The organism is Flavobacterium notoginsengisoli (assembly GCF_042686225.1).
GTDB lineage: Bacteria > Bacteroidota > Bacteroidia > Flavobacteriales > Flavobacteriaceae > Flavobacterium > Flavobacterium notoginsengisoli.
This window is the reverse complement of the sequence record NZ_JBHUOT010000004.1, coordinates 288,357-453,459: the sequence shown is the minus strand read 5'-3', so window position 1 is coordinate 453,459 and position 165,103 is coordinate 288,357. Positions and strand designations below refer to the sequence as shown.

Annotated in this window: 134 protein-coding genes, 8 tRNA genes, 1 other RNA gene and 1 riboswitch; of the genes, 43 read left to right on the top strand and 100 right to left on the bottom strand. The window is 33.7% G+C overall.

Translation table 11 applies throughout. The features are described 5' to 3' along the window. Positions 1-237: 237 nt before the first annotated feature. The 4 genes from ACFS3A_RS12380 to ACFS3A_RS12365 form a co-directional block, all read right to left on the bottom strand. Positions 238-311, bottom strand: a tRNA-His gene (locus ACFS3A_RS12380). A 79-nt stretch (positions 312-390) separates the two neighbouring features. After that, positions 391-1,107, bottom strand: a complete 717-nt coding sequence (gene bshB1 / locus ACFS3A_RS12375) for a bacillithiol biosynthesis deacetylase BshB1 (protein ID WP_379825840.1) — start codon at positions 1,105-1,107, stop codon at positions 391-393. An 84-nt stretch (positions 1,108-1,191) separates the two neighbouring features. Beyond that, the gene (locus ACFS3A_RS12370; protein ID WP_379825838.1) at positions 1,192-2,259 is read right to left on the bottom strand and encodes a chorismate-binding protein; all 1,068 of its coding nucleotides are present in this window, start codon (positions 2,257-2,259) and stop codon (positions 1,192-1,194) included. A 3-nt stretch (positions 2,260-2,262) separates the two neighbouring features. Continuing rightward, the gene (locus ACFS3A_RS12365) at positions 2,263-2,694 is read right to left on the bottom strand and encodes a PaaI family thioesterase (protein WP_012026684.1); all 432 of its coding nucleotides are present in this window, start codon (positions 2,692-2,694) and stop codon (positions 2,263-2,265) included. 297 nt (positions 2,695-2,991) lie between these two features. Here ACFS3A_RS12365 and ACFS3A_RS12360 point away from each other — a divergent pair, with 297 nt between their 5' ends. Both ACFS3A_RS12360 and purL read left to right on the top strand, forming a co-directional pair. Then, positions 2,992-4,503, top strand: coding sequence for a hypothetical protein (locus ACFS3A_RS12360; protein WP_379825837.1), 1,512 nt, complete (start codon positions 2,992-2,994; stop codon positions 4,501-4,503). A gap of 424 nt (positions 4,504-4,927) precedes the next feature. Continuing rightward, complete coding sequence (purL, locus tag ACFS3A_RS12355) at positions 4,928-8,581, top strand: phosphoribosylformylglycinamidine synthase (protein ID WP_379825836.1); 3,654 nt, start codon at positions 4,928-4,930, stop codon at positions 8,579-8,581. A 220-nt stretch (positions 8,582-8,801) separates the two neighbouring features. On the opposite strand, the gene ACFS3A_RS12350 is transcribed toward purL, so the two are convergent. Continuing rightward, a complete protein-coding gene (locus ACFS3A_RS12350; protein ID WP_179002819.1) occupies positions 8,802-9,083 on the bottom strand; it encodes a hypothetical protein in 282 nt (93 codons plus the stop codon). 244 nt (positions 9,084-9,327) lie between these two features. Between ACFS3A_RS12350 and ACFS3A_RS12345 the strand changes: the two genes are divergently transcribed. The 4 genes from ACFS3A_RS12345 to ACFS3A_RS12330 all read left to right on the top strand — a co-directional run bounded on the left by ACFS3A_RS12345 (position 9,328) and on the right by ACFS3A_RS12330 (position 15,330). After that, a complete protein-coding gene (locus tag ACFS3A_RS12345; RefSeq protein WP_379825835.1) occupies positions 9,328-11,739 on the top strand; it encodes a TonB-dependent receptor domain-containing protein in 2,412 nt (803 codons plus the stop codon). Positions 11,740-11,887: 148 nt separating this feature from the next. Then, a complete protein-coding gene (locus tag ACFS3A_RS12340) occupies positions 11,888-12,319 on the top strand; it encodes a hypothetical protein (protein WP_379825834.1) in 432 nt (143 codons plus the stop codon). Between the two features lie 179 nt (positions 12,320-12,498). Next, positions 12,499-14,277, top strand: coding sequence for an AMP-dependent synthetase/ligase (locus ACFS3A_RS12335; protein WP_379825832.1), 1,779 nt, complete (start codon positions 12,499-12,501; stop codon positions 14,275-14,277). Positions 14,278-14,415: 138 nt separating this feature from the next. Next, positions 14,416-15,330, top strand: a complete 915-nt coding sequence (locus ACFS3A_RS12330) for a phytanoyl-CoA dioxygenase family protein (RefSeq protein ID WP_379825831.1) — start codon at positions 14,416-14,418, stop codon at positions 15,328-15,330. A 54-nt stretch (positions 15,331-15,384) separates the two neighbouring features. Here the strand turns inward: ACFS3A_RS12330 and ACFS3A_RS12325 are convergent, their stop codons facing one another. The 47 genes from ACFS3A_RS12325 to ACFS3A_RS12095 all read right to left on the bottom strand — a co-directional run bounded on the left by ACFS3A_RS12325 (position 15,385) and on the right by ACFS3A_RS12095 (position 65,117). After that, a complete protein-coding gene (locus ACFS3A_RS12325; RefSeq protein WP_379825830.1) occupies positions 15,385-17,187 on the bottom strand; it encodes a hypothetical protein in 1,803 nt (600 codons plus the stop codon). Continuing rightward, complete coding sequence (locus ACFS3A_RS12320; protein WP_379825827.1) at positions 17,171-19,717, bottom strand: hypothetical protein; 2,547 nt, start codon at positions 19,715-19,717, stop codon at positions 17,171-17,173. The genes ACFS3A_RS12325 and ACFS3A_RS12320 overlap by 17 nt, the downstream gene beginning before the upstream one ends. A 7-nt stretch (positions 19,718-19,724) precedes the next feature. Further along, on the bottom strand, positions 19,725-20,423 hold the full coding sequence (locus tag ACFS3A_RS12315) for a hypothetical protein (protein ID WP_379825825.1): 699 nt from the start codon (positions 20,421-20,423) through the stop codon (positions 19,725-19,727). Between the two features lies 1 nt (position 20,424). Then, positions 20,425-21,555 carry an AAA family ATPase gene (locus ACFS3A_RS12310; protein ID WP_379825824.1) on the bottom strand — a complete coding sequence of 377 codons (1,131 nt, stop codon included), beginning with the start codon at positions 21,553-21,555 and terminating at the stop codon, positions 20,425-20,427. Between the two features lie 33 nt (positions 21,556-21,588). Next, a complete protein-coding gene (locus ACFS3A_RS12305; protein ID WP_379825823.1) occupies positions 21,589-22,215 on the bottom strand; it encodes a hypothetical protein in 627 nt (208 codons plus the stop codon). 237 nt (positions 22,216-22,452) lie between these two features. Further along, positions 22,453-22,998, bottom strand: coding sequence for an exonuclease domain-containing protein (locus tag ACFS3A_RS12300; protein WP_379825822.1), 546 nt, complete (start codon positions 22,996-22,998; stop codon positions 22,453-22,455). A gap of 21 nt (positions 22,999-23,019) precedes the next feature. Further along, positions 23,020-23,586, bottom strand: coding sequence for a metallophosphoesterase (locus tag ACFS3A_RS12295; protein WP_379825820.1), 567 nt, complete (start codon positions 23,584-23,586; stop codon positions 23,020-23,022). 65 nt (positions 23,587-23,651) lie between these two features. After that, entirely contained in the window at positions 23,652-24,155 is a 504-nt protein-coding gene (locus tag ACFS3A_RS12290) for a hypothetical protein (protein WP_379825819.1), read from the bottom strand. A 325-nt stretch (positions 24,156-24,480) separates the two neighbouring features. Continuing rightward, the gene (locus ACFS3A_RS12285) at positions 24,481-25,578 is read right to left on the bottom strand and encodes a slipin family protein (protein ID WP_379825818.1); all 1,098 of its coding nucleotides are present in this window, start codon (positions 25,576-25,578) and stop codon (positions 24,481-24,483) included. 807 nt (positions 25,579-26,385) lie between these two features. Next, positions 26,386-27,171: a hypothetical protein gene (locus tag ACFS3A_RS12280; protein WP_379825817.1), complete on the bottom strand. Its 786-nt coding sequence runs from the start codon at positions 27,169-27,171 to the stop codon at positions 26,386-26,388. Positions 27,172-27,382: 211 nt separating this feature from the next. Beyond that, positions 27,383-27,454 (bottom strand) — tRNA-Pro (locus tag ACFS3A_RS12275). Between the two features lie 213 nt (positions 27,455-27,667). Next, positions 27,668-27,740, bottom strand: a tRNA-Asp gene (locus tag ACFS3A_RS12270). A gap of 20 nt (positions 27,741-27,760) precedes the next feature. Then, positions 27,761-27,834, bottom strand: a tRNA-Arg gene (locus ACFS3A_RS12265). Positions 27,835-28,807: 973 nt separating this feature from the next. Then, the gene (locus tag ACFS3A_RS12260) at positions 28,808-29,383 is read right to left on the bottom strand and encodes a DUF3885 domain-containing protein (RefSeq protein ID WP_379825816.1); all 576 of its coding nucleotides are present in this window, start codon (positions 29,381-29,383) and stop codon (positions 28,808-28,810) included. A 104-nt stretch (positions 29,384-29,487) separates the two neighbouring features. Then, positions 29,488-30,192 (bottom strand): DUF2931 family protein, encoded by a 705-nt coding sequence (locus ACFS3A_RS12255; protein WP_379825815.1) that lies wholly within the window; start codon positions 30,190-30,192, stop codon positions 29,488-29,490. Positions 30,193-30,204: 12 nt separating this feature from the next. After that, complete coding sequence (locus tag ACFS3A_RS12250) at positions 30,205-30,501, bottom strand: hypothetical protein (RefSeq protein WP_379825814.1); 297 nt, start codon at positions 30,499-30,501, stop codon at positions 30,205-30,207. Between the two features lie 89 nt (positions 30,502-30,590). After that, the gene (locus ACFS3A_RS12245) at positions 30,591-31,490 is read right to left on the bottom strand and encodes a hypothetical protein (RefSeq protein ID WP_379825813.1); all 900 of its coding nucleotides are present in this window, start codon (positions 31,488-31,490) and stop codon (positions 30,591-30,593) included. 81 nt (positions 31,491-31,571) lie between these two features. Next, positions 31,572-32,321 carry a hypothetical protein gene (locus ACFS3A_RS12240; RefSeq protein WP_379825811.1) on the bottom strand — a complete coding sequence of 250 codons (750 nt, stop codon included), beginning with the start codon at positions 32,319-32,321 and terminating at the stop codon, positions 31,572-31,574. 2 nt (positions 32,322-32,323) lie between these two features. Further along, positions 32,324-33,229, bottom strand: a complete 906-nt coding sequence (locus tag ACFS3A_RS12235; RefSeq protein ID WP_379825810.1) for a hypothetical protein — start codon at positions 33,227-33,229, stop codon at positions 32,324-32,326. A gap of 258 nt (positions 33,230-33,487) precedes the next feature. After that, a complete protein-coding gene (locus ACFS3A_RS12230; protein ID WP_379825808.1) occupies positions 33,488-38,554 on the bottom strand; it encodes a DUF4132 domain-containing protein in 5,067 nt (1,688 codons plus the stop codon). A gap of 134 nt (positions 38,555-38,688) precedes the next feature. After that, a complete protein-coding gene (locus tag ACFS3A_RS12225; RefSeq protein WP_379825807.1) occupies positions 38,689-39,543 on the bottom strand; it encodes a carboxypeptidase-like regulatory domain-containing protein in 855 nt (284 codons plus the stop codon). Between the two features lie 60 nt (positions 39,544-39,603). After that, positions 39,604-40,038: a hypothetical protein gene (locus ACFS3A_RS12220; protein WP_379825805.1), complete on the bottom strand. Its 435-nt coding sequence runs from the start codon at positions 40,036-40,038 to the stop codon at positions 39,604-39,606. A 463-nt stretch (positions 40,039-40,501) separates the two neighbouring features. Next, entirely contained in the window at positions 40,502-41,980 is a 1,479-nt protein-coding gene (locus tag ACFS3A_RS12215; protein WP_379825804.1) for a tyrosinase family protein, read from the bottom strand. Positions 41,981-42,025: 45 nt separating this feature from the next. Continuing rightward, positions 42,026-42,454 (bottom strand): hypothetical protein, encoded by a 429-nt coding sequence (locus tag ACFS3A_RS12210; protein WP_379825803.1) that lies wholly within the window; start codon positions 42,452-42,454, stop codon positions 42,026-42,028. Between the two features lie 19 nt (positions 42,455-42,473). Beyond that, a complete protein-coding gene (locus ACFS3A_RS12205; protein WP_379825800.1) occupies positions 42,474-43,403 on the bottom strand; it encodes a multicopper oxidase domain-containing protein in 930 nt (309 codons plus the stop codon). A gap of 164 nt (positions 43,404-43,567) precedes the next feature. After that, the gene (locus ACFS3A_RS12200) at positions 43,568-43,849 is read right to left on the bottom strand and encodes a hypothetical protein (protein WP_379825799.1); all 282 of its coding nucleotides are present in this window, start codon (positions 43,847-43,849) and stop codon (positions 43,568-43,570) included. A 221-nt stretch (positions 43,850-44,070) separates the two neighbouring features. Continuing rightward, positions 44,071-45,963, bottom strand: a complete 1,893-nt coding sequence (locus ACFS3A_RS12195) for a UvrD-helicase domain-containing protein (RefSeq protein ID WP_379825797.1) — start codon at positions 45,961-45,963, stop codon at positions 44,071-44,073. Further along, positions 45,945-48,128 carry an AAA family ATPase gene (locus tag ACFS3A_RS12190; RefSeq protein ID WP_379825796.1) on the bottom strand — a complete coding sequence of 728 codons (2,184 nt, stop codon included), beginning with the start codon at positions 48,126-48,128 and terminating at the stop codon, positions 45,945-45,947. Before ACFS3A_RS12190 ends, ACFS3A_RS12195 begins: the two co-directional genes overlap by 19 nt. Positions 48,129-48,404: 276 nt before the next feature. Next, a complete protein-coding gene (locus ACFS3A_RS12185; RefSeq protein WP_379825795.1) occupies positions 48,405-49,463 on the bottom strand; it encodes a nucleotidyltransferase domain-containing protein in 1,059 nt (352 codons plus the stop codon). An 11-nt stretch (positions 49,464-49,474) separates the two neighbouring features. Then, on the bottom strand, positions 49,475-50,233 hold the full coding sequence (locus ACFS3A_RS12180; protein ID WP_379825794.1) for a nucleotidyltransferase domain-containing protein: 759 nt from the start codon (positions 50,231-50,233) through the stop codon (positions 49,475-49,477). 196 nt (positions 50,234-50,429) lie between these two features. Continuing rightward, positions 50,430-50,503: transfer RNA gene (locus ACFS3A_RS12175), tRNA-Asp, on the bottom strand. A gap of 82 nt (positions 50,504-50,585) precedes the next feature. After that, positions 50,586-50,659, bottom strand: a tRNA-Ser gene (locus ACFS3A_RS12170). A 2-nt stretch (positions 50,660-50,661) separates the two neighbouring features. Further along, positions 50,662-50,732: transfer RNA gene (locus ACFS3A_RS12165), tRNA-OTHER, on the bottom strand. A gap of 6 nt (positions 50,733-50,738) precedes the next feature. Next, positions 50,739-52,109, bottom strand: a complete 1,371-nt coding sequence (locus ACFS3A_RS12160; RefSeq protein ID WP_379825792.1) for an SDR family NAD(P)-dependent oxidoreductase — start codon at positions 52,107-52,109, stop codon at positions 50,739-50,741. Between the two features lies 1 nt (position 52,110). Continuing rightward, positions 52,111-52,797 (bottom strand): hypothetical protein, encoded by a 687-nt coding sequence (locus ACFS3A_RS12155; protein ID WP_379825790.1) that lies wholly within the window; start codon positions 52,795-52,797, stop codon positions 52,111-52,113. A gap of 1 nt (position 52,798) precedes the next feature. Continuing rightward, positions 52,799-53,515: a DUF434 domain-containing protein gene (locus ACFS3A_RS12150; RefSeq protein WP_379825789.1), complete on the bottom strand. Its 717-nt coding sequence runs from the start codon at positions 53,513-53,515 to the stop codon at positions 52,799-52,801. Between the two features lie 80 nt (positions 53,516-53,595). After that, positions 53,596-54,393 (bottom strand): TatD family hydrolase, encoded by a 798-nt coding sequence (locus tag ACFS3A_RS12145; protein ID WP_379825787.1) that lies wholly within the window; start codon positions 54,391-54,393, stop codon positions 53,596-53,598. A gap of 434 nt (positions 54,394-54,827) precedes the next feature. Beyond that, entirely contained in the window at positions 54,828-55,727 is a 900-nt protein-coding gene (locus ACFS3A_RS12140; protein ID WP_379825786.1) for a phosphatase domain-containing protein, read from the bottom strand. A 127-nt stretch (positions 55,728-55,854) separates the two neighbouring features. Continuing rightward, positions 55,855-57,039 (bottom strand): hypothetical protein, encoded by a 1,185-nt coding sequence (locus ACFS3A_RS12135; protein WP_379825784.1) that lies wholly within the window; start codon positions 57,037-57,039, stop codon positions 55,855-55,857. Between the two features lie 3 nt (positions 57,040-57,042). Next, positions 57,043-58,320: a hypothetical protein gene (locus tag ACFS3A_RS12130; RefSeq protein WP_379825783.1), complete on the bottom strand. Its 1,278-nt coding sequence runs from the start codon at positions 58,318-58,320 to the stop codon at positions 57,043-57,045. 308 nt (positions 58,321-58,628) lie between these two features. Next, complete coding sequence (locus tag ACFS3A_RS12125; protein WP_379825781.1) at positions 58,629-59,645, bottom strand: T4 RnlA family RNA ligase; 1,017 nt, start codon at positions 59,643-59,645, stop codon at positions 58,629-58,631. Positions 59,646-59,738: 93 nt separating this feature from the next. Then, positions 59,739-60,149: a hypothetical protein gene (locus ACFS3A_RS12120; protein WP_379825778.1), complete on the bottom strand. Its 411-nt coding sequence runs from the start codon at positions 60,147-60,149 to the stop codon at positions 59,739-59,741. 2 nt (positions 60,150-60,151) lie between these two features. Then, positions 60,152-60,880, bottom strand: coding sequence for a hypothetical protein (locus ACFS3A_RS12115; RefSeq protein WP_379825777.1), 729 nt, complete (start codon positions 60,878-60,880; stop codon positions 60,152-60,154). A 2-nt stretch (positions 60,881-60,882) separates the two neighbouring features. Continuing rightward, positions 60,883-61,653, bottom strand: coding sequence for a hypothetical protein (locus ACFS3A_RS12110; protein ID WP_379825775.1), 771 nt, complete (start codon positions 61,651-61,653; stop codon positions 60,883-60,885). 65 nt (positions 61,654-61,718) lie between these two features. Then, on the bottom strand, positions 61,719-62,258 hold the full coding sequence (locus ACFS3A_RS12105) for a hypothetical protein (RefSeq protein ID WP_179002783.1): 540 nt from the start codon (positions 62,256-62,258) through the stop codon (positions 61,719-61,721). Positions 62,259-62,512: 254 nt separating this feature from the next. Continuing rightward, the gene (locus ACFS3A_RS12100; RefSeq protein ID WP_379825773.1) at positions 62,513-64,753 is read right to left on the bottom strand and encodes a hypothetical protein; all 2,241 of its coding nucleotides are present in this window, start codon (positions 64,751-64,753) and stop codon (positions 62,513-62,515) included. 246 nt (positions 64,754-64,999) lie between these two features. Beyond that, positions 65,000-65,117, bottom strand: a tRNA-OTHER gene (locus ACFS3A_RS12095). Between the two features lie 553 nt (positions 65,118-65,670). On the opposite strand from ACFS3A_RS12095, the gene ACFS3A_RS12090 reads away from it, so the two are divergent. The 8 genes from ACFS3A_RS12090 to ACFS3A_RS12055 all read left to right on the top strand — a co-directional run bounded on the left by ACFS3A_RS12090 (position 65,671) and on the right by ACFS3A_RS12055 (position 75,583). Continuing rightward, positions 65,671-66,318, top strand: coding sequence for an HD domain-containing protein (locus tag ACFS3A_RS12090; RefSeq protein ID WP_379825772.1), 648 nt, complete (start codon positions 65,671-65,673; stop codon positions 66,316-66,318). A gap of 251 nt (positions 66,319-66,569) precedes the next feature. Next, a complete protein-coding gene (locus ACFS3A_RS12085; RefSeq protein WP_379825770.1) occupies positions 66,570-67,607 on the top strand; it encodes a helix-turn-helix transcriptional regulator in 1,038 nt (345 codons plus the stop codon). Positions 67,608-67,828: 221 nt separating this feature from the next. Further along, positions 67,829-68,287, top strand: coding sequence for a MarR family winged helix-turn-helix transcriptional regulator (locus ACFS3A_RS12080; protein WP_179002779.1), 459 nt, complete (start codon positions 67,829-67,831; stop codon positions 68,285-68,287). A 44-nt stretch (positions 68,288-68,331) separates the two neighbouring features. Beyond that, positions 68,332-70,722, top strand: a complete 2,391-nt coding sequence (locus tag ACFS3A_RS12075; RefSeq protein WP_379825769.1) for a 3-hydroxyacyl-CoA dehydrogenase/enoyl-CoA hydratase family protein — start codon at positions 68,332-68,334, stop codon at positions 70,720-70,722. Between the two features lie 92 nt (positions 70,723-70,814). Next, on the top strand, positions 70,815-71,996 hold the full coding sequence (locus ACFS3A_RS12070) for a thiolase family protein (RefSeq protein WP_379825767.1): 1,182 nt from the start codon (positions 70,815-70,817) through the stop codon (positions 71,994-71,996). A gap of 53 nt (positions 71,997-72,049) precedes the next feature. Continuing rightward, positions 72,050-72,400 (top strand): four helix bundle protein, encoded by a 351-nt coding sequence (locus tag ACFS3A_RS12065; RefSeq protein ID WP_379825766.1) that lies wholly within the window; start codon positions 72,050-72,052, stop codon positions 72,398-72,400. Positions 72,401-72,455: 55 nt separating this feature from the next. Beyond that, positions 72,456-74,261 carry an acyl-CoA dehydrogenase family protein gene (locus ACFS3A_RS12060; protein WP_379825764.1) on the top strand — a complete coding sequence of 602 codons (1,806 nt, stop codon included), beginning with the start codon at positions 72,456-72,458 and terminating at the stop codon, positions 74,259-74,261. A gap of 227 nt (positions 74,262-74,488) precedes the next feature. Next, a complete protein-coding gene (locus ACFS3A_RS12055; RefSeq protein WP_379825762.1) occupies positions 74,489-75,583 on the top strand; it encodes a glycoside hydrolase family 18 protein in 1,095 nt (364 codons plus the stop codon). Between the two features lie 73 nt (positions 75,584-75,656). On the opposite strand, the gene ACFS3A_RS12050 is transcribed toward ACFS3A_RS12055, so the two are convergent. From ACFS3A_RS12050 to ACFS3A_RS12040, 3 genes are all read right to left on the bottom strand, one after another. Next, entirely contained in the window at positions 75,657-76,142 is a 486-nt protein-coding gene (locus ACFS3A_RS12050; protein WP_379825760.1) for a hypothetical protein, read from the bottom strand. Positions 76,143-76,236: 94 nt separating this feature from the next. After that, entirely contained in the window at positions 76,237-76,749 is a 513-nt protein-coding gene (locus ACFS3A_RS12045) for a DUF4251 domain-containing protein (protein ID WP_379825758.1), read from the bottom strand. Positions 76,750-76,753: 4 nt separating this feature from the next. Then, positions 76,754-77,191: an META domain-containing protein gene (locus tag ACFS3A_RS12040; protein WP_379825756.1), complete on the bottom strand. Its 438-nt coding sequence runs from the start codon at positions 77,189-77,191 to the stop codon at positions 76,754-76,756. A 214-nt stretch (positions 77,192-77,405) separates the two neighbouring features. Here ACFS3A_RS12040 and ACFS3A_RS12035 point away from each other — a divergent pair, with 214 nt between their 5' ends. Beyond that, positions 77,406-77,933, top strand: a complete 528-nt coding sequence (locus ACFS3A_RS12035; RefSeq protein WP_276172798.1) for a superoxide dismutase family protein — start codon at positions 77,406-77,408, stop codon at positions 77,931-77,933. Positions 77,934-78,042: 109 nt separating this feature from the next. Further along, on the top strand, positions 78,043-79,245 hold the full coding sequence (locus tag ACFS3A_RS12030; RefSeq protein WP_379825753.1) for an LETM1-related biofilm-associated protein: 1,203 nt from the start codon (positions 78,043-78,045) through the stop codon (positions 79,243-79,245). A 41-nt stretch (positions 79,246-79,286) separates the two neighbouring features. Here ACFS3A_RS12030 and can read toward each other — a convergent pair whose 3' ends face one another. From can to ACFS3A_RS12010, 4 genes are all read right to left on the bottom strand, one after another. Further along, a complete protein-coding gene (gene can, locus ACFS3A_RS12025) occupies positions 79,287-79,922 on the bottom strand; it encodes a carbonate dehydratase (protein ID WP_109194404.1) in 636 nt (211 codons plus the stop codon). A 113-nt stretch (positions 79,923-80,035) separates the two neighbouring features. Continuing rightward, complete coding sequence (locus ACFS3A_RS12020; protein ID WP_379825752.1) at positions 80,036-81,682, bottom strand: SulP family inorganic anion transporter; 1,647 nt, start codon at positions 81,680-81,682, stop codon at positions 80,036-80,038. Between the two features lie 84 nt (positions 81,683-81,766). After that, positions 81,767-82,048: a hypothetical protein gene (locus ACFS3A_RS12015; RefSeq protein ID WP_379825750.1), complete on the bottom strand. Its 282-nt coding sequence runs from the start codon at positions 82,046-82,048 to the stop codon at positions 81,767-81,769. 122 nt (positions 82,049-82,170) lie between these two features. Further along, complete coding sequence (locus tag ACFS3A_RS12010) at positions 82,171-82,650, bottom strand: Dps family protein (RefSeq protein WP_109194407.1); 480 nt, start codon at positions 82,648-82,650, stop codon at positions 82,171-82,173. 107 nt (positions 82,651-82,757) lie between these two features. Here ACFS3A_RS12010 and ACFS3A_RS12005 point away from each other — a divergent pair, with 107 nt between their 5' ends. Beyond that, positions 82,758-83,705 (top strand): LysR substrate-binding domain-containing protein, encoded by a 948-nt coding sequence (locus ACFS3A_RS12005; RefSeq protein WP_379825749.1) that lies wholly within the window; start codon positions 82,758-82,760, stop codon positions 83,703-83,705. Positions 83,706-83,734: 29 nt separating this feature from the next. On the opposite strand, the gene ACFS3A_RS12000 is transcribed toward ACFS3A_RS12005, so the two are convergent. Both ACFS3A_RS12000 and mnmD read right to left on the bottom strand, forming a co-directional pair. After that, positions 83,735-83,932: a hypothetical protein gene (locus ACFS3A_RS12000; RefSeq protein ID WP_073416676.1), complete on the bottom strand. Its 198-nt coding sequence runs from the start codon at positions 83,930-83,932 to the stop codon at positions 83,735-83,737. Between the two features lie 166 nt (positions 83,933-84,098). Continuing rightward, on the bottom strand, positions 84,099-84,761 hold the full coding sequence (gene mnmD / locus ACFS3A_RS11995) for a tRNA (5-methylaminomethyl-2-thiouridine)(34)-methyltransferase MnmD (RefSeq protein WP_379825748.1): 663 nt from the start codon (positions 84,759-84,761) through the stop codon (positions 84,099-84,101). Between the two features lie 307 nt (positions 84,762-85,068). On the opposite strand from mnmD, the gene ACFS3A_RS11990 reads away from it, so the two are divergent. Beyond that, positions 85,069-86,139, top strand: a complete 1,071-nt coding sequence (locus tag ACFS3A_RS11990) for a branched-chain amino acid aminotransferase (protein ID WP_379825747.1) — start codon at positions 85,069-85,071, stop codon at positions 86,137-86,139. A 59-nt stretch (positions 86,140-86,198) separates the two neighbouring features. Here the strand turns inward: ACFS3A_RS11990 and ACFS3A_RS11985 are convergent, their stop codons facing one another. Beyond that, positions 86,199-86,579, bottom strand: coding sequence for a pyrophosphohydrolase domain-containing protein (locus ACFS3A_RS11985; protein ID WP_091491839.1), 381 nt, complete (start codon positions 86,577-86,579; stop codon positions 86,199-86,201). Positions 86,580-87,033: 454 nt separating this feature from the next. Here ACFS3A_RS11985 and ACFS3A_RS11980 point away from each other — a divergent pair, with 454 nt between their 5' ends. The 4 genes from ACFS3A_RS11980 to ACFS3A_RS11965 all read left to right on the top strand — a co-directional run bounded on the left by ACFS3A_RS11980 (position 87,034) and on the right by ACFS3A_RS11965 (position 89,792). Then, positions 87,034-88,233, top strand: a complete 1,200-nt coding sequence (locus tag ACFS3A_RS11980) for an SRPBCC family protein (RefSeq protein WP_379825746.1) — start codon at positions 87,034-87,036, stop codon at positions 88,231-88,233. A 75-nt stretch (positions 88,234-88,308) separates the two neighbouring features. After that, positions 88,309-88,851, top strand: coding sequence for an RNA polymerase sigma factor (locus tag ACFS3A_RS11975; protein ID WP_379825745.1), 543 nt, complete (start codon positions 88,309-88,311; stop codon positions 88,849-88,851). Between the two features lie 33 nt (positions 88,852-88,884). Beyond that, on the top strand, positions 88,885-89,304 hold the full coding sequence (locus ACFS3A_RS11970) for a hypothetical protein (RefSeq protein WP_379825744.1): 420 nt from the start codon (positions 88,885-88,887) through the stop codon (positions 89,302-89,304). Positions 89,305-89,333: 29 nt separating this feature from the next. Further along, positions 89,334-89,792, top strand: a complete 459-nt coding sequence (locus tag ACFS3A_RS11965; RefSeq protein WP_379825743.1) for a sensor of ECF-type sigma factor — start codon at positions 89,334-89,336, stop codon at positions 89,790-89,792. Between the two features lie 74 nt (positions 89,793-89,866). Here ACFS3A_RS11965 and ACFS3A_RS11960 read toward each other — a convergent pair whose 3' ends face one another. Continuing rightward, positions 89,867-90,928 carry a WD40/YVTN/BNR-like repeat-containing protein gene (locus tag ACFS3A_RS11960; protein ID WP_379825741.1) on the bottom strand — a complete coding sequence of 354 codons (1,062 nt, stop codon included), beginning with the start codon at positions 90,926-90,928 and terminating at the stop codon, positions 89,867-89,869. Between the two features lie 238 nt (positions 90,929-91,166). Here ACFS3A_RS11960 and ACFS3A_RS11955 point away from each other — a divergent pair, with 238 nt between their 5' ends. The 3 genes from ACFS3A_RS11955 to ACFS3A_RS11945 all read left to right on the top strand — a co-directional run bounded on the left by ACFS3A_RS11955 (position 91,167) and on the right by ACFS3A_RS11945 (position 95,960). Then, the gene (locus ACFS3A_RS11955) at positions 91,167-92,501 is read left to right on the top strand and encodes a hypothetical protein (protein ID WP_379825740.1); all 1,335 of its coding nucleotides are present in this window, start codon (positions 91,167-91,169) and stop codon (positions 92,499-92,501) included. A gap of 131 nt (positions 92,502-92,632) precedes the next feature. Beyond that, positions 92,633-94,612, top strand: coding sequence for a KUP/HAK/KT family potassium transporter (locus tag ACFS3A_RS11950; RefSeq protein WP_379825739.1), 1,980 nt, complete (start codon positions 92,633-92,635; stop codon positions 94,610-94,612). Between the two features lie 133 nt (positions 94,613-94,745). Next, positions 94,746-95,960, top strand: a complete 1,215-nt coding sequence (locus ACFS3A_RS11945; RefSeq protein ID WP_379825737.1) for an RsmB/NOP family class I SAM-dependent RNA methyltransferase — start codon at positions 94,746-94,748, stop codon at positions 95,958-95,960. Between the two features lie 129 nt (positions 95,961-96,089). Here ACFS3A_RS11945 and ACFS3A_RS11940 read toward each other — a convergent pair whose 3' ends face one another. Together ACFS3A_RS11940 and ACFS3A_RS11935 are read right to left on the bottom strand one after the other, a co-directional pair. Further along, positions 96,090-97,133 (bottom strand): AMP-binding protein, encoded by a 1,044-nt coding sequence (locus ACFS3A_RS11940; RefSeq protein ID WP_379825736.1) that lies wholly within the window; start codon positions 97,131-97,133, stop codon positions 96,090-96,092. Positions 97,134-97,139: 6 nt separating this feature from the next. Continuing rightward, a complete protein-coding gene (locus tag ACFS3A_RS11935) occupies positions 97,140-98,069 on the bottom strand; it encodes a CPBP family intramembrane glutamic endopeptidase (protein ID WP_379825733.1) in 930 nt (309 codons plus the stop codon). A gap of 116 nt (positions 98,070-98,185) precedes the next feature. On the opposite strand from ACFS3A_RS11935, the gene arsC reads away from it, so the two are divergent. Both arsC and ACFS3A_RS11925 read left to right on the top strand, forming a co-directional pair. Next, complete coding sequence (arsC, locus tag ACFS3A_RS11930; RefSeq protein WP_379825731.1) at positions 98,186-98,530, top strand: arsenate reductase (glutaredoxin); 345 nt, start codon at positions 98,186-98,188, stop codon at positions 98,528-98,530. Positions 98,531-98,621: 91 nt separating this feature from the next. Further along, positions 98,622-101,114: a TonB-dependent receptor domain-containing protein gene (locus ACFS3A_RS11925; RefSeq protein WP_379825730.1), complete on the top strand. Its 2,493-nt coding sequence runs from the start codon at positions 98,622-98,624 to the stop codon at positions 101,112-101,114. Positions 101,115-101,294: 180 nt separating this feature from the next. On the opposite strand, the gene ACFS3A_RS11920 is transcribed toward ACFS3A_RS11925, so the two are convergent. Beyond that, positions 101,295-101,468 (bottom strand): hypothetical protein, encoded by a 174-nt coding sequence (locus ACFS3A_RS11920; RefSeq protein WP_026984685.1) that lies wholly within the window; start codon positions 101,466-101,468, stop codon positions 101,295-101,297. Between the two features lie 146 nt (positions 101,469-101,614). After that, positions 101,615-101,767, bottom strand: coding sequence for a hypothetical protein (locus tag ACFS3A_RS11915; protein ID WP_379825728.1), 153 nt, complete (start codon positions 101,765-101,767; stop codon positions 101,615-101,617). A 53-nt stretch (positions 101,768-101,820) separates the two neighbouring features. Between ACFS3A_RS11915 and fumC the strand changes: the two genes are divergently transcribed. After that, positions 101,821-103,206 (top strand): class II fumarate hydratase, encoded by a 1,386-nt coding sequence (gene fumC, locus ACFS3A_RS11910; protein WP_379825726.1) that lies wholly within the window; start codon positions 101,821-101,823, stop codon positions 103,204-103,206. A 165-nt stretch (positions 103,207-103,371) separates the two neighbouring features. On the opposite strand, the gene ACFS3A_RS11905 is transcribed toward fumC, so the two are convergent. Continuing rightward, positions 103,372-104,574: an NAD(P)-dependent oxidoreductase gene (locus ACFS3A_RS11905; protein ID WP_379825724.1), complete on the bottom strand. Its 1,203-nt coding sequence runs from the start codon at positions 104,572-104,574 to the stop codon at positions 103,372-103,374. Positions 104,575-104,815: 241 nt separating this feature from the next. Here ACFS3A_RS11905 and ACFS3A_RS11900 point away from each other — a divergent pair, with 241 nt between their 5' ends. The 6 genes from ACFS3A_RS11900 to ACFS3A_RS11875 all read left to right on the top strand — a co-directional run bounded on the left by ACFS3A_RS11900 (position 104,816) and on the right by ACFS3A_RS11875 (position 110,107). Continuing rightward, positions 104,816-106,018 carry a serine hydrolase domain-containing protein gene (locus ACFS3A_RS11900; RefSeq protein WP_379825722.1) on the top strand — a complete coding sequence of 401 codons (1,203 nt, stop codon included), beginning with the start codon at positions 104,816-104,818 and terminating at the stop codon, positions 106,016-106,018. Positions 106,019-106,085: 67 nt separating this feature from the next. Then, positions 106,086-106,483: a transfer-messenger RNA gene (gene ssrA / locus ACFS3A_RS11895) on the top strand. Positions 106,484-106,636: 153 nt separating this feature from the next. Beyond that, positions 106,637-107,635, top strand: a complete 999-nt coding sequence (locus ACFS3A_RS11890) for an aldo/keto reductase (protein ID WP_379825720.1) — start codon at positions 106,637-106,639, stop codon at positions 107,633-107,635. 18 nt (positions 107,636-107,653) lie between these two features. Continuing rightward, positions 107,654-108,553, top strand: a complete 900-nt coding sequence (locus tag ACFS3A_RS11885; protein WP_379825718.1) for a helix-turn-helix domain-containing protein — start codon at positions 107,654-107,656, stop codon at positions 108,551-108,553. 130 nt (positions 108,554-108,683) lie between these two features. Further along, the gene (locus ACFS3A_RS11880; RefSeq protein ID WP_379825715.1) at positions 108,684-109,265 is read left to right on the top strand and encodes a TetR/AcrR family transcriptional regulator; all 582 of its coding nucleotides are present in this window, start codon (positions 108,684-108,686) and stop codon (positions 109,263-109,265) included. 50 nt (positions 109,266-109,315) lie between these two features. Continuing rightward, positions 109,316-110,107: an SDR family NAD(P)-dependent oxidoreductase gene (locus ACFS3A_RS11875; protein ID WP_379825713.1), complete on the top strand. Its 792-nt coding sequence runs from the start codon at positions 109,316-109,318 to the stop codon at positions 110,105-110,107. A gap of 64 nt (positions 110,108-110,171) precedes the next feature. Here the strand turns inward: ACFS3A_RS11875 and ACFS3A_RS11870 are convergent, their stop codons facing one another. The 3 genes from ACFS3A_RS11870 to ACFS3A_RS11860 form a co-directional block, all read right to left on the bottom strand. Next, the gene (locus tag ACFS3A_RS11870; RefSeq protein ID WP_379825711.1) at positions 110,172-111,176 is read right to left on the bottom strand and encodes a VOC family protein; all 1,005 of its coding nucleotides are present in this window, start codon (positions 111,174-111,176) and stop codon (positions 110,172-110,174) included. Between the two features lie 36 nt (positions 111,177-111,212). Next, positions 111,213-112,070 carry an SDR family oxidoreductase gene (locus ACFS3A_RS11865; protein ID WP_379825709.1) on the bottom strand — a complete coding sequence of 286 codons (858 nt, stop codon included), beginning with the start codon at positions 112,068-112,070 and terminating at the stop codon, positions 111,213-111,215. Positions 112,071-112,228: 158 nt separating this feature from the next. After that, positions 112,229-112,807 carry a Crp/Fnr family transcriptional regulator gene (locus ACFS3A_RS11860; RefSeq protein ID WP_379825706.1) on the bottom strand — a complete coding sequence of 193 codons (579 nt, stop codon included), beginning with the start codon at positions 112,805-112,807 and terminating at the stop codon, positions 112,229-112,231. Between the two features lie 180 nt (positions 112,808-112,987). Between ACFS3A_RS11860 and ACFS3A_RS11855 the strand changes: the two genes are divergently transcribed. Next, on the top strand, positions 112,988-113,275 hold the full coding sequence (locus tag ACFS3A_RS11855; RefSeq protein WP_379825705.1) for a hypothetical protein: 288 nt from the start codon (positions 112,988-112,990) through the stop codon (positions 113,273-113,275). A 9-nt stretch (positions 113,276-113,284) separates the two neighbouring features. Next, positions 113,285-113,773: a hypothetical protein gene (locus ACFS3A_RS11850; RefSeq protein ID WP_379825703.1), complete on the top strand. Its 489-nt coding sequence runs from the start codon at positions 113,285-113,287 to the stop codon at positions 113,771-113,773. A 6-nt stretch (positions 113,774-113,779) separates the two neighbouring features. Here ACFS3A_RS11850 and ACFS3A_RS11845 read toward each other — a convergent pair whose 3' ends face one another. The 3 genes from ACFS3A_RS11845 to ACFS3A_RS11835 form a co-directional block, all read right to left on the bottom strand. Beyond that, positions 113,780-114,244 carry a response regulator gene (locus ACFS3A_RS11845; RefSeq protein ID WP_379825701.1) on the bottom strand — a complete coding sequence of 155 codons (465 nt, stop codon included), beginning with the start codon at positions 114,242-114,244 and terminating at the stop codon, positions 113,780-113,782. A gap of 2 nt (positions 114,245-114,246) precedes the next feature. After that, positions 114,247-116,937 carry a PAS domain-containing sensor histidine kinase gene (locus tag ACFS3A_RS11840; protein ID WP_379825698.1) on the bottom strand — a complete coding sequence of 897 codons (2,691 nt, stop codon included), beginning with the start codon at positions 116,935-116,937 and terminating at the stop codon, positions 114,247-114,249. 224 nt (positions 116,938-117,161) lie between these two features. After that, a complete protein-coding gene (locus ACFS3A_RS11835) occupies positions 117,162-117,941 on the bottom strand; it encodes a polysaccharide deacetylase family protein (protein WP_379825696.1) in 780 nt (259 codons plus the stop codon). Positions 117,942-118,129: 188 nt separating this feature from the next. On the opposite strand from ACFS3A_RS11835, the gene ACFS3A_RS11830 reads away from it, so the two are divergent. The 4 genes from ACFS3A_RS11830 (at position 118,130) to ACFS3A_RS11815 (ending at position 124,649) form a co-directional block, all read left to right on the top strand. Next, complete coding sequence (locus ACFS3A_RS11830) at positions 118,130-119,047, top strand: bestrophin family protein (RefSeq protein ID WP_379825694.1); 918 nt, start codon at positions 118,130-118,132, stop codon at positions 119,045-119,047. Between the two features lie 35 nt (positions 119,048-119,082). Then, on the top strand, positions 119,083-119,781 hold the full coding sequence (locus ACFS3A_RS11825) for a response regulator transcription factor (protein ID WP_379825691.1): 699 nt from the start codon (positions 119,083-119,085) through the stop codon (positions 119,779-119,781). Continuing rightward, positions 119,765-121,132, top strand: coding sequence for an ATP-binding protein (locus ACFS3A_RS11820; protein WP_379825689.1), 1,368 nt, complete (start codon positions 119,765-119,767; stop codon positions 121,130-121,132). Before ACFS3A_RS11825 ends, ACFS3A_RS11820 begins: the two co-directional genes overlap by 17 nt. Before the next feature lie 301 nt (positions 121,133-121,433). Next, positions 121,434-124,649 carry a TonB-dependent receptor gene (locus ACFS3A_RS11815; protein WP_379825687.1) on the top strand — a complete coding sequence of 1,072 codons (3,216 nt, stop codon included), beginning with the start codon at positions 121,434-121,436 and terminating at the stop codon, positions 124,647-124,649. Positions 124,650-124,805: 156 nt separating this feature from the next. Here the strand turns inward: ACFS3A_RS11815 and ACFS3A_RS11810 are convergent, their stop codons facing one another. The 5 genes from ACFS3A_RS11810 to ACFS3A_RS11790 form a co-directional block, all read right to left on the bottom strand. Continuing rightward, positions 124,806-125,282, bottom strand: coding sequence for a cupin domain-containing protein (locus ACFS3A_RS11810; RefSeq protein WP_379825686.1), 477 nt, complete (start codon positions 125,280-125,282; stop codon positions 124,806-124,808). Between the two features lie 238 nt (positions 125,283-125,520). Continuing rightward, complete coding sequence (locus ACFS3A_RS11805; protein ID WP_379825684.1) at positions 125,521-126,993, bottom strand: aminotransferase class V-fold PLP-dependent enzyme; 1,473 nt, start codon at positions 126,991-126,993, stop codon at positions 125,521-125,523. 181 nt (positions 126,994-127,174) lie between these two features. After that, positions 127,175-128,164 (bottom strand): redoxin domain-containing protein, encoded by a 990-nt coding sequence (locus ACFS3A_RS11800; RefSeq protein WP_379825682.1) that lies wholly within the window; start codon positions 128,162-128,164, stop codon positions 127,175-127,177. A 251-nt stretch (positions 128,165-128,415) separates the two neighbouring features. Next, positions 128,416-128,515: riboswitch (SAM riboswitch) on the bottom strand. A 254-nt stretch (positions 128,516-128,769) separates the two neighbouring features. Beyond that, positions 128,770-129,156 (bottom strand): hypothetical protein, encoded by a 387-nt coding sequence (locus tag ACFS3A_RS11795; protein ID WP_379825680.1) that lies wholly within the window; start codon positions 129,154-129,156, stop codon positions 128,770-128,772. Positions 129,157-129,534: 378 nt separating this feature from the next. Further along, positions 129,535-131,397, bottom strand: a complete 1,863-nt coding sequence (locus tag ACFS3A_RS11790) for a TonB-dependent receptor plug domain-containing protein (protein ID WP_379825678.1) — start codon at positions 131,395-131,397, stop codon at positions 129,535-129,537. 67 nt (positions 131,398-131,464) lie between these two features. Here ACFS3A_RS11790 and ACFS3A_RS11785 point away from each other — a divergent pair, with 67 nt between their 5' ends. Together ACFS3A_RS11785 and ACFS3A_RS11780 are read left to right on the top strand one after the other, a co-directional pair. After that, entirely contained in the window at positions 131,465-132,952 is a 1,488-nt protein-coding gene (locus ACFS3A_RS11785) for an aminotransferase-like domain-containing protein (RefSeq protein ID WP_379825676.1), read from the top strand. A 102-nt stretch (positions 132,953-133,054) separates the two neighbouring features. After that, positions 133,055-133,537 carry a hypothetical protein gene (locus ACFS3A_RS11780; RefSeq protein ID WP_379825674.1) on the top strand — a complete coding sequence of 161 codons (483 nt, stop codon included), beginning with the start codon at positions 133,055-133,057 and terminating at the stop codon, positions 133,535-133,537. 291 nt (positions 133,538-133,828) lie between these two features. Here the strand turns inward: ACFS3A_RS11780 and metQ are convergent, their stop codons facing one another. The 21 genes from metQ to ACFS3A_RS11675 all read right to left on the bottom strand — a co-directional run bounded on the left by metQ (position 133,829) and on the right by ACFS3A_RS11675 (position 164,116). Then, a complete protein-coding gene (gene metQ / locus ACFS3A_RS11775; RefSeq protein WP_379825672.1) occupies positions 133,829-134,638 on the bottom strand; it encodes a methionine ABC transporter substrate-binding lipoprotein MetQ in 810 nt (269 codons plus the stop codon). 65 nt (positions 134,639-134,703) lie between these two features. Continuing rightward, positions 134,704-135,357 carry a methionine ABC transporter permease MetI gene (locus tag ACFS3A_RS11770; protein WP_379825669.1) on the bottom strand — a complete coding sequence of 218 codons (654 nt, stop codon included), beginning with the start codon at positions 135,355-135,357 and terminating at the stop codon, positions 134,704-134,706. Then, positions 135,350-136,381, bottom strand: coding sequence for a methionine ABC transporter ATP-binding protein MetN (gene metN / locus ACFS3A_RS11765; RefSeq protein ID WP_379825667.1), 1,032 nt, complete (start codon positions 136,379-136,381; stop codon positions 135,350-135,352). Before metN ends, ACFS3A_RS11770 begins: the two co-directional genes overlap by 8 nt. Before the next feature lie 364 nt (positions 136,382-136,745). Then, positions 136,746-137,750: a hypothetical protein gene (locus ACFS3A_RS11760; RefSeq protein WP_379825666.1), complete on the bottom strand. Its 1,005-nt coding sequence runs from the start codon at positions 137,748-137,750 to the stop codon at positions 136,746-136,748. A gap of 14 nt (positions 137,751-137,764) precedes the next feature. Beyond that, positions 137,765-138,979, bottom strand: coding sequence for a hypothetical protein (locus ACFS3A_RS11755; protein WP_379825664.1), 1,215 nt, complete (start codon positions 138,977-138,979; stop codon positions 137,765-137,767). 166 nt (positions 138,980-139,145) lie between these two features. Then, positions 139,146-140,069 carry a DMT family transporter gene (locus ACFS3A_RS11750; protein ID WP_379825662.1) on the bottom strand — a complete coding sequence of 308 codons (924 nt, stop codon included), beginning with the start codon at positions 140,067-140,069 and terminating at the stop codon, positions 139,146-139,148. 20 nt (positions 140,070-140,089) lie between these two features. After that, the gene (gene nagA, locus ACFS3A_RS11745; protein ID WP_379825660.1) at positions 140,090-141,208 is read right to left on the bottom strand and encodes an N-acetylglucosamine-6-phosphate deacetylase; all 1,119 of its coding nucleotides are present in this window, start codon (positions 141,206-141,208) and stop codon (positions 140,090-140,092) included. Between the two features lie 8 nt (positions 141,209-141,216). Continuing rightward, positions 141,217-144,414, bottom strand: coding sequence for a LamG-like jellyroll fold domain-containing protein (locus ACFS3A_RS11740; protein ID WP_379825657.1), 3,198 nt, complete (start codon positions 144,412-144,414; stop codon positions 141,217-141,219). Between the two features lie 91 nt (positions 144,415-144,505). Then, the gene (locus ACFS3A_RS11735; protein ID WP_379825654.1) at positions 144,506-145,693 is read right to left on the bottom strand and encodes an AGE family epimerase/isomerase; all 1,188 of its coding nucleotides are present in this window, start codon (positions 145,691-145,693) and stop codon (positions 144,506-144,508) included. A gap of 117 nt (positions 145,694-145,810) precedes the next feature. Further along, positions 145,811-147,916, bottom strand: coding sequence for a GDSL-type esterase/lipase family protein (locus tag ACFS3A_RS11730; protein ID WP_379825652.1), 2,106 nt, complete (start codon positions 147,914-147,916; stop codon positions 145,811-145,813). A 129-nt stretch (positions 147,917-148,045) separates the two neighbouring features. Beyond that, complete coding sequence (locus tag ACFS3A_RS11725) at positions 148,046-149,281, bottom strand: MFS transporter (RefSeq protein WP_379825651.1); 1,236 nt, start codon at positions 149,279-149,281, stop codon at positions 148,046-148,048. Between the two features lie 111 nt (positions 149,282-149,392). Next, positions 149,393-150,553: a Kelch repeat-containing protein gene (locus tag ACFS3A_RS11720; RefSeq protein WP_379825649.1), complete on the bottom strand. Its 1,161-nt coding sequence runs from the start codon at positions 150,551-150,553 to the stop codon at positions 149,393-149,395. 30 nt (positions 150,554-150,583) lie between these two features. Then, positions 150,584-151,504 (bottom strand): dihydrodipicolinate synthase family protein, encoded by a 921-nt coding sequence (locus ACFS3A_RS11715; RefSeq protein WP_379825648.1) that lies wholly within the window; start codon positions 151,502-151,504, stop codon positions 150,584-150,586. Between the two features lie 98 nt (positions 151,505-151,602). Then, entirely contained in the window at positions 151,603-153,066 is a 1,464-nt protein-coding gene (locus ACFS3A_RS11710) for a RagB/SusD family nutrient uptake outer membrane protein (RefSeq protein WP_379825646.1), read from the bottom strand. A gap of 18 nt (positions 153,067-153,084) precedes the next feature. Continuing rightward, complete coding sequence (locus ACFS3A_RS11705) at positions 153,085-156,519, bottom strand: SusC/RagA family TonB-linked outer membrane protein (protein ID WP_379825644.1); 3,435 nt, start codon at positions 156,517-156,519, stop codon at positions 153,085-153,087. Between the two features lie 327 nt (positions 156,520-156,846). Next, the gene (locus tag ACFS3A_RS11700) at positions 156,847-158,079 is read right to left on the bottom strand and encodes an ROK family transcriptional regulator (RefSeq protein WP_379825643.1); all 1,233 of its coding nucleotides are present in this window, start codon (positions 158,077-158,079) and stop codon (positions 156,847-156,849) included. Between the two features lie 141 nt (positions 158,080-158,220). Beyond that, positions 158,221-159,024 (bottom strand): DUF2490 domain-containing protein, encoded by an 804-nt coding sequence (locus ACFS3A_RS11695; protein ID WP_379825641.1) that lies wholly within the window; start codon positions 159,022-159,024, stop codon positions 158,221-158,223. Positions 159,025-159,244: 220 nt separating this feature from the next. Next, the gene (locus ACFS3A_RS11690) at positions 159,245-160,642 is read right to left on the bottom strand and encodes a TolC family protein (RefSeq protein WP_379825639.1); all 1,398 of its coding nucleotides are present in this window, start codon (positions 160,640-160,642) and stop codon (positions 159,245-159,247) included. A 1-nt stretch (position 160,643) separates the two neighbouring features. Then, complete coding sequence (locus ACFS3A_RS11685) at positions 160,644-161,996, bottom strand: HlyD family secretion protein (protein WP_379825637.1); 1,353 nt, start codon at positions 161,994-161,996, stop codon at positions 160,644-160,646. A 2-nt stretch (positions 161,997-161,998) separates the two neighbouring features. Further along, positions 161,999-163,654 carry a peptidase domain-containing ABC transporter gene (locus ACFS3A_RS11680; protein WP_379825635.1) on the bottom strand — a complete coding sequence of 552 codons (1,656 nt, stop codon included), beginning with the start codon at positions 163,652-163,654 and terminating at the stop codon, positions 161,999-162,001. Positions 163,655-163,756: 102 nt separating this feature from the next. After that, positions 163,757-164,116, bottom strand: a complete 360-nt coding sequence (locus ACFS3A_RS11675; protein ID WP_317197914.1) for a hypothetical protein — start codon at positions 164,114-164,116, stop codon at positions 163,757-163,759. Positions 164,117-164,520: 404 nt separating this feature from the next. Here ACFS3A_RS11675 and ACFS3A_RS11670 point away from each other — a divergent pair, with 404 nt between their 5' ends. Further along, complete coding sequence (locus ACFS3A_RS11670) at positions 164,521-164,979, top strand: DUF1810 domain-containing protein (RefSeq protein ID WP_379825849.1); 459 nt, start codon at positions 164,521-164,523, stop codon at positions 164,977-164,979. The last annotated feature ends 124 nt before the right edge of the window (positions 164,980-165,103 follow it).

The window sequence follows — 165,103 nt, the reverse complement described above, 5'->3', positions numbered from 1 at the left end:
CAAAAAAGGCCGCATTTAAGCTTGAAAATGAAAACACCTAATTTTGTATATCAAAAAACCAGCAAAGAGAACTTTACTGGTTTTAATTAATATTGTGAAACCTGTCAACCTATTTCAGGACGACTCAAAAATTTAATCTACAAGTTTCTACTTGTCCTCCTGAGGAACGAAGGATCACAAAGAAAAAAATATAAAAGCACAAAAAAAGCCTTGAATTTCTTCAAGGCTTTAAATCTGGGTGGCTGACCGGGTTCGAACCGGCGACCCGCGGCACCACAAACCGCTACTCTAACCAGCTGAGCTACAACCACCATTTTTCTGCTTAGCGAGTGCAAATATAGAACAAAGGTTGAGTTCTACAAAGAAAAAAATGAAAAATTTTTATAAAAATTAAATCAAATCTTCTAAGCTATTGACTGCCAAACATCTTTCAACTGTAAAACCTTCAGCAAAATCTTTCCCAACTAGTCTTCCTAAGTCCTGCGCACGATAATTTAGACTTTCAAAAAAGTTTTTACTAGTAATAGGTGTTGCAGGTTCACTGGAATTCGGATCGTAAAATTGGGTTTTATACGCCATAATCGCTTCTACTTTCTTTTCTTCAAACCCTGTAATGTCCACAACGAAATCCGGTTCTAAATTTTTCCATTGAATATAGTGATAAACTACTTTAGGTCTCCAGGCTTCTTGTTTCACTCCATCTATTGAAGTTTCTATTTTCATTAAACCAGATAAAAAGCAAGAATCTGAAACCAGTTTACTTCCTTTTCCGTGATCAATATGACGATCGTCAATTGCATTACACAATACAATTTCAGGTTTATATTTTCGGATCATCTTAATGACTTCTAATTGATGTTTTTCATCATTAACAAAAAATCCATCACGCATAGCCAGATTTTCTCTAACAACAACGCCTAAAATCTTAGCCGCGTCTTTTGCTTCCTGATCGCGAGTTTCTGCAGTTCCGCGTGTTCCTAATTCTCCACGCGTTAAATCCACAATTCCAACTTTTTTCCCAAGTGAAACTTCTTTTAAAATGGTTCCGGCACAACCCAATTCTACATCGTCCGGATGTGCACCAAAGGCTAATATGTCTAATTTCATAATTTTTATTTTAGTCACAGTTTAAAGTCGCAGTATTCAGTCTCAGCAAAACTGTAAACTGTGACTGCGACTGGAAACTTATTTTTAAGCTATTTTCAAAACTCTCTTCATCGTCATCGATTTATTGACGCTTTCTTCCCATTCTTTTTCGGGAATACTTTCTTTTGTAATACCACAACCCATATACAGAATGGCTTTGTTTTCCTGGATCTGCATGCTTCGTAAATTTACAAATAAATCAGAACTTGAATTATTTCCCGCAAAACTGCTGTTTAATTCTCCCAGAAAACCACTGTAAAAAGCACGATCGTAATTTTCATTTTCTATAATAAATGCTTTTGCTTTTTTCTTTGGCAAACCACAAACAGCCGGCGTTGGATGCAAAGTATCAATCACTTCTTCTAAAGTCGAATTCTCTTTTAAAACTCCCGAAATATCGGTTTTAATATGCCAGATTGATCCCGCTTTTAAACTGTAAGGTTTAGAAACTACTACAGAAGCAGCAAATTCTCGAAGTCTTTTTACAATAAAATCGGTTACAAACTGCTGTTCGTCTTTTTCTTTTTGCTGCCAGACAATTTCTGTTTGATTATTATCTTTTTGCGTTCCCGCTAAAGCCATCGTTTCAAAAACATTTTCATTCGCTTTTAAAAGCTTTTCAGGTGTCGCTCCCATCCAAAATCCAATTTTTGGATGAAAAAAACAATAACAAAAAGTGGCTGGATATAGCTGAACCAAGTGCTGAAAAGTTTCAATAAAATCAAATTCAGCCAGAAGCACTTCTTCACTTCTCGATAAAACTACTTTTTTGAATTCTTCATTTTTAATCGCCTGAATTCCCTGAGCAACTAAATATTCATATTGAAATTTAGCTTCAGGATCAAAACTTAAATCATCAATTTCGATTGGCTCAAATGAAGTCGGTTCCTTTTCAGAAGTAATAATTTCAGATTCATTTTCAGGAATTAAAATCAACTGTTTTTCGTCAAAAGAAGCAAAAACGAAACCTTTTTCACTGTAATCTGAAACGGTATGTAACGTATCATCCTGCTGTAAAATTCCAACCAGATCTGTGGAGTTGGGTTTTGAATAAAGTACAAAAGGTAAATTTTGTTCTTTATGGTTTTTAATTTTTAAGAAAAATGGATTCATAATTTATTCACTTTTCTTTCTGTCCAAAACCATATTCGTCAATTTGCAAAGCGAAACCAAATTACCTTCTTCATCTGTAATTTTAATTTCCCATAAATGAAGACTTCTTCCTTTATGAATAATTCTGGCTGTTCCAAAAACATAACCTTCACGAATACTTTTTAGATGATTTGCCGAGATTTCAATTCCTCTTACCTCCTGCTCTTTCGGATTGATGAAAAAGAATGAAGCCGCACTTCCAACGCTTTCCGCCAAAGCTACAGAAGCTCCGCCGTGCAACAATCCCATTGGCTGATGTACGCTTGGATTTACTGGCATTTTTGCTGTTAAAAAATCTTCTCCGGCATCGATATATTCAATTTTCAGCGTTTCCATTAATGTGTTTTTAGAAAACTCATTACAGCGCGCTAAAATTTGTTCTTTTGTATAATTCATTAAAATAATCTTTAAAATCGTAAAATTAAAGAAAGATAAGACATAAATCGAAAATCGGATTCTAAAATTTAAAATTCAACTTCGAACATGTAGGTTTTTTGTTATTTTTACAAAAACAATCAAAATCGATCTTTGGCGTTTTTTGCCACAGATTGTATAGATTGAAAGGATTTAAAAAAAATATGTTGCCACGAATTACACAAATTTCCACGAATTTTATTTCAATTTAATTTGTGTAATTCGTGGCGAAAAAAAATCATTTTAATCCTTTTAATCTGTGGCTAAAAAAACATTCAAATGCGTCAATACTTTGCAATCTTAGTTCTGGGTTTAATATTAGTTTTCAGTTCTTGTAGAACTGATTTTGATACTGTTGCCAGTACTGGAGACCTAAAGTTTTCAAAAGACACTGTTTATTTGGATACTGTTTTTAAAAACATTGGTTCCAGCACATATCAATTGAAAGTTTACAATCGAAGTAAAAACGATATTTCGATTCCGATTGTACAGCTCAAAAAAGGTTTAAATTCTAAATACAGAATGACCGTTGACGGAATGACGGGAAATAACGGCAAGATATTTAAAGATGTGACGCTTTTAGCAAAAGACAGTTTGTATATTTTTATAAAAACTACAGCAGATATTACAGACGCCAATCCAACTGACTTTTTATATACCGACGAAATTCAGTTTGATAGTGGCGCCAATCTTCAGGAAGTCGCTTTAGTCACTTTGATTCAGGATGCTGTTTTTTTATATCCGAATCAAAATCCGGACGGGACGAAAGAAAAAATCAAAATTGAAGGTAAGGATGTCGACGGGTTTTATTTAAGCGAAAATGATCCCGAAAACGGAAACGAATTAGTTTTTACCAAACAAAAACCTTATGTAATCTATGGTTACGCAGGAGTTCCTGAAAATAAAACGGTAACTTTTGAGGCTGGTGCAAGAGTTCATTTTCATGCCAATTCCGGTTTATATGTCGGGAATAAAGCCTCTCTTCAAATCAATGGAACAAGTTCAACAACAGATAAACTCGAAAACGAAGTTATTTTTGAAGGCGATCGCTTAGAATCGCTTTATTCTGATATTCCGGGGCAATGGAAATCGGTTCTTTTTGCAAACGGAAGTACCAATCACTCCATCAATCATTTGACCTTGAAAAATGCTGTTATAGGTTTAGACTTTAAAAATCCCGTTAACAATATTACAATCCAAAATACTCAGATTTACAATTGTGTTGAATATGGAATTTTAGCTCAAAATGCTCAAATTACTGGAGAAAACATCGTGATTAATTATGCTGGTTTGGCGAGTTTGTCATGTGTTTACGGCGGAAATTATAAATTCACGCATTGTACTTTCAATAATAATTGGTCGGCTCCCTCTCAATTTGCAGTTAGTTTGACTAATTCTTTGGCAGGAGCAACTCCGGAATCAAATGCTCTAACACAGGCTACTTTTAGCAACTGCATTATTTATGGATCGGGAACAAACGAATTTAATTTGAGTAAAAATGCTAATTCTGCTTTTGTTTATCAACTGAACAATTGCCTTTTAAAATTCAGCAGTTCATCAACAAATCCGCTTTATCAATTTAAAACAGATACAGAACATTATAACAATATTATTCTAAATGAGAATCCTAAGTTTTATAATACTTCTGAAAACAAATTTAATATCGATAAAACTTCTGCCGCTTTCGCGAAAGGGAATCAGACCTATATAATTCCACTTGATATTTTAGGAATTACAAGAACTTCCCCACCGGATTTGGGTGCTTATCAGAGTCAGGATTTCCCTAAGTAATTTTTTTTGCCACTAAGACGCTAAGACACTAAGTTTCTTATCAAGTTTTCTCGCAAAGACGTAAAGTCGCCAAGTTTTAGACGAAAAATTCAAAAAAATCTTCGCGTCTTAGCGCCTTCGTGGCAATAATTTTTACGCATCCTGCAATTTTCTCGGATTTCTTTTAGAAAAATTTGTAATTAAACTTTAAGAATTCCTCTTCTTCACAAAGTGCTTTTTTAATTCAAATTTGAAAAATAACAACCGTTTACAGGCAAAAATTGAAGATCAAAAAATGTTAATTTTTAAGTGTTTCGACTAGCAAAAAAATTGCATTTTCAGGACAAAAAAGAGTGAAAATAAATAATGAAAAAGGCACAGATTGTTGCTTTTTTTTTCGGTTTAGATTGACTAAATTTGCACCTCAATACAACAAACTACACAAATGATCCATTTCTTTGAAAACCAAAGCAAAACTGTTTTTGCCGTACAAACGCAAAACGAAATTTCAGCTCAAGACATTTCAAAATTAAACTGGCTTTTTGCCGATGCGAGTAAGATCGAAAAATCTGCATTGACAGGTTTCTTTGTTGGTCCTCGCGCAACAATGATTACACCTTGGAGTACAAATGCTGTAGAAATTACTCAAAACATGGGAATTTCTGGCATTATCAGAATCGAAGAATTTCATCCAGCAACGGAAGATTTCACTGATTTTGATCCAATGCTTTCTCAAAAATTCAATGAATTAGATCAGGAAATCTTCACTATCAACATTCAGCCAGAACCAATTTTGGAGATTGATGATATTGCGACTTACAACAAAGTAGAAGGTTTAGCTTTAAGCGAAGAAGAAGTTGATTACTTAAACAATCTTTCGACTAAACTTGGAAGAAAATTAACTGATTCTGAAATTTTTGCTTTCTCACAAGCGAATTCAGAACACTGCCGTCACAAAATCTTCAACGGAACTTTTGTTATTGACGGTGAAGAAAAAGAAACTTCTCTTTTCAAATTAATCAAAAAAACATCTCAGGAAAATCCTAATGATATTGTGTCTGCTTACAAAGACAACGTTGCTTTTGTAAAAGGACCAAAAGTGCAGCAATTTGCACCAAAATCAGCAGACAAACCTGATTTTTACGAAATAAAAGAATTTGATTCGGTTATCTCATTAAAAGCCGAAACACACAATTTCCCAACAACAGTTGAGCCTTTCAACGGAGCTGCAACAGGATCTGGAGGAGAAATTCGCGACCGTTTAGCTGGAGGTCAAGGATCATTGCCATTAGCTGGAACTGCTGTTTACATGACTTCTTACTCTCGTTTGAAAGAAGACAGAAAATGGGAAAATGCTATTGAAGAAAGAAAATGGTTGTACCAGACGCCAATGGATATTTTGATCAAAGCGTCAAACGGAGCTTCAGATTTTGGAAATAAATTTGGACAGCCGCTTATTACAGGTTCTGTTTTAACTTTCGAACACGAAGAAGAAAACAGAAAAATTGGTTACGATAAAGTAATTATGCAAGCGGGTGGAATTGGATACGGAAAACTAGATCAATCCATTAAAAAGAAACCACAAGAAGGCGATAAAATCGTAATTCTTGGAGGAGAAAATTATAGAATCGGAATGGGTGGTGCTGCAGTTTCTTCTGCAGATACAGGAGCTTTCGGTTCAGGAATTGAGTTAAATGCGATTCAGCGTTCAAATCCTGAAATGCAAAAACGTGCTGCTAATGCAATTCGTGGTTTAGTAGAAAGCGACAATAACCCAATTGTTTCTATTCACGATCACGGTGCGGGCGGACACTTAAACTGTCTTTCAGAATTGGTGGAAGAAACTGGAGGTTTGATCGATTTGGATAAATTACCAGTTGGAGACCCAACACTTTCTGCAAAAGAAATTATCGGTAACGAATCTCAGGAAAGAATGGGATTGGTTATTGGTCAAAAAGACATCGATACATTACAAAGAATTGCTGACAGAGAGCGTTCGCCAATGTATGAAGTTGGAGATGTAACGGGAGATCACCGTTTCACATTCGAATCTAAATCAAATGGTTCAAAACCGATGGATTATGCTTTAGAAGATTTCTTCGGAAGTTCTCCAAAAACGGTTATGATTGATAGTACAGTGGACAGAAAATATGCTGATGTTGCTTACAACGCAGGAGATTTCGAATCATACTTAAAAGACGTTTTACGTTTAGAGGCAGTTGCTTCAAAAGACTGGTTGACGAACAAAGTTGACCGCTGTGTTGGAGGAAAAGTAGCAAAACAACAAAATGCAGGTCCGTTACAATTACCTTTGAATAATGTTGGAGTTATGGCTCTGGATTATTTAGGAAAAGAAGGAATTGCAACTTCTATTGGCCACGCTCCTATTGCGGCTTTGATTGATCCTGTTGCTGGAAGTAGAAATGCGATTGCAGAATCATTATCAAACCTTATCTGGGCGCCAATTAAAGAGCAGTTGAAAGGAGTTTCATTATCTGCAAACTGGATGTGGGCTTGTAAAAACGAAGGTGAAGACGCTCGTTTATACGCTGCTGTTGAAGGCTGTTCAGAATTTGCTATTGAATTAGGAATCAATATTCCAACAGGAAAAGATTCACTTTCAATGAAACAAAAATATCCAAACGACGAAGTAATCGCTCCTGGAACGGTTATTATTTCTGCTGCTGGAAACTGTACAGATATTAGAAAAGTAGTTGAACCAGTTTTACAGAAAAACGGAGATTCAATTTATTATATCAATTTGTCTCAAGATGATTTCAAACTTGGAGGTTCATCTTTTGCACAAATCAGAAATACAATCGGAAACGAAACTTCTACAATTAAAGACGCTTCTTTCTTTAAAAATGCATTTAATACCGTTCAGGAATTAATCGGCGAAAGCCAAATCTTAGCAGGTCACGATATCGGAAGCGGTGGTTTGATCACTACTTTATTAGAATTGTGTTTTGCTGATGTTAACCTTGGAGCAAAAATTGATTTCAGCGCTTTCGCGGAAAAAGACTTATTGAAAATCCTTTTTGCTGAAAATATCGGAATCGTATTCCAAGCTAAATCTGATGCAGCTGTTGAAGCTAAATTAAAAGCTAATAATATCGAATTCTTCAAAATTGGTTCAGTTCAAAATACTGCAACTTTAGAAATTGGAGAATACAAATTAGATATTCCAACTTACAGAGATGTTTGGTTCGAAACTTCTTATTTATTAGATCAAAAACAATCTAAAAACGGAACAGCAAAAGCTCGTTTTGAAAACTATAAAAATCAGGTTTTAAATTATACTTTCCCTGCACATTTTACAGGAAAGAAACCAGAAATCGACAATTCTAAACCAAGACCAAAAGCAGCTATTATTCGCGAAAAAGGAAGTAATTCTGAGCGTGAAATGGCAAATGCAATGTACTTAGCAGGATTTGACGTAAAAGATGTTCACATGACGGATTTGATTTCTGGACGTGAAACGCTTGAAGACATTCAGTTTATTGGTGCTGTTGGAGGATTCTCTAACTCAGACGTTTTAGGTTCTGCTAAAGGTTGGGCCGGAGCTTTCTTATATAACGAAAAAGCAAAGACAGCTTTAGATAATTTCTTCAAAAGAGAAGATACTTTATCTGTTGGAATTTGTAACGGATGTCAGTTGTTTATGGAATTGGAAGTTATTAATCCAGAACATGAAGTTCACGGAAAAATGCACCATAACGAAAGCCAGAAACACGAAAGTATCTTTACTTCTGTAACAGTTCAGGAAAATAACTCTGTAATGTTGTCAACTTTAGCTGGAAGTACTTTAGGAGTTTGGGTTTCTCACGGAGAAGGTAAATTCAAATTACCTTATGCAGAAGATCAATACAACATCGTTTCTAAATATGCTTACGAAGGTTATCCTGCAAATCCAAATGGTTCTGATTACAACACAGCAATGATGTGTGATAAAACAGGAAGACATTTGGTTATGATGCCTCACATTGAGCGTTCTACTTTCCAATGGAACTGGGCTCATTATCCAAAAGACAGAAATGACGAGGTTACGCCTTGGCACGAAGCTTTTGTTAACGCCAGAAAATGGATTGAGAAAAACTAAGAAAAATATTTTTATGAAAAGCGCCCGAAATTATCGGGCGCTTTTTTTTATAGCCACGAATTATACGAATTTCCACTATTTTTTTAGCCACAGATTAAAGGATTACAATGATTTTTAGTTAATCTTTTAATATAAATAATTGGAAAACTAATTCGTGTAATTCGTGGCAAAAAAAATACCCCAACGCTATCCCCAAATATGTCGAAGCATTTTTACATTTTCAATCCTTAAAAGCGGTTGCAATTCCGGTTACAATATTGGCAGTTCCAAAAGCAAACAATCCGGAAGCAATTGCAGCTTGTCCTGAAAAGTATTGACTTTCGCGAATCACCATGCTAAAAACTGTTCCACCGGCAAGCCCTGCAATTAAGCCTAAACCAATTGTCGAAATAATCCACCAGGGTTCCGGTTCAGGAATTGGAGGTTTCTTCAAAAAATGTCGCCACCAGCCAGGATATTTTGTTCCGCACCAGCCCATCGCTAAGAAAAAAGCAGTTTCCATAGTATTTAATTTATGTAACGCCTACTCTTTTGCTTTTCGGCCTCCGCATTCTAACGGGATAAAAGTAAGATTTGGGTCTTTTAATCAATTCATGAAAATTCCTGTTTTTGAGAGGGGAAAAATCCCCTTTTTTTACTATCCTAATTTTATTCAAAGGAAACCATTAATAAGCCCTAAGTCTAATTTAATAATATCTTAAGGCTCTTTATTCGGCTGTAGTTCATGCGATAAATAACTTTGTCTCATGAAAAAATGGAAACAAAATTTAGTCGCAGCAATTCTACTATTTGCTATAAGCCAATCTTCTTTTAGTCAAAAAACAAATTCTATCAATGGAACCATTTCAGATGGGAAAACCCCACTTGAATTTGTCGATGTCGTTTTAAAGCCAGTTGCTGATACAACCAAAACAACCGCATACGCCGTTACAGATACTTCTGGAAAATTTGTTCTGGAAAATATCAATCCATCAGATTATATTCTAAAATTTCGATTGATTGGCTTTAAAACATTTACTCAAAAAATAAAATATACGGGAACTTCGATTTCATTAGGAAATATTACTTTAAAAGAAGATGCCAACCTTTTAAATACTGTAGTGATAAATTCCCAGAAAAAACAAATTCAGAAAACCAATGAAGGTTTTGTTTTTAATGCTGTTTCCAACATTTCGCAATCCGGCGGAACAGCAATCGATATGTTGAAAAACATTCCAACGGTTTCTGTTGATGCTGATGATGCAATTTCTCTAAGAGGAAAAACACCTTTGATTTTAATTAATGGAAAAAATTCTGCCATTACCAATATGAATCAGATTCCGGCAAGCAGTATTGAAAGTATTGAGATAATAACAAGTCCAACTGCAAAATACGATGCTAATGCAGAAAGCGGTATCATTAATATTAAATTGAAGAAAAACAATTTAAACGGATTAAATTGCGCAGCGGTTCTTGGTGGCGGATTTGGAGCAAAAGGAAGAATGAACAGTTCTGTTCTTTTAAACAATAAAACTGATAAATGGAATGTAGGACTTGCCTACGATAATCGTTTTGCCGGAAGAACGAAAAGTATTAAAGGTGAAAGAACCAATTACCTTATTGATGACGAGCATTTTATTAATCAGAACAGAAGTGATGAAAGAACGGAAGGTCTGCAAAATTTAAAATTCAATGCTGATTTTTCACCAAATGAAAAAAATACTTTTTCGTTTGAAGCACTTGGGAATTTGGAAAGTCAGGACAATGATGAAACTTTAAAAACAGATATTTTCAATAGTTCTAACCAATTTTATTCAAGCAACAAACGTCATTCTCTAGAATTAGAACGTTCAAAAGCTGCTGAATTTGCTTTTAATTATGATCGAAAATTTTCTGATGACAGAAAAAGTTTAAACGCCAGCATTACTACTTCGTACAATTTTCACAGAGAAAATACAGATATTGATACTAATAATTATGACGAAAATCAGAACCTGATGGACGATACTTTTTGGCAGCGTACTCATAATTATGAAAAGGAAAACATCTCGAATGTTATTCTAAACTACGCCTTCCCTATTTCAGAGAAATCTATGATTGAAACAGGATATAAAGGAACATTCCGTTTCTTTAATTCTGATTTTCAAAGCGCAGATTTAATTAATAATGAATATGTAGTAAATCCTTTGGTGAGTACAATTTTTGATTTTAATGAGCAGATAAATGCTGTTTACGGACTTTGGAATTCGTATTCAGGTTCTAAAGAAAATCAAAAATGGAAATACAATCTCGGAATCCGTGCTGAACAGGTTTCGAATAATGGTAAAACACAAAACGGAAATGACAAGTTCTCAAACGATTATTTAAAACTTTTTCCTTCAGCTTCTGTACAACTGAATTTAAAATCGGATGAGTTTTTGAAATTTGGCTACAGCAAAAGAATTAATCGTCCGGACTTAGATGATCTGAACCCTTTTATTGATATTACAGATGCTTTGAATCCGCATGGAGGAAATCCCTATTTAAAACCTGAAATTATTCATATTGTAGAGTTAAGCTATAATAAAGAATGGAATCATTATTCTTTTTCCGGAAATGCTTTTTACAGAAATGCCAATAACACTATTAGACAATATGGTATTCTGCAAGATAATGGAGTCATTTTGTTACAGCCACAAAACATTGGAAATACGGTTACTTACGGACTTGAAACTATTTTTAGTTTAAAACCTTTTCCTTTTTATGATGCCAATATCAGCTTAACCGCTTTTCAACAAAACATCAACGCCGGTAATCTGGATCAAGCCGAAGATTTTGTAAAAAACGCTTTTAGCTGGTACGGAAAATTAATTAATAATTTCACTCCATGGAAAGGTGGAAAACTTCAAATCATTGGCAACTACAATTCAGCAGTAGCAACGGCTCAGGGAAAAAGAATTCCGATTTACAATGTCGATTTGGGATTCCAGCAGAAATTAGGAAAAAGCAATGCCCGTTTGGGATTAGTTGTAACCGATATGTTTAATACTTTAGAAAGTGGTTATAAAAACAATACCTTATTATTCAGCAATAACAGGACTTCTAAATCCGATACTCGTGCTTTGATGATTACTTTTGCTTACACTTTCAAATCTGACTTTAAAGAAAAATTATTGGAAAATCAGTTTTCAACAGAGTAAAAAGAAAGTCAAAAACCTTTAAAAATTAAAAATTTCATTCTTGTATTTTTAAGTCATAATTCTATTAAAAAATTGAATTATATTCGCCAGAGAAAAAATTTACCACTAGATTTTTTTCTGGCTCCAAAAACACTTAAACCTACATAGAATGAAATTTTTAAAATTACTTATCTGCAGTTTATTTTTATCTGCTTTTCAATTACATGCCCAAGTTCATGTAGATCAAATTACCCACAATTCTAAGGAACGTTATATCACTACTACTATCGGATATCCTGTTCCGGGAACTTATGCCCCTTTAAATCAAAAACAACCGATTACAGTTTTAAATCCGGACGGAACAGGTTTTATTCAGGCAGAAGATTTAAGCAAACAAAAAATCAACTGGGGAGTAGAATGTACAGAAGAAGGGGTTCCTGTTTTTAAAGAAGGATTTAACAGTGCTTCGTACACTTTCTGGTATAGACCAAATGACAGCGAAGAATGGTACTATTCTCAATTTTCTATTCATTTTGCCAAGAAGAAAATGTTCTTAATGGGCGAAAGAGTGAAAGAATATGTAGATTACAATGTTCAATAAAAGGTAAGAAACAACCTTCTCATTAAATATTTATTCAATTTTGGCGGCATTTTCTATAAAAAAGAAAACGTTTTCGTTGAATTTTAATAGTACCCGTAAATTTTCCGATTAAATTTTATAAATTTAAAAATCATACCCAATTTTTATTTAATTTGCAATAATAATTCAATATATTAGACATGGTTTCAATCACACGCCTTTTTGATTTTCCCTATTATCAACAAGAAACTTACAACCTCCCAGTTGCTCTGGCAACCAAAAAAAACGGAGTCTGGGAAAAAACATCCAGCCAGGAATATATTGCAAAAGCAAATGCTGTTTCGAGAGCATTATTGCGCATGGGCGTTCAAAAAGATGATAAAATTGCATTAATTTCTTCAAATAACAGAACTGAATGGAACATAATGGATATTGGTATTCTGCAGACAGGTTCACAGAATGTTCCGATTTATCCAACAATTGCTGAAGAAGATTACGAATATATTTTAAATCACAGCGGAAGCATTTATTGTTTTGTTTCTGATGATGAAGTATATCAAAAAGTACAAGCTATCAGAGCGAATGTACCAACTTTAAAGGAGGTTTATTCATTTAATGAAATTTCTGGTTGCAAACATTGGTCTGATTTATTATTAGCCGGAGAAGACGAAAGCAATCAAAGTGAAGTAGAAGCCAGAAAAGACAGCATTCACACAGATGATTTGGCGACTATAATTTATACTTCCGGAACAACAGGAAGACCAAAAGGAGTAATGCTTTCGCATAAAAATATTGTTTCGAATGTTTTAGACAGTGCTCCCAGAATTCCCTTCGATCCGGGAAAAAGTACAGCTTTAAGCTTCTTGCCTATCTGTCACATTTTTGAAAGAATGATTTTATACATTTATCAATATTATGGAGTTTCTGTTTATTTTGGAGAATCTATTGATAAAATCAGTGACAACTTAAAAGAAGTCCGCCCGACTGTAATTACGGCCGTACCAAGACTTTTGGAGAAAGTTTACGATAAAATTTACGCAAAAGGAGCTGAATTAACCGGCATCAAGAAAAAACTATTTTTCTGGGCCATTGATTTAGGTTTAAAGTATGAACCATACGGAGCAAATGGAGCATGGTACGAGTTTCAGTTAAAAATTGCCCGCAAATTGATTTTCAGCAAATGGAAAGAAGGTCTCGGAGGTAATTTAGATTTAATGGTTTCAGGAAGTGCAGCTTTACAGCCACGTTTGACAAGAGTTTTTGCTGCCGCAGAAATTCCGGTTATGGAAGGTTACGGCTTAACTGAAACGTCTCCAGTAATTGCAGTTAACGACCAAAGAAATAAAGGTTTTAAAATTGGAACCGTTGGAAAACCAATTCGTAATCTGGAAGTTAAAATTGCTGAAGACGGTGAAATTTTAATAAAAGGCCCTAATGTAATGTTAGGCTACTTTAAAGATCCTGAAAAAACAGCTGAAGCTTTACAAGATGGTTATTTCCATACCGGAGATATTGGTGAAATTGACAGTGAAGGTTTCTTAAAAATTACCGATCGTAAGAAAGAAATGTTCAAAACTTCAGGAGGTAAATATATCGCACCGCAAATGATTGAAAATGCAATGAAACAATCTCGTTTTATTGAGCAGATTATGGTTATTGGTGAAGGCGAAAAAATGCCGGGAGCTTTTATTCAGCCAAACTTTGAATTCGTAAAAGAATGGGCAAAAATCCATAAAATTACTTTAGGAAGTACTGATGCTGAAATTAGTGCAAATCCGGATGTAATTAAAAGAATTGATGAAGAAGTAGAAAGTATCAACAAAAAATTTGGACACTGGGAACAAGTTAAACGCTTTGAACTTACTCCTGATGTCTGGTCTATTGATGGCGGACAGCTTACCCCAACTTTAAAATTAAAACGTAAAATTATTAAAGAGATTTACAAAGAACTTTATGCTAAAATTTATGGTCAGAATTAAATCAAAGTAATATAACCACAACGAAAACGGCTGTCAGTTGACAGCCGTTTTTTATGCCTAAAAAACAGGTGTTTTTACCTTGAATAACTAAAAATAAATCTTGTAATTTTGGTTACATCTCAACTAAAACTGAAAACTATGCCTTGGAGTGCCCTTGAACAATTATGGAAACGAGCAGTAGATCCTGAAAATGTTGATTCAAATAATGAAAACTGGCATCACGCAATTAAAACCTTGTATGAATTAGGTATTAGTATGGAAGATGCTTTACATTTTTTACATTTCGAAAAACCTGATTTTAAAACTTTTAAAACATGGATCGAAAACAGAAAACGAAATATCGCAACCGAAACTAACGATTTAATCGAAGATGTTCTGTCTGAAAAAGATCTTGAATTCTGGAACCAAAATGGCTATATAGTTGTTAAAAATGCTATTTCAAAAAAAGACTGTAATGATACACAAAAAGCCATTTGGGAATACCTGAAAATGGATCCCAATATAAAAGAAAGCTGGTATAACCGACATGAAGACCAAAAAGGTTTGATGCTTAATTTTTCTGACCATGAAACTCTAAACCGTAATCGTTTTTCTCCAAAGATTAAAAAGGCATATGAACAACTTTATAATACTAAAAATATTTACAAAACAATCGACAAAGTAAGTTTTAACCCGCCTGAAACAGTCCATTTTACTTTTATGGGAAGTCCGCTTCATTGGGATTTGAGTTTAAAAAAGCCACTTACTTTTGGACTTCAGGGATTACTATATTTAACCGACTGCGGACCGAATGATGGTGCTTTTCATTGTGTTCCGGGTTTTCACAACCAAATTGATCAATGGCTTGACGAACTTGAACCACATGAAAATCCAAGAGAAAAAGCATTGCAGACATTGCAGGCTAAACCAATTATTGGTGAAGCGGGAGATTTTATTATTTGGGACCAAAAGCTTCCGCACTGTGCTACACCAAACAAAGGAAAAAATCCGCGAATGGTACAATACCTTACTTATCTTCCAAATGACTATAATGCTGTCAAAGAATGGCTTTAAATGATTTAAAAATAAAAACGAGTATAATCAACTGAATCATAAGCCCGTTTTTATTTAGGCTTTTCTCACTTTCAATTTATACTTCATAACATCTTTAAGTATTGACTTGTTCTTTTCGTTAAAGGCAACCAATTCTGATGCTATGTCAGGTTTAGTCGTTATCTTATCTGCTACAATTTCGTACGCAATATTTTTAGTGATTTCTTCTAAATCTTCATGCTTTTTATACTCCTGTTTCATGGCCTGCAAAAACAGCTCCGAATTCTCTGCCGAAACATCCGATTCATAAATTGAAGTTATAACTCGGGATAATTTCTGTGTTGACTCGATATTTACAAAATAGTTATTCAAACAATTGAATGCATCTTTATTGCTTCTCCAACCTGTTATCAATAGTTCTTGTGCATCCTCTATACTATTGATTTTATTTTTATAAATAAAAGATGCTTTTACGTATTGATTATTCCCTTTATACTCCTCTATCACTTTACCATAAAACTTATCGGCTTCCGGTTTATCTTTAAGAACTGTATACAAATCTCCCACTTTTTCATTTTGATTGAGCTCTCTGTATAATTCAATTGCCTGTTTGTAGACATGTGCTTTTTCATAACACTCAGCGGCTTTGTTTTTGTTGTTGCAATACTTCAGATGAACTGCTGCAGCTTCGCTGTACAACTCGCCTTCTTCCAAAACATCAGCTGCTTTATAATAATTTTTAAGCAGTTTCATATACACATGTGCGGCCTTAGCATAATCTTTTCTTTCTTTAAATTCCTCCGCCATTTTTTCATATCGGTTTTGAATAGTCGCAAAACGCTCAGAATCTATCAGGGCTGAACCTCCGGAACCCGATGGCTGGCGTGATGGTAAATAACTTCCGGAAGAACTGGAAGAATTACTGCTAAGAAGTGCCAATGCTATTATTAAACCAATTGCAAACACAACAATAATCAAAGCAAGAGACGAATTGGCTCCAATATTACTGTTGCTAAAATCACAACTTTTTAAATTAAACAGAATGACCAGTACAAAAATGATCTTAAAAACAATTAAAAAAGGCTTTCCATCAAATTCAGATTCATTTATTGTATTTCTTCTTCCTCCTGAAAAAGAACTGCCACCAGCTGAACCTAAACCAATTCCATCAAAAGAAAGTTTTTCGTCAAATCCGCCTCTTGCCGTTCCTAAAGTATCCAGCGGAATAGCCAGTTTTAAAGCCATTTCAGGATTTTTATCCAGAAACGCTAAAAACTTATCCATTTCCTTTTGATTTCCTTTCATTAATTCCTCCATATCAAATGGCAAATTATCTGGCATATCTTCCTGTGAAAATGGCTTTTCCAGCGCTTCCAAAATATCTTCCGTATTTGCTTCGTAACGTATTGATGATATGTATTGCGGAATATGAATTGTTTTTGAAGGTTCCAGTATATCTACTTCTTTTAAAACTGGTGCTTCAATCAAATCGATCCATGAGACTTCTTCTTTTAATTCCACTAATCCAATATCCGGATGCATGAAATGATAATGCTCAGAAAACAAATTGTGCCACTCAGCCTTTGTTAACTGAGGGGTCACAATTGTATTTTCGGGAATAAACAGTTTGTTTTCTATCAATTGACAGAAATAATTTTTTCCAATATTGTCCGTTTTAATCAGACTCTGATCCAAAATCAACAAACACCCGAATAATTCATTGGCATTTGAACCGGGAACGGGAAAAGCTTTGACCAAATGAAACGCCAATCCAATATTTTGAATTTCCTGAAGCCACACTTTTGGCAATCCGCTTTTTATAAAAACACCTCCTTTGGGATATGTGTTTCTGGAATTTATACTAAGTTTGAGTTCCATGCTGTCTTACATTTTGTATAAATGGATCTAAATATTTTTCCAGAAAGTCTTTTTCTTTTATACTTTTCAGAAAAGAATCTGTTATAAAATAATCATTACCGGAATATTCACTTTCTGAGGCCATAATAGTTCTTCCGTTTGCTATAAAAGGAATATAAAATTTAGGAATTTCCTCCTTACTGCTTTCAAATATTAAAATTCCGTCCTTATTGATTACCCTGCTTCCGTCCTGCGACTCAAAAAACAAAGTTTCGATGTAACAAACTGCGCTGCCTCTTTCAATTGTTCTCTTTAAAACTTCGGCTTCTTGTCTTGTTACATTATTTAAAACAACGCCAAGTTCCTCATCTACAACAGCTTTACTTTCTGCTAAAGATTTATCTGTATGTTGTTTTATTATCTGAACAAGATCAATAACTGATGTTCCTTTGTTTTTCAAAATAAGATTTACTTTTTCCTCAAATCGTATTGTCTCTTGTCTAGATTCACTCGGGTAATAGTAATTTCTTTTAGAAAATTCTAAATGAGTGAAGTTAAACCCATTGATTTCTAAATGGTTATTTACAATTGACACTCCTTTTAGTTTTTTCATGACACTGTATTTGAATTTACTGTTCATAAAATCTCTAACAAAAGAATTTTGTTTTATACTATAGGCCGAAAAAGCTTCATCAAGAAAATTATTACCATTAGATCTTATTTTTAAAGCATCATCCACACGCCAATAGCATCCGCCATCCGTCAAATAGAACTCATTTCTATACCCAAACACATTAACTTTCAGATCTTTCAGATCTTCATTAGGAACCACACTTTTATTAAAATCTTGTTTATCAACATTATAAACACTCACTTCAGGAGTAGAATCGCTCACATAACATAATAACAGTCTTTCTCCTTTATCATTGGTTTTCATAGCAAAATCTCCTTTCTCGAAAGGTAGATTTGAAGCCACTTTTTTAAATCCTTTACTGAAATCATTACTAACAAACCAGAATAAATTTCCGTTCAGATAGGTATAAAAGTCCGTACCATAATAAAAGATATTTTGATAGCTTCTTTCTACCGGAAATAAAAGCGGAATAGTATTAAAGTCTGTTTCTGAATACTTACGACGTGGTAAATCTCCTTTTTCTTTTTTCCACAGTTCTTCCAACGGCATTATAATATGCTGAAGCATCTTTCTGCCTTTGTTCTGATTTTTATAGACTTTAATACCTTCCATCTCCATTTCAAAAACATACTTAATCTCGGTATAATAAGTACTTATCACGTTTTTCATCGTCGCCAGTTTCAAACTGTCTTCTGAAGAAAAAAGAAATACTTCCTGATTTTTACTGCTAATTTTATTTTGCTGAAAAAACAATTCAAGTCCTTGCGAACAATCCAGTTTACCACTAAGTTCACTCAATGCCTGAATTACATCATGAATGTTCTCTAACGGAACTTCTTTAAAATCCTGACCTGCTACAAAAACCCTGCATTTAATATCGGTTTTGGGATGTCTTGCAATCGCAATTGCCGAAGCAAAAGACAGAATCTTAGGATTTCCCCAGTTTTTTAATGAACTGTCGATAATCAAAATACGTTCGAACTTATCTGCTTCCAGTGGAACTTCTCTTTGAATATATAATGCTTCGTTATTTGCAATTCTGGACATAAAAACGTCATCATCGTAAGCAAACTCAGAAATTACCAATTTGTCAAAATCACCTTTGTTTGTCAAATCTGAGATTCCTCCCAAAGGCTGTTCACTCGGATGATTGTGGTGCAATGGAATATGAAGTCCCGACCAAAGTCGCTTGATAAGACTTCCTACATGAAACGTACGATCATCGTTTATGAGTTGCTCTACAAAAGTGGCTGTATCGCTAAGATTTTCCTCTTCTAAAATTTCTTCTTTCAGCTTATCTTTTAAATCCTCATGTGGATTATCCTCCATCGCATACAAAATAGACTGTACTGTTGGAAACCTCTTTTTGAGCAAAGCCAGCGTTCTGAAATCTTTTATAAAATTGGCATCATTAAAAGGTTCTTTGACACTCGTCCGCACCAAATGATGTCTGTGATCTTTATATTCTTCGAGAATCTTTTTTGCCTTTTCAGTAGAAATTCTGTTATGGCATCCATCAAAAATAGTCTGAAACATTTTTAGTCTTCTCTCGCCTGTTTTATATTCATCCGGTAAAGCCGAAAGCTGTCTCATAAAACCAATACTCGCCCCTAATCTAAATGAATGTTCTATAGGAAAAGATTTGGTGACTTCTATACCTTTTGCCCATTCCTGAATTCTGTCAATAGTTTCCTTGCTATCATGATTGGTCGCGGTAATGGCTAACAAAAGGGTTCCGAAGGGCGGAAAATTAGTATCCGAAAGTGCTTCTAAAATTTCAAAAACAAATTTCTCATAACCGATAGTTTGTCCATTCGGAATTGAGATCGTCTCAAATACACTATCCGGAGAAAATATTTGATTTTCCCATACCCAAAAATAGTCTGTGAACGATTGAAAGTATCTTTGAAATTCCATTTTTATTTTATGAAAAAGTTAAGCGAAATGAACTAATTGATAGTGGTTTTATATTTTGTTTCGGAATAGAAGAATAACTGTTATCCTTATTCCATAGTATTATATTTTTATCGAAAGAATTTAATTTTTCCTTAAGTGTCTTAGTCAAAACAGGCCATTCAAAATCATATCCGGAAGGCATTAAAAAATCATTCTTAAACCAAAAAGTATTTCCTTTTAAAGGCAATAACGGTTTCCCGATAATCAATGCTTTATTATGGATTACAACCCATTGTAAAGGTTCAAGTCTAAATTTTGGAGCCGATTCAATATAGGCTTTCAATTCCTGATATTCGACCAGTAAAGCATGCGCTTCTTTTACATCTTCTGATCGTTTTAATGTAATCTGAAGTGCATCATTTATACCAAAAAAATTATGATTGAATTTTGGAAACGAAACGGGCAAGCCTCTCAAAACCGGTGACCATAACAAACCCGAAGGCAGTTTTTTGGATGGTAATTGTTTTCCTCTTTCAAACAATAAATTTTCTTTTAACTCATATATTTTGGTATACGGAATCTGAAGAAGTTCAGCCGAATTTATTTGTTCTGACGAAAACTCCTTTAGCCAAATCGTATTGGATTCAAAAGCTATTTTGAGATTTTCCCAATGTCGCAATGCTCCAAGAAAATCTTTATGCTCTTTATTAATTTCTAAAAAATACATGTTAAATAGTTTGTAGAATTTTTTGCCACAAAGATTCTATATGTTCCTGAATATACTTTTTCTTTTCTACGTCTTTGATCCAGTCACAACGGGTTTGAATATATCTTAATTTATCTTTGATTACGTTTTGTTCTTCAAAAGAAAGGCTATCATCCTGCCATTTTTCGATTAGATAATTTACTTCTTTCATCACACTTTCAGCATCCGGCGTTTTATTGTACATCGCTTGCGGATGTGCTTCTGTAGAAGTATCTTTTTCTATAATTTTATTAATGATTCCTTCCAGAATTTCAATTTGCTCTTCGTTATCCCAAATATATTTTAAAACCCAAAAATCCGACACAATCGATTCTTTTCTTCCGCACATTAAGGCACTTGCCGCAATAAGATTCTGAAGTTTTACGGCACGTCGGTCAGAAACTTTGATTCCGGTATTTCGAAGGCTGTGAATAATATCTACATATTCGTTTCGTGTAGCACTCAAATCGACCTGACGGCAAAATTTTTGCAATTCGCGAACTTCATCTGCCGAAATTGTTGGCACGTCTTCAGCAACAGAACTTTCCAGTTTCCATCCGGCAAGCAAAACCTGATGCAGTAAATCCGGTTCTACATAATCACATTTGATACGAATCAGAAAACGGTCAAGCAAAGCATTTAGCGATTCGTCTTCTGGCATAAGGTTACTCGCGCCTACGAACATTAAAGCCGGTAATTTTTTAGTTTCTTTACCACGACGAAAGATTTTTTCGTTAAGCGCCATCAGCAAACTGTTCAGGATAGCCGAGTTGGCGTTAAAAATCTCATCCAGGAAAACCATCGAAGCTTCGGGCATCATTCCGTCAGTATTTGTAATCAGTTCCCCTTCCTTCAGTTTTCTAATATCAAAAGGTCCAAAAATCTCATTTGGTTCTGTAAAGCGGGTCAACAGATATTCAAAGTTTTTGTCGCCCTCGATTCCTTTAGAAAGCGATCTGACAATGGCACTTTTTGCAGTTCCGGGAGGCCCAAGCAAAAAGGCATTTTCTCGTGCCAGTAATCCAATTCCTAATAGATCGATGATTTCATTTTTTCCAACAAAAGTTTCTTTGATATGTTTTAAAACGGCATTTAATTTAGCTGTAGCATTCATTATTTTACTTCTATTTTTATTAATTCGTTTATTTTAAAGCTCTGCCCAGAAAAGTTTTTGGTAGTCTCCAAATCCTATTTCTAATTGTTTTTTTATAAAATCAGATTGTGCCCATTTTATAGATTTTCTTTGTACAATTCTGTCAATATAAAGCTGCAGCAAACAATCATTTTTTGCAATTATCTCAAAACTTATGTTTTCTGAATCCACATCAGATCCAATTGCAGAATAATGAAACTGAATTAAATGTTTCTCCAAAATCTCAATAATCAAATCTTCCGGATCAATCTTCCTTATTTCTGTTATAATCTGAGGCAAAAAACGGAGACACAAATCTGCTGAGATAATTGCCGAAGCATCTATTTCTCCAATATAAAAAGGCAAAAGTTCTTTGACATCGCTCATTTTATGCTCTCTATGCAACAAAAGTTGTGTGGCCAAATATACTGTTCTCGCAGCCCATAAAGCTGCTCCTCCATTAAAGTCGGGAGCAGTTCCGGGATATTCTAAAATTTCTTTTTCATATTCTGTTTCCAGAAACAAAACAGCTTCGCTTTCCTCTGTTTGGGCAATTGTAATTAGCTTATCATACAAAATCACCTGTTCGATGGTTCTGAGATGATAAATAGTATCCAAAAAAGGTGTTTTTATTTTATCCATATTGTTAGTTATACCTATTTGAATCGAATTCTTTTTTAAAGAAAGTAATTTTTCGTATCATACGAAAAATTGTACAGGAACAAATATATTATTAAATCTGAACCTTTGTTCAAATATTACTTTTAGCTTTTGCAATTGTTTTTAACAAAAAAGTGAAACTACAGCTGCAAACAACTGCAGTTTCTTTCTACAGCTATCAACCATGCATTTTGACAACTGTTATTAACAAATTAAATTCTAATTTTTAAGGCACCAATGCAAAATCTTAGCGATGTTTTTAGCATCGTCAATTCCGCGGTGATGCGTTCCTTCCAGTGGAATATTCAATAATTGTAAAGCGCCATTCATCCCGATAGACCTTTTTAGTCCAAACTTTTCAGCAAAATGCTCTTTTACATTAATATGTCCCTCTCCCATCGGATATGGAATTCCAAACGATTTACATTGTTTTGTCAGCATATTCAAATCGTACTGACCGTAACTCGCCCAAGTGTACAAATCGGGATTGTATTCGTCGATTAATAAATCAACGGCTTCTTCAAAAGAAATCCCATTTTTGTCAAGCAAATCGGCAGTAATGGTCGTCAGTTCTGTACAAAACGGACTCACACTGGAACGCTGTGGTTTAATTAAAATTCCTTTATTCTTAGTGATTGCTCCTGTTTCTGTATCCAAAACAGCCAATCCGATTTCTATAATTTCATTTTGTTGGCCTTTCGGAACTGCACTCTGCCAGCATGTGGCTTCTAAATCAATAATGATGATTTTATCTGTAGTTTTCATTTTTTTTAAATTCTAAATAATTTATAATTCTCTATCTCCAAAAGGAGCTTTCCAATCTTTCTTCAAAATGATGGCTTTTACCTCATCATAAGAAAGCGGTGCGTAATTGTGGCAGTCCACGCCAACATCAAACGAACGGGATGTTTCATCATCAAACAAATGACCGTGTGAGTGGCCGTATAAATGCCAAGTTCCTCTAAACGAACTTCTCCAAACTTTCATGGCATAGTGAAAGAGAATAATTTTTTGTCTTCCGTTTGGTGCATCTTCATCCGGAACGCTTAATTCGTAGTAATCTTTAATCCATTCAAATCGCTTAGCATAACTCAATGCTGATTTATCGTGATTACCTTTTATAAGAAAAATAGAACCATTTAATTGGTCTAAAATTTCTTTTGTGCGTTCTGGCCTTGCTAACGAAATATCACCTAAGTGATAGACTATGTCTCGCGGGCTTACCTTTTCATTCCATCGTTTAATGAGTTCTTCGTCCATCTTTTCTACCGAGGTGAAGGGACGTTCACTAAAACGAATTATATTTGTATGACCAAAGTGATGATCAGACGTAAAAAATATTTTTTGATTCATTAATTTTTTAAATTTAAACCACCAGTTTTATACTGATGGTTTCTGTTAAATATTCTCTGTTTGTATTAGAAAAACATGCTTTTAATATCTCGAAAGAAACTTCTTTTCTTAGATTTTTTTTCAGGTTTCTCTTTTTTCAGAGCATTTTTCTTTTCCAAAACAGCTTTAACTTTTTCAAGCTTATTTGCTGGTTTTGCTTCTTCTTTTTTAGAAGTTTCATAAAACTTTTTGAAAGGTCTTGGCTCAAAATCAACCATAATCGCTGCCATGTTTATAGCGTCAATGTTTGACAGGTCTGTTTCCCCTTTAAAGAAAGTTTCAATCGGTCTGAACTTATCTTTCTTCTCCTTGAACTTATTCTTTTTGGTGTGATCAAAATCCAGAGACAGGAAGTTTCTGAAGACATTCAGGTCATCCTTCGTTGGGTTATTCTCGAAAATAAGCCAGCACAAATCACGCAGTTTTCCACGAGAAGGCTTGTACAAATAATCAAAGTATTGCCCGTCTTTTTCTATCTCATATTTATTTATAATCTCTTTTTTATATTTTTTTAGTGTATTGTTTTGCATGGTATTTTTTATTTTGCATTCTTGGGAATCTCAGGAAAGACCAGGTAATTCTTGAGATTCCAGTAGTATGCAAAGCTTTAAAAACACCTTTACTTTACTGAATAAATACCTCTAAATGAGATAATCTTTCGAATTCACCTTTCCTTTCCATTGCTTAATATGTACCGCACGCACCTCTTTGTTAGAGGCAAATGCAGATTCACTAAGCTCAACTATACCGTCCTGACCAAACTTGTGACCCGACGTAAATACTATATCCTGATTCATCCTTAAATTTTTATTATTAAACTTAAACTATCAACATTTACTGCTAATGGTTCCTATTTTACTTTACGAAGATTTCTTTCAATTGACCGATTACGTTTCCACCGCCGGAAATGGTGATTTCACCAATCTTGTCTGCGATTTTCTCCACGTATTCCATCTCTTTCAACTTCCACAACATTTCGTTTTCTTCCATCAGCTTAGCTGTGTTTAACAAACTTCTTGTTGCAGCCGTTTCTTCTCTTCTCATGATGCTGTTCGCCTGTGCTTTTTTCTCAGCAACCAAAACCTGATTCATAATCTCTTTCATATCGCCTGGAAGAATTACATCTCTTATTCCGGCGTCTGAAATTTTCAAACCTAAGTTTTCGATTTTTGAAGCCACTTCTGCCAGAATTTCTTCCGCAATAGCATCTTTTTTGTTTAACAATTCATCCAAGGTCAAACCTCCGATAAAAGCTCTTAAAGCCAATTGCATTGCTACATACAATTGCTTTTCAAAGTCCTTGTTATCTATCAAAGCTTTCATGATATCAACCACTTGGTATCTCACAAAGAAATTGATTCTCAATCCCGCTTTATCTTTAGTCAACAATTCCTGACCTGATATTTCAACTTGCTGTTGTCTTATATCGATTGTTTTTACTTCGATTGTAATTGCGTTGTTCCAGAAGTAATGCGTTCCGGATTTCAACTCTTTTACGAAAGCTCCGTTCACAAACAACAATGCTTTGTCGTTGCTCGCTACTACAAACTTTCTTATGAAGTATCTCATTTTCACATTTTCCAATAAGTTTACCTTAATGTCTTCTGTGATTTCGATTTTTGACAAATCAGCTTTTGTGAATTCATTTTTCACAATTCCTTTCCAGAAAGCATATCTTCCTGGAGTTAAAACTTCTTTAAAGTTTCCGTTCACGAACTGCAATACAATTTCGTTATCGGCAACCTCAACAATTTCAAGCATTGAAACCAAAACTTCATTCTCCAATAAAATGTTCAATTCAAAAGGAGCCTGAAAAACGGCATTCATATCGTAGATCAACACATTTTTGTTTCCAAAAATCCAGTGCAAACCTTCTTCTAATACTTTTACTAATTTTCTATTCTCGAAGACCAAGCCCACTTGGTATGCTCCGATATTAATTTTCTTTATCATTTTTATTTTGTTTCAGGTTTAAAGTTTCATGTTCTGAAATCTAAAACCTCTATTATCTTTATTCTATTTTCTATTCTCTATTCTCTATTCTCTATTCTCTATTTTCTATTTTCTTTATTCTAATTTTATAAAAAACCTCCTTGCCTTTATCCTCCGAAAAAAGCGGATGAAAAGTTGTTATTTGTTTACCTGAGTTGTTTCCGATTATCTTTTGTCTTCATGATCCCCAAATCATTTTAACAATCAAACCGAAAAGAAAACAAGTGTTTCAAAAAACAGTCCTTTTCGCACTGGCTTTATCATGAGTGTGAAATTTCAGTCCCGAAGCCTCGGGATGGAATTCTTAGTTTCACTGACAAAGACAAATCAGTTTTTCTAACTGGTCATCTTTTTAAGAGTGATGGTCTCTACTGTTCACAGATTTTCAGTCTGTTGACATACCAATTTGTCTAACCGAAGCGTATTCGGTGCAGGACTCGAACCTACATAAACACTCTAATGCTCTATCCTATTGAGCCACCGCATTACTGCGAGTGGGATTCGAACCCACAACCCTTAGATCCCTTGTGTGTGATAGTTTTATGGAAAACCATCAAAACCTCCAAATCAAGTTGCATAGAAAAACATAATTCGCCTCTGCGAAAAGTTCCCTACAATGGTGCTATACAGAAACACTCAACTGGACTTGTTTGATATTTTTAAACAAAGCCTATACTTTGTTGTATTTCAGTTTTTAAAAGAACTTCTTTTATTTCTTATTCAAATATTCAAATTACACTGCGCAATTATTTTGCGCAGTGCAAAATTTTATTTAATCCATTCGATAACAGTTGACAAATAAACTTGTCGCACCTCTTCAAATCGGGTTATATTAGGAATATGATTTACTTCTAATAAATATTTAGTACCATCTTTGGCTACGATGTAATCATTTCCAATCATATCCATTTGCAAAGTGTTCCTGATATAAATCGTATCCTCTAATAAATCCTGATCTACAGTCATAAAAGTCGCATCGTCCGGATGAATTGATTTTAACCAGTTGTCGCCTTCCAGTTTAATCTGCCAATACGTATCACCAATCATCATGATTCGGACAGCTTCGCCTTCGTAAAAAGGTTCGATGGTAGCAGTAAATTCACTTTCCCACTCTCCTGTAAAACGATGTTTGTTTTCGCCACAATGCCAGTTTCCCCATTTCGCAACGGTATCTCCCGTTGTATTGACAGAAGCGCCGGCACTTATAAATCCGCGTGGAGCACTAAATCTGGAAAGAGATAAAGCTTTTACCAGACACGGAATCTTAAATCGGCAATCCAGCATCGCAGCCGCTTTTGGATAACAATCGCCACCCCAGATCGCAAGACCTGCAATAAAGTCAAAGTCATTATCATAAATTCCGTAATAGACCACTTTATCAACCGGCAACATGCCAATTCCGTTAGATTTTTCCATATAAAGAATTTCATCTTTCACTACAATTTTTGGTATCGACTGATGCCAGATAATGTGTCCCGAATATTGAGCTTTTATGATGTCATATTCTTCCTGTTCAATTCCAACAAGCGCTATTCTATTGTATAAATGTTTCATAACTTTTACTTTTTAATGTTATTTTTTTCTGCCACTAAGGCGCTAAGGCGCAAAGTTTATTTTTCTTAGCGTCTTGGCGACTTTGCGTGAAAATTACTCGCCAGCTTTCTTAAATTACTTTGTCAATATCTCGCAAAGACGCAATTTTTATTTTCTTTATATTTTCTTAAATCTTTGCGACTTAGTGCCTTCGTGGCATTTTCAATATTTGTCTGGGAAGCAAGATTCGAACTTGCGACCTCCCGCGTCCAAGGCGGGTAAACAACCACCGTTATCTTCCCAGTTTTTTTTCTGCCACGAAGGCTCAAAGACACAAAGTTTATTTTCCTTAGCTTCTTGGCGACTTTGCGCGAAAATTTCTCTCCAGCGCTCTTTACAAAACTTTATTAATCTCTCGCAAAGACACAAAATCGCAAAGTTTTTACTTTATATAAATTGCTCAACCTGTCTGAAACAAAAAAAGCTTTGTGTCTTAGTGCCTTCGTGGCAAAATTTGCGGCTCATACGAGAATCGAACCCGTTTCTCCCGAGAGACAATCGGGAAGGTTAGCCAGTAACCCCAATGAACCTGTTCCTTCTAGAGAACGAGTGATTTTGGAAGGATTCGAACCTTCGACCATCTGCTTAGAAGGCAGACGCTCTATCCAACTGAGCTACAAAATCATTTATTTTTTGTTTTGCCACGAAGGCGCTAAGTTTTTTTTACGCTTATTAAATCTTTGCGACTTTGTGCCTTCGTGGCAAAACTATAAGCATAAAAAAAGCACCCGATCAAAGGTGCTTTACAAAATTCAACGTGATATAACTATCCTATTGCCTATATTGATGCACCTGCATTGTGAAACGTCCAAGATCGAATCTTGCGCTTACTGGTAATCCGTATGATATTTTATTTTGTAAAGCCATTTTATATGCTGTATTATATTTTAAAAATTCTTGTTATTATTTGAAACGCTGTGTTTCAATTTTGTTCGGCAAAGATAATGTCGAAAAAATCATATTTCCAAATATTTTTTAAGATTATTTTTCTGATTTTCAGATAGTTAAGTCCAAAATTAAAGCAAAGAAATTCCTGTCCGCAAACTGATGCAGATTTATCTTTTTATCAAATGACTGTTACTCATTAGATTACTTCTCAAGATTATATTTCGCTATTTTGATTAGTCATTAAACATTTGGTCAATTATTTTTTTAGTTTTTTTAGTTAATATTTCTTTTTAATCATTTTTCAATCTCCTTTTTGTACTATTCGACGAATTCAAATTGTCTAAAAACAAAAAAAGCGTCCTACAATGTGGACGCTTTTTGCTATTTTATGATGAGTTTGACTCTAAATTTTACATTTTAACTTCATAAAAATACATATAGCATCCTGAGCTTTCAGCTGGATAATCTCCGGCTAATTGTTCAAAAATTCTGCTTATTGATAGTATCATTTGTATTTTTATATTTTTATTACGGGTACAAATGTAGTATATTTTGTCATAATTTAACAAAACTTACTGAAAAATATATTTTTTATAACAAGAGATCTTGCAAATTATTTATTACCCGATAGCTTTCCATTAAGCCTATAGACCAAATTCGTTGTAGCTGTTGGCAGTAGTTGTTATTCGTTCAGTTAGAGTCCATCTACTCATCCAGAAAACCAATTTTCATACTGTTTTTTGTAAAAATCTTTAGTCTGTATGTTTTTAAAAACAAAGTCAATTCCACCATCATAAGGTGCAACGATAACCCTTTTATTAATTGAAATAAAAAAAGCGCTCACATTGTCGTTTGCAATTTCTTTCAGCAAATTGTCGTGTTGATTTAAATTCCAAATTGTTTCGGCAAACGCAGGTTTGTAAAAGTCTCCTTTATCGTAGTCTTCCGATTTAAAGTTAAACAAGTCAATATTGTCAAGTAATATGAAATCATAAGGTTTAAAAACGACTTCTTCGTCAGTATTAAAAGTTGCACTTTCGTCCCAATTATATTCGCCCGTTACAAGTAAAATCTTTTCGTTTTCGCCAAAAATATCAGTGATTATTTGATTCTGTCTTTCTAATAAAATTTTCCATTCATTTTTACTTTCAGCATATCGTTTTGAATCAGGCAAACTATGAATTCTAAACCATCTTTCAGCATAATCTTTTTTTAATAAATGCGAAAGTGGTATCGTGTTAGGATACGTTAAAGTCCAAAATGTTTTAAATTCTTCTTTAGTCATTTTTCGGTTACAATTACTGCCAGCTCAAAATCTATTCTCTTGATAGGATTTTTTTGTCTTCATGTTTAAAAATTAGATTGCAATTGCTAGAATCTTCAAATTAATCATTGCCATCTTTCTTTGTTCAATTCTATATAATGCGTTGTTGAATCCAAATAATTAGCATTCTTTTCCCAACCCGATTTTACTTTTATTTTTATATCATTGGGTAAATCTTTAAATATTTTTTCTATCTCAATTGACATGTTTTCCTTATTAGAAATCTCATCTTTTGGATTTAATTTTGTTTTTAAAAGTACTTCTTCTAAAAATTTCCCTCTAATCCATACTATCACATTTCCATTACGGGCAATTCCTACCAAAAACCTAAGTCCCTTGACCTCTTTGGAAGAATTATACATATCTTCAAATTGATTTTTTTTATCTGCTTTTATAAAAATGTTTTTAATTTTTTCTTGCGGTAAATCTATCGTATCCTGATATTGTTTTTTATCGCTATACGATACATATTCCAATACCAATTGTTTTGGTAAACGAAGTGGTTCTTGCACTTCAGCAAAGAAATATTCCTCTCCCCATTTACTATTATTTCTAAAAATATCTTCCTTATTTATTGTTCCGAGCTCATTTTTATCGGCTGTAATAAAATAGCAATCCTGCAATATTACAGGATAGGATTCCGGAGTACAAACACTAGAAAAATAATAATACCTGTCCCAGCTTTTATAACTCATTACATTATATAAGATTGCTATTAATAGTGCAAAGGAAATTGCTGTAAGTGCTTTATTAATAAAATTAAATTTCATTCTTTAGATTTTTTAAGGATGAAATGATTTAGAAGAAATCCATAATAAAGTATAGAATGCTATATTACAGATTGAAAGTAAAATAAAAAGTATTTTCCCTAATCGATATTTTTTTCCATGATAACCAAATGCATAAAAGCCAAATAAAACATTCATGCTTACACTAAGCCAGAAAATGTTCTCTCCTAATAGTGAACTATCTTTAAAATAGCCAACATTCAAAAAAATAAAAACCAGTATTACATTAATTATAATGAGTAGAATGCTCCAATTGCTATTTTTTTGTTTGTGAAGTTCTTGTTCGTTCATTGATATATTTCATTAGGTTTTCATTCTTCGGCATACTCTAAAAATGTATTTCTCCTGAAAGTAATCTCTTTATTGGAAGGCCCTTTTTATTAATATATTTCTAATTTATTACTCCCAATAGGCCTGTATAAATAAAGCAATATATAAGTAGTCGTAACAACTTCTTTATCTTTTCTTTTGAAACCACCCCATAAAGCTGATTTTTTATTATTTATTTTCTCTAAAGTAATTATTTTACCTTCGGCGTAAAACTTCATCTCATATTTTTCGATAGGTTTCAAATCAAAAAAGTCAAGATTTGAATCAGTTCTAAATTGATAATCATTATCCCACCCATCCTTTATTTCTGCTTCATTGAGGTACATTTGTTGTGCTAATCTTTTTTCTTTATTATAATTTACATTGGCGAGTTCTTCTTTTGTGCCCGTCATGTAAATATTTCTTATTTCATTGTATTTTGCTACAACTTCTTTTTCCAATTGGTCTAGTTTTTTAGCATCTTCTGTAAATAGTATTTCGGCATTGTCTAAAACAGATAAGTTATAAGGAACTTTTAAATCGACATAGATAGTTTCTTCATAAAAAGTCTTACCTGGATATAAAAATCCTCCATTGCCTTTTCCGTCAAAATCTTTAAAAGGGGTCTTAAATTCAACTATTGTTTTATCATCTCCATCAATTTCTTTTTCAATAGTAAATTTAACACCTGCATTTACACCTAATGTTTGGCTGTTTTTTTCTGTTTCAGAATACTTTGGATACATTCGTACCGTTATTTTTTGCTTGCCGGATTTTTCAACATTCCGATTTATAGGTATTGATGTTGCACTAACGCCTCCGCTTCGTCCAAAAAAAAGATACAAAGGAATATCATTAACCAGTATAGAAAATGAACATTCACTAGAAGAAAGAATCATTTTATACATAGGTTCTTCTTCATATTTTTTTATTTCTTTTTGCCCATAGGAAATCAAAAAAGAAAAAGACATTAGAAAAATTATTCTGTATTTCATAAAAATTATCATACGATTTTTTATTTAACCTCTGGCTTATAATTCAAATTTTGATTATTAATCTTCTATTTTTAAATATCCCGTTTCAACTAGATAACTATTTGCTACAAAAGCTATATTAAAAAACATTGAATATGCTATTTTTGCTTTATCTGTAAAGATTTCATTATTTGTAGCATTTGCAGAAAAATAAAAAAACATATTAAAGAGAATAAAAAAAGCACAGACGCAAAATGCTATAACCAAAGAGTTTAAATAAACTTTGAATTTTAATAAATATGATTCTGCAGATTTTTCTGGATTACAAAGAATATAACCTATGTTCACAAGTAAAAAACTATAAACTACATAATATAATTCAGATTGATTTAAATTTTGTATAAATCTAAATGGAAACTTTAAAACCTCAAAAATTGGAACTCCTGAATAGTTAATAATTAATATAAATCCAAAGAGAATTAAGGAGAATAAAAAAATAAATAAAATGGTAATTAAGTATGGAGTTAACTTATTATTTAGTGGCATAATATTAAATTTCATAATATCAAAGAAAATTTTGCCTTCTTTTTTTCGATTACTAATACCTTTTTTTACACTAATAAAAATTTTTGACGGATTCAATGCAGAAAAAAAAATAAGCAAAAGAGTAGATGATACTTGTAAAAATAATAGATTTATAATATCTGCTCCTTCATTTTCATAAAAATCTTTAGAATAAAATTTAAACAAATAAAAAACGGCAAAACTCAAATTCGAGATGCAAGTTGTGATAAAAAAAAAGCTGAATTTATTTTTAAGTGAATTCATAGTTATCTAATTACTTCTAAAAAACCACCTGCTTTCGGGCGGTGGAGGAGTAAAGAATAAATATAAAAATCTTCATCTGTTAGCCCTAAAAAAGCAGATTTACCTAAAAACTCCCCATCAGTTCTGACCAAACCAACGACTTTTCCATTACCATAGAATACTAATTTATAATTCTCCAATTTTAAATCTTGTTCTTTGTTTATGTCTTTGTTTATTTCCGAAACTATTTTATCTGAATCTTCTTTTTTAGATGAATAAAAAGATTGCGCATTTTCAAACTGTCTTTTATAATATTTTTTTTGAATATTTTCTATTTTTCTATCTCTATAATCATTCATCATTTCTCTATAAAAAGTTTCTACTTCCCTTCCTAAAACTTCTTTATCTTCTTTAGTTAGATCTACACTATCTGTCCAACCTGTAAGCTTATATGGAACACTCGATTCAAAAGGAATAATAATTTGTTTATATGATTCATTTTGTTCAGCACCTGAAATCTTTTTATTAAAAACAATAGTTTCCTTTTTATTTTCTGTTCTACTTACCTTAACATCTAATGAAAAACCACTTTCTAAAACATTGTCCAAATGATACTTTTCATCCATTTTCGGTAAAATCAAAACTTTTAATTCATTTTTTTTACTTTCTAATAAAAAATTATTTATTGGTATTGATAAAGACTTCATATTTCCTTCATTGTAATCTGTATATATTGGCATATCGTCTAGAGTAACCACATAGGAGCAATTATTACTATGCAAAAACAACCAATATTCAGGCTTGTTATTATAAATTGTTATTTTTTTATATAAAGTATTTAAGTTAAAATCTTCCGTTTTTTGATTATTATTTTGTGCGCAACTTAAGTTTGTTATTGATATTAATGTTAAGAATAATATTTTTTTCATGATTGTTCTATTTTGTTTAGATATATAAAAATAAACTACTTTTTTATCTAAAAAGCGAAATCTGCTAAAAGTGTAAAAAGAAAAACACAAAAACAGCTTTTAAAAGCCATAATTGTGTCTAAATAAGTTTTTTGTACAAAATAATCTGTGCCTAAAGAAACAGGAAATTGACAAAGTAATACTGTGCTAACTGTTTACGAAAAGTTTATTAAGAACTAACAGGTTTTTAAAACCTGTTAGGTCTAATCAAATATCTAATTACGCATAAGTCTTATCAATCTGACTCAAAACAGTCGGATCCTGAATTTCATTGTCTTTGGCAAACAATAAAACTTTAGACATTACCTCAGCCGATTTCGGATCGTCGTCTGCAAATGGCAGGAACAAACGTCCTCTGTGTTGCGAATGAATTGGCAATATCGACAAATATTTACCCGGAACCTGATGCACAACAGCACTTCCTAAATGAACACTGTATTCTGCCAATTGTCCTTTTATAATGGCATGGTTTCCGGTAATTTCAACATTCTTAATTTTGAATAAACGCAATGTCTCTCTTAACAATACCGCTCTCATTTCGATAGAAGAATGACTTGCTTCCGGATCAACTCCGCCAACATGGGCAACGCTTACTACTAAATCAATGTCGCGCATTACTTCTGAGAAAATCCTCGGATTTATATCTTCAAAAGCAATGTTTTTATAATCTTTTAATGAATGGAATTCAATCGTTTCTAAAGTCGGACTTTCGACATCTGCGGGAGAAAACCAGTCTGCAAGAGCATACATTTTTACCTGATAGCCTTCTTTATGGAAAACTTTCTGTAAACCTTCTTCGTAATCTACTTTCCAGCCTCTTCCTTTTAATAATGCTAAAGTCTGATTTGGCTGAACCTGATGTCCTGCGTAACGTCTTGAAATTGATTTTTCTTTTAATTCATCTGGCGTTGGAACATACAATTCTCTGAAAATCTGTTTAAACGGTTGTTGCAGTTTATTGTCAAAACAATATTTCTGGAAATCTGTCCAAACGTTATTTTTATGCAAATCAAAACAATGTGCGATTCTAAAAGTCTGTTTTTCGTTTAACGAAATCATTTCTCCTAAAGCCGTTACCAGATTTCCATCTACATAAAAACCAATTTGATCTTCATTGGAAATAAAAACCAATTTCTCCAAATGTTTCGAAATAATCGGATGTTCAAAAAGGTTTTCCATTTCTGCGAATAAAAACTCATCTCCGCGAATCATACTTTCTTCCAGACCTTTTCTTGAACGTGTCCATTGCTCGCGCATCGTTTTGCGGTAATTCGTCAGTTCCAGAATTCCTTTGTCTTTTTTGTATTTCGGCGGAATCGATTTTAATTCTTTATCGCCTTTCAAAGTAACCAAATCGGCTTTTCCTTCTTTGTTGATGACCAAACTTATCGTTACATCATCTAACTTAACTTCCGTTTCTTTAGATAAAATATTCTGAATTTGTTTGGTTTCCATTGCCCAAGTCAAACGAACAGGATCCGGATAACCCGCATTTCTGGCCAAGTTTTCTAATGCCACACGAATCGCCAAAGCTTCGCTCGCCTGTTTCATCGAACCAAACTCTTTGCTTTCTTTTTTAAACTGCTGTAAATATTCGTAACGTGCCAAAATATCTTTCTCCGGACTTGCTTTGCTCAAAGGCACCAAACCGTAAACACGCAAATAATCCTGATCGCGTTTGTCTTTTACCTTTGCAGTTACTTCTCTGATTTTCAAATCGCCCGTGATCGTGTCTGCATACAAACGTGCACGACGATGTCCGTTTCCGTCGGTTACATATTTAGCCGATTCGTACAGCATTTCCCATTTGGCTTTGCCTAATTTTTTATATGCCGAAACGAACCAATCTTTGTCTACCGCTCCGTCTTTAAAATCCTGTAAATCGATAGAAGAGAATTTCGCCATTTCGCTTTCCAGTTCCGAGTTTACAGCACTGTAACTTGCCGTTTTAGTATGCGCATGGAACCACCAAATTCCTTCATCCAGTCCTTTCCAGTCTAAATAATTACTGATGAACTTTTGCCATTGCGGAGCATAAATAGCAGTCTGAATCAATCTTTCTTCTGAGATTTTGGCTTTTTTAACGGCTTCATTAAAAATTTGCTGTGTATCCGATTCTAACGGATAACATCTTTTCAGTAAATAACTGAATAGTTTTTGTTTTGTCAATTCGGTATAACTCCACGAATAAATATAGCCTTTGTACAAACTTGCTTTTCCAAGCGCCGTAAGCATTTCGACCAAACGATTAATGCCATAAATTTTCTGAAAACTCTGCACCAAAGGCGTAACCGAAGTGTTCGAATCGCCTCTTTTGACTTCGATATCCAAAAATGCTTCGCGGATTTTATCAATCATCGGAACTAAAAAAGGAAACGTTTTTAGCAATTCTTCACTTCCATAATGTCTGTAATGTTTACTTTCGCTGGTTAAAACCGAAATTCTTTCCGGTTCCAAAATACCTTCGTACAATTCGCCTTCGGTAATTAATTTTTGTTCAAAAGCGGTGCAGTATAAATGAATTGGCGGTTTGCAGTATGAAATATTTCTTTCCAATCCGTTGAGTTGTCGCCATCTGTAGAGATTCCATACTTTGTTTTCCTGTTCTGGGGTTAAATCGGCTAAACTGATTTTATTCAGATAAATATCAAAAAAGCCCTGATTCTGCCAGCCATTTCCACTATCCGAATTATAATAATATTGATCTTTTCCAGGTTTGTATTCAAACTCCAAAACAGATTGCGGAAGATCGGCATACAAAATCGTACAAGCATCAATCAAGAAATCTGTTTCTTCTTTAAAGTCATATTTTAGCTTTAAAGCATTCAAAATATTCAGAATCGCATTGTCCCAATCGTAACCTCTTTTGTTGGGGTGTGGTAATAATTCTTTGTAATAAAAAATATGTTTTTCGAGGAAATCACGCCAAACTTTTCGGTCGCAATTGCTTATCAGCGTTATTAAAAACAAATCTCTTTCGTCTAATCCTGAATCCTGAAACCAGCCTGACCAAACCTCATATAAAGGATAATTTTCAGCCAAAGCTTCCATGTCTTTTTCGTCTTTCAGATTTTTTAATGTTCTGAAAGTATTTCCAAGCAAAACCGTTTGTTTACTGTTATCGTAGTTTTCGATTTCGTATTCATAATTTCGGTTTTCTTCGAATAATTGATACAGTTTCGAAATTTCGATTTTAATATGAGATATCGATTTTGAAAAACCATATTGCTGTGCTTTTACCGCTTTTGAATACAAAGAATCCGAAGCTGGTTTTGGCAATTCATAAGCTGAGACATGATTTGGCGTAAAGAAACCGTATCCGTTTTCGGCGCTTAGAATATTTTTCTTTTGCGACGGTTCTAACTGCTCGATAAATTTGGTTTCTTTTTCGGTAATTTTTGGTCTTGCCGAATACGCTTTTACCCAATCGTTTACTTTATCAGTCAGTTTATTGTTTTTCTGCAATTGCAACATAATATCCAAAGCCGACATACGCTGTTCCATATCGCCTTTTTCTACAATGTTTTCTACAAAAGTGGCAATATTTTGATCTTCCTGTTTTAATAAAATCGACGTTAGGTTTTTCTTTAAATTGGAATTTTTACGTTTGTACAATTCCTGAAAAATTTCCAATTCGTCAGCTGTCAGTGTCAGATTGTTCAAGGTAGAAATTGCTGAAGCTACAAGCGATTCTCCCCTGTCTTTCAGAATTCTTAAAGCAAAACTTCTTTGGAAATCCGTTGGTGCTTTTTTCTCTTTTCCTTCATTACTTTTAAAACTGTAAAACGAATAACAGTAATAATCGCCCAGAATTTGACGCGTCAGTTTTTCTCTTAAATTGATAGAGAAACTTTCGAACTGATTTAAAATAAGTTCCAATCTATCGTTATGATCGCCAATTAAATTGATGGCCGACGAATACAAAGTATCTTTTTCGAATTTGGCATTCAGCCATGAAAATACTTTTCCTTCAAAAGTTTTTTCTTTTACCGTTATCGTCTGTGCGAGATTATAGACTTTATTGAAGAAATCCGGATAATCGGCATTTTGGATATAATATTTCGATTTGGTGTTGGCATCCAAAAGTGCGTTCATTCTTGGAACGGCAAATGCCAAAACCTGAAGATTTTCGTCGTCTAAAGCTTTAAAATAAAGAGGCATTTCGATATACGGATCATGCGTTTCTCCGGCAAATTTCAGCGCCAGACATTTCTTTTCTACCGAACCTTTTTCTAATAATTCGTGCAGAAACGGAACTGTTTTTTCAACATCTAAAACGCCCTGAACCCAAAGCGCCATATAGGCTTCGTTATTATTTTTACTGCGAATGCCTGTCGGAATGGTTTCCGGATTCGAAAAATACCCGTACGCCAAATCCAAAATATTACGAACCGTAGTTTCTTTTTCGGCATCCCAGCCTAAACCTGTCCACGTATCGATTGCCCTTACCACCGATGAAAAACGGCTTAGTTTATTGTCGATAATCACTTTGATCATGTATTGCAAAGCGCCGATACTGGTTTCGTCCAACGCTTCTAAAACCACCTGACGAAGTCCTTCCTGACGCTGTGCCGAAAGCAATAATTTTTCTACCAGTTCCCAGTTTTCTTTTTTCTCACTGTTTAAAAGCGCTTTGATGATATTTCGGGAAACTTTTCCCTGTGGCTCTTTATTGAAAATAATATCTTCAAACAGCTGATACAGATTCGCCTTATTCAAATCAAGTGCCGATGACCAAATCATGAATTGGTTATGCGAGTTTACGATCTCGGTATCATAACGAATCTGATCTTCCATACTCAAATTATAATAAACCGCTTTACTAGTTTGATAATCATACTTACTAACTCCTTTTATTAAAGACCCAAGAAAATTAACCTGATTGACCAGCAAATATTTTTTATGATTTGGTGCTCTAAAAGAGCGTCTGGAATAGCCCGTTTGATACATTTTTTGAGGCAATCTGTTCCAGGCTTCTTTTACATAAACCGCATTTTCTTCCCCGAAAAAGAAAACTAAAAGCTCGTAATAGTTTTTATCGTCCCAAAGGTTTTCTTTTATCAGTGCTCCAAACTTTTCGGCATCTTTTGAGCCTAAAGAAATATAGTAACCTTTATCCTCAAACTTAACCAGTTCGAGTCCTAACTCAGCGACTTCTTTTTTGAGTTTTGATCCGGAAAATAATTTCGTAACCAGATTACTGTTTACAATTTCTTCCAATTCTTTCTTGAATCTCTTAATCGGATTCTCGATTGCTTTACTTTTTAATAAATCTTCAATTGTCATGTTTTTTTATTTTAGATTTTAGACTGTAGATTTTAGATTCTGAAAAAGAACCTCAACATTGAATTTTTTAATTTTTAATTCTCAATTTTTAATTGACTTTTGCCATTGAAATTGACAATTAACGGATTAGTGCTTTATTTTTTAATTTCGTAATGTCCTTTTGCAGGCGAAAAACAATCTCCAGTTAAAGAACTGTTTGATTCTACCCATACAAGTTTGTTTTCATTTTCTTCATACCATTTCTTTAAATTATTTTGCAAATGGATTCTATTTTCGGTTTTTTCTCGTACATAATACCAATAAGCACAATAGCCACATTCTTCACTAACCTTTTGTCCTATCAACTCGAAAATTGGAATACCTTTTATTTTTTCATTAAGAATTACTAAAGATGCATCTGCAACTGTATATTCTCCGCCAAACATAGGAACATACACTTCCTTTAAAACAGTTTTGTCAGTCAATTTGTTAATTAAATCAGGGATATTTTTCTTTCCTTGTTTGACCAAATTCCAAAAAATTTCATCATTACAGTTTTGGATATATGGAATTTCTTTTATGTCTTTAATTTCACTTACAAGCAAGTCTTTTGCAAGCAAGTCTTTTGCGTTATAAAAATCGTTGGATTGTTTTTGCAATATAATTTTTGTTGTGTCACTTGTGAGAAGTGATAAATATTCAGTATCGCCATCGGTGCCTGTCGATTCATAGCGAATTTTAAAAGTTGAAATGGTGTCGGATTTATATCCATTTTTCATTAATCTTAGGTTGCAGATTATACCTTCAATTCTATTCAACTTAAAAAAACCGCTTTTATTTGTATATGTTTTCAGTGGATTAGATTCTGTATTTTCCTCAATTAAAACATCTGCGATTGGTTTTCCAAATTCATCGACAACGAACCCAGAATAATAGTCATTTACTTTCTGACTACACGAAAGAAACAAAACGCTAATTATAATTATACTGATGAAAGTTCTTTTTCTCATTTATTTTGTAATTCCTTGTATCTGTTTTAACGTGTGTTGGTTTAGCATTTCGCACAACAATTACCAATAGCTTCCCGCCAAGAACGTAAGTCTGATAAAAGTGATGGCTTTATTTTTAGATAAATCGATTTCCTCGCTTAAAGTTTCGAGCTGATCGTCGCCGTAGAAAACAGCATACAGACCGTCTTCGAAGGCGACTATGGCATTTTCCTGCGCTTTGGCCAAATCTACTTTATTGTGGTTATAAAGTGCGCCAAAACCTACTTTTCCGGTATCGGTTAAAATGGGGAGGTAATTTTCTTTTGGAAGATGGATTTTGTCTTCGTCCTCAAACTCGAAGGAAGAAGCATGGAATAATTGTACCTGATAATCTACAATCGATTCGATTAGTTTTTGGGTGGTAACGACAGGATTTTCTATAGACAACGCTATACTTTTTTCCTGAAGAAGCGGATGTTTTTTTCCTAATTGTTTAACTGAGATGCTTATATTCATCTTTAATCGGCTTTTATTTTGAGGCGGTAATGTAAGAATTTTAAATCAATTTATTCTTAAAATAATGTCTATTTAATGTTAAAAAAAATATTGGGAATAAACTCTTGAGCATAATTATTTTAAACACATAGAAACATAGTATTTCCTTACAGATAAAGGCATTTCACTAATTTAAATGCACATAGTTTAGCTATTTTCAAAGTTTTTTTCGTCGAGTTTGTCATTTCGACCGAAGGGAGAAATCTCCACAAGTAGCTCTACAAAGATTGGCGCTATACGTTACGGAGTTACTCGCGAAGATTTGCTTCGCCTGTTCGCTATCGCTCGGGTCTCTTCCGTCGAAATGACAAGATTGTGGAAACCATTGTCTATAATCTCTTTTATAAAATTACAAACCAATACTAAAAAAATACCCTGCAAATTGGTATTTGCAGGGTTTGGGTTTTTATTGGAAAAACTTTCGTTAATTGATTTGCGCTACAGTGATTTTTTCAAGGGTAACTTTGGCATCTCCTTCTCCAGTCTTTTTAATCACAATTTCGAAATTTACATCCGATTTAGATAAATCATCAGATATGTAATAAGAGAAATTTAGTTTAACTCCTGTTTCTGCCAATTCATGATTTTCTCCTGTTCCATGTTCATGACTTACGCCAAAGAAAGTCATCGTTCCAACATATTCATCTTCTTTACCAGGATAACGCAGATAGACTGTATAATAATCTTTAGGTTCTTTGTAAACTACAACATCTAAATTTAACACAATTCTGGAATTTACAGCAGTTTTAAAAGCTTTGTTGGTGTTTTGAGCAAAGTTTGAAGCTACTTTATGAGTAAAACCAGTACCTTCAATTGGCTTTCCAATTTTTTGCTCCCAGATTATTTTCTCTTTTGAATCCTGAAATGATACTAGCTTTTTTGCACTTTCTTTTGGCCCTTTAGCTGTCAGAACCGGAGCTTTAGATCCATAAAGCAGATTATCATATTTGTAATCCATATTAAAAACAATATCATAAACTTCTTTCATCGTATAACTAACTCTTTGACCCGTTGGAGTTATAAATTCATACGGCCATGGATTCGTTTGCAGTTGTTGTAAAGTTGGACGCTGTCCGTTGATAGAAACATCCCACGATTCCCAGATACGGTCAATCATACTGTGGTGTAACCAGAAAACCGGATCAAATCCTGCTGAAGGCACATTGGCCATTAACCCCGAATAATTTTGCAACTGATAAATTTCATTGTAATACGTTTCGGCTGGCTTAGCATATTCACCGCCAATAAGGTCGTGCATAAAACCATGCGGAGCTTGTTCCAGATTTTGGCTAAATCCGGCGGCGCCTGTAAACGAAGGATTCGTTTTTAATTCGTTCAGTGCTCGCTGTATTTCGTTTACCTGTCCCGGAAGAATCGGTTGTCCGTTGTTCAGAATGCCATATCTGGATGCGATATACAATGAACCCGATTTATCTCTAATTGGCTCAGCCATAACATTGTCGGCTGTAGTTGTACTTCCGTAATTCCAATACGGCAAAGCAAAATCTTTTTTGCCGGAAAGTTCACGAACAATTTTTTCCAGATGCCAGATATATAATCTGTGCCATAACAGGAAATGAAGTTTAGCACTCACTGTTTTATCGTGTGTACAATCGCTCCATGCCCATAACTTATCTTTAGATGTTTGATATTCCGGACATAAATTATTTTTTCCGTTGATGGTGTTCGGAATATTATGAATCGCTCCCTGATAATACCAGCTAAGGCCTTTTTCACAGCCCATTTCGCGCATTTTCTTAAAAGCCACATTCATGGCTTCCAGATCGGCTTTTGCTTCCGGAGTATTGGCATTCTTTCTAATGTATTGTACATTGCTGTTACTCTGACCAAAGCCGTAAATTGAAATCAAAATAATAAATAATAGGGTAATTTTTTTTCTCATTTTTTTAAGTTTTAGGTTAAATTTTATACTGATTTGTTATGGGGATTAAATTGCGTCGACTTCAAAAGTCAAAATCTGGGCATAATCGGGATTGGCTTTATCGTAGATTTTAAATTTTACAATGCCGTTTCCGGTTTTGCTGGACGGAATTACGTGTATGGCAATAAATCCCTGCTGATCGGCATTTAGTTTACTAAAAGCAGAACCTTTCGGGATTCCGATCTGGCAAGCGCCGTGCTGACACATCGAACAATCCCATTCTTTTGGAAAAGTATTCGAAACAGTTTCCCAAACCAGATAAATAGGCTGATTGGAAATGTTTTCGACTTTAATTTTAGAAATATCCAGTCGTTTGTTTTTGGATACACTTTCTTTATTGGTTGCATTTCCAACTACAGAAAATGTAGGTTTGGTCTGTGCCGAAGCAAAAGAAACAACCAAAAGAATGGCGAGATAAAAGAGCATTTTTTTCATGGGGCAATAGTTTAAATAATTAATAAAAAATCGGAATATCTATTTGGTGTCGTGTTTTTTTGGACTTGGGATCTATAACACGATATTTCATTTTTTCAGTATCCGAAACATTGCCTAAAAAAGCACTCAACTCAAGACATTCGCCCGGCTGAAGCCATATTTTATAGCCTTTAGGCAATTGCTTAAAACTTGTATTTTTTCCGAATAACAGTTCCAGCTTGGTTTGTGCGGGAAAAAAGATTTCGTTCTCATACAATCCTGCATTAACCAGACGAAACAGAAACGATTCCTGTTTAGCATCTAACGCTTGTAAACCTTTCGTTTTTGTAGTCATTTTTCCATTTATAAGAAAATAATCCGGTTTATAATCCGGAAGCACTACAGCTGTATTCGACGGATCGTATTCCGTTCCCATAATGGTATCGGTGTGCCATTGCGTATCGATTTCGGTACTGCACCAAAGTATTTCCCGGAGCGGTTTCGTCGTTAAAGAATCTTTGGGTCTAATCACAATTATACCAAACATTCCAGCCTGAAGATTAAAAGGATAATTTTCGGGGCTGTAGTATAAATAAGTGCCCGCTTTTTTTGCCTGAAAAGAATAAAAACCATGTTCCATATGATGAATGGATTCTTTGGTTTTCATGATTTGGTTTTCTTTGTCGCTTTGTGTAAAATCGATTGTTTTACTGTAGATAGAAATGGGATTTCCCTGTGAGATATTCCATAGATCAATGTTCAGGCTGTCGCCTTCCTGAATATCGATATAAGATCCAGGCAAAGTAATTTGCCCCGAAAGCGAATCGGCAAAACCAAAAGTTCTGATCACAGTATTGTCCAGTTCCAGCTTTCCTGTTGTTCTACCAATGATTAAACGTTCATTTTGAGAAAATAAAAAAGTGGTAACGAATAAAAAAGAAAATACCAGTGGGGCTTTGTATGTTTTCATTTCTAAACTTAAATCATTCGCTATCAAATTGTTTGATAGGACAATCCAAAATTAGAAGTAATAAAAATCACACAACAGCGTATAAATACGTGATTTTGTAGTAAAAGACTTAAAATAAAAAATCGCTCCTGATAATTGGAGCGATTTTTACAATTTTATAATTTCTATTGCGATAATTTACGATTGCTACTGCAAGCCTTATAAATCTGCTTCTCTGAAAATGGCGATAAGGCTTCTACCAGATTTCGGCTGGTTCTTAAACAGCTCAGTATTTTGTGCCTTAAATTGATATCGTCGCCAAACTCTGTATGCATTAATAGCTCGAAGATTTCCTGCAAATACAGGGGCTGTTCTTTGTAATCTCCCTCAAACAATTCGTCTGAAAGGAAATTAATTACGGATGGCACTACATCACGATGTGTTGGTTTTTGATTTTCTTTTTGCATAGTTCTGAAAATATTAAACACACGAAACCCACGATCGGTTGTGCAAAAACATTCCAAGGAATGAGATTAGGGCTATCACTAGCACCCTCAACGTAACGTGGGTTCGCTTATATTAAACTTAAAAATAATTTTTTAAGGATTTCTCCTTGGTGTAATGTTTTTGCTCTGCAAAGATATTATTTTATTTTAAAAATAAAGAAAAAACTTACTTTAAAAAAGACTTATACGTCATCAATATTAATTACGTTTTCTTCTCCAAACCACTCCACAGCTTTATCAATTGTAGAATTACTAGGAATATTATAAAAGACAGCTAAATTATCTTTTGCTCTAGTAGCACAAACATAAAATATTTTTTGAGTTCTTTCCAAAACACTTGACTTATCAGTTCGATTATTAAATAAATAATCAAAATTGTATTGATTCCAGTTTCCATTATCTAATACTACTAAAACATTATTAAATTCACTTCCTTTAGTTTTGTGTTGTGTTGAAAATGGAGTAAACCCTTCTAAATATTTGTACAAGCTAACAAATTCACTATAGAATATTTTTTTAACCCTATTGTAAACGTATTCATTCTTCTCTATAAAATTATCCAACCTATCATCTTTTAACACTAATTTCAACTCATCAGCCTCTGTAATAATATCTTCAATTGTTTTATCTTCTACATTAATAAGGCATTCAATTTTATCCCTAAGAGTTTTCTTGTCACTCAGACTTCGAATTTTAAATTGCACCTTCATTATAAATTCATTATACTCATTTTCCTGATATAACCTTATACAATTTTGAATCTTAAATAAATGTTTTAGCAAAGAATCTCTCTTTGAACCTTTGCTATTATCATCATCGTAATCTTGTTTTTTATCATCGGTTAAAACATCACTACTCAAGTAAATACCTTTAAATAGATTAAATGGATATTTTTTTGCATCGTTAAATAACTCTTGATTTTTATCAATAAACTCTTGAATTTGTGGAGTTCTTTTTTTATTAACTTTTTCAATAACATCACCAAATGTATCATCATCATTAATTACAAATTGTGGATTTTCTTTAATTTCTTTCAAAATAATATTCTTATAATCAATTATTCTATCTCGATTATATATTTCCATTAATCCTTCAAAACCAGCTTTCTTTGAAATTAAATTATGAGTTAAATTTAATTCTTTCGTTTTAATTATATCTGTAGATAAATTTTCAAAATCCCATTTTAAATAATCTTTTACCTTTTGTAAATCATCATGCTTTGAATAAAAGAATTTGATACTTCCATTTTTTACTTCTATCGGAGATATCATATTCGGTGCAGAAGGATCATTTGAATGTACTTGTATCAGTCCATCTGTACGTAACTTATTCGCTAATTCATAAATCAATCTAGGTGATCTTCGATTTTGTTCTTTTTTTACTTCTATTAATTGATTTTCTTTTTTACTTAAATAGGGAATAAGATTACCAATTCCATCATCATAAATGGATTGCATACTATCACCAAAAAAACCAATAATTGTTTTTTTTCTTGATTTATTAAAATGCTCTAGAAAAATTTTAACAACATTTTGATTAGTATCTTGATATTCGTCAATAAAAATAAATTTAAATCTATCTTTTACAATGTCGACTAATCTCGAATATTTACTAAACATATATTCAGCAATAATGAGCAATTCATCATGAGAAATTATACCTTCACGTAATCTAACATACTCTTTATACTGAATACCATCTTCTTCAAATTGTTGAAATGTTGGATTCTCTAAAATTATTTTTGTTTGCGATACATCATTCGATAAATCGATGATAGCCAACTTTAATTCTGTTTGAAAATTCTTAATATTATCCCATAAAAAATCATGAATTGTAGTTACATTTAAACTTTTGTGATTAACCCTATGCTCTATTTCTTTTACAGCTACATTAGTAAATGTCATACAAGCTATTTTTGCAAATGGATGCTCTTCTATAACTTGTCTAATAACCTGAACTAAAGAGTAAGTTTTGCCACTACCAGCACCGCCACTCAATAAAAAATTTTGTCCAGCATCAATTATTTCAAATATTTTCTGAATTTCTATTTCTAAATTTACTCTTCTCTCAACCATAATAACCCCTCTTTTATATATGCTGGAACTTTCCAATTACTATAACTACTGTCACTATTAAGTAATATATCAATAGCAAAAGAACCTTTACTATCAATACACTTTTCTGCTAAATCATAAGCATCTTTTGTAGTATCATAAAATAACGGCATGTTTTTCAATCCATTAAACTTACTTCTGTTTTTCTTTATGAAATCAATATTCTCTTTTATATTAAAGAATGCATCTTCAAAGCTTCTTGGACAATAGTCATTTACATCTTTAATCTGAAATGCTATTTTTAAGAAACCATCTTTATCATTAGTCCAAATCATTTTTTTTAAAAATCTCTTTTCTTCTGAAGATTTTAATAACAATTTCGAGAAATCTAAATCTGGAAAAAAGAACTTTAATGTTGGATTAGTTGTTCTTTCTCCTTCTTTAACACGACAACTAAAATCTGCCATTCTTTCCTTCCCTTTTTTTGTTTTCCTTATTTCTCCTTTGTGATCTCGAACAAAATCTCTTTTAACAGAATCTAAATCTGTTATAATCAAACTCTTTACACCTATAAAATTTATAAATCGCTCAAAAATATTTGCATAATTTCCAACTTCAATTATAGATATATTTTGAGAAAGTAGATCTAATTCATCAACTTTTAGAGGAATCTCTAAATCTATTTTTCTCATCATTGATGGCAACAAAATACGTTCTGTATCTCCTTCAATAAAAATAGCTTTATCTGCAAAAAATAGTTCGGATCTATTTAAAGTTAAATATTGCTTTAGAAATCTAAAATTTTGCTGTTCACCTGCATCAGAATATTCATTTTCTAAATCTCTTAAGTTTTTTGACTGTATACTATTTGGACTTTCTTTTTTTAAATATTTTATCGAATTAAATTCTTTACAATTTGAAACAATATGCGACGAATGTGTAGAGATTATATATTGCAATTTTTTATCTACACAACCTTTTTTTACAATCCCTTCATGTAATAATAATTTTATATTAGCAATAAAGACATACTGCATTTGTGGATGGGTGTGTGCTTCTGGCTCTTCAATAAACAATAAATTAATATCTGCTGGTTTTTCGTCTTTTCCTTTTTTAAATTCCTGTAACAGTATTTCAATTTCAAAAATCATACTTATAAGATTCATGTATCCTAACCCATTATAAAACTCTGGTAAAGAATTAAATTGATCGTGTTCATAAATTACAGTAGTATTTCCTTTAAGCAGTTCTCTTCTCTCTAATGACGATATAATTTTAATTATAGATTCTCCTTTTTTAATACCTCCAAATGTTTCAACTTTTCTAACAATATTATTAAATAATTTGCTATATACATTTGTTAAAGTCTCATCCGTTTCAATTAATGTTTCTTTAAATTCATTTATGCTTTTTATATCATCATCATTTTTTTCACTTCTATCATAAATTTGTGACGTTTGTGATGAAAGTGTTTTATCCGCCTCTTTATTTGTAACATTTCTCTTTGCACTTATATATTTGAAGTTTATTATATTTTTAATAGTAGTGCTATCTAAATCAATGAATTTCTTCTCTAATATAACATCATTCGTATAGTCATATTCGATAGATTTCTTTCTATAATCAAAATAATCCGAGCCATATAATTTAAAGAAATCGTCGAAACCTTTCTTCTTATAAGATTTCCGTATTTCAAGTGGTTTATCCGCTTCCTTCTTATTATATTCATTAAATTTTCTCTCTTCTTCAATATCAAATTTTTTAAAATCCATTCTTAATAACTGATATTTACTAAAATGTAAATAATAATCAAATCCTAATACCAAATTATTATTATTAGGATTTAAATCCATCATTAAACGAGAAATATTTTCGAAGTCATCTGAATCAGAATATGAAATTATTAGCCTTAAACTAATTCCTTTAATGTCATAATTAAATACATCTTCAATTAATTCAACAGGATCTTCAATTAATTTTTTGAGTTCTTCTTTATATAAAATATTAAAGTCTTCTGCAAGGATTTTTTTATTCTCCGATTGATTTATAAATTTATCTAAAACTGTAAGTATTGAAGTCTTTCCAGAATTATTCTTTCCTAATACAAGCGATAAATCACCTTCCAAGTCTAATTTTAAATTCTTTAAAAGTCTAAAATTCTTTATTAATATTGATTCTATTATCATAATTTCTATCTTAAAATTTTCTCACCAAAAAAAGTAAACCTTTAAACTCACAATCTAACTTATTATAATTTAATTGCATCACCAAAAATGCATAAAATCTTGAAGTTTTTTTTACGGTTTTCCATAATCAACCTAAATTATTAAACCATTCTTTAGTTTCATATATATATGTAAACAAAAAGCCCTTAAACCAAGTACAAACCCCTGATTTAAAAGCTTCAATTTTTTTACCACAATCCCGATAGCTATCCGGACTAAGACACAAAGTTTTTCAGTTTACTTATACAATTGTTCCCTAATTTCAATCAAAGTCTGAATCGCCTTTTCTTCATCTGGTTTTTCAGGAAGATTTGAAGTTAAATAATGACTTTCTATGGAAGCAATTAAATTATCTGCCTTTTCCAGTAAATCATCGTATTCTTTATTTCCCGCTTTTATAGCTAATAACTCTTCACGATTGGAAACTCTTATATTTAATTTTCCTGTAGAAAGAATTTGTTCAGCAGTTTGTAAAAGACGAATCGTATGCATCATGTTTTTGCTGTCGTAATTTTTGCCGTGTTGCTGGTTCGTATTGTAACGCTCTTCGTTTCGTTTTTCAATCCAGCTCCAGTATTCGGTATATTCTTTACAATATTTTGAATATCCGTCTTGGTTGCAGGATAAATAACCAATCCCCTTTTCCTTTTTTGGAATGGATGAAAGTGATACTTCATTAGAATTTTCTTTCTGGATAATTCCTTTATAACTTAAAGTTTTATTTTCGTCATAAAACATCGCAAACATTCCTTTTGAATTAGGAAGATTTACCAAACCAATCTGCTCTTGATTCCAATTGTTTTCTTGTAGAAATTCTAATAATGGAATAGTTTCATACCCTTTTAAAACATAACAAAAATCCAAAAGAATTTTCTTTTCCTTAGGCATTGGATTTACAATTTTCTTGTTTAAACCTCTCGCCTTTTTGATTTGCGTTACCGCATAACCTGCAAAAGAATCTTTACAAAGTTTAGATAAAAAATCTTCTATTTTTAAGTGTTCCATCAGTGGATGTTTGTACAATATACAATCTTCCGGAGAAGCCAAAATCTCTAAAATATTTGGATTATTTTTAAGCAATAATTCTACAAAACGACCAATTTCATAATAAACCTCGTCATTGGTTTCATTACTAATCTGCGGAATATAATCTAACCCAAAGAATTTTTCTTTTGGCAGATAATAAACACCTTTAATATCGGTATCTGATGTTGGCGTATTTAACCCAAAAGATTTACTTCCCGAAATAACTTCGAAAAGGATTAAATTTTGAGCTTTAAGGTTTTGGATCGTCATGGTTTATCAAATTATTTTGGAAAGTTGAAAACGGTATTCTTAAAAAACAAATCTAATTCTTCATTCATCTTCTTCCCGCTTTTCAACTTATTTGCATTTTCCTGATTGAATTTTACCGTTTCCAATAAGAAATCAGTTATTAGAACTTCTTTTGGATGCAGGTATTTTTCGTCTTGATTGGCTTTTATTTGTTGTAATTCCAGTATTTTTTCTTGTATGTTTTGTGGTGCAATGGGCAATAAATCTGCAAAAGCAACGGGCGGAAATGTATTGGTTTCTATAATCCATTTTCCGGCTAAGGCAGTTCGCAAGGCATAGAAATAACTTTTTAGTTTTACTTCTTCCATTTCACAAACTTCCATAAAGTTTTTTGTTGTTCCTAAATAGTGGTGCAAAATCGCGATTGGCGAAAAACATTCTGTGGCTATCTCACGCATTTGTTTTACAAAAACTTCATTTTCATAATACACAACAGGCGAGAACAGCCATTCCATCAAAGATGCACTGGATTTTGCTAATAACCTTACGGATTTACGTAAATCCCAGCCTGAACCGTCTAAATCATCTTTGGTCATAAATTCTATTACATCTGATTTTTCCCAAAGCGATAAATAATACTCTGGTTTGTGTTTGTATACAAAACGAATGTCATAATCGCTGTCTGGAGAAGCAAATCCCCAGGCACGGCTTCCGGATTCTACCGCAAAAAGTATTTCTACGTCTTTTTGTTTCTCTATTTCTTTTAATTTATTCAATATTTTTTCTTTCATGATGATTTTTTTTGCCACAAAGGCGCTAAGGCACTAAGTTTTTTTTTAATCTCGCAAAGACGCAGAGTCGCTAAGTTTTTTCTTTTTTGCCACCGATTAAAAGGATTAAAATGATTTTCAAAAATCTGTATTAAGTCAATTTTTATGAACTAATCTTTGAACCTTTGTCTCTCTGCAACTCTGAACCTAAAAAAATAAAGATGTGCAAGGACTCGAACCCGCAACCTCTTGCCTGATGAGCAAGTGCTCTTCCAATTGAGCTAACATCTTTTTTTATGATTTGGCCACCAAGGCACTAAGACGCGAAGTTTTTTTTAAGCTTTTAACCTTTGTACCTCTGAACCTGAAAAATAAAGGTGTGCAAGGACTCGAACCTGCATCCTCCTGTTTAGCAAACAGATGCTCTTCCAATTGAGCTAACACCTTTGTAGGATAGTTGAGACTCGAACCCAAAACTTTCCTGTGGTCGGAAATGTTTTTCCAATTAAACTACTATCCTAAATTTTTACCAATTGGCAACTTTATAATTTTTCAGCAGAACCCCAAAGATACTTTTTCCGTTGATTCCCTGAAATATTGGATCGAAAATTCTGCTGGCTCCATCTACAGAATCCAACGGCGGAACATATCCTTCTTCAAACTGTTTTTTGCGAAGACTTTCTTTTGCTCCCGTCGAAATCCAGCCCACATCTACGCTGGTCATATAAATCGAATCTTCTGCAAATTCTTTGGCCGAAGTCAACGTCATCATATTCAGCGCAGCCTTTGTCATATTGGTATGCGGATGAAATATCGTTTTATTCGTGTAACTAAAAATCCCTTCAGACGAGGTAACATTTATTATAAAACGTTCATTAAATTCTGAATTTAGAAACAACGGCTTTAGTTCTTTTATTAAAAAATAAGGTGCAATCTGATTGATTAGATTAACCTCAACTAATTCATACATACTGATTTCTTCCAGAGTCGAATTCCAGCTTGTTTTGTCTCTGCTGTCAACGGGTTGCCCAAAACGAGAAAGTGCAATTTCTGTGTGTTCTTCAAAACCATATTCTAAAGCTTTTATTTCTGCTGCAACTTGCGTTTTATTGGCAATCAATTTTTTATTTAATGAAAACTCACTCAGTAAATTTTCTTCTCTTTTAATTAACGGGAAATAATACTCATCTGGATATTTTATAGTCTGAGCCGCATTGTTTATTAAAATATCCAAAGTGTCAAATTTGGATTTATAAAAGGATACAAACTCATTAATGGCATTTAAATTTCTTAAATCCAAACCATAAACAATTAGATTATTTTCCCATTTCGTATAATCCTTTTCTTTTTTAAATTGTTCTAAAGCAAGCGCAGGAAAACGGGTTGTAAGCACCACATTTGCATGATTTCGCAATAACTTTAAAGCGGTTGCAAAACCTACTTTTACACGTCCGCCGGTTAAAATGACATTTCGGCCTTTTAAATCTATATTTTGAAAGCGCTTTTCATAATTTTCCTCCGCACATTCAGGACAAAGTCTGGTGTAAAAACTATGTGCCAACTTATAAGATCGATTGCAGGCATAACAATTTTTAGGCAGATTTAATTCCGTAAACTGCTGATCATCTGGGTTTTCTTTTTCTGCAAATAATGTTTCTCCATTTATAGCTTTTGAAACCAATGCAGCATTCAAACTCACTTGAAGATCTTCTTTTTTCTTTGAAGAATAACTTACACTGCGCAGATTCTTTTTAGCATTTTTGTGAATCTTTGTAATCAAACCCGCAAATAAATCATTATCTGGATTTTCAAACGGATCGTCTTTCAAAGCTTGTAAAACCTTTATACAGGTTTCCCATTCTTCATTGCTGAAAGTATATTTATTTTCTGTTTTCATTTTATTCCTCTAAAAAATCTTCTAAAAATCCTACGAACTGTTTTCCATCAGCAGACCAACGCATCCCCTGTCCGTTTTCTACTCTTATTTCGTAAACTAAACCATGTTTATAATGATAGAAAATATTCCACCATGTTTTATGATTTATCATATAATGAATGAGTTTTTCAACATTCTCTTTTTTCTGAATTGCATTTCCTTTCACTTCTCCAAAAATGCTGTCTTTTTTTCTTCCGACATGTTTTTCCCAAGCTCTTACAGCAATTGAAATTTCTTTATTGAAAGGTTCAAAACAGCTTTCTAAAAGAATTTCTCTTAAAGGAGGAATTCCTGTTTCATCACGTCTGCTTGCCGATGTTAGGCGCTGTCCTAAAATAAGCAAAATAATTTCGAAAGGTGTTTTTTCAAAAGCCTCAATCAAACTGTTTTTTAATCCTTCTGAATTGTTTTCCAAATTTTCTAAAACGGCTTTAAAACAAAAAACAGCATCTTGCAATGAAATTATAATTTCCTCTTTGAAATAAGGAAGCCTCGAAACTTCAGCTTTCTGACTGTAGTATGAAATCAGATTTTCTGAAAAAAGCTCCAGATTTTCATCTGTTAGAAACAAAGCGTATTTTTCTTTCCATTCTTTACTTAAATCTGGAATCACCGCTTTTATTTCATTAAAAAGAACATTCGATTTCATTTTATTCCAAACAGATTACATTTTCATTTACAGTCGTTTGCGACAAAACATATTTCATCAAATTAAAATTCGACGATGCATTGTCCAAAATCCAGGCATCAGAAGTCACAGCAATCCAATTACTTTCTGCAATAACTTTATCTGGATTATAAACCAGTTCAACTTTCCAATCATATTGATTGTCTAAGGCAATTTCTTCAATCATCTTTTTCAATCTGCCACTATTTGAAACCGGTTTATCGAAAAACCAATGAATCGTTTTTATTTTTTCTTTTTTATAGAAATCAGCAATTATTTCTATTGCCGGTGATGTTTGTTTCACTCTCTTATAAGTTCCGTGAACACTTGACAAATCCCGAATAAAACCATCTTGTCCTTTAAAAACATAAGCGTTTGACAAAATACTTTCTAATAAAATCAAAGCATTAAAACCATCTATCGCAATTTCTTTTCCTTCTAATTCCTGACTTTGAATTTCTTTAGATTGTCGATTTTCAATTTGACTTTGAGAGGCACTCATTCCGCGAACGGCTTGTTGCTGTCGGGAATTTAAACGATATCGGTTGCCGACTAAAGCTAATGTTGCTTTTTCTCCATAACCTCTGCTCAGGAAATAAGACAAATCTGTTACGGCTTCTTTTAGTTTTAACTGTATTTTCTCCGTTCCGAATAAAGTATCGTCACTTGCTTCTTTTCCTCGGTTTTTTAAATCTGTCATATTGCTAATTTATAAAACATATTACGGTTTTGAACAAAATTATACCTAACAGGTTTCTAAAACCTGTTAGGAAAACAAACCTAAATCCCAAAAAAGCTTTTAGAATTTCGAGTCGTTTCCTCCACTACTTTAGCTAAAGTAATTCCTTTAAACTGTGCAATTGTTCCGGCCACATACGGCAGAAAAGCAGGTTCGCAACGACGTTCGTGGTATTTCTTTAGGAGACTGTTCGGGACATTTTTAGGAAGCATAAACGGCGCATCGGTTTCAATCATCATTCGGTCGAGCGGTACGTACTGAATGACTTCTTTTAAATGGCTGAAACGCTTGGCATCTGAAATCGCTCCCGTAAAACCCAGATAAAATCCGTTATCGAGATAGGTTTTGGCTTCTTGCAAAGTTCCCGTAAAACAATGCACAACGGCTTTTGGCAATTGCGGTAAATAGTCTTTGGTGATATTCATAAAAGAACTAAAAGCGCTTCTTTCGTGCAAAAACAAAGGTTTTTGAATTTCAATCGCCAATTCTAATTGAGCTTTATAACATTCTTCTTGTTTGTTTCGGGGCGAAAAATCACGATCAAAATCGAGTCCGCATTCGCCAACGGAAACTACGTGTTTCAGTTCTAATAATTTCCTGAGTTTCGAAATACTCTGCGCATCGAAACTCTTCGCATCATGCGGATGTATTCCCGCCGTAGCATACAACACGCCCGGATACTGCCTCGCAATCTTTGCAGATTCTTCGCTGTTTCGTACGCTGGTGCCTGTGAGTATCATTTGCGATACGTCGGCGTCGAGCGCGTCTTGTACGACATCGTCTATGTCGTTTTGGAATTGTTTGTTGGTTAGGTTGATTCCTATGTCTATGTAATTCATTTTTTTTAAAGTTGCTAAGGTTCTGAGAGGCTAAGGTGCTAAGTTTTTTTTCCTCTCTGTTGCCTTAAATTATTATTTTTTGCCACTAAGGCGCTAGGGCACAAAGATTTTTTATTCTTTACGCTAATTATTATTTTATTAATCTCGCAAAGGCGCAGAGTCGCTAAGTTTTTTTTTACGCAGATTTTAAAAGATTTAAGCAGATGTTCGCAGATTATTTATAAAAAATCATTTTAAATCTGCGTGAAAAAATATTTAACCACACCGTTTGTCATCCTGAGGAACGAAGGATCACATCCAATATTCCTCAAAGAGAATCCCAATCTTTGCAGAGTTTCTAGTGTGATCCTTCGTTCCTCAGGATGACAAAATAAAAGTAAAACTTTGCGAACCTCTATGTCATTCTTGACGAATCTGTGTGATAAAATCCAAACCTAAAAATCTCCGTAATAAACCTGAAAACAAGGCAATTTTAAGTCATTTCTCCAGGTATCCACTACTTGATTTCTATCGTCTAAAACAAATTCTACAAAGTATTTATCTTTGATGGATTCGTTATAGATTTCGGTTTTGACGATCGAATCTTTTCGGCTGTCTTTGGTTTTACGCATGATCAAGTCGTCGTATTCAATTTCGTGTTTTTCAAGGAAACGCAAGGTTGGTTCTTTGTATCGGTCTTCTCTTCCCGAAACCAAAAGTATTTGATATCCTAATTTCTTGTAATTTCGCAACACATTTGCTACCGGATTATTGAGCTCATCTTCATCACATTTGCTGGCATCAAACGGATTTCTTCCGTTCATTAGTGCAAGCGTTCCATCAAGATCGCAGATAATTGCTTTTGGCAAATCTGGGTTTTGGTCGCAGTATTCCAGGTTTTTTTCCACTTTTTTTATCGGACTAAAATCAAATTTTTCTTTGGTTTTCTGCAATTGGTAATACATGTTTTCGATTACCTTTTTTGGCACTTTTCGGTCTCTTTTGTTATTTCGGCTAAAAAGTTCTTCCAATGGCAAATCAAACATTTTGAATTCGATATTGGCCATTTCTGAAAATTCAGTTACTGGCTGTTTTAAGTATTCTGCCTTAACATTACAGGTATCCAAAATCACATTCCATCCGTTTGAAAGCAGGGTTTTGGTCTGGACATTGATAATTTTCGAAATCATATTTTCAACTGATGGATCCATCACTTCCTGAAATTGAGAAAACCTGATTTCATCACGACTAATTCGCATGGTTTTGGCTTCAGTTCTCACTTTCCATTCTGCAAACGTACTTTTTCCTGATGCCGGACAACCGACTAATATCGTTAATGTTGGTATCTTTTTCATTTTATTTTATTTTTAAGTCGTAAAGTCCAAAGTCTAAAGTCATAAAGTCTGGCAAAAAACAGTACAAAATTAATATTGACAATGTCTTTCGACTTGCAACTTATGACTTTTAACTTGATAACTTAATTTATAATCTTGGATCTAATGTTTTTTCTATTTCTTCATTATTGATTCTCTTCAAAAGAAGCAAACGCATTAAATAATTTTCTTCTCCTAAATCTTTATAAGGAATCTGAAGCATTTTCTGGTTGATTTCCCAGCCGTTTATAGACTGTTCCAGCTTCTTTTTTACGTTTCTTTTATCCAAATAATAATCAAAATCTTGATGGAAATTCACTCCGTAAATCATCGTCAGGTAATTGTTGTTTCTGACTTTAAAACACGGTGGCAAACCTTTAATGTAATTCTGAACTGGCTTAATCATGATTCCTTCTTCGTTTGCTTCTGTCAGTTTTTCGAAAAAAGCATACATTTCTTTTAGCTTTTCTTCTTTATTGGAAGCTGTAATTTCCAAATGCAAAAACGGATCATCGTTAATCATTTTATAAGTCAAATTGCTGTTTAGCATTATTTCCTCGCCCGAAATTTTTACTTCTTTTAAAATCGTAAACGGTTTAAAACAAATTTCGCCTTCTGTTCCAAAAGTATCAATCTGATTTTTGAACACGTTTAATGACTCTTGTTGTTTATTCAAATCCGGAATTTTTACTGCCTGCAAAGCATCATACTGACGGATAATATGCATTTTGTGCTTGCCTGCGAATTCCTTTCTCGAAAGTTGTTTTTTATCTGAAACATACGCTGTAAAGTCCTGATCTTTTTTGACATTGCTTAATTTTTCAATCAATCCCGAATCTTTTAAATAAGAATTGTATGTCTGCAAAGCCTCATAATAACCTATAAATTCTTTTTCGATTAATCCAGCTCCCAAAACTTTCCATGGCAACAATTCAGAGGCAATCAAAAGAGTTTCGAATTCAGGGAAATCAATTAGCATTTTGGCATGTAAATCTTTCAGGCTATCAATCGCTTTTTCAATGTCAATATGATCTATTTTGTGGCCATTTCTCGAAACGAAATAGGTTTCTTCAATATTTCTTTTTAGATAAATGGTGCAGTACGAACCCATGTATTTCTTTTGAACTACAAATTCGGTAACACCGTTTTCCATATAATACTGAATCGCTGTTTCGATGCTTTCAATCTCGTTTTTTTCCTTATTTTTTGGCGCAGGCGAAATGGTTGGCGAAAAATCATTGATTTTATTTTGACAAAACCACTCTATTCTGTTTCTTACTTTATAGTCTAACATTTTCTACTTTTTTTGAATGATTACAGCGCTTGTTGGGTAAACTCCTTTTACACAATCTCCTACTCCATGAAATGTTTTCGGATTTGGAAAAATTTCATTTATAAACGTTACAAACTCTGCATTTGATAATTCGAAATCATGATCGTCGTGTCGAAATTCTTCGGTCAATTCGTAATTTACATTAAAAGCCTTGTCTGGCGTTGTAACAAACAATTGGGTAAAATTTGTATTGTCTCTAATCCAGATCAACAACTCTTTTGCATCTTCAACCGAATTGTGTTCAATCACTTCACTTAAAATAATTTGTCCTTCAAAACCTTTAAGTTCTTCTAGATTTTCTGTCCAGATTAAATTATCTGTCCTTTCTGATTCCTGAATTTTATCGGCAATGTGCTTAAAATCAACTTCGTCATACGCATAATAATCCACAGTAAATCCTTTTTTATGAAGCATTTTGTAATACTGCAATTCGCCACAGCCAAAGTCTAAAACAGCTTCATCAAAATTAATTTTACCACAGATAAATTCTTTTCTGGACTGATGCGTGTCTGTAAATCTAAACTGAACTTCGTTATCAAAATAAGCTTCCAACTGCGGTTTAAATTTCTCAAACTGCACCGGAGAACGCATAATTCTTTTTATGAAAAGATAAAAAACAAAGTACGGAACACCGGTAAGATTCGTGAACATGGTTATATGCTTTTGAATAAAATAATCATCAATAAAAGTGTACACCGCATACCTGTTGGTAAAATGGGTAAATAATGCCACCAGCGAAAATTTCTGCATTGCCTCTCTTACCGTCGATCCTTCGATTTTTAATTCGAAATTGTTCCCTATTTTATGAACCAGCGTAATTCCGTCTATGTATTTTGACAAAAGGTATTTTTCGTTTTTATACCAGTTGGAATCTATAAAAAAAGTTGGAACCTCTATTGTACATTTCGCTGTATCAACTTCATCATAGTTTTTCTCTAACCATGGAATGACTGCTTCGTCTAAAACTTTATTTTCTTTATACAAATGATTAAAAAACTCCGTCATCATGTTCAATGCCAATAACGGACTGCAATAACTTTGAAAATCAATTTGATTTCCTTCTTCCGGCAGATAGCTGTTTTTACCGTCAAGAAAAACACAGTGATATTCATTTTCGGCTATAACATTTCCAATTACGATTCCGTTTTTCAATTCCTTCAAATAAAGCCCCTGGTCTGTATTTGGGTTTTTATAAAGAATATCTAAAAAGTATTTATTATCTGATTTAAGTTTAATAATCATGGCTTTTTGTTTTGTTTGACAAATATAGTTTTGTCACTGCGCAGTTATTTTGCGCAGTTTGAAATTAATTTTTAAAAAGTGCACACGATGTGCAGATTTTTATATTGATACTTCTCAAAGTCCGTCTAATTAGACACGGATTTTACAGATTCGCTAAAGCGAAGACGCGGATAAAAACGGATTTTTAAATAATTTAAACAGAAAATAGTTTTAATCCGCGTTTTTACGAAGTAAATCCGTTTTATCCGCGTCACAAATACGCTTTATCAAATCATTAGTATGTTAAAAATGTAATCTCATATTGATTTTTATTCTTCTTCTCTATTAAAAGGTTTTTCATGCTTTGGACGAATCATTTTCCAGATTATTTCTGAATAATCTCTGTTGTCCAGCATCGAAAACAAAACATTTGGATATTGACAGGTTAAAAAATAAAAAGCAGTTTCTTTTCGGGATTCTAAAACTTTGAAATCCAATTTACATTGTTCTTCAATAGCTTTAAATTCTTTTTCTAAATCGGCTTTTGTCTGCTTAACCCAGCTGAAAAACTCATCAGGAACACGTTCCAGAATTTCTTCCATTGATTGCTTTGTTTTTAAATATTCCCAGATATTCAAATTCGAAACCTGAGTAATGATTCGGTGCAAACGCAGGTATTCGTCAAATTTAATTTTTACACGGAAGTTGTTTGCATATTTGATAATGAAACCTTCTTTGTTGGCCAATTCCATTTCTTTTAAAGTCTCAATATCTTTAATTCCGTGGTATTTTTCAACAACAGGAAAACCAATATCTTCCAACGGAAATTCTTCTCCTGAATTGGTATCAATAATGGCCAGCAAAACCAACTCTTCTGATGCGCCGTAATCTAAAACAATACGGTTTTCAGGATAAATAATTTCGAACAAATAGGTTTTATTTTTATCCAAAAGCGACCATGAATCTTTATATTTTCCGTGCAACATTTCATTCGCTTTATCTGACTGTTCGCTGGCAAAAGAGCCTCTGCTGGCCATAAAAGGAACATTTTCTATCCAGTATAAAATACCCAGCGAACCGTCCATTTTATCATAAACCTCAAAAGAAGTTTCAGGCAGGATTTCATTTTCCATTTCGCCTAAGTTGAAAAACTTTGGAAAAGGTCTTGCCACAACATTTAAATCTTTATCTAAAATAAGACCACGACAAGCAATGGTAATTTCGTTCCAAACTTTATCAAATTGGGCATTTTGAGTATAATTATAAATGTACAAATCGTGTTCAGGGTGTTTGTTTACCCTTACATAGTTTGCCGAAATCATTTCTTTTAAAAGTGTTGTATTCATTAGTTCTTTCCTTTGAACAAAGATTCAAAAGTTACTGCGTAGTTATTTTGCGTAGTTAAAATCATTTTTTTTAAAACGAAATAAATCAAGCATTTAAACCTCATTTATTGCATCAAGTATTTTTAAATACAAAAGATTTGCCTCCAATTCATTTAAAATAACATTATGGTGTCCATAAGTTATTTTTCGGGTAATATTATCGTCTGGTTTAAGAATTGCCCACTTAATTAATTCGCTAATTCCTGAAGGTGTAATTATTCCTGAATCATTCTCAAATTTTGGGCATTTTATATTAACTCCTCCTCCATTTCGAAAACTCAAACTCATTATTCTTTTATCATCATCTTGTTCTAGTCCATATTTAAGACAAACTACCTGATTATTTGTTACTATCATTACCTGATTTCCGTCAAAAGTAGTTTGATCATATTCGTTGTAAGCCCACCAAATATAGGTTTTAGCATCTACAACTATTTTACGTTTTCCTTTTTTGTTTATTCCCATTTTTATAAATCATTTTCATCTTCATATTTATATTCAGACGTTTTTTTCATACTTAAACTTCTTGTTTTCAGCAATTCAACGAAATACAAAAGCCCTTTTTGTAAATCGTTTAAATTGACGTTTTCTTCCCTGAAAAGATATTTTCGCAATTCAGGAAAATGTTCTGCAATTTGATTTTTAGCATACAGTTCTTTGTTTTCCTGAAGCGCCATGCATTGTCCTAACTGAAAAGCGATTGACTTTATAATGTCATGGTTATTTTTTCCTTTTCCAAAAGAAACAATTTTAGTTAAATCGAGTTTTTCCAGAGCCTGAATTCTTTCCTGCAGATTTCCGTTTAACGCTTTTTTTACCAAAACACGGTACTCGGTTTTGCTTACAAAAGATAAAATTATTCGGGTGCTTCTTAAAAATTTCAAATCGACATCACGCACCAAAAGTTTTGCAATTTGATTTTTCTGATTTTGTTTATGAAAATCATAGGTATAAAACAAAGCATTATTTAATTCATCCGTTGTTCCTTTATACACCTCAGTTAAATGTCCGTTTTTACAAATGGTAAGATTGGCATTGATTTCTTTACCAGGAAAAAATGAATCTATTGATTGACTTAATTCTTTTGATAAAGCCAGTTTTCCTGCTATTGTTTCGGGCATTTTTTCAATAAAGAAAACCAAATCGACATCGAGCGAATTTTCAGATCCGAATATTTGATAGATTGGTGGTTTCATTTTTAAAATTTTTCGTTTAGCATATCGACGCATTCATCATTACAACTCAGAAAACCATTTACCGATTGAAACTCTCCAAAATTGCTAATCAGTTTTAGCCAATAATGAACATATTGTTGTAAAATTTCTTTTTCTTTTACAGTGATTGTTTTTCTATAAATAAAAGCTTCCAAATCACTAAAATGGCTGACAAATTTCTTTTTAGTATATATTTTTATATCACTTTCAATTAATGCAATATTTTGTCCTATGTAAAAAGCAATGATTTTCCAAATATCAATATCATCAGTATTCTTTTGATTAAATTCTGAAATAGAAACAAAATCTATATTCCCGAGAGCTTTCAATTTCAGATTAAAATCATGAATTCCTTTTAAGATTGGTCGAATCTTAGTTCTGTATTCAGTTCTCGTCAGCATAGTCAAAACGGTACGTACAGCTTTATAAATAGCTAATGTTTTATTTCTAACATGTTTTTCTTTTACCAGCAATTCATGATTTTGTTCATGTAGAGAATACGTTTGCAACAATGCATTATTAAGCGAATCAATCCATGATTTTGTATAAATGGTATCTGAAATTTTTCCATTTTCAATCACAGCTAATGTTGCATTCCAATTCAGATCATACTCTTTCAAAAGTGCCAATACTTTATTTTTTCTGTCCTCCTGCTTTTCAGGCATGTCTTCTTTTGAAATAATAATGATTACATCCTGATCTGTAGAATCGTCGGAACCATAGAAATAATAAGGATATGGCAAATTAGGTTTCATTATAAATTATTTTTAATTGGTAATGTAAAGTTTATGATCTGGTACGCGGTTATTTTGCGTAGATTTTAAAATCGTAAAAGTTCATATTTTAAATATTCCCTCAAATTATATCCAAACATAATAATATCGGCACCCCAGACAGAAATAACTGGCGATAGATATTTATCTTCAAAAACCACGAGAACACGATGATGATGCATTGGTATGTATCCTACTATTTTTGAAACATCAAAACCAGCCTCGGTTAAAACACTTTCTGCTTCAATTTTATTATCATTAAGCTCCTCAATGATCCATCTCGATTTTTCATAATCTTCAGGATATTGATAAAAGAAATGATCCTCAGAATATTCTATATCTGATTCATCCTCCGGATTAATTGAAATGGTTGGTCTATCTAAATTAGAAAAAAGCAAAAGCATTTCTCTATATTCCCAGGGAAAATCAAATCCAAATAATATTTGCAATTGATCAATTTCTTTTCTGCTGATACCGTTTACAAGTTTGCTATCAGGTTGAATTTGAAATCCGTAAATGTCATTGTAAAGTTTTATTTTTTGAAGCCTCTTTTCTATTTTATATTTAAGGTCTTTGATTGTCATCATCTTTCTATTTTTTAACCTGAGTTCGATTATTATATGCTTTTAATTTACTTATTTTCAAACGTTTATATTACAGCGTTTTCCTGCAAGGTCTTTTTTTGACCTTGTAGGTATTGTTCTCTTGATATCCAGATACCTACAAGGTTTTAAAAACCTTGCAGGAACTAAAAAAATATTTTAAATCAACCAATTAATAATCGAACTCAGGTTTTTAAATAAAAACCACGAACTCAATTAAGAATCCGCGGTTTCTGTTTTTAATCTATTAATAATTGCGTCACCACTGCTGGATTCATCGCCCATTGCGCTGTGTAAACCTCATCGGCAATTTCATTTTCGGTGATTGTCAAACCTTGAGCTTCCGCTTTAAGCTGTAACAAACTACCAATATTCAATTTGCTGTTTAGTTTTGCCAATAGCGCCTGAACGCCTTTGAAATCCAATCCACCAACAACCTGACCTCCGAAAGTCATCTCTAACCAAACGATTTCTCTTTTGGCTACATCCAACACTCCAAAAACCAAACCTTTGGCAACATTCTGCGTCACACGAACCTGATGATCTACACACGACGGATCGTAGGCAACACCAGTTTTCTCCGAAATTTTCATCGGATATTTACTGTTCATCCAACCTACAACTAGATTTGGCGTAATACTTCCGTTGCTGTAAGCATTGCAAGTAAAAGTTACAAATTTAGCTTTGGCTTTCGCCAATTCGTCGATGTTGATATTGATATATTCGGCAGTTCCAATTTTATTCGGAATGCTTCGGATATCACCGCTATGCTGACAACCTGTAGTTGTCAATCGGCTGAAAGAGCAAATATCGGCTTTATCTTCATAAGCAATATGACAGCTCAAATCCATATCTAAATGTTGCGCTGGTAAATCTTTACCCCATTGCATAAACAATCGCACTTCGTTACCTTCAACCGGGAAACGTGTTCCCATTAAAGCAACTGGCAAATCCTGAACTGTTTCGCTTCGGTCTCCAATAGAAACCGGAATATTAAACAATTGCGGATCGATATAGATCGTTTTGTTGGTATTTGGAACTGAAGCAAATCGTTTTTTCATAGCCAAAAGACATAATTCTTCGATTTTAGTTTTCATTTCTTCCAACTGAAAATCTTCGTATAATCCCAACAACTGATTTGCACCAATTCGTTTGTTTGTTCCGCCCAGAGGTTTCACGCTTCTTTGCATGTTTTTATCAAAATAATTTTGAGCATACATGTTCAAAGTAAACACCAATCGAGCTGGAACTTTATCGATAATTTCTTCAAAATGGGCAACAGTTTCCTCCGCTCCAAACCAAAGCATATTCGAAAATAACGAACGTGCAAATAATCCTGGACGCTGTTTCAATAAGGCAAATGTTTTATCGGCATCAAATTTCAATCTTGACGAGTTCACTTTGCTTTGCCAAACGTCATACACTTGGTTGTAGAATACATCCATTAAAAAGTTCAATTTCTCAAACCCTTTTCTTTTGCTGTATTCTGCCAAACGCAACGCTCGGATAAAACGAACCCACATTCCTCTTTTTGGATGCATCGTTTCGCACATCGTTTCAACATCCATGTTCATATTGTTCAACCAATTTGCAACCATTAAACATTCTTTTCGGGAATATTTTAGTTTCAAATCTTTTTGAGATGCAATTCTCGCCTGAACGCTTATATCTAAAACATTATGGAGATGCTGTGCATTTTTTGATGTTCTTTTGATAATCGTTTTTGGCTCGATAATCTGAAGCATTCCTGTGTTTTTATACCACAAGTATCGCAAGATATCTGTTGGCGTTTTCAAAAACTGAGACGCTTCTGCTTCTTTACCATTTTCGATCAAAAGATCAATAACCAGCATTAAAGTTTCCTTCATGGCTACTTCGGTTTTTGGTAAAGGCAAATAGTGCATCGCCATTTTTAAACTATCTACCTGAGTAGCGTCTAAAGCAGTTTTAGATTGCAATAACGAGATATAGAAATCATTTAAATCTTTTTCTGACCATAATTCCAGTATTTTCAATTTGCTTCCTTGTCCGATATTTTCCAGTTTTCCAAATTCAAACGGAGTTCCGCAGAACGGACAACCATTATATCTTTCTAACGGAAAAGTATTATCTGGAATAATATGTCCGCATTGTAAAGTTGTTCCGTTTTTAGTCTGGAAAACATTTCCGAAAAAAGTGATAATATGATCTACAACAGATTCATTGGTTGGAACATTCCATTCTTTTACCAATGGCGTCCAGTTTTTATCGGTTCCTAAAACTTCTCTTAGAACTTCTAAAACCTCGATTTTATAAGTTGGGCTCACGTTATTTAAAGCATGAAGCAAAGATTCAGAAAATGTAAATCCAAGTTTTGAAACATTGGCTAACAAAACGGATGTTGTTCCTGATAAATTTTTAACGTCATTTGCAATCATTTCTGAAGGAATGAAAATAGCATTTTGACGTAAACTGATTTTTAATAATTCTTTTGTTTTCATTTTTTTTAATTTTTAAAATTTAGATAATTGCGTTTCTGAGTTCTACCTAAAAGATTTTGAAGTAAGAAACACTTGACCTGAAATTGGAGTGTAATGAATTAGCTGATTCAAAGTGACAGTTTGGTGGGTTCCCCCGAAGTAAGCTAATCTTGACCCTCTTTTTTTATTAATGATGATTTTAAAACTTGCCGGACTCGAACCGGAGTAACCAATTGTCTGAAGTAAGTTTTAATTGACCATTAATTGTGGAACAGGTGGGATTCGAACCCACGACCCGGACATTAAAAGTGTAAGAAGTAAATTTTGATTGACCTTTGATGGATAATTTCAAAACTACCTGCTCTAACCGCTGAGCTACTGCCCCAATTATGATTATAAAATAAAAAGGTAATCGTATAAGTGTGTACATTGGAAAGTGTTTTCGAAGTAACTCAAACTTGACCTGTTTTATTCTCTTTTTTACTTCTATGAACGTTTGTTTTTTATTTCTGAACAAAGATTTTAAAACTAGTGCGCAATTATTTTGCGTAGTAAAATTTTTGTTTCATTTTTTAGAAATACTATTTGTTTTATTTCTTGAACAAAGATTTCAAAACTACTACGCAATTATTTTGCGTAACTAAAAAATTAATTTTCTGTGACCTTGATGAGATTCGAACTCATATTCCCTTTCAGGCATTGCGGCTCTAAATACGCTTCCCTACTTTCCCTTACGATTTCGGTGCTTCTGTAAATTCTACCCATTAGTCCGCGCAGGTCTAACCGGAATATCCGCAAACTCTACAGTTACCAATTTTTCTGTAGGCTTTTCCTTTTAAGCTACAAGGCCTTTGTTTCGATAGGACAAAGATTTCAAAACTACTACGCAATTATTTTGCGCAGTAAAAAAAGAATTTTAAATTTGAGTAAAAAACAAGATGAATTTAAAAAAAATTTATTCTGACTTACTCTCTAATATTGGCTTTTCAGCCAATGAAATTCAGCAAAACTGGTTGGATTTAGAAAAGGCATATTCCAAAAAATCAAGGCATTACCATAATCTCGCGCATTTAAGAGAAATGATTGCCCTTTTTGAAATCTACCGAAACAAACTTCAAAACCCAAACGAAATATTATTTTCTATTTTCTATCATGATTTTATTTATTCGGCATCCAAAAAAGATAACGAACTCAAAAGTGCCGAATATGCAATATCTATTTTTACAGATATTAAACCCGACAGGTTTTTGAAACCTGTCGGGTTTGCGAAACCGGATAAACAATTAATTTTTGACGCAATTTGTGCAACGCAACAGCATCAACATAATTCTATTGAAGATATTAATTGGTTAATCGATTTTGATTTGAAAATCCTCGCTAAAGATTGGGAAGATTATAAAATGTATTTTGAACAGATCAGAAAAGAATATCGTATTTATCCTGATTTTCTCTACAAACCCGGACGCGCAAAAGCTTTGAAACATTTTCTGGATAATAAGTTTATTTTTCAGACTGATGAGTTTAGGGGTTTGTATGAGGAAAAAGCTCGGGCTAATATTGAAAAAGAAATAAAGTTATTAAGCTAAAAAATTGAATCTCGCAAAGACGCAGAGTCGCAAAGTTTTTATTAAAGATTAAACGCACAGTTTGTCATCCTGAGGAACGAAGGATCACACAAGAAACTCTACAAAGATTGGCGATTCTCTTTGAGGAATATTGGATGTGATCCTTCGTTCCTCAGGATGACAAAAAAAGCAAATCATTTTAATCGTCTTAATCTGTGGCATAAAAAAATAAATCTTTGCGCCTTTGTGCCTTTGTGGCAAAAAACACCACAATGTCACAAAACAAAAACGCCTTAATTCGATACAAAACGATTGACAAATGCCTTCAGAATAAATACAGGCAATGGACACTCGAAGATTTAATCGAAGAATGTTCTGAAGCTTTATTTGAATATGAAGGCAGACAAAACCCAATCAGCAAGCGAACCATTCAAATGGATATTCAGCTGATGCGAAGTGAGAAACTCGGTTATAATGCGCCAATAGTAGTTTACGATAAAAAGTATTATAAATATGAAGACGAAGATTTTTCAATAACCGATATTCCACTGACGGAAACGGATATGAATGTTTTGACCGAAACAGTTTCGATGTTGAAGCAGTTTAAAGATTTCTCTTTATTTAATGATGTATCGGATATACTACAGCGATTGGAGGACAAAATCTATTCAGAAAAGTCCAATACCAATCCTGTAATCTATCTCGATAAAAATGAAAAACTAAAAGGACTGCATTATCTGGACGAAATATATCAGGCGATTATCAAAAAAATGGTTTTGGTTATTACCTATAAATCTTTTAAATCCAGAGACGAAAGTAAATTCCATTTCCATCCTTTTATCTTAAAGGAATTCAACAACCGCTGGTTCTTAATCGGGAAGAAAAAAGCCTCGCAGCCGATTACCAATTTGGCATTGGACAGAATTATTTCAATTGATTACGATTTTAATCATCCTTATCTAGAAGAAGATTTTGATGCCGACAGTTATTATAAAGACGTAATTGGCGTAACTGTGAATTCAGGATTAAAAGCAAGACGTATTGAATTATGGGTTGATGCTTCGAATGCTCCTTATGTACTCACAAAACCTTTGCATACTTCTCAGCGATTAATCAAGGAAAATGAAGATGGGAGCGTTATTATACATATATATGTAATCCCAAATTATGAAATGGAACGGCTTCTGTTAGGATTTGGAAGCTGTTTGGAGATTTTAAGGCCAGAAGGTCTGAGAAATCGTATGAAAAAGACTCTTCTAGATGCTATTTCGCGCTACGATTCTGACGAACCAATTGAAAAAAATGCATAATTTTTTACATAATAAAGAATTTAATGTTTTTTAAAAACCAAAAAGAGATTTTTACCGCATTAAAAATGTTAAAATCTAAAAAAAGAATAGTATATTACACTTAAAATAAACAACCAAAACCCTCTAAATCAGGGATATTTTATAACTAACCAAAAAAATATTAAAAAATCATATGCATGCATAGTATTTTTTAGTTATATTTGAAATCGATATAGTTACCTATGAAAGACAAAACGATAGATTATATTTTAAGAGCAACTTGGCAGGCTGTTTCAAGAATGTACAATGAAGAAGCTGCTAAATACGATGCAACAATGGCAACGGGATTTGCTCTTTTAAGTATGGACAAAGAAGAAGGAACTCCATCAACCGCTTTAGGCCCAAGAATGGGCATGGAAGCAACTAGCTTAACCAGAACCTTAAAATCTATGGAAGAAAAAGGTTTAATTGTTCGCAAAAAGAATCCAAGCGACGGACGAGGTGTTTTGATCTACCTGACCGATTTTGGAAAAGAAAAAAGAGATTTATCTAAAAATACAGTTCTGAAGTTTAACGAAAGCGTTAGAAAACATGTTTCGGAAGAAAAGCTGAATCATTTTATCGAAGTTTCTGAAATCATCAACGAACTGATTCACGATAAAAACATATTTAATTCAACAGAAAATACAGAAAAGGAATAGTCTAAAAGTCATTCTTTTTCTCCTACAAACAAATAATAACAAGTATGAAACGCACAATTAAAAAAGTTGCTGTAATTGGATCCGGAATCATGGGTTCAGGTATAGCTTGTCATTTTGCTAACATTGGTGTCGAAGTTTTACTTCTGGACATTATACCGCGCGAACTGACCGAAGCTGAAGCTAAAAAAGGATTAACTCTTGAAAGTAAAGCTGTTCGTAACCGAGTGGTAAACGAGCACTTGGCGAATTCATTAAAATCGAAACCCTCTCCTATTTACAGTCAAAAATTTGCAAGCCGGATCACAACTGGAAACACAACTGATGATATAGCAAAAATTGCCAATGTTGACTGGATTATCGAGGTTGTAGTAGAACGTTTAGACATTAAGAAATTAGTTTTTGAACAAATCGAAAAATTCCGTAAACCGGGAACTTTGGTTACTTCAAACACTTCTGGTATTCCAATTCATTTTATGAGTGAAGGAAGAAGCGAAGATTTCCAACAACACTTCTGTGGAACACACTTTTTTAACCCTGCGCGTTACTTAAAATTATTTGAAATTATTCCTGGTCCAAAAACTTCTACTGAAGTATTGGATTTCTTAAACGAATACGGATCTAAATTCTTAGGAAAAACTTCGGTTGTTGCTAAAGATACTCCGGCGTTTATTGGAAACAGAATTGGGATTTACGGAATCCAGAGTTTATTCCATTTGGTTAAAGAAATGGGATTAACAATTGAAGAAGTTGATAAATTGACAGGACCAGTAATTGGTCGTCCAAAATCGGCTACTTTCCGTACGGTTGACGTTGTTGGTTTGGATACTTTGGTGCACGTTGCCAATGGTATTTACGAAAATTGCCCGAACGACGAACAACACGAATTGTTCAAACTTCCTGATTTTATCAACAAAATGATGGAAAATAATTGGTTAGGAAGCAAAACTGGACAAGGTTTTTATAAAAAAGTAGATAAAGATATTCTTTCTTTAGACTTAAATACATTAGAATACCGCGCTGCGAAAAAAGCAAATTTTGCTACACTTGAGCTAACAAAAACTATTGATAAACCAATCAATCGTTTTAAAGTTTTAGTAAAAGGAACAGACAAAGCGGGAGAATTCTACCGTAAGAGTTTCGCCGGAATGTTTGCTTATGTGTCAAACAGAATTCCTGAAATCTCAGACGAATTATATAAAATTGACGATGCCATGAAAGCTGGTTTTGGATGGGAAAATGGTCCATTCGAAATCTGGGATGCCATTGGTGTTGCCAAAGGAATTGAAATCATGAAAGCAGAAGGTTTAGAGCCGGCTGCATGGGTTACTGAAATGTTGGCTTCTGGAAGCGACAGTTTCTATTCTGTAAAAGAAGGAGCAACTTATTTTTATAACATTCCAACAAAATCACAAGTTAAAGTTCCTGGACAAGATTCATTTATTATTCTGAACAACATTCGCGAAAGCAAAAAAGTTTGGAGCAACAGTGGAGCAATCATTCAGGATTTAGGAGACGGAATTTTAAACTTAGAATTCCAATCTAAAATGAATACAATTGGTGGCGATGTACTTCAAGCTATCAATAAAGCAATCGACTTATCTGAAAAAGAATATCAAGGTTTAGTTATTGGTAACCAAGCAGCGAATTTCTCTGTTGGGGCTAATATCGGAATGATTTTCATGATGGCGGTTGAGCAGGAATACGACGAATTGAACATGGCAATTAAATTGTTCCAAGACACCATGATGCGTGTTCGTTATTCTTCAATTCCAGTTGTAGTTGCGCCTCACGGAATGACTTTTGGCGGTGGATGCGAAATGAGCTTACATGCTGATAAAGTAGTTGCTGCTGCAGAAACATACATGGGATTAGTTGAATTTGGTGTTGGTGTACTTCCTGGTGGAGGTGGATCTAAAGAAATGGCTTTAAGAGCTTCAGATTTATTCCGCAAAAATGATGTGGAATTGAACGTTCTTCAAGAGTATTTCTTGACAATTGCAATGGCTAAAGTTTCGACTTCTGGTTATGAAGCTTTTGATACCGGACTTCTTCAACACGGAAAAGATGTTATCGTAGTAAACAAAGATCGTCAGATTGCTGAAGCTAAAAAACATGCTTTGTTAATGGCTGAAGCTGGTTATACACAACCTATCAGAAGAACGGATGTTAAAGTATTAGGAAAACAAGCTTTAGGTATGTTCTTAGTTGGAACAGATCAAATGGAAGCTGGAAAATACATTTCTGAGCACGATAAGAAAATCGCAAACAAACTGGCTTACGTAATGGCTGGAGGTGATTTATCTGAAGCAACTTTAGTATCTGAACAATACTTATTAGATATCGAACGTGAAGCTTTCTTATCTCTTTGTACTGAGCGTAAGACTTTAGAGAGAATTCAATATATGTTAACTAAAGGAAAACCGCTTCGTAATTAGAAAATAGAACAAAGAGAATAGAATATAGATTCAAGACTTTGTAAAGTCTATTTTCTATACTCTATCTTCTATACTCTTAAAAAACAAAACAAATGAAAACAGCATATATAGTAAAAGCATATAGAACAGCAGTTGGAAAAGCTCCAAAAGGTGTTTTTAGATTTAAAAGACCTGATGAATTAGCTGCAGAAACCATTCAGTTTATGATGGATGAACTGCCTGATTTTGATAAAAAACGTATCGACGACGTTATGGTAGGAAATGCCATGCCGGAAGCCGAACAAGGTCTTAACGTTGGACGTTTGATCTCTTTAATGGGATTAAAAGTAGAAGACGTTCCTGGTGTTACAGTAAACCGTTACTGCGCATCTGGATTAGAAACTATCGGAATGGCGACTGCTAAAATCCAATCAGGAATGGCAGATTGTATCATTGCCGGTGGTGCAGAAAGTATGAGTTTTATTCCGATGGGAGGTTATAAACCAACTCCGGATTATAAAGTTGCAGCTGCAGGTCACGAAGATTACTATTGGGGAATGGGTTTAACTGCTGAAGCGGTTGCAAACCAATACAAAATCTCAAGAGAAGATCAGGATGAGTTTGCTTACAACTCTCACATGAAAGCTTTAAAAGCACAGGCTGAAGGAAAATTCGACAGACAAATCGTTCCGATCACTGTTGAGCAGACTTTCATCAATGAAAATGGAAAAAAAGAAACGAAGTCATATGTTGTAAAACAAGACGAAGGTCCAAGAGCTGGAACTTCTGTTGCTGCTTTAGCTGGTTTAAGACCTGTTTTTGCTGCTGATGGAAGTGTAACTGCCGGTAACTCATCTCAAATGAGTGATGGTGCAGCTTTTGTTTTGATCATGAGTGAGGACATGGTTAAAGAATTGAATCTTGAGCCAATCGCCAGATTAGTAAATTTTGCTTCTTCTGGTGTTGAGCCAAGAATTATGGGTATTGGTCCTGTAAAAGCTATTCCGAAAGCTTTGAAACAAGCGGGATTAACATTAAACGATATTGAGTTAATTGAATTAAATGAAGCTTTTGCTTCACAAGCTTTAGCTGTAACTCGTGAATTAAACATTAATCCAGAAATCGTAAACGTAAACGGTGGAGCGATCGCTTTAGGTCACCCGCTGGGATGTACAGGAGCTAAACTTTCTGTTCAGTTATTTGATGAGATGAAACGCAGAGGTAACAAATACGGAATTGTTTCTATGTGTGTGGGAACTGGGCAAGGAAGCGCTGGTATATACGAAGTTCTTTAAAAGAGAGAATAGAATATAGAGTATAGAAAATAGACTTATACGCCTAAAAGAGAATGAGACATAATTATAAGAACTTGCAGATTTGGCAGCTTGGAATTGCAATTGCTAATGAAATTTCAGATTTATTAATCGAGTTTCCAAAACATGAAAGATATGATCTAAGTTCTCAAATTAGCAGATGTTCTGTTTCAATGCCGAGTAATATTGCCGAAGGATCTTCAAGAACTGATAAGTCTTTCAGTCATTTTTTAGACATCTCTCTAGGTTCTTCATTTGAACTGATTACACAGTTACTAATTGCAACACATAGAAAATATATAAACGAAAAACAATTTAACCAATTAGAAATTAAAATAGAAGAATTCCAAAGAATGACAATGAGTTTCCAAAACGGGCTAAAGTAAAAGTCTATTTTCTATACTCTATATTCTATTTTCTTTCATAAAAAACAAAAACAAAATGGCAGATACAATCGAAAAAAACGTAACCTGTGGTGGTCAGTTTTTAGTTAAAGAAACAAAATGCGAGGATATCTTCACACCAGAAGATTTCTCAGAAGAGCAATTAATGATGCGTGACTCTGTAAAAGAGTTTGTAGACAAAGAAATTTGGCCTAACAAAAATCGTTTTGAGAAAAAAGATTACGCATTTACAGAAGAAAGCATGCGTAAAGCGGGTGAACTTGGACTTCTTGGAGTTGCGGTTCCAGAAGAATACGGTGGATTAGGAATGGGATTTGTTTCTACAATGTTAGTTTGCGACTACATTTCTGGAGCAACAGGTTCGTTCTCAACTGCTTTTGGTGCTCACACTGGAATTGGAACTATGCCAATTACACTTTACGGTACTGAAGAACAAAAGAAAAAATACGTTCCTAAATTGGCTTCTGGAGAATGGTTTGGAGCTTATTGTTTAACTGAACCAGGTGCAGGATCTGATGCTAACTCAGGAAAAACTAAAGCAGTTTTATCTGAAGACGGAAAATACTACTCTATCACTGGTCAAAAAATGTGGATTTCGAATGCAGGTTTCTGTAGCGTTTTCATCGTTTTTGCTCGTATTGGAGATGATAAAAATATTACAGGTTTCATCGTAGAAAACGATCCTTCAAACGGAATTTCTATGAATGAAGAAGAGCATAAATTAGGAATCCGTGCTTCTTCTACTCGTCAAGTTTTCTTCAACGAAACAAAAGTTCCAGTTGAAAACATGTTATCTGAAAGAGGAAACGGTTTCAAAATCGCTATGAACGCTTTGAATGTTGGTCGTATTAAACTAGCTGCAGCTTGTTTAGATGCTCAAAGAAGAGTTACTTCTGGAGCTGTAAAATATGCTAACGAAAGAATTCAGTTCAATACTTCTATTTCATCTTTTGGAGCTATCCGTTCTAAATTAGCTGAAATGGCAACTAATGCTTACGCTGGAGAAAGTGCTTCTTACCGTGCTGCAAAAGACATCGAAGACAGAATCGCTGCTCGTGAAGCTGAAGGAACTTCTCATCAAGAAGCTGAATTGAAAGGTGTTGAAGAATATGCTATCGAATGTTCTATCTTGAAAGTAGCAGTTTCTGAAGACGTTCAATCTTGTTCTGATGAAGGAATTCAGATTTTTGGTGGAATGGGATTCTCTGAAGATACTCCAATGGAAAGTGCTTGGAGAGATGCTCGTATCGCTCGTATTTACGAAGGAACAAACGAAATCAACAGAATGCTTTCTGTTGGTATGTTGATCAAAAAAGCAATGAAAGGGCACGTTGATTTACTTGGTCCTGCAATGAAAGTTCAGGAAGAATTAATGGGGATTCCATCTTTTGATACTCCAGATTTTTCTGAATTATTTGCTGAAGAAAAAGGAATCGTTGCTAACTTGAAAAAAGTTTTCTTAATGGTTGCTGGTAGCGCTGTTCAAAAATATGGTCCTGATTTAGATTCACACCAACAATTATTGATGGCTGCTTCTGATATTTTGATCGAAATCTACATGGCTGAAAGTACAATTTTGAGAACTGAAAAATTAGCAAAAGCTCAAGGTGAAGATAAAGTACAAGAGCAAATCGCTATGGCAAAATTATACTTGTACAAAGCGGTTGATATCGTAAACTTAAAAGGAAAAGAAGGAATCGCTTCTTTCTCTGAAGGAGACGAACAACGTATGATGTTAATGGGATTAAAACGTTTTACAAAATACACCAACCTGCCAAATGTTGTGGCATTAAGAGAAAAAATTGCAGAAAAATTGGTTGCAGAAAACACTTACTGCTTCTAATTTCAAAATAGTTTTTAGCTTTTTAATTTGTTTAAACCCGCGCAAGTCCGAAACTGCGCGGGTTTATTTTTTATTTTTATCAAAAAACCAAAAGAAGAAATAGACGCAATATTTTTGCAGCTATTTGCAAAATTTTCGTTAAAATTGGTTTTTTGATCTATATAAACGATTAATTATTGAACGTATTGCAGTATATTTAGCATTCCAAAAACGCTAAAAACAAAAAAATGAAACGAATTACCTTTATTACATTAGCATTATTGTGCGTAAGTATCTCCAATACCTTTGCACAGAAAAATAAAAAAATGGACATTATTGCCTATTACACAGGCGATTCTCAACTTATTGACCAATACGAAGTTGGTAAATTAAACCAAATCATCTTTAGTTTCTGTCATTTAAAAGATGGAAAACTAACCGTTGATTCTCCAAAAGATTCCATTACAATTAAACATTTAGCTTCTTTAAAAGCTAAAAATCCACAATTAAAAATTATTGTATCACTTGGCGGCTGGGGCGGATGCGAACCTTGTTCTGCAGCTTTTTCTACTGCTGAAGGACGCTTAAAATTTGCAAAATCTGTAAAACAATTAAGCGATTCTTATAAAGTAGACGGATTAGATTTAGATTGGGAATATCCTGCAATTGAAGGTCTTCCGGGACATTTATATCAAGCAGTTGACAAACCTAATTTTACTGAATTAGTAAAAATATTGCGTTCTACATTAGGTAAAAAATACGAATTGAGTTTTGCTGCAGGTGGTTTCCAAAAATATTTAGATGAATCTATTGACTGGAAAGCGGTTACTCCATTGGTAAATCGTATCAACATTATGAGTTATGATTTAGTAAACGGATATTCTCAGGTTACCGGTCATCACACTCCATTGTACAGTACAAATCCAAATGAAGAGTCAACAGACAGAGCTGTAGAATTTTTACTAAAACAAGGCGTTCCTGCTGAAAAATTAGTGATTGGCGGTGCTTTTTACACCAGACAATGGATCAATGTTGAAAACATCAACAACGGATTATATCAGGCTGGAAAACACGTTGAAGGCGTTAACTTTAAAGATTACAGCAAAACTTACACAGAGGCAAATGGCTGGAAATATTTTTGGGATGATAAAGCAAAAGCTCCTTATTGGTACAATGCAAGCACAAAAACTTTTGCAACATCAGACGACCTTAAGTCTATCAAAGCTAAAGCAGAATATGTAAAAGCTAAAAAATTAGGCGGAATCATGTTCTGGGAACTTACTTTAGACAGTTTCCGCGACGGAATGGTAAATGAAATTTACAAAGTAAAAACAGCAAAGTAATTTACTTAAAAGCATAAAAAAGGCAGTTGATTTACAAACAACTGCCTTTTTTATTTCATATAATAGCAAAGTTCTATTGAACTTTTGATTTGTCTAATTCTCCAATAAATGGAATTGCCTCTAAAATTTCGCTGCGAATAATAGTCTGTAAGTAAACCTCCAACTGAATGAACTTTGCAGCATTAATTGATCCTATCGCTTTTTTAGCTTTTGAATAGGTCTTACAGTACAGTTTTTCATAAGAAATATGATTTTTCAAAGTTCCTTTGGCTAATTCATCGGCTTTCGCATCAGTAAGGGTTTCGTAATTGGCAGCATAATCATTTATCAATTGAAATTTAGTCTGTCCCAATGCTTTTCGTTGGGTTTCATAATCATCATAAACTTTAGCAAAAGCAGCAGATTGTGCATCTGAAAGATTCATGTACTGTTTTACCAATTCACTTTTAGATTTTCCGTAAACACTTTGTAAAACATCTATATCTTCCTTGAAAGAAGATTGTGCATAAGTTGAAAATGAGGCTACTAACGTAATAAGAATAAGACTTAATTTTTTCATAGTTCTAATTTTTAATTTGTTTTTAAAAATAACATGCATTACTCAAATATACTGATTTTTAATATTTTACGCACAAAACTCATTATACCAAGTCTTATTTTTTTACTTCTTTTGGAGCACTCACTATTCCATCATAAGAAATTGGCGCTCTGTTATTACTATTCACACTCAGTGTAGCTGATCCGTTATAGAAAATGGTAAAAAACAAATCATAAATATCATTTTTCCCTCTAACCGTCGCTTTAAGAACAGTACTTTTCTTTTTATTTTCAATCTTGATGTTTTCAGGTTTTCCTTCAAATTTAATTCCGCCATCGCCATTGTATGCAACATTATAACCACGTCCGAAAAAAGGAAGATCACAAGTTGTATTTTCTTTATTAAACTTTAAAAAATAGGTATTATAGTCCAACTGAATTAACCTTCCTCCCTGCGGCGTAACTTTCTGCGCTTCAAAAACAAAATTTTGAGCATCCAAAAGTGCTTTCATTTCATTTTGTTTTTCAAGTTCTCTTTCTTCTTTAAGCTGTTTTTTTGTTTTTTCTTGTGCTGAAACAGAAAAGCTTAAAGCTAAAAACAATACTAAAATTGAGAATGTGACTTTCATAATACTATTTTTTAGTAAAACGCATCATTGCAATATCGCCGGAAATAAAGTTCAAAGTCTTACCATCATCAGTAATATCATAAGAAGTTATTTTCTGAAGGATTTTCATGTACGTCGTTTCACCCTGACCACCATCCAGGCACATCATTTTGGTGACTGCCATTGGCTGCGTAAAATCAATTTTGTTTCCATCAACAACCAACTTTCCTGTGTACGTATTACAACTGTTATTTCCTGAGACTTGATTATCTTTAGTATTAAAAATAATCGTTGGTTTTTTATTAGGAAACAAACCGTCAAAGGTTATTCGGGGACCAGTAATATAATTCAGTTCCCAAGTACCCTCAAGTTTTGAAACAGCATCACTTTTTTTACTTTTAATAGTATTACAAGAAAGTAATACGGAACCTAGAAAAACGAGAGTAAGAATCTTTTTCATCATAACTTTAAACATTAAAAATGAACAAATTAGAGAAGTTTTGTTTTCAAAAAAACAGATTGAAACCATAACGAATTTAAGCAATATTTTTCGGTTTTGTGCTCAATCGACATTAAATTATAACGTATAGTTTGACTTTTTTTTAACTTTTAGAGTTAAAGTATTCCGTTATTTTATGTTAAATTTACTTAATCTTTAATTAAAAATGCCCGTAAATATGAAAAAACTAATCGTTTCTTTCGCTATAATTACAGCTTTAATCATTGGCTGTAAGACAAATAACAAATCAAATGATGCTAAAACTTTAACTGTTGCACTAGAACCAAAAAGCAATAGTAAAGTTGGTGGAACAGCTGTTTTTACAGAAAAAAATGGAAAAGTTACTGTAGTTGCAAAAATGACCGGACTAGAACCAGGAGTTCACGCCATTCACATTCATGAAAAAGCAGATTGCAGTTCTGCAGATGGAAGTTCTGCCGGAGGACACTGGAATCCAACTTTCAAAAAACATGGAAAATGGGGAGTTGGTGAATATCACAAAGGAGATATCGGAAACTTTACTGCAGATGCAAAAGGTAATGGATCTATTACATTAACTACAGATGAATGGTGTATTGGATGTGGAGACAGCAACAAAGACATTCTTGGAAAAGGTCTGATTGTACACGCAGGAACAGATGACTTTACAACCCAGCCAACAGGAAATGCCGGCGGAAGAGTTGCCTGTGCAGGAATCATCAAATAAGAAAAATCATAAATAACCACTATTTTTAACAAAATCTAGTGGTTATTTCATTTAAAATGAATTCTAAAACAAGAAAAAGACATAGCTTTGCATCAGCAAAATTAAGTCAATGATTAACCCATCAGCACCAGGCTGGATCGATAAGTTTTTTAGCGAACAGAAGTTTTCAGAAGCCATTCCTTTTGAAACAGTAGATTCGTTTTACTACAAAGTAAGAGAAACTGGTTTTATTTATGGACATATTATTGCAATAGATTCCCAGATTCCAATTCCTATAAAAGGCTGGTTTAAAACCGAAATTTCTAAAGTTGCTTTGCTCAACACACTCTATCACGTTTTTTGTTTAGAGAAAAGAAATTCAGAACCTAATCATTTTATTTCAGAAGTATTAAAATTTTACAAACAGATGAATCCTGAGGGTTTTAATTTGTTTAAAATTTTACTTCCTAAAGACACTCCTGCCCTTTCTTTAGAAAACATCATCGATCAAAGGGTTCAGACTAATGATAGTATTATTAGCAAAAACTTTTCGCATTTAGTAACCAATGCTCTCTTGTTTATTGATGTTTTGGCATTTAGACAATATTTGGAACATGGTGAAATTCCGGAGAAATATTTAAAACGTATTGAAGAAACGGTTTTAGGAATTGTTGGCCTGGCTTTAAAAACCAAAACAGTAAAATCACAGCATGATGATTTATTGATTAAGCTTTTCGAAGCTTCCATTCGATATTCAAAATTTTCAAAAGTAACAGTAGAAACTTTAGAAACTTTAAATTTGGATTATTTCAAAAACAGACTGGAACAATATTATCTAATCGATATGGCCGGAATGGCTTTATGGAGTGATGGCGTTGTCGAAAATGAAGAATCCTACTTTTTATATGCTTTAGGCTCAACAATGGGAGTTCCCGACGATTTTGTGACAAAAAGTATGAATACAACCAATACTTTTATTACAACACATAAAAAGAAAATCCCTTATTTTAATTATTCCAATCCCGTTAAACATTTCTACGATCAAATGACGCACAGCGTTATAAAACTGATTGTTAGAAACAAAAACAGATTAATCAGGGAAATTATGCAGAGTAAAGAACTTGTAGTTTTATTAGCTTACTCGACGACAAGAGATTTGGACGCTAAAGAAAAAAAGAAAGTCAAAAAACAGCTTCTGGATATTTGTAAAACCATTCCGTCCCTGACTATATTTTTACTTCCTGGCGGAAGCTTATTACTACCGATATTAATCAAGTTTATTCCAACAATGCTTCCTTCTGCATTTAATGAGAATCTTGACGAAAACGAATAAAAAAAATCGCCCATTAGAGGCGATTTCTTTTTTTATATCTATTAAAGATCTAATTGATAAACCGAATCCAGTTCTTCGTTTGAACTAATGGTTACATTCAAATCAGTTACAAAACCTGAATTTAAACCGTAAACCCAGCCGTGAACCATTAAATCTTGTCCGTTTTTCCAGGCATTTTGAACAATTGATGTTTTTGCTAAGTTATAAACCTGCTCTTTTGCATTGATTTCAACAAAAGCATTAAAACGCTCTTCTTCGTTCTCAATTGAATTCAAGTATTTATCATGTAAACGATATTCATCTTTAATATGACGAAGCCAGTTGTCAATAATTCCAACAGACTGATGTCCCATTGCAGCTTTAACACCACCGCATCCGTAATGTCCGCACACGATAATATGTTTAATTTTCAAAACATTTACAGCATAATCCAAAACACTCAACATGTTCATATCAGAGTGAACAACCATGTTAGCAATGTTACGGTGAACGAAAACTTCTCCTGGTTTTGCACCAACAATTTCGTTTGCAGGAACACGGCTGTCAGAACATCCAATCCATAATAATGGTGGTTGTTGCCCTTTTGCCAAATCAGCAAAATAATTAGGATCTTTTGCCAATGAAGTCTCAACCCACTTTTTATTATTCTCTAATAACTGCTCATAAAATTTTCTCATTTTTTTCTTTTTTGTGTGGTAATTTCTTAGTTATAATAGTCTCAAAAAAAGAACTTGATGTAAAGTTACCTAAATTTTGAGACTTCTTTTGCGTTAAAAGCACGTTATTTTAATTATTCTCCTCTAACAACTTCTTTCTGAACTATTTCTCTTTTGGCTACATCATAATAATGTTCAATCGTAACATGATTATTATTTTCTGGCGTATTCTCTAGTTCATAAGCTTCTTTAAAGCCTTTTAATTTGACTTTAATATTCTCATCAATGGCTCTGGTTTCCTTGAATTCACGAATTAAATCCAGAACATCATGAGCAATATATTCTGTATCATGAGCATTAATTATAACCTTTGAATTTTCAGGAATTTCATTTAAAGTTTGTTTGATGGCTGCTTTATTTAAAAATGAAACTTCCTGTGCCAAATCAATATGAATGATATCTCCGTCTTCATATTCTTCTTTTTTGAAGTTATAAGCTCTCTTAAGATTTCCTCTCAAAACAAAAATAATACTAATGATAATACCCAACGCAACACCTTTTAGCAAATCTGTCGCAACGACAAAGACCAAAGTTGCAATAAAAGGGACAAACTGGTATTTACCCTTTTTCCAGAAATGCATAAAGGTTGCTGGTTTTGCTAATTTATATCCCACCAGGATTAAAACTGTTGCCAATGTTGCCAACGGAATTTTATTTAAAATCACTGGAATAGCCAATACACTTATTAATAAAAGTACACCATGAATAATGGTAGACATTTTCGATTTTGCGCCTGCATTATTATTGGCTGACGAACGTACCACAACTGAAGTCATTGGAAGACCTCCTAAAAGTGAACTCACAACATTTCCGATACCCTGCGCTCTTAGTTCAACATTGGTATCAGTATATCGTTTTTGAACATCCATTCGGTCTGAAGCTTCAATACATAAAAGTGTTTCAATAGAAGCCACAATGGCAATTGTAAGAGCAACTACCCAAACCTGCGGATTTGTAACCGATGCAAAGTTTGGCATAATTATAATTGATTTAAAATCATCAAAAGATTTTGGAACTGGCAAAGAAACCAAATGTTCTTTTGCAATTGCCAAAGTGCTTCCTGTTGATACAAATATTTCGTTTAAAACAACTCCGGCAATAACAGCCACCAAAGCTCCCGGCACTAATTTTATTCTTTTTAGAAATGAAACTTTTTCCCAGCAAAGCAAAATTGTAAGCGAAACTAAAGTAACTACTACAGCTCCTAACTGAATATGATTTAAGACATCAAATAAAAATGAAAAAGAATTACTTCCATCATTTTGAATAAAAGCCTGATCTCCTTCATAATCTGCATCGTAACCAAAGGCATGCGGTATTTGTTTCAGAATAATGATAATTCCGATACCCGCAAGCATTCCTTCGATCACATTGGTTGGAAAATAGTTTGATATACTTCCGGCTCTTAAAAATCCTAACGCTAATTGAATTAATCCAGCAATAAAAACAGACATTAAAAAAACATCAAAAGCTCCTAAATCAGTAATAGCGGTTAAAATAATAGCTGTTAACCCAGCCGCCGGACCTGATACGCTAATATGTGACTGACTTAGATATCCTACTACGATACCCCCAACAACACCAGCGATAATTCCAGAAAATAATGGTGCTCCAGAAGCCATTGCAATACCTAAACACAACGGAAGAGCCACCAAGAAAACCACTAAACCTGACGCAAAATCAGATTTAAGGTTGGCAAAAAGATTGATTTTTTTTGTCATAACACAATACTAAAAAAATTATTCATAAAAGATTTACCGCGTCTGCTGTTCAAATGCGGTTAAAGATCAAAATAATCGGAAGTATTATGTTAAATTGGGAGGTGGAGCAAATATGCTCGGAGAAATATTGTCAAGTTTTACAATATTTTCAGAAACAATCGTTTTTTTTTCGATATAAACCGGAATGATAACTTCATGCTCAAGAATAGAAGGATGCATTACATTTTTAAGTTCTTTATGCACTTCCTCTTCTGCAATACTAAAAGATACAGCCGCACTATTTCCTTTCTTAATCGCCTGAACAATTGTCGGGGTCGATAAGAAGGCAATGAATATGAATAATAATATGCGGGCTACAAATTTCATTGAAACAAAAATAGCGTTAAACAAATAAAATCAAAGAGATTTTTATAGAAATTTAACAAAAACAAAAAAGCAGAACGCAATTTTTATGCCGTTCTGCTTTTAATTTATTAAAAAACAAGACCTTAAAGAGTTTCTTCAAGCCATGCATTCATCATCCAGATTGTTTTTTCCTGCTCAGAAATAAAGTCACTCATCATCGAATTGGTTCCTTCATCATTAATTTCATCTGATTTGTTTAATATTTCTCTTTCTATTTTTAACAAATCAGACAAAGAGTGAACGATTAACTGAACCGCTTTCTCATCATTAGAAATATTTTTTCCAACAGTCAATTTATTGTTTTGAATATAGTCTTCAAAAGTGTGCAACGGAGTTCCTCCAATTGTCAATACTCTTTCCGCTATCATATCAATTTTTAGTTGTGCATCTGTATATAGTTCTTCGAATTTTACATGTAAATCAAAAAAACGTTTTCCTCGAATGTTCCAGTGAATTCCTCTCAAATTTTGATAATACACTTGAAAGTTTGAAAGTAATACATTCAATTCTTTTACTAATAATTCCGACTCTTTTACAGGTAATCCTAAAATATTTGTTTTCATGATCTAATTTTTTACTCTAATTTACTACAAATTTAAAGCAACTTCAAGAAAATTTATATAAATAAAAATTATATTTCCTTATTTTTGTATCAAAATTTATTATCAATATGACTATAACTCAATTACAATATGTGTTAGCAGTTGCCGAGCATAAAAACTTCACTCTTGCTGCTGAAAAATGCTTTGTCACACAGCCAACTTTAAGTATGCAAATACAAAAGATCGAAGAAGAACTCAACATTTTGATTTTCGACAGAAGCAAAAAACCTATTCAGCTTACTGATATAGGCCAGAAAATAGTAAATCAGGCCAAAAATATTGTAAACGAAGCCGATCGTATTAAAGATATTGTAGAACAACAAAAAGGTTTTATTGGAGGAGAATTTCGTTTAGGGATAATTCCGACTATTATGCCTACTATTCTACCCATGTTTTTAAATAACTTCATTAAGAAATATCCAAAAGTTAAACTTTTAATTGAAGAATTAAATACAGAGGAAATCATTTTAAAATTAAAAAATGGTCATTTAGACGCTGCTATTGCCGCAACTCCTCTTGAAGACGAGAAAATTAAAGAAATTGTATTGTACTTTGAGCCTTTTGTAGCTTATATCCCTGAAGGTCACGCAAGTTTTCAAAAAGAAGAAATAGAAGTATCTGATTTAAATTTAAATGAAATTCTGCTTCTTCAGGACGGACATTGTTTTAGAGACGGAATTTTAAATTTATGCAAAAGTGTTTCAGACGCTGACCAATCTAATTTCCAGATTCAAAGCGGTAGTTTTGAAACCCTGATTAAATTGGCAGACGAAGGCCTTGGCACAACATTACTTCCGTACTTGCACACCTTAGACTTAAAAGAATCCGATAAACTGAAACTTCGAAACTTTAAGGAACCAAAACCGGCTCGTGAGGTAAGTTTGATTTACCCAAAGAGCGAATTAAAAATGCAAATCATTGATGCACTCCGATCTACAATTGCTGGCGTTATAAAAGGTGCTATTGTTTTTCAGAATGTTCAAATCATTAGTCCGCTACAAAAAAAGCAGTCATAAAAAAAGGAGCCAATTAGGCTCCTTTCTTTTTATACTTTAATTAGTTGTAGACTTGGTTTTAATTCTGGCTTTTCAATTATGAAATTCAACAGCCATTCTTGTAATTGTTCCATTTCGTATGGTAACAGTGTTTTGATAGCTTTTTCTAACTCTTTGCAGAAAAGCACCGGATCGAAACTTACTCTTTCAAGTATTGATTTCGTGTAATCGAACATCATTTTTGACATAATAAAACAAGATTTTTGGGGGTTATCTCTATTTTTAAACTCGCACCAAATTTAAACATTAATCATATATAAAATCTCTTTTTAACTATTTTTTTTAAAAACTTTAGCAACGAATACGTTTTCTTAAAACAAATAAATCAATATAGAACCATTCTAAACAACTCATTTACACCCTCTTAAAGGCTCGAAACATTTCTCTTTTACCCGGAGGCCCTGCTAATTTTTCCACAGTAAAGCCAACTTCAATCATGCTTCTTTTAACAACTCCGCGTGCTGCGTATGTAACAAGAACTCCATTTGGTTTTAAACTATTGTACATTTTCTGAAAAATCTCCGTACTCCAAAGTTCTGGTTGGACCCTGTATCCAAAGGCATCAAAGTAAATCAAATCGAAAGTCTCGAAATCGTTTATTTCGTGAAAAAATTGTTTTCTTTTAGTTAATAAGAACTGGTCGCAAATTTCTGCCTTTTGATTCCATTCTGTTTTATGCATTTTCTCGAAAATGTTCTCAAATTCCAATGCGTCGAGTTCTGCAGCGTAATTCATTTCTAAAATTTCATCAGCATCAACAGGATATGCTTCTACTCCAACATAATCTATATGCTGTTTTTTTCTAACAGACTCTAAAAAAGTAATAAAAGCATTTAAACCAGTTCCAAAACCAATTTCCAATACACTAACAGATTCATCAAATAATGACAAACCATTTTTTATAAATACATGTTTTGCTTCCTGAATTGCACCATGTTTAGAATGGTAACACTCATCCCATTCCGGCAAACGAATTGTAGTTGAGCCGTCTAGCGTTTTAATTATTTCTCTTTTCACTTTTTTCGAAATTTACAATAGCTTTTTATTGATTTTCAAGCTATTTTAATATTCAAAATTAATCAAAACTAATGCGTAAAGCCTTAAAAATCGACACTTTTTTCATAAATTCTTTATAAAAATCAATCAAATATTTGAGTTTATTATAAGATAAATAAATCTCAGTCAAATCCAGTAAATAATGAATTTTCTCTAAGCATTTTACATATTTTTACTTAATTTTGCATTCAATAAATTCTATTTTACATGATATCATCGCTTTAGACTTTCTACAGTGAAAAATATCTCACAAAAAACTTACAGAACTATGAGTACAACTCAAACAAGCAAAATTGAAATCATAAAAGCTACTTCTACAAAAATCAACGAAGTAGATTTTGACAACCTAAGTTTTGGTGCTGTATTTACAGACCATCTATTCGAATGCGATTTTAAAGACGGACAATGGCAAAATCCTGTCATTAAACCTTATGCTCCTATTTTGATGGATCCATCTTCAAAAGTCTTCCATTATGGTCAAGCTATTTTTGAAGGAATGAAAGCTTACAAAGATGACAATAATGATGTTTGGTTGTTTAGACCAGATGAAAACTACAAACGTTTCAACAGTTCAGCAGTAAGAATGGCAATGCCGGAAGTACCTGAAGCTATTTTTATGGATGGTTTGAACGAATTATTGAAATTAGACAAAGAGTGGATTCAAAGAGGAAATGGCGCAAGTATGTACATCCGTCCTTTTATGATTGCTACAGGACCTGGAGTTATTGCAAATCCATCTGACGAGTATAAATTCATGATTTTACTTTCTCCTGCAAAAGCATATTACGGAGGTGAAGTAAAAGTAATTATTGCTGAACATTACAGTAGAGCTGCAAATGGAGGAATTGGTGCTGCAAAAGCAGCAGGAAACTACGCTGCACAGTTTTACCCAACAAACTTGGCAAACAAAGACGGTTTCCAACAAGTTATCTGGACTGATGATGCTACACACACAAAATTAGAAGAAGCGGGAACAATGAACGTTTTCTTCAGAATTAACGATACTTTATTGACAGCTCCAACAAGCGAAAGAATTTTAGATGGTGTTACCAGAAAAAGTTTGATTGCTATGGCTGAAAAAGAAGGATTAAATGTAGAAGTTCGTCCAGTAATTGTTTCAGAATTGGTTGAAGCAGCTAAAAACGGATCTCTAAAAGAAATCTTTGGCGCAGGAACTGCTGCAGTTATCAGCGTTATTAAAGGATTCTCTTATCAAGATGAATATTATGAAATGGCTCCAATCGAGAATTCATACGCTTCTTTCTTAAAAGAAAAACTAACAAGTCTTCAAAATAAACTTTCTGAAGATACTTACGGATGGACAGTTAAAGTTCAATAATCCAAAACCATATAAAAAAGAGAAACCCGATAAATTTATTTTTATCGGGTTTTTTATTTTTAGAATAACTTCGAAAAATCTGGTTTAAAATAATTAGGACCTTTCATTACTTTTCCGTCTTCTCTGTAAATCGGCTGACCATCTTCTCCTAATTTACTCATATTGCTACGTTGAATTTCATCAAAAACAGCTTCAATTTTATCCTGTAATCCGTGCTCAATAATTGTTCCGCATAAAATATACATCATATCTCCAAGAGCATCTGCAATTTCAACTAAATCATTATTCTGAACTGCCTCATAATATTCTTCGTTTTCTTCTTTCATTAAGTTATAACGAAGCAATTTTTTCTCAGCTCCTAAATCGGCAGTTGGAGTTGTACTGTGTCCAATTTTAAAAGCGGTGTGAAATTCTGTTACGGCGTCAAGTTGTTTTTTCATATAGTTGTTTCTTTTTTTTGCTAATTTAATTCACTTAAACATAATACTAAAATAAAATTACATTAAATGAAAAGGTCATTTGGCTTTAAATCGTCATCAATTCTCTAAATTTGCCAAAAATAATTTTTAAAGCTTATGTTTAGTCAGGGACAAATACTATTTGGAGTGTGTTTTTTTATTGCGTTTGTAATCATAATGATATTTGCTTATCGAAAAGATTTAGCACTTCATAAAATCTTTTACAAAGGAAATTATAAAGTATTACTTGTCTTTTTGCTTTTCATTGCCATCTTATTTTTAATCAAAATCTTTTTTAAAAGGTAAATTATTTAGGAGCGTAAGACGAGTTCTTTTGAATTAAAAATTTATTCAAACAAAATAAAACCTAATAATTATTGGTTATTAGTAAGACTCACGATAAATTTATAACTTTACGAAATCAAACAGCCTACCAATGAAAATTCTTAAGTATTTATTTCTTTTTGCATTATTAAGTCTTGTTGCCCTTACCGTTTTTGTTGCTACACAAAAAGGAATCTTTGATGTAGAAAGAAGTAAAGTAATAAATTCTCCTCGTGCAACGGTTTACAATTATCTTAATGACTTTAGAAATTATGAAGATTTTGAATCCTGGTCGGTTGAAGATCCTTCTATACAAATAACTTTCCCAAATAAAACAAGTGGAAATGGTGCTTCTTTTTATTGGGATGGAACTGATGGAAAAGGAAATGCAATCACCCTTAAAACAAAAGAAGGTGAAAGCATTGTTCAGAAAATGAAATATGATGGTACAGAAGCGGATGTTTCCTGGACTTTAAAAGATACTTTAAACGGAAAAACAAAAGTTACCTGGAAGGGAAAAGGAACAATGAGTTTTTTATTTAAAATATACTCGGCATTACATGGCGGAGCCGACAGAGTTATTGGTACTATTTATGAAAAGAGCTTAGCCAATATTGACAAAAATCTGGATTACGAGACCAAAACATACGCTATAAAAGTAGACGGATTAGTTAAGAAAAATGAGACACCATATATTCGCCAGACATTTACAAGTGAAATCGAAAAAGTAAATAAAAATGCCCGAATTGTAATTCCGAAACTGATTCAGTTTAGTGAGACAAACGGATTATCTGCAAACGGAAAACCTTTTATCATTTATCATACTTACGATACTAAAACTGGTTTAGCCAAAATTTCAATCTGTTTACCAATTAATAAAGAAATCTCTATTAGTTCAGGAAGTGATATTTTATCTGGAAAACTAAACGGATTTGACGCAGTAAAAACAACACTTACAGGAGATTACTCTCATAGAAATGAAGCTATTGCTAAAACAACAGCTTTTATAAACAATGGAAAAATCACTCCACAACTAAGCTGGTCACATCTTGAAGTATGGACTCTTAGCAAATTGGATGTAAAAAGCTCTTCTAAATTGGTAACCGAAATTTATTTCCCGATTATTCCTAAAGCAGAACCTGTAACTACATCCCCTGTATATTCTCCTGAAGCACAGACAGAACAAACGGAACAAACGCAAACTGAACCAGTACAACCGAAACCAACGCAACCTAAACCTGCACAAAAAAAACCAGCAACTCAAACGCCGGCTACAACAACTCCTGCACAAGAAGAAGAGTCTGAATTCTAAATCATTAAGACTTATTAAACCTTTTGTTTTAAATTCAGTCTAATTTATATTAAGAAGGTTTACAAAACAAAAAGTTTGATAGACGAGAAGGAATTTATAAAAGAATTATTAAACCCTGAAACGCAGAATTCCGCGTTTCAAAAACTCTTGTCTGATTATCAGAGACCTTTGTACTCTCATATTCGAAACATTGTTTTGAATCATGATGATGCAGACGATGTTTTACAGAATACTTTTGTAAAAGTCTTTCAGTATCTTAAAAACTTTAAAGGTGAAAGTAAACTTTTCTCCTGGATGTATCGTATTGCGACAAACGAAGCATTGACTTTTTTATCTCAAAAAGCAAAATTAAGCGGTATTTCATCAGAAGATCTGCAGAATAAAACAATCGACAATCTAAAAGCCGATCTTTATTTTGATGGAGATGAAATTCAAATCAAACTTCAAAAAGCAATCGTAACTCTTCCTGAAAAACAACAACTGGTTTTCAAAATGAAATATTTTGAGGAATTAAAATATGAAGAAATTGCAGAAATCTTAGGAACTTCTGTTGGAGCCCTTAAGGCATCTTATCATCACGCAGTTAAAAAAATCGAATTATATGTTACATCAAATTAAACCTTTTGTAACTAAAACTATCTTATAGGTATTATGAAAACATTTAAATTAGAAAACGAACCCAAAATAAAATCCGGATTTAAAACTCCAGAAAATTATTTTGATCATTTTTCAGAGAAAGTTTTACAGCAATTAAACGAAAAAGAGGTTAAAGTAATTCCGTTTTACAAACGTAAAAAAATACTTTCTTTGGCCGCAGCAGCAGTTATTGGTTTTGCATTAATAATTCCAATTGTGAATAATTACAATGCAACATCAAATGATCTTGACGAAAATACTTTAGAAACTTATTTATCGTATCAGTCTAATCTAAATCAATACGACTTAATTCAAAAATTAGATGATAGTGATATTGAAAAGTTAAATAATGATATCACTCTTGAAGATGAAACAATAGAAGATATTTTAACCACAAGTCCGAATATAGAACACTTAATTTCAGAACAATACTAAATTAAACTTAACTCCAACTTAACTTAACAATGAAAATAAAAAACATTTTACCTCTCCTGCTCTTTCTGACAAGTTTTTCCTTTTTTGCTCAAAATGGAAAAATCGACGAAAAACGTGAAAAAATCAAAGCTTTTAAAGTTTCATTTTTAACAACAGAGTTAGAATTAACTTCGACAGAAGCCGAAAAATTCTGGCCTATTTATAATGCTTACGACGACAAACAATTCGACTTAAAGCATTTAAAAATGAAAACATATCTGCGAAAATTAAACGATGACAATATCAACAATCTTTCAGAAAAAGATGCTGTAACATTATTATCTCAGATAGAAAGCACTGATAAAGAATTGTATGTACTTCGTGAAAAATACATGGCAAGTTTAAAAAAAGTACTTTCAGCAAAAAAAATATTAAAGCTAAAAAAATCGGAAGACGATTTTAATCGAAAATTATTGCAGCAATACCGGGACAAAGCCGGGAAAGATTAAAATTAAGTAAAGAAACAACAGCGATAAGAACCCTATATAATAATACTTACTTTATTATTCAGGGTTCTTATTTTTTATTTAAAATTCAATCGAACCACTTTATTGTGTCCAGCAGCAATTGCAGTATTTCTGTTCACAAAACGAATGGTAAACAGTTTTGAATCTGTAGACAATTGCATCCAGTTTTCCCCTCCGTTTTGAGAGTATTGTATCCCTTCAGATCCTACACAGATAATTTCTCTTCCGTTTCCTCCCGGAACATATTGTACACAAGAAGCATAACCAAAGCCCATATTCTGACCGATTAATTCCCAGGTTTTCCCACCGTCTTTTGTAAAAGCTTTATTATCATTCTTTTTATTTGGAAGCTCATAATCGCCTCCTGCTATAAATCCTTGTTTAGAATCGTAAAAATCCGCTGTAAAAATACCTGTCATTTCTTTTCCCTGAACGATTGGAGTTTCCACTACTTTCCATGTTTTTGCTTTATCGGGAGAATAAAAAACACGAGCTTTTTTCCCACCGGAAACCAGCCAGGTATCATTTCCTTTAATAACAATATTGGTATTACTAGCAGCAAAAGCAGCTTCACCTGTTGAGTTAGTAGGCAATTTGTCTGACAATAATTTTGTCCAGGTTTCTCCTCCATCACGAGTTACAATAACAGAAAAAGTGTCTTCTGTAGGATCACCAATTGCAATTCCTTCTTTATCATTCCAAAACTGCATACTATCATAAAACACTTTTGGATTAACTTCTTTATACACTAATTTAACTTTATTGTCTTTTTTTGAAACCGAATATAGTAATGCCGGGTTAGCCACACTTAGCAGAAAAATATCTTTAGAAGTCTGTGCAATACTTCTAAATTCTAAATTCAAAGTATCACGATAGATATGTTCTTCAAATTTTTCTTTCTTAGTTAAATCATAATAACCAAAACGAGAATTATCAGCTCCGTACCAAATTTTATTTTTATCAACCAAAATGGCCCTAATGCTAATTTTATCTTTAAACAAAGTATCTACAGTCATTGATGTAAAACCGCTGTTAAAAACAACTTTAGTTTTAGAATTAAATGTTCCAAAAGACATCAATAAAATAAAAATACTGCAAAATAAAACTAGTTTTTTCATAAGGAATTAAAATTTGGTTAACGCTAAAATACGATTATTTATAATATCTCAAATAGGTTTGGTTTATTTTCAGGAAATAATAATCTGCCTCCTTTATCTTCCCGGCTATAAGAGAAAAAAACAGAATAAAAAACAAACAATTAATACACAACACATTACACAGACAAAAGATGACAAATAAATTTATGGCATAGTAATTGGATATTACCAGATACGAACAATTTAATATGATTTAGTCATGAAAACGAAATTACTTATAATAGCGATCTCAGCATTAGTTTTTGGTTCTTGTGCCGCACAAAACCAAACTACGGTTTACGCAAAAAATTCAGATATAAGCGATAATTTAGATTTAAGAGCCGTTGCTTCCATGTTTGGAGAATCTGCAAACCTTCAAGATTTTGAAAGAAGATTAAACGATCCAAAATATCAAATTTCAAATCTTGATCTTAATGGTGATGATGAAGTAGATTACCTTCGTGTAATCGAAAGTGTAGAAGATAGAACTCACGTGGTAATCATTCAAGCCGTTTTAGACCGTGATGTTTACCAAGACGTTGCTACAATTGATGTAGAAAGAGACAATTACAACAAAGTAAGTGTACAGATTGTAGGTAACTCTTATTTATATGGAGCAAATTATATTTATGAGCCTGTTTATAGTGTTGCTCCAGTAATTTACACCTCGTTTTGGGTAAACAACTACAGACCTTATTATTCAACTTGGTATTGGGGTTATTATCCAACTTATTATAGCGCTTGGAGACCTTACCCAGTTTACAGATATAGAAACAATGTAAATGTTTGCATTAACGTTCACAATAGCTACAATTATGTAAATGTGAGAAGAAGCTACAGAGCTCCCGCAATTTATGAAACAAGACGTACTTACGGATACGAAAGAATGAGACCAAACTACAGTTTTGCTGAAAGACATTCGAATGTAAGTAACAGATATGATTTAGATCAAAGACGTGTTTCATCTAGAGAAGCCAACAGAAACAGCTATAATACTAATAGAGGAAACACAGCAAGACCAATATCTTCTGACAACAGAACTTCAAATAGAAATTATGCTGAAAACAGAAACACAACAGGCAGAACTTCTGTAGACAGAAACAACGGAACATACAACTCTACTAACAGAACTGCGAATAGAAACACAGAAGGAACCGTAAATAGAGACTATTCCAACAGAGGAAACAATGCTACAAGAGTTGACAATACTCCAAGAACAGAATCAAGAAACAATAATTCAGGAGTGACTTCAAGAGGAAACTCAGAAGGCAGAGTAAATTCTAATCGCGAAATGTCTACTCAAAGATCAGAGAATTCAAGAAGTTATTCTCAAAACAGAGTAAATACAACACAATCTGCTCCTATTCAAAGAGCTGAAGCGCCAAGAAGCAATTCTGAAAACAGATCTAGTTCTAACAGAGAATATTCAGCTAGACCAGCACAAAGTCAACCACGTTCAGAATCCCCGAGAGTAAGTCAGGAATCTCGTGGTGGAGGACAATCTCAAAGAGAAAGCGGCTCAAACTCCAGAGGTGGTGACGGAAGAAGAGGCTAATAATATTTTAAATTATAATTAAATTTAAAAGCACAATTTTACGATTGTGCTTTTTTTTATCTTTTTAATTATAATGGCTGCTAATTTGTTTTAAAACAGTAAATTTGCAACCGTCTTTTATAAAAATATACATGAGCGCATCGCATAAAAACTTACATAGTAAGTTGTCTATTGGGGGTTTATTGATTACTTTAGGGATTATTTATGGAGATATTGGAACCTCTCCATTGTACGTAATGAAGGCTATTTTGGGCGATCACACGATAAATGCCGATATTGTTTTAGGAGGTATTTCTTGCGTATTCTGGACGCTTACATTACAAACTACTATAAAATACGTACTTATTACTTTAAGTGCAGACAATCATGGTGAAGGAGGAATTTTCGCACTTTATGCATTAGTCAAGAAAACAAAAATTCAATGGCTTATTGTGCCTGCCATTATTGGAGGAAGTGCCCTGCTGGCTGACGGAATTATTACACCCCCCATTTCGATTTCATCTGCTGTAGAAGGAATTAGAGCATTCTATCCAACAATGCAGACCCAAACCATTGTATATATTGTAATTACAATTTTATTCATCTTATTTACAATCCAGCAATTCGGAACCAAACTAGTTGGCAAATTCTTTGCGCCAATGATGTTAATCTGGTTTGCTATGTTGGGAACTTTAGGAACAATTCAGGTATTGAACTATCCGGAGGTAATTAAAGCCATAAATCCATACTACGCATATCATTTATTATCTATACATCCTGATGGATTCTTTGTTCTTGGATTTGTATTTTTATGTACTACAGGAGCCGAAGCCTTATATTCTGACATGGGACACTGTGGGAGAAAAAACATCAGAATCAGCTGGATTTTTGTTAAAACGACATTAGTTTTAAACTATTTCGGACAGGCTGCGTATTTAATTCACCACGAAGGAAGTACTTTACAGCAATTAGGGGGAGAAAATGGAAATCCTTTTTACTTAATCATGCCACATTGGTTTTTACCATTCGGAATTGTAGTAGCAACTTTAGCTGCCGTAATTGCCTCTCAGGCATTAATCAGTGGTTCATTTACCTTGATTAATGAGGCAATGCGTTTGAACTTCTGGCCTAAAGTAAAAATTAAATATCCTACAGAGGTAAAAGGTCAATTGTATATACCATCGATTAACTGGTTATTGTTTTTTGGTTGTGTTGGAATTGTTTTACACTTCGAAAAATCAGGTAATATGGAGCATGCTTATGGTCTTGCGATTATTCTTTGCATGATCATGACCACTATTTTACTGAATTATTACTTAATCATGAAACGTGTAAAATTGTATTTCATGGTTCCATTAATTACCATTTATTTATTAATTGAATTTAGTTTCCTTATTGCCAATATTACCAAATTTGCAGAAGGTGGTTATGTAACCTTAATTATTGCAAGTATGCTAATTTCTGTGATGACTATTTGGTACTTAGCTAAGAAAATCAACAAAAACTATACAAAAGTGGTTAAGGTTGACGATTACAAACAAGTTTTAGTAGAATTGAGCCAGGACTTATCAATTCCGAAATATGCTACGCATTTAGTTTACATGACAAATGCTAATCGCGTTGATGAATTGGAAGAAAAAATCATTTATTCTATTCTTCAAAAACGTCCAAAAAGAGCCGACATTTATTGGTTTGTTCATGTAAATATTTTAACAGAACCTTATAAAACACAATATAAAGTAACTGAAATTGCAAAAGATGATATTTACAGAATTGATTTCAATTTAGGCTTTAGAGAACCAACCAAAATCAATTTGATGTTTAGAGAGGTTATTAAAGACATGGTAAAACGTGGAGAAGTAGATATTACCAGCCGCTACGAATCTTTAAACAAAAACAATATTATTGGAGACTTCAAATTTGTATTATCTGAGAAATTCTTATCGAACGATAATGATTTAAGATGGCATGAAAATATTATCATGAATTCTTACTTCTTTATCAAAAAACTGAGTTTGTCTGAAGAAAGAGCCTTTGGTTTAGACAGCAGCTCTGTTAAAATAGAGAAATTCCCAATGGTGCTTCATGCTCCTGAAAATATTGGATTAACGCGTATTATTTCTAAAGATTAAAGCTTAACAATAATTTCAAAAAACACTCTAAATTAGAGTGTTTTTTCTTTTAATGAGAATCAGAAATAAGATTCAGTATTAAAAATTTAACTTTCAATCAATTAATAGTACCTTTGCACTTCAAATTAATAAAATGAGATTACACAGAAATTTAGTTTATACTACCATTGATTCTTTAAATGCAATCTTCAATGAAGGAGAATATGCAGATAAAGTGGTAGCCAGAGCATTAAAAAAAGACAAACGTTGGGGAAGTTCCGACAGGAAGTTTGTTGCTGAAACCATATACGAAATTGTTCGCTGGAAAAGATTATATGCCGAAATTGCAGAAGTAAAAGAACCTTACGACAGAGATAATTTATGGAGAATGTTTGCCGTTTGGGCTGTTCTTCGCGGTTATCCAATTCCTGATTGGAGACAATTGGAAGGAACTCCTGAAAGAAAAATAAAAGGCCGTTTTGACGAATTATCTAAAAACCGAGCACTTAAAGAATCTATTCCAGACTGGATGGATGAATTGGGTGTAAAAGAATTAGGTGAAAAAGTCTGGTCAAAAGAAATTACTGCACAGAATCAACCTGCAAAAGTTATTCTTAGAACTAATACTTTAAAAGGAACTAAAGAAAGTCTTCGAAACACTTTGATGGATTTGAATATTGAAACAGAATATTTAAAAGATCAGCCGGAAGCTCTTGTCTTAAAAGAAAGAGCTAATGTGTTTTTGACAGATGCTTTTAAACAAGGACTTTTTGAAGTTCAGGATGCCAACTCACAATTAGTTGCAGGATTTCTAGACGTAAAACCTGGAATGCGCGTTGTAGATACTTGCGCTGGTGCCGGAGGAAAAACATTGCACATGGCTTCTTTAATGGAAAACAAAGGACAGCTGATTGCAATGGATTTGTACGAAAGTAAATTAAAACAGCTAAAATTAAGAGCTAAAAGAAACGGCGCTTTCAATATCGAATACCGTATTATTGACAGCACTAAAGTGATTAAAAAACTACACGAAAAAGCTGATCGTGTTTTGATTGATGCACCTTGCAGCGGATTAGGAGTTTTAAAAAGAAATCCAGATTCTAAATGGAAATTACAACCAGAATTTATCGACAACATTCGTAAAGTTCAGAGCGAAGTTTTAGAAAGCTATTCTAAAATTGTAAAACCAGGTGGAAAATTGGTTTACGCAACTTGTTCTGTTTTGCCATCAGAAAATCAGGAGCAGGTTGAAAAATTCCTGAAAACAGAAATCGGACAGCAATTTACTTTTATCGAAGACCGTAAAATGCTGGCTTCAGAATCTGGTTTTGATGGATTCTATATGGCACTTTTGGAAAGAAAAAAGTAAATTCCAAATCTGAAATTCCAAATTCCAATTTGTTTTGGAACCACTTAATATTAAAAATTCCAAATTCCAACTTTTACGATTGGAATTTGGAATTTTTTATTTTGGAATTTAGAATATTGTTATTGGGATTTAATCCTGTAAAGTAGGTTTTCGCAACAACTTTCCGTTCTCGTTTTCTTTGAATTTTGAGACAAAAACAATCTCTTTTGGTTTTTCATATTTTCCTAAAACATCAAAGAAATCAGAAGCAAATTCTTGCTTTTCTCCTTCAATAACTAAAACCAGTTTTTCCCCAAAAGTGATATCAGGAAGTCCGGTAACAAAAAATCTGTTGTTTATTTTTCCAATTAATTTCGCTTCAATCTGTTCCGGAATAAGCTTCACTCCTCCGCTATTAATTACATTATCAATTCTTCCTAAAAAAATAAATTGCTGATCGTTTAACAATTCAACCAAATCATTAGTCACAATTGGTTCATCAGAAATTGTCGAAACATGAATAACCAAACACTGACGATCGTCCTGCGAAATTTTCACATTGGGCAAAATTGAAAAAACAGAATCACCCAAACGTTTGGCTGCGATATGCGTTATAGTTTCGGTCATTCCGTACGTTTCATAGATTTCTGTTTTAAGCGGCAAAAGTTTATCTTCCAGCGAAGAATCCAGTTTTGCACCACCAATAATAAGCTTTCGTACTTTCGAAAGTTCATTTATTGAGTTTTGAACCTGAAGCGGAACCATTGCTACAAAATCATAAGTCGTAGAATTTAATGCTAACGGATGCAGACTTGGCGAAACGACATCCAATTCTAATCCTAAAATTAAACTACGTACCAGCATCATTTTTCCGGCAATAAACTGAGTTGGTAAACAAAGTAATGCTTTATCACCCGGCTTTAAATCAAAAAAATCACCCGTTGCCAAAGCAGACTGAATCATTGCCTGTTTCTCTAAACGAACCAATTTAGGAAGACCAGTGGTTCCCGAAGTAGTCATTTCGATATAATCTTTTTTATCAAACCAATCTAAAAAGAATTCTCCAATTGACTGTTCGTAAGCATCTCCTTCTTTCACATAACTATAAGCCGCTCGGCATAAATCTTTTGCGTTTAAATGATAACCGTTTAGTTTAAAATAATTATGAACTTTGTGTTGAGTCAAGTTTTGCATCGTATATTATTTTATTTCGACATTGTTAATTTCTCCTGTTAATCTTTCTTTCCAGTTGGTCCAGCCGTATTTTTTACTAAAGATAAAAAGTAAAATAGGATAAATAACCACAACAGGCAAAATAACATCAATCCCTGCCGAAGGTTCCGAAAGATCTTTAAATATGGAATGCGTTTGAAATACTGACCAGTCTGAAGTAACTAATAATGCTCCAACGAGATTATTAGCAGCATGAAAACCAAGTGCCAGTTCCATCCCTTCATCCATTAAAGTAATAATTCCTAAGAACAAGCCCGTTCCTATATAATATATCATGATGATATTTCCCATTTTTACGACCTCCGGATTTGCCCAGTGCATCGAACCAAAAATAACCGAAGTCATCAAAAGCGGAAACCATCTGTTACGTGCTAAATTAGCAAATCCCTGCATTAAATATCCTCTAAAAACATATTCTTCAGTGCTCGTCTGAACTGGAATTAAAATAGTCCCTAAAACCACTAAAATCAAAAAAGGAATTAATTTAAAATTCAATACAAAATTTTCAGGCGATTTTAGATATACAAACAAAAAACTCAACACTGAAAAGATAGTCCATACAAAAAAAGAGAAACTAATTCTTTTCCAATCTACTTTTGATCTAGAAGTCGTGACTGACAATAAAGTTTGATGATGAATATATTTTACCACAAAATAAATTCCGGCAAGGGCAAAAATAAAAGAAATCATAACCAAGAAAAGTGTGGTGTTAGACTCAAACATTTTCATTACACCTTGATCTGTAGTTGGAAAAGCTTTTTTTTCAACAACTGTTTTATAAAATACAGCTGCTGTAAGTGGAATTTGCCCAACAAAAGAGGCAGCAATTATAAAAACTGAACCTAAAAGGTATTTCCAAAACTTATTTTCAGGTTTAATTCCTTGCTCTAAAAACATAAATCTTAAATTTTAAAAAATGAGAATTCAAATTCGATAAGTTAACCTTACATTTGATATTGCTAAAATACCTCTTTTTTATTTTACGAATATTTGAAACGATTAAATATAACAAAATGATACAAATCTACCACAATCCGAGATGCGGAAAATCAAGAAACTGCCTTGCTTTTATCGAACAATCCAATCAGGAATTTGAAATTATCCCTTATTTAACAGAAACACCGTCGTTTGACGAATTAAAAGTTTTATTAAAGCAGCTTAATCTTGAACCTCTTCAATTAGTAAGAACCAAAGAAAAAATCTGGATTGAAAATTTTAAAGGAAAAACATTAAGCAACGATCAAATTATAACTGCGATGATAGAAAACCCTATTTTAATTGAACGTCCAATTGTAGTAAAAGATGGAAAAGCCATCATTGGCCGGGACCCGGATTTGGTCGCTTCTTTTTTAGATTGATTCTAAAATAGATTGTTAACATTTTTTTGTGAGTTCTCTCTTTAAACCAAAAACTACATTTGCCGTCTAAAGAGAAAAAGAAACCAGAAAAATGAAGAAAATCAAATTTGCTGTATTACTTGTATTCTTGTTTACAAGTCTTTACAATTACTCACAACAAGGCCCCGGAGGCAAACCCAAAGTAAAAGTCACCGGAAAAGTTTTCGAAAAAGTAAGCAAACAACCATTAGAGTATGCTACAATTTCGATTATGGCACCCAATGACACAAAAGTTATTGCAGGCGGAATCACCAATCCTAAGGGAGAATTTGAGGTGGCAGTTGCTCCTGGAACTTATGATATTAAAGTTGAATTTATTTCATTTAAATCAACAGAAATCAAACAAAAAAACATTACAGGCGATACCAATCTTGGTGTAGTTAACCTATCCGAAGATGCTGCACAATTAAACGAAGTTGTGGTTCGTGCTGAAAAATCGACTGTCGAAATAAAATTAGACAAAAAGGTTTACAACGTTGGTCAGGATATGATTGTAAAAGGAGGAAGTGTAAGTGATGTTCTTGATAACGTTCCATCTGTTTCTGTTGATACGGAAGGAAATGTAAGTTTAAGAGGAAGTGACAACATTCGTATTTTAATAGACGGAAGACCTTCACAGGCTATTAATATGGCTGAAGCCTTACGACAACTTCCTGCCGATGCAATTGATAAAGTAGAAGTAATTACCAATCCGTCTGCCCGTTACGATGCTGAAGGTGGATCAGGAATCATCAATATTATCCTTAAAAAAGGTAAAAACCAAGGATTTAACGGAACTTTAATCGCTTCAACAGGTCTGCCGGAAACTTATGGTTTAAGTGCTAATGTGAATTACAAAACAGAAAAATTAAACTACTTCACAACAGCCGGATACAACTACAGAACAACTGAAGGAGCCGGAAAAACAAACTCTGAGTATTTTGATGACAATGAGGTAACCAAGAGTTTCTTAGACGAAACTCGTGATACTAAACGTGTTAGAAACGGATTTAATGGAAGAGCCGGAGTTGAATGGACACTTACCCCGACAACTTTCTGGACAAATGCCATTAATTATCAAAAAAATACTGGTGACGATCGCGATTTGATCAATTATTATAATTATGATGCTGCTCATAATTTCACAGGAACAACGTATCGTTTAAACAACGCAGATACAGGAAGCGAAAATGTTGAATTTACTTCAAACCTGATTAAAAATTTCAACGACAAAGGACATAAACTTACTGCTGATTTTTCTATTTCCAGAAATACAGATGACAGCAATAGTACTATTACAGATTCGCCAAACTTTGATACTACATTAAATAATCAAATACAAAAACAAGTTTTATTTCAGGCAGATTATGTCTTACCATTAGGTAAAGGAGGTCAGTTTGAAGCCGGATATAAAGGTAGTTTTGGCGATTTGAACAATGTTTATGATGTTACAAATAGTGGTGTTCCAAATCCTAATTTATCAAACACATTAGAATACAAAGAAAACATTAATGCACTTTACACACAGTATGGTTTTAAAGTAAATAAATTTTCTTATTTATTTGGTTTAAGATGGGAAGACACAAACATCAAAGTTAACTTATTAGACAACAGCGATTTCAATACTAAAAAATACAACAACTTATTTCCAAGTGCTTTTATTAGTTACGAAATCTCAGATCAGAGTAACTTCTCGGCAAGTTACAGTAAACGTTTATCCAGACCAAGAGGGCGTTTTATGAATCCTGCTGTAAACTATGCCAGTAACATTAATATCTTTCAGGGAAATCCGGATTTAGATCCTTCTTTAACAGACAAATATGATATTGGTTATATCAAAAAATGGGACAAAGTAACTTTTAATACTTCTGCTTATTTTGAAAACACAAAAGACGTTTTCAGCTTTGTAAGATCTCCTACCGGTGATGTAGTAACTCCTGATGGTGAAGTGGTAACTCCTGCGCCAGGCGAGACAGTTGAAGGTACTCCCGTAATTAAAAGTTCTCCTATTAACTTAGGAAGGGAACAAAAATTTGGTTTCGAATTTACTTTCAATTACACACCATACAAATGGTGGAAACTGAACAGTAACTTTAACTTCTTTAATGTAAAAACAACTGGAGAAAACAGTTACACAGATACACGAGGAAATATAATTGTTCAGGATTTAGATAATCAGGCTAATTCCTGGTTTGCGAGAGTAAACTCTAAAGTAACGCTTCCATACAAAATTGACTGGCAATTGACAGCAATGTATAATGGAGAGCAAAAAACAGCTCAGGGTAAAAACTTAGGTCAATTCGGAATGAATACCGCTTTAAGTAAAGATGTTATGAAAGACAAAGCAACAATTGCTTTCAATATTAGTGATATCTTCAATTCCAGAAAAATGAGATCAGACACCTATTTAGACAATGTAACCTCATATAGTGAATTCCAATTCCGTAAACGTCAATTTAATTTATCATTTACTTACCGTTTCAACAAACCAAAAGGTGAAAGAGATAAAAACATGCCTAAAAACAATGATGGCGGCGGTGATGGCGGCGGAGAATTTCCTGGATAATTTTTTTTAATTCCAATACTGAAATTCCAAATTCCAACTTTACAATTGGGATTTGGAATTTTTTTTTAGAATTTACCCGGCAAGATTGGAATTTGGAATTTGGAATTTCAGTATTGGATTTTTTTTTTGAAACAAAAAAAGAACCCAAAAGGGTTCTTTTCTTATGACATCAATCTAAAATTAAATAGATTGTTCTTCTTGTCTTTTTTTAGCTCTCTTTTCTTTGAACATTTCCCAGCTAGCACCCGTAACCCAGTAAGATACGAAACCAACTAAGAAAAACATTAACCAAAACCCTATAGTTAGGATGGTTAAGAAAAGTAAAAAGCCTAAATACTGTGAAAATTCAAACATGTTTTCCGGAATTTTTGAATGTTACGACAAATGTAGCGTATATATTTTTTCTCAGCAATAAAAACTAAATCAATTTTCGTTAAATAACATTTATACGTATATTTATACTCATTTTAAATAAGGTTTTTTTTTGAACATGAGCCCCTTTAAACAAAGAGTTCTTTAAAATAATACTGTTTTATAGGAGCTAATTCCTGCTGTCTGCTGTATTCCCGATAAACAAAAACTACGGCTAAAAAGTCTTGTTTTTCTATATCGGAAAATGCCGCTCCCATCAGGGCTAAAGCATTCAGTTTCAAAAGAAGTTTTACATTATAGAATACATTTTACAAACAACATATTTTACAACAAAATGAAATACAGAATAGAAAAAGACACCATGGGCGAAGTTCAGGTCCCAGCCGATAAATATTGGGGTGCACAAACAGAACGTTCCAGAAACAATTTCAAAATAGGACCATCGGCTTCGATGCCTAAAGAAATTATAGAAGGTTTTGCTTATCTAAAAAAAGCTGCTGCTTATGCCAATTATGATTTAGGTGTTTTACCAATCGAAAAAAGAGATGCTATTGCTGCTGTCTGCGACGAAATTCTGGAAGGAAAACTAGACGACCAGTTTCCATTAGTAATCTGGCAGACTGGCTCAGGAACACAAAGCAACATGAACGTAAATGAAGTTATTGCTAATCGCGCTCAGGTTTTAAAAGGTTTTGAAATTGGCGAAGGGGAGCAATTCATCAAAGCAAATGATGATGTTAACAAATCACAATCATCAAACGATACTTTCCCAACCGGAATGCACATTGCTACTTATAAAATGGTTGTTGAAACTACAATTCCGGGAGTAGAAAAACTACACGCTACTTTAGCAAAAAAAGCGTCCGAATACAAAGATGTTGTAAAAATAGGCCGTACGCATTTAATGGATGCAACTCCTCTTACTTTAGGTCAAGAAATTTCAGGTTACGCTGCTCAATTAGCTTTCGGATTAAAAGCATTAAAAAACACTTTAGCACATTTAGCCGAAATTGCTTTAGGCGGAACGGCGGTTGGAACCGGCCTTAATACTCCTAAAGGCTACGACGTAAAAGTTGCTCAATACATCGCAGAGTTTACCAAACACCCTTTTATAACTGCCGAAAATAAATTTGAAGCTTTAGCCGCTCACGATGCAATTGTGGAAACTCATGGTGCTTTAAAACAATTAGCCGTTTCTCTAAACAAAATTGCAAATGATGTTAGAATGCTTGCTTCAGGACCTCGTTCTGGAATTGGAGAAATTCATATTCCCGAAAACGAACCCGGTTCTTCTATCATGCCAGGAAAAGTAAACCCAACACAATGTGAAGCTCTAACCATGGTTTGCGCTCAAGTAATTGGAAACGATATGGCAATTGCTGTTGGCGGGATGCAGGGACATTACGAACTGAATGTTTTTAAACCTGTAATGGCGGCTAACTTTTTACAATCGGCACAATTATTAGGTGATGCGTGTGTTTCTTTCGACGAACATTGCGCGCAGGGGATTGAGCCTAATCACAAACGAATCAAAGAATTGGTTGATAATTCACTAATGCTGGTTACGGCTTTAAATACTAAAATAGGATATTACAAAGCTGCCGAAATCGCACAAACCGCACACAAAAACGGAACTACTCTAAAAGAAGAAGCTGTTCGTTTAGGCTACGTAACGCCGGAAGATTTTGATGCCTGGGTGAAGCCAGAGGATATGGTTTAGTTTTTTGTTTCAAGTTTCAAGTTTCAAGTTTCAAGTTTCAAGTTTCAAGTTGAAATACTGAACGTATAAAAATGAACTTATTAATTAAAAAAGGGAAAAACTTTTAAAAGTTTTTCCCTTTTTTAATAACTTCAGACCTGAAACTTGAAACTTGAAACAAAAAATCTATTTCCCATCAACATAATCCTGCAAATAGCTGAATCGTTCTGTTAGTTTTCCGTTTTCTGTTATTTTAGCACGTTTTAAGATACCGTCTTTATCTCCGTTGAAGAAAGCAGGAATTACGTACTCCATAAATTGTTCGCCAAAACCTTCACTTGCATCTTTTGGAATTTCGCAAGGCAGATTATCTACCGCCATAACTGCTACTGCCGCAGGATGAAAGAAGTCTACTTCCCTATCTTCTAACGGAAAATAACCGTATAAAGGCTCAGCAATTGTGGACGAACGAACTGTAGACGCGATCGGGCCATTTACGTCGCAAGAAATATCAGCTACAACTTTAAGTTTACAATCACTTGCATTTAGCATTTGTTTAGTCAAAATCATCGGTGCATTACTGGCATAAAAATGTCCTGCAAAATAGATATCAGAAACTTTCGTGAATCTTTCAAAATCAGATTCATATTCTTCCGGATGTTGTACAAAATCATTAAAATCCAAAACCTGACCATCTTTTCTTTTATTGTATTCTAAAACATCAAGCTGCACATAAACTGCCTGCGCATAAGTTTTAGTCAAATAATTATCTACTGTAATTTCTTTTACTTTTATGGCGTCCAAAATTTCTTTTGCTCCGCTCCCAACCTTTCCGGTTCCTGTAATCACAAATTTTAAAGCCGGCATTGTAATGCGTTTTAAATGCTTTATTAAATCTTCTTTTCCAGAAAGTGTTTCTGCTTTAGGTAGTTTAAATAATTCGAATTTAATTCCAAATGCTCGAATCCCGTTGTAAACGCCAACCATTCCAGCATATCTTCCAAAACCAATTAATCTTCGATCATGCTCATCCACAATAGTTTCATGATCGTACAAATCGATTTTTTTCTCTAAAACTGCCTGAAGTAATTTTCTATTATGAGGCTGTTTTTTAATCGTATGAGAGAAAAAGAAATAAGCTTTGTTTGGAATCAAATTTTCGACAGGAACTTCTTTTACGCCAAATAAAACATCACAATCTGAGACATCTTCTGCGACTGTAATTCCCATATTTTTATAATCATCATCAGAAAAAATTCTAATATCAGAACTTTCCACTTTTACAGCTGCTTCATGATAAAGCTGCTTTAATTTTGTTAATTCATTTGGAGAAAATACAACTCTTCTATCCGGCGGATTTTTTCTTTCTTTTATGATTCCAAATTTCATTTAAAACTGATTTTAGACATTTAATAATATAACTTTTTACAATATATTTGTTTCAAATATAACAAATTTAGTTAAAATTTTGTTTCTAAAATTCTATTTAAAATGTTTCAAAACCGTTAAAAGCTGAAAAACAAACAACTGTATTTTACAATTCTTAAAAAAAAGTTAAAAAACACAAATTAAAGCCTCAGAATTGAGAAAACAACAAAATTGAATTCGATATATTTGTTTTTAAAGAACGATGCAAATGATTTTCCTTAAAAAAACAAAGATACCACAAATACTTTTCTCTGTACTAGTTTTAAGTTCTTGTGGTCAAAACAAAAAAACAGATACAGTTACTACCAATACAGTCGAAGATACCTTACCCAAAATGAAGCCGTTAGGCGCAGAACCTAAAGTTTCTCAAGCCTATAAAAACTCGGTCGTTGGAAGAATAAATCACTTTTACAATAAAAACTGGCCAAATAATAACATGAATGGGAGCTTCTTAGTTGCCAAAAATGGTCAGATACTTTTTGAACGCTATAATGGTTTTGCTAATAAAAATGAAGGCACTAAAATAACACCCGAAACACCTGTACAGATTGCTTCAGTAAGTAAAGTCCTGACAGCAACGGCTATTTTAAAACTGGTTAATGCAGGTAAAATTGAGTTAGACCAAAAAGTCAATACTATTTTAAAAACATTCCCATACGAAGAATGTACAATCAGAATGCTTTTAAGTCACCGTACAGGAATGCGTAATTATGCTTATTTTACAGATAGAGATAAATCTATTTGGGATCGCCATAACCAATTGACAAATAAAGATATTTTAGATATTTTAGCGACAAAAGACATTGGTTTAGAATCCAGAACCGGAACACGTTTCAGTTACTGCAATACCAATTATGCTATGCTGGCGCTTATTATCGAAAAAATTACAGGATTGAGTTATAAGAATGCTATGGCGGAAATGATTTTCAAACCTTTGGGTATGAAAAACACTTATGTTTTTGATGATGACAAAGACCGCAAAAAAATTGTTCCTTCTTATAAAGGAAACGGTGTAGAAATTGGTTTTGACTATTTGGATAATGTATACGGAGATAAAAATGTATTTTCTACAGCACGAGATCTTTTAAAATTTGACCGTGCAAGACAATCTCCGGACTTTTTAAAACCTGAATTACTGAAACAAGTCTATACTGGTTATAGCAACGAAAGAAAAGGAACTAAAAATTACGGTTTAGGAATCCGAATGATCAATTGGGAAACGGGACAAAATTTCTATTTTCATAACGGCTGGTGGCACGGAAACACTTCATCTTATATCACTTTAATGAACGAAGGTGTTACCATAATTGCACTTTCTAACAAAATGACCAGAAACACTTATGCAGTTCGTAAACTGGCTCCAATCTTTGGCGATTATCCTTTTAATTTTAAAGACGAAGAATAACAAAATTTTTCTGAAAATTTTAGCAGAAAGTAATTTCAAATACTCTAAATTTGCAGACTTATTTTTTGGGGTCGACTGGTTTTGACAGCAAGTCGAATTGAACAGTAAGCACGTCGAGCATTGAGACCTTGCTCGTAAATATAAGATCTCAAACTTTTACACGGCGAAAATAATTACGCTTTAGCTGCTTAATCCGAATCATAGTAAGATTGCGCCACGTCTCTACAAGGTAGAGAAGCTGGATTCTCCTGGAAAGCCTTGGTTTGTGGCGTTCCGTTCAGGGGAACCGTAAAAATAAACCTAGATATCCATGAGCTTCGGGTGGGTTTCGAAAATTAAGAAGATAAGTGTTCGGTGGCTGTTTCTGGCCTAGCTTAACATCGAAAATCTAATCAGGAAATAAGCGTGTAGAAAGCTCTTTAGTTGCTTGTTTGGACCCGGGTTCGATTCCCGGCGACTCCACAAAAAGGCAGAGAAACAATATGTTTTTCTGCCTTTTTTTTATTTAAAACTCATATAAAAACATTTATCAGTAATTCGAATACAACTTACCGTAATCTGCAAACCTCTTCTCATTTCCTTTCTTTCGAAATTTGTATGCAACAAAAATTAGAAAAGATGAAACAGATTAAATTAGGCAATCAGGGATTAATTATTCCTCCAATAGGTTTAGGGTGTATGGGAATGACGGGTTTTGAAGAAGGAAATATGTATGGCCCTGCAGATGAAAAAGAAGCAATCCACACCATTCATCGTTCACTTGAACTCGGTGGTAATTTTCTGGATACAGCAGATTTGTACGGCCCTTTAAAAAACGAACAGCTTATAGCAAAAGCTATTGGTAAAGAACGTGATAAGTATATTCTGGCTACAAAATTCGGCTGGGAAATCGATGACAGCGGAAAAGTTACATGGGCTATAAACGCAAGTAAAAAATACATCAAAAAAGCAGTAGAACGTTCGCTAAAAAACCTGAATACCGATTACATTGATCTTTATTACATGCACCGTTTGGACAAAAACACCCCTATAGAAGAAACGGTTGATGCTATGAGCGATCTTGTGAAAGAAGGCAAAGTTAAATACATCGGACTTTCGGAAGTATCTTCTGAAACTATTAAAAAAGCGCACCTTGTTCATCCAATCACAGCTGTTCAAAGTGAATATTCTTTATTTGAAAGAACTGTAGAAGAAAGAGGGGTATTAAAAACACTCGAAGAATTGGGAATCGGTTTTGTGGCCTATTCTCCACTAGGACGCGGATTTTTATCCGGACAAATCCGTTCAATCGATGATCTGCCTGAAAATGATTTCCGCAGAGCAATTCCACGCTTTCAGGAAAATTATTTCCATAAAAATATTGATCTGGTAAAAGCAATTGAAATAATGGCTGAAGAAAAAAAGGTAACTTCTTCTCAGCTGGCATTGGCATGGATCATCAGCAAAGGAATTGTACCTATTCCTGGAACCAAACGTAGAAAATATGTGGAACAGAATATATCCTCCGCAAATATAGAATTGAGCCAGGATGAACTTTTAAAACTGGAAAGTATCGTACCTTTAGGCACAGATACCGGAGCTCCGTACGATGAATTCAGTATGGGGTTACTAGATTAAACTTAAAAAGACGCTGTTATGAACACGATTGCATCTGTATCTGCTTTTCACCGCTTACTCTCGCTTCCAGAGCCTAAACATCCAATGGTGAGTGTAATTAATTTATCTGAAAGTATTTTTCTGGAAGATGAAATTTGGAAAGGTTTTGTCAATAAATTTTATTGTGTCGCTTTAAAAAGAGAGGCGAAAGGGAAAATTAGGTATGGTCAGGGACATTATGATTATGATAAAGGCGTACTCAGTTTTACTGCTCCCAATCAGGTGCAGTATCTGGATTTTCATACTATGGAGTGCGGAGCAGGTTATTTGTTGATATTTCATGAAGATTTTCTTTTAAAACATCCGCTGGCAGAGAGAATCTTTGATTTTGGTTTTTTCTCCTATGCCGTAAACGAAGCCTTGCATTTGTCTGAACAGGAAGAAAAATATCTCATCGAAATTATGGATAGAATTGATAAAGAATGTCAGCATATTGACCGTCATACTCAGGATATCATCTTATCGCAGATCGATTTACTTCTAAATTATTCAAGCCGATTCTACGAAAGACAATTTCTAACGAGAAAAAACAACAGCCATGCACTGCTTACAAAATTTGAAAGATTTATCAATGATTATTACAATAATGATACAGTAGAAAAAAGTCTTCTAAGCGTCAGTTTAATTGCCGAAGCTCTGAATCTTTCGCCCAATTATCTTAGCGATTTCCTGAAAATTCATACCGGCCGAAATACAAAAGAACATATTTACGAAAAGCTTACCAATAAGGCCAAAGAAAAATTATCAGCAACTACTTTGTCCGTAAGTGAAATTGCTTATGATCTTGGTTTTGAACATCCGCAATCTTTCAGCACGTTTTTTAAAAAAAGAACGCACATGGCTCCTCTTGAATTTCGTGAAAAAATTAAAAATTATTAGATTTCAAATAACAGAACACTTCGCTATAAATGAATGTTCTGTTACTTTTATTTATAAATAATTCAGTTGAAAATTGGTATAAAACTAATTTTTATATAATTTTGTATTAATCATTACAAAATAAAACACGATGAGAGGAAGACCTACAATTTATGAAGATTCTAATATCATAAAAAAAGCGCAGGAAGTTTTTTGGCAGAAAGGGTATAATGCAACCTCTTTAAGTGATTTACAAAAGGCAACTGGTGCGGGCGCCGGAAGCTTTTATAATACTTTTAAAGGAGGAAAAAAAGAAGTCTTTCAGAAAGCTGTTCAGGAACGTCGGCTGGCTTTCACTTCATTTCAAAATGAATTAAGCAATAGCGAATCTCCATTAGAATTAATAAAAGATTTTTTCAGAAGTATTGCAAAAGCGGATCAAAACGAACATTTAAAAGGCTGTATAATAGCCAATACCGTTGTCGAAATGACTTTTATCGATGAAGATCTCGAATCCAGCGCTGTTCAGATTTTAAAAGAGGTTGAACAAATGTTTATCGAAGTGATAAAATTGGAACAACTAAAAGGAACTATAAAAACAAAAACTTCTCCCGAAATTCTGGGAAAATACCTCATCACATTTTGGTGCGGACTCAATACACTCCGAAGAATGTATCCCGACGAAAATGTCCTAAAAGATCAAATCGAAATGCAATTAGCTGTTATCAGCTAATTTTTTTAACTATTTATGTATTGATCATTACAAAAATAAATATAATAAAGATGAATTTAAAATTAGAAGGAAAAAGAGCTTTTATAAGCGGTTCAACACAAGGAATTGGGTACGCGATTGCACAGCAATTAGTAGCTGAAAAAGCTGAAGTAATTATCAATGGTAGAAATGAAGAAAAAACAAAACTGGCAGTTCAAAAATTACAATCTGAATTTCCTGATGCAAAAATCTCAGGCATTAAAGCTGATTTTGGAAAGAAAGAGGAAGTAACCAATTTATTAAACCAATTAAATGATATTGATATCTTAATTAATAACGTTGGAATTTTCGATTTAAAAAATTTTGAAGACATTGAAGAGGAAGATTGGTACAAAATATTTGAAATTAACGTATTGAGCAGTGTTCGTCTTTCGAAAAAGCTCTTACCGCAAATGCTTGAGAAAAAAACAGGAAGAATTATTTTTATCAGCAGTGAATCCGGAGTCAACATTCCGGGAAATATGATTCATTACGGAATGACAAAAGCAGCAATGACAGCAGTGAGCAATGGTTTATCTAAACTCACAATTGGAACTGAGGTTACCGTAAATACAATTCTAGGCGGACCAACTTATTCTGATGGCGTAGCGTCAACCATAGAACAAATCGCATCTATGCAAAACATCGAAACCGAACAAATGAAGAACATCATCATGCAGCAGACCAATCCGCATTCTTTATTACAGCGTTTTATAAATCCAAATGAGATTGCTTCGCTCGCAGTTTATCTTTCAAGTCCTTTAGCTGTAGCAACTAATGGTTCATCATTAAGAGCTGATGGAGGTGTTTTAAAAACGATTTAATACCAATTAAAAAGCCAGAAAAATACTTTCTGGCTTTTTAAATTCTTGTAGAAGAATTTATCATTTATTTTTTCTCATCAACAAAAACATACAACTTCTGCACTTTGCCATTTTCAATTACAAACAAATCCATTCCAGAAACCACAGCTGGTTTTGTTTTTGACCCAAATTGCCAATACAAACGAACGATATTATGATTTGTTTCCAACGATTTAGCACTAAAACTGAAATCAGGATTTTTTTGCTGAAGTTCTACAATAAATTTACTGATTTCCTTCTGCCCTATTGCTATGAAATGACGGTCTATCATCTCAACATCAGAAGCATAAAATTGATCTAATAAAGCATTACGTTTCGCTTCCTCTTTTTCATTCCAGATTTTCAAATGATTTTCGATTATTTCCGTATTTCTTTTAGTATCGAAATCTTTGTTTGATGTTTTTTGATGAGAATTATTTTTTGGCGACCATAAAACTGTTTTCGGATTCGATTTTTCATACCCTTTTCCATTTGGATACGAAACTAATTCCATTTTAGAACCCCAAGGTGTTTCAAAATAAACCCATGATTCACCTGCAGTATCTCCCGATGGAGTTAAAAATGGTTCTCCTAATACTTTTACGCCTTTACTTTTTAGGTATTTTACTGACGCATTTATATCCGATGTATAAAAAGCAATATGAGAAGCTCCAATATCATCAGAATTAGGATGCACTTTACTGCCTTTGTTATCGGCATAACTAAATACTTCAATGCTTGCACCAGTTCCGGCATTTATCATTTTTATGGTTACCGCTCCTGTATTCGGATTGATATGATTTGCTTCTTTCCAATTGGTATCTAAAGGTATTGGGCCTAGTTGTGTTACGGGTGTAAAACCCAAAACGTCACTAAAAAATGGTATTGCCTGATTTAAATCTGGAACATTAATTCCAACATGATCGATTCCTAAAATTCCTGCATTATTTTGAGCGGCTGCTTTCTCTGAAGCTGAAAAGAAAAAGAATAGATTCAATAAAGCAATTGCTGATGTTTGTACTTTTTGATTTGATTTATAATGTGTTTTCATGATTTACTATTTTATCTATTTTTTAATGAATGAAAATTAATTACTGTAAGCTGCTAACCATTTTGCTTTAATAGCTGCACGTGCTTCTATAAATTCTTTATCGGTTCCTTGTGCAATGGCATCAAGTGGAAAACGAAGTGGTCTCTCTCCTTTTTTCATATTAACCAATTCTAAAATTCCATCGGCAATAGTCTGCGGATTCATATCAAACTGAGCCATTTTACCAAACAAAGCAGTACCTAAAGCGTTGAATTTTTCTGTTGCCGTATCACCATATTCTTCTAAAATTTCTTGTTTATCTGCATTGATACCCGCTTTTGAACCGTTATTCATTTCAGTAGGATAAACTCCTGGTTGGATACTAACGTTTTCAATTCCGTAATCGGCAAGTTCATCCTGAAGTCCTTCTGTAAAACTTTCTACTACCAATTTTGAAGATATATAAGGAATCATAAAAGGAAGTGTATGTCCGCTTGCTCCGGTAGTAATGTTAATAATAAGTCCGTTTTTCTCTTTTCTCATAGAAGGCAGAACAGCCTGATAAGTACGAAGCACACTGTAAACGTTTACTTCAAACATTTTACGTACCTGATCGATTGAATAACCTTCAAGCAAACCAAAACCGCTTACTGCCGCATTATTAATTAATACATCGATTTTTCCGTATTTAATAAGTACTTTTTCAAATGCTTCTTTTACAGAAACATCATCTGTAATATCAATATCTACGACTTCAATATTTGAAACTCCCGAAAGCTCATTTGCTGCTGCTGCATTTTTACCTTTTGTATTTCGCATTCCTGCAATTACTGAATGACCGGCATTTGCCAATGTTATAGCTGTAAGTTTTCCAAATCCTGAACTTGTACCTGTAATGAAAATTGTTTTTGACATGATTTCTAATTTTTAATGTTATAAAATTTGTTTCTTTTGAACATTACAAAGTTGCGCCAAGTGCAAAACCTGTACATTGATTAGAAATAAGTAAAAACTTGATATAGATCAAGAGTTTTGAAATAAGGCATAAAAAAAGGAGCTTAAAAGCTCCCTGATTATTTTTTTGCGGTTTGTTTGCGTATACGGCTTAATGTTTCGGGCGTCATTCCAAGATAAGAGGCAATCATGGCTTGTGGAATTCGTGAAGCAAATCCCGGATATTTTGTTATAAAATTTAAATATTTTTCTTCTGCAGTAAAACTTAGTGAAGCCTGAATTCGATTTTGAGCTGCTATAAAGCTTTTTTGCAGGATAGCATTTACCATATTATTAAATGCCGGTATTTCATTGCAAAGCATTTCAAAATTCTCATGTGTAAACAACACCAGTTCGCTGTCTTCAATAGCGTCAATATTAAAGCGTGACGGCTGCTGAAGTAATAAACTCTCCCTATCTCCTGTCCACCAATTTTCTACACTGAAACTATTTACATGTTCACTTCCTTTTTCATCAACAGAATAAGTTCGCAAACAGCCTTTTGTTATAAAAGCATCGTATTTCCAAACATCTCCTTCCTGAAGCAGATACTGTCGTTTACGTAATTTTTTAATAATGGCAAATGATTGAATATAATCAGATTCTGACGGTGTCAGTGTTGTTTTATCGTCTAGATATTTTTGGAAGATTTCATACATAGACTGTAAAATTATAGAAAAGTTCGGGAAAAATGAATTAATCTTATTTCATATCAAATGTAAATTTAACAACGTACCACGAAAATTATATAAAACAATAAGTAGTTTGAAGAAGTATTTTTAGGATAATCTAATTACAGAATTAGACATCAATAATTATTAATTTCAAAATTGATTGATATGAGATCCGAAAATTATTTATCTGATGAATTTTCTAACGAAATGAATTCATACGAAGAACAGTTATTATTAAATTATGACGATTATCTTGATGGTGATTATAATACCAGACTAACAGCTTCTAACCATTATAATCTGGAACTTGGCGAACTGGAAGACAACCTTGAGGATGATTTCGAATTAGAATATGATGAAAATGACTGGGAAGAAGAAGATTCGGACGGAAATCTTGCAGTAGAATACGATGCGAACGAAGAAAATCCGGGAACTTTTGAAATGATCAACTAAAAAAACAGTATGAAAAATTTGTCACTGCTTTTAATTGCGATATTATTTTTTTCATGTCAAAAAAGGGAAAATGGTACTATTCCTCAGAAGGAAAGCAGCACTACTCCTATTGACTCTTCTACAACCTTAAATAAAGAGAAAAAAGAGCAAGAGAATAAAAAAACAGGTGACACTATTTTCATGAATTTTCAAAATAAAGAAAACCAGTTTGTAGCTGAGAGCAGCTTAGATTCTCTCCATTCAAAATTATATGTAAAATTCAAAAGTGAAATTTCAGGTCAGTTACAAGCCGAAATTATTCCGGCAACAGGTAAAGGAAACATTCGCTTCAATCAAATTATTTTTCCAGATAAAACTTCAGAAGGGCCGTTTGGAATGGATTTAAAAATTCCACTAAAACAGAAAGGAAACTACATCTTAGTTATTGGACATTCGTTAATGGCTGAAAATCCTTATTACGGGAAATTCAAAATACAGTTAGAAGTAAAAAAAGATTAATGTTTTTTATTGATTTTGATCACAAATAAAAATATGATCCGGATCACTTTCTTTCAGGTTTATTAAAGCCTGTTTTAAGTTATCTCCTAGATTAGATGTAATTATTTTCAGCAATTGCTTGAGGCCATTAAAACTATTCGGTTTTACCAAATAACAAACAGATCCCAGTTTGGAAGCCATTTCGATATCATTTTTATGAGAAGAAGTAGAAATCATAATTACCGGTATATCTTTATAATGGGAATCTTGTTTTACTAACTTAAGACAATCCCAGCCATTCATAACCGGCATATTAAGATCCAGGAAAATCAGTTGTGGTTTTTCGTTAATCTGATTTAATATCTTCCACGCCTGACTTCCATTTTCTGCACAATGGCAGGTAATATTTTCATTTATTTCTTCTAATGCCTCACAAAACATTTCGGTATCATCCGTGTCGTCGTCAGCCAGTAAAATTATTTTTTTGCTCATACTTAAATTCCATTATCTTGTTGCTTTAAAGGAAGCTTTATTGTAAATACCGCTCCTGCATAAGGTCTTCCGACCGCTGTAATACTTCCTCCGTGCCGCTCCACTATTTTTTTACAAAGAGACAATCCTAAACCGGTTCCCTCATAAACATCTTTAGAGTTAAGCCGTGTAAAAGTTTCAAAAATTTGTGCAGATTGCTCATTTTCAAAACCAATTCCATTATCCTCAACCGTCATTAGAGCAATCACTTTCTGATTCTCCATTATTATTTTTGAGGATATTGTAATCTTAGGCGGCACTCCATTTTTAGCAAATTTAATAGAATTATTAATCAAATTATAGAAAAGCTGGTACAACAACACCAAAGCTCCTTCCAGTTTCGGAAGATCATTATAATGGATTTCTCCTTTTGTATTTTGTAAAGAGACTTCTAAATCACTTTCGATATTTTTTAAAACATCGTTAAGATCCACCAATGTAGCCTTTTGCAAATTGGCATTAATCTTAGAATACATTAAAACCCCATCGATCATATTAAACATACGATCTGCAGCGACATGAATTCTTCCAATAAATCTCGCCGCAGATTCATCAAGTTTTCCTTCCAGATGTTCTTCGAGTCTGCTCGTAAACGTTTTTATCTTTCGTACCGGTTCTTTTAAATCGTGAGAAGCTACATGAGCGAACTGTTGCAAATCTTCATTAGATCTCTGTAATTCTTTGGTTCTATCGGCAACGAGACTTTCTAATTTTTCGGTAATTGTTTTTTGTTCGTGTATGTCTGTACAAGTTCCAAACCATCTTACAATGACTCCGGTTTTGTCCCGAATAGGAACTGCTTTACTTAAAAACCATCGGTACAGACCTGTATTTTTATTCTCTAATCGAAATTCAAGCTGATAACTTGTTCCTCCCTGCACGCTTATATACCAGGCTTCTAATACCGGCAATACATCGTCGCGATGCAACATAGGAACCCAGCTTTGATCTCCAAATTTTTCTTCATCAAGTCCGGTATATTCGTACCAGCGTTTATTGTAATAATCTACATAACCGTCTGGTTTGGCTGTCCAGATTACCTGAGGCACCAGATCTGCCAGCTGTCGGAATTTTTCTTCACTATCTTTAATGATTCGCTGCACTTCTTTTTGAGACGAAATATCACCTGCTGCTCCAAACCATTCTATTATGTTATTTTGTTCATCTAATATTGGAATTGCTCTTGAGAATGTCCAGCCTAAAGTACCATCCGGTTTTAAAGCTCTATGTTCCATCTCAAATATTTTTTTATTTGCAATGGCATCATTAATAAGTTTTAAAGCTTTTTCCTGATCTTCAATATAAATGAATTTATCAATCCAGTTTAAAACGACATCTCCTTCATCAGAAAGCAAATCGATTCCTTCCAGATTGCGCATTACTGTCCAGTCCGCATTCATTCGATAAACAAAATCAGACGAAGCATTGACCAAAACCCGAAAACGGTTTTCGCTCTCTTCCATTTTCTTGCGTGCTACAACTTGTTCTGTAACATCAACCGCCACCTGAATCATTCCGGTTATTTTGCCCTCTTCAATCAACGGACGATAGGCCAGATTATAATAGTAATCACGCATGACACCTGTTCGATTGTGCTGAACCAGAACTTCACTTTGATCAAAAGGAGTTCCTTCATTATAAACGTTTTGAACCTGAGTCCAAACATATTGTCCTCTTAATTCGGGCAAAACATCAATTAGTGGCATTCCAATGATTTCTTCACCACGTCCAATCATGGCAAGCATATGTTTATTGATTTGCTTTATAACCAAATCATCTCCCATTAATACTAAAGTTGGAGACGGCGTTTGGTCTATCATCGATTTTAAAGTCGCTTCGCTTTCTTCTATCTTTTTGGCTGCTAAAAACTGTTGTTCCTGCGCCTGTTTTATTTCTGTGATGTCGCGGGTTGTTCCGGCAATTGCTTCGACTTCACCTTCTTCATTAAAAACCGGCGCAAAAATATAATCGTAAATTCTGACACCTAATTCGGCATGCGGAAAAGATACTGTTCCTCTAATTGATTTTCTTGTGGAAACTACTTCATCAATTTCCTTTTCGTGCATTGCAGCATGCCATTCTTCATATCCATTATCTCTTAATCCCTTACCAATAGCCTCTTCAGCAGATTTTCCCCACATGGAGAGTAAAGCTTTATTTGCATAAGTGAATTTATAGGAAAGATCAAAAACATATACTAAATCCGGAGTCGTATTAGTAATCGAATGATAAAATCGGGTCTGTTTTTCGGCAGTTTCCAGAGCACTTTTTAGGGCTATCTCTGTCTTTTTTCTTTTGGTTAAATTTTCTGTAGTAACAATTACTATCTCTCCTTGTTTTACAACTGCAAATCTGAACCAATACCTTAAGCCATTGGTGGTATATTTGGATTCAAAATCTGATACAATACCTGTTGATGCTGTATGAATAAATTTTTCAAGGATTCCGTTGTCTTTTATACCGGGAAAAACATCAGTATAAAGTCTGCCTTTATAATCTAAATCATTAGTTTGTTTTAAGGCATAAACATTTAAAAACAATATCGAAAAATCGGAGACTTCCCCATTACTATACACAGGCTGGATTATGGCAATGCCATTGGCTGTTGAGTCAAAAACGGTTTGAAATAAATTTTGATTCTCTGTTAACTCCATTGTTCCACTTACTGTATAAAAAGCACGGTTAGTTTAAATTGTCTTGTCAAACACTAGTATATTTGATTTCAATTTGTTCTTAGATAGTGAAAAAAAGAGATACTCACTTCCCTTTGTAAAAGCTAATATAATTAATTTTATTACATGTAATAAATTATTTGCAACGGTATTTAAAACTGCTTCAGGGTTCTATTTTTAGTAAGACTTAATGAAGTTAAAATCTGTCATTTTTCTGGAAGTAAATCATCTAAATCTGACAAAGTGTAAAACTTAAGATTATTAAGCTTCATGTATTTACAGACAAATTCTAAAGTTTCAATTTTGGTCTGATAATTTTCGGTTACTTCTTTAACTGGTTTATGACTGCATAAAATCAAAATCTTATCATTCTTTTTAGCATAATCTAATAATTCTAAAAGATACGGAATACTAAAATGAATATGGCTGTTATCAATATCAAAAGCAAAGACAATTTTTGAATTATTGAAATAGCTGTCTTGTTTTTCCGGTGCTTCACCACCAAATGCCCTTCCTCTTATAATTTTAAAATCAGGAGATAAAGCTTTATCCAGTTCCTCCGATCTTTCACCATAAGGATAAGCAAAAGATGTCACTTTAAAACCTTTCTTTTTCATAGAAACAATCATTGGATCTATTTCCTGCTGCATGTAAGCATCTATTCCGTTTTGCTGAACAAATTTTACCGCATTATAATGATGATATCCATGACCAGCAATTTCGTGTCCATATTTTTGCATTTCCAGAAGCTTTTTAATTTCAGGAGCTCCAATAGAATCTATTCTACAGACATTAAAAGTAGCTCGCCAGTTATACTTTTTCAAAACACTATCGGCTTCGGCCCATTCATCGACATAAGCATCGTCAAAAGATAAAATTACACCTGCTTCGTATGCTTTGGGTTCAGGCTTTTGCTTTTTGGTATCACAGGAAAAAAAAGTTAAGAACATTAAAAACAACATTGCTCTAATAAAAAATATCTTCATAAAGTGTTTGAATTAAAATGAAACTTCGATTGTGCTTTTGTAGAATAGTATCTCTCAAATATAAAACTTTTTGAACTCTTTTGCTTATTCTTTTCCAATTAACAAAAACAAATATTACCGCTGTTTTTATACTCCAAAATACTATACTTTTAATTACTTTTATAGTATCATAATTTCGTACTCATCCAATGATTATCAAGAAAAAAACGAATTGGTTCAAAATGCTTTTTGAGTGGAACGGCTCTGTCTTACCTCAATTACTTCCAAGACTCCTCTTATTACTGCTGTTTTCTCTTGCAGTAGTTTATTTTAAAGCTTTTTTACTGGAACATAATCTGCATATCAATCCGGCCGCTTTTACTTTATTTGGAATAACACTTGCTATTTTTTTGGGTTTCAGAAACAATGTAAGTTATGACCGTTTTTGGGAAGGAAGAAAACTCTGGGGTGCACTTCTTAACGATACCCGTTCTCTTGCCAGACAAAGCATTTCTCTTATTAATGATAAAGAATATGAAACCAAACGAGATGAATTTGTCAATCTCCTTATTGCCTTGGTTTATAGTCTCAAACATCAGCTTAGACATACCGATTCTGAGGAAGATTTGAAACGTCTTTTGAAAAACGAATTTGCAGAAAGTCTAAAAGAGGTTCGTTTTAAACCTATCATCATTTTAAGAGAACTCGGAAATTGGATCAAAAAAGCAAAAGCAGAAGGTAAAATCGATAGTATTACACAATTGGCTTTTGAAGAAAATCTAAACAAACTTTCGGATATTGTTGGCGGATGCGAGCGAATTGCCAGCACTCCTATCCCGTATACTTATAGTGTATTATTGCACCGCACCGTTTACATTTATTGTTTTATGCTTCCTTTTGGATTTGTTGAAACATTAGGCTGGATTACACCTTTCATAATTGTATTTATTGCCTATACTTTTGTTGCCCTTGAAGCTATTGCCGATGAATTAGAAGATCCTTTTGGCATACAACCCAATGATCTTGCTTTAGATGCAATGTCTGAAATGATCGAAAATACACTACTAGAATTAAATGGTAAAAAAATTAATCCCGTAAAAACAAATAGTGATTATTATATTACCTAAAATTGCACTATTATATTGAGCAACACTATTCATCCATGAATAAAGTACTATTAGTTGAAGACGATCCAAGAGTGGCCTCTTTTATTTTAAGAGGTTTGGAAGAACATCTTTATCAGGTTAAAACCGTTTCTAAAGGATTCGAAGCAATTGCTGCGGTTACAGAAAATGACTTTGATATTATTATTCTCGATATCATGCTTCCTGATATTACAGGTTTTGAGGTTTGTGAGATTTTACGAAAAAGAAAAATAATCGTCCCAATCCTTATTCTTAGTGCTCTAGATACGCCTCAAGAAAAAATTAAAGGATTACAGGCTGGAGCCGATGATTATTTGGCTAAACCTTTTTTATTTGAAGAACTTTTGGCCCGAATCAATGCGCAGCTTCGTCGCGCAGAATTTAGTTCGGGAATTTTGGATTTTCAATCGTATGCAGGAATTGAAATCAATATGAAAGAACAAAGTGCTTCAAGAGATGGGAAAGAATTGAATCTTTCATCAAGAGAACTCAAACTTTTGATTTTCTTTATGAAAAACAGAGAAAAAGCACTTTCAAGAATTGCCATTGCAGAAGCGGTTTGGAATCTGGATTTAGATATGAATACCAATACTGTAGATGTTTATATAAATTACTTAAGAAATAAAGTGGACAAGAACTTTTCGGAACCACTTATTCATACTGTAAAAGGAACTGGGTATATGCTAAAAAAGAAGTCCCATGAATCTCAAGAATAAACTAGCATTAAATTCTACAATATTGTTTGCTTTTATTGTCGGACTTCTTCTCATCGGATCTTTTTTGCTTTTTAAAAGCCACCGAAAAGATCTTTATTATGAAAGATTAGAAGACAGCGCCTTAATAACTGCCTTTTTCTATTTTGAAAAAGATGAAATTACTAAAGTAGACAGCGTTAGTTATGAGGAAATAGAAACCCAGTATAATAGAATAACGAATCAATCTATCAGAATCTACAATGCAAAAAGCAAAAAAGTGTATTTGCATGATGATGTGCCAGTTAAATTAAGTGACCATGAATTAAAAGCTATTTCAAAAGATAGAATATTAAATTTTTCTATAGACAATCGTCAATTTACAGGACTGTATTACAAGGACAATCAAGGTGATTTTATTATTGTTGTTTCGGGAATTGATGATGTCGGAAATCAGCAGCTCGAAAGGCTGGCCATTGTATTTATATTCTTTTATCTCGTTGGAATTGCGCTTAATTACCTTTTAGGAAGATTTTTGTCCAGGCAGACTTTCAGGCCTTTTGAAGATGTCATTTCAAAAGTAAACACGATTACAACAGAAAACCTGCATTCAAGACTCGAAATGCCAGCTGTTAGTGGAAAAGATGAAATAAAGGAATTGATTACTACTTTTAATTATCTTTTGGAAAGACTGGAAAATGGTGTCACCATACAGAAAAATTTCCTTAAAAATGCCTCTCACGAACTCAAAACACCGCTTACTATTATAATAGGTGATATTGAAGTTGCTTTACAGCATAGCAGAACGAACGAACAATATGAAGAAATACTAAAATCGCTTAGAAAAGATACACTCCATTTAAAATATACTTTAGACGGATTATTGATTCTTTCAGGACTGGAACTTTCAGAACCCCATCAAATGGAAAACATCAGAATTGATGAAATTCTGTGGAGCATACTAGAAAAGAAAGCCATAGAATATCCAACAGTCAAAATAGCGCTTAATCTGGATGCGATTATAAACAATGAAGATTTATTGACTGTGCATGCCAACAAACATATGATTTTTATTGCACTTTATAATATTATAGACAATGCCATTAAGTTTTCATTTCCCTTACCAGTAAACATAATTGCATTAGAAGACAATGGAAAGCTTCTTTTAAAAATTATAGATCAGGGTTCTGGAATTGACAAGAAAGATATCGAATCTATTTTTGATTTATTTTTTAGAAGTGATCGTACCAGACATATTCAAGGTCAGGGATTAGGTCTTTTTATTACCATGCAGATCTTGAAGCGTCACAACATTACTTTAACCGTAGATTCTGAACTGGAAAAAGGCACTGTTTTTTCGCTCTCATTTACCTAATTTTTTAGATAAAATTTATTGCTTTTTTATTCTTCTAAAATTCGGTTTTTTAAGTTTGGTAACATTGGCATAATACTCTAATCTATCTCTAATCTACTTTAAATCTAAGTCTAATCACTTGTTTTATGGGCTTTAACACAAACCTGTTGATTTTAAAGGGCTAGCTGTTTTTTTATCAAATAACATCTTGGTTATCTTAATTTAACAAAGAATTGTTTTTTGATTTTTCGTTAACATTAGCCTTAAATCGAATCGAAGTAAAGAGATTTTATTTGTCGTGAAATAAAAACTAATAAACAACATGACAAAACTAAGACTCTTTTTTTCGGCTTTAATGCTCCTAACTATAGGGAACATTTTTGCCCAAATTACAACCTCATCTTTATCCGCCAGAGTTAATGATGGTACAAGCCCTCTTACAGGTGCTGAAGTAACCTTGACACATTTACCTACAAATGCAGTTTACAAAGCTGTAACAGACAAGCAAGGACGCTTTAGTTTCGAAAACTTAAATGCGGGCGGGCCTTATGAATTAGAAATTAAAAGTTCAGGTACCAAAGATTATTCTAATGCTCAAATTCATTTAGCTTTAGGAGATAATGATTTACCAACAATTGTAGTTGGCAAAGCCGATAACAATGTTTTGGAAGAAGTAGTTATAACAGGTTCTAAACCTTCTTCTAAAAACAATGGTACTAATATTAGCGAAAAACAAGTAAATGGTCTTCCGTTAATCAACAGAGGAATTCAGGATGTTACCAAACTTGTTCCACAAAGTTCTAATAACTCTTTTGCTGGAACTAACTTTAGATACAATAACGTAACGATTGACGGTTCTATTAATAATGATGCTATTGGTTTCAGTCCATCTTTAGGAGGACAATCCGGAACTTCCGGAATGCCGGGAAGCAGTACTCGTTCTAACTCTATCAGTTTAGATGCGATTCAGGATATTCAGGTTTACATTGCTCCTTACGATATTAAATTAGGAAACTTTTTAGGAGGAAGCGTAAATGCTGTAACAAGAAGCGGTACAAACACCGTAACAGGATCTATTTACAGCTACGGAAGAAGTGCTGCAATTACTGGCCCTAACAATGCCGGTGACGGTTCAAAAATGCCAAGTGCTTTCGGCGATTACCAAGTTGGTTTTAGAGTAGGACTTCCAATTGTAAAAGACAAATTGTTCTTCTTTACCAATATGGAATATGCAGAAAGAACAGATCCAATTTTCTATAATGCAGGACAAACTAATTCAGCTGGAAAACTAACTTCATTGTTGGATAATACTACTGCTGAACAAATCTCAAATTTTGTTAAAACAAACTACGGTTTCGATCCGGGAACTTATGGTGCTTACAATAACTTTTCTAAAAGCCAGAAATTCTTCAATAAATTAGATTGGAAAATTAATGACAAACACTCTATTTCATTACGAAACAATACCGTAATTTCTCAAGCAACAAACCTAGAGCGTGATGCGGCAAACTTTAGATTCTCAGGAATGGATTTTACGCAGAAAAACCAAGCGATCAGTACGGTTTTAGAATTAAAAAGCCATTTCAACAGCCAATGGTCTAACTCTTTCATAGCAAGTTATTCTGCAATTAAAGATTACCGTGATCCAAAATCAAACAACGTTATGTTTCCACAAACAGAAATTGGTTACAATGGTGGAACTATTTTCTTAGGAAATGATCGTGAAGCTACTGTTTTCAATATGAAACAGAATACAACTGAAATCACTGATAACCTTACTTACAAAACAGGAAATCATACTTTATTGTTTGGTACGCACAACGAATTCTACGATATCAACTACGGATTTGTAAATGCACTTAACGGAAGAATTTCATACAAATCTCTTGCTGATTTCTATAATAAATTACCAACTCGTGTACGTGGAACTTATCCATTTGATGGTTCTACAAGAGATCAAATTTTCAATAATCCGTATGCACAATTTAATGTAAATCTTTACAGTGCTTATGTTCAGGATGAAATTAGAATTGGAAGCAAATTAAAAGTGACTCCAGGTGTGAGAGTAGATTACACTGATATGCCGACTAAACCAAAATTAAGCGCGCAGGTTCAAAACTCACCGGCAGATCCAAATTACGGAACAACTTATTCTTATACACCTTTAAGCCAAATCAAAAACAACTTTTTCGGTTCCGCTTTAGTTTCTCCAAGAATCGGATTTACTTATAATGTTGACGAAGACAAAACACTAGTTTTAAGAGGTGGATCTGGAGTATTTACAGGTAGAGTTCCTTTTGCATGGTTAGGATATGCTTACTATAATGATGGTGTAGGTTACGGAAGCTATGACAAAAACAACCTAACTGCTGCTCAGGTTGCTGCTGCTGGAGATCCTTTGACTCCAAACGGATTAAACGGATACCACGATGCAACTCCAAAAGTTCAGGCAGATTTAATTGACAATAAATTTAAAATGCCGGCTGTTTTAAGAAACTCACTTGCAATAGACAAAATCATCAACGGCTATAAATTTACTACTGAAGGAATGTACACTAAAGTAATTCGTGATCTTGAATTCCAACAGGTAAACAAAATGGATAATCCAACTTATTTCTCTTACGATACCAAACATGAGATGCCAATTTATGCAGCAAATATCAATTCAGCTTTTTCAAATGCTTATTTGTTGTCTAATACAAATAAAGGATACCGTTACAGCATCACAGAAATGATTTCTAAAACATACGATTTTGGTCTTAACTTTATGGTAGCTTATACGTACGGAGATTCTAAAGACGTTACAAACGGAATTCGTAACTCTATGGAAAGTAACTTCCAAATGAACCAATCATTAACTCCAAATGATCCTCAATTGGCAACTTCAAACTTCAACATTAAACACAGAATTGTTTCTAATGTTGGATATGCAGTAAAATTAGCTGAAAACAACACTTTCTCTGCTAACGTATACTTTAATGCACAATCAGGAAATCCATTCTCATGGGGATTTGTAAACTCTACCATTGCAGGAACAGGACAAGCAGCAGGATTAGCTTATATCTTTAAAGATGCGGCAGAAGCAGCAAAATATATTGGGGTAAGTTCTGCAGGAGTTCCTTCAGCTACGGCAGCACAGCAAGTAGCAGATTACGAAGCATTCATTAACGGAAATGATTATTTAAAAAGCAGAAGAGGAACATTCACTCAAAGAAATGGTGATACAACTCCATGGAACATTCAGGCTGACTTAAAATTAATGGATGAAATTAAAGTGACTAAAGTAGGAACTTTTCAAATTTCATTCAGCATGGCCAATATCGGAAACCTTATCAATAAAGATTGGGGAAGAAGCTATTTCGTTCCAAACACTTATAATTCAACAGCAAGTATTGGTTTAACTAAATCTGGAAACTTAGGCGGAGTTGCAACAGGCGATCCAACTTACACTTTCCAGAAACCAACTTCTACACCTTATACAATAGATCAGTTCGCTTCAAGATTCCAAGGACAGCTTGGCTTAAGATACTCGTTCTAAAGATAGTTTGTGTTTATTTTTTGATTATCTCCCAGTTATCCTTTAAATAGCTGGGAGATTTTTCTTTATTCTACTTTCTTTAATCTTTGCTCTATATTCTTTACTCTATATTCTTTACTCTATATTCTTTACTCTATATTCTTTACTCTATATTCTTTACTCTTTCGTCTTCCCCGCATCCAATAAAACAGCTAACTGAATACAAGGAGAATCAGACCGATTACTCCAAGCGTGATTGGTGCCACGTTGAATTACAATATCACCAGCCTGCAATAAAGTTTCTTCTTCCTCTACGATAAGATAAATTTCACCAGCCAAAATCACGATATAATCTAAAGTATCTGTTTGATGCATTAAAGGATGAGGCTGACCTTCGGGTGCCACAATTCCTAAATCTTTATCGGGCGGAATTTGTACATAACGAAAATAACTTCCGTTTTTAGGTGTATTCGGAAAAGCCGTGTTTTCGATTTCTTTTTCTTCAAATGTTGCAGGAGTACTCTCTGTTGACCAAATATCAGAAATAATTAAACCCGGAAAATGCTCCGAAACATTGGTTACGATATGATCTTGTTCTATTATTGATTTTCCATTTCGTAAACCTGTTACGACTCTTCTTGGAATTGTTTTCATATTCTATTTAATTAATTTTAAACACATAGAAACATAGTTTTTCTTTGCGTTCAAAGGCATTTCATTCATTTAAAATAAACATAGTTGTTATCTTTAGAAATTCTTCGTAAACATAAAGCTATGTGTTAGAAACTAGTTTCTTTTGATTACCTTTTATAATAACAAAAATCTATGTTTCTATGTGTTTCAAAAATTTAAAAAACCTAACAGATTTTGAAAACCTGTTAGGTTTAACTAACTAATCTAACTTAAACCAATCTTTTACTTCATTTGTTATCGAATCTTTTATTTTAGGGTTTTCAAACTCATTTGTTGCAGCATTATATTCATAATCTTTCTGCCACTTTTTATAATTAGAAGCTACTTTCTCAATCGCATCGCAGATATATAAAAGCTCTTCATTCGTTGTAATAGGATGTAAGGATAAACGAACCCATCCCGGTTTATTAGTCTGATTTCGCTGTAATAATTCATTTGTAATTTCTGCCGATTTCTTTTCATTAATGTTGAATAAATAATGAGCATAAGTACTCGCACATGACCAGCCACCGCGAACCTGAATTCCGAAACGGTCATTCAAAAGTCTTACGATCAGATTGTAATGAATATCTTCAATCACAAAAGAAACACAGCCAATTCGTTCTGTCGTCAAGTCTCCTAAAATCGATAAACCTTTTATCTTTTGAAGTCTAGAAAAACAAAGATCCAACAGCTCTTTTTCTCTTTTTTTGATGTTAGAAACTCCCATTTGCTCTTTTAATTCTAAAGCCAAAGCTGCTCTAATGACTTGCAGGAATCCTGGAGTACCACCATCTTCACGAACTTCTATAACATCGCTGTAACAATATTTCCCTAACGGATTAGTCCATTTTACATTTCCACCTCCCGGATTATCTGGAAAATCAGATTGGTATAATTTTTCATTAAACACCAACACTCCAGTAGTTCCTGGCCCGCCCAAAAATTTATGAGGCGAAAAGAAAATAGCATCTAATTGTTGTTCTGGATCTTTTGGATGCATATCGATTTTGACATAAGGTGCAGAAGCCGCAAAATCGACAAAACAAAGTCCGCCGTTTTGATGCATTATTTTCGCCAGTTCATAATAAGGTGTAATGATTCCTGTAACATTAGAACAAGCCGTAAACGAACCTATTTTCAAACTTCTGTCTGCATATTTTTTAATTATTTCTGAAAGTGCTTTTGGATCAACCAAATTGTTTTCGTCGGGCGGTAAAATTACGACTTCGGCATTGGTTTCATACCATGGAACCTGATTGGAATGATGTTCCATGTGCGTGATAAAAACTACAGGTCTATCTTCTTCATAAGCAGTTCTTAAACCCATAATACGCTGTAATTTTGATAACGCAGCAGTCATTCCAGTTCCAGTTGTAACCAAAACATCTGACTCATTAGCGTTTACCGATTTTTTGATGCTGTCTCTAGCGTATTGATAAGCGTAAGTTGAAGTCTTTCCGGTCTGACTTGAAAGTGAATGCGTATTGGCAATCATAGGACCAATTTTATTGAGCATTATATCTTCGATTGGCACGTATAATCTTCCGCTGGCAACCCAATCTGCATAAACCAGATTTTGTTCTCCATAAACCGATTCAAAAGTATGATCAATTCCTACTGTATTTTCTCTAAACTTAGAGAAGTAACACTCTAATTCAATTGGCTCTGTTGTTGTCTCAATAGCATTCATTTCCTTATCATTTTAAATTAACTATATTCTATTACTGTTTTTATTAAATTTTTCCTCTTTATTTGTCATCCTGACGAAGGAAGGATCACACAAGAGGCTCCACAATCAGAATCGACAATCTTGGTCGAGTTACGTGTGTGATCCTTCCTTCGTCAGGATGACAAGATTGGGTATTTTTTTATCAAATCTTTTTTTCTAAAAGCGATTTTAAAGTCGATTGTAATTCTTCTCCCTGAAGATTTTTGGCTACAATTACTCCGTTCGAATCCACTAAATAATTTCCAGGAATCGCTCTGATTCCATACAATTTTGCAACGGCGCTGTTCCAGAAAAGTAAATCTGAAACGTGCAACCAGTTCAAATGATCGTCCTGAATTCCTTTAATCCAGTTTTCTTTCTTTTTATCCAAAGAGATTCCAACAATGTTAAATCCTTTATCATGAAATTCTTTGTAAGCCGCCACGATATTTGGATTTTCTCTTCGGCAAGGACCGCACCATGAAGCCCAAAAATCAACTAAAGTGTAGCCTTTTAAGTTTTCATAAAAACGAATTGGTTTTCCATTCGGGTCATTTGCTGTAAAATCTGGCGCTTTTTTTCCAACCACTAATCCGTCTAAAACTAAAGCCAAATCTTTTAATTCTTTTACATAAGTGGTATTTTGCTGTGTTTTATCAAGAAGCGCAATGTTTTGTCTAATTTGTTCAGGCGACAATCTGTACGACCAGTTTCTGTACAACACATAAGCCGAAACAATAGATTTAGGATTATCAGTAATGAATTTACTGATTTCTATATCTTTCGATTTTTTATATGTCTCAAATAAATCCTGTGAAACTGAACCTTCAACTACAGAATTGCTGTAGTATTTCTTCGGGTTTAATTTTACATCAATTGGTCCTTTTTCAAGAAAAACATATAAAGGACTGCTTTCTGTATTAACACTTAAACCATATAATTCAGGCGTTTTTACTTTAGTTTTAAAACTAAAATTTCCGTCTTTCACTTTTACCGAATCAATTGTGGTAAACATTTTATTATGGAATTTTTGCAGATAAACATATTGAGCAACGGTATCTACAACCGTTCCTTTTAATTGTAAATTACTTTCCTGCGCCTGAGTTTGTAAAGCACCAAAAAGCAGTGCAAAACTTAAGATTATTTTTTTCATTTTATTTTGATTTTTAGTTTAAGATTGGATAAAAGTTTTCCTTAGACCTATTGAAAAAAGGCCTTTAAATGTTGTTTTAAAAAAGTATGGGAGAATTTTACTTGCGGCGCATTCGAAAGAAAGCAAGACTGTTTTCTTCGAACATTAAATTTAAAAGTTCATAAGCGGCATATAAAGTTGAGTCTGTTTTCATTTTAAAAAATAAAAGTTTTAAACTTAGATGAACTTATTCAGATTTTGAGGAAATCTTTTTCTTATCTGTCCGCCGCAGCGGAAGGATTTAGCACCTTATTCGGTAACAGGTTGCTAAGACGTCAATGGGCCTATTCCCTCGGTCTTTCTGGATAAGTATCATTCAGAACTTTTCTGTGATGCAAATATATATATTAATTCTATCAAATTAGTAGTATTTAATAATATTTTTTTCAATTTTATTTAAATTGAAAAACAAAAACATTTATAAGAACCTAAAAAACAACTATTTAATTCAAACACAAATTGTAGTTTCATTTTATTTTTATGAAAGAAATTCTTAAAAATCAGTAGTTTTATTGCACAAAAAAACTCATTCCGTTTTTGAAATGAGTTTCTAATTTTGAATCTGCTTATTTATTCTTTCTCTTTTTTGCACTTTCTGTCTGCAGTTTAACGCTGTCTTTCTGAACTCCTTTTGAAGGTGTATAGGTCGAACCGTCTTGGACACTTTCTCCTGGCCCGGTTCCTGTACCTGCTGTACTTTCAACTCCTTCTTTTTTCATATCCGTAATTTGAATACTTTTCGCTGCTGGCGACGTACCGCCAGAACTAGTACTGGTCACTTCGGTTGAATCTCCAGATACTTCTGTAGAATCATTTGTTTTTTGCACCGTATCAACAGGCACCGAATTAGTATCTATTTTATCGCTGTAACCATCATTTTTTTTACAAGAAGCAGAAAATAATCCGATCATAATTAGCAAAAAAACGACTTTCAATTTCAATAAAGCTTTCATAATAAATGTTTTAAATATTTATAAAAGCGAAGTAACTATTTTTAAAACGGCTTATTTTATAGTATTTCTAATAAATTTTATATAACAGCAATTGATTTATTATGGAATAAAATAGGACTTTACGAAAAGTATCGAACCAAAAGAATACGCTTAGGAGAAAGGAAATCTTATAGAAACCCTATTATTATTCACAGCAAAGCTCCAGTGGAGGGACATCCTTTTACAACAACTGTATATTTCGCTCCGCTGGAACTTACTAAAAACTATCTAATTTGTTTTATTAAAAACGAAGCTTTTCATTCCGTAGGAATGTTTCATTGGTAACAAAAAAAAGCCCGTAAATCGAAATTTACAGGCTTTTTTACACTAATAAATAATTTAAAAAGTAACTAATTTCACTCCCAAAGTAAACCATCTTGAAGGAAGAGGCACTGCTCCTACTTCGTAATAAGTCGCATTGAATATATTCTGCGCATCTGCAAAAATGGTAAACTTATGAATGGACTGACTTATTCTAAAATCATTTACCCAGTAAGAAGGCCCTGTAATTCTTTCGTTGAAACGGGTTGCAAACAACACAGAAAAATCTTTGTATTGGTAATCTATTGTATTGGTAATTTGATGTTTTAAAGAAGAAATAAGGTACTTCGAGTATATTTCGGTTCTAGAACTTTTAAACTCAGAATCCAAATACGTATACGCTAAAAGAATATTCAAACGAGAATCTTTAGAAAAATCAAATCTGTAAGTACCACGCAGATTGATTCCGTTTGTATTTAAATCTCCTGTGTTCTGACTCTGCCACGGTACTGTTGTCGCGTTACGCATCCAGTCGATATAATTGTCAATTTTTCTGTAGAAATAGTTCGCATTAAAACTCAATGTTTTTTTGTTGTATTTAAAACCAATTTCACTCTGAAAAGCATTTTCTGAATCTAAGTCAGCATTTCCAATGTTTCCTGTTTGTTTTAAATACAAATCTGTAAACGATGGAATTCTCTGGCTTGTTCCAATATTACCAATAATTTTAAAGGCATCTGTAATCGCATAACTTGCATCAATTCCAGGGTAAATTTGCCATTTGTAATCCGAATTATAATTCAGGTAAGTTCCAATGTTGACATCTAGTTTTTCAGTGAAACTCGTTCTGTATTCTGCATAAACACCTACATTTTCACGGTCATGATCTCCAATATTAGAAGAATGAATGTTTTCGTTTCTAAATTCTGCTCCAAAACCAATTTCGCCTTTAGATAATTTAACAGTAGAGTTCAATTCTCCCGCAATTGAATTGGTATAATGCTGACTTCTTCCTACGTTTAAATTGGAGTTTCCTAAATAACGATAATCATCATAATTATATCGGTAGGTTACTCTTGGCATAATTTTCCAATTTTCCGTAATAGCATGTTTCGATTGAATGTTAGCAAAAGTCGTCTGTATAATTTCTGTCGAATTAATATCGCCTGGCGCTGCATAGAATCCGTTAGCACCAAAACCATTGTTGATGTACCCGGCAGAGCCTAAAATTTCATTCGAATCATTTATCTGTACATTTCCCTGATAAAAAATTTTATTATTTTCGAATGCTGTATTGTAACGGTAACCATTACTTTTATCATGCGAAGCAAAAATCATATGCTGCTGTTTTTCTTTACCTAAAACTGCTCCGGCCTGAACTCCGGTTCCGTAAAAAGTATCTCCTGTATCGCGAGTATCTTTTTCAAAATTTGAACCTGCATAAGTGCTTACCAAAAATCCGGAATCTGTTGGCTTTTTAGTGATAATATTAATTGCTCCCGTTAAACTGTTAATCCCGTAAATTCTTGCAGCCGGTCCACGCACTACTTCAATTCTCTCAATAACTTCAACCGGAAGAGGCAGATTCAGCATATTGTGAGCTGTTTGAGAATCGATTACTTTGGCTCCGTTTAATAAAACGACAGTCTGCTCAAAACTTCCTCCATCAACACTGATGTCAGCCTGAGTTCCAAACGGCCCTCTTTGTCTGATATCCACTCCATTTGCATATTGTAATACTTCCTGAAGCGTTCTTCCCGGAAGTTTTTTTATAGTTTCACTCGTAATAACATAAACATTTCTGTTTTGCTTAGAAATTGGAGTATTAAAACGGTTTTCATTAATGATTACCTCATTCATTTCATTTATCGAGTCCTTTTTGGTCTGCGCATAAATGTTAGAACAAATTACTGCAAATACAGCAAAGTAGATTTTTTTCATCTGGTCCTTATTTTTTTTGCAAAAGTAGTATCTTGCCGTACTAATCAGGTATACCAGTTTTATAATTATGAATAGTCCGGTTGAAATTCCTTTTAGAAGCTTTATACAGCTTAAACCTGAAGATAATACAGCACTTTACCTTCAGATTGTTTTTGAATTTATCAAAGCCATACAAACGGGTTTTCTTCCCGAAGGAACAAAACTTCCCGGAACGCGAATTCTCTGCAAAGTTCTGACAGTAAACCGTAATACACTGATTAAAGCTTTTCAGGATTTAGAATCTCAGGGCTGGATCGAAACGCTTCCCAACAAAGGAACTTTTATCTTATCTCAGCAAAAACAAAAAAACAAAGCTGAATTTACCACTTTAAAAGAAGTCAATCCATCACAATTCAATACCGGATTTACTTTTCAGCGTTCTACAATTCTTGAAAATCCGATAGAAATCAGCAATTTACCTTATCAATTTAATGACGGAATGCCCGATTTAAGATTGGTACAAACCGATGTTTTGGCAAGATTATATGTATCGAAATTAAAAAGGCATAAAACTTCCAAAACGTACGAGCAAATTCAGCTTCGTTCGCATTTGAATTTTAAAACTCATTTTGCCAATTATTTAAATCTTACGAGAGGAATACGTATTTCGATTTCCAATTTACTTACAACCAGTAGTCACGAAATTGCACTGTATTTGGTTACCAAAGTGCTGATAAATCCGGGAGACAAAGTGGTTGTGGCTTCACCTGGTTATTATATGTCCAATATGACCTTGACAAATACAGGAGCACAAATTATTTCGATTCCTGTAAATGAAGACGGAATTGATACCAAACGTCTTAAAGAAATCTGTGAAACTTCTGAAATTCGATTATTATATCTCACTTCCAATTACCATTATCCAACTACAATTCTGTTAAGCGCCAAAAAAAGAATTGAAGTTTTGGAATTAGCCAATCAATATGGATTTGTTATTCTGGAAGACGATTACGATTTTGATTTTCATTATGATAATAATCCCGTACTTCCTTTAGCGGCTTTTGATTCTAATCAGCGAGTGGTATATATTGGATCTTTTGGAAAATCACTTCCATCGGGATTTAGTTATGGTTTTGTCGCCGCTCCAGCTGATTTTATTAAAGAATTAGAAAAACATCAAAACATACTCGAACCCGGAATTGATGTAATGAAAGAACAGGTGTTAACCGAATGGATAACCGAAGGCGAAATGCACAGGCTTTCTAAAAAAAACAAAAAAATCTACAAAGAACGCCGCGATTATTTTATTTCATTACTTAATGAGCATTTAAAAGGAAAAATTAAATATAAAATCCCACCAAGAGGATTGGCAATCTGGGTAGAATGGCTTAGTGATTTTAATTTGATAAAATTTCAGAAAGAATGCTCAGATAAAGGATTATTTCTCCCAAAAACCATTTTATACCAAACAAAAGATTTGACGGCTACGCGTTTAGGCTTCGGACATTTGGAGGAAGAAGAAATGGAAAAAGCAGTTGCTATATTAAAAACCTCTTTAGAAATGATTACCAAATAGTATGCTGAAAATTATATAATTTGAAATTACAATTTTATAACAAAAAGTTTTTTTTGGGGAATTACCTTTACTTCGATTTTTTGATATAAAGAAGATTATTTTATGGATATCTATGTAATTATAGAACTACTTTTAATTTCAATTGGCGCAACATCAGCAATGACCTGGTTTAGTTATGTCATGTCAGGAAGCTTTAGAGAATTGTACAAGGAATCTATCCTTTTAAACTTTGCTTTAGAAAGAACACATATTAGTCATTCGCAGCGTTATGAAGAAAAATGGGGATGGCTAATTCATTATATAGTTGGTTTTCTTTTTGTTTTAGGATATCACATCATATGGGTAGAGAATATTTTGCCTGTTTCGCTATTAAGTACTCTTTTGTTAGGAGTTACTAGTGGTGTAGTTGGCATATTTAGCTGGATATTTATATTTAAAATAACCAGATATCAAGCCCCAATTGATTTTAATGGTTGTTATATTCAACTACTCTTTGCCCATGTTTTTTTCGCACTTATAGTAGCTTCATTTGCTTCTATTTCACAAATTCTTTTAATTCTGGTAAAAAACTATATTGCTCTATAAATACCATATAAAAGGAAACATCAATTTATGTCTTTCTTGAACAAAAAACAGGACTGTCTCTTCTTGAAACAGCCCTGTTTTTTAATTCCCCATTTTGTGCAGTTATTTTAAACACATAGAAACATAGTTTCGTAAACCTTAAAAAAGGCGTTTCACTAATTTAAATACACATAGTTTATCTATGTGTAGAAACGAGTTTCTTTTGTTTTTCTTTTACTCTACTTTAGACACAATTATCTATGTTTCTATGTTTTTATTTTTCCCAACGAGATAAATCAAAGTAATTTTAGATTACCAGCCTTTAACCGCTCCGCCTTTAAATTCCTGCTCGGCTGCTTTTTCTACTTCAGCAGATTGAAAAGCTTGTAGAAACTGTTTTACTTTTTCTTCGTTTTTATTGTCTTCACGGCTTACCACTAAGTTCACATAAGGCGATTCTTTATCTTCAACAAATAAAGCATCACGAGATGGAACCAATCCAGCTGCAGAAGCAAATGTATTGTTGATAATGGCGATTGAAACATTTTCATCGTCCAAAGCTCTTGGCAATTGAGGTGCTTCTAATTCTAAAATTTTTAAATTTTTAGGATTGCTGACAATATCTGTAACTTTAGGAAGCAAACCAACGCCATCTTTCAATTTCAACAAACCATTTTTCTGCAAAAGCAATAAAGAACGTCCGCCGTTTGTTGGATCGTTTGGAATAATGATTGTGCTTTCGTTTTTCAATTCAGCAAGCGTTTTTATCTTTTTAGAATAACCCGCAATTGGGTAAACAAATGTTCTACCAATAATAGCCAATTTGTAACCGCGCTGTTTTGATTGTTCGTCTAAATAAGGTTTGTGCTGAAAAGCATTCGCATCGATATCTCCCTGACTTAAAGCTTCATTTGGAATCACATAATCATTAAAAGAAACCAATTCTACTTCTAACCCGTATTTTTCTTTTGCTACTTTTTTAGCTGCTTCCGCCACTTTTAATTCCGGACCAGAAGCCACCCCAACTTTAATAAAATGTGGATCATTATTTTTACTTTTTCCACAGTTTGATAACAGAAGTGCCAAAGCTAAAACCCCGGCAGTTTTTAAAATATCTTTCATTTCTATACTTTATTTAATTTTTTCACTTTCAACTTTTGACTTTTGACTTTTGACTTTTGACTAACCTATCTATGGTCAAATCGTTTCGATAATCGGTCTCCCACAAACTGAATCAGGAATACTAAAATGACCAATAAAGCCAAAACCGAGTTCATTGTTACAGCATCATAACCAATATAACCGTATTGATAACCTACTTGTCCTAAACCTCCAGCACCAACAGCTCCACCCATTGCAGAATAACCCACAAGTGTAATTAAAGTAATCGATGCCGCATTGATTAACGAAGGAAGTGCCTCCGGCAACAATACTTTATAAACGATTTGAAAAGGTGTTGCACCCAACGCTCTTGCCGCTTCAATTAATCCTGACGGAAGACTCAGCAAACTGTTTTCAACCAAACGGGCAATGAATGGCGCTGCACCAATACTTAAAGGCACTAAAGCGGCACTTACTCCAATTGAAGTTCCAACAATAGCACGAGTAAACGGAATCATCCAGACAATTAAAATGATGAATGGAATAGAACGGAAAACATTTACCAAAATCGATACAATTCTATTTAAAACAGGTTGTTCTAAAATTTGATTTTTACGAGTCAGAAACAATAAAATTCCTGTTGGAAGACCAATTAAAAAACCAAAAAAGCCCGATACAAAAGTCATTACAATGGTTTCCCATGTTCCTTTTAACAATAAATCTATAAGAGAATCAGACATAACCTAAAATTTCTGTTTTAATATGTTTTGAATTAAAATATTGAATTGCTGCATCATAATTTTCGCGTTTTCCTGATAGTTCAATCAGCATTACACCAAAATTAACTTCGCCTGCCTGATCCATTTGTGCGCTTACAATTTTGAAGTCGGTATCAAAAAGTCTTGAAACTTCTGAGATAACCGGCTCATTAACTGATTTCCCAGTCATTTCCAGTTTCAATAACGGATTCAGATTTCCGTTATCTTCTTTTTGTAATTTATCCTGATACACAGACGGAATCTCGATATGAAGCGAAGAAGAAATAAATTCTTTCGTTAATTCATGTTTTGGGTCTGCGAAGATTTCACCAACACTTCCCTGCTCGATTAATTTTCCGTGACTGATGACAGCCACTTCATCACAAATCGATTTTACAACTTCCATTTGATGTGTAATCAATAAAACGGTAATATTGAGACGTTTATTAATGTCTTTCAGTAAGTTCAAAATAGATCTTGTTGTTGCAGGATCTAAAGCACTTGTTGCTTCATCACACAAAAGTACTTTCGGATTATTAGCTAAAGTTCTGGCAATCGCTACACGCTGTTTCTGCCCGCCCGAAAGACTTGCCGGATAATCGTTTGCTTTTTCTGCTAAACCTACTAATTGCAATAATTCTAAAACCCTTGTTTTAATTTCAGTTTTTGAAGTTCCTGCCAATTCTAATGGAAAAGCAACATTTTCGAAAACCGTTCTCGAAGAAAGCAGGTTAAAATGCTGAAAAATCATTCCGATTTGTCTTCTTTCAATCGCCAATTCTGAATTGGATAATTGCATTAAAGCTTTACCATCTACAATAATTTCTCCCGAAGTGGGTCTTTCCAGTAAATTCACACAGCGAATTAAAGTACTTTTCCCTGCCCCCGAAGTTCCAATTACACCAAAAATCTTTCCCGCCGGAACTCTAAGCGATACATCAGACAAAGCCGAAACGATTCGGTCTTTCTGATGAAAAGTTTTGGTTACATTTTTTAATTCAATCATTCTCTAATTTAGATTTAAAAACAAAAAAGCCTTTCAACTGTTTATGAAAGGCTTTTCAAATAAATTATATCATTTTATATATAAGCCAGATCACTAAATTCCATAGCAACATTACAACACATCATACTGCTGCTATAATAATTCTTCATATTCTGGTTGTTATTTCTCATTGGCGTTGCAAATTTAAATAGTTATTTTCAATTTTAATGTAAAAATCATCAAAACTTTTATTTTCCTATCAAAATGATAGACTTTTTAAATTCCAAACAAAAAATTCCAAATTCCAATTTAAGCTGAGACTTCGATATTGGAATTTGGAATTTGAAACCTGGATTTTGTTTTTTTAGATTTTGGAATTTAAAACCTAATTATTCTGTTCTGCAATTGTAGATTTGTTCAGTTTTACGATTCTAATTTTCTTGTTCGTATTATCCGATAAAAAAATCAAATTGTTTAATTGGGCAGTTCCAACAGTAGTACCGAATGCATTTTGACCTAAAATATCAGAGGCATTTAAAACCGCTTTATAATTCTGTTTAATGAATTCGTCTTTTGGATATAATCTTAAATAAGAAGCACTTCCCACAATCTCTGAAGTGACAGCCCAGTCTTTACTAAAAGAAACAGCAATTGGTTTTATGTCTACAAATTGCGTTTTCTCAGGTTCTATTGGAGTTGTCAACGATTTTGCTGCGTTGGCTTTAATATTGGCAATATTATAATACAAATAACTTTTTGCATCTCTTCCAGCTACAACAAGATTACCGCCGTAAACATCCATGGAATATACTTCTGTATAGCCGTTTAATGTGTTTAATTTGGCAATTGGCTCTAAATTCCAGTTGCTTGTTTCTGTAATTTGAGAAGTTTCAAAAACTTTAATTGACTTTTCTTTTTCTTTTACGAATATCAAACCGTCTTTGACTGCAACACCAAAAACATGTACAAAAGTCTGCCACCATTGACCGTTTCCAACTGTACTAATTCCTGCATTTGTGATTTCATCAAATACAAATAATCGGGATTCGGTACTTCCAACATAAATTCTTCCATTGTCAACAGCAACTGAGGTCAGACTTATTAACGGAATTGTAGTGGTTCCTTTTACGTATTCTTTAATGGTTTTGATATGCGCAAAAGTAACGGCATTAAAAATTTCCAGTACATTTCCATTCACTACATATAATTTTTCATTTGAAATCGCGATTCCTTTCGGATCAAATGCTTCAGTCGTTCCCGGAATATTTTGTGCTGTGAGTGTCGCTTCCTCAATTGGGTAATAGTATGTATAATCTTTAGAGGCTACATCATCTTTGCTACAATTGGTAAAAAAGCAAAGTATAAGAATTAGGGGCAAAATATGTTTCATGACTCTTTTATATTTTAATTCCATTTTCCTTCGCCTTTATATTTCAGCAAAAATGGATTTTTCGGATTAATGGTAAATACTGGTTTTTTATAAGTGCCTTTTACATAATTTGTTTTAGCATATGTTTTTAAAACCTCCGGATCTGTAAAAGGAAGATCGTTTAGATAAATCAGATACTTATAAAAATGAGTCAGCATTTCCTGTTGTCCGCCGCCTTCGCCACTGTTGGCTAAATTACTGCTATGACTGAAACCAATATGATGTGAATATTCATGCGACCAAACCGACATTTCTCCCACCCAATGTCCCGTTACATAACCTGATTCCCACTGTGAAGCAAGATTTCCTCCGCCCCAGGCAGAATCACCGCCAACCATTGCCATCCAAACGGTTCTCTTATCGAGATAATTCCAGTATATTTTTTCGATTTCTTCTTTGGTAATATAATCGTAAGTTCCGTTTGCGTCATCGGCATTTCCATGCCAGTTAAGCGCTCCATTTACTGCTGTTCCAGCCAAAGCGGCCTGCTCTTGTTTGTATTTATCGAAATTGGTAAAAGTGCTGTAATACATTGGATGACTTAAAGCATACGAATAATTAATAATCATTGTAATAGCTTCTTTTGCCAGAACAGGATTCATTGGCAAAAATTTCCCTAATTCATTAATATGATAACCATCGTGAAACTGAACTAAATGTGTTGACTTTATTTTTTTGAATTTTTGAAATAAAGGATCATCAGATTCGACAGAAAACTCAATTGCTCCGGATGAGAATCCTTCGATTTTATCTATTGTTACTGTGTTTCCTGTTTCTAACAAATAATCGTTTTTCTTTTCTGTCAACGGAAGTTTGTGAAACGAACGATGAAAAGCAGGAACTTTTGTAAAATTATATATCAGAAAACGTTTATCGTAATTTGGAAGTTTGGCATACACTTTCACATCTGAAAGTCCAACAGGCGAATAAAGCGAAACCTGAACTGAATCTTTTCCTTTCTGAATAACCTGAAGCGGTTCGTTTACTCTAAACCATCGATCGGTTTTGTCGTACATTCTGGCAGGATCTTCATTGTCTTCGAACATCGTCATCGGATGATTTCCGGTAGGTAAAGCTGTGGCGTCAATACTTGGAAGGTAATTGGGCTTGTACGAATCTCCGTCGTCACTGCAGCCTAAAATTATACTTGAAAATAATGCAAGTAAAAAATAGTGAGTGTTTTTTCTCATTTTAAGTAAGTAGGTTTGGGGTTAAATATGGGTACAAAACTATCAATATGATTATTAAAAACAAGCCTATTGACAGAAAAGTACGATTTTAAAATATATTAAAAGTAGGTTTTTTAACAATTAAAAATATTTAAAAGTTAGTTTACGAATGATTTACAACTCTACATCAGAATTTATTCTTTTTATTTTTTTTGGAAGAAAGACTGATATATAATCCTGTTATAACGAAAATAACTCCAAAAAGTGTGTACAAAGTCAGTGGTTCATCAACCACAAAATAAGCAATCAAAAAACCGAATATCGGACACAAAAAAAGCCAATAGGAAGCTTTTATTGGATTAATTTTTAAAAGATACAGCCAAAACTGAATCGCTCCGATAGAGACTGCAATTGCCAGCCATGCTGTCGAAAACCAAAAATCGGTATCAAAAGTATTTTTATCCGATTGGTAAGTTAATCCTAAAGCGGGAAGCAGAAATACTCCGCCAATTATAGTCTGCCAGCCGTTGATGGTTAAAATGTGTAATCCATTCCATTCTTGTTTCGAGTAATAAATGGTTCCTAAAGAATAGGCAATCATGCTGACAATTAAAATGAGTATTCCGCCGGGAGTTGCAAAACTGCTTTGTAATAAGGGATAGGCCGCTAAAAAAACACCCGTAAAACAAAGCACTAAACTGATTATACTTTTAAAATTGATTTTATGAGATAACCAAACTGCCGAAATCAAAACAATAAAAACCGGATTAGTTGCTACTGCTAAACTCCCTAAACCAGCGGATACTTTTTGCATGGCAATAACATACAATCCCAAATAAAAAGTGATGTTCAACAGACCGTAAATACTGATCTGAATCCATTCTTTTTTCTGAGGTAATCGTTTTGCCATTAAGAGATGCGAAATAATAAGCATAATGCTTCCGGCAATTAAAAATCTAAAAATAGAAATCACAAAAGGCTGCGCATAATGAAGTCCTATCTTTGTAGCTGTTGAGGCAGATGCCCACAAAAAAGCGAAAATAATTCCAATAAAAATTACTTTCCATTCTTTTAACTGATTTAAAATTGGAAGCTGTCTTTCTTTAATCATTGTAAAATAAATGAGTCTGTTTAAGAGAAATTAAGTGTTTCTATTTCGCTTAAATCAGCATTGAATTGGACAAAACTGGCAGGAAATCCAGATTTAATTTTTCCTATTTTATCTTGCATATCAATTGCAGAAGCTACTCTTGTAGTTGCCATTTTTATTGCTTCATCAACCGAAACATGCAGATGATTATAAGCATTTTGCACCGCTTCTGTCATTGATATTGTAGCTCCCGCCAGATTGCCATCTTCATTTCTGTAAAAACCATTTTCTAAATGGGCATCAAAATTATCCCATTTGAAATAGGCTACTTTTCGTCCTAAAAACGTTGCATCGCTTATTAGAAAGAATTTGTCTTTTTTTAATTTGTACGCCACTTTTGCCGCAGCATAATCACAGTGTACTCCGTCCAGAATAACCGGAGCATAAACTTCATCGTTTTCAAAAACAGCTCCAACAAGACCCGGTTCGCGATGTCCAAACTGTGTCATCGCATTAAACAAATGCGTTACCAGATTGATTCCTTTTGCAAAGTAAGGTTGTGCTTCTTTGTGCGAAATAGTCGAATGCCCGATTGAAATGGTAATGCCACTTTCAATCAGTTTATTTAATTGTTCTTCTGTAAAACATTCCGGAGCGATTGTAATTACTTTGATGACATCTTTTCCTTTTTCGATAATTTCATCCAGTTCTTCATCGGTCGGTTTTCTAACCTGATCAATGCTGTGCGCACCACGTCTTAACGGATTTAGAAATGGTCCTTCCAAATGCATTCCGATAACACCATTATTGTGTTTTTTCATGTAAGCGCGAACTGCTTCAATTCCTTCTAAAATGGTTTCTTTTGAAGAAGATATCAAACAAGGTAAAACATGTGTTGTGCCATATTTCATACTTGCATCATAAATATCCTGAATCGTTTCTTCGTTTGGAGTCTGACTGAAATAAAGTCTTTCTCCTCCATTGATCTGAATATCTATAAATCCTGCCGAAAGATGGTTTCCTCCCAAATCAATTTGTTCAATCTCATTTGGGATTTCTTTTTGCACTGAGATAATTTTTCCGTTTTCTATAATCACAACTCCATTTTCAATTATTTCGTCGCCTGTGTGCACAACAGCATTTACAATCGCTTGTTTCATTTTTTAGTTTATTTCTTTATTATTTTACTGCTAATTGAAGTCTTTGCATCATTTACATTTAAAAGATAAATGCCCTGTGGCTGATCTGCTAATGAAAATGAAATTTCTTTTTCGTTCAAATTTACAGAGGTAGATCGGATTAATTTTCCAGATAAATCAAATAATTTAATGTTTGCAATTCCGTCTGCATTATTAAATTTAATTTTTACCAAATCAGTAACTGGATTTGGACTTATTTCAATTCCAAAATTCTGATTTTCAATTACAGTTTCTCCTACTTTTTTCGCAGATAAATTTGATGGAGGCAAAAAGGTATCAGCTCCATTTGTCAGCCAGTTTAAACTGAAACGCACAAAATACATTTGATAGGTTGAACTTTCTCCATTTTCATAATAAATTCCGATTGTTCCGTCCGGTAAAATTGTTAAGCTTGAATAAGCCGATGCTCCTGCAAAAATAGTTTTTGGTGCCCCCCAGGTTGTTCCTTCGTCAGTACTCATTTGTACACTCACATTTTTACGACTGCCAGAAAACGGAATCGAGTGCAATAATCTATTTTTATCATAGCCGTCAAGCGTAGAAGTGTAACGAATAAAATCGCCATCGCAATTTGGATCTGTAATACTTGTTTGATTATAAGCTGTTCCCCAGGTAGCGCCTTTATCTGTCGAAATATTAAAACGACGTGTTCCCGAATTTCTTATACTCATCATGATATTTCCGTTATTTAACTCCACCACTTTGGCTTCATCACCATCCAATTCTGCTCTTCCTGTAGAAGCTGTCCAAGTAACACCGTGATCGGCACTCGTTATCATATAATTATTGATATGCTCGACACCTGAAACATTTTCTCTAACGGCAATTGCAGCAACAATTTTTCCGTCACGCAATTGATGTGCTCTTCCTGAAGCCACAAATAATCCTTTCCAATTTGGGTTTGGTCCGTAAATCTGACTGGTAATATCAACGGGCGTTCCCCAAGTTACTCCGTTATCTGTACTGTGAATAACTAAGACTTTTGCTGGTGCTGCATTTGTCGATGCAAAAAAACCTTTCTCGGCCGAAACCAAACATAATATTTCGCCTGTTGTTTTATCTAAAACCAGCGCTGCATCGCCTGCTCCTGTTGCCGCTCCGAAATTGGCAATTGTAAGTGGCGAAGACCAGGTTTTTCCGTTATCTGTACTTCTGCGAACAACAGGATCTATCTTTGCCGCTAAATCGCCTGCACCGTTCCATCTTTTATCGGTTACTGTTACCAGCGAACCATCGGCAGCTGTAATAATTGCCGGAATACGATAACTTGCAGAACCTGCATCGCCAGGAGTAAACAAAAGTGTATTAGCTAATAAAATAACTCTGTTTCCTGATACTGTATTGGATGTTGTATTGTAGGTAACTCCATTTGCAATTATTGATTCACAAGTTGCATCTAATAAATTTCCTTCTGTCGCGCTGACTGAAACATCATAAGTAATCCAAAAATAATTATCGCCAGAAACTAATGCTTTTGAGCCGTTCGCAGTAAGATTTCCGCTTGACGGAGAAACTGTTGCAAACAAAGTCGCCGTTGTCGGATTGAAAATCGATGTACTGCCACTCGAATAAATTTTAATATTCGTAACATCTGAAATATTTGTTGTCCCAGTCATCGTAAACTTTAAAGCACTTACAGTCAACGGATTTAAATTGCCCGAAACAGAAGCTTTTACTGCTATAATTCGCTGATCTGTATCTCCTAAACCTGTTGGCAATTCGGTTTGCACTAATGAAACAGAATTAATCTGCATTTCATTTGTTTGTGCAATTACTGATGCTCCATTCATTAAACTACCAGGATGACTATTTCCTGTAATATCTGGTACTGTTGTGCCGCTTACGTTTTCAAAATCCCAAGCTGCAATTAAACTAGTTTCTGTTCCTGTAATTATGGCTGTTTTATCTGTTACAACTTCGGCTGCTGTCATGGCTTTACTCCAAAAACGAATATCGTCGATTTGAGCATTCATGTAAGAGGCAAAATTACTTAGAGTACCAAAAAATAAATCTCCGGTATTAGAAACCGTATTGATTCCTCCAATATTTGTGGATGTTTTGGTTTGCTGTAAAACACCGTCAACGTAAATTTTACAGCTTGTAGTAGCAACGTCTACAACCATTGCTAAATGATGCCAAACATTATTAGCGATATTTGAAGTTCCGTACGGGGGCCCCGCTGCTCCTGCGCTTGTGGTCAGGTTTACTCCAAATTGTCCTCCTCCTGCCGAAGTGTTATTAATAAATTCATATCCAATTCCAGAACCGTTTGGGCGTTTACTTAAAATGCGTTTTCCAAAATCTGAAGTTTTAATTTTACAGGTTATCGTTAAATTTTGTCCCGCTGCTAAATTAAAATCACTATGATTTGAAACCAGCATATAATCATTTATTCCGTCTAAATTTAAAACCATCGGAAAAGCATTTGAAAATGTAACTGTTCCAACCAGAGTTCCCGAATGGTTATTTCCTGAAACATCTGGAACCGACGTTCCCGTTACGTTTTCAAAATTCCATGCTGCCAAAAGATCTGTTGTGGGAGCATTTACAACTGCGGTCATATCTGCCTGCAATTCTGCTGCTGTCATGGCTTTGTTCCAAATTCGGACATCATCGATTTGTCCTGCCCATTTGAAACTGTTTGAAGCGTCTGAAGTTGCTCCGATTACAAAGTTTACGGCATTAGAAAAATCAGATGTTACAGAAGTAAATGTTTTTCCTGTATTGGCTAAAACTCCATCAAGATATCCATAGATAGTTCTGTTACTCGAAGCATCAATAACTAAAGCAACATGATGCCAGGTTCCATCTGCAATCGAATTAGCAGAATATCCTGCAGTACTAATATTTGCCGGTGTTCCTGCTCCGCTTGCATTCATGGCAAATTTTCCGGCATTGGTTCCGTTTCCTGTCCAAAACTCATAACCATTTCCAGATGTTCCGTTTCTTTTAGCAAAAATTCTTGGAGTTCCGGTATTGGTTGTGGTTTTAATCCAGCAGGTAATAGTTTTATTCTGACCGGAACCGAAGTCTAAATCAGGATGATCCGTTACTGTCATGTAAGCCGAAGTTCCATCAAGGTTTAAAACCTTACCGCTTTGTCCTTTTGTATTTATACTGCATAAACACATTAAACACAAACAAAAATAGAGTAATACATTTTTCATAGTTTTTAATATTTGGTTATAAATTGGTTAATAAGCAAAAAATAGTATCTAAAAACTTGATGGACCGGCAGATAATCGGAAGAAACGGATTTTAATTGTTTTCTAGATATTCATGTAATATTTGAGTACAATACCACTCTTGTCTTGGCAAGTGAAATGGTCCTTTATAAAGATTTCCTTTTGCCGTTTGTGCTACGCTGCCATCTCTGTGCAAATAGCCAAACCACTCGCCATTTTCTTTATCATGAAATTTACTGTACGAGTAATCGTGAATCATTTTATGCCATTTGGCATATTTCTCATTTCCTGTCATGGTGTAAGCCAGTAAAGTTGCAATAATCACTTCATTATGTGGCCACCAGAATTTCATGTCCTGCCAATATTCTTGAACAGGATTTCCATAAACATCAAGGAAATATAGAATTCCTCCGTGTTCCTTGTCCCAGCCACGTTCCCACATATAATCGAGCATTTTACAGCCTAATTCAATTAAATGCGGATCGTTATTCCTGTATTTTGCTTCATGCAGAATAAACCACGCGCCTTCTATAGCATGTCCCGGATTTAATGTTCTTCCGTCAATATGATCAATTATAGAACCGTCTGGAGACACTTGTTCCATGACACATTTTATATCGTGTTTTACGAAGTCATTTTCTATTTCGGCTATCCATTTCATAATCCATTCATCACAGCGCGGATCGCCAATATTTTCTCTTATTTGCTGCGCCGTATTGATCATAATCATTGGAGAACCAATTCCTTTTGAAGGTCTTACATTGGTATATTTTGGTTCTAATAAACCCGGGGTTGTAGCATACTTGATACACTCTCCAAAAAGATGACGTGCTTGTTCTGCGGCTGCTTCATCTCCGCTCGCTTTTGCGTAAGCACTTAAAGCAATTACTGCAAAAGTTTCAGAAAAATAATAACGGCGCTTGCGAATCGGGCTTCCATCTTGTGTAACATGAAAAAACATTCTTCCGTCTGTATCAAAACAATGTTTGTTTATAAAATCGATTCCAGATTTTGCACCGTCAAGCCATTCTTGTTTGGGTTCGATTGTGTTGTAAAGTGTTGACAAAAGCCATGAAGTACGCCCCTGAAACCAAACTGATTTATCGGTATCTATTAAATCTCCAGTTTGGTTCCGCATCAATAAGTAACCACCATGCTTAGCATCTATTGAACGCGGAAACCAAAATGGAACTGTATTATTTAATAATTGGTTCTGATAAAACTCTTTTAATTCTATTAAATCAGTTTTTGAATAGCTCATTTTATATATGTTTTTACGCCTGAAATTCAATTCAGGTTTTGTTATGTTGATAGGTGAAATCGCTTTAGATGTAAATTCAGTTCATCTAAAGAAAAAATATAGTGTGAGAGACGTTTTCTAGTTTTGGTGCACAGAATCCAGTTCCAGCCTAAAAGTGGAACAGGGAAGATTGGCTTCATTTACCAGATTTGCTGTAGTATAAGGCTTATACGCGTATAAAATTTCTTTTATTTTCTGGTCGTTCGGCATGCTAATCCCCACTTGATCTTTTATAATTACGGCTTTACTTTCAATCCGAATTCCTTTATCGGTTACTAATTCAAATCCGATTACTTCTTTTTTATCTACTGTAAATAATTGTTTTGCACTTGAAAAAGAAACCAGAACAACATCTTCTTTTTGAGTGGCTTTTATTGGTATTGGCCCTTCGGCAATTATCTTTTTTTTGTAGGTATATTTTAAAGCCAACAATGCTAATCGATCTCCGATGGGTTCTTTTTTTATAGGATGTACATTGGTTTCGTCGCCAAAATCCATACTAACTGCCATCGCACTATCTGGAATCTTTTTCTGAATTCTATTTTGTGCATCTCTAAACATTGCCCAAGACGGACGGTTTATGCCTGACAGCTGCACAAAATAAAATGGTAATGAAATTCCCCATGCTTTCCGCCAGCTTTTAACCAATTCTGGCAATAAATGTTCGTAGAGTTCTACATTATGCGCATTGCTTTCTCCTTGATACCATAAAATTCCTTTGATTGGAAAATCGGTAAACTGAGAAACTCCAGCTTCATAATTGTAACAAGGATCGTAAGGATGGCGCTGTTTTGGATTTACAGCATTTTTTAGATTTTCGTCAGCACGAGATCGAACCCAAGGCATTAAAAAATCAGATTTTCGCCAGTTGGTCAATACATCAACCTCTTTATCATCATGTTCTAAAGTATATCGATCAATCCAGGATTCGATTGGAGAACCGCCAACTGCAACCTGAATTAAACCAATTGGCACATTTTCTTCCTGAACAATATTTTGTCCAAAATAATACGCCACTGCCGAAAAATCTTTGGCATTTACAGAATCACAAATTTTCCAGTTTCCCGAAAAGTATTTTAATTGATTTGTTTTTTCTAAAGTGATCGAATCCCAAGCCTTTTCATCGGTTTCCTGAATCACTTCAAAATTGAATAATCGAAGTTTTGTATTTGTGGCAGCTTTTTTTAATTCGGAAATTCCGTTTTCTGCTTTTTTCAAAGGAAAAGCCATATTTGATTGTCCCGAACAAAACCAGACATCTCCAATTAAAATATTTTTTAAAGTGATATTTTGATTAGAAGTTGAAATCGAAATCTGCTGTATTTCTCCCGATTTCATGGCAGGAAAAACAGCTTTCCATTTTCCATATTCATTTGCAGAAACTGTTATTTTTTGCTTATCAAAACTCACTTCCACTTTTTCTCCTCCGTTTGCATTTCCGTAAATTACAATCGGTAGATTTCGCTGTAAAACCATATTATCCGTAAAAACAGCAGGCAATTTTAATCCGCCAAAATCTTGCGTAACATTCTCGTAAACGGTTTGTGCTACCATCTTTGCTCCTTCTTTTGTTGGATGTAAGGCATCTGGAAAAAGATCTGGACGTGAATATAATTTTTCGTGAAGGTCAATTAAACTCACATTATTAGCTTTTGCAATTTCACCGATATGTTCCTGAATCTGCCAAAACCAATCTCGTGTTCCCGATTTAAAACGAGGATGTTCATTGAAAATCGGAGTCATTCTACAGATGTAAATTTTCACCATCGGATTCTCTTTTTTTAATGCATCAATCAACCAAGAATAATCCGCATTAAAATCTTCTTTGTAATTCGGCCAATTTCTCGGATCAGTATCATTTAATCCCAAATGAATAATCGCGATATCCGGCAGATAGGCAATTACATCAGAACATTCTTTAGTTTTATAATAAGGTTTACTTCCTTTCTTCAAAAGAGTCGCACCGCTGTAACCAAAATTTTTCACTTCATATTGGCTTCCCATCAAAACCTGCAGTTGCGAAGGATATGCTTCTGATTTCGGATTCGCCAAAAGATAGCCAGCCGTAACAGAATCTCCAATACAAGCTACTTTTACAATCAGCTGCTGTGCATTCATCCCAAGATTAAACAGGAAAAAAAATGCTGTTATAAGCAGTAGTAAATTTTGTTTTTGTGTTCTCATTCTTCTTTACATCGTACTAAAATTGAGGCGTTATGAGCCGGGCGAAACGGCATGGCTCCGCCCTGGCTTATAAAACCAAAAAGCAACTAACAAATCTAATTTTCAAATAAAGGGGTAAATTATTGTGTCTTAAACTTCTTCAAAGTCATTTACTTTGGGACGCAAAAAACTAACTTGCGTGATAAGGGCAATCAGGACGATACCGGCCATCAAAGAAAAACCATAACCCAAATTACCAGCATCGGCTGATTTCCCTAACATGGAGGTGACCAATGCGCCACAGCCAACCCCCGTCATATTTAAAATACCATAGGCTGTCGCCCGATATTTTGAAGAAACAAATTGACAGATTATGGGCATATTATTTGCATCAAACATTCCGTATCCTATACCAAAACACAGAACTGCGCCAACCACGTGAAACAAGGAATGCCCAAATCCGATCAATAATAGTGCAGGAATGGTCAAGCTTAAACCAATCGCGCTGGTATAAATTCTTCCTTTTATATTTTTTTGAACCCATTTATCTGATAAAATTCCACCGAATACAACTCCCAATAAAGAAGAAAATGAAATTGTAATGGTTGCTAAAGGTCCAGCCTGATCCATTGAAATTCCTAAATTATCCGAGAACAGCGTTGGAAGCCAGTTTTTAGTTGCCCATCCCGGTAAACTTATTATTGCAAAATAGAACAGAATTACCCAAAAAGAAATATTGGTAAATAGTAACGCCAGACCTTTTAGCAAAGGAGCTTTTTCATGGGTTTTATTAAACTCTGGGTCAAAAACCTTTGTCTTTTTCTCGTACAAAAAGAAAACCAAAATAATTGAATAAACCACACCAATAATTCCGAAATGATGAAAAGTCGAATGCCAAGAATAGCGTGCTGCAATTGTAGCCCCAAAACCTCCCAAAGCAGAACCTACATAAAGTCCCGTCATATGAATACCAATGGCAAGCGATCTTGTTTTCTGCTGATGATAATCGGCAATTAAAGACAATCCTGCCGGAATGTATAAAGCCTCGCTCACGCCCATAATAGCTCTTAACCAATAAATCTCATCGTAAGTTTTGGCGTATCCCATTGCATATGTTACGGCAGACCAAACGAATAAACTTCCAATAATTAGCCATTTTCTATTTAATTTATCAGCGATAATTCCAGACACTGGGCTCATCAAAGCATAAATCCAAAGGAAAACTGCCATCAGACGTCCAAAATTTTCACCTGAAACTAGTTCCGGAATGTCATTTTCCATTGATGGTCTCATGGTTGCGAGCATCTGCCTGTCCATGTAGTTTAATAAAGCTACAATCCAAAGTAACGCGACTACGAGCCAAGGATAATATTTAGAGTTTTTCATTTTGGTTTTGGTTGATTTTTGGTTTTTTATTAGCAATCTTTAATTCAACCTGACAGATTTTAAAAACCTGCCAGATTTCTAATCAAAGCAACTTAACTCAAATTTTGTTTTTTATTCTACAGTTCCAATCATAATATCTGGTGTACGAATACCAGGTTTTATTTCTCCATTTGATAAAACAATTTTATCGTTCCAAAGTACTGCTGTTGTCGTTACATGAGCCAGAAATGGCAATTCGCCAATTTTTATCCATTTATTTTTTAAAGTATCGTACAATAAAACGGCATTGTAAAATCCTTGATGTGTTGTATTTAAGATATTTTTTTCGGCAATTAATTTTACTTTTTCTTCTTCTGAAGCTGTCTTTGAAATTTGAGATAAATAGGTTTCTATTTTATGAAATGTATCTCCGTTATCTCCTCCGGTAATAATGATATAGTGTTTCCCAAAAGCGACTCCTGCTCCTGCTGAAAAATTAGTCGTTTTCTTTCCGTCCGTTATAACTGATTTAGTTTCCCAAATTTGTTTTTTCAGGTTGAAAGCCAATGTTGTGTTGTGCAAATCACTTATTCCCGAAGCTGTTTTAGTTCTTCCTCCAACAACGTAAATGACTTCATTTTGAACTACTGCTACCGAATTTGCTAATGCAAAAGGTAATTTAGGTTCTGATTTCCATTCTAATTGTACTTTATTTAAATCAATACTAAAAACCAAATCAGAACTTTTTGTGGCTTCATCGCCTCCAATCGCATATACTACATTGTTCACATTTACGAGAGCTATATTGGTTATATGGATTGGGAAATCAGGTAACACTTTTATTTCGATTTCATTTTTTTCAGAATTCCAATTGAAAATATGCGCTTTGTTTGATAAACCATTTTCGTTTTCTCCACCAACATAAACGATCCCTAGACTGGTTGAAACATTTCCGCAATACGCAATTGGTTCTGGTAATTCTGCTATTGATTTTTTATTCCACTGAAAGGTTTCATCGCTTTTTTCTAAAACATGAATTTCTTTTGAATACTGTTTTTTTCCTCCTTCCCAAGGCATTTTATCTTGAAAATTGGCTCCTCCAGCTACAATTAAAACATCATTTGTCACGCCATTAATTGGTCCTGCAAAACCTAGAGAAAGACTTCCATCAGCATTTTGAAGCTGCGCTGCTTTTTGCCATTCTATTTTTGAAATATTTTTTTGCTGCGAAAGACCAACTGTTGCTGACATAATTGAAATAGTAAGGATTGAGAAAGAAAAAAATTGATTCATAGTGTTTGTTTTAGCCGAAAGCGAAACGTATTATTTTGATTTAAAGGTGTCGAAATTTAAACCTTCAACATCTTTTTTGAACAATTCAAATTGTGCTGCACTCATGTTTTTAACCGGTAATCTGAATTCACCTAAATTATGTCCAACCAATTTCATGTAGGCTTTTCCAACTGAAATTCCGCCATACTTTCCTAAGAAACGAATCATATCAATTGACTTCTGCTGTAACTTTCTGGCTTTTACTAAATCATTATTATTAAAAGCATCAATTAGATCGTAGTATAAAGGAGCTGCATAATTAAAAGTACTTCCAACTGCACCTTTTGCCCCTAAAACCAATGCTGATAACATATTTTCGTCACGTCCCCAAAGCATATCAAATTTTCCGTCGGCATAACTCATACAGCTTTGGAAATCCATAAAATCTTCATGCGTATATTTCACTCCGGCAAAATTTGGCAATTTTCCGTCTAAAGCTCTCACTAAGTCAAACATCGGAATATTAACTCCTGTTAAAACCGGAATATGATAATAATACAAAGGCATGTTTGGAACACTTTCTCCCACTTTTATACAAATTTCTGCCAACGTATCTACGTTTCCAGGTTTAAAATAAAATGGGGCTGTAATAGAAACTGCATATAAACCAATTTCATACGAATACTTTGCCAATTCAATACAATCTGTAAGACAAGTTCCGCCCAGAAAAACCATTACTTTAAAGTCAGCATCATGATTAGAGCAATCCGCCCATGCTTTTGCAACCGTTTTTTTCTCTTCTAATGACATCGAAACCCCTTCGCCGGTAGAACCAATAATAAATGCACCTGTTACGCCATTTCTTTTTAGAAAAGTGTAATACGCCGGAATCAGGCTTACATCCAATTTTCCGCTCTCGTCAAATGGAGTAAAAGGAGCAGAAATAAGACCTTGTAAATGTTGGATTTTCATGACTATTGTTTTTAATGTTTTAAGTTTTATCAAACTGGAAACTTGTAGATTTCCAGTCTGATTTTAAACTTTAGTTTTATTTTATTTTTTGTTTTTTCTTAATTCGTATATCCTGTATTCTGAACAATTTTAGGATTGAAGTTGATTGTATTTTGAGAGATTGGAAACAATACTTGTTTTCCTGCCATTGACGGAACCAAATTTGTTCTGTTGAAACGAACAATATCCCACCATGATTTTCCTTCAAATGCCAATTCTTTCAAACGCTCTTTTAAAATAACATCATCATTTGCAGTTTGTGTATCATTTGTAAATGAAGCTGAAGCATCTGCCCTTTTCATTACCAGATTCATTTCTGTTGTAGGATCCTGACCTAAAGCGTTTTTAATCTCCGCTTTCATCAATAATACATCAGCCCAACGATAGATAATAATATCACTTACAAATCTTCTGATGGCTCCGTCTACAGTTCCGTTGTATTTTACTAAACCAGTAACTACAGGAATTGTTCCGTTATACAAAGTCAGATAAGTTGCTGCTTTTCTGGTGTCTGTTGAAGCAAAATTGAATCTTGTAATATCCGGCTGTACTCTCGAAATTCCCGCATTTCCTGAACCTGTACCCAACGTTCCGAATACAGCTGTTGCCTGCGCAGAAGTTAACGGCGCAAAATCACTTGGTCCAACAAACATAAACTGATTCCAGTTATCTGAAGCTGAAGATGGTAGATCTGCCAGAGAATAACGAACTGCAAAAAGTATTTCAGCATTTCCTTTTTTATCAAAAGCAAAAACGTCTTTAAAATTAGGTTGCAGAGTTGGCGTACCCGGAATTGCATTGATTGCTGTCAAGGCTGTATTTAAATCGGCATTTCCACCATTCAATTGTTTTGCCGTCCATAAATTAACATCTGCTTTTAAAGCATAAACCGATGGAAGTGCCAATTGTGTTGTATTATTATTCGAATCCGGAAAATTTGCAATTGCCTGATCAATATCTGATTTTATGAATGTAAATGTTTCTTCAATTGTGTTACGTGGAATAATATACTGAGACTGATTTGTATTTTCTGTTGGTTCTGTTACAATCGGAACTCCTCCCCATGAACGCGCCATGATGAAGTAACATAAAGCACGCATAGTATAAGCCTGTGCTATATATCTTTTCTGTTCTTTTGCAGTCGATGAGCTAAAAGTGATTTTAGGAACGTACTTTAAAACTAAATTAGCCTGATGAATAACCGTATACAATCCAGCCCAGTCTACATCTATATTCTGTGGTGTAAGGTTATTGTTGTAATAATTTGCCAGTGTTAACGGGGACTGAACACCACCCGTTATTTCAGCACTTCTTGCTCCACCCAGTAAATAATAATTCTGCTGGGTTTGAATTCTAAAGTTAACATACATCCCGTTTACGCCCGCTTTGGCATCATCTTCTGTTTTCCAAAAACTATCTGATGTAATAACACTGTTTGATGTTAATTCCAAATCATCCTGACAAGAATTAAAAAGGGAAAGACTGGAAAAAAGTATTGTGTATAAAAGAAATTTCTTTTTCATGATTTTTTAATTAAAAATTTACAAACTGATATTTAAACCAAGAATAATATTTCTAGGCACTGGATAAGTTCCTGTAGAACCTGCAGCATTTAATCCTAAACTAGATCCTCCGTCAATACCCTGCACCTCCGGACTTAAACCTTTGTATTTTGTAAAATAATACAGATTGCTTCCTGTTACATACATTCTAAGTGATGTAATGCTTGCTTTTTCAATAAGTGATTTTGGAAAACTATAACTAAACGTAATTTCTCTTATGCATAAATAATCTCCGCTTTCGTAGTAACGGCTGTTACCCTGAAACATATTGGTATTGTAAGCTGCTCCACTCGCTTCAGATCTGAATAAGTTATTCTGATTGGTTTGATCTGCCCAACGGTAACGAGGAACATCTGTAATATCCCCTTCTTTTTGCCAAGCCTGTGCACTTTCTGCCAATAAACCGTAGTTTCCCTGAAACTGTCCTAAGAAACGTGCTCTGGCTTCGTTGTAAATTGTTGCTCCTAATGAATAATCTGTTCTAACAGTTAAAGAGAAACCTTTGTATGAAGTATCAAAATTGAAACCTCCTACGAATGTCGGGAACATATTCCCCATATATTGTCTGTCTCTGCTGTCGATAATTCCGTTGTTGTCCGTATCTTCAAAAACAGCATCTCCGGCAAATTTTTTCCCTTCAGGGTTACCGCCATTTGCAGCAGTTTTGGTTACATAAGTATCATGAACTTTTGCATTGTATGCATCTGCTTCTGCCTGAGTAGAAAGAATGTATAGTTGCTTATGAGCGTAGAAATTTCCTATTTTCTGTCCTTCCTGCAAACCTCCTACATAAACATATTTACCACTTTTTTTATCCCAGATTTCGGTTCCTCCGATTCTGTTGTTTGCGTTTCCGTTAAAAGGAAGTTTTTCAATTGTGTTTGTATTGTGCGAAACGTTAGCCCCAACATTCACTTTCCAGTCGTTTTGATTGTAAATATTGGCCTGAACTTCCAACTCAAAACCTTTACTTCTTAATCCTCCTAAATTGGTTAATACTGTAGAAAAACCACTATTTGACGGTAAAGTCAGATTCGTTAATAAGTCTGATGTCAATTTGTTGTAGAAATCTCCAATGATTCTGATTTTGTCTTCGTTTAATCCGATGTCAAAACCACCATTAATCGTTTCTGACTGTTCCCATTTTAAGCCCGGATTAGCTATTTGTGAATTAATAATTGCTGATTGTCCATTGTAACTGTTAGCAATTCCGTTTGTAGAACCAGAGTATAATCCTCCGGCCTGAAAATCCCCCAGAGTTCCTAAGTTACCATTTACACCATAACTTCCACGAAGTTTAAGAGAAGAGAAGAATTTAGGCATTGTATTGGCCCAGAATTTTTCTTCCTGCATATTCCATCCTGCAGAAATTCCAGGAAAAAAACCGTATCTGTTATCTGGCCCTAAACTTGACGCACCATCATAACGGAAAGAAGCTGTTGCAAAATATCTGTTTTTGTAATCGTAGTTCACACGTCCGAAAACACTATTTAAAACCAATTTGGTATCGTTACTGTAAACTGAAACCGGAATTGGAGAAGAATCTAAAGTCTGTGCTAAATCTGACGGACTTCCTTTTCCTGAAGCATTAAAATATTTTATCGTTCTGTCATATTTTGAAACTCCTAATTTAGCATCAAAATCTCCGATATTATCCCAGGCTTTTTTATAAGCAAAAACCCCTTCGTACTGAACCTGAAAGGTCTGATTACTCAACCTTGTTGCTGTTCTTGTATTATCAACCAATCCGCTGCTTCCGCTCAAAAATGCCTGTTGAAAAGTATTGTCATTTTGGTTTTCGCTGTATAATGAAATTGCCGGTGTGAAAGTAAAATCTTTGGCCAGTCTTAACTCACCATCTACGCCCATCTGCAATTTATTATTTTCATTAATTCCTTTTACTTTTCCCATTTGGTACAATGGATTTCCGTTAATGTTATTTTGTCCCGGAGCTAATGTACCGTCTTCCAAATACAATTTTGTCGTTGGCGAGTTTCCTAAATATCTGTTGAAAACCACACTATTGGCTACAACCTGATTATTACTTGCTCGTGAAAATAATACGCGACCATTCACTGTAAAATTATCTGCTACTTTTAAAGACGCATTTAACTTACTTGTAAATCTTTGGTATCCTGTAAAAATCGTAATACCATCTCCTTTTAAATACCCTAAACTCAAATCAAAAACTCCTGTATCTGTTCCTCCGCTAAAACCTAACGTATGACTTTGTGTTATAGCATCCTGAAATAAAATATCATTCCAGTCTGTACTTTTGTATATAATGGTATTATTTGGGTTTAAAGGATCGGCGATTTCCTGCCAGCCTTTTGCCTGAAGCGTACTAATTGTTTCTGCTGATAAATTAGATTTTAATAAAGTCGCAAACGGAGTATTATTCTGTAAATTGTTTCCTGTACCAGCTGGCGTTGCACCAGTTAATTGTCCTAAACGTGCAATTCCGGTTGTAGTAGAAAGTCCTGCTAGTTCTGCTGCATTATACAAACCTTCGCGCTGCATTTTAATGTAATCTCCACCATCCATAAAATTGTATTTTTTACCAATTCTACTGTTTTGAGTCGAAACATTATAAGTCACTTTTAGTTTTCCTGCTTTACCTGTATTAGTAGTTACAATGATTACCCCGTTTGAAGCGCGGGCACCATAAATAGAAGTCGCCGCAGCATCTTTAAGTACCTGAAGAGAAGCAATATCAAGAGAGTTAATATCATCTATCTGACTTCTGATTACACCATCAACAATATATAAAGGAGTAGCACCTGACGGATTATCGATTGAAGTACCTCCACGAACGATTACATTAGAAGCTTTTCCAGGTTGTCCTGAAGAAGTTTTTACAACCAAACCGGTAACACTTCCTTGTAAAGATTGCGTAACGTTTGAATACGGTACATTTTCGAGTACTTTTTTATCTAATTTAGAAACTGCTGTACTTAAAGTTCTTCTGTTTTGAGCTCCATATCCTACTACGATTACCTCATTCATTTGCTGTCCTATTTCTTTTAAGACAATATTTAAAGCGCCACCGGTAATAGTCACTTCCTGATCCTGTAATCCGATATAAGTTACAATAAGTGTCGTTACGTTATCAGGAACTTCAAATACAAAGTTTCCGTCAAAGTCTGTCTGCGTACTAATATTTGTTCCTTTTGCAACAATATTTACACCTGGAAGAGATTCTCCTTTTTCATTGGTTACTTTACCCGTAACTTTCTTCTGAACAGGATTGTTCTTTTTTACATTCTTGTCCGTAAACACAATGCTTTTCTCTGTTTTAGCCGAAGCCAACTGCATGGTAAAAGCTAAAAGCAATGTAGAGGTAAGTTTAACTACATTTGCGTGTTTAGGAGTAAACCCAAAATTTTTAGGCTTACTTTTAGGCAATAATTTCATACTTTTGTAATGGTTTGGTTAATAAAACTTTGTTAAGGTCAATTTATTTATTCCCAATCATCGTTCTCATGAAGAACAAGCCAGCAATGTTCACAGCATTGACTGGCTTTTTTTATGATCAAAAAACAATATTTTTATCCAAATGGTTAGTTTGGTTTTGAACATCAAATCTTAATTCTAAAGTTTTCTTTTTAACAACTAATTGTAAAAAATTAGATGTAAACTTTATTTAAATATTTTATTATTATTTTGTAAAGATATAAAATATTTTAAAATAATAAGATTAGTTATTAAATTATTTTAATAAGTATGATTTTATTTTTTAATCTAATTATTAATCAAAGGAAATAACAGTTTTTCTTTGATTACACAACAAGCGCCAATAACTCCCGCACGGCGTCCAAGCGTTGACTTTTTAAGTTTCATATCTCTATTCACCAAACCAAGGGAATATTTTTTTAATGCAGTTTGAATAGGCAACAACGCATAATCGCCTAACTGTGCGAAATCTCCTCCAATTACCAAAAGATCAGGATTAAAAATATTTAAAAGGATAGACAAATATCTTCCCATTTTTTCACTTTGTTGTGTTACAAGATCAACACAAAGAGTATCTTCTAAATTAACTGCTCCGGTTATAATAGCATGATGCTGTAGTACGGGTGAATTATCATCCAGAACAACTTTAGATTGTTTACCCTCTTTTATAGCTTCTTTAAATTGATTAATTAAAGACCAACCGGAAATTTCAGTTTCTAAACAACCTAATTTTCCGCATTGACACATAATTTCATTATTAAAAATAGTACTATGCCCAAATTCTCCTGAATAGCCCGATTTTCCATAATAGAGTTTCCCATCTGTAATCATCCCAATTGCAACTCCCCAACTATAATTTACGAAGATGATATTTTGTTCATCATCAACAACACCTTCACAATATTCTCCAAATGTCATGGCTCTAGTATCATTTTCTAAATGTACAGGAAGATTTAACTGTTCTGAAATGATTTCTGTTAATGGCCTGTTTTCGCTGAAGAAGTAATTGTAACTAAAGCCTTCCATCGAATTAATACGTCCCGAAAAATTAATACAGACACCAACAATCATCTTCTTTTCGACAGAACTGTCTTCTATGAATGAATTAATGAGGTTACAGAATTTATTAAGTGATTCTTGCGTATTCTCTAAAGTAAATGAAGTACCAAGTTCGATGCTTACTAATTCATTTTTAATATTCTGAAGTCCGATAGACATACTGGTTAACCCCACTTCAACACCTAAAAAATAAGCACAAGTAGGATTGATACTAAACAACGAAGGTCTTCTTCCGCCGCTGTTTGTAATTTTTCCCATATCCACTACATATCCTTCAGCCAGAAGTTCGTTTACTGCTTTTGTTACTGTTGGTACACTCGACTGTAGTTCTGTACTTAATTCAGCAATAGTAGAATTGCCTCCTGACAATAAGCGCTTCACAATTGACTGTCGCAACAAATGCCATTTTTGTTCGGATAAACTTTTGTCTTTACTATTATCTAATAAATCTTTTAAACTCATTGCTTTACTGTTTGGTTCACAACAAATTTAAATTATTTTTTAAATCAGGATAATAATTCGATATGTAATATTAAAATATTTTAAATAATAGGTAAAGTTTTTTAAAAAGAAGCAAATTATTATTTACAAAATATAAAATATTTAATCTGCGCCGCCATCCACACTGTCAAATGTTTCGCGGTCTTTTGGTTTAACGCTGTATTTTAGGGAAAACATTGGACCGTAATAGACATCAAATTGAGTTCCGTTGGTACGCAATTGCATCTGTCCGATTACGCCCGCAAGGAAATGAAGATTTGGCGTAATTCCTGCGCTGTAATAAACCGACAATCTGAAAATATCAAAATGTTCGTCTGCATAATCTTTAGAAGCAAATTTCAGCATCAACTCTGTGTAGTAACCAATATTTGGCGAAAGGAAAATAGGTTTTTCACTCTTTTGGCTTAAAAAATGATTGACTCCAAAGCGCGCTCGTAATCTTGGTATAGTCTGATGATTTCCGTTTCGGTCATCAAAAAATTTGGTTTCAAAACGTACCTGCTCAAAAATAGAACCTCTCGGCATATCCTGAGAAAGTGTTCCCATTATGATTAATCTATTTTCTAAGGTCTTATAATTTCCTGCTTCTTCCACCGCATATTTCTGATTGTGTGCATAGCCTAGCCATAGTTTTAAATTTTTAAAACCTGAATACATTAGCCAGGGTCTTATTACTTTTCGCTGTGTATATTCAAAAGGATTATCATTTGTATAGGCTCCTTGTGTAACCAGCTGTACATCGACCTGACCGCTGAGATGCCATTTTTCTACTAACGGAAAAGCGACATCTACTTCTTCAATAGAAGCCGGTATAAATCCCATGGAGTAAGGAGCATCCTGTGCTTTTAAAAGCGGAGGCATGAATATAAATCCAAATAAAATCAAACTTCTTTTAAATAAATTCATTGTATTCCTTATTTAAATTGCTGATTATAAAGAGAAAACATTTCAAATTTAGAGAAAGAAGCAAACAACTATTAAAAAAAGCGGTTTCATATTATAAAATGAAACCATCTTTAAACTGTATTCCATAAAAAAAGCTTCAGATGAATCTGAAGCTTTAAAAAAAATAAACTCTGAAAATTAATAGTATGCAGACAGGTACAGACTGCATCGCTTTTTATAGTTAATCCGGATTCGCCAGTATTTTATACAATTCGGCATTCGAAATATAGAACTGGTTTTCTAAACTAATTTGAGATAATTTAGCACTTACGAGATTATTTTCTCTCGAATTGATTAAGAAAATAGAACTTTCTCCAAATGAAAACAGCTTTTCTTCTGAATTCAGCATCGTCATATAGTCTGTTACCAAATTGTCAATTACGATTTTCTGTCTTCGTAAAGAAGCAATTTCGGTCTGTTGTGCTTTGATTTTGTTTTTAAGTTCCAAACGTTGCTGACCAATATCAAACTGCAAGTCCTGAATCTTTAGTTTTGCCATTTTTAAATTTCCTCTTTCTTTTCTTAAGAAAATTGGAAAACTGAAATCGATATTGAATTTATAATCATCTGCATTAAATGTATTCCAATAATTCGGTTCAGAAATATAGTTGTAACCTACGTTGACCTTTGGCAAAAGCGAATTGGCTTTCAGCTGTCGGTTTACTTCTAAAATATCCATTTTAGTTTCTAAAGACTGGATTTTGGGGTGCGAATCCAAAGATTCCGTATCAACCATCATGGCATCCGTTCTTAGCGTTTCTTCGATTGTCTGAATTAAATTCTGCTCTGGTTTTACCAAATCTCCCAACTCTACCGGAACATTTTCAATCCATAAAAAATTAGCCAGTTTTAGTTTTGCTTTTGCTAATTTTAAATTTCCGTTTTCAACATTCAGCTCTCTGTTTCTCACCGTAATTTTAGCTTCAACACTATCAATAGCCGGAGCATCGCCTGCCGAAATTAATTTTTTAACGCCTTGAAAACGAGTACTGGCAAAACCTAAATAATTCTTATAAAGTTCGGCTTCATTATAGCTTTTTCTCCATTCAAAATAAGCTTCGCTTGCCTGATACAAAACTTCAATAGCTCTTAGTTTTCGCTGTGCGTCGCTTAGTTTTATGTTCAGTTTTCCTTCTCTCACATCAGCCATACGCTGATTAATAAACATTCCCTGACCCAGAGCAACTGTAACCCCAAGCGAAGCCAAACCAGCTTCTGGTGTACGGTTCTGCGGATTGTAATATTGTCCGTCTGTATCATCAAAACCTGCTTTAATCTCTACACCATACCAGGTGGGAATTTTAAAGCTGCTGTTTAATAATGAATAATATTCTGTTCCTTTAAATTCTTTCTTATTGTAATCTACTTCAATTTTTGGGTCAAATCCACCACGTGCCGCCATTAATTTAGCTTGTGCATTGGTCAATTCAAGATTAGCTTGTTTTACCAGCGGATGGTATTTTTTGACATAGCCCAAAAATTCACTGTAACTAAGCTCTTCTTCATTAAGCGCCTGACTTTGGAGTGAAGAAAAACTCAGCAGAAATAAGAAAGAAAACAATTTTACAAGATTTCTCATTTTACTTTTTCTCCTTTCCTTTTGCTTCTTTTTCTCCTGAATTATAATAATTTGGTGGGAAACCATTTAAGTTTCGCCAAATTTCATACCATACCGAAACCGTTTCCAATAATGCAATACTTTGCGCGCCGGCACCAATGCTTAACTCTTTTGGCCAGTGACGATCTTCACCATCTGGCGAAACTAAAATTCGGTATTTTCCATTCGAACTGATAAAGTTTTCAATTGCAACCACTTTACCACCATAAGTTCCGTAAGATAATCCCGGCCAGCCAGAAAATACAATTCGTGGCCATCCGTCAAACCAAACACGAACCTTTGCACCGCGATGAACTAATGGCAAATCGATAGGATCTACATAGGTTTCTACCGCAATATCGTAACTAGAAGGCATGATACTTACTACTGGAGTTCCTTCTTTTATTGTTTCTCCAAGACCTGCTAATAAAGCACGGTTTACATAACCGCTCTGTGGTGCTGTAATGTAGTACAAACCGTTTCTTAATCTGTAATTGGTATACTGGTTTTCTAACTTATTTACCTGAGCTTCTGTATCGTATTGCGTACTTAAAGCCGTAAACTTATCACTTCTGGATTTCGAAATCTTCTCAGCATATTCTGCCGTAATTCTGTTGATTTCTACTTTCGCATTGATTAACTCGTTTCTGCTGCTTAACAATTTATTTTCCTGTGTAATAATATACGCTTCAGATTCCTGCAGTTTTAATCTTTTCTGCTCGACGTCTGTCATTGGCTTTAGGCCTTCTTTATTTAAAGCAGTAGAACGGTCAAATTGAGTTTTAGCAATTCGTAATTGCGTTCTAACGGCAACCAAATCCATACTGTCACTTTTGATTTTCAATTGTGCCTGACGGATTTTATTCTGTGCCTGTTGTAATTTCAATTGTCTTTCTGTGTTTAGCGACTGCGCCTGAACGTCAAGAGAACCTACTTTATCACTGTATGATTCTACAGCCATTTTTTTAGCGTCTACCTGTTGTTTGGTATTATTAACTAAATTCGGATCCAGGTAATCTTCTTTGATCTCTGAAATAAAAAGGATTGTATCTCCTTTTTTTACATAATCTCCTTCTTTTACAAACCATTTTTCAATTCTCCCTGCAATGGCATTATGAACTGTCTGTGGTCTTTGATCCGGTTTTAAAGTCGTCACGGAACCGCTTCCCGAAATATTTTGTGTCCACGGCAGAAAAAGGCAACAAACACAGAAGATCAAAAATCCGATTATTACTTTGTTTAAAATTCTATAATGAGGTCTGCGGGCAACACTTGTAATCGATTTGTACTGACCCGGAGTTATAAGTACGTTATTATCTTTAGATATATTGAGCATGATTAAAGCTTTATGTCGTTAATAATTTTTCCGTCATCAATCGTGATCATACGGCTGCATTTGTTCTTCCAGACATCATTTTTAGAAGTTACAATTACAGTCCAGTCATTTTCTTCGGAAAGTAAAAAATCAACAATTTTATTCGAAGTCAATTCGTCCATTTTATCCACTGGATCTTCTAAGAATAAGATATTTGGTTTACCCACAATACTTCTTGCCAAAAGAATTTTTTGAACATCAGAAGCAGAAAGTTCACGTCCTCCCGGATGAATTTGATTTTCTAACCCATTCTCGAAAGTTTTGATGTAAGGCGTAAGCCCAACATTATCTAAAGCCCATTTTAAATCGTCGCTGTTTAAAGTTTCATTTCCAAAAACAATATTCTCGCGAATTGTTCCTGCAAATAAAGTATCGCCCTGAAGGAAAGTTCCAGCCTGAGCTCTATAAGTATCTTCACTTAGACGATTCATATAATTGTCAGTCACATACATGGCACCACTTTCCGGTTCTAAAACTCCAGACAAAAGTCGTAGTAAAGTACTTTTTCCAGCTCCATTTGTTCCCGTAAGAATGATTTTTTCTCCCTGAGAAATTTTCAAATTAATATTCTTAAGCGACTTTTTATTATGGTCTGGATAATTATAATTGATGCTTTCGGTTTCAATGTTGATTCCTTTCTCCGTTTTACCGGAAGTTTCCGGAATACATGAAATTTCCATATCTGTTACCTGACCGATTTTTTCAACAGAAGTTAAAACATCATAGAAAGACTCTAATCCGAAAATGATTTTTTCTACCGAGTTAATCAACAATACAATTACGATTTCAGCTGCTACGAACTGCCCTATGTTCATTTGGTGGTGAATTACCAGAAAACCACCGATCGACAATAAGGCAGCAGTAACAATAACTTTAAAAATAGTCAGCTGAATATATTGTTTTTTCATTACCTGAAAGTGCTTTTCACGGTAATTTACGTAGCTGCTCACATAGCCGTCATTTCTGTCCAAAGCATAATCAAAAGCTGCTTTTTTACGAAAACTTTCACGGTTGCGTGCAATTTCCTGAAGCCAGGCTGCCACTTTATATTTAAACTTCGATTCGTTCAAACTGGTTTCTAAACCATCCTTATACGAAAATTTAAAAATTACCCATAGAATAACAATGAAAAGGAGTCCAATTACCATAAAGAAAGAATGGTAAAGTACTAATAAAATAATACCAAGACCAACTTGCAGAAATGCTGTACAGAAATCTAAGAGCAATTTTGCTGTTCCTTTCTGCACCATTAAAGTGTCAAAGAAACGATTTGCTTTTTCCGGAGCATATTCCGTATACAATTCCTTAAATTTAATTAAAGGCATTCTGTATGCAAATTCGAAAGAAGAACGCACAAAGATTCGTTGCTGTAGATTTTCTACAATACGTAATTGTAAAATAGTCAAAACGCCTCCGAATCCCACTCCAATTGTAACCAAAATTACAAGAACAATCCAGGAAACACTAAGCTGTCCACTTTGAATAAAATTAATAATAGCCTGAATTCCTAAAGGCAGAGAAAGGTTTACTAAACCTGCAAATGCAGCATAGAAGATAATTTGATATACATCGCGTTTATCGAGCTGCAATAAGTTGTAAAATCGTTTAAATGGTGTCATGAATTTAGATATAAATACAAGATTATTACATAGAATAAATATACGGCAAAAACCGCATTCGAGATTAAGATTTTTTCTTCTTATCCCTAAAAAAACAAGTATTTATGAGTTCACCCGAGGAGGCGGTATATCTATTTTACCATGAAAACCAAATGAGAAGTTTGTATTATCAATATATTTTTTCCCTTTCTGTTCGATTAGAAAATACAGGTTAGGCATTAATGATTCAGCAGAAATCAAATATTCCATTGCCGGGATTCCTTTTCCTAGTTTGGCCGTTTTGGTATCTTTTGTTTTGTAGTCGTCCAGTTCTTCCGGAATACCATCACATTTGAATATTTTTTTCAGAAAATTACAGGTAATTCCTTTAACGGTATAGGTTTCTGCATTAGCGTTGATGATTCGGCTAACACCATTCGAGATGTTTAAACTGCTAATTAAAAAATAGCCGACTAGTAACACCTGAAGGCATTTACATAAAAAGCTATTTTTAATTTTATTCAACATACTCTAAAAGGCGAAAATTTAAATTAAATCAGTGAAATTGAATTCCAAACTCCAATGAATTAAGGCAATTATCTTGATTTTTCTGAGCGCGCAAGTTAGAGCCATTTTTTTTTTAGAACATTAAAATAACATTAGAATTTAGAATCATTCAAAACTTTACAAAGAAATTAACAAGGTATTCTTACACACCACTTTTGTCGAAATTATATAAGAACAGATGATAATTCTATAACTCGCATAGAAGAGTAGATTCTATTTTTGGATATCGAAAATTCGACGAAGTTTAATACCGAAATTTAAGAGAAGTGTTACCTGAAACAGAAACCCGATTTACAAACCATTTAATAGATGATCTCAATATGATTTATGCAAAAAATGATTTGACCCGTTTTTTAGATGCTCAAAACAAACTGTACTTAACAGCCTATTCTGAAATCAAAAAAGGTAAAAAAGAAACCAACTGGATGTGGTTTATTTTTCCGCAGATACAAGGATTAGGAAAAAGTACACTTTCTGATTATTATGCTGTTGCCGATTTGAAAGAAGCAACTGAATTTTTAAATCATCCGGTTTTGGCAAAACATTTAATTGAAATTTCTAAATTACTCCTAACTTTCAAAAAGAAATCTGCCGAAGGAATTTTAGGCGAATTAGACGCTCGAAAACTACATTCATCAATGAGTTTATTTGTTCAGGTAGAAAATTCACATCCGGTATTTCAGGAAGTTCTGGATACTTTTTTCTTTGGCCATTTGGATCAGATGACTTTAAACTTTACTCAAAAAACTGTTGTCCTGCCAGAGACAGTACTTTCTTAATACTCTTAGAACAAGAAAGGGAACGGCTTAAAAACTGTTCCCTTTTTTTATGCATTTCTATTTGATGCTCTAAAAAAGAGGGCTGAATAGCAAAAAACAACCCTCTGAAAATTCTCTATTAAAA

Excerpts from the sequence above, each read along its gene's own strand:
- bshB1 (WP_379825840.1), bottom strand. The coding sequence starts at position 1,107 with ATGAAATTAGACATATTAGCCTTTGGTGCACATCCGGACGATGTAGAA.
- ACFS3A_RS12370 (WP_379825838.1), bottom strand. The coding sequence starts at position 2,259 with ATGAATCCATTTTTCTTAAAAATTAAAAACCATAAAGAACAAAATTTA.
- ACFS3A_RS12365 (WP_012026684.1), bottom strand. The coding sequence starts at position 2,694 with ATGAATTATACAAAAGAACAAATTTTAGCGCGCTGTAATGAGTTTTCT.
- ACFS3A_RS12360 (WP_379825837.1), top strand. The coding sequence starts at position 2,992 with ATGCGTCAATACTTTGCAATCTTAGTTCTGGGTTTAATATTAGTTTTC.
- purL (WP_379825836.1), top strand. The coding sequence starts at position 4,928 with ATGATCCATTTCTTTGAAAACCAAAGCAAAACTGTTTTTGCCGTACAA.
- ACFS3A_RS12350 (WP_179002819.1), bottom strand. The coding sequence starts at position 9,083 with ATGGAAACTGCTTTTTTCTTAGCGATGGGCTGGTGCGGAACAAAATAT.
- ACFS3A_RS12345 (WP_379825835.1), top strand. The coding sequence starts at position 9,328 with ATGAAAAAATGGAAACAAAATTTAGTCGCAGCAATTCTACTATTTGCT.
- ACFS3A_RS12340 (WP_379825834.1), top strand. The coding sequence starts at position 11,888 with ATGAAATTTTTAAAATTACTTATCTGCAGTTTATTTTTATCTGCTTTT.
- ACFS3A_RS12335 (WP_379825832.1), top strand. The coding sequence starts at position 12,499 with ATGGTTTCAATCACACGCCTTTTTGATTTTCCCTATTATCAACAAGAA.
- ACFS3A_RS12330 (WP_379825831.1), top strand. The coding sequence starts at position 14,416 with ATGCCTTGGAGTGCCCTTGAACAATTATGGAAACGAGCAGTAGATCCT.
- ACFS3A_RS12325 (WP_379825830.1), bottom strand. The coding sequence starts at position 17,187 with ATGGAACTCAAACTTAGTATAAATTCCAGAAACACATATCCCAAAGGA.
- ACFS3A_RS12320 (WP_379825827.1), bottom strand. The coding sequence starts at position 19,717 with ATGGAATTTCAAAGATACTTTCAATCGTTCACAGACTATTTTTGGGTA.
- ACFS3A_RS12315 (WP_379825825.1), bottom strand. The coding sequence starts at position 20,423 with ATGTATTTTTTAGAAATTAATAAAGAGCATAAAGATTTTCTTGGAGCA.
- ACFS3A_RS12310 (WP_379825824.1), bottom strand. The coding sequence starts at position 21,555 with ATGAATGCTACAGCTAAATTAAATGCCGTTTTAAAACATATCAAAGAA.
- ACFS3A_RS12305 (WP_379825823.1), bottom strand. The coding sequence starts at position 22,215 with ATGGATAAAATAAAAACACCTTTTTTGGATACTATTTATCATCTCAGA.
- ACFS3A_RS12300 (WP_379825822.1), bottom strand. The coding sequence starts at position 22,998 with ATGAAAACTACAGATAAAATCATCATTATTGATTTAGAAGCCACATGC.
- ACFS3A_RS12295 (WP_379825820.1), bottom strand. The coding sequence starts at position 23,586 with ATGAATCAAAAAATATTTTTTACGTCTGATCATCACTTTGGTCATACA.
- ACFS3A_RS12290 (WP_379825819.1), bottom strand. The coding sequence starts at position 24,155 with ATGCAAAACAATACACTAAAAAAATATAAAAAAGAGATTATAAATAAA.
- ACFS3A_RS12285 (WP_379825818.1), bottom strand. The coding sequence starts at position 25,578 with ATGATAAAGAAAATTAATATCGGAGCATACCAAGTGGGCTTGGTCTTC.
- ACFS3A_RS12280 (WP_379825817.1), bottom strand. The coding sequence starts at position 27,171 with ATGAAACATTTATACAATAGAATAGCGCTTGTTGGAATTGAACAGGAA.
- ACFS3A_RS12260 (WP_379825816.1), bottom strand. The coding sequence starts at position 29,383 with ATGACTAAAGAAGAATTTAAAACATTTTGGACTTTAACGTATCCTAAC.
- ACFS3A_RS12255 (WP_379825815.1), bottom strand. The coding sequence starts at position 30,192 with ATGAAATTTAATTTTATTAATAAAGCACTTACAGCAATTTCCTTTGCA.
- ACFS3A_RS12250 (WP_379825814.1), bottom strand. The coding sequence starts at position 30,501 with ATGAACGAACAAGAACTTCACAAACAAAAAAATAGCAATTGGAGCATT.
- ACFS3A_RS12245 (WP_379825813.1), bottom strand. The coding sequence starts at position 31,490 with ATGTCTTTTTCTTTTTTGATTTCCTATGGGCAAAAAGAAATAAAAAAA.
- ACFS3A_RS12240 (WP_379825811.1), bottom strand. The coding sequence starts at position 32,321 with ATGAATTCACTTAAAAATAAATTCAGCTTTTTTTTTATCACAACTTGC.
- ACFS3A_RS12235 (WP_379825810.1), bottom strand. The coding sequence starts at position 33,229 with ATGAAAAAAATATTATTCTTAACATTAATATCAATAACAAACTTAAGT.
- ACFS3A_RS12230 (WP_379825808.1), bottom strand. The coding sequence starts at position 38,554 with ATGACAATTGAAGATTTATTAAAAAGTAAAGCAATCGAGAATCCGATT.
- ACFS3A_RS12225 (WP_379825807.1), bottom strand. The coding sequence starts at position 39,543 with ATGAGAAAAAGAACTTTCATCAGTATAATTATAATTAGCGTTTTGTTT.
- ACFS3A_RS12220 (WP_379825805.1), bottom strand. The coding sequence starts at position 40,038 with ATGAATATAAGCATCTCAGTTAAACAATTAGGAAAAAAACATCCGCTT.
- ACFS3A_RS12215 (WP_379825804.1), bottom strand. The coding sequence starts at position 41,980 with ATGAGAAAAAAAATTACCCTATTATTTATTATTTTGATTTCAATTTAC.
- ACFS3A_RS12210 (WP_379825803.1), bottom strand. The coding sequence starts at position 42,454 with ATGAAAAAAATGCTCTTTTATCTCGCCATTCTTTTGGTTGTTTCTTTT.
- ACFS3A_RS12205 (WP_379825800.1), bottom strand. The coding sequence starts at position 43,403 with ATGAAAACATACAAAGCCCCACTGGTATTTTCTTTTTTATTCGTTACC.
- ACFS3A_RS12200 (WP_379825799.1), bottom strand. The coding sequence starts at position 43,849 with ATGCAAAAAGAAAATCAAAAACCAACACATCGTGATGTAGTGCCATCC.
- ACFS3A_RS12195 (WP_379825797.1), bottom strand. The coding sequence starts at position 45,963 with ATGGTTGAGAGAAGAGTAAATTTAGAAATAGAAATTCAGAAAATATTT.
- ACFS3A_RS12190 (WP_379825796.1), bottom strand. The coding sequence starts at position 48,128 with ATGATAATAGAATCAATATTAATAAAGAATTTTAGACTTTTAAAGAAT.
- ACFS3A_RS12185 (WP_379825795.1), bottom strand. The coding sequence starts at position 49,463 with ATGACGATCCAAAACCTTAAAGCTCAAAATTTAATCCTTTTCGAAGTT.
- ACFS3A_RS12180 (WP_379825794.1), bottom strand. The coding sequence starts at position 50,233 with ATGAAAGAAAAAATATTGAATAAATTAAAAGAAATAGAGAAACAAAAA.
- ACFS3A_RS12160 (WP_379825792.1), bottom strand. The coding sequence starts at position 52,109 with ATGAAAACAGAAAATAAATATACTTTCAGCAATGAAGAATGGGAAACC.
- ACFS3A_RS12155 (WP_379825790.1), bottom strand. The coding sequence starts at position 52,797 with ATGAAATCGAATGTTCTTTTTAATGAAATAAAAGCGGTGATTCCAGAT.
- ACFS3A_RS12150 (WP_379825789.1), bottom strand. The coding sequence starts at position 53,515 with ATGACAGATTTAAAAAACCGAGGAAAAGAAGCAAGTGACGATACTTTA.
- ACFS3A_RS12145 (WP_379825787.1), bottom strand. The coding sequence starts at position 54,393 with ATGAATTACATAGACATAGGAATCAACCTAACCAACAAACAATTCCAA.
- ACFS3A_RS12140 (WP_379825786.1), bottom strand. The coding sequence starts at position 55,727 with ATGAAAAAGATACCAACATTAACGATATTAGTCGGTTGTCCGGCATCA.
- ACFS3A_RS12135 (WP_379825784.1), bottom strand. The coding sequence starts at position 57,039 with ATGTTAGACTATAAAGTAAGAAACAGAATAGAGTGGTTTTGTCAAAAT.
- ACFS3A_RS12130 (WP_379825783.1), bottom strand. The coding sequence starts at position 58,320 with ATGATTATTAAACTTAAATCAGATAATAAATACTTTTTAGATATTCTT.
- ACFS3A_RS12125 (WP_379825781.1), bottom strand. The coding sequence starts at position 59,645 with ATGAATACAACACTTTTAAAAGAAATGATTTCGGCAAACTATGTAAGG.
- ACFS3A_RS12120 (WP_379825778.1), bottom strand. The coding sequence starts at position 60,149 with ATGGGAATAAACAAAAAAGGAAAACGTAAAATAGTTGTAGATGCTAAA.
- ACFS3A_RS12115 (WP_379825777.1), bottom strand. The coding sequence starts at position 60,880 with ATGAAACCACCAATCTATCAAATATTCGGATCTGAAAATTCGCTCGAT.
- ACFS3A_RS12110 (WP_379825775.1), bottom strand. The coding sequence starts at position 61,653 with ATGAAACCTAATTTGCCATATCCTTATTATTTCTATGGTTCCGACGAT.
- ACFS3A_RS12105 (WP_179002783.1), bottom strand. The coding sequence starts at position 62,258 with ATGATGACAATCAAAGACCTTAAATATAAAATAGAAAAGAGGCTTCAA.
- ACFS3A_RS12100 (WP_379825773.1), bottom strand. The coding sequence starts at position 64,753 with ATGAAAACAAAAGAATTATTAAAAATCAGTTTACGTCAAAATGCTATT.
- ACFS3A_RS12090 (WP_379825772.1), top strand. The coding sequence starts at position 65,671 with ATGAATTTAAAAAAAATTTATTCTGACTTACTCTCTAATATTGGCTTT.
- ACFS3A_RS12085 (WP_379825770.1), top strand. The coding sequence starts at position 66,570 with ATGTCACAAAACAAAAACGCCTTAATTCGATACAAAACGATTGACAAA.
- ACFS3A_RS12080 (WP_179002779.1), top strand. The coding sequence starts at position 67,829 with ATGAAAGACAAAACGATAGATTATATTTTAAGAGCAACTTGGCAGGCT.
- ACFS3A_RS12075 (WP_379825769.1), top strand. The coding sequence starts at position 68,332 with ATGAAACGCACAATTAAAAAAGTTGCTGTAATTGGATCCGGAATCATG.
- ACFS3A_RS12070 (WP_379825767.1), top strand. The coding sequence starts at position 70,815 with ATGAAAACAGCATATATAGTAAAAGCATATAGAACAGCAGTTGGAAAA.
- ACFS3A_RS12065 (WP_379825766.1), top strand. The coding sequence starts at position 72,050 with ATGAGACATAATTATAAGAACTTGCAGATTTGGCAGCTTGGAATTGCA.
- ACFS3A_RS12060 (WP_379825764.1), top strand. The coding sequence starts at position 72,456 with ATGGCAGATACAATCGAAAAAAACGTAACCTGTGGTGGTCAGTTTTTA.
- ACFS3A_RS12055 (WP_379825762.1), top strand. The coding sequence starts at position 74,489 with ATGAAACGAATTACCTTTATTACATTAGCATTATTGTGCGTAAGTATC.
- ACFS3A_RS12050 (WP_379825760.1), bottom strand. The coding sequence starts at position 76,142 with ATGAAAAAATTAAGTCTTATTCTTATTACGTTAGTAGCCTCATTTTCA.
- ACFS3A_RS12045 (WP_379825758.1), bottom strand. The coding sequence starts at position 76,749 with ATGAAAGTCACATTCTCAATTTTAGTATTGTTTTTAGCTTTAAGCTTT.
- ACFS3A_RS12040 (WP_379825756.1), bottom strand. The coding sequence starts at position 77,191 with ATGATGAAAAAGATTCTTACTCTCGTTTTTCTAGGTTCCGTATTACTT.
- ACFS3A_RS12035 (WP_276172798.1), top strand. The coding sequence starts at position 77,406 with ATGAAAAAACTAATCGTTTCTTTCGCTATAATTACAGCTTTAATCATT.
- ACFS3A_RS12030 (WP_379825753.1), top strand. The coding sequence starts at position 78,043 with ATGATTAACCCATCAGCACCAGGCTGGATCGATAAGTTTTTTAGCGAA.
- can (WP_109194404.1), bottom strand. The coding sequence starts at position 79,922 with ATGAGAAAATTTTATGAGCAGTTATTAGAGAATAATAAAAAGTGGGTT.
- ACFS3A_RS12020 (WP_379825752.1), bottom strand. The coding sequence starts at position 81,682 with ATGACAAAAAAAATCAATCTTTTTGCCAACCTTAAATCTGATTTTGCG.
- ACFS3A_RS12015 (WP_379825750.1), bottom strand. The coding sequence starts at position 82,048 with ATGAAATTTGTAGCCCGCATATTATTATTCATATTCATTGCCTTCTTA.
- ACFS3A_RS12010 (WP_109194407.1), bottom strand. The coding sequence starts at position 82,650 with ATGAAAACAAATATTTTAGGATTACCTGTAAAAGAGTCGGAATTATTA.
- ACFS3A_RS12005 (WP_379825749.1), top strand. The coding sequence starts at position 82,758 with ATGACTATAACTCAATTACAATATGTGTTAGCAGTTGCCGAGCATAAA.
- ACFS3A_RS12000 (WP_073416676.1), bottom strand. The coding sequence starts at position 83,932 with ATGTCAAAAATGATGTTCGATTACACGAAATCAATACTTGAAAGAGTA.
- ACFS3A_RS11990 (WP_379825747.1), top strand. The coding sequence starts at position 85,069 with ATGAGTACAACTCAAACAAGCAAAATTGAAATCATAAAAGCTACTTCT.
- ACFS3A_RS11985 (WP_091491839.1), bottom strand. The coding sequence starts at position 86,579 with ATGAAAAAACAACTTGACGCCGTAACAGAATTTCACACCGCTTTTAAA.
- ACFS3A_RS11980 (WP_379825746.1), top strand. The coding sequence starts at position 87,034 with ATGAAAATTCTTAAGTATTTATTTCTTTTTGCATTATTAAGTCTTGTT.
- ACFS3A_RS11970 (WP_379825744.1), top strand. The coding sequence starts at position 88,885 with ATGAAAACATTTAAATTAGAAAACGAACCCAAAATAAAATCCGGATTT.
- ACFS3A_RS11965 (WP_379825743.1), top strand. The coding sequence starts at position 89,334 with ATGAAAATAAAAAACATTTTACCTCTCCTGCTCTTTCTGACAAGTTTT.
- ACFS3A_RS11960 (WP_379825741.1), bottom strand. The coding sequence starts at position 90,928 with ATGAAAAAACTAGTTTTATTTTGCAGTATTTTTATTTTATTGATGTCT.
- ACFS3A_RS11955 (WP_379825740.1), top strand. The coding sequence starts at position 91,167 with ATGAAAACGAAATTACTTATAATAGCGATCTCAGCATTAGTTTTTGGT.
- ACFS3A_RS11950 (WP_379825739.1), top strand. The coding sequence starts at position 92,633 with ATGAGCGCATCGCATAAAAACTTACATAGTAAGTTGTCTATTGGGGGT.
- ACFS3A_RS11945 (WP_379825737.1), top strand. The coding sequence starts at position 94,746 with ATGAGATTACACAGAAATTTAGTTTATACTACCATTGATTCTTTAAAT.
- ACFS3A_RS11940 (WP_379825736.1), bottom strand. The coding sequence starts at position 97,133 with ATGCAAAACTTGACTCAACACAAAGTTCATAATTATTTTAAACTAAAC.
- ACFS3A_RS11935 (WP_379825733.1), bottom strand. The coding sequence starts at position 98,069 with ATGTTTTTAGAGCAAGGAATTAAACCTGAAAATAAGTTTTGGAAATAC.
- arsC (WP_379825731.1), top strand. The coding sequence starts at position 98,186 with ATGATACAAATCTACCACAATCCGAGATGCGGAAAATCAAGAAACTGC.
- ACFS3A_RS11925 (WP_379825730.1), top strand. The coding sequence starts at position 98,622 with ATGAAGAAAATCAAATTTGCTGTATTACTTGTATTCTTGTTTACAAGT.
- ACFS3A_RS11920 (WP_026984685.1), bottom strand. The coding sequence starts at position 101,468 with ATGTTTGAATTTTCACAGTATTTAGGCTTTTTACTTTTCTTAACCATC.
- fumC (WP_379825726.1), top strand. The coding sequence starts at position 101,821 with ATGAAATACAGAATAGAAAAAGACACCATGGGCGAAGTTCAGGTCCCA.
- ACFS3A_RS11905 (WP_379825724.1), bottom strand. The coding sequence starts at position 104,574 with ATGAAATTTGGAATCATAAAAGAAAGAAAAAATCCGCCGGATAGAAGA.
- ACFS3A_RS11900 (WP_379825722.1), top strand. The coding sequence starts at position 104,816 with ATGCAAATGATTTTCCTTAAAAAAACAAAGATACCACAAATACTTTTC.
- ACFS3A_RS11890 (WP_379825720.1), top strand. The coding sequence starts at position 106,637 with ATGAAACAGATTAAATTAGGCAATCAGGGATTAATTATTCCTCCAATA.
- ACFS3A_RS11885 (WP_379825718.1), top strand. The coding sequence starts at position 107,654 with ATGAACACGATTGCATCTGTATCTGCTTTTCACCGCTTACTCTCGCTT.
- ACFS3A_RS11880 (WP_379825715.1), top strand. The coding sequence starts at position 108,684 with ATGAGAGGAAGACCTACAATTTATGAAGATTCTAATATCATAAAAAAA.
- ACFS3A_RS11875 (WP_379825713.1), top strand. The coding sequence starts at position 109,316 with ATGAATTTAAAATTAGAAGGAAAAAGAGCTTTTATAAGCGGTTCAACA.
- ACFS3A_RS11870 (WP_379825711.1), bottom strand. The coding sequence starts at position 111,176 with ATGAAAACACATTATAAATCAAATCAAAAAGTACAAACATCAGCAATT.
- ACFS3A_RS11865 (WP_379825709.1), bottom strand. The coding sequence starts at position 112,070 with ATGTCAAAAACAATTTTCATTACAGGTACAAGTTCAGGATTTGGAAAA.
- ACFS3A_RS11860 (WP_379825706.1), bottom strand. The coding sequence starts at position 112,807 with ATGTATGAAATCTTCCAAAAATATCTAGACGATAAAACAACACTGACA.
- ACFS3A_RS11855 (WP_379825705.1), top strand. The coding sequence starts at position 112,988 with ATGAGATCCGAAAATTATTTATCTGATGAATTTTCTAACGAAATGAAT.
- ACFS3A_RS11850 (WP_379825703.1), top strand. The coding sequence starts at position 113,285 with ATGAAAAATTTGTCACTGCTTTTAATTGCGATATTATTTTTTTCATGT.
- ACFS3A_RS11845 (WP_379825701.1), bottom strand. The coding sequence starts at position 114,244 with ATGAGCAAAAAAATAATTTTACTGGCTGACGACGACACGGATGATACC.
- ACFS3A_RS11840 (WP_379825698.1), bottom strand. The coding sequence starts at position 116,937 with ATGGAGTTAACAGAGAATCAAAATTTATTTCAAACCGTTTTTGACTCA.
- ACFS3A_RS11835 (WP_379825696.1), bottom strand. The coding sequence starts at position 117,941 with ATGAAGATATTTTTTATTAGAGCAATGTTGTTTTTAATGTTCTTAACT.
- ACFS3A_RS11830 (WP_379825694.1), top strand. The coding sequence starts at position 118,130 with ATGATTATCAAGAAAAAAACGAATTGGTTCAAAATGCTTTTTGAGTGG.
- ACFS3A_RS11825 (WP_379825691.1), top strand. The coding sequence starts at position 119,083 with ATGAATAAAGTACTATTAGTTGAAGACGATCCAAGAGTGGCCTCTTTT.
- ACFS3A_RS11820 (WP_379825689.1), top strand. The coding sequence starts at position 119,765 with ATGAATCTCAAGAATAAACTAGCATTAAATTCTACAATATTGTTTGCT.
- ACFS3A_RS11815 (WP_379825687.1), top strand. The coding sequence starts at position 121,434 with ATGACAAAACTAAGACTCTTTTTTTCGGCTTTAATGCTCCTAACTATA.
- ACFS3A_RS11810 (WP_379825686.1), bottom strand. The coding sequence starts at position 125,282 with ATGAAAACAATTCCAAGAAGAGTCGTAACAGGTTTACGAAATGGAAAA.
- ACFS3A_RS11805 (WP_379825684.1), bottom strand. The coding sequence starts at position 126,993 with ATGAATGCTATTGAGACAACAACAGAGCCAATTGAATTAGAGTGTTAC.
- ACFS3A_RS11800 (WP_379825682.1), bottom strand. The coding sequence starts at position 128,164 with ATGAAAAAAATAATCTTAAGTTTTGCACTGCTTTTTGGTGCTTTACAA.
- ACFS3A_RS11795 (WP_379825680.1), bottom strand. The coding sequence starts at position 129,156 with ATGAAAGCTTTATTGAAATTGAAAGTCGTTTTTTTGCTAATTATGATC.
- ACFS3A_RS11790 (WP_379825678.1), bottom strand. The coding sequence starts at position 131,397 with ATGAAAAAAATCTACTTTGCTGTATTTGCAGTAATTTGTTCTAACATT.
- ACFS3A_RS11785 (WP_379825676.1), top strand. The coding sequence starts at position 131,465 with ATGAATAGTCCGGTTGAAATTCCTTTTAGAAGCTTTATACAGCTTAAA.
- ACFS3A_RS11780 (WP_379825674.1), top strand. The coding sequence starts at position 133,055 with ATGGATATCTATGTAATTATAGAACTACTTTTAATTTCAATTGGCGCA.
- metQ (WP_379825672.1), bottom strand. The coding sequence starts at position 134,638 with ATGAAAGATATTTTAAAAACTGCCGGGGTTTTAGCTTTGGCACTTCTG.
- ACFS3A_RS11770 (WP_379825669.1), bottom strand. The coding sequence starts at position 135,357 with ATGTCTGATTCTCTTATAGATTTATTGTTAAAAGGAACATGGGAAACC.
- metN (WP_379825667.1), bottom strand. The coding sequence starts at position 136,381 with ATGATTGAATTAAAAAATGTAACCAAAACTTTTCATCAGAAAGACCGA.
- ACFS3A_RS11760 (WP_379825666.1), bottom strand. The coding sequence starts at position 137,750 with ATGAAACATATTTTGCCCCTAATTCTTATACTTTGCTTTTTTACCAAT.
- ACFS3A_RS11755 (WP_379825664.1), bottom strand. The coding sequence starts at position 138,979 with ATGAGAAAAAACACTCACTATTTTTTACTTGCATTATTTTCAAGTATA.
- ACFS3A_RS11750 (WP_379825662.1), bottom strand. The coding sequence starts at position 140,069 with ATGATTAAAGAAAGACAGCTTCCAATTTTAAATCAGTTAAAAGAATGG.
- nagA (WP_379825660.1), bottom strand. The coding sequence starts at position 141,208 with ATGAAACAAGCGATTGTAAATGCTGTTGTGCACACAGGCGACGAAATA.
- ACFS3A_RS11740 (WP_379825657.1), bottom strand. The coding sequence starts at position 144,414 with ATGAAAAATGTATTACTCTATTTTTGTTTGTGTTTAATGTGTTTATGC.
- ACFS3A_RS11735 (WP_379825654.1), bottom strand. The coding sequence starts at position 145,693 with ATGAGCTATTCAAAAACTGATTTAATAGAATTAAAAGAGTTTTATCAG.
- ACFS3A_RS11730 (WP_379825652.1), bottom strand. The coding sequence starts at position 147,916 with ATGAGAACACAAAAACAAAATTTACTACTGCTTATAACAGCATTTTTT.
- ACFS3A_RS11725 (WP_379825651.1), bottom strand. The coding sequence starts at position 149,281 with ATGAAAAACTCTAAATATTATCCTTGGCTCGTAGTCGCGTTACTTTGG.
- ACFS3A_RS11720 (WP_379825649.1), bottom strand. The coding sequence starts at position 150,553 with ATGAATCAATTTTTTTCTTTCTCAATCCTTACTATTTCAATTATGTCA.
- ACFS3A_RS11715 (WP_379825648.1), bottom strand. The coding sequence starts at position 151,504 with ATGAAAATCCAACATTTACAAGGTCTTATTTCTGCTCCTTTTACTCCA.
- ACFS3A_RS11710 (WP_379825646.1), bottom strand. The coding sequence starts at position 153,066 with ATGAAAAAGAAATTTCTTTTATACACAATACTTTTTTCCAGTCTTTCC.
- ACFS3A_RS11705 (WP_379825644.1), bottom strand. The coding sequence starts at position 156,519 with ATGAAATTATTGCCTAAAAGTAAGCCTAAAAATTTTGGGTTTACTCCT.
- ACFS3A_RS11700 (WP_379825643.1), bottom strand. The coding sequence starts at position 158,079 with ATGAGTTTAAAAGATTTATTAGATAATAGTAAAGACAAAAGTTTATCC.
- ACFS3A_RS11695 (WP_379825641.1), bottom strand. The coding sequence starts at position 159,024 with ATGAATTTATTTAAAAGAAGTTTGATTTTATTTGGATTTATATTCATG.
- ACFS3A_RS11690 (WP_379825639.1), bottom strand. The coding sequence starts at position 160,642 with ATGAGAAATCTTGTAAAATTGTTTTCTTTCTTATTTCTGCTGAGTTTT.
- ACFS3A_RS11685 (WP_379825637.1), bottom strand. The coding sequence starts at position 161,996 with ATGCTCAATATATCTAAAGATAATAACGTACTTATAACTCCGGGTCAG.
- ACFS3A_RS11680 (WP_379825635.1), bottom strand. The coding sequence starts at position 163,654 with ATGACACCATTTAAACGATTTTACAACTTATTGCAGCTCGATAAACGC.
- ACFS3A_RS11670 (WP_379825849.1), top strand. The coding sequence starts at position 164,521 with ATGATTTATGCAAAAAATGATTTGACCCGTTTTTTAGATGCTCAAAAC.